A 230,686-nucleotide genomic window follows, 5' to 3' on the forward strand; every position below is an offset into this window, starting at 1 on the left:
GGCGAGTCCCATATAGGTGATAAAGGCCGATCCTTTGAGAGTGCCCTCTACCAATACCATCTGCCCTCCATACCACAGCAACATGGCAATCACTACGATGCCCATGAACTCACTGACCGGCGACGCCATATTCTGGCGGTTGCCGATGCTGTTCGACAAGTTGAAATACCGTCGGGTTGAATCGCGGAAATGTTGGCTGAAATGCGGCTCTGCATTGTAGCTTTTCACCACTTTCAATCCTCCCAGCGTTTCTTCAATGGTGGAGAGGAAGATACCCTGCTCTTGTTGCGCCCGGTTCGATTTCTTCTTCAGTTGCTTGCCAATCAGGGAGATGATGTAGCCTGAAACCGGAATAAATATGAACACGAAAATCGTCAATTTCACGCTGATCGAAAACATGACGCAAATCGTAAACAAGATGGTAAGGGGTTCTTTCACAACCAATTCCAACATCGAAAGCATCGAATTCTGGATTTCGTTGACGTCGCCCGAAATACGTGCGATCACGTCTCCCTTCCGTTTTTCGGAAAAGAACGAAAGTGGCAGTTCGAGGGTTTTGTCGTAGATCGCATTGCGGATATCTTTCAACACTCCGTTTTTCAGGAAAGTGACGAAGAACATCGCCATATAATCGAAGAAGTTCTTCAACAGGAAGATGGCGATGATGCCCGCCACCAACACGAGTAGCATAGTCGGCGTATCATACTTATCGTCGATTCCTGTCAGGAAGTAATTGAGCGAGTCGCTGATGTAGGTCTTCAAATGCGAAATGCCCTTGTAAACCGGTTTTACACGCAGGTGTTCTGCCTGCCCGAAAAGTACATCCAGCATGGGCATCAGGGCTACGAACGACAGCGCGCTGAACAACGCATACAACACGTTGAAAAAAACGTTCAACAAGGCGTAGCGCTTATAGGGCTTCGCAAAAGGAAGTATCTTTCGGAGGTTACTCATTAAATGCTAAGATCCCGAAGGATGTTTTGGATTTTGGCGTCAAGTTCTTTCTCGGCACCGGCAAAGTCAGTTACGTCGCCGATTTCCGTCTTGACACTCACATAAAATTTGATTTTCGGTTCCGTTCCCGACGGACGGGCCGCAATCTTCGAACCGTCTTCCGTATAGTAAATCAGCACGTCGGATTTCGGAAGGTCGATCGGCTCTTCTTCCCCTGTCAAGAGGTTTTTCGCAACCGACGATTTATAATCTTCGACCAGCACAACACGCTGTCCGTTGAGTTCGGTAATCGGATTGATTCGTTGGTCGACCATCATTTGGTTGATTTCGGCAAGTCCTTCGATGCCTTTCTTTGTAAGGGAAACAAGATACTCCTTATAAAACCCGAACTGTACGTATGCCTGAAGAAGTTCCTGATAGGCAGAACTGCCCTTCGCTTTGGCCTGCGCCACGACTTCACACATCAGAAGGGTAGAGGCGACGGCGTCTTTGTCGCGCACTTTATCGCCTACCATATAGCCAAAACTTTCTTCGCCACCGCCTATGAATTCGAGTTGCGGGAAATCTTTGATCATTTTCGCGATCCATTTGAAACCGGTGAGGCCTACTTTACACTCTACGCCATACGCATCGGCCAGATCGTGCATCATTGGGGTGGAAACGATGGTCGATCCGATGAACTGTTTACCATTGATTTTTCCGGCCTGTTTCCATTTTTCGAGAAGGAAATGCGTCATCAGGATCATCGTCTGGTTGCCATTGAGCAACAGCAAACGACCGTCGTTGTCGCGCACCGCCACACCCAGTCGGTCGCAGTCCGGATCCGTACCGATGACGATGTCGGCATGTACCTTTTCGGCCAGTGCCATAGCCATGGTAAGGGCCTCCGGTTCTTCCGGATTAGGTGATTTCACCGTCGGGAAGTCGCCATCGGGTGTTGCCTGTTCCGCAACTACATGAAAGTTTTTATAACCGGCGCGCTCCAGTACTTTCGGAACAACGGTTATAGAAGTGCCATGCAGAGAGGTGAAAACAATGTTCAGGTTGTCTTTCGCGTCCGCTGGTGTGTGGAAACCGGCATTGGCAATGGCGGATGCAATGAACGCATCGTCGATAACCGTGTCGATTTTTTCAATCAACGCCGGATTGGGCGCAAAGCGGATGTCTTCATATCGAGTCGCTTCAATCACGTCGATAATCTCGCCGTCCTGGGGTGGAACGAGTTGGCCGCCGTCTTCCCAATACACTTTATATCCATTATATTCGGGCGGATTGTGTGAAGCCGTCAATACAATGCCGGCCTGGCAGCCCAAATATTTCAGTGCGAACGAAAGTTCGGGTGTTGGGCGTAGGTCTGAGAACAGATAGGCCTTGATGCCGTTTGCCGAAAACACATCGGCTACTACCTGGGCCAGCGTTTGGCTGTTGTGACGGCAATCGAAGGCGATTACGACCTTTATGTCTTTGCCGGGGAACGACTTCTTGAGATAGTCTGAAAGTCCCTGGGTGTTTTTACCCAAGGTGTACTTGTTGATGCGGTTGGTGCCGACGCCCATGGTGCCCCGCATGCCGCCCGTACCGAATTCGAGGTTTTTATAGAAACTCTCTTCGAGTTCTTTCGGCGCATCTGCCATCATACGACGGATTTCCGCCTGCGTTTCTTTGTCAAAAGTCGGCGTCAGCCAGGCATTCGCCCGGGCCACCAGTGTCGGATCGAGTGACATTGTTCAGATATTTAGTTGTTCGGCTATCTTGTAATTCTTGTCGTTGTTCTTCGTGCGAAGAATGATTTCCCCCAGGAATCCCGCCAGAAAAAGCTGGGTGCCAATGACCATGGTGGCCAGTGAAATATAGAACCAGGGGTTGTCGGTCACCAATATGGTGGGTTTGTGCGTGTAAAGACGGAGCAATTTGTTGACCCCGATGAAACCGGCCGCCAGAAAGCCCACGATGAACATCAGCGATCCCAGAGCGCCGAAAAGGTGCATAGGACGTTTTCCGAACCGCGAGAGAAACCAGATGGTAATAAGGTCGAGGAAGCCATTGATGAAACGGTTCATCCCGAACTTCGTGCTTCCGTATTTCCGGGCCTGGTGGGAAACCGCTTTTTCGGTAATCTTCGAAAATCCGGCATTTTTGGCCAGTACGGGAATGTAACGGTGCATTTCACCAGATACCTCGACGTTCTTGACCACCACCTTTTTATAGGCTTTCAATCCACAGTTGAAATCATGCAACTGCACTCCGGACGTACGCCGCGCGGCCCAGTTGAAGAGTTTGGAAGGAAGGTTTTTCGACACTACTGAATCGTAGCGTTTCTTCTTCCAGCCGGATACGAGGTCGTACCCATCTTGTGTAATCATGCGGTAGAGTTCCGGGATTTCATCCGGACTGTCCTGCAGGTCGGCGTCCATGGTGATAACGACATTGCCTTCTGCCTGTGCGAAGCCGGCATGCAGGGCCTGCGATTTCCCGAAGTTGGTCAGGAAACGGATGCCTTTTACTTCCGGGTTCACCCGAGAGAGATGTTCAATGATATCCCAGGAACCGTCGGTGCTGCCGTCGTCGATGAAGAGGATTTCGTAAGAAAAGCCGTTTTCGGCCATCACACGCGCAATCCAACTATGTAGTTCCGGTAAAGACTCGTGTTCGTTCAGTAAGGGAATGACGACGGATAGATCCATATAGTAAATTAGGGCCTTTCCCGTTTAACGATTGCACCGATAATCAACGATTCGATCGTACCTACTATAACATATATAAGTACACCGAAAGGAGCGGCAATCCAGGGTGATAGAAACGTTTTGGTGATACCTATCGCCATGTCAACCTGCTCCTGCGTCATTTCAGGATTTTGGTTGAGCATCTGCTCTTCCATTTTGGAAATCAACTCAGGTGTGAACTCGGGGAAAATGAGGTTGAAGATGATATAGAAGACGCCGTATATCGCGCTACCTATCAATGAAATGATGACGCCAGTCTTTACAGCCTGGCCAAATGATAGTATACCGCCCTGGAAACTCCGGGTTTGGGTAGCGGCCAATGCAATAAGCGTTATCGGGAATACCAGGTAGTTCAAAAGGTTTACGACAGTACCAATTGACGGATTATCAATCGGGTCGAGTCCCGCAAAATACATGATCACAAACTCGACAACGAGCAGGATACCGAATAAAAGACCGTTTTGTTTCGCGAATTTGTTGGTTTTGTTTAGTGTTTCCATAATATTGGTTTCATTGATTGGATAGGCAAATATACTAAATCCGCCTACAATGAAGGTACGCAAAAAAAGCAACTGTTTTCTTGTGGATAGAAATAAAAACCATACATTTGCACCTCGATTTTAAAGAAAACTAACAAAAGGTTCCCGCCAACCATACCTTCCAACGCAGGAAGCCGCAGGGGAAACGGTCACCACAAATAAGAAATACCATGAAAAAAGGAATCCACCCGGAAAGCTACAGACTGGTTGCGTTTAAGGACATGTCGAATGACGAAGTGTTCATCACCAAATCAACCGCTGATACAAGAGAGACAATCGTTCACGAAGGCGTTGAGTATCCTGTTGTAAAACTCGAGATCTCCCGCACGTCCCACCCTTTTTACACTGGTAAATCCAAACTCATCGATACCGCTGGTCGTATCGACAAGTTCAAGAACAAATACGCGAAGTTCAGCAAATAAGAACCCGCTTCCAGATACAAACGCCTCCGCCATCGGGGGCGTTTTTTTGTATATTTGGGGAGAGTGGTCGGTGGTCAGTAGTCCGTAGTCAGTAGCGAGTGCTACCAGCCACTCACCACTGACTACTGACCACCAACTCCTAACTCCTAATTCCTAACTCCTAATAATGAACTACATCCTTTTCGACGGGCCCGCCCGCAATGCCTTACTTCCTTTTACGTTCACGCGACCCGTTGCGGATATCCGCGTTGGGATCCTGACCATTCGCGAGAAGTGGGAACGGTACCTTGGGTCTACCACGACGACCATCACCGAAGAGTACCTGTCAGAGAAATTCCCGATGGTGGAGATGGAAGAGAATGTCCTGATCAACGCATCGTGGCTGCCTAATGAGGTGTTGGCCGAAATGGTCAAGAACCTTGAACCGCGCCAGGCCATTTTCAAAGGAGATGAGGTCATTGCCTTTTTTACACAGGATACCCAGGAAGAGGTGGACTTCGATACCTACGATGTCATCGAATATGAAGAGGAAGGTATTTCCATCACCAAACCGTGGCATATTTTCCAAAAGAACGATGCCGCGCTGCGGGAAGATTTTGAACTGTTGACCGATGACCGAAAGTCGCAGCCGATTCCCGCCAGCGTCAACGTGATCGCGTCGGAGAATATCTTCATTGAAGAAGGTGCGCGACTGGAGTTTGTGACGCTTAATGCCTCAACCGGTCCGATTTATATCGGAAAAGATACCGAAATCATGGAAGGGTCGGTTATTCGCGGGCCATTTGCGCTGTGCGAGGGTGGCCAGGTGAAACTTGCTACCAAAGTGTACGGTGCAACCACCGTGGGCCCGCATTCCCGTATCGGCGGCGAGGTCAGCAACTCGGTTTTATTTGGCTACTCGAATAAGGGGCACGACGGCTTTTTAGGGAATTCGGTCTTGGGCGAGTGGTGCAATTTGGGTGCCGACACCAACAACTCGAACCTTAAGAACAACTATGAAGAGGTCAAACTATGGAGCTACGAAACGGGTGGCTTCGTGAAGACCGGACTTCAATTCTGCGGACTCATGATGGGTGATCACAGTAAGTGTGGTATCAATACGATGTTCAATACGGGTACCGTGGTCGGGGTCAGCGCAAATATCTTCGGCGCCGGTTTCCCGCGGAATTTCGTGCCGAGTTTCTCATGGGGCGGTGCTTCCGGATTTACGACCTACCTTACCAAAAAAGCGTTCGAAACCGCGCGCATCGTGATGTCACGCCGCAATGTGGAATTCGACGAAAAAGAAGCCAGGATTCTGGAACAGGTATTTGAGGATACCAAAAAGTGGCGGAAAGACGACTAGTTACTGTCGTTAAACATACCGTTCTTATGAAACAGGATGCCCTTCACTCGGGTCACGTCTGCCTCGAAGCCGTTTTCGGTGCGTGCAATTCGCAGGACTTTCTGTCCGGGATATTTTTTGGCAAGATATTTCGAAGTTTCCGACGGAATCAGAGTCGATTCTAGGCCGTTCGCACTCGTTGCTTCCAACCAGTCACCGTTTATATCGAAACTCACCATGACACCGTTCGAAAGCATGGCCCAATAAGAGGTTGTTGGATTCTGGGCATCGTATTCAAGGGTCGTGACGGACGCGCCCGTGAAGTGTTTCGCCAGTAGTTGTTGGCCGATCTTAGGTAATTCACCCGCCGGAACAGTCGTTTTTTGTGCAATTGCTGAAAAAGTCAGAAACAACAGGGCGATAGAAAGATATTTCATAAACGTGGTTTTCGTCGCAAAAATACCGTTTTCCGTCCGTCGTCCAAACATTGCCGGTGTTTTTTGGCAAGCGTTTGGGGCTGAGGGTTTTTCCCGTTCGTTTTTTGTGCGTAAATTTGCGCGCCTTTCCCGGCGGAGTACTGCTGCGTGAGGGATGGGAGCAAGGTGCCGCGCACCGCGGACAGCCCGACAGCGCCGGGACGGAGTGTCCCGAGACGGGCAAACGCGATCGGCGGTGGCACGCCCAACTACAAAAATGGAAAAGAAACGAGTCGCTTTTTACACGCTTGGTTGCAAACTGAATTTTTCGGAGACGTCGACTATTGCCCGGAATTTTCAGGAGGAAGGCTTTGACCGGGTCGATTTCGAGGAAGTCGCCGATATTTATGTCATCAACACCTGTTCAGTAACCGATAACGCCGATAAGCAGTTCAAACAGGTGGTGCGTAAAGCGCTCAAATTGAACGATAAGGCCTTCGTTGCCGCGGTGGGTTGCTATGCACAGCTGAAGCCTGAGGAATTGGCAGCGGTCGACGGCGTGGACCTGGTGTTGGGCGCGACCGAGAAGTTCAAGATTACCGACTATATCCACGACCTGTCAAAGAACGACCATGGAGAAGTGCATTCGTGCGAGATTGCCGATGCGGATTTTTATGTGGGGAGCTATTCTATTGGCGACCGCACCCGCGCATTCCTGAAAGTGCAGGACGGGTGCGATTATAAATGTACGTATTGTACGATTCCGCTTGCCCGCGGTATTTCGCGCTCGGATACGATGGAGAATGTGTTGCAGAATGCCGCCGAGATTTCGGCCCAGGGTATTCGCGAGATTGTGCTGACGGGTGTGAACATTGGCGACTATGGCAAAGGTGAATTCGGCAACAAACGCCACGAACACACCTTTTTGGAGCTGGTGCAGGCGCTTGACCAGGTGGCCGGCATCGAACGCCTCCGGATATCGTCGATCGAGCCGAACCTGCTGAAAAACGAAACCATCGACTTCGTTTCACAGAGCCGTACTTTCGTGCCGCATTTCCATATTCCGCTGCAGTCGGGGAGCAACGACATATTGAAGAAGATGAAACGCCGCTACCTGCGGGAACTTTATGCCGAACGGGTGGCGAAAATCCGCGAGGTGATGCCGCACGCCTGTATCGGGGTTGATGTCATCGTAGGGTTTCCGGGCGAAACAGACGACCATTTTCTCGAAACCTATCACTTCCTGAACGAACTGGCTATTTCGTACCTGCACGTCTTCACCTATTCCGAACGCGACAATACCGAAGCGGCTGAGATGGACGGCGTGGTGCCGACGAATGTACGGGCGAAACGCAGCAAGATGCTACGGGGCTTATCGGTCAAGAAACGGCGGGCGTTCTATGAAAGCCAGCTCAACACCCAACGGATCGTGCTGTTTGAAGACGAGAATAAGGAAGGTTACATCTACGGCTTTACCGAGAATTACGTGCGGGTGAAACTGCCGTGGAACCCGGAATTAGCGAACACGTTGGTGCGTGTCGAACTTACCCATATCGACGACGACGGTTCCGTTCGTGCGACGGTAGTGGATCACGCTGCGGTCGCGGCTTCCTTACCCGCTGCCTTAGGTTTGTAAGGAAAGAACATCCCCCAGAACAATTGCCGCATGACCGTCCATTTGTGACGCTTCAGGGTCGGCTTGAGGTTGTGGTACGACTCGTGCCCCAGGATCATGTCGGCGATCAGCCGTCGCATGAACGCGCTTCGGCGGCACACTGTGACCATCCATTCAAGGGTGCGGGGTTGGTAAAAACGATCGGCAATGCGGCAGGCCATTTCCAACTCTCTCCGTATGGGACGGGTGGCCTCGAAATAAGAGGTGGGCGTGCCGGCTATAAGTTGTTCGGCCAATAGCTCCGCCGACCGGAACGCATAGTAAATTCCTTCCCCCGTAATAGCATCGGTGAAACCACCGGCGTCGCCGATGAGGGCCCAGCCGTCGCCTTGCAGGTTCTCAGGGATCCAGTCGACGGTGTAGGGGATGGTGGCGGCATACGACTTCTCTTCGTCGATTTCAAACGCCGGATAATGCTCGCTCAGAAAGCGCCGGATCTTCGCCAATGCTTCTTTCTTGGTCGTGGTACCCGACGTAAATCCTATACCGACAGAAGCATGGTCGCGGCGGGGGAACATCCATAAGTAGCCTTTGAGATCGTCATACGATTTCAGGACGATGCGGTTGTCAGTAAGTCCTTCTACATAATACCCGAGTCCGGCGAACCGGTTTTTCTGGAACGATGCCGCCCCCAAAAGGTTCCGGCTCACCCCATGCGCCCCATCGGCCCCGATGAGGAAGTCAAAGGTTCCGTGGTGGGTTTCGGCGTGAATCGTAAAGCCATTTTCGTTTTTTGCAAACCCGGTAACTTTTTCAGCCACATGCACGACGCCTACTTCCGCACATTTATCGAGCAGGAACGCCGAGAGGCGGTGGCGTGATACGATGTGCAGTTGCGCGTTGCCCTTCAGGTGTGCAACCCGGTCGGTAGGTGAGAGGAAGGTGAAATCTTCTACTACCTGCATATCCCGTGTGCATTCCGCCAGAATCGGAAACTGGTCGAAGGCTTTTGACGTGATACCGCCTCCGCAGGGTTTTTCCCAGGGGATGCGATGGTCGAATACGGTGCAACGAATTCCGTTCGAAGCGAGCAGCCAGGCCGCGTAGAGTCCGGCTGGCCCACCGCCGATAAGGGCCACATGGGACGGTTTCATAGTAGCAGAGGTCGGGTTAGGCGACCTGCCGCAAGTAACAAAAAAAAAGTTAAAAAATGGATTCTGCTCAGTAACGCGACTGGAAGACGACTTTCGTGATACGGTAGACGTTCAGTCCGTAAAGCTCGACGAATTCATACGTATGCCGCGCCGGTTGTTTGAAATCGACCAGCCGTTCGGCCGAGATTTCGTAGTACATTTTTTCACCTTCCATCATAAGGCGGGCGCCTTCGTTGCGATAGGCGGAGCGGATGAGGGTGAATTCGGATAGGTTCCAGGTGGTGCCGGCAGCACTGAAATCGTCGATGCGGGCGTAGAGGCCTTCGGTAATTTCGGTGTGACAACCGTAGTATTTGGCGATGTCCTCGAAGAATAACAGGACGTTGATGCGGGCCTCGTCTGAAATCATATCGTATCGTTATATCCGGATGCCGGGTGGCAACAGGTCTTTGTATCGTGGGTTTTTCCGGAAAAACGCCGCGATCTTCGGAAACACGGGCACGACCTTCAATCGACGTTCATAGGCGTCGTCGAGAATCGTGCGGAGCATTTCCGCCATGTTTTCATCCTCCGGACCCAAATCATCCGGGTGGATGCGCGTCAGGAACAGTTTGCGCTCCTGGAGCGAATATTCGATCACCAGTTTTTTTCCATCCACCAAACTTTCGAATTGGCGGGAGAAGGTGTTGTCTTTTATTTCCATATGCGAGCCGGTTTTGGAAAAGAGCGACGGCCAAACTTCTGCCAAAAATAACGTGAACTCCGACGCTTTCGTACAAAAAGAATTACTTTTATACAAAGTTCGCCATAATTCCGGCTTCGGCCTACCAACGGATAGTTAAATCGATGTCGCCCGACAAAACCCACGTGTATTTCATGCCCGGACTCGCCGCAAGTCCGTTGATATTCGAACACATCCGCCTGCCCGAAGACGAATTCGAATTGCATTACCTCGAATGGGAAGTGCCCGACGGCAACGAAAGTCTGTCGGACTACGCGCAACGCATCGCACGCCATGTAACCCATCAGAATCCGGTTTTGATCGGCGTGTCCTTCGGTGGGATACTCGTGCAGGAAATGATGGCGTTCGTCAAGGCACAGCGGGTCATCATCATCTCTAGTGTCAAGAGCAGCACCGAGTTTCCGCGGCGTATGAAGTTTGCCCGGGCCACGAAGGCGTACAAATTAATTCCCGTCCGCCTGTTTTTGAATGTCGAAAGATTATCGGAATTGTCGCTGGGCGCGAAGATAAAGCAACGGCTCAAACTCTATGAGAAGTTCCTTTCGGTGCGCGACCCAAACTACCTCAATTGGGCGCTGGAAAAAGTCATCACCTGGGATCGTCGCCGCCCTGACGACCGGGTGGTCCACATCCACGGAGACGATGACCGTGTATTCCCCATAAAATATACTCGGGGTTGCATCGTTGTGAAAGGGGGCACGCATATCATGATCCTGAACCGGTTCCGCTGGCTCAATGAGAACCTTCCCAAGATTATAAAAGGCGAACCTTTGAACGACTGACAGAATTTCGTAGGTTTACGTAAATGCAAACGAATATGAGAAAGATGCGAATGATCGCCGTGCCCGCCTTGGTGTTGCTGGCGGCGGGTGTGCTGGTGTATGGAGTGAAAGCGGTGGAAGCCACTACCATCGCGAAAGAAGGAAAGAAAACCTATTTCCCGGAGAAAGTCGATTTTGCGGGTGAAGTCACACCCCTGCAGATAGCCGATGTTCGCGAGCGTTTCGAACGTGAACTGTTGGTGAACGCCAACCTTGACGCCACCACCTTGCTGATCATCAAGCGGGCGGCGCGCGTGTTTCCGGTCATTGAGCCTATTTTGGCAAAGAATGGCGTACCGGATGATTTCAAATACCTGGCCGTAATCGAAAGCGGACTCGTAAATGCTGTATCTCCCGCCGGGGCGCGGGGTGTCTGGCAGTTTATGCCGGAAACCGCGAAGGAGCGGGGAATGGAAGTGAACGACGTGGTTGACGAACGCTACCATCTCGAGAAATCAACCGAAGCGGCCTGTCGCTATTTACTGGATGCAAAAGCGAAATTCGGTTCGTGGACGCTGGCCGCCGCATCGTATAATGGCGGTGTCAACGGTGTGAACAAACAAATTGGCATACAAAAGGTTACGAACTACTACGACCTGTTGCTTACGGATGAAACGTCCCGTTATGTCTTCCGCATCCTGGCGCTGAAGGAAATCATGCAACATCCAGACCGCTACGGTTTTATTGTAGCGCCACACGACTTGTACCAACCCATTCCGGTGCGGACGATGGAGATCGATTCGTCTATTACCGATCTTGCCGACTTTGCTTTGGCGCAGGGCATCAACTACAAAGTGTTGAAGATTCACAACCCGTGGCTGCGTGACCGGAAGCTGCTCAACACGACGAAAAAGAAATACGTGCTCGAAATCCCAACTGCCGGCTATTAGTGGAACATCCGGTGGTATGGGCGCTGGTCGGTTTTGTCATCGGCACGCTGGGAACCCTGATTGGTGCCGGCGGTGGATTCATCCTCGTCCCTATACTAATAATCGTTCGTCCCGATCTCGATCCGGGCACGATCACCGCGATTTCGATGGCAGTGGTCGCAGCGAACGCGATTTCCGGATCGGGTGCTTATATGTACAAACGTCGGGTCGATTATAAAGGCGGACTCATTTTCGCGCTTGTCACCATTCCAGGCTCCATACTTGGTGTCTGGACGGTTCGGATCCTTCCGCGCCACACCTTTGATGTGGTTTTCTCCGTTTTACTGATCGTTCTTGCCGCGTTCCTGCTCGTCCGCGGTGGGAAGAAGAAAACCGTCGCCCCCGTTACCGATCGAAAGGGATGGATACACCGCCGATTGGTCGACCGTGAAGGCGAAACCTTCGAATATTCCTTTAACCTTCGAAACGGATCGCTGCTAAGCGTCGTGGTCGGCTACATATCGCCGCTGTTAGGCATCGGAGGGGGTATCATCCACGTACCGGCCATGGTCGAATGGCTGCGGTTCCCGGTGCATGTGGCGACAGCGACCTCCCATTTTATCCTGGCCATCATGGCAACCGTGACCGTGGCCACGCATTATTATGAAGGCGCGTACGACCAACCTGAGGTACTGGAGTTGGTATTTTCGCTGGCGGTGGGCGTCATTCCCGGCGCACAGTTGGGAGCCTATCTATCGGGTAAGTTACATGGCAAAGCCATTATCCGGGCCCTTGCGGTTTCGCTGATTTTGGTCGGCATACGGATTTTACTCAGTGCGTAACGAGCGGCTCGCGCCGGATATCCGATTTTACTAACAAGTTGGAGATGCCTTCGTTGTAGGCATCGAAGTTCAGTTGGATCGCTTCCTTAATCGGCGTGCGTTTCGCCACTTGCGGAGGTGGGCCGCGCCGGATCGAAATTACCTTTAAGTCGGCATCGAGGAAATAGGTGCACAGGAAACCGAGCGAATACTTCATCGTTTTCACCATTGCCTCGTCTTTGCTGTAGTTTTCACTGGCATAGCAGACTTCGATATTTCCGCTGAATTTGCCTGCCATGGCCTTTGCCGCCTGCTTGCGGTCCCAGAACACCACGACGATCTTTAAATCTTTGCTGTATTTCCGCGCCAGTTTGTTCAGCGCAGCAATTTCCCCTTTATTAAACACACACCAGGTGGCGTAGGTCTGGATCATCACGGGTTTTTTAATCGAACTCAGTTTGAGTTTCCCGCCACCGAGTCCAAGGCGTTTCAACGAGTAGTCTTCGAAGCGGGTTCCGACCAACTGGTTGTTGACCAGCGTATCGAAAAGGAACTGCCCTTCCGCCGCATCGCCCCGTTCATAGGCAGCGTTGCTGATCGAATTGTAACGGCGCATGTTTTCCTTCACCGCAGTCGGAAACATCTTCTCGTCCTGCGCTGTCATGGTGGTGACCACCAACAACCCATACACTAATAAAAGTAGTCTTCTACTCATAATGGTTAAATTTTGTTGGTTTGGGGACTCAAAACTACAAAATTTAACGCAAGATAATCAAGCATTTACCAAAAATTAATCGACATAATGCAAAAAAAGACGATTTCCGGTAAGGGAAATCGTCAGGAATAGAAGTTGGAAAGTATCAGATTTTCTTCATCTGCTCTTTCATCATCTTGATTTGGTCTTTCAGAAGTCCCTGTTTATCCAGCTTCTTCGCCTCGTTCAACAGGTTCGTCGCTTCAAGTTTCCGGCGGCGCATCATCGCCACACCGGCCAGGTTCAGTTTGGCAATGGCAATGTCGGTACTCATCGAAAGACCGAGTTCCAACGCCTTCTTAAAGTGCTTTTCTGCCTGGTTCACATTGGTTTGCGAGAGCATGAGTCCGTGCAGGTATTCATAATACCCCTGTTGTTTTCGCACCAGCGCGGTCTGCGGGTTTTTGATATAGCCGAGCCATTTTTGGGCCCCGGCGAAGTCCTGCTTGCGCAATTTCAGGAACGCCAAAACGATGAATTCGTTTTTGAAGTAAAGCAATACGAAAATACCCGCCAACAGAATCAGGAAAATACCGTTGCCAATTTCGCTATCGGTGAACTCATAAACGGCCAGCGCCACGAGCGCCACCGCCAGGATCATTTTGAAAATTTTATTATACATCTGTATCGTAATGAATTAAAGGTCGTTTCAGCGCTTTTGACGGGCCCGTTCCTTCCGTAACGAACCCACGTCCGACGCGCCGCCAAAGATAGCAAAAACCCACCAAAATATTTTTTTGAAAGCACTTGCCGAAGTGAAAAAGCTTCGTATATTTGCATCCGGTTTCAAAACCAGCCACATCGGCGCACGAATTATTGATAGTAAGACATTAAAGATACCTGGCAATGAGCAAAAGAACATTTCAACCGTCAAAAAGAAAAAGAAGAAATAAGCATGGCTTTATGGAAAGGATGGCTTCTGCGAACGGAAGAAAAGTTCTGGCGCGTAGAAGAGCGAAAGGCCGTCACAAGCTGACCGTTTCAAGTGAGCCACGACACAAGAAATAATTTTCTGGAAAAGACAAAACAAGGCGTTACTCGTATAAGTACCGCCTTTTTTTATACCTTGTCGGGAACGATGAACAATGTACGATGAACAAGGAACGATGAACAATGAGGGGTGGAGAATGAAGAATGGACCCACAACCCTGCTTGAACCCTGAACCCTGAACCATCAACTATCAACTACGTTCTTTACTTTTTGAAGCCAATCCGGCTGTTCGCTTTTAGCTTTCTCCGCAAAAGCCGGTTTTGCAACCGCGCCTCCCGGCTTCCTCCGGTCGCCGTCGCCACGGGCAAAACCACGCTTTTCCGTCGAAAGGCTAACCGCTGCCATCCGGGCTAGGATAATAAGTTCTCAACAACTAACTACTGACTACTAACTACTAACTACTGACTACTCACAACTACGTATGCCAAAAGACGCTTCCATCAAATCCGTCCTTATCATCGGGTCTGGTCCCATCATCATCGGGCAGGCCTGCGAATTCGATTACGCCGGTTCACAGGCGGCACGCTCCCTCCGCGAAGAAGGGGTCGAAGTCATCCTCATCAACTCGAACCCGGCGACCATCATGACCGATCCGGCCATGGCCGATCACGTCTACCTCAAACCGCTTACCACCAAGTCAATCATCGAAATCCTGAAGGCGCACCCGCAGATTGACGCGGTACTCCCCACCATGGGAGGCCAGACTGCCCTCAACCTTTGCCTTGAAGCCGATGAAAAAGGCATTTGGGAAGATTTCAACGTCCGGATGATCGGGGTCGATATCAACGCCATCAACATCACCGAAGACCGCGAACAGTTCAAGCAACTGCTCGAACGTATCGGTATCCCGACGGCTCCGGCCAAAACCGCGACCTCCTTCCTCAAAGGAAAAGAGATCGCCCAGGAATTCGGTTTTCCACTCGTTATCCGTCCGTCGTTTACCCTTGGTGGTACGGGTGCGGCTTTCGTGCATCGCAAAGAGGACTTCGATGAATTGCTGACCCGTGGACTCGAAGCATCGCCCATACACGAAGTACTCATCGATAAGGCACTCCTGGGTTGGAAGGAATATGAACTCGAACTCCTCCGCGACCAAAAAGACAACGTCGTCATCATCTGTTCGATCGAAAACATGGACCCGATGGGTATCCACACCGGCGATTCGATTACGGTTGCACCGGCCATGACGCTGTCCGATACGACTTTCCAGAAAATGCGTGATATGGCCATCCTGATGATGCGCTCGATCGGCAACTTCGCAGGCGGTTGTAACGTGCAGTTCGCCGTATCACCTGACGACAAAGAAGACATCGTCGCTATCGAGATCAACCCGCGTGTTTCGCGTTCATCCGCACTCGCATCGAAGGCAACGGGTTACCCGATTGCGAAGATCGCCTCGAAACTCGCCCTCGGTTACTCGCTTGACGAACTCCAAAACCAAATCACCAAATCGACTTCGGCGCTTTTTGAACCGACCCTCGATTACGTCATCGTGAAAATCCCGCGCTGGAACTTCGATAAATTCGAAGGTGCCGACCGAACCCTCGGACTCCAGATGAAGTCGGTAGGTGAGGTGATGGGCATCGGCCGTTCGTTCCAGGAGGCACTGCACAAAGCCACCCAGTCGCTCGAAATCAAACGCAACGGACTCGGCGCCGATGGAAAAGGCTATAAAAACTACGAGCAGATCATCGACAAACTCACCCACGCCAGTTGGGACCGGGTGTTTGTCATTTACGACGCCATCCAGATGGGTATACCGCTCAGCCGCATCCACGAGATCACCAAAATCGATATGTGGTTCCTACGGCAATACGAAGAGCTGTACGCCCTTGAGAAAGAGATTTCCAACTACCGCATCGACACCCTTCCGAAAGAACTCCTGCTCGAAGCGAAGCAAAAAGGTTTCGCCGACCGCCAGATCGCCCACATGATGGGCTGCCTCGAAAGCCAGGTACACAAACTGCGCGACGAGATGGGCGTCAAGCGCGTCTACAAACTCGTCGACACATGTGCTGCAGAATTTGTGGCACGTACGCCGTATTATTACTCGACCTTCGAAGCCGAGATACAGCGCCCCGACGGCACGCGTTTCGTCCATAACGAAAGTGTGGTGACGGACCGACGTAAAGTGGTCGTACTCGGCTCAGGCCCCAACCGTATCGGGCAGGGCATCGAGTTCGATTACTCGTGCGTACATGGCGTGCTCGCGGCCCGCGAATGCGGCTACGAGACCATCATGATCAACTGCAACCCTGAAACCGTCTCGACCGACTTCGATACGGCCGACAAACTCTATTTTGAGCCGGTCTTCTGGGAGCACATCTACGACATCATCCAACACGAAAAACCCGAGGGCGTCATCGTGCAGTTGGGTGGACAGACAGCCCTGAAACTAGCTGAGAAACTGTCAAAATACGGCATCAAGATCCTCGGTACCTCGTTCGATGCCCTTGACCTGGCGGAAGACCGCGGTCGTTTCTCGGAATTGCTGCGCGAGCTCCACATTCCCTTCCCGAAATTCGGTGTAGCGGAAAGTGCGGAGGAAGCCAGTAAGTTGGCCGACGTACTCGACTTCCCGCTGTTGGTGCGCCCATCGTATGTATTGGGTGGCCAGGGCATGAAGATCGTGATTAACAAACAAGAGTTGGAAGAACACGTCATCGACCTGTTGAAGAATATTCCCGGCAATAAACTGCTGCTCGACCACTACCTCGACGGTGCCATCGAAGCGGAAGCCGATGCCATCTGTGACGGTGAGAACGTCTACATCATCGGTATCATGGAACACATCGAACCGTGTGGTATCCACTCAGGCGATTCGAATGCGACGCTGCCGCCGTTCAACCTGGGCGAGTTCGTGATGCAGCAGATCAAAGACCATACGAAGAAAATCGCGCTGGCGCTGAAAACCGTCGGACTCATCAACATTCAGTTCGCCATAAAAGATGATACCGTATACATCATCGAGGCCAACCCGCGGGCGTCACGTACGGTGCCGTTCATCGCGAAAGCCTACGGCGAACCGTATGTCAACTATGCGACGAAGATCATGCTGGGCGAGGCGAAAGTCACCGACTTTACCTTCAACCCCCAACTGAAAGGCTATGCAATCAAGCAACCGGTATTCTCGTTTAATAAGTTCCCGAATGTGAACAAGGCGTTGGGGCCTGAGATGAAGTCGACAGGCGAAAGCATCCTCTTCATCGACGACCTGAAAGACGATCAGTTCTACGAGCTTTACTCGCGGCGCAAGATGTACCTCAGTAAATAAAAACAAAAGCCTCCGTATGGAGGCTTTTCTGTTATGTGCGATTTCTTACTTGAAATACGCCATGATGCCCAAATTCACACCGGCTGACCGCGCCTCATATTCGCGTTTGGTCAACCCCACGTAGGCCCGCGCTGTGAACGCGAAATTGGAAGAGATATGCAAACCAACACCGGCCGCCAGGGTGAAATCTACTTTTTCGTAATCCGGTTTTTGGGTGATTTGCGACGGCACATTGCCACTCACAATCGGATCGTAATTGCGTTCGATCGAATACGCTACCTGCGGACCGACTTCCCCAAAAAACTCCCTGCTGAATCGGTAGCGCGTCATGAGCGGGAATTGCAGAATACCCTCCCGCACCCGCATTTCGCCCCATTCCCCGGCCATTGGCATGCCGCCCACGGTATAACCAATGCCATGTACGAATTGGTCGCGTTTATGGCCTACATACAACACCTCCGGACACAGGAATAGATCTTCGTCTATTTTCGCCTGGAAAAAGAGTCCGACGTAGTATCCAAATGCCTGGCTTGTGGCATCGTTTCGTCCGTCCGAAAGAAATTGGTAGTAGTCAGCTCCTGTCTTCACACCAAAATGAAAGGAATCCCAACGTTGGGCAAATGCCCCGGTAGCAACAAACAGTAGGGCTAAAAACCGCAGTCTCATGGTCAGATATTTGCGCTAAATATAGAAATAATCGGTGGCCATGGGTTCATTTCCGAAAATTACTCTTTGTTCGGTTCCGATTCTCCGACAAACGGTAGCGGACGATGGCTTCGATCAATTCAATAGGCAGCGGCCGGTCATGCGGGAACTGCACCGATCCTTTTCCCTGTTTGTAGGAAGACAATGCCTCTTTGAACGCCTCATGGCCCGTGGGGGTAGCATAAAATCCCGTGTGGTGGGCAAAAGCAGCGAAATAAACCAGTGCCCCGGCATCGAAATAAGCGGGCATCCCGTAACTGATCTTTTCCTCTGCATCGGGGGCTGTTTCCCGTATTACGCGTCGCATCTGTTCAAGCCGCTGCCGTACCTCACCCGAAAAACGTTCTATATACGCCTCTACCGAAGTGGCCTTCATCGTTGTGTTTTTTCAAATATACACGGTAGCGCCAAAATCTCTATATTTGAGAAGCAAAATCTACCCCTAGGATGAGAAAGATGGCTTTTTGCCTGGCAGTGGCCCTGGCAGTTGTTTCCTGTAAAAAAGAACTGGAGGTACAGACACCGATGTACAGTTCCAAAGACACGGTCACCGGGCGCGCGCCGAAAACGGTTGCCGCTCCGCAAAATGTACAACAGGTTACGCAGGGACAAACCGTCCAGGTGAATCCACAACAGGTGCAGGCTACACAGAAAGTGGCACCCGGTATGAACCCGCCGCATGGGCAGCCGAACCACCGCTGTGATATTGCTGTAGGTGCGCCGCTGAATTCACCTCCGGGCAAGACAGCCGCACAGACGGGTAAGACCACCGTGTCAGCGCCTGTCGTACAGGCACAACCTACGGTGAAAACCGCGCCGGGCATGAATCCGCCGCACGGACAACCCGGTCACCGTTGTGACATTGCAGTGGGAGCGCCCCTGAGTTCGGCTCCTGCAAAAGCGAAAACGGAAACACCGCCACCTGCCTCTGCAGTTCCGGCTGTGTTGGCCCCAACGGAAGAAAAAAAGGAATAAAAGACGGGCGATATGAAACGGTCGACTGCCGCGTTTCTTCTCGTTTTTGGCGCTTCTTTGGTGCTGTTGCTCGGAATCGACTATGTCATAGCGACGTCGGTATTGTGTCCGAATTGCGGTTACGAGAAAGACACGCTATATCTCTTGTTCTTCTATGAGAACTCGGATACCGTCCACCAATCGTATCCTACCCTTTTCAATATTGCCCTTGTGGTCGGTCTCGCTTTTTTCAGCGGGCGGGCGTTTCGGCGTTTTGTGCAGGTTTAAGTTCCGTGACGCCCTAAACCGTGCGTGCTGAGATGAGCTTCCGAATTAGCGCGACTTGCCCCAGATGGTAGTAACTATGCTCAATGACGCCCTCGATGTTTCGCAGGTAGGTGCCATAGCGCGGATCGACGAACGGTTGGTCAAAAAGAGTATCGGGCATCTTTTCAACCGCATCTGCAAAGCGTTGTGCGTTGTCGATAAAAGTGGTAACGACCGTTATCCAATCCGCTTCAGTTGTGATCGGCGGCAGGTCGAAACTGTAGGTATCCCGGATGTCCAGCCTCCCCGTTGAAAAGGCCGAAAGAAGTCCGGCCAGGTAATAATTGATATGAAAGGTCAAAGCCGCGATTGAATTATGCGGCCCGATCGTTTCAATCGCCACCTGCCAGTCTAAGCCTTCGATCTGGTCACGGAAATTGGTATTGGCAATCCAACGGCCATCAAGAAGCACTTCCCGAAGGCGTTGGGCGAGGTAGTGGTTACGTGCAACTGCCAGGTCCGACGTCATGGCCTCCCCAATAAAAACACCAATGGTACGTCCAGTCGCGCTTTCCAGGCCTTTTCGCTGTGGTCGTCACCCGGGAAGAAACGGCTCAGCCCTTTTCCTCCGGTATAGCCTTTCCGTGCCAGCAAGGCGTCTACTTTTTTCTGGATAGGCGGATACATGGCGTCGAGAGTCTGGTCGCCACAGTCAAAATACAGCCGGTGGGTTTTCGGGTCGGGAAGGTGCGACGACAAATAGGAAATGAACGCATCCGGCATGGGGTTGTTCTCGGCTGCAAACGTACCGGGCCAGTGCGTCGACAGGCAAGCCGCGCCGCCGAACACATCGGGGTATTCGCAGAGGGCATACATCGAAATCAAACCGCCCATGCTGCTGCCGGCGATAAAGGTGTGCGCCTGGTCTGGGTTGACGCTATAGGTCTGGTCGATATACGGTTTCACCTCGGTTACCAGGAATTTCAGGTAATTGTCAGATTGCGGTTGGAACGCGGCTTCGGTGCGTCCGGCTTTTCGCAGTTGCGCCGTGACGGTGTCGCGTGCTACCGGTGTCAGCGATTCAAAGGGTTTTTGAGGGAAATAGTCCGGATGACGGGTGACGCCGCCGTTCCAAACGCCGACCACGATGAAGGGGCGGACGGTTCCTTTCGCCATCAACGCCGATGCGACATCGTCTACGTCCCAGGCCTGCTTGTTCCATGATTTTGTGGGGTCGAACAGCATCTGGCCATCGTGCATATACAACACGTCGTAGTGCTTGGCTGTGGAATATCCTTCCGGAAGCCACACGTCAATCGTTCGGGATGTGACGTATTTAGAAGGGAAGTTTTCGATGCGTTCGATACGGCCACTGACGACCTGCGGCAGGTCTTGTGCCAGACCACAGCAACTGATCAGCAAGGCGATAAGGTATTTCATGTTCGGGTAGTGCATAGGATAAAGTTAGTAAAAATCCCTTCCGTGTTCAGCTGCGCTTTATCTTTTCTATTGCTTTGCCTTTGGACAGTTCGTCGATGATCTTATCGAGGTAGCGCATTTTACGGATTAATGGATCTTCGATTTCCTCTATCCGATATCCACAGATGACACCGGTGATTTTGGGGGCATTGGGATGCAATTGAGGCGCTTCGGCGAAAAACGTCTCGAAATCGACCTGGCGTTCGATCTGCCTTTTGAGGCCTTCGTGGTCATAGCCGGTCAGCCATAGGATGAGGTCGTCGAGTTCGTCTTGTGTGCGGCCCTTCGACGTCACCTTCTTGACGTAAAGCGGATAGACGCTGGAGAATAGGATTCGGTAGATGCGTTCGGTTTTCATCGTTAAGGGTAAGTGGTGTAAGACAGCGGGCGCGCGTTTCTGGATGCTCGTACGCTCGTATTCCGAGCATTTCAAGTACGTACTCTAAAGATAGCGATTTTCCCGATTTAGACGGGATGTCGATGCCCCGTTTCCAAAAATGGCGCGCCTACATTCGTTACTTCAACACCAACCGCGGTGACGTCACCCCTCGTTTCAATTGGTGGGCAATCTTCAGCGCCCGTTCAATTCGTTTATCAGGTGATTTCACGAGGGTCACGAGGTGGATGAGTCCGCGTTTGTTGCCGTCGGTCAGGCCTTCAAACACCTCTTGTGCGGACGAATCGGTGTCGAGCACTTCCCGGAATTCCTCCGGCATGTCGAATTGGTAGGGGGTGTTGTCGGGACGGAACTTTATTCCGATGTGATTCCCGGCCGTGAGGCCGAGTTGTTTCCGGACGGCTGCCGCTACATACACAAAATGGCCCCGGCCTTTCATCGGGAGGAGCGCACAGTGGAAAGAAACGGCGCCGATGGAAGCGATCAGTCGCTTGTGCCCGGCGGCGAGCAACTCCTCGCTCAGGGACGAATCCAGCACGATGAAATGGGTACCGTTATCGGATTTTTCGAGTAGGTAGGAGTGCTGGCCCATAGAGTTTTACCGCTTCGAGATCCGGTTGCCGCTGATAGCGCGCTGGCGGGTGCATTTGAACCGCAGCATATCCGGGTCGGCCTTGGCGCGGTGTTTCACGCCCGTACCCGACGATACCCGGGCGCGCCAACGCTTGAAACTGCTCTCCTTCAATTCGCGGCGCATGAGTTTCTCGACCTCCCCTTGTGTCAGGCCGAACTGCAGGCGAATGGCATCGAAGGGCGTGCGGTCTTCCCAGGCCATTTCGATGATGCGGTCGATTTCGGGTTCGGAGAATGTTTTCACGACGTAAAAGTAGGGAAAGGTAGGTTGAGCGGATGTGAAAAAAAGAGTTAGTAGTCAGTAGTTGGTGGTCAGTAGTCGGTAGTTAGTAGTCAGCAGTCAGTAGTCGGTAGTCAATACTTGGTGGGCAGATTCGGACGGGGTTACAGAAGGCGCGTTTGTCACCATTAACGCTTTATATACACTCTATATACGCTTTATACACGCTTTATCTAGGCTTTAAGTGGGGAGCTGTCGCGTCCTAAAATAGCTATACAGATTACTAAATAAATCCTGTTTTAGTTATACAAATGTAATTCATAATCCTAGGTCAGCTATACATTGAGATTTACTTTTGTTTTGTGTGTGATAGTTTTTCCATCGCTTTGTGAGCGGTTTTAAATTAAGGTGAGCCTCTTCCGGGGTTAAGTAGTTACAGCTCGCATGAGGACGTAGTTCATTGTAGGCCTTGATACTTTTCGCTATTTGATTCCCGGTTTGTTCAAAACCTAAAGAGCTGGTGTGCAGATTGAACTCTGTTTTGATGATGCCGTTTACCCTTTCTGCAATTGCATTCTCGTAAGGGTCGCCATTTTCTGTCATACTGATCCTGATGTTGTTTTGTTGTAGTAGGCTGACGTATAGAGCTGAGCAATATTGAGATCCCCTGTCAGAGTGATGCGTGATGGTAGCGTTGTAGGCACGATTGTCCAGTGCCATTTGCAGCGCTTGAACACAACCTTCAGCCTGCAGGTCACTACGAAAACTGTATCCCATGATTTTTCTTGAATAAGCATCGGTAATCAGACTCAGGTAGCCCCACTGGTTAGACATACGGATGTAAGTAATATCGCTTACCCAAACCTGCTCGGGCCTGTTTATCACTATATCTTTTATCAGGTTGCCATATTTACGCATCCAGTGGCGTGAATCGGTGGTGATGGCTTTTCGCCTGCGTTGGCCCACCAATAAACGATGTCGCTGTAAGAGATCGAAAAGGGCATCGCGGCCAATACGAATTTGGTGTGATACCAACACCGGACCTAACAGATGAAGGAGTTTTCGGGTGCCCACACGAGGCAATGACTTGCGAAGCCTCTGCACTTCCTGAAGGATGATATCTTCCTCTATAAGCCCCGTTTCCCTGCGCCAGAGCGTATCATAATACGCGTGTCGGGTTTTGCCAAACAGCCCACATAACATTCCTATTCCGCAACGCGGATAGTCTTGTTTCATTTTGAGGACTGCCTGGCACCAGGCTTTTTTCTGATATCAATTTTAAGCTGTTCTTCGGCAACATCGATAAGGGTGTTCAATGCCTTAATCTTCATCTCAGCTTCCTGCAGCGCCTTGCGGAGCGATTCGACTTCTGCAGCATCCTTCAGGGCGGGCTTCTTGGACATGACCGATGGGATTACAGTACAAATATCCACTTTTTCTTCCCTGTATTTCAAAAGCCAGGCACGAATCAACTTCGCGTCTTTTATACCATAAGCGCTACACGCTTCACTGATACTCATCCTACCCTGTTCTACAGCGCTGACAATGGTGCGCTTTTGCAATTTTGTATAGCTCCGGCGCTTTATCTTCTCGTGATAGTGACTCGAACCATATTTGCGCATCCAAATGCACAAAGTACTTTTTCCAAGGCCATAAATCCGGTTGGCCTCCTTGCGAGGCAAACCCGCCTCAACCTCACTTACAATCTTTGCAATTAATCGAGGATCAAAATGACTTTGTTTTCCCTCGTGCTGGCAATTAGCCAATTTTCCTTCTTGTTCCATACACTGAAAATTTGTGTATAGTTATTTCAGGACAAGACAAGCAAGGAGCGAGAAGAAAGAAGAAAGAAGAAAGAGGAGAGGAGAGAGGAGAGAGGAGAGAGGAGGCAGACGTTACGAAGGTGTCGTTAGGAAGTCCTTAGCGACGGATCAGCATTCCCTAGCTCCTTCGCCCTAAATCCTATCTCCCAACTCCTAACTCCTAGTCTACCAAAACTTCCACCAGGGTTTTTGTTCGTTCTCTTGGTCCGGAGCGGGGATCATGGTGATGAGGAAGTGGTAGTCGTCGAGGGACACGGGCACGGGTTGGAACAGTCGTTCGCCCCGGTCGCGTGGTGACGGGTTATCGCCGAACGGAAACAGGTAGGTTTCGTGCCGATCGTTGACCACCGTGACGTTGTCGACTTCTTTATCGTCGCTGGCTACGTAAACGCGGACGACATCGCCCGTCAGGAAGGGCAGCGAAGGGTCGTAGGCTACGGCGTAGTAACCGTCGACAGATGGCCGGGGCAGTCCGGGTTTACGGCTGTAGACGATGTAGTTCACACAATACGCGAAATGCGTGAAGTCGCAGCTGTCGGGCACCACAACCAGATAATCGGTCGCGCCTTTCCGGCGGTGGATGTCGAGATTGGCCAGTCCTTCATAAGGTGCATAGATGTTGGCGAAATCGGCCAGGCACGACTGTAGTTCACTTTCATTGATGTCGGAGACGAGGATGAGAGAAGGGGTCATGGGTTGTGGGTTGCTAGTTGAGGGTTGTTGGTTGTTGGTTGTTGGTTGTTGGGCGATGCGTTATCTGTTATGAGACGTTGGTACTAATCGTAAAAAGGGCGTCTTCAAAGGTATCAAACAGCTGTCTTTCCCTATCCTGTAGACGTTGGTGAGCATTTGGTCGGTAAGCGGCGGTAGTTGGTCTCGGTGGAGGGTCAAAATAGCACCCGTAATTTCATAATCACCCTTTACGAAGCACTGCGATTCTATGGAGCTGTCCCAAATCGTAAACGTGCCGTCACTATACAACGACAAGCCTGCATTCGTGTCGCTCGTATCGAGTCTTCCCACATACACTTCCTTTTTGAAGAGCGGTCGTACTTCGTTTTCTGTCGCCATCCAGACCAGGGCGCCTGCCGCGACAAAAATCAGGGCGGGCCTGAAGTCAAAACGGGTGCGGAATCGGATCAGTTTGTAGATGTCCCGCAATGTAATCACGATGAAAAACAGGATAAACAGAATCAAAATCAACGATAAGAATAAGGCATCCGCAATTGAGGTACAAAAATCTCCATTGTGCACGACCTGGGCCATGGCGAACAAGGGAAGAACAATCAGGACGAGGTATTTGAATTTTTGTCGAGAGGTCATTGGTAGAACATCATTTCGAATATGGGGATCCCGTGTCTGGGGAAGATACTATTTTTTGATAATGTGGTTCACGACTCGTTTCAGGACTTCTGTATTCCAGTCGAGATGGTAGCTGAAACCGTGGTTGCGCGTCATCGGATCTTTCTCAGAATAGATGGAAAAATAGGTCGCGTAATTCGCCGTTCGGACCTCTTTCCAGGGAAGAAGCTGTGGGTCGTCCCTTTTTAGGAGCAAACCGTCTGGGTGGAGAACGACGTCACCGATCCTGAAGGTTTCCCCTTTTTCAAATTCTGATAGGAATTCCTGCGTTATCCGAGCAAAATGGTTTTTCCAGATAGAGTTGACGATTTGGCCATATAATTCGATGTAGGCTTTTTTGTGGCGTCCGAAATACGAATTGAAATGAATTTTAAGCTCCTCGCCCTGTCGGGTACGGACGAAGATGCGGTATTCCCGACCGAACGGGATGCCCTTAAACACATACCAATTAATGCCGAACCGGAAGTCGGTGATGTCGTCAGCGACCAACGTGGTATACGTAGCGGCAACCCGGTTCTTGTTTTCGAAACGTATGGCCTCGGGACTGATGTGCAATTTCCGTTTGGCGTTATCGGTAAGGCCGCGCCTGACGATATAGGTTTCTTCCATTAGTGTTTTTCGGTAGCGGTGTCGGAACATTGGTTGCCGCTGCCGCTGTTTTCAAACCTATAAAAGCTTTTCGAAATGGCCTAATGTTTTTTGATTTGAGTAGATTGAAGGGTGTTGTTTTTCAATGTTATCTTCCTACTATACGAGCGTCAGGAGTCATAAAGCACGTTAGTGTTCGCTTTGTAATTCGAAGACATGTTTGGAGTAAACTCGGACTGTATTCTGCAATACAGTTTCCAAAATACTGGTGTGGATTGGAAAAGCGGTGCTACTGGTTCGGATTCCTATTATCAGTCAGATACGGTCTTACACGTATTTAATATTTACCGAGTTCGAATCTAATTCCTACAGTCGATCATAACAGTCCCGGCTTGACAAATATAAACGTCATTAACTCTTGGATCCCCCTCATAATGCCGAGCTAAATCATCTCTTAGTTGATTGTATTCTTCCTGACTTGCCGGCGTTAGAATTTTGACGTTGATCAATCTGCCAATTGGCGCGATCTGATATAAACTATCTTCCGTTATTGTCAAGTGTTCTTTGACGCCCATGAAGCCATAACTTTCATAGTTTGATTGTAAGGAGTCCACGAACGAGTCGCTTACTTTGTACACACTATTACGCGAGGTGCAGCTAACCACCACCACTAGAAATAAAAAGAAGGGTAAAATTCGTATCATATGATTTATTATAAATCGAAAGAATATTAAATAATTCAACTAATCGCCGTTTGCAATTGTTTGATTAGTATTGCTTTAAGTTGCTACTCTTGAAATACTCTAATATACCCAACCCCTCTCCCAACCCCAAATTCCCCCGCCCATCATCCTACTTTTCCGACTAACGTCGTGAGGGTGCGTAGATGTACGTAGGAAAAGTTCAGGCGTTGGGAGTTCGGGAGGGTTGGAGTAGACGTTAGGGGCCTTGTTCTATAATTTCCAGTACGTTACCCTCGAAGTCGACCTTGGCTTTGACGTAGTTCCGGACCATTCCGTTGAACGCATTCCGTCCCCGGAAGCTGGTACGCACCACCAAATAGTCTTCCATATCCCAATACACCGTATCGTCATGCTCATAGCTGTCGGGGTCGTTCATGACTTTTTTGATCAAGCGCGTCAATCCTGGGTGCGAACCGTCCAGGGAACTAAATTGTTTTTCTACAAGTTCTCTGTGTTCCTGCTGCTTTTTCTGGAAGTACTCAAGGGCACTTTCCCGTTCAAAATCGGCAAATTCCACCGTGTCGGTCGACGTTCGTACGACCATCGAAATGTTGGCTTTCTTCAGGTAGAACACCCAATAGCGCAGGTTGGTGCTGTCTAACGTCTCGGGCTCACCCCAGTCCTTCCAGTTCGCGGTAGGCACCGGTTTTGCCACCAACGCCCTGACGCTGTCGATCCCGATTTTAAGCGGATCGTGATAGGTGGGTTTCGCCACTCCGCCGCATTTCCGATCGTCGGTTGAGATGGCGATAATGACTACCAGCACGATAAACGCGGCGGCTGGAAGGCACCCGAATCGCACGAGTTGTTGTTTTTTGCGCTTTCGAATGGCTTCCGGACTGTAGTTTGCTTTCCAGTCGTCGGCAGGGGATTTGGATAGGTTCATACGCGGTGTTTTGTAAGGAAGCAGTGGGTGACATCATCACGGGTCAACCGGCTTCAGGCGGCAAGGTAAGGGGTTCTGGAAGGCGGATTGTACGGTTTTCCGTAAGGGGTAGGAAAAGTTCGGGAGATCGGAAGTTGGTAAGTTCGGGAGATCACACATCCATCCAACCACCCAATACCAACCACTAAAAAAACACTACCAAAGACCCACACCCAACCTCCAACATACCAAACCCACATTACCGTCGTTATATCTTTAAAAACCGGCCTATGCGTTCGTTACGTGTGTTGCTTTTTTTTGGTGTGTTCGTGTGCACAATGTGGGGATGTAAACAGCGCGCTGAGCCCGCGTTTGTACGGGCCACACACCGTCCCGGACCTGTCGATAGCCTGGCCAGTGATAAGGAGGTGGAGGCGTTCGTGCGCAAACAGGACACCCTACTGCGGCGTTTTAAGCTTCGACCGGTATCCGATTATGAAAAAGTGGACTTATTCTATGACCAAGAGGAGGTGTTTCGGCAAGTGCATCGCGTGAAGCCCCCACTTTTTGTCAGGGGGGATTTCGACAACAATGGCTATACTGATTTGGTGGTTTCGGGTGATGCGCGCTACGGTTGTGCCGATACGCTGTCGGTTTGCGGTTTTGAATCGATTCTTTTCCTGCAATCAGCAACAGACACGGAAAAGCGCTACCTGAGCGGATGGTTTCGCGACCTGCTTGTCGTATATCCCGTGCAGCGCGACGGACACAGCCTGCTTGATGTGTTTACGATGCAAACGGCACGCACCGCGCAGGGTTCGAGCACGCTTACGCATACGTTATTGACCGTAAAAGAGGGGTATCCGGTTGAGTATAATCCAAGTCCGGAGACCCACCAGATTGAAAAACTCGTACTCACCACCGACCCTTGTTTCGGCACCTGTCCTATGTTCACGCTGACGGTGCAGGGCGATGGTCGGGCTACTTTCCAGGCGGATGCCTATAATTTCTCTGACGAGCCGCCTAAGGCCACCCGCCCGGTCCGGCCTGATGAACATCCCGAAAACAACTATAATCTGTATCGGAGCATCTACAACGAGGGTACCTATAAAGGAACTATCCGAAAGGCAGACCTCGAGGCCGTTTTCTCCCTTCTCAATTATCTAGATTTCCCGCGATTACGTGACGAATACGCTGTTGGGGCAACCGATCTGCCCGGGGCTACGCTGACCATTACCTACGATGGCGGTAAGGTGAAACGTATTTTCGATTACGGAAAGACCGGTACGTACGGACTCCAGGCGCTGTATAAAAAACTGGAAGCGCTTCGATATAACCAGAAGTGGACGCCGCGGCCGCCTGAGAATAGGAAACGGAGGTGAGGGGAGAAGTTCGGAAGAAGTTCGGAAGAAGTTCGGAAGTTCGGAAGACGGGAAGACCAAAACCGGGAAGTAGTTGGGAAGATGCTACGTCCGTCCAACAACCAACCCCCAACAACCCCTTACCGTCTTTCAGAACCCCCACGTCATCTTCACCATCACATATCGCCCAATCAGGTTGTGGGCGCTTTCGGTGACGGCGTAGTCGGAGACGTTCCGCGTCAGGAAGCGGCTGTAGCCGGCGAGGTTTTTAGCAGTTAGGGCGTAGGAGGGGCCGTTTTTAAGAGGCGTCCAGTTGAGTTCGGTATCGAGGAAGAGGTAGGTGGGGCCGCTGTCAAGGCTGGGGCATATGTAGTTTGCAATTATGCTGCTATTGAAGGTGTTGCGGTGCCTGAACGTAATTTTGGTGCGTTGGGTCAACGTCGACATGGACAGCCGGGGCGATCCGTCGGCGGTGTAGGAGGAGGTGCGGTAGGAGGTTTTGGTTTCGCTAAAGATCTTTTTGCCGATAGTGCGTTTCGCACTTAGTTCGAGTAAAACCGACTCGTTTCGGATGCGCCGTATTTCGGAACCGTTTACGACATTATTCAGGAAACCCAGCGTTCCCGACCCGTCGAACTGGAAGGTAGTGCGCAGCGCGTGTAGGTAGTTTTCAGCCGACGTCGAAAGCGTATAACTGCGCTGTGGGACATTGGCAAAAAAAGACCGACTGATGCTGATGTCCTGCCGGATTACGTGGTCATAGTAAAAGTTGGCCGGACGAAACGTGTGGCCAAGCGACACGTTGAACCGGGTCATCTCAAACAGGTTGTTATAGCTATAGCCCAATTGGTAGGTATGTGCCTTGAGGTAGCGCAGCGACGGCAGGTTGGAAAGGAAACCGCGGTAATCCGTTTGTATGGTTCCTGTAAACTGGCGGTCTTCAGAAGGGATCTCCTGGTCATAGCGATAGGTAAATGACAGGTTGCTTAGGTTGTTGAGGTCAAAAAGGGCCGTAAGTTGCGGCATCAGGCAGAAGGTCCCTGCCGCATCGTTGGAACCGGGTGATAGGAGCCGTAGGTCGTTATACGCTAGGGTGAGGCCGGTTCGGAAGGTGTAGCGTCTCCAGCTAAAGGCGACCTTGGGTGTGAGTGACGTAGACCGCGCGTTGAACGTCATGTCGTTCCGGAATTCTCCCCCTATCACAGCACCGTCCGTATCGCGCAGTGTTGACGTGAGTCGGTTCCGGATATCATCATGCCGTGCGTGCAACGCCCATTTATAATTGCCGGCATTGCGGAAATAAGAGGCGCGTAACGCCAGTACCTGCTTCTGAAAACGACTGTCCTGGTCGGAGGCCGCCAGTAGGGAGGAGGTATCAACCAGCGTGCCCGGATCGGTATACAGCGTTTGGGGATGGTCGGAAAGACTAAGGGAGGCGTCTGACACCAAGGCTTCCGTGTCGCTGATTTTATAGGTGGTTGCCAGCTGCTGCCGCAGATTCCGTTTTTCCGATTGTACGGCCCCCGACTGCAAGGTGCCATTGTTGTTGCTTTGGTTGTTGTATGCCACTTCTGAAACGTTGACCTTCCCTTTGTATTCCCAATGGAAGTGGTCATTTTCTTTATTGACGAGTTGCATACTTAGATCAAGGAGTTGTGGGCGTTTGTAGATGGCATCGGCCTGATCGACGGAAAAGACGTCGTTTGGAAGGGTGATTCGCGTGTCCTGCGTGGCTGTTCGGAACAGACGATCCCGGTAGAAGCCGGCGCTCCATTTCAGGCTTGAACGGCGTAAGACCTTGTGAAGGGCGTACAGGCTGGTGTAGAAATTGCGGTTTTCGCGGTGGAATTGCGGATCGAGCAGTGATCCGAAATCGCCTTCGCTGATAACATCTTTTGCTTCCGTATCGCGATTCGCCAGTTGGTCGAGCGAGATGATCTCGGAGTTGAACTCGTAGGGACTGTTGTTGACGCCGATGTTGTTATAGGATGCGATCCCAAATCCTTTGATACGACGGTTAACTGCCAGGCCCGACAGTTCACCCTGATAGCGGTCTTCCCATCCGTAGCCGAGTGCAGCATTTCCCGAAACGTCAGTTTTGCCTTTTTTCAGTACGAGATTTAGGGCAACCTCGTCGGAGTCGCGGATGCCTTTCAGAAGGCTGTTCTCTTCGTAGTGATCGATTCCCTGTACCTTTTCGATCATGTCGGCACTGATGTTGCGGCTTCCGGTAGTGTAGTTGGTGTCGAAGAGGTCGTCGCCGTCGAGCAGCATCTTCTTGATACTTTTGCCTTTGTATTTTATTTCGCCATTTGCTTCAACCTTGATGCCGGGTAATTTCGCCAGAAGGTCTTCGACGACGCGTTCGCTGCCATCCCGGAAGCGTTCGGGGTTGTATTCTAGCGTGTCCTGCGCCTGTCTCAATGCAGGAGGGGGACCCACCTGTATCTCCTGTAGTTGCGTCACTCGTTTGGTTAAATGGATATCCAGCTTTACGACCCCGTTTTGAGGCGGATGGTCGGCGAGGGAAATGACGATGGTTTCGTGCTGTAGATCGGAAACTTCGAGGTAGGCGGATGCGGTGGTGGTAACCTTGATCCGAAAGGCTCCATCCGTAGCAGAGGTGGTGAACTGGCGGATGACGTCGCCCTCGCGTATAATTATATTGGCACCGCTAACGGGTCCGTCTTCATCGGAAACCTTCCCGTTTATGATGAACTGAGACCGGGCGGTTACCGACGTGAGAAGGGCAAGAATACAAAGCAGAATCGATTTCATTCAACAAGATACTCGCGGAATCCTTTGGAAAGCGGCCGGGTTTCGCCGTCGGGTGTAACGATTTTGTAGAGGAATTCTTCGTACTTCTGGCGGTAAATCTCCCGGAACTTTTCGAAACTCATCGCTTTTTTGCCGCTGTGCGGGTTGTTGTATTTCTTTTTGGTGTTCGCGAATGTGACTTTCTCGGCCCTGATGCGAAAAGCGGCAATGGCATCATCGGACTGGGCTTCCAGTATCATGCCAGGCAGGCCAAGTAACTTCCAGGGGCCATCGGAAACGGGGATGTCTTTAGTGAAAAAAACCTCGAACGTACGGCCCCGGTGTACACCGATTGCTTTCTGGCACTTGTATCCTGCGATTACTTTGGTTTCCTCTCCGATACGCCATTCGATGGTAGGAAGTGTGTCGATTACGTCAAAACTTTTGAATTTGATATGATCGGGGTATGAGCAGGTACGCTTTTTTAGGTCCTTGTAGAATATCCAGTTCTCGTTAATGGATAGTTGCGTGCCTTCCTGCGTGGCTTGCGTACGGCTGCCCTCGAAGTCTTCCTCATATAGCGACTCCTGGCCATTGCCTTCAAGATAGGTTTTGAGATAGGTGGTGTAGTTGGTTGGCACGTCTACGATCTCCATTTGGTAGACGACTTGATAATCCTGGGCGAACAGCATGCCCGACAGAGAGGCAAAAAGTAAAGCTAGTATGTTTTTCATGGGTATGGATATAGAAAAAACACCATGACAGAGCATAGTGTTTTTGTTGGCATTTATGACGATAAATCGATAAGGGAATTAATTCTGAGAAAGGCTCTTTGTAAGCGCTTTTTTCGCGTCTGGATTCCTATCCAGCAGTATGGTCTTGGCCGCTTGGCAATTGTCATATAAGGGCATGTCGCTACACATGGTGTAGGAGTCGCATTTCTCCCCGAAATAATAGAGTGTAGCCGTACAACACGTGTACACCTCTTCGTTCTGGCCTTTTTGGACTTCCTGATTTAGGTCTGCGGACGGTTCCTTACGCTCATTTGCAAAAACACCGGCAGAAGCAATCAACGCTCCGATTAAAAAGATTCTCTTCATTTTGAATGGCTTTAATAATTACTGATGTGATTAGGTGGGTAGCTTCCCTTTCAGGAATTTGTGCAAATATTCATACAAAAAAGACGCGCGTCAATTATCAAGTTGTTCTAAACTAGAACCTATTGGAATAATTTGTTAACACGTTGATTGTTTGAAAAAAAACAGTAATTTTCCGCTCCCCAAAACCATCTAATTTACCTAATAAATGACCATGGTTGAGCGGGCATTGGAAGCCATCAGGCTGCAACGTTTAGTGAAACAGTATTCACAGGAATATGTAGCGATGAGGTTGAATGTATCACAGAGCTACTACGCCAGATTAGAGTCGGGTAAGGCACCGCTCTCCCTCCCACAATTTTTTACGCTAACCGATATATTGGAAATCGACCGCGTCGCTTTTTTTGCGGCGTTGGGGTGAGGGAGAAGTCCGAGAGTCGAAAGTCGAAAGTCGAAAGTCTGAAAGTCGGAGGTCCGAAAGTTGTCCAATGACTAACTACTAACCACCACCAACCCCAAAAAAAAGACCTGCCAGGCCACGCCTCACAGGTCTTCTATTTTTTTGAAATTACGTCCGTCGTCCGAACTCCTGATCTTCCGAACTTCTTCCGATCTCCTTAAAACCGAAACCCTACTCCGGCTCGCAGGCTGGTCAGGTTTTGGTTGTAAGAATCTTTCACAGGCACATTGCCCGTGAGTTTTACGTAGTCGTATTGTATTTGCACGAAAAGTCCGGCGATGATGTCATAGGCCAGGCCCACATTGGCGTTAACACCGTATTGCGGATCGGCATCGGCGATCGCTTCCCCGTCAAGGGTACCCGATGAATTGAAAAGTACGGTCGTGTATCCGATGCCTATCGAAGGATGTAGTTTAATAGCAGGTTCGAGGCTGAACTCGGCAAATGCACGTGGCTGCACCGGAATCGCGTAGGTGAGGTAGTCCTGGGTGTCATTAAGCTGTTTGTCGTACATCAGGCTGGCGTTGACGGAAAGGCCCACACGCACCACTGGTACACTTACAAAGGCCCATTTGAATCCGGCATCTACCAGTCCGGTGTAATTATCGCCATATACGTTGTTGCCCGTAGGAAGGGTATAATGCGCCTCAATGCTCCATTTCTTCTGCGCCGAAAGTGACGCCGCACACAGTAATAATAAAAGAGTAATTTTTTTCATGATGGTTTTGTTTGGCGCAAAGATAGGAATTGAGGGTTGAGTGGTGAGTGTTGAGTTTTGAGTTTTGGGTTTTGGGTGGGAAGAGGGGTGGTGGGTAATAGGTATTGGGTATAGGGTAAGAGGTATAAGGTAAAGGGTATGGGTTAAAGGGTGTTTTGAAAAGGGTAAGCTTGGTTGGTGGCGCGATGGTTTCCCAACTCCGCACTTCCACACTTCCGAACTTCTTCCGATCTTCCGAACTCCCGAACTCCCGATCTTCTCCCGAACTTCCGAACTTCTTCCAACTTCTCTCCTTATCTTTACCCCATGAAAGGCCTTCTCCTTCTTTTCGCTTTTTACCTCTTCGCGCTGGCAGTTGTGCCGTGTCACGATGCAGGCGAGTGTTCAGAGGTGCGGAAGGAAATCGCGGCGCACGACCACGAGGGAGAAGAAGAACAATGCCCTCCGTTCTGTGTTTGCGCCTGCTGCGGTACGGTAATGGCCACGCCGCAAGCTCCCGTTTGGTACACAGCGGGAACAGTCACGCCTGAGTATCCCGACCACACGTATGGTTACGTTTCACCGGCTCCTGACACCCCGTCAACCGGCATCTGGCAACCGCCCAGGATGGCGTAATGCTTTCGACTCCCGTTTTTAAGAACGGGTATTTTTCGCATTACTCATCCTAATTTCAATTCATGAAACAACTTTTTTTCGTGGCGCTACTCGGCGCCGCATCGGTGGTATCCGCACAGGAACAACCGAAAGACAGCCTTGGGTCTGACGAGGGACTCGAAGAGGTGGTCATCAAATCAACCCGCACCTCGCGCACCATCCGCAATACGCCCACCCGCGTTGAGACCATCGATTCGGAAGAACTCGATGAAAAAGCCAATATGCGCCCCGCCAACGTCTCGATGGTGCTACATGAGAGTACGGGTATACAGGTGCAACAGACCTCTGCTACATCGGGCAATTCCAGCATCCGGGTGCAGGGACTCGACGGACGCTATACCCAATTGCTCAAAGACGGCTACCCGAACTTCGGCAACTTCGCCAACGGATTGTCAATCCTTGAAATTCCACCCCTTGACCTGAAGCAGGTGGAAGTCATCAAAGGGCCTGCCTCTACCTTATATGGAGGTGGCGCGATTGCCGGTGTCGTCAACTTCATCTCGAAAGATCCGTCGCGCGAAGGGGAACACCTGCTGCTGCTGAACCAGTCGCACGTCGGGCAGTCGAACCTGGGTGGCTTCTTTTCCAAACGGAATGATAAGTGGGGCTATACATTGCTCGGACTCGCCAATCTGCAAAACGATTATGACGTCGACCGTGACGGTTTTTCGGAACTGCCGCAGTCGTTCAACCTGTCGCTTCATCCGAAGGTGTTTTGGTATAAAGGGGAGAAGACGTCATTTGAGCTCGGCAACCAATACGCCGTGAGCCGCAACACCGGCGGTGACACCCGGGTGATCGACCACCGCGAGGATGCCTTTCACACCTATTTCGAACGCAATATCACGCTCCGCAATACGACGAACGCCGAGTTGCAGACGACATTGGGGGCAGGTACGTTTCGATTGCGCGGCAGTCTGGCGGTGTTCATCCGTGAGATTGAACTCCCAGATTACAAGTTCACCGGAAACAACCTCACGGGTTTTGGCGAGGCGACCTGGTCGGCGACGTTCCGTGAGCGGCACGATCTGGTGGTCGGGGCCAGTTATAACGACGACCGCTTTGACCAACGCACCAATACCTCGGGGCATAACCTCGACAGTCACACCGCTACAGCCGGGGTGTTCGCCCAGCATACGTGGGATATCACCGACCAGCTGATACTGGAAAGCGGCCTTCGTGCCGAGACCGTGCGTTATGTCATGCAGGCCGGAACCTCACAGCGGTTTGGTGCGGTGCTGCCACGGGTGTCGTTGTTGTATAAGTTCCATGAGAACTGGTCGGGGCGCGTTACAGGAGGCACGGGGTATAAAGCGCCTACAGTGTTTACTGAACAGACCGAAACCCTGCAGTACCGCGACGTCCTCCCGCTGGTCGATGCGAAGGTCGAGCGCAGTGCAGGCGGGACGGTCGACGTGAACTACCGCGTACGCCCCGGCGAATGGGCCATCAGCGCCAACCAGATGTTCTTCTACACCCGGCTGACGCGCCCGTTGGTGCTGCAATACGACGGCGCCGATTATCGCTTTGTCAATGCGTCGGATCCGGTGCGAAGCCGTGGGTTTGAGACCAACCTCAAGTTCGTGTACCAGGACTATTATAAACTCTTTGCGGGTTATACGTTCACCGAGGCGACCGCAGGTTACGTGCCTGGGGCCGGGCAGTTGCCATTGGTGCCGAGGCATAAGGTGAACCTGACGCTGATTTATGAGAAGGAACGCGACCTTAAGATTGGATTGGAAGGGTATTTTACAGACCAACAGTACCTGACCGACCGTACGGCCACGCCGTCCTATTGGGAATTGGGAGCCTCGGCTGAGAAGTATTTCGGGAAACACCTGAGTATCTTCGTCAACTTCGAGAACTTCACCGACGAGCGGCAAGGGCGGTACAAACGGGTCGTAAACGGTCCGGCCACCCAGCCCACCTTCGATGAAATCTGGAACCACACGGAAGGATTTGTGTGTAGTGGAGGGGTGAAGTGGAGGTGGTAGAGAAGGAGGCAGGAGTTAGGAGATAGGATTTAGGGGAAGGCGATCTTTTCCACCCTCTCGCTTATTACGATGCTTCCGCGTACATTTGAAGAAAAAAACTATGTCACTCCTCGATAGGATCAGCAAGAAAGCGCAAACGCAGGCGAACACCGGATTCGGCACGAGTCCGGGGAATTACGGCGGGCGTTTCGTCAACAAAGACGGATCGGCGAACATCCACAAACGGGGTATCCCGTTCCTGGAGCGTATCAGTTGGTACCACACGATGTTGCGCATGCCGAGTTGGAAGTTCCTCGGGGTCCTGATGACGTTTTACGCGGCGATCAATTTCCTGTTTGCTTCTATCTACTATCTGATTGGGGTGGAATACCTGTCGGGTATCGATCCGAATGGGTCGGAATGGGTGAAGTTTGGAAAGGCTTACTTCTTCAGTGCGCAGACGTTCACCACGGTGGGATACGGGCATATCAGTCCGAACGGCGTACTGGCCAGTGCCGTAGCAGCCACCGAAGCCTTGGTGGGCCTCCTAAGTTTTGCCATTGCCACCGGTTTGTTCTTCGGACGTTTCTCAAAACCCACGGCCTTCCTCCGGTTCTCGCACAACGCACTGATTGCACCTTACCGGGGTGGTACGGCGCTGATGCTGCGGATGACACCGCACAAGAATACCAACCTGACCGATGCCGAAGTCAAAGTGACGTTGGGGATGACGGTTGAGGAAAACGGCGTGCCCATGAACCGTTTTTATGCCCTGCCATTGGAATTCGAGCGGATCAATTCGCTTGCCTTAAGCTGGACGCTGGTGCATCCCATCACGGAGGACAGTCCGTTGTATGGCTTTGTTGCTTCCGACTACGATAGCATCGAGGGAGAGTTGATCGTATATGTAAAAGCCTTTGATGATATGTTCAGTGCGGTTGTGGCGGCGCAAACTTCCTACACCTTCCAGGAAATCGTATACGGAGCGAAGTTCCAGATCATGTATACCGAAAGTGACGACAATATGACCACCATCCTGCACCTCGACCGTCTCGACCAGTTTTCTCAGGTCGAGTTGTAACCCAGTTGCTATTTGGGTCCATAAAAAAAGCCTCGCTTTACGGCGAGGCTTTTCTATTGTATCGGATCCCGATTATTTTTTCACGAAGCGACGGGCGATGCTATGGCCGTTTCCGTCTTCCACGGTTACGATATACGCACCCGTTGCGAGTTGGCGTACGTCGATCGTATTGTCGGTTACAACAGGGTGTTTTGCGATGGTTTTACCGCCCATGTCTACGATCTGTGCGCTGGTGATGGTAGCACCCGATTTGGTGGTGAAACGCAGTTGGTCGGTTACCGGGTTTGGATACATCGAGAAGCCGTCTACCAATGGGTTTTGGGTGCTCAGTGTTTCGCCTTCCGTAATAGTCAGCATCGTGTTGACGGAAGGGTTGCTGATAAGGTCAACCAATCCCGATGGCCAGATGATGACGATCTTGTCGATTGCATCATACGTGCCGATACCGAAATGTACGTTCATAGAACCCATGAATTCAAATCCTTCACCGCTGCGTACGTCGCGAATCTTTTTGCCGAAAGGTCCTTCGATGATAAGACGCGCCCCGATACCGTTGCGGTTACTTGAAACACCGTTGAGCGCTACTTTCAGCCAGTTGTTGCCATTTGGCACGGCATAGCGGATGGTGCTGTTGTTGAGGATGTCAAGGAAGCCGTCGTTGTTGAGGTCACCTACGGCACCCACCTGAAGACCGGTGTATGGCACCAGTGCAAAGGTCATATCGCCCTGGTTGAACATGATACGGCCGGTAGCACTCAGTACGTCAAGGTACCCGTCGTTGTCAAAATCATAGGCTACATAGTCGCGGTTGGTCGTATTGTCGGTGTCCCATCCTGAACCTGCGGAAATGTCGGTGAAAGCTTCGTCGATGACGGTAGAGTCGAGGTTGTTCTTCATCAATTTTGATTTGACGTTGCCATTCGATCCAATCAGGATATCCATGTCGCCGTCGTTGTCAAAGTCAGCTACGCAAGACGACCACGACTGGATCGGCTGCATGTTGGTGCCGGCAAGCGCGGAGATATTGGTGAACACACCACTTCCGTCATTACGGTGCATTTCGCATGGAGGTCCGGAACATTTCGAGATGAACATATCGAGGTCACCGTCGTTGTCAAGGTCGCTCCAAAGAGAGGCGTAATTACCACCTGTAGCCCAGTTTCCGAGCAGGTATGAACCTGGTGTAACGCCTGATTGGTAATACGTCATGCCGCCGTTGCCGTCGTTGAGGTAGTATACGTTAGGGGCGACGTCGTGGCAGGAGAAGATGTCGAGGTTACCATCGTTGTTGATGTCGGCGAAGTTCGTGCGCTGACAGAAAATATATTGGCCCGGTGTTACAGAGGTGTAAGCTGTTCCGGTGCTATTGGATTTCCAGAGGCTAAGACCATCGCCCGCTCCGAGTACGAGGTCGTTGTAGCCATCGTCATTAAAATCACCTGCGGCCATACTCCAGGTTGGCATTTTATGAGCACCGGAAATGGTAAAGTTACCAATGGTAAAGGTGTGGTCCGCGTTCTGGTAGTGAATCTTGAGTGCATTAGGGCTGATACCAACGATGTCGTCGAGATGGTCGTTGTTCATATCCGCGATACAGATATTGTAGGAACTGTTGATAGTGGCTACCCCCTGCGTCGTGTACGTGATAGGTGTCGGCGGAGGCACCACGACGTCGCCCTCAGTGAGCTGCCATGTGAAGCCGGTAGAATTCCAGCGGTTGTCCCACGCGATGATGTACGTCTGTCCGGCCGTTACGTTGAACGAAACGGTTGACAGGTAGGTCCCGTAGGTGTTACCGCTATCGTCATCGCCCGCAAGGCAGTTCAGTGCGGCGCAGGTTCCGGTGTAGATATGCACCCGGGTGTCCTTGTTGGCGTTTACGGCCAGATCGGTGGTGATGGTGACGGTGTGGTCGGCGGCAGGTGTGTAGGCATACCATTCACCGGCTGTGGCACCGCCACCGTTGTCGGCACAGATCGGGGACGGCACCTGGGCTCCGTTCACCGCGGTGACGACGTAAAGGCCCGGTCCCGTGACAGGTAGGGCGGTCTGACAGGTATCCTGGCCGAAGGACAGTTGTCCGAGCAGCAGGGATCCCAAAATGAGCGTAATGTTTTTCATACCTGATGGATTATGGTTGTTTTAAGTGTAGTGGTTTAATTACAAGGTTGTAGGGAATTGATCCAGTCACCGACCAGTTTCACGCCTTCTTCATGGATAATGGTACGTCCGTGTAGCGGCATGCGGAAGGTTTCGTTGGTGGTATTGATGCGGTAATACAGCATCGAGCGTTCGACGTTCTGTGGTGTGATGATTTTGCGAAGTGCGCCGGGAAAGCCCTGCATGTCCTGGGTGTCGACACAGACCCCCAGATTGGTCGGATTGTTTTCAGTTTCGGAAAAGGCAAAACGCATCGGACGATAATCGCAGTGGCCGGTAGCGGAATGGCAGTGGGCGCAATTGATGTCTACATACGACCGGACGCGCTTTTCGAGCGTCTGGGTCTGGTCTTTATAGTCTATTGCGGATTTCTCGGCGGTAGGCAGTGGGAAACTGCTTGCATATCCTGCCTCGATCCATTTGGTCAATTGGTTAGATACTCCGTCGGCGTAAGCATAAGTGGTGTTCAGGTTTTGTGGTTTGATGCCGATGGGGGTGAAGGTGGTGACTTCCGTGCCGTTCACCACTTCTTTCTTCTTGTGGCAGATGATACACTGCTCTTCCGACGGGATGCGATAGGTGGCCGAACGGGTGACAGACGCACCGTTCATATCGGTGTCTTCCCACACCACATCGGTGAAGCTGCCTAACAGGTCAAGTGTGGCTTCGGTCTGTTCGGGATTCCAGACGTAATCCGCGAAAATCCAGCCGGTTTCTTTACGGATCATGACCCGTGTTTCGATGATACGGGTGGCATTGGGGGTGGGTGCGTTTTGCACGCGATCGTAGTAGAAGGTTTTGATGATGGCCGATCCGACGGGTAATTCGAGGACTTTATTGTCGCCGCTGTACGTAGCGGTAGTCCCCTCCGGAAGCCAGACAAATCGCTTCTTGTGGGCATAGTCGGTAAACAACGCACTGGCGGGTTCATACGGCAATACGCCCAGGGCCGGTTGCTGCAGTTTCATGTCGCCGTCAAAGAACTTGTATTCAGAGAGTTTGGCGTAAGGCACTTTCGTTAAGTCAACCGAGACAGGGGACACGGGTACATACTCGTCGTCCTGGTCAGTGGAACAGCCCGTAAAGGCAATGGTAATAAGGCAGATAAGCGAAAATAAGTAGTAGTTTTTCATTCGATTCTTGAAAGGGCTAAAAATAGTGAAATTTTCATCGTGTTTGCCAAAAAAAATCACATTCGGCAACGTTGGAACGTGGCCGTTTGAAGGATAACAATCCAGTCTTAAAAAACCCTACTTTTTCGGAAAAGAAATTTTTACGGCGTGATCCGAAAGCTTCGCGAAGGCGTGATCGGACAGGTGGTCGAAAGCGGCTTCTTCGGTGATCGACGCTTGTCGGCGCTCGATTCGTTGTAGGGCATGGTGGTAGCGACGGACTTCTTCAGGACTCGACAAAAGGAGTCCGGGAACGAGGGCTTTGGCGCCGGTTTCGTCTTTGGCGACCATGGTGAAATAGGAAGAATTACAATGCTTGACGCTGCCCGTGGTGATGTTTTCAGCCGTCACGCGGATGCCCACTACCATCGAGCTTTTACCGGCATAGTTGACGGAGGCCTTTAGCGTGACGAGTTCGCCAATTTCGATGGGCGCCAGGAAATCGACGGTATCGACCGATGCGGTCACACAGTAGTAACCCGAGAATTTGGAAGCGGAGGCAAACGCCACCTGGTCGAGTAGCGACAGCAGGTAGCCACCGTGTATTTTTCCGCTGAAATTGGCGTGTGAGGGCAGCATCAACTGCGATAGGGTGACTTTCGAATCACGGACGGGTTTGAATTGGCGCTCGCTCATTCTTCTAGGAATTGGGTAGGATCGGCTTCATCGGTGGCGCGTTTCAACAGCGATTCCGGAAGCGCTTTCTTGGCTTTGGCACCCATATATTTGAGTCGCTCGACGCTGGTCACGAGATTGCCCTTGCCTTCTACCAGTTTGTTCATCGCGTCGGAATAGCCCGATTTGGCGTCGTCGATCTTCTTGCCCACCGCTATAAGGTCGGTGACAAGCCCGGTGAATTTGTCGTAGAGCGCACCTGCCTGGCGGGCGATCTCGATGGCGTTTTCCTGCTGTTTCTGGTTCGTCCACATGCTGTCGATGGTGCGCAGTGTGGCCAAAAGCGTTGAAGGCGTGACGATGACGATGTTGCGTCCGAAGGCGCGGTTGTAAAGATCGGCGTCTTCGTTGGAGGCGATGGCAAAGGCCGCTTCGATGGGTACGAAGAGCAACACGAAGTCGGGACTTTCCATCTGGTACAACTCGTGGTAATTCTTTTCCCCCAGTTGGTCGACGTGGCGGCGCAGTGATGCTACGTGTTCGCGCAGGTGGGCTGCTTTCAGCGTATCGTCGTCTTCGTTGACATAGCGTTCGTAGGCGGTAAGCGTAACCTTTGAATCGACGATCATCTTTTTGCCGTCGGGCAGGTTGATGATTACGTCGGGGTAGACGCGGGCGCCGTCGGCGGTGGTGTGGCTGTTCTGCACGAAATACTCGCGCCCTTTTTCGAGTCCCGATTTTTCGAGTACGCGTTCTAAAATAAGTTCGCCCCAGTTGCCCTGCATTTTACTGTCGCCTTTCAGGGCTTTCGTCAGGTTGAGCGTTTCGCGGCTCATCTGCTCGTTCATTTCCCGGAGGCCCAGGATTTGCTGGCGCAGGGCCGCGTGGTAGTCGATGCTTTCTTTGTGCGTATCCTCGACTTTCTTTTCGAAGAGGTGGATTTTCTCCTGCAGCGGTGACAGGATGTTCTTCAGGTTTTCGCGGTTCTGCTCGGTGAATTTTGTCGATTTTTCCTCAAGGATTTTATTGGCGAGGTTTTCGAATTCGCGTGTGAACTTCTGCTGCAATTGTTCGATTTCGGCCTTTTGCTCGGCGTGGCGCTCCCACAGGTGTTGGTAATCGGATTCTTTTCGCGACAGGGCCACGGCCAGTTGTTCTTTTTCCTGGCGGATGGCTTCGCGGTCGGCGGTGGTGTCGCGCAGCATTTTTTCGGATGCAAGTCGTTCGGCCTGTGCCTGTTCGCGTAGGGTGGCCAACTGGATGTCAAGTGACAGGTTGCGTTCTTCGAGCGCGGCGACGTCGTTTTTGCTACGTGCGGCAAATAAGAGTTTACCGAGGTAGAGTCCGGCGGCGAGCGCGATCACAAACGCGAGTATGAGGTAAAGAGGCGAATCCATGGAAGTTGTCTGGAGCGTAAAAGTAGCAAAACTTTCGGTACCTCGATTACGGGAAACCCGCCGTATCCATAGCGTGGGGTGGGAAAGGTGTTGACGGCGGCGCGCCAGGGATAGGAGCGACAGCCTTTTTGCCTGTGGGCCAGTGGGAAGAGAAGGCGCGTGGGGTGAACCAGATGAGGAGGGGATAGAGACAAAAAGCTAAAGCGGATAGCCCGGCCCGCAGGGGGCGCCCTAAAAAAGAAACGACCTGAATAAGTCAGGCCGTCTCAGGGGGATATGTAAAGAAATCAAATTAAAGGAGGTCGAAACTGCTGTCGAACTGTTTGTTGCGAACCCGTTCTTTGGAGTAACTGTTGTAGATGAGCGACCGCACTTTGCGTCGGGAGCGCAGCAGGAGCGGCAGGTTGATCATGACGCCGACGATACAGATGAGCATCAGGATGGCCAGGAGGCTCATATAGATGAGGTAGTTCATATCGGTGGAGGCGCGGAAATCGGTTATGAAAAAGTAGCCGGAGGTAAAAAACACCGCTACGGACAGCACTAACGACAGGATTTTCATGACTTGCGGTTTTTAGTGGTTCTGAAAGCTAAATTACACTACGCCCTTAAGATACTTTTTATAGGATTTTAAGAAAGCATTATACAATTCAAAAGACGACGCGGCGCCTACTCTGTTACACTGTAAACGTGCTTTTTACGGAAAAATTCTGTAGTAATGCGAAAAAAGGTGGGGTAGGAGGGCGTTAGACCTTCGTTTCCTTCCATTTGCCGCGGCGGAAGAGCACGAGGCTGGCGAGGCTCATGCAGGTTTCAGCGACCGGCAACGCGATGAAAACGCCCAGCGGACCCAACTCCCAGTGTTTGGCGAGCAGGTAGGCCAGCGGAATCTGGAAAATCCAGAAACCGATGAGGTTGACAATGGTAGGGGTGCGCGTATCACCGGCTCCGTTGAAGGCGTTTAGCATGACCATGCCCATACCGTAGAAGATGTAACCCGCGCAGATAAGGCGGATGGCCGTTTTGGCGACGTCCTGCACGGCCGGGTCCGGACTGAACACGGCGACGAGCCAATCGGCACCGACGAGCGAGATGATGGTGACGATGCCCATGTAGATGGCATTGTATTTGGCGGTTTTCCAGACAGAGTCTTCGGCGCGTTGCGGTTGTTTGGCGCCCAGGTTTTGTCCGACTAGCGTCGCGGCGGCGTTGCTCATGCCCCAGGCGGGCAGCATGAAGAACATCATCAGGCGGATAGCGGTTTGGTAACCTGCGGAACCGGTGCTGCCGCCCGTCGTGGCAACGAGTTGTGCGAGGAAGATCCAACTGCACGAGGCGATGACGAATTGGAAGACGGCGGGTGTGGCGATGGATACCAGGGCACGCAGTTGCTCTTTGTCGGGAATGAGATAGGCGAGATGTGCCTTGATGATACCTTTTCCGTTCCCCAAATGGTAGAGTTGGTAGGCCACGCCGATACCGCGCCCGGTGGTGGTGGCAATGGCGGCGCCGGTGAGCCCAAAAGCAGGGATAGGTCCGAGTCCGTTAATGAAAAGGGGGCACAGTATAATATTGCTGATGTTCGCTACCCACAGGCTTCGCATGGCGATGGCGGCGTTTCCGGCGCCGCGGAAGATCCCGTTGATAAGGAAGAGTAGCATGATGACGAATGATCCGCCCATCATGATTTGGATGAAAGGCGTTCCGTGTGCGGCTGCGGCTGGATCGGCACCTAATAGTTCCAATAAGTCGCGCCCATAGAAAACGCCGACCAGGGCAATAGGCAGGTTGACGGCGATGGCCAGCAAAATGGCCTGCATACCCGATTTAGAGGCGGCTTCGGGGTTCTTTTCACCCACGCGGCGGGCGACGAGGGCCGTGGCGGCCATGCTCATCCCGATGGCGAGTGAGTAAAGAATGGTGAGTACGGATTCGGTCAACCCCACCGTTTGGATCGCGACGCTGCTTTCGGGTAAATGCCCGACGAAATAGAGGTCGACGAGTGCAAACACCGATTCCATCATCATTTCGAGCATCATGGGTACGGCCAGCATGACTACCGAAAGGCGGATGCTTCCAGAGGTGAAATCCATGTGTTCGCCGGCAACGGCTCTTCTAATCAGCGTATACAAACGGCGTACGCCAGAGGGTCGGGTTTCGGTCATCAGAAAAAGGTATGATTATGACGGTGGGCCGTGTGTGTGAGGGGAGGGCTACACAAACGGATCCATTCCTAAAAAGCGTCGTAAAAATACATTTTTCTGGCAAAATGCGAAAAAAGAACTCTTTTTAAGGTTCTGTTCTGTCGATATGGTTTTCAGGATGTGACGGCGGATAGCGGTCGGCGGCGGGGTCACGATTGAAATCTTCGTTTTCTTTTGCCACACCGGCACCGGGTTGGGAAGGGGAAGCGCTGCTTTTCTGCGGACGTTCGTTGCGCTCGCGTTGGCGGTGGACGGTGTTGTGTTCACCGTCGCGGGTGGTTTCCGTTTCGGGTTGCAACGGTTTTCCGGATGGATCGAAGTTGGATGGCAGTTGTTCGCCGCTGAAGCCTTCGTTTACTTTTTGCTCGTGGTTGAAGTCGGTTGTATCAGGTTGCATGTTTTTTATTTTAAGGTACGATTTTGCCATCGGGCGGCGGTACTGTTTAACAAATAGTTAGGGCGGACGCAACGCAACGCGTTTCTCGTAATCTCTGTAAAAAAGCTATATTTGATAACCAACAAAACACACCTTATGAAAAAGTTTGTCTTTCTATTCCTCGCCTGTTGCAGCCTGGCGTCGCTGGTTTCGTGCAGCGATGACGACTCGGCATCGGGCGAAACGGCGTTATTCGCCGTACCGGTCTATCGCTCGTTGGCACAGATCCGGCAGTCGGTATCGGTGGAAAACGCACAACCGACCCAATCCGACGGTAAGATCTATGTAGCGAAAAACCGCCTGTTTTATATCGCCCAGGAATCGGGTGTGCACATCTTTGACAATGCCAACCCCGCGCAGCCGCAGAACATCGCCTTCCTCAATATCGAAGGGGTGCATGACATTGCGGTAAAAGGAAATTACCTGTATGCCGACAATTTCGTTGATCTGCTGGTATTTGATATTTCTGACGTCAACAACATCCAGTTGGTGCAGACGCTGGAGAATGTGGTGTATTTTTCACCTGTATATCCGACCGACGCCGAGTTCTACGACTGGACGACCGTTCCCGCAGTTGACGAGATTGCGGTTTCCTTCCGCACCGAGCGTCGTGCCAAACCCGAGTATACGGTCTATCCGATGGAATTCGAAGGCGATAATGCAGGAGGCGTAACCTCGGCGCCGGCTTCAGGGCAGGTGGGCGTTGGCGGATCGTATGCCAAGTTCCAGATCAATGGGGATGCGTTGTATACGACGGAAAATTACTCACTGAAAGTCTTTAATATCCAGGATCCCGAGCAGACGGCGTTCGATAAAGAAGTATATCTCGAGTTTTGGTTGGGCGGCGGACAGTTTGAAACGCTATTCAAGTCGGGCGACTATCTCTTTGTCGGCGCGACTTCCGGCATGTATATCGTAGATGCGACCGATGCCTTCAATCCTGTGTTCCTTTCCGGATTCGCACACGCCACAGCTTGTGATCCGGTAGTGGTGGAAGGCCAAACGGCGTACATTACCGTCAGGGGAGGCTCTACCTGTGGGGCGATAGAAGACCAGATGAACGTGATCGATATTTCGAACGTCATGCAACCAGCGCTGGTATCGTCGTATTTAATGGACCAACCACGCGGACTCGGTGTGCGCGCTAACACTGTATATGTGTGTGCGGCGGATGGGCTTCGGGTATACGATGCATCGTCTTCGGCTTCACTGCATTTGATGAACACCTATACTGATGCGGTGAGCGACGTTATTCCGTTGCAGACACACCTGGTGGCGGTGGGTACCAACGTGGTACGTCAGTATGCCTATGGCCCTGATTTTTCCCTTACACCTATCAGCACGATTACTTTCTAAAAAAGCACTGAATCACTCGCAAGCCATCCTTAAAAGAGGGTGGCTTTTTTGTTGTTAATTTCTTTTTGCGAATATTTTTGGCCAAAAGCATGGAAATCAAACTATCTATCCCTACATTTAGGGCAAATCCTGTCTACCCTAAACGACTAACCGAATTCCATGCAGCTTCTTTACCGGATACTCCTGGTGACGCTACTTTTGTGCGGCTGGCCTTCCTTGTATGGACAGATGGCGCGCGTGAAGCAACTGGAGCAAGAACTACCCCGCGTTACTACTGATACCGCCCGTTTGCGGGTGCTGATGGCGTTGTCGACGTCGTACAGTTCGGTGGATCCTTCCAAAAAGATGTCGTATGCCCGCAAATACGGACGCCTCGCCAGGAAAATGGGACGCGATTCGATTGTAGCGGAGTCATTCATCGACATCGGCATCAGCCATGGCATCCGCAGCCGAATGGACAGTGCCATGTTTTATTTCAAACGCGGCCTTGAAATTGCAGATCGGATTCACTACGTCAAAGGCCGTGCCCGTGCACTGGCCTGTATCGGCTACACTTATGACATGGTCGACAATTCGCAGGAAGCCATTCGCCATTATAAGGAAGCCCTGGTCATTTACAAGAAACTGCGGCAGTTGAAGGGCATCAACCAATGCCTGACCAATATTGGCTCTTTGTATTTTGATATGGAGCAATACACACAGGCGCGGAGCTATTTTTCAAAAGTGCTCGACAGCTATACGTCGGCAGGTGATGATAGCGGTATCGCGTATGCGCTGTATACGTTGGGCAATGCCGATCTCGAACTGAAGCGCTTTGACCTGGCCGCCCGTGAATACGAGAAAAGTCTCGTCATCCGAACGCGTTTAGGCGATGTTACAGGTAGTGCGATGACCCATTGGGGACTAGCCAAGTTAGCGGCCAAACAAAACAAACTCGATATCGCGAAGCAGCACCTCGACGAGGCGCTTACAGGCATACGAAAGGTCGGGGATCCGTATCAGGAATCCGCCGTCTTACTCACCTATTCACAGGTACGTGCCGAACTTGGGGACTATAAAGGTGCCGAGCGCGATGGGCTACTGGCGCTGAAGAAGGCGCGTTATGCGAACAATAAATCGGAAGCCGGATTGATTCTCAAGCAGCTCTCTGATATTAATGAAGCGTCTGGAAATACGGCTCGTGCGTTCCGTTTCCTGCAAGAACATGTGGCCGTGCGCGATAGCATCAACGAAGAGAAAGCGCGGCAGGATGTGGTGCAGGCCGAGTTTGAACGGATCCAATCGGAGAACGACGACCTTGAGAAACACAACCGGCAGATCGTATCACGCAACACGAATTATGTGACGACCATCGTCATCATTTCGGTGTCGCTGGCCCTGATGGCGATACTGTTCTTGTTGTATTACCGTCGCAACAAAGAAAACCAAACCATCAGCCGCATATTGGCCGAACAGAAAGAGGAAATCGCGTCTATCAATGCCGAACTCGAGTCACAGGTGCGGCTCAGCGAACAACAAAACCAGGAACTTGAACGCCTGAACGATGTCAAGAACAAGTTTTTCTCCATCGTATCACACGACCTGCGCAGTCCGATGTCGACGCTTCAGATGCTCTTTTCCCTGTACCGCGAAGGCCACCTGAAAGAGATGGACGTGCACGACACCCTTCTCAAACTGGAAGACACGATCTACAGCACCAACGAATTTCTCGACAACCTGCTCGAATGGGCCAAGAACCAGCTCGAAGGCATCACCGTGCGGCCGGAGACGTTTGCCTTGCGGAAGCTGGCCGATAAGAACATCCGTTTGAACGATCCGAAGATCCGAATCAAGAAACTCGAGGTTGAGAATGCCATCAGCGAAGATTGCATGGCGTACGCCGATCCGAATATGGTCGACGTCATCATGCGTAACCTGTTGTCGAACAGCGTGAAGTTTTGCCGTCCGGGCGATGCCATCACATTGGGGTGCGGCACGGATGGCGACACGACGACGTTCTTCGTGACCGATACGGGTCCGGGTATGAACGAAACCCAACGCCGTCATATCTTCAGCCTTGAAGAAGTGACGTCGAGCCAGGCATCGGAGAAAAGCCACCATATCGGACTCGTGCTGTGCCGTGATATGGCCGAGCGCAACGGCGGCTGTGTCCGCATCGAAAGTGAAACCGGAAAAGGCACGACCATCTTCGTGACCTTGCCGAACAAACCACAACCTACCGACGCATAAAAAAAGGACGGCCTGTTGTGCAGGCAATCCTTTTGTATAATGTTGATGAGTCCTTTTCGAAGGAGACCACCAAACGTAACAGCCGTTTCTTATGACAGCAACACCGCTTCCGACGTAATCGGGATGCTGAGTGATTTTGAAATCAGGCAGTTCTTCTCCGCTTCTTTCGTGACGTTTACGAAGTCTTCGGCGCTAATGCCGTCCACCTTGCCCTGCATCTTCAAATGCACGCCGGTGATCTGCAGTTTCACCATATCCAGTTCGACCACCGCCTCCGTTTCCAGGTGAATGGCGCTTAGCCCTTTTTGGGTCAGTGCAGCCGATACCGCCATCGTGAAGCAGCCTGCATGTGCGGCCGCCAGCAGTTCTTCAGGGTTGGTGCCCACGCCGGTGTCGAACCGTGTTTTAAACGAATAGGCTGTATCGTTCAATACCGTACTGTCGGTCGTCAGGAAACCGTTACCGGTTTTCAGGTCGCCGTCCCACTTTGCTTTTGCTTTTCTGTTCATAAGAGTACTGATTTAGATTAAGAATGAAAACGGAAAGGGTGATACCGCTTTATAGGTGGTCGTTTGGCCCAACGTTCCGAAACCTAAAGATAGTGAATGTAGCGCGGATCCCATGTCATCTTTACGTTATGAAGACGGCAAAAACAAAAAAGGCAGCCCTACGGCTACCTTTCTCTGTCGTCGGGATGACTGGATTCGAACCAGCGACCCCCAGCACCCCATGCTGGTACGCTACCAGGCTGCGCTACATCCCGAGCGGTGCAAATATAATAAGTTCGGTTGATTTTTTTGGCAGACACTTCCCGCTCTTCGCTGCAAGTCCTCGCCCCCGCGGCGGCGTTGCATCTCGCGCCGGGGCTTCCGTTGGTCGCCCCTTTGCTTCGGCAACCGCCAGCCGCGTGTGCTCCGGGCTTTTCGCTGCGATCGGGGCTGCGGTTTACGTTACGCTCAGCGCTTCTTTCGGTGGGTGACGCCGATGATCACGCCGAAATCGCCGTCTTCCTGTACCCAATTCCCGTCAGGATAGTACGTGCGCGACACGAAACCATCCAGGTAGAGCGCATTTCGGCAACCCAGCCGTTGGAAAAAGGACGCGAAGTCGTAGAAGTTGATCGGTTCTTTCGACATGGCAAACAGCACCCGCCCATCGGGAAGAATTCCCACACCATTCCGGATATTGAGGTTTGTAGATCCTTTCACGAAAGCAGGGTGCAACGCTCCGTTGACCACAAGCATCGGACCCGACTGTGTGGCGAACCTTACGTTTACCCGTTTGAAATCCTGGGTCGCCACCACACCCGCACCGTTCGGGGTGAGATAGAAAATGCCATTGGGCTTTAGGTAAAAGTTCCCGTTGCCGCCTTTTGCCGTGTCAAGGGGGAACCGTTCTTTTCCTTCCTCGATATAGAGTCCCTGCGGGGCGTGAGCGGCCGTATACATCCCGCCGTTCATCGCAAATTCGAGTTTCTGGTTCCTTTTAGCCAGATCGGTGCGTAACCGTTTGGCATTGCCGAAGCGTTTGCCTCCCGAGTCTTTCCAGAACAACCGGATGCTTTCACGTGCCGGATCCGCGATGTAGGTCACGAAGCGCGGATCTTCCGTTGATGCCTGCCCAAACGACTGCAGCGTAAGGGTCAGCCACAACAACCATAAATAGCGATGTCGGTTCTGCATCTTACTCATATAAACGGATCGTTACCATTCGTTCTACGGCGGAGCCATCAAGTCTCACGATCGCAATCTCGTCGATCCTTCCGGCTATTTCCATCTCATCGATATTCCACTCCTGCGCCAGCTCCCGGCAACGCCTAACGTCGGGGAGCGTCGCCACCGTCAGGTGCGGAATATAGTCGATATCCGTTCGTAGCGCCGGCAGCAGCCGCTCACCGTAAAGGAGATCGTGCAGTTTCACGAACCGGCTGTTTCCTTCATCCGGAACCAGAAACACGTGGTAGTCGCTCGCAAAGGCATCCTTATGGACCATCGCACAGCGCAACGCAAACCAAAAGGCCGCCACATCCGAAGCCCGTTGCCGGATTTCGGTCACGAGATCCGCGTAAGAAAGCAGGTCAGTAGGGAAAACCAGTGTAAAATGGGGTTCGATAAGTGCGTGGTTCACCACGTCGTATTGCGCCCGGAAAAGGCCGATATTCCGGATATCCCGGGCGTCGAGTTTCGGAAAGGCGACTACCGCGTACGTCATATCAAAAATCTTCTTCTACCAACTCCCGGTTCAACAACATGCCCGCCACCGCTCCGGCCGCCACCGCTCCGGCTACCGACCGTCCGGTGGTGGCATTGTCGCCGGCGGCATACACGCCTTTCACACAGGTTTGCTGGAACACGTCGGTGGTAATCGAGCCGTGTTCGTTGATCTCGCAGCCTAATGACAACGGCAGGTCGCACTGCTGGGTCGTTTCCGGATGGGCATATAAAGCTTCCACTTCGGCGGTGCTACCATCCGTAAAGCGAATCGAACGGATAAGGCCTCCTTCGTGCACCAGCGCCTCGACTTTCTTCTCGACAATGGCGATGCCATAGTGCGCCAGTTTCGCTGCCTGTTCGCCCGTAAGTCCGGCCGGACCGTTACTATATAAGGTTAGGTCATCCGTCCAATTGTAAATCAGCTCAATGAAGCCGTAGGCCGTTGCGCCTTCGGCGAGTACGCCTGTTTTCTTTCCACGCACTTCATATCCGTGGCAATACGGACAATGCACGACGGTAATCCCCCAACAGGCAGCAAAACCCGGAATGTCGGGGAGTAGGTCTTTCAAACCGGTGGCGAAAATCAGTTTCCGCGCGGTGTGGATGGCGCCGCTGTCGGTCTCGATGGTAAAGTATGGACCCGCTTTCGCCGCTGCGGTGGCGGTCGCTTCGAGAAGCGTAATGGTTGAATACCGGCTGACCTGTTCGCGGCTAATCCGAAGCAATTCGAACGGCGCGATACCATCCCGCGAAAGAAAATTGTGTGAAGCAGGCGTGGGGGCATTACAGGGTTGCCCGCTGTCGATCACGAGTACGTTCCGCAGCGCCCGACCCAGGGTCATGGCCGCGGATAAACCGGCGTGGCTTCCTCCGATGATAATCACATCGCATACGGAAGCCGCTGCCATCAGTCGAGCAGGATTTCCAGTATGCGGATGGCCGCTTCACTGATTTTGGTTCCGGGTCCAAACACTGCTACCGCGCCCGCGTCGAAAAGGAATTGGTAATCCTGGGCCGGTATTACCCCGCCGACGATGACCATAATGTCTTCCCTTCCATACTTCTTCAATTCGGCAATCACTTGTGGCACCAGCGTCTTGTGTCCGGCTGCCAAAGACGAAACGCCCAAAATGTGCACGTCGTTCTCTACCGCCTGCTTGGCGGCTTCCGCCGGCGTTTGGAACAACGGGCCGATGTCCACATCGAATCCTACGTCGGCATAGCCTGTCGCGACGACTTTGGCCCCGCGGTCGTGGCCATCCTGTCCCATCTTCGCAATCATGATGCGCGGTCGGCGGCCTTCCTGTTTGGCGAAGGCGTCGGCCAGTTGCTTCGCTTTCTCGAAGCTTTCGTCGTTCTTGATTTCCCTGCTATACACGCCGCTGAAAGATTTGATTTGTGCTTTGTATCGTCCGTATACGGTTTCGAGGGCATCGCTGATCTCACCCAGTGTCGCCCGATGACGCGCGGCTTCTACGGCGAGTTCCAGGAGGTTGCCGGTGCCCGACCGTGCGGCTTCCGTCAGTTGGGAAAGGCAGTCGGCCACTTTCGCTGCATCGCGTTGGGCTTTGATTTGCGAGAGGCGCTCTACCTGTTGGTTACGCACTAGTTCGTTGTCGACGTCAAGAATGTGCAACGGGTCTTCTTTTTTCAGGCGGTATTTGTTGACGCCTACAATGATGTCCTGTGCGCTGTCAATACGCGCCTGTTTTCGCGCGGCCGCTTCCTCGATGCGCAGTTTCGGGATACCCGCTTCGATCGCTTTCGTCATTCCGCCCAGCGCCTCGACCTCTTCGATCAGTGCCCAGGCTTTTTCGGCGATTTCCTTTGTCAGGCTCTCCACGTAATAGCTGCCGCCCCAAGGGTCGACCGTTTTCGTGATTTTGGTTTCCTCCTGGAGGAAAATCTGGGTATTGCGCGCGATCCGGGCCGAAAAGTCGGTCGGTAAGGCGATGGCCTCGTCAAGCGCATTCGTGTGCAGCGACTGTGTACCGCCAAAAGCGGCAGCAGCGGCTTCAATGCAGGTACGGGCGACGTTGTTGAAAGGGTCCTGTTCCGTCAGGCTCCATCCTGATGTCTGGCAGTGTGTGCGAAGTGCGAGTGACTTTTCGTCCTTTGGATGGAATTGTTTGAGCAATTTTGCCCATAGCATTCTTCCGGCGCGCATCTTGGCGATTTCCATAAAATGGTTCATTCCGATGGCCCAGAAGAAGGAGAGGCGGGGCGCGAAATCATCAATCTGCATCCCGGCAGCAAGTCCGGTGCGGATGTATTCGAGTCCGTCCGCCAATGTATACGCCAACTCAATATCCGCTGTCGCACCCGCTTCCTGCATATGGTAACCGGAAATCGAAATTGAGTTGAATTTCGGCATGTGGCGGCTGGTATACGCGAAAATATCCGCGATGATCCGCATCGAAGGGGTAGGCGGGTAGATGTAGGTATTCCGCACCATGAACTCCTTCAGGATGTCGTTTTGAATCGTACCCGATAATTGCGCCGGTGTCACGCCCTGTTCTTCCGCAGCGACGATGTAGAATGCCATGATGGGCAGTACCGCCCCGTTCATGGTCATTGACACCGACATTTCGCCCAGGGGAATCTGGTCGAACAGGATTTTCATGTCTTCCACCGAATCAATCGCCACACCTGCTTTTCCGACATCACCTACGACACGCTCGTGATCAGAGTCGTAGCCGCGGTGGGTAGCCAGGTCGAAGGCAACCGAAAGTCCTTTTTGTCCGGCGGCGAGGTTGCGACGGTAGAACGCATTACTTTCTTCCGCCGTTGAAAAACCGGCATACTGGCGGATCGTCCAGGGTCGACGCACATACATGGTGGCGTAGGGGCCACGCAGGTTAGGTGCAAACCCAGCACCGAAACCCAGGTGGGTGGCATCGGCGAGGTCGTCTTTGCTGTAATGCGATTTCACCGCGATACCTTCCGCTGTGGTAAAAGAGGTAGTAGCCTCGGCTGAAGCGACGCTCGTTTTGGGTAGTGATAAAGTCGTTACGTTTTTCCTCATTCCGTGAGTTGATACGTCCATTTACGTTTGGTATAGTTCGGATTCACTGTCTCCAGAATACCCGATCCGATGCTGAGCCCGCTGCCTGTAGCGAACAACAGAAATGCCGCTTCGCCACCGCTTGCCGCTACAATCGCCGCGGCTCCCATAGTCGCCACGCCCACAATGAGCACAACGGTCTTCAGCGTGCCGAATGACTTCGACTGTTTCTTGATGCTCGTGATGGTTTCGAGTGGTATTTCTGCGCCGTCGACCAACAGTTTCCCGTCGGCGGTGAAGTGGAGTTCCCCGATGTGTTTTTTCATATCCGACGTGCGGATTTTCACACGGGTATTTTCTTCTAACACGACTTTTTTGCCGGTATTGGCAATATTCGTCATTTCGAGTTTTTTCTGGGCCGTGGCGCCTATCGTCAGAAAGAGCGCCAAAAGGGAGAGTAGGTGTTTCATGGGTTTGGTTTTCAGGATTCGGCAGCCAGTCGTTCCTGTTCGGATTTCTCGGCCAGCCGTTTTTCGATGATAGGCGTTATAAGTGTTTTGCGGGGTTGTGTCTTAACGAACGGGAACAACTGAAGGTCGTCTTTCATCCGGTCGGTTTTGTTCGGATATTTGTTGGTGCCGACGAGTACTTCCGCGCCGCTGTCGAAAGCCGCCTGTTCCTTTTCGGCGCTTTCGCGTATTTTCCGCTGTATAGTACCCTCTTTCAGTTGGGCAAGGAAACCGCCCCCGGCTTCGATTTCTTTAAACAACGCCAATGCCTTTTCCGCTAGTTGGGCGGTGAGGGTTTCGATGTAATAGCTGCCGTCTGCCGGGTTGGCCGTCACGTCGAAGTGGCTTTCGTTTTTCAGGATGAGCAGTTGGTTGCGGGCGATCCGTTCGCCGAACTCGTTGCTTTTGTGGTATAGGGCGTCGTAGGGGAGGTTGGTTACGGTATCGGCACCTCCGACGATGGCCGCCATGCATTCAGTAGTGGTGCGCAGCATGTTGACGTTGTAGTCATACAGCGTCTTGTTACGGCGGGTCGGTGTGGCGGCGATGCGGCATCCGATCGGTCGTCCGTGAAGTTCCGCCAGCGAAGCATATAGCATCCGCAGCGCCCGTATCTTGGCAATCTCAAAGAAATAGTTGGGACCTATCGCCAGGTGAAAGGTCGGTTCGTTCGCACTTTCGACCGTACGTTCAAGGTACTCGTTCATATGCGAAAGGGCATACGCTAATTGCTGCACACTTGTTGCGCCGGCGTTTTGGTAGCCGGTAGCGTCGACGGACAATAACGAGAGGTTGGGGTATCGGGTAATTCGGGCGGAGAGCCATTCGAAGTTATCGCCGATGCCCGCGAACCAGTTACCGTCCTGGGTCAGGTGGCGAATCGGGTCGATCTCGCAGGCCATGACCACCTGGTGTTGCGCGGCAATCTGTTGTAATTTCTGAAGGATGGTGTCGGAGGCCACTGCCAGCCGGAAAGAAGCCGGTGCGGTTGCAAAAGGGAAATCCCGCAACAACGTCTCCACATCACAACTGTCATCCGCGAGCAAAAACCGGATGGCGTCGGCTCCGCGCTGCACCGATTCCACCGCACGGAGGGCGGATTTTGGCACATCGAAGACGAAGATTTCCTGGCAAATTGAAAACCCGCTGGTCGTTGCCGGAACCGCATTTTCAATGGTGTCTTCGTCACCGTGGTAAAAAGGCTTTACGCGGATCCCGTCCGGACTGTCCCATACCAGTGTTTCATTGTAATCGGCGCCCTTGAGTTCATATTGAATCTGTTGTTTCCAGGCTTTGGACGCAACGGGCTGGAAGTCATCGAAAAGAGAGGCTTTTCCTGGCACTTTGGTGGTGTTTGCTTACTTGCAAATATAACCAAAAACGACACCCTAAACTGTCGATTTCGCATTTTTACGGAAGGCAGACGGGGTCATTTCCTTCTTTTGCCGGAAGATGCGGTTGAAGTAGGTCAGGCTGTCGTAGCCGGTGTCGGTCGCTACCTGCCGGATGGTTTTATCGGTCCGCACCAGTTGCAGGCAGGCCTCGGCCACCCGGATGTCGTTTACGTAATCCGAAAAGCCCCGTCCAGTGTGTCGTTTGAAGAATTTACAGAAGGCGCTGGGCGAGAGGTGTATCAGGGCGGCCACTTCCGAAAGTGTTACCCCGGTGGCCGCTTTTTCCTGTATAAAGTGGCATACGGTATTGATTCGTTGTGCATCGGCCGGACGAAGGGCGACGAACCGTCCGGAGGCCAATACCCGTGCGGTTTCATGGGTCAGTTGGTTGAGCGCCGACAATAGTTCGACGACCCGAAGTGCCGGTGGTAGGTCGGGTAATTGCCGGAGACGAAGTGCGAGCGCATCGGATACCGGGTCAAAATGGAGTCCGCGTTGCGCGTCTTCCAACAGCCTACGAACGCCTTCGAATTCCGACAGGGCGAGGAAGGGCGCGAGAAACGCCTCCGAGAACTGGATGACAATCGCGGAGGAGCCGTCCTCATCCGGTGCACTCGACCACGTATGGGGCAGGCGTGGACCCAACAACACGAGATCACCCGGCACAAACGTTTCATGGTTGTCGCCGACAATCCGCGTTCCGGAGCCCTGCGTGATCAGCGTGAGTTCACACTCGGGATGGTAGTGCCACCGAAACTCGAAATGCGGCAGGGAAAGCGCGTAGGCCACGAAAGAGGCGTCTTTCCGTATGGCATCGACTTCTTCTCGAACGGGTTTCATGGGTGTATGTAGGCTATTTGAGAGACGAATGTACATACAAAAAGGAAATATAGTGCCATCTTTTGGTGTAGTGTGCCGTTTTTTGTCCCATCGCCCCACTACTTTTGACCAAAACGAATGATATGGACCTCCTGCACGAACCGTATGTATTGTCAGACGAACAAATCGCCTTTTACCGCGAGAACCGGTATATCAAATTAAAACAGGTGTTCGACCCCGAAACGCTGGCGCATTTCAACCGCGTCATCTCGGAGCAGGTCGACCGCATGCACACCGATGAGGTACCGCTTGACGAACGCGACACCTATGGTAAAGCCTTCCTGCAATTGTTCAACCTCTGGCGCGAAAACGACGAGGTGCGTGCACTGGTCTTCAGCAAGCGACTTGCGGGCCTTGCGGCAGCGCTTATGGAAACAGAAGGGGCGCGGTTGTATCACGACCAGGCGCTTTTTAAAGAAGGTGGAGGTGGCATCACGCCCTGGCATGCCGACCAATATTATTGGCCGTTGACCACCGACAAAACTGTTACGGCCTGGATCCCGTTGCAGGCCACGCCGCTTGAAATGGGACCACTGGAATTCAGCGCAGGCAGCCACGTCATCGTCGACGGACGCGAACTGGCCATAGGCGATGAAAGTGAGCAGGCGATCCAGCAACGGCTTCGGGTGACCGATTTCCGGCATGTCATCGAGCCGTTTGATGCGGGGGAAGTCAGTTTCCATTCCGGTTGGGTGTTTCACCGCGCCGGTGCCAACCAAACCGACGAGATGCGAAAAGTAATGACCGTTATTTACATGGACCGCGATATGATCCTGAAACAGCCCGAGAACCGCAACCAGGAGAACGACTGGCACAAATGGTGTCCGGGTGCCCGCGTGGGTGAGGTCATCGATACACCTTTAAATCCTATCTTGTATCCATGAAAATACAATACTGTGCTACCTATTGGGGCTGCGAAGGAATGGCAGGCGACCATTTCCTGGATGTGGCCCGTGAGGCGGGTTATGAAGGGGTGGAAATCAACCTTCCCTCCGGCGACTTTGACCGCCCCGACTTTAGAGACAAATTGGAAACATGGCGCGAGCATGACGGTTTTGCGTTCGTCGCCCAACAGGTGCTGGCCGGTCGTCGTGAGTTGCCGTCGGAATACATCACCCGGATGAAAGAGCGACTGGAACGGCTCGCGGCCTTCCGTCCGGACTTCACGAACTCACACACCGGCAAGGATTTCTTTTCTTTCGACGATAACTGCCGCGCCATCGAAGCGGCCGAGACGGTGGCGGTGAAAACAGGCATTCCGGTCTACCATGAAATCCATCGCGGGCGGTTCACCTTTCATTTGCTGGGCTTGCTTCCGTATCTCGAGAAATTCCCGGAGATGAAACTCACGGCTGACTTTTCCCACTGGTGTTGCGTGTCAGAAAGTTTGTTGGACGACCAGCAGGAGGCGCTTTCCCGTATTTTCCCGCACGTACGCCATTTGCATGCACGGGTGGGCTTCCCGGAAGGGCCACAGGTGGGCGACCCCTTCGCGTCGGCTTTTGAAGATGCGCTGTCGGCACACGTAAGTTGGTGGGAGGACATCATCCGCCAGAGGAAAGCGGCCGGGGATGCGACTTTTACCATCACAACCGAGGCAGGCCCGGAGCCGTATATGCCGCTTGACGGAAACCGTCCGGTAGCGGATAACTGGGAAGTGAACAAACGGATGATGTCCTTCCTGAAACAAACCCTTTCCTTATGAAAACACACGCATTATTGGTTTTGTTCGGACTTTCCGCCTACGCGCAGGATCCCTTCGCCGTCCAAAAACCGTTTGCCGAAACCTATACCGTCTTACCGGTCGGTGCCGTGCGCCCCGAGGGGTGGTTGCGCCAGCAGATCGCGCAGAATCTCGACGGTTTTACCGGACATCTCGACAGCCTCGCACCCGATTTGGTGGTAGCCGACGACATCTTCGTGCGCGACCGGCTTTCCCGGAAGGTCAAATCGAAAGACGTGGGCGCACTGGGGAACGAAGGCGACTGGCAGATTCAATTGCTGTGGTGGAACAGCGAAACGCAAGGGAATTGGTGGGATGGATTCATCCGTAGCGCCATCCTGTTGGGCGACGAGACCCAGCTAAAGCGGGCGCAGGCGCATGTCGACCGTATCCTCGCCAGTCAGGACGCCGATGGCTACCTGGGCATATACGACGCCGATCTCCGCTATAACTTTGATAATGAGAATGGCGAGTTATGGGCGAAGACGACCCTTTTGCGCGGCCTTCTCGCCTGGTACGATTATACACGTGATTCCCGTGTGCTGGATGCGGTGCGCCGGGCTGTCGACAATACCATGACCGGTTTCCCCGCGACCTCCCATCCGTTTTATTCGAAGAATGAGAATGTGGGCGGTACGTCGCACGGACTCACATTCACGGATGTCCTTGAGACGTTGTATTCCTATACCAAAGACCGGAAGTATCGCGATTATGCCCTCTTCCTTTATAAAGATTTCTCCCAGCAGAAACTGAACGAAGACGGTCAATATGCCAAGTTGATGGATCCGGCGCTGCCGTTGAAAGGACACGGTGTGCATACCTATGAGCAGCTTCGTTCGCTGGCAGCAGCGGCCTACGCGTCGGGCAACCCAAAGCTGCTGTCGGCCTTACACCAGTTTGAAGAAAAGATCGATAAAGCGACCACTGTCACCGGTGCACCCATCGGCGACGAGTGGATTTTGGATGGAAAAGCCGACCCGGAACGTGGTTACGAGTATTGTTCCTTACAAGAGTTGATGCACAGCTACGAAAGCCTGTTCGCCAAAACCGGCAAGACGTCTTACGGTGATGCCATCGAGCGTTTGTTCTTTAACGCGGCCCAGGGAGCCCGGCATCCGGAGGGCTGTGGTATCGCCTACCTCAAAACCGACAATTCCTTTGAGATGACCGGAGGACGGAATGGCGATACATCGGATCCCAAACAAACAAGATATCGCTATTCACCCGTCCATAAAGAAGCAGCCGTCTGTTGTGTGCCGAATGCCGGCCGGATAGCGCCGTATTACGTGCAGTATATGTGGATGAAAAAAGGGGAGGATACGCTCATAGCGTCCTTATTAGGCCCATCGACACTCACGACGGAACTCGGTAGAAAAAAAGTCCGGATTACCGAAACGACGGAGTATCCCTATGGTAATCGCCTCCTATTTACCATCGAAAGTGCTACCGATTTTGTGCTGCTCGTCCGAAAGCCGGGATGGGCAACCGTCAAGGATTCCCGGGACCCGCGCATCCTGCCACCCGAATCGCCCTTCTGGCGGTACGAGGTAAAGAAAGGAAAACAGGAAATCGCGATTGAACTGCATCCGAAATTCAAACTGGCAGAAGAGGCCGACGGAAAAGGATGTTATTTTACCTACGGCCCTCTGGTATTGGCTTATCCGATCGAGGCCGAGGAAGTCGTGACCAAGCGTTATCCCTTCGGCGATTTTAAAGAGTTGCACTACCGCCCGAAAGACCGTCGGATGTACTTCCTAAGTCCGAATGAGCCGCCGCGATATGAGCAGAAAGACGGGCATTTTTTTGTAGAACTCTACGACGAGCACCAGCGTCTGCGTCGACTCGAACTGCAACCTGTCGGCAAAACCATCTTACGTCAAACCGTATTTCCACGACTATGAAAAAAATAATCCTACTTGCCTTCCTTTGCTTCGCCTCGGTTGCGCAGTCCCAAAACGATGTCTTTTACCATGTCTTCCAACGCAGTTTTTTCGACAGCGACGGCGACAAACAGGGTGATTTGAAGGGCATCCGTCAAAAACTCGACTATCTGCAGGCGTTGGGGGTAACGACGCTGCTCCTTACGCCTCTATACGCGTCTGATTTTTACCACAACTATTTCGCGTACGACTTCGCTGCGATCGATCCGGAGTATGGCACGATGGACGATTACCTGCTGTTGGTGAAGGAAGTCCATAAACGCAACATGAAAATCTACCAGGACGTCGAAATGCAATATGTGGCAGGCGGTCACCCTTGGTATAAAGAAGGTTACGGCCAACCCGGATCGCGTTATGGTGATTACCTCGTCTACCTTGATGAAGCGAAAACCAAACCCTTTCTCTTCTGGAACATTGACGATTTCACCATGTGGGACGGTCACAAACAGAAGATCCTCGTGGTCAATATGGCGAATCCGGAGGTGAAAGACTACACCTATCGCACCCTTCTGCACTGGGTAGACCCCAATGGCGACGGACGTTTTGACGATGGAGTCGACGGCTTCCGACTCGACCACATGATGGACGACCTCGACAACGCCGGTAAGCTCACCCATCTTTTCCGTGACTTCTGGACACCGCTACTCGGTAAGCTGCGCGCGACGAACCCGAAACTGAAGATCGTGGCGGAGCAGGCTGATTGGGCGTCGTATGGGCATGAATACATGACGGGCGGTTCGGTCGATTATACGTTTGCGTTTCGACTGAAGTTCGCGCTGACGAAGTTCGATAAGCGCGAGATACTGAAGACAGCCGACAGTACCTTCCATTTCAATCCGGCCGGCAAGAACCAATTGGTTTTTCTTGAAAACCATGACACGGGTCGTTATGCGTCAGAACCTGGTATGACCGTCGCAAAGTCAAAGGCAGCCGTAGCCCTACAATTGCTGATAGGTGGCATTCCGTCGATTTACTACGGACAGGAAATCGGCATGAAAGGCAAGCAACAGTCGTATGGCACTACGGATGGCAACGACATCGGCGTTCGCGAGGCCTTCGATTGGTATACGAACGGACAAGGAAAAGGCATGGCGCGTTGGTACGAGAACACGGGCCCGTGGTGGGATACCCGAAACGAAAAGTCTACCGACGGTATTTCGCTTGAGGAACAACAAAACGACCCGAATTCGCTTTTCAGCTGGTACCGCACGCTATTGGCGTTGCGGGCGAAAACGCCAGCCTTGCAGCAGGGTGTTTTTTCAGAGGTACGGAACGACAACGATGCAGTCGTCAGTTTCTACCGTGCGTATAAAGGAATGAAGGTGTTGGTCGTCGTAAACCTGTCGGATAAAGCACAGGTAGTAACACTGGAAGGCGCCTCGTTGGTAGGGAAAAACCTGCTGCACAAAGGCTATTTCTTCAAACGCAGCGCTCGTGTTGATCTGGCTCCCTACGAAGTGATGGTGGCGAAGCCCTGACCTTAGTCGGGTCGGCGGGTTACGGTGTCTTTGCGCTCGCCTTCGTACTCGATGATGTAGATATCCTCGCTGTCGCGTTTCATGTAGTATTGCTCCCGGGCGTATTTCTCTACCTGGTTGGGGTCTTTCAGCGCTTCGATACTCATCGAATCGCGGCGGATTTCGTTTTCGTAATACCGTTTGTTCGCCTCCAGTTCCTCGATTTCCTTGTCAAGCGGTCGTTGGTTGAGCCACGAATAGTTGTCGAAGAACAGCATCCACACTACAAAAAACAGCGAAATCAACACGTAGCGGTTGCTGAGCACACGCAGTACGGGTCGTTTTTCGAGTGATTTTTTTAAGGGGTTTCGCATGCGGACGGTTGGGAGTCTTACGTTTTGGGCGGTATGCTATTTTGTCAAAGATTTGGTCTAAATTACGGGGTTACCTCGCGTCCCACAAGTTTTTTTTACCCTAACCGTGAACCACGACGCCCCACACTCAAAACTCAACACTCAAAGGATTCGCTGGTTGATCACCGCCCGCACCACATCGATCGCCACCGTATTGTATTTATCGTTCGGTATGATGATATCCGCGAAGGCCTTCGTCGGTTCGATGAACTGCTCGTGCATCGGTTTGAGTGTGCTTTGGTAGCGGTTGAGCACTTCGTCCATGTCGCGGCCGCGTTCGGCGATGTCGCGTTTCAGGCGTCGGATCAGGCGTTCATCCGGATCGGCGTGCACGAAGATCTTGATGTCAAACAGGTCGCGCAGTTCCGGATTCGCCAAAATCAGGATTCCTTCCACAATCATCACCTTTCTCGGGTGCGTTACCACCACATCGTCGGTGCGGTTGTGGGTCACAAACGAATAGACCGGTTGTTCGATGGGTTGGTTGGCGCGCAGTTGCCGCAAGTGTGTCACCAGCAACTCGAAGTCGATGGCCCGCGGATGGTCAAAGTTGATCAGCGCCCGCTCTTCGTAGGAGAGATGGTCGTTCCGGCGGTAGTAATGGTCTTGTGAAATCACCCCCACTTCCGCGTCGGGCAATTCGTTCATGATTTGGTTTACGACGGTCGTCTTCCCGCATCCGGTGCCGCCCGCGATTCCGATGATCAGCATGTTGTGTTGTTTCTTCGTGTGCTGCAAAAATACACGGTCATTCCGATAATTCGGACTTTTGCATTTTAAATTTTAAACCCCGCGGAGGGCAATTAGTAGCTGGCGTAGTCAATCAGTTTGTTTGTTTCGGGGCCGCTTTTCCGGCTGTGCGCTGCAAGTCCTCAGGCCTCAGGCGGTTTCGCAACGCGCTTCGGGTGCTTCCGTTGGTCGCACCTCCGCCGCGGCGAAACCAGCCTTCGCCCTTCCGGGCTTTCCGCTGCCATCCGGGCGGCATCTTTTCGCACCGGCGCTTGTCCGTTTTAATAGGAGGTAGGTCAAAGCTGGGGCATTTGGCCGCTTACCACATTTAACAAAAACGGCGGTTTTCCCGTAAAATGCTGTCGTCGGGAAACCGTATCTTGTCATAGGGAAGGGGCGGATGCGTCCCTTAGTCATTGGCGCGGACAGGGCAGTATGGGAAAACCGCATCTTTTGTTAAATGTTGGGAACTCGGTACGCAAATGTCGCTTCCGCGGTTACGCCTTCGCTGCCACGAAACCAGGCTTCATCCTTCCCGTTTTTCCGCTTCCATTCGGGCGGCGTCTTTTCGCACCTGGGCTAGTCAATTTTAATAGGAGGTATGTCAAAGCTGTGGCATTTCCCCGCTTGCAACATTTAACAAAAACGGCGGATTTCCCGTAAAATGCTGTCGTCGGGAAACCGTATCTTGTCATAGGGAAGGGGCGGATGCGTCCCTTAGTCATTGGCGCGGACATGGCAGTACGGGAAAACCGCATCTTTTGTTAAAAAGTAATGATTGGAATGAAGGCGCGGGGGCTTTGTCCCTCACGCATATGGATCAACTGCGGATAAAGTGGGGTACTTACAATAAGTACAGAAAAACCGCCAGGAAATGGCACAGGCTGCCACCCATCACAAACACGTGCCAAATGGCATGGCTATAGCGCATTTTTTCACGGGCATAAAAGATAGTTCCCAGTGTGTAGCAAGCGCCACCGGCCATAATGAGTCCCAGCATTTCGCCGCTTAAAGAAGCCCACATCGGCTGTATGGCGGCCACAATCAGCCAACCCATCAACAGGTAAAGCGATAGCGACAATTTCTTCGAATACCGCAGTCGTGAGAATTTGAAAAAGAAACCGGCCACTACGAGTGTCCAGATCAGGCCGAAAATCCACCAGCCCCATGCACCTTTGAGTCCCAGTAGGGCAACCGGTGTGTACGTGCCGGCAATAAGGATGTAGATACACAGGTGGTCGATCCGTTTGAAGAACCGCTTCCACTTCAGCGTCGACATGGCGTGGTAGCAGGTCGAGGCCGTATACAACGCCACCAGGCTTACACCAAATACGGTCGACACGGCGATGGTCAGCGTTGATCCAGTAGGCACGGCATACACCAGCATAAGGGCCAGCGCCACAACCGAAAGCAAGGCACCGATCCCGTGTGTCAGCACGTTATAGAATTCTTCTTTTCTGCGATTTTTCGGCGGCATGCCACAAAGGTACAAACATCTGCGATACGCGCGATTGCCAATGGCTGTATAAACAAATCCAATGTGCGGGTTATGGTATAAACCGTAAAATCGCTGTACTTTAGCGCCACCAAAATACACCTCCATTATGGCAGATATAGAAAAAGTAAAATGCCTTATCATAGGTTCGGGCCCGGCCGGATATACCGCCGCCATTTACGCCGCCCGTGCCAATATGCATCCTGTGTTGTACGAAGGGATCCAACCCGGCGGACAGCTCACGACCACGAATGATGTCGAGAATTTCCCGGGTTATCCGGACGGCATCTCGGGGCCTGAAATGATGATCCAACTCATGCACCAGGCCAAGCGGTTTGGCACCGATGTGCGCAGTGGCTGGGTAACCAAAGTCGACTTTTCCGGCAGCGTCCATAAAGTATGGGTGAACGACGAAAAAGAGATCCACTGTGATACGGTGATCATCTCTACCGGTGCTTCGGCCAAATACCTCGGCCTTCCATCCGAGCAGCACTATTTGTCACTGGGCGGTGGCGTATCGGCCTGTGCTGTATGCGACGGTTTCTTCTACCGCGGACAGGAAGTGGTGATCGTTGGCGCGGGCGATTCGGCTTGCGAAGAGGCGCACTACCTTTCTAAGCTGTGTAAAAAAGTGACGATGCTCGTCCGCAGCGATCAATTCCGTGCTTCCAAAATCATGGCGGAACGCGTGCAGAAAACCGAAAACATTGACATCCTGTTCAATACCGAAACCCTTGAAGTATTGGGTGATGGTCATGTCGTAAACGGCGTGAAGATCATCGATAAGTCAAAAGGGGAGGAGAAGGTGATCCCGGCCACAGGCTTCTTCGTCGCGATCGGCCACAAACCGAATACCGATATTTTCAAAGACTTCATCACGCTCGACGAAACGGGTTACATCGTGAACCAACCCGGTACGTCCCGCACCAATGTAGCCGGCGTTTTCGTAGCGGGTGATGCCGCTGACCACGTCTACCGCCAGGCGATTACCGCAGCGGGCACCGGCTGTATGGCGGCGCTTGATGCCGAACGCTATTTGGCAGCGTTGTCGTAATAGACCGTATCATAAAACGAAAGGGCCGGATGTATCCGGTCTTTTTTTTCGCGGGTGCGTTTGCTTTTTTGATAACTTTAACAACGGCAAGCAGTTATATTATCTATCCCAACATCCGCGTATGAAGCAATCCTTACTCCTTCTTCTTTTGCTGTCACTCCCCTTTTCTGCCTCATATGGGCAATGGTGGACACCGCAGTCTTCCGGTACTTCCCAACCCCTGAACGACGTTTTCTGCCTCACACCTGAAGAGGTAGTCGTGGTAGGCGAATCGGGTACCATCCTCAAAACGACCAACGGCGGAACTTCGTGGTCAACCCGGGCATCCGGTAGCGCGAGTTCGCTGTACCGCGTGCAATTTCTCGACGCGCTACAGGGCGTAGCGGTGGGTTCAGGAGGTACGATTCTGAAAACCTCCGATGCCGGCGAGACCTGGACGCCTGTCGACAGCGGTGTTACCGACCCCCTTTACGGACTCTCTATCCTCAATGAGAGTGTGTGGTTTGTATCGGGCGAAAACGGCACCCTCCGTAAGACAGTCGACAGCGGTGCTACGTTCACGACCCTATCCTTTCCGGTCACGACGCCCATCGTCCGCCTGCAATTCCTCAATGCCAATGTAGGCTATGCCATGTCGGAAGGTCTCTATAAAACGACCGATGGGGGCGCCACGTGGGAACTCAAATATGCCCTTCCGTATCAATCCATATACTTCGCAACGCCTTTCTACTTCATCACGCCCAACATCGGGTTCATAGCCAACCAGGAGGGAACGGTCTTCCGCACCACCGATGGGGGCGACATTTTCTCGGCTTTCAGTTCGGCCGGTTTCGGTCCGCTTGATGTATTCGCCTCAAACGATGCGTCGATATGGGCGGTCAACAATGCGGCGACACTTTGTGGTTGTGACTCGTTCTGTATATCGAAGTTTGACCTGTCGCCCGATGCGCCCTTCGAAAGTGCCGAAAACTGCGAGTTGGGAGGCGAGAACACCGGTCGTTTCCAGGCCATCCGTTTTGCGAATGCCACTACCGGATATGTGGTCGGACAAAGTGGGAAGATATACAAGAACACGACCGGCATGATGGGGCCCCTGGCCACGAATACCTTCGATTGGCAGGCAATCCGGTTGTATCCTAACCCGTCGTCAGGAAGGGTGACGGTGTACCTGGGACAAAATGCCCCGACCTCCATGACGCTTGAAATAGCCGACAGTATGGGCAAAGTGGTGTATAACGCCGCTACCCTGGATCGGGAAGCTATAGTGGATGTGTCGCGATGGGCAAAGGGACTTTACTTTCTGTCCGTCACCGCTCAGGGCCAACGGCATACCGAGAAACTGATAGTGAACTAATAAAAAAACCGGTGATGAGCCGGTTTTTTTGTGTAGAAAAGGAAAGGCTGCCTATTTCATCTGCTTCTTAAGCAATTTGGCGTTGTCGGCGAATTTCCGGATTTCCATTTTCGGTTCGCCGTAAATCCGCACTTCCGCATCGCCCGAGGCTTCGACCGCCAGCGTGGTATCGGCCCAGATATCGCAGTTTACATAGCCTTCCGCCACCAAAACGATGTTCTTGGCTGTGAGCTTCTTTCCAATGAAACCGGCGTTATTGTCGAGGCGCAGCGTCATATCGATGACATCCCCCTCGATGGTGGCCTCGCCTTTTTGGTAGAGGTCGCACTTGAATTGGGTGGCGGCGATCAGCGCTTTCACGGTCGCATTCTTGCTGACCAGGATGGTAGCGCTTTCTGATTTGCCGTTCAGGGCCACCTGCGCACGATCATCGGCGGATATCGTAAAACTCTTCGGTGACAGGTTGAGGTTGAGTTTTGCATTGTCATACGCGTCAAACCGGATGTCCTCCAATTTGATTTCTTCGAGTGCGTTCACGACCGATTTGTGTTTCGCCATTACGCTTGTGAAGGCATCGGTGTAGGTTACCCGGATACTGAATTTCTTCGCCCCGCTGATGTTTTTTGCCATCGAAAGAATGAGGGTACTGCCATTATAGGAAAGGCCCAGCGCCTCGTGCAGGTTGTCGTCGGCTTCGATCTCGACGCCGTTTTTGTCGCCTTTGATGAGTGATACTTCCAGTTCGTCCCGAACTTCAAGTGCCGTAAAGGGCTCCACGGCTTTCTGTTCGATCGTGACGATCTTCGAACCTTTGAGGGTTTCTTTTTTCTGGGCGTGCACCAGGGTCACGACGAGTAACGACAATACGAATAAGAGACGCTTCATGTTTGGTTAGGTTTACGCAAATATAATAGGAAGTTGGTCGATTTGTGATGCACGAAATTTCGAGCTGAGAAAATAAAATAGCAGGGATCGCCGAGACGTAATACTGGTCAATTGCCTGACCGGTCGGGCAGGGCTCACGACACCGCCGTTCCCTTTCTTCGAAACGAAAAATTCGCAACCATCCTCTATTTTCAAACGATTTTTATGCGGAATCTGCAACGAAAACCCCAAACGTTTACGTCCGAAACGTAACGTTTTACGTCACAGGGGGTAAAATTTTACGTTGTCAGGGGTAAAACTTTACGTTTGGAACCTAAAATTTTACGTCCGCCTACGTAAAACTTTAGGTTTCGAGGGTAACGCTTTGGGTTCGGGACGTAACGTTTTAGGTTTTGGGAGGAGGGTGGGTAGTTGATAGTTCATGGTTCATAGTTCATGGTTCATGGTTCATAGTTGATAGTTCAGAGTTCATCGTTCATCGTTCATCGTTGATAACCCAAACCCCAAACCCCAACCCAGAACTCTCAACCCAGAACCCTCAACCCTCAACTATCAACTGTCAACTATCAACTGTCAACTCCTAACATCCTATCTTTGTCTTCGTGAAAATTTCCGTTGTCATCCTCAACTACAACGTGCGCTGGTTCCTGCAGCAGTGTGTGGACAGCGTGGTGAAGGCGTTGCACGGACTCGACGGCGAGATCATCGTGGTCGACAATGCCTCGCCCGACGACAGTGTGTCGATGGTCAAGACGGTTTTTCCGCAGGTGCGACTCATCGAAAATGCAGATAATGCGGGATTTCCCAAAGGCAATAATAAAGGAGTGGAAGCAGCGTCCGGCGAATGGCTCTGCATCCTGAACCCGGATACGGTCGTTCCTGAGAATCTCTTCCGAAACCTATTGGAATTTGTATCCGCCAAAACGGCTATCGGGGCGGTCGGCACCCGACTGGTCGACGGCACCGGGCATTTCCTTCCCGAAAGCAAACGGATGCTGCCCACGCCGATGGTGTCGTTGGGCCGTATGACCGGACTCTACAAATGGTTCCCCGAGACATTCGGACATTATTATGCCCCCCATGTTTCACCTACCTCGATCGGAAGGGTGGACGTACTCGTGGGGGCATTTCTCTTTCTCCGAACGGAAGACTACCGGGCGCTCGGCGGTTTCGACGAACGGTTTTTTATGTATGGGGAAGACATCGACCTATCCTACCGCCTGCAACTCACCGGAAAAGCGAACTATTTTTTCGGGCACGCCACGGTGTTGCACTACAAAGGAGAAAGCACCCTGAAAGACATCCGCTATGCCCGTCGCTTTGCCGATGCGATGACGTTGTTCCACCAAAAGCATTTTCGTGTGCCCGCGCCGGTTGCGGCACTTTATAGCCTCGGAATCCGACTGTTCGCCCGATACAAATTCCGCAAAGCCGCTCACCATCCGGTGCAGATTCCGCAAGGGTACCTCATTGTGACCGATAAAAAAGAAGTTTCGGAACGAATACGCCTAAAAACCCAAAAAAATGCAACGCAAGTCGCATTTGAAGACGTAAAATCCGTAATTTCGCAAACGTTTTCGCTGGCAACGCCATTGGAAGTTTGGCTTGATGTCGACTACATCGGATACGAACGGTCCATCGGCTTTCTGGAAGCATGGAAAGATAAAGGGCTGACCTTTAAATTTCTGCATCCGACGGAAGGTTATGCCATCGGAAGCGATAGCAGTGAAGGGCGCGGAACCGTCCTCCATTTTTAAATAATACGTACTTTTGCAAACGACTGCAACCACGGTTTTATGGCAAAGTTTGAACTGAAATTGCCCAAAATGGGCGAAAGCGTCGCTGAGGCGACCATTACTAACTGGCTTAAGAAAGTAGGCGACCCTATTGAGGCCGACGAGGCTGTACTTGAGATCGCTACCGATAAGGTCGATTCAGAAGTACCGTCGGAGGTGTCGGGTGTTTTGTCTGAAATCCTGTTCAACGAGAACGATGTGGTGAAAGTAGGCCAGACCCTGGCGTATATCGAAACCGCAGGCGGCGTGGCAGTAGAAGCCCCTTCACACGATATCCCGGCTGCGGCAGCCGCCGTCGAAAAAACGGTGGAAGCAGCCAAAGCGGTCGTTTCAACGCCCGATTTCGCAGGCTCCGATAAGTTCTATTCGCCATTGGTAAAGAACATCGCCAAAGAAGAAGGCATTTCGGTAGCCGAACTCGATGGCATCGCCGGAACCGGCAAAGACGGTCGTGTGACCAAAACCGATATCCTCGACTATATCGCCAACCGCAAGTCGGGCGCTGTCGTACATCCAAAACCGGCAGATGCTGAGCTCAAACTGGCCGCCCCGGCTCCGGTAGAAGCGCCAAAAGCGGCCCAGGTCATTCCGGTATCAGTAAACGGCGGCGACGAGATCGTCGAAATGGACCGTATGCGGAAACTCATTTCGACCTACATGGTGCAGTCGGTGCAAACCTCGGCCCACGTGCAGTCGTTCATCGAAGTGGATGTGACCAACATCGTCAAGTGGCGCGATAAAGTGAAGAATGCGTTCGAGAAACGCGAAGGCGAGAAACTGACCTTTACGCCCATTTTTATGGAAGCGGTTGCCAAAGCGCTCAAAGACTTCCCGATGATGAATATCTCGGTCGATGGTGAATACATCATTAAAAAGAAAAACATCAACCTCGGTATGGCCGCGGCCCTTCCGAACGGTAACCTGATCGTGCCGGTCATTAAAAATGCCGACCAACTCAACCTGGTGGGTATGGCGAAGGCGGTCAACGACTTGGGTAACCGCGCGAAGGCAGGCAAACTGAAACCAGATGATACACAAGGCGGTACGTATACCGTCACCAACGTCGGAACCTTCGGCAGCGTGTTCGGTACGCCGATCATCAACCAGCCTCAGGTAGGCATCCTCGCATTGGGCGCCATCCGCAAGGTGCCGGCCGTCATCGAAACTCCTGAAGGCGACTTCATCGGCATCCGCCAGAAGATGTTCCTGTCGCACAGCTACGACCACCGCGTGGTCGACGGTGCCTTGGGTGGCAGCTTCGTGAAGCGCGTGGCCGACTATTTGGAGGCGTTCGATGTGAATAGGGATATCTAACATCAAAGTAATTACTTGAAGAAAAGACAGCCGGTTACGCTGTCTTTTTTTATTTTTGGATAAACTTTTGGCATGAGAAACCTCCTGATTGTCACACTGATGGCTATAACGTGTTGCCATGCACAGATACCCACTTTGGACGCTGACTTCGGCTCGTCTGGAGTTACACTTGCAGATCTTACAAACGGACTCGACGCCGTGGGAACCATCGGTCGTCAATCCGATGGCAAGTTGGTTGCGACGGTCTTCGGTACCTATAGTATTGACGGTAGTATCCGCCTTGCACGTTTCACTGAAAACGGACTCCTCGATACTACATTTGGGGTAAATGGCATGGTGGAAACACCTTTTTTCTGTCTGGGAACGGATAGTAAACAGCGTATTGCCGTACAATCGGATAATAAGATACTGGTGGTCGGAGGAATAAAAACGAGCGTAGGTCTTATTCATAAAAACGCGTTGACGCGTTATGAGGCGGATGGCTCCCTCGATATGAGTTTTGGAGATATGGGCCTTTCGGGCGGTCCGGGTACTTCTGAGGCAGAATGTGTGACGGTGTTGGAGGATGGCAGTATCATGGTGCTGGGCGGAAGTTCGTCGGGAGTGGTGTTATCAAAGTATCTCACGAGTGGTTATTGGGATATGGGGTACGCGGATGGCGGCAGGATTTCGTTTTCATTTACCGACTCGACGGATGACATAGAATGGGCCAAAAAGATCATTGTCCAGCCCGACGGTACGGTCTTGGTACTTGTGGAAGTCGAACAGTTAATAAATGATTCGCGGTGGCGTGCCCCTGCGGTAGCAAAACTTACAGCGTCCGGCGAGTTCGTTACCGATTTTGGATCGGAGGGTAAATGGATGGGCGAAATGACGAAAGAGTCAAATGCCTATGATTTTTCTGTTCTCCCCGATGGTACGATTGTCATAGTGGGCGACCAGAAATCGCTAGCCACGAGTTTTCGGGAGGGCACGATTATGAAACTTGATTCAGCCGGTAATCCAATCAGCTCATTTGGATCTGGAGGTGTAGTTTTCGATACGCTGTCGGGCGGTACCGGAGATACGACTTTTCATTCTAACCTGATACTGGATGGAAAGATACTGTGTCTGGCCTACCTTCAAACCTCTTTAACAACCGGCGACATAGGTTTGGCCCGCTACCTTCCGGACGGCACGCTGGATACCACATTCGGTAACCAGGGAAAATATATCCTGGATGCGACAGGCGGCGTGGAAGTGGCTGTTTCTATGTACTTGCAGCCGGACGGTAAATGTGTAGTAGGAGGCCTTACGTTTACTTCGGCGCTGCTTGCAAGGTTGGATGTGGGTAACCTCGGTACAAGCGAAGATAGGATAAACCTTATTACTGCCTGGCCCAATCCATTTTCTGACAAAGTTGTGTTGTCGGGCCTAACGTCCGAAACCCAGGTGGCGTTGTGCGACCTGTCGGGGAAGGTACTCCACGAGAGCTATCTGCAGCCCGATCAACCTGTTTGGCCGCTTCCGCAGTCGCTGGCCAAGGGCGTCTACTTATTAAAGTTGGTTTCCGGAAATGCATATCGCACCCTCAAACTGGTCAAATCCTGATGACCACTACCACAACGCCATCGACCCGCAGTGGCAGCTTCGTCAAGCGCGTGGCCGACTACTTAGAGGCGTTCGATGTGAACCGCGATAGTTAAAAGTTATGACCCGGACGCTGTTCCGGGTTTTTTTGTGGTTTTGTCATAGTGACCTGCCGCGTCCCGCAGCCTTTTCGCAATGCGCGACGCCAATAACCGCGGCGCCAACACCTTGACGTATTCCCCAAACGACAGGATTTCCTTCTCCAGTTCGAAATTCAAAACAACATCGATACGCACCAAAATACCGCCTTCCTGTTCGGCCAGCACCGTCTGTGAGTGGTGAAGGGGTTTCGTCAGTACGTAGGGTGCGTGGCGGGGGTGAAATTTCAGCAGCACTTTCTGCGCGCGGTCTTTCGGGCTCTTCGTCACACCAATCAGGTCGTCGTAATACCGTTCAAAATCCACGCCGTCGTATTCCACAAAAGGCTCTTTTGTCAACTCGTGGAACTCGATGATCCGATCCAGCGCCAGCGTCAGCATCGCGCCACCGCGCGGCGTGCAGATCAGGAACCAGCGATTGCGGAACTCTTTCAGTAAATACGGATAATAGACCTTGCGTTGTGAGTCGAGCGCGCGAAACGATTTGTATTCGATCATTAACGGCGTCTTCGACAAAATAGCCTGGTAGAGCCGGTTGATGTGTTCGAGGCCCTTCAGTTGCGCGTTGCTTTCAAACTGTATGTAGTTCCGGGACTGCCCGGTCGACTTGTTCACGTTATTCTCGAGTCGCGCTATCATATCGCTCATCTCCTCGAAATACTGAAAACCGTTCAGGTGCTTGAGCAGGCTGACGACCTCTTTCATCTTTTCGGTATCGGCGTGGCTTACGGGCGAATTGGTGATGCTGTACTGCTCGTCTTCGTAAAGGTAGAACTTCCGGTCGATCACGACAATCGGGGCATTGTACCCCAGCTTATCGCTCCGCATCATCTGTATGTCGCCCTGTATCGTCCGGCGGCTCACACCACTCGAAATGCCTTCGTATTCGTACAGCGCGTCGGACACTTTCGCGATCAAATCCTCCAGCGTCCATTTTCGGAAACGGTTGCGCAGGCAGGCGTCGATGGTTTTATATCGTAACAGAGCGAGTTTGTTGGTAGCCATAGTGTTTGTTTTGTCATTCTTGTCCTTCTGCCGCCTGTTGCTTTTTCCTGCGCCTGGCAAATGTTTGGGGCGCGCCCCTTCGACAGGATATTGTTGTTAGCCGGTCGGTCCTGTCCAGTCGAAGGGTCGGGCTGTTCGTTGCAACTCCTCGCGGCAAAAGCCGTTTTTCAGCCCTTGGCTCCGGCTTCCTCCGGTCGCCGTGCCAATGGGCGAAAAACCCGGCCTTTGCCGCTGCGGGGTTTCCACTTCCATCCCTCGCGCAGGCAGCTTCAGAGGAAAATACCCGTTTTTGGCCTTCCCAAATGTAGCCAATCACGTTGTAAATACGCAGTCTATTTGCGTACTACGTTTTTAATGAAAGTTTTTTGATATAAATTAATGTTTTAAATATATGAAATACAGTGAATTGTAAAATAAATTTAAAATAATTAAAACTGCGCAAATGCAATGCGTAATAAGCCGGACATCTTTGCCTTGTCAGTAACGAACACTGGCGCCGAAAAAAAAAACGAAGCCATGAAATTCAATTTACGTATCCGTAAGACAACGCAGGTCGTCAACCATGAAAAAGCAAAAGCCTATGTGATGACGCCTGAAACCGAACTGTATGCCGCTGTCGCTACTGCCGGACTCAGCGATATGTTCTATGAATCGACCGATAAACGGCTCGAGCGCATCGTCGCCCTGATCGCCCAATGTAGCCCCGAATTCGTTGCGAAGCTTGCCGTGTATGTACGTACCGAAATGCACCTGCGATCCGTACCTGCCGTACTCGCCGTAACGCTGGCGAAACAGCAATCGGGTAATGCCATTGTGGGTGCCGCTGTGGCCGGAGTCGTTCGGCGTGCCGATGAAATCACCGAGTTGCTCGCCGTATACCAGCTACTGAATGGCCGTACGGGTGCCAAAAAGTTGGGCGCACTTTCAAAACAGGTACAGAAAGGTCTGTCGGTCGCATTCAACCGCTTCGACGAATATCAGTTCGCCAAGTATAACCGCGACACCGAAATAAAACTCCGCGACGCGCTCTTCCTCGTGCATCCAAAAGCGAAGAACGAAAACCAGCAGGTCGTTTTTGATAAAATAGCCAGCAAGTCACTCAGCGTACCCTATACATGGGAAACAGAATTGTCGAAACTCGGGCAGGTGGATTTTGCCAGCAACGGCGAAAAAAATAAGGCGTTCACACAGAAGTGGGAAGAACTCATCGATGCCAGCGCTTTAGGCTATATGGCGTTGCTCCGCAACCTGCGTAACATCGCCGAAGCCAACGTTTCCCGAAAACACATCGCGAAAGTCTGTGACGTGCTGTCGGACCAGGATCAGGTAGCGAAATCCAAGCAGTTACCGTTTCGCTTCCTGGCCGCGTACCGCGAGGTTAAAGTGTTGAAATCGCCCTATGTCGCATCATTGTTGACGGCTATAGAAGAGGCTGTCATGCACAGCGCGCAGAATATAAAAGGTTTCGGTTTCGACACCTCGCTTGTTATCGCCTGCGATGTTTCGGGTTCGATGCAGCAACCGGTTTCCAAGAGAAGCAAAGTGATGCTTTACGACATCGGGTTGATGCTCGCCATGCTCCTGCAATCACGCTGCAAGGTCGTAACGGCCGGAATGTTCGGCGACCGCTGGAAAGAAATCAACGTCTCACGACGCAACGTCCTGTCGAATGTCGAAGCATTCTATCGACGCGAAGGCGAGGTGGGCTACGCGACCAACGGTCATCTGGTCATCGAATCGCTGATTGCCCGCCGACGTATCGTCGATAAGGTGATGCTGTTCACCGACGTACAATTGTATGACAGCTCCGGCCATGGCAATTCGTTCGCCTCGTCCTGGGCACGATATAAGAAAATCGCCCCGGAGGCAAAAGTCTATGTATTCGACCTGGCAGGCTACGGCCAGATGCCGCTGGATGTCCGCCAGAACGATGTACACCTGATCGCAGGCTGGTCAGACAAGATCTTCGACGTACTCGATGCCATCGAAAACGGTGGATCGGCCGTCGAGAAGGTGATGGCTGTGCCATTGACCTAATTCATGTCCCCCGTGGTCAAAGGAATTGCGGGGGATTCACGAAAAAAAGGTGCCGTAGCGCCGGGTTACTTCGTGGCCAACGCAGGTTCGAATCCTGCCATCGACGCGAGTCGATGAATGCCCGGTGCGCTTGTCGCCCTTACCAATAAATGCGTGTGCCGTAACGAAGGGTTACTTCATTCCTTACTCTTGGGTCGCAGGTTCGAGTCCTGCCGCCGTGAGGCGTAGCTCAGCCGGTAGAGCAAAGAAAAAACAGTCCCTTTGTGTCTGTCGCCCCGCACCACATACGGAATGCCGCAGAAAAGAGATACTTCGTCGTCAATTGAGGGAGGAATAGCGCAGTCGCCTTATGCGGCAAGGCTATCCGGTTCGACTCCGGCTTGACATGCCCCGCCTCTTTTCGATTGTCGCTTCCGTTTTTCAAGAGTGCCGTAGGAAAGGATTACTTCGATCCACTCCAAATGTGCCTTTTCGTTTGTTGCCTCTTTTATTTAGATAAAACAGTAGCCGCCCTGCCGGAAGTCGTATCCGGCAGGGCATCGCGAGAGGAATTACTAACTTTACAAAACATGAAAACACCTATTACAAAAGACCTTTTGGTCGAAGCGGGCTTCCCGAAAAAACTGGCGGGTCCCGCACTTTACCTGGTTTACCAACATATGACAGGCATGCCATATGAGGAAATAATGGGTCTGCTCAAAAAGCTGAACGAAAATCCGGCTGCCTTCGTTGACGAACCGATTATCGGTTCTCTCGCGACGCAAATCATGGCGTACCAAGAAGAAATGAAAGACGTCGTTGCGCTGCGCGAAACAGTACCCGACTATGCTGTGTATGGAACTGAACATATTGAAGAAGGCGCCCACCGCCAAATGGAAGTGGCAATGCGTCTTCCGATCACGGCGGCCGGGGCGCTGATGCCCGATGCCCACCAAGGCTATGGTTTGCCCATCGGTGGCGTGCTGGCGACACGAAACGCGATCATCCCCTATGGTGTGGGGGTGGATATCGGTTGCCGTATGGCGCTTTCCATCTATGATATACCGGAGAGCGATTTTGCGCTGCACAAGGCGAAGTACCAACGCGAACTAATCGCTCACACGCGATTCGGCGCCGGACACGGCTTCCACGGTTCGGAAAAAGCCAACCACGATGTGATGGATCACCAAGCGTTCAATCTTACACCGATGCTCCGTCACCTGAAGGATAGGGCGTGGTCACAACTCGGCACCTCGGGCGGGGGCAACCACTTCGTCGAATTCGGCGTCATCGAGTTCGCTGAAGCCGATGCAGTGCTCGGCGTGCCGAAGGGTCGGTATGTGGCACTTTTGACACATTCCGGGTCACGTGGGTTCGGGGCTACCATAGCCGGGCACTATACTAAGGTGGCAAAAGCAAAAATGATACTACCGGCCGAGGCGGCTAACCTGGCCTGGCTCGACCTGCAGTCGCAGGAAGGGCAGGAGTACTGGATCGCCATGAACCTGGCCGGGGACTATGCCTCTGCCTGCCATGAGGTAATCCACCGTAAAATGGCGCACGCTATTGGGGCGACCGTGCTGGCGAAAGTAGAGAACCACCACAACTTCGCCTGGAAAGAAATCTGGAATGGCGAAGAGGTGATCGTACACCGTAAAGGTGCTACACCCGCCGGAAAAGGCGTGATGGGTATCATTCCAGGTTCCATGACCGCGCCGGGATTCCTCGTGAGGGGAAAAGGGGTAGACGCCTCGCTTCAGTCGGCTTCACACGGCGCGGGTCGCCAGATGAGCCGGACCTTCGCCATCAAGAATATCAGCAAACAGCAGATGCGCGATGTGTTGAAGGAACACGGGGTGACGCTCATCGGTGCAGGCAAAGACGAAGCGCCGATGGCCTATAAAGATATCCATGCGGTAATGGAGGCGCAACGCGACCTGATAGAGGTGGTCGCTACGTTCCATCCGAAGATCGTCAGGATGGCCGACGACGGAAGTCGTGAAGATTAAAGAAGGAAGTCCGGTAGTGCGCTATCGGACTTTTTTATAAGTACTAAGCGCCAGAATTCCCGCAATCAACACCGGAGCCATCAGTGCGAAGTAAAGTCCGAATACTTTCAGCAAACCTATCGATACCACCCCACACACCACAAAGGCCAGCATTTGCCGCCACGCCCGTTGCGGCTGCCGGAGTGCTTTGCCGTCTTCGACGTACCCCAAAAAGGGCAGGAGGAAGGCCACGACACCGAGGAGGATGAAAATAAGCTGCATAAACCAAATATACGTCTTTTAAGCAACAACCGTCACGCAGAAGGGGTCGCGTGAGGGATTGAGGCAGTTGTCTGAGCCCGGCACGCAGCCTGCGGAGTGCCCGGCGAGTGCCGAAAGCCCGACGGCGCCGACTGCCAACTGCGAACCCTACCTGAATCATGATGGTGACTGCGACTGTGACTGCGACTGCGACTGAGAAGGCGCCGGCACGCCCAAAAATCCCTCCCGCTCACTATGAAACGCAATTTCCTCTTTATCTTTGCCCTTCCAAAACTGTTACAATGGAACTTCACCTCCACAGGCCCCTGTGTTTTTTCGATCTCGAGACTACGGGCGTCGACATCTGCAAAGACCGTATCGTCGAAATTTCGATTTTTAAGGTCTACCCAAACGGAAATAAGGAAAGCCGGACGTGGCTGGTGAACCCGACCATTCCGATTCCGCCGCAATGCACGGCCGTGCACGGCATTACCAATGAAAAGGTGGCCAATGAGCCGACGTTCAAGGAGATTGGACCGCTGGTCTATAATATGATCAAGGATTCGGACCTGGCCGGTTTCAACTCCGACCGTTTTGATATTCCGTTGCTGGCGGAGGAATTGCTGCGCGCCGGACTCGACTTCGATATGAAATCGCGGGTATCGGTCGATATCCAGACGATTTTCCACAAAAAAGAAGAGCGTACGTTGTCGGCGGCCTACAAGTTCTATTGCGGCAAGACCCTTGAAAATGCGCACTCGGCGGAGGCGGATACGATGGCGACCTATGAAATCCTGAAGGCGCAACTCGAGCGCTATCCCGACCTGGAAAATGAAGTACGGGCGCTTTCCGAATATTCCACCCGCAAGAAAATCGCCGATTTCGCCGGTATGATTGCCTTTGATGCCGATGGCGACGAAATCTTCACCTTCGGCAAGCACAAAGGGGTGAAGGTCGACAAGATCTTCGACCTCGAGCCGGGCTATTTCAGTTGGATCCAGAACGCCGATTTCCCGCTGTATACGAAAAAGGTGTTGACGGGAATTAAGTTGCGGCGGTTGAATAATAAGTTGAGTTGAGAATTAGCGAATTAGCGAATTAGCCAATGAGCTAATACGCACTACCATTCGCTAATTCGCTAATTTTCACATTCGCTAATTACCATGAAAATCATCTGCATCGGCCGTAATTACGCCAACCACATCGCCGAACTCCAGAACGAGCGTCCGTCAGAGCCGGTTATTTTCCTCAAACCCGACACAGCTGTGGTGCAAAAGCAGTTTCCGTTCGTGATTCCGGAGTTCAGTACGGATGTGCACCACGAAGTGGAAGTGTTGGTGAAAATCAACAAAGTCGGCAAACACATCGCCCAGAAATTTGCGCATAAATACTACGATGAAATCGGGCTGGGTATCGATTTTACCGCACGTGACCTGCAACAACGCCTGAAAGACAAGGGGTTGCCATGGGAGAAGGCTAAGGCGTTCGACGGTTCGGCCGTGATTGGTGATTTTTTGCCAAAGTCGCAATTTGAATCATTAGAAAATCTTACTTTTGAGTTGACCGTAAACGGAAGCAGGGCGCAGATAGGGAACACCTCGCACATGCTGTGGAAGATAGACGAACTCATCGCCTATGTCTCGCAGTTCTTTACGCTCCGAACCGGAGATGTCCTGTTTACGGGAACACCGGAAGGCGTGGCGGCAGTGCAACCGGGCGATGTGCTGGAAGGCTTCCTGGAAGGTCAGCAATTATTCAGGACCCAAATTAAGTAATGGCCATACATTATAACCTGGCGAAAGTGCACGCCATCTCCGACAACGACGACGCCTTCGTGCGCCAAATCCTGACCCTTTTCATTACCGAAGTGCCGGAAGACCTGGCGGAGGTAAGGGAAGGTATCAAAGAGAAAGACTACCAACGCGCCTACGCGTTCGCACACAAAATTAAACCGACCTTTGACCTTCTCGGCATGACCGTCGCCTTCGACGAAATCCGCGCCGTGGAAGAGTGGACCAAACGACAGGGCAAAAAGAAGGAAATCAAAGACACCTTCGATAGTATCGCGGAAAAGGTCGACAAGGCCTCGCGTGAAATCCGGAAGGACTTCGGTATCTGATCATGAAAAGAGCGCTTTTTTTGCTGTTGTTGACCACGTCGGCATGGGCGCAGAAGGACTTTGCATTCGATTATATTGCCGAGTACGATTTCCGGATGACCGATTCGGCAAAGGTGGAAAAGCGTTGGTTTTGGTTCAACTCACACGATAATTCGTATCGCCTGGAAATCATTGACACGGGCAGGGGTACTGTCCGTTGTTACTTCTACGAAATCAACGGCAAGACGTCGACGTTCATCATGGACAAGGAGCAGTTTTTCGCCGGGGCGGCCTGCGCGACGAATTGCAAACTGGTCACCGATATGTTCCGCGACCGGTATTACCACGAAGAAGACTACGCGCTCACGTCGGTCGATACGCTGGTAAACGGTACACCCCGGAAGCTGTTCACGGCAGCCAGTAAAGATCCCAAACGCGAGCAGCGAAAGAAACTTGGAAAGGCTTGTTATATCTACGGCAACCAGCCCGAATTCGATAAACCGATGCTTATCCCGGCCATCGATTATTACCTGTGGAAACAGGATCCGAAATTCCCGGCCGGACTCCCCCTTGACCGCTACCAACTTACTTTCGAAGGCAAGCGCACGGTTTGGTACCACTTGGTGGAGTACGCCCCGTTGAAAGTCTATTTTATCATCCCTAAAGAATGCGCCGACTGATATGAAAGCAGCCATTATTACCATTGGAGACGAAATTTTGATCGGCCAGATTGTCGACAGCAACTCGGCCTATATGGCCAAAGCCCTCGACGCCATTGGCGTGGCGGTGTATGAAATGGCGTCGATTTCCGATTCGGGCGACCATATCCGGGAGACGTTTGCCTACTACCAGGATGTAGTGGACATCGTATTGGTGACCGGCGGACTCGGGCCGACCAAAGACGATATCACCAAAAAAATCATCTGCGAGTATTTTGACGATACGCTGGTAACGGATGAAGCCGTATTGGCCCACGTTACCCGCCTCATCGAGCAGTATTTCAAACGTCCGATCACCCAACTCAACCGCGACCAGGCGTTGGTGCCCTCAAAAGCGGTAGTGCTGCACAACGAATACGGCACCGCGCCGGGCATCTGGATGCGGAAAGACAAGACGGTATTCGTCTTCATGCCGGGCGTGCCGTTTGAAATGAAAGGACTGATGGAGAAATCGGTCATCCCACGCATACAGGCCGAGTTCGAGCGGCCGTTCATCCTCCACAAAACCCTCCTGACCTATGGCATGGGTGAAAGCCTGCTGGCCGAAACCATTGCCACGTGGGAAGAAAACCTGCCCGAAACAATCAAGTTGGCCTACCTTCCGGCGCCCGGTCGTGTGCGGCTGCGGTTGTCGGCCCGCGGGCGCGACAAGGCCGCACTCGAACGCATTATCGACGAGCAGGTAGCCCTCTTGCAGCCGCTCATCGGGCACATCATCACCGGGTTTGAGGATGGGGAGACCATTGAAGTGACAGCCGGAAAACTCCTGGCGCAAAAAGGCCTCACCCTTGCGCTGGGCGAAAGCTGCACCGGTGGTCGCATCGCGCAGATGCTGACGTCGGTACCCGGCGCGTCGGCCTACTTCCGCGGTGGTGTAGTCAGTTACACGAAAGAAGCCAAGATCGATCTGCTGGGCGTGAACCCCGATACGATAGCGGCCCATACGGTCGTGAGCGCCGCCGTAGCCGAAGAAATGGCACAGGGCGCCCAAGGCCGGTTCGGGTCTGATTACGGTATCGGCGTCACCGGAAATGCCGGCCCCACGACCGATGACACCAGCGAAGAAGTGGGTACGGTGTATATCGCGCTCGCCACTCCGGAAGGCGTGGTATCCGAGCGTTTTTCCATGGGCCAACCCCGTGCGAAGGTCATCGAACGCGCGGCGGTAAAAGCACTGGAAATGCTGCAAAAAGAAATTTTTAAAAATGTCGGGGCATAATTTTGCTGTAACGTTTCTTTTTCTTTTCTTTGCACCCTGATTTTGAATAACGAATAAACGATACGAGTCATGTCAAGAGTTTGTGCACTTACGGGAAAGAAGGCGATGGTCGGGAACAACGTATCCCACGCCATGAACAAGACCAAAAGGAAGTTTTCCGTAAACCTGGTAAAGAAGCGTTTTTACCTGGCGGAAGAAGGTCGCTGGATTACCCTGCGTGTAGCCGCTTCTACGATCAAGACTATCAACAAAAACGGAATTGAAGCGGTACTGAAGCAAGCGAAAGCGGACGGTTTCGTTAAGTAATTCCCTTAATACACGAGCAAGATGGCAAAGAAAGGCAACAGAATCCAGGTAATTTTGGAGTGCACCGAGCACAAGACTTCAGGTGTACCAGGGACATCCCGCTATATTACGACAAAGAATAAAAAGAATACTCCGGACCGTCTGGAGATCAAAAAATTCAACCCGATCCTGAAAAGGGTAACCGTTCACAAAGAAATCAAGTAATACGTCATGGCAAAGAAAACCGTAGCAACCCTGCAAACGCAGTCGAAAAGGCTGACCAAAGCGATCAAAATGGTAAAATCGCCTAAGACAGGTGCGTACACGTTCGTTGAAAGCGTCATGGCGCCCGAACTGGTGGACGATTTCCTGAAAAAGAAATAAGATCGTATCGACCTCATACAGAAGCTGCTCTATCGGGCGGCTTTTTTGTTGGATACGGGTGAGCGAATCATATGAGGATTCGTGCAAACACCACTCCTTTCAATAGGTATCCCTATCCACATCCAATTTCCGTATATTTGTGCAGCAATTCCGGCTCTCCGTTGCAAGTCCTCGCCCCACCGCCGGTTTTTTGTGGCCTTGGCATCGGCTTCCGTTGGTCGCCGCGCCAAAACCCAAAAACCACGGCCGTTCGGCTCCGGGCTTTCCACTGCGATCCGGGCTGCGATGAGTGAGAAAATTAGCGAATTAGCGAATTAGCGAATTATGCGGTTTTCCATTCGCTAATCCGCTAATTGTCACATTCGCTAATTGAAATGAGCTTCTTCAAACGCTTCTTCTCCTCCGATAAACCCGTCCTGAAAGACGAGGAAAAACAAACCCTCGACAAAGGACTCGAAAAGTCGAAAACCTCCTTTTTCTCGAAACTCGCCAAGGCCGTAGCCGGAAAGTCGAGTGTAGACGATGAGGTACTCGATAACCTTGAAGAGATCCTTGTCAATTCCGACGTGGGTGTCAACACGACACTTAAAATCATCGAGCGCATCGAACGTCGGGTGGCGGAAGACAAATACCTGGGCACCGACGAACTCAACCAAATCCTACGCGAGGAAATCGCATCCTTGTTGTCGGAAACCGATTCAGGTGAAGCAACCGAATTCGTCATTCCCACTGGTAAAAAACCGTATGTCATTATGGTGGTAGGTGTCAATGGTGTGGGTAAGACCACGACCATTGGAAAACTCGCCAACCAGTTCAAAAAAGCCGGATACAGCGTCGTCCTGGGCGCCGCCGATACCTTCCGTGCCGCCGCCATCGACCAGCTCCAGATTTGGGCCGATCGCGTGGGCGTGCCCATCGTGAAACAGCAAATGGGCAGTGATCCGGCCTCCGTAGCCTTCGATACACTACAATCGGCTGTCAACCAGAACGCCGACGTCGTGATCATCGACACCGCCGGTCGCCTTCACAACAAAGTGAACCTGATGAACGAGCTGTCGAAAGTGAAACGCGTGATGCAGAAAGTCGTAGGCGATGCCCCGCATGATGTCCTGCTCGTCCTTGATGGTTCCACAGGCCAAAATGCATTTGAACAGGCCAAACAGTTTACGGCTGCTACGGAAGTCACATGCCTCGCCGTTACAAAACTCGACGGCACCGCAAAGGGCGGCGTGGTAATCGGAATTTCCGACCAGTTCCGCATTCCGGTCAAATATATCGGTGTCGGAGAAGGCATCGAAGATTTACAGGTCTTCAACAAATACGAATTCGTCGACTCGTTCTTTAAATGATGTTCCGTCGTTTGAAGCCGCTGCATCTGTACGTGATTTTCATCGCGTTGATACTTGTTTCGCGACTTTTTGAGGAGTGGGGTATTACCGTGGTGCGCTATCTTTTTGTCGCCGCTGGTTTTTGGTTTTTTATCCTCGCATTGGTTCGGTATTTCCGAAAGGGAGAATAAGGGGCTGCGTTATTTTTTTGTGTGCGTGTAGGGTTGTGGAAGATTTTTCTTAGTTTCACAAAAAATCTTCACTATGAGGCCGTTTTTATACCTCCTTCTCCTTTCTTTTTCGTCCTTCGCACAAACCAAATTCCTTGACGGTTATTATATTAACCAACAAGGAATCCGGACGGAATGCCTTCTCGCGGTTGTCGATTATGACAACCTGAATGATGTGGGGACACAACTACGGTTCAGGAAGAACGCGGATGCTCCTGTCGAAACCATTAGTATGTCGGATGTAAAGGAATTAGGCATTGGACAGGCGATGAAGTTTATCCGGGCAGAAGTGGAAGTAGAGGATAGTTCCCTTTATGACACGTCGTTATCCGTCTCGGGAGAACCTATTTGGAAAATCAAAAACCTCTTGCTCCGTTTATGGGTGGAAGGCAATGCCTCACTCTATTCCTATCAGTTTGAAAAGGGAGAGAAGTTCTTTTTTTCAGTAGCCGACAAAAGCATTCCCATCACCCAATTGCTTTTTATGCGCTGGCGTCCGTCGAAGGATGTTTTTAAGGAGCGAAAAGATTACCAGCAACAGCTCTATCAGAACCTCGGTTGCATAGGCTGGTCGATTGCCGACTTCACGAAATTGGCATATGCCGAACGCGACCTGCGGGAGTTTTTTGAACAGGCGAACGCAAAATGCAGCGTTGGCAAGCCCTTTACCGTTTTTCGAAACAATGTTGATAACCGTTTTCAAGTACGTTTGTCCGCAGAGATGGGATTGCGAACGATAAACCTGGAAGTTTCGAGCACATTCGGAAGGATAATCAACGAATCATATCGCTCAATCAGTCCGGGGGTTGAATTTGAAGTCGTAGCACTGTCCGGTAGACTGACAGGCGTCATTGGCCTCGATTTTTTTAAGATAGACGATAGCCCTCCCTCAGTTATAACGCGAACATCAGGAGCCTCCGTTTACTACGAAACCCAGCCCCGGGTCAATCTTTGGGCAATTAATATCCCAATCGGTTTACGCCTTTATGCATGGAATACGCCACGAAACAAGCTTTTTTTGGATGCTTCCGTAGTTTTTTGCCGGCCAGAAGGATACTTTTCGCAGGACGTTCGAATGTATGTGTTTGACGAAGTGACCGCGGTGCAGCGTTTCAAGTCGACGGCGGATCCGAATTTTAGCTTCAATTTTGGCGCCGGTTATACCTTCAATAGCAAGTGGGGCGCCCGGGTTGTATTGGCAACACAAAAAAATTATTTTGTTAATATCGCTACTGGCAATTCTGAGGCGATCTCCAACGATATGAGGTTCGCATTACGCTATACTTTCTACTAACGTATCAGCGCCGATATCTTTTCCCACAGCACTTCGTCAAAATCCGATAATGCCAGATTGACATCGTCTGCCGCATCACCCATGCGTACAATCACCATTTTTTTTGAGGGGACCACGTAAATCTTCTGGTCATTCTTACCTAAAGCCATATACATGTCGGAAGGCCCTGATGGAATAACGCTACCAGCGAATTCATATTGGGTTTGGGGTAGGTGATAGGTTGATTTACCATTCAGCCACCAAAGAAAGCCATACGCCTCATTAATGTTTTGTGAGGTTGTGGTAGCATCGTGGAAAAACGAACTGTTGACAATCGTCTGGGTGTCCCATTTACCCTGGTGAAGGGCCAAGAGGCCGAAACGGGCCATGCTGCGGGTAGTGCTCCAATACACGATATTATCGCCTGAAACCACCCAGGTGCCGGTCATACCGATCTTGTCGCGCAGCCGCGAGTTGAAGTATTCGTTATACGACATTCCGGTCGCCTCGGCCACCACGTCCTGAAGTTTTACAAATACGTTGTGATAGGCCCACCGCGTGCCTGCATCTGCCTTATACGTGAGGCAGTCTGGCGTAACACAGTCGCCATTGGCCAGGTCCTCAATACCAGACGTCATGGTCAGCAAGTGCCGGTTGGTAATCAGATTTTCTTTCGCAAGTGGCATACTGGTCCAGCCGGTACCCAAATACTCCGATACTCGATCCCCTCGGCTGACAAAGCCTTCCTGTTCCGTAATGCCGAATGTAGTCGCGGTGAGCGTTTTTCCGGCGCTTGCCCAATACCACGGACTTGTGGCGGTATGACCATTGAAATAGTGTTCGACCACTATGCGTCCGTTCACGAGTATCATAAAGCTTTTTGAATGTTTCAACTCGAGGTAGTCGAGTAGGGGTTGCAACGCGGTTTCGTCCCATCCCAATGAGGCCGCTGTTTTGGTTTCCCATTCTGTGCCGGTCAGCGGCGGGAAATAGGCAGCTTCGGGCTGTGGCTCGGGAGAAGTCGTGGTGTCAGAAGAGGAGCTGCATGAGAGTAAAGCAAGCAGGCCAATAAGGAAAGAAATGGGTCGCATAGGTATGTTTTCAGGGTAGACGCCAAAAGTATCAAATAGTTTGAAAGCCATCCCTGAAATCGTACTTTTGTAGTATGCGAAATCTGGTGTTGGTAATGATGGTCGGCCTTTTGTATGCCTGTTCACCCGAGGTGAAACGGTCTGATGTGGCCCAACTTAAAGGGTATTGGGAGATTGCCTTTGTGGAGGCGCCCGGACAACAGAAGAAAGAATACAAGGTGAACCCCATGGTCGATTATTTCGAGTTGAAGGGAGGCAAGGGCATCCGGCGTAAAGTCATGCCGCAATTTGACGGCAGGTTCATCGATGCCTCGCTTCCGGAAGACGTAAGGGCCGTCGACAGTGCAGGTGCGGTGTATCTTTCCTTTCGTACGCGCTATTCCAAGTGGAGCGAGCAGGTACTTGATGTGTCTGAGAATACATTAGTACTTCGCAACAAGCAGGGGATTGAATACCACTACAAGAAGTTCGAACCATTCAACATCAAATAATGGCCAAACGCATCAGCAACGAAGGTTCCCTGGGCGATGTCCTGAAGGAAATCATCCAGTCCCACCATCTTCAGGGAGGCATTGACGATGTGTTGGTTCGCAACGCGTGGAAATCCCTCATGGGAAATGGGGTCAATACCTACACGCGTGGCCTTACGTTAAAGGGTTCGGTTCTGCATGTCGAGCTTACGTCCTCCGTACTTCGGGAAGAACTGTCCTACGGGAAAGACAAAATCATCCGTCTGCTGAATGACGAAGTGGGCCGTGAGGTCGTATCGTCGGTAGTATTGCGATAAAAAAAGGCCGTCCCGAAAGACAGCCTCTTTTATACGATACGATTCCGATTAGAATTGCTCCCGTCCAGCGAAATGGAACGCGCTTTCAATGGCTGCGTTTTCATCGCTATCCGATCCGTGGATGGCATTTTCACCAATAGAAGTGGCATATGCCTTGCGGATGGTTCCTTCGGCTGCATCGGCCGGGTTGGTCGATCCAATCAGCGTACGGAAGTCTTCCACTGCATTCTCTTTTTCAAGAATGGCTGCTACGATCGGTCCGCGTGTCATGAACTCAACGAGTTCGCCGAAAAACGGACGGGCAGCGTGCACCGCGTAAAACGCCTGGGCATCAGCGGTTGTCATTTGGGTGAGTTTCAGTGCGACGATCTTGAATCCTGCATTGGTGATCATGGCAAGGATGTTACCGATATGTCCGTTTTCAACAGCATCCGGCTTGATCATCGTAAAAGTTCTGTTTGTAGCCATTTTATTTTTAAAATTTGGTGCAAAAGTAGTCTTTTTTGTGCGAATTCAAACAAAAAAGTTCCCCGTGACCACGAGTGCCACGGGGAACTTATCATAACCCAAATAGATTTTTAGTTGCGAACGACTTTCAGTGTTGCCGTTGCCTTTTCGCCTACGATTCGCGCGAGGTAGAATCCGGCTGGCAGGGCAGACGCATCTACTGTCACCGCATCCGTATTCGCGTTTTGTTGGCGTACGATTTTACCTGTCATATCTGTGATGATGACCGAGTCGATACGGCGGCCGCTACCATTGAATGTCCATGAGGTATTCGATGGGTTTGGATATACCGCAAAGGAACGGCCTCCGAAATCTTCCACGCCCAGGAATACGAATGTATAGGCACCCGTCAGACGATTGAAGGTGACGTCATACGTGCCTTCTGTCGCTACGATATTGGCACCATCCTGTGTGCCCGTTCCGGTTGGGAAGTCAGCAGATCCCCAGTTTACGGCCCATTTGCCGTTTTCACGGAATTTGAGTTCGCCCGCCACCAATGGAACTGCGGTAGCAGTATAATTGACACCATCGGTCGTCGTGAGGGTCACTACGTCGTTGTCCCAGCTACCCACAGCGTTTCCAATCATTCCAATACTGACAAAGCCAAAGTTATATTCACCTGTCGTGCGGTTGAAATCGATGTTATAACGATTCGTAGCCACCGGGATATCCGATCCGCCTTGTGTGGCCACACCGGAAGGGAAGTTAGGTCCACCCCAGTTGACATCCCATGCATTGTTCTCACGGAATTTGCAGAAACCGGTCACGAGGTCGAGTCCGTCAATCGAATAATTGACACCATCCGTCGTTACCAAATCCAAATCCGGACCTGTGAAAGGTGCGCCTGGTACGGCATCTCCGAGGATACCGATAGCCGCGAAGCCCTGGCCTGCAAAGTTGTAGGTCATGGTAGCCCGGTTAAAGGTAACGGTGTATACTCCGGCCGGAACCGGGATGTTATCGCCACCCGCAACGGCAGATCCCGCTGGGAAAACGCCACCGTAATTGATATCCCACGCGTCATCGTAGCGGAACTTCGCTTCGCCTGCGGTGAAGGTCCAGTCGGTGAGGGTATAAATGATACCATTCGTCGTAGTGAGATCGGTGTCAGGTCCGCCGAAGCCATTTGCGTCAACTGCCGTTCCGAGGATACCGATCATCGGCCAGGTGCCGGTGGCGGTAAACGAGTATTCGCCGGTTTGGATGTTGAACGATAGGTCATACGTTCCCGCAGGGATGACGATGTTACTTCCGTCGTTTCCTCCGGCAGGGAAGGAGTTACTTCCCCAGCTTGTAGCCCATGCATCGTTCAGACGGATTTTTGCCTCGCCTGATTGGTATGTAAAGTTCAATAGTGTGTAGGTGATACCGTCGGTGGTAGTGAGGTTGGTATCTGCTACGTCCCATCCGTTTACGGCAGGTCCGAGGATGCCGACTGTTGGGAAGGTAGGAGTTCCGACGAAGCTGTAAGCACCCGTTGCCCTGTTAAAGGTCACAGAGTACGTTCCGGCTACCACCGGGATATTTACTCCTGGGTCCTGGCCTATCCCGGAAGGGAAACTAGCCGCGCCCCAACTGGTCACCCAGGCGTCATTGAGTCGGAATTTCGCCTCACCGTTTGTGAACGCGTAATTGTCGAGGGTGTATGTGATACCGTCCACAGTCGTCAAGTCAACGTCTGGGCCATCGAAACCATTTGCGGTGACCGCAGTTCCAATCAATCCTACGTTATCATATACGATAGGTGTATCGAACGAGTACACCCCGGTTACGCGGTTGAAGTTCACAGTGTAGTTTCCGGCAGTCACCGGGATATTCGCTCCACCCTGCGTGCCGGTACCAGACGGGAAGTCAGCAGCGCCCCAATTTACCGTCCAACTATCGTCTTGGCGGAATTTAACTTCCCCTGCCGTGAACGTATAGTTGTAAAGCACATAGGTTTCACCATTGTAAGTCGTCATATCCACATCCGGTCCATCAAATCCATTAGGAAGCGCTGTTCCGATTACGCCGACGCTCGGGAATGTAAAACTATAAGCGCCGGTCTGGATGTTCAGTGTAACAGTGTAATAGCCAGCCGGTACTACGATGTTGTTACCGTTTAGTACTGCTGTTCCAGACGGGAACCCGTTTCCTCCCCAATTGGAAGTCCAGGCGTCATCCTGTCGGAATTTGAGTTCACCGGCTGAAAATCCATACGCATAGAGCGTGTACGTGATTCCATCGGTGGTCACCATGTCAACATCCGGTCCGCCGAATCCATTTGCCGATACTGCCGTTCCAATCACGCCAATACTCGGGAAGGTAACAGCGGGCGTGAAAGCATACGCGCCGGTGGTGCTGTTAAAGGCCACATTATAAACGCCGGGGGTGACCACGATATCCGGGCCGTTTTGTACGGCTGTTCCGCTAGGGAACGATGATCCGCCCCAATTGGTCGTCCAAGAACCGTTCAATCGGAACTTAATGGCCCCGGTCCCAAACACTTGGTTCTCCAACGTCCAGTTCACATTGTCAGTGGATTGCATGAAAACATCATTGTCCCAACTGCCCAAAGAACTTCCTACGATTCCCACACCCTGCGCTGTCACGCCCAGTGTCGAGAATAGAATGGCTAACGCGAGTAGAATTCTTTTCATGTAGTTTTTTTTTTAGGTTATTGCGGGAAAACTACAAAAAAACGGCACGCAAACGTTTAAGCAAACGTCAAAACCGAAAGCGAAAACGTTTGAGTATTCATAACTTTTTGTTTTTTCGGCGTCAAATTTACTAAAATGATGATTAGGGCATCACGACGATGGAAAACAAGGCGTCTAGGGGTTGTAGCTGGTTGAGCGCCAAACGGTACTCCTTTCCGTACAACTCGTAAAAATCCCCGAAGTGTACCGTGCGTTCCTGTAAGCCTCCCAACGGGAAGAGTGCCCGGCGCAACGCCACTGCTCTCTCCGCTACGTCCGCGTGCTTGCGTCGTTCCGCTTTTCGCCAACGGCTCTCCAAACGGTCAAGTCCGGCCAACTGTTTTTGCTCCTGTGCTTTCACCGCTCCTGCGAACGAAGGGTCGGTTTGGTGCAAGGCTTCATGTAGAAGGGCGAATTGCTGATGGAGCTGTTGCCGGAGGGCTGAAAAATCTACCGTGGCAGCGGAAACCTTCGACACGACAAGGTCCTGTAAAGCAGTTTCGGTACGAAAAAGATCCGAGAGCGTGAGCCCCAGACGCGCTGCTTTTCCCTGTTGTTTCTCCGATGCGACGGCCACCGAATTCCGTAGTAACAAGACCGGAAACGGCACGCCTGCGACTTCGAACATCGCTTTAAGTTCGAGCCAGTAGGCAATTTCACCGCCTCCCCCAATATAGCAGATGTTGGGTAAGATAACCTCTTGATATAGTGGGCGTAAAATGACGTTCGGGCTTATTTTTTCGGGTGAGGTGTCGAGTAACGCCAGCATCTCGTCATGCGAAAACGAGAGGTCGGTATCCAAAACCGTAAAAGCATCCCCGTTTCGGACGATCCGCTCGCGGTAATCCTCTCCGAGATAAAACAAATTGATTTCACGGGGGTTCACCTGTATCTTGTAATCGCCCATTTTGGCGATGGTCGCCGTCACCGCTTTGTGAGAAAACGATTCGGATACCTCTTTGGCCATCCAGGGAGTGAAAATTTTCTTTAAATCTGGGTCGTCGCCGTCGACAATCACGAGTCCGTCCTGCCCAAACAAATCGTTTACCAAGTGTCGAGTCGCAGCGGCCAACGAGTTATGGGACAGGTACGCATCCTTAAACAACCGACGCAATTCATCGGCGTTGCGTCCGTCTCCGGCTTCCTTTGAAAAAAGCTCAAAAACCACATCCAGCCCCTTTAGGTCCATCCGTCCGGTGGCACCACTGGCTTCCCGGTTCCATCGAAATTTTTTTCCATGGAAATGGAATTGACAGATCTCCTCGAAATCATGGTCTTCCGTGGCCATCCAATAGACGGGAACAAACTTTTTATCGGGATACGATTTTGACAACGTATCCGCCAATCGGATGGTAGTCACGATTTTGTAAAGGAAATAAGCCGGACCGGTGAACAGGCTTAGTTGGTGACCTGTAGTAACGGTAAACGCATTATCCTGAAGCAGTGCATCCAGATGGGCTTGCACCGGAGCCGGAGCCGACACGCCGTCATACTGCCTCTTCAAAGCGTTTACGAGCGATTCGCGACGTGCCATCGGGAAGGTTGCCTTTTTCTCGTCTGCCTGTTGCGACAGGTTTTCAAGCGATGGAAATCGATGATAGAGCGGCCTGACAGCGGGGTTCTCGTCAATATAGTCGAGGATTAGCGGGGTAAAATAACCGGTTTCGCGGTAGGCGATCGATTCTATGGGCATCCTTGTAGTCGTTGGAAGGGTAAAGGTACAAAAATGCCGCGGCCTGATGACGGTTTATCGCTTCAACGCAAAATGGCCCCGGTGTTCGGTACCGTCTGCACGGGTAACCAAAAACCAGTAGTCATCGGCAGGCATTGGCCTTCCGTCATACGTTCCGTCCCACTTTTGATCATAGCGTAACTGTCGAACGAACTTCCCTTCACGCGTAAAGATCTTGACATCAAGATCGCGTTCGGCAGACGCAAAACGGATCGACCATAAGTCGTTATACCCGTCGCCATTTGGCGTAAAAAAGTTCGGGTACATCAGTAAGTAGGTTTCCTTTTCAATCGTGCCGCAGCCGTTTTTATCACGTACATACACGGTGTAAAAACCGCTCAGCAATCCGGTAAACAGCGGACTGTCCTGATAGTGAACTCCGTCAAGGGCGTATTCATAATTGCCCGGGCCTGTGACATTAACGGCAATGCTGTTGTCGTGATCCGTCCAGTCGGATGTGTCGATGTGGGTAATGGTAGCGGGTGCGGACAAGTCGACCTGGACATCAACGGTTGAAGTACAGGTCACGATACCGTGGTAGCGTCCTACCGTAACCGAGTAAACGCCTGGTTCGGTTACGGTGATGCGGTCGGTATCCTGACCCGTTGACCATCGGTAGGTATTATACCCGGGATCGGCATACAGAATAACCGATTTATCCTGGCACACATAATAATGATCGTCCATGGTGAGGAAAGGCGAAGGCACCGGATGGAGCGTCAGAGAGGTGGCCCTCCAACACCCATTTGGAGCGATGACCCGTGCGTATACCGTGGTCGGCCCATTCTGTGGCAGGTCGAAATGGGTAGCGGTCGCAATCTGTCCGGGTGGGAAGGCTGCGTCAGCCGACTCATATGTGGTATAGTATTCGAAGCGGTAAGCTTCATATCCCTCAATCAATCCAAAGTTGTATTCGTTCAGGTCGATGATTTCGCGCCCGTCATTCCCGTCGTCGCAAACCGGCGTTTCGTAGGGATGCACAAGAATTTCATACTCCACTACCAACACATCCACCCGTAAGGCATCCTGACTCTCACAACCCGCAACTGTCTGCGTGGCGTAATAGGTCTTTTCGTGTTGAAGCGCCGTATCGACCGGGATCGGATGTAAAAGGGCGGCGTCTTCATACCATTTGATGTTTTGGCCGTCAACCTTTATGAACGCCACGGTCGGGCTGTTGTGCACGCAAAATAACTGCTGTGGTGGGCCTACCGGGGCAGGTGGAATGCCATAGGGGTAGTTGATATAGGCGTATTGGCGTTGTGACTGGCAGCCGGTCGTGGCATCTTCGACTACAAGTACGTAATACCCTGGAAGTAGCGGGCCACTGACGTTTGAGGCTTGAAACGACTGGCCTCCATTGAAACTATACACGGAGCCCGGGATGGGTTCGATACTAATCGTACCCGTAGTCTCAAGGCAGAACGGATGGGTAATGGTGACAATCGGATCGGCCAGATGGGGTTCCTCCAGATATACGTAGTTACGGTAGGACTCGCAGCCGCCCGCGGTTTTGGTCTTGATAACGTATTGACCGGGAGTCAAATTGCTGCGTGTGTTTGAACTCTGCCAGGTGACACCGTCGTCAAAGCTATATTGCGAGGCAGTGGTTGTGATAGTGATACTGCCGTTTGTCGTACAGGTAGGCTGTACGATGGTGTAATACGGAGAGGGCTCAAAAGTTTCCCACAACGATACCCATGCCGTGTAAGAGGTACATCCCGTTCCGTTGCGAACAAGTACCCTATAATTGCCTTCCGGAAGACCCGTCGCAATGGCATTGGTTGTCCAGGTTACGCCGTTGTCAAAGCTGTATTCGGATGCAGTGTCAGTAATGGAAATGGTACCGCCATCTCCACAATAAGGAGCTGTAGTCGTATAGTTTGGCGTCGGTAAATGGAACTCATACAAATAGCTGTAGTTCCCCCATGAAATACATCCAGAGGCGGTTTTCAACTTCACGATATAGTTTCCGGGTGGCAAATTGGCCGCCACAGGGTCGGTGCCCCATGTCACTCCGTTGTCGAAACTGTAGAAATCGGCTACGGTTGTAACGGTAATGGTTCCGCCCACGCCGCATTGGGGCTGTACCTCGGTTACCTCTGGATACGAGGAGCTGAAGTCGGTAAGATAGACATATACGGACGGCGACGTACACCCCTGCGCATTTTTGACTTTTATCATATAGGTCTCGTCGTCACTGGCATTGGTCAAGGTGGGATCTGTTACCCAAGTCGTACCGCCGTCAAAACTGAACTCTGATCCGGGCGTGGTGATAGTGATACTGCCTCCCGTGCCACAGGTAGGGTTGACGGTAGTATAGGTCGCATCCGGAAGGAAGTCGCTCGTCAATACAACACTATTCGCATTCGAAATACAGCCAAACTGGTTCTTGAAGCGAATTTGGTACGTCCCCGACGGAATGCCCGACAGTGTATTTGAAGTTCCCCACGTCGCGCCATCATCAAAACTGTAGGCGACCGCGGGGGTTGTTATGGTAATGCTGCCCGTGCCCCCGCATTCGGTGGGATCAACTTTGTTATAATCCGGGAAAGGGAGGTAAAAGGGGTTAATGGTAACCGGCACGGCATATGAAATACAGCCTACTGCGGTTTTGACCTTTACACGGTAGGTGCCTACCGCAAGACCCGACGCCGTTGGACTGGTTCCCCATGTGGCTCCGTTATCAAAGCTATATTCGGCTGCTGTCGATGTAACCGTAATTGTTCCCGTTGCGCTAAAGCAATCCGGTTGCATGATTTGCAAATCGGGCTGCATGGCGACCTGGTTAGGGGAAATTGTCACAGATGCCGTACTGGTGCAACCAAAAGAATCGGTTATCGATACAGAATAGCTTCCAGTAGCACTCACAACGACGCTCTTCGTGGTTTCACCCGTCGACCATTGGTACGAAATGCCATCGGAAGCAGTGAGTGTCGTACCCCCGTTGCACACATTCAATATGCCGGAGATGGTAGCCACTGGGTTTCTGACGAGAAGTGTCAACGGTATGATTTTGAAGCAACTTGCAGACTGTGTCACCCTCACATATACCGCTTTACTGATACTTTCATAGTTCCCGGCGTTCGTAATCGCGGCCATATTTGCCACGGCTGCGTCATAGGTGGTGAAATAGGAAAAAGAAACGCCGTTTTGGTTGGTGACTAACAACGGATTTGCTTCGATCAGATTGAAGAACGCTTTCCCGTCGTGGTTAGGATCGCATTCGCTTAGGGAAGCAGCCGTTAGGTCGAGGTCGCAGTTGGTACAGTTAAGGAAGGAGATATCCGGGCCGGGATTGGCATCGGCGTCCATGGCGGCGTCAAACTCGCTGGTGCACCCCGTACCCGAAATGTTGAAATCCGCCGATACTGAGGCATTATAGGCCGACGTGGTGTTGGGAAAGGCCGTGGCAGGCACGGTAAAACAAAAGCGCTTGTTTACCGAATCGATGGTAGGAGGTGTAGTAGACGTAAAAACGGAACTTCCGGTGGTTGTAGCCAATTTCAATACGACATTTGACATCGAAGCCGAGATGCCGTTTGAATTCGGGATGGTGTAGCTGCCGCAAATTTGCATAGGAAAGGTGGGGCAATCCGCATACATCGGATCGAGCGTCAAACTTCCCTGTAGCGTCTCATCTGTATGGATGGAGCATACATCATCAATGAAAACATATCCAAAATGCCCCATGAGACCGCAACGAGTCGCGATAAACTCAATCGTAAATTCCTGGTTGTCGGGTATCTGGGAAACATCCAATGTGCCGACCTGCCAGTTTTTGGTGTACAATACGATACTACCGCCTTCCAGATAGGGAGCGGTCGTAAAGATGCAGTTGTCTTTATCCCCAATCAAACAGAATTCACTTACCACAGCGCCACTCTGCGAGAGCACGCGGGCTTTCAGGAACGGTTGGTTGTCTACGTGGGCCTCGTCATCAAGGATGCTTTGAAGGACGGCTTTATAGTTAAAGACAATGGCCGTTTCGTTATTGGTCTTAAAGCGTTTCGTCCGCACCACTGAATGCATGATGGGCGACTCTTTATAATTGATCATTAACGCGAACTGGTCGAAAGCGCCAATCGGTCCGATAAATTCGTCAATATAATTCGACGGCACGGTGCGCGCCATGACAGATGTGAGCGACGGATCATACTGTGCGATGCCGTCTAACGGTCCCATCGAGCCTGCCTGGCATTCCGACGGATTCGGCGCGTCACCGGTGGCGTAGGCGTAATGCGACAACATGTTCGTGGTGCCAACGGGTACAAATTCTTCAAAATTACCGTTCATACACAATCCAACAGCATTTTGTGGTGGCGTCACACGAGCCGTGACCGATGGCTGTCGTTGTTGCGCGCCGATGCATTGCAGGTAGGCTTCTTTTTCGGAAAGCGGTTGGGAAGTAGTGGCAGGCGATTGTGCGACCGCGGCAACGGTCACCAACCACAAAAGACAGGCAAATGGCTTCATGAAACGGTCATTGACAGGCGAAAGATAGGGATTTTCTTAATTAGTGCGAACGGTTGTGTTTGTATCTTTGCCGCATGGTGACGCTGCTCCTTACACCTCCTTTTACGCAACTGAATACGCCCTATCCGGCCACAGCCTACCTCAAGGGCTTCCTCGCCACGCGCGGTATTTCGTCGGTGCAGGCAGACCTGGGTATCGAAGTGTTCCTCGCTATTTTTAGCAAAAGCGGACTGCGGGACGTGTTTTCGGAAGCCGAAAAAGCCCCTGTAAAGTCGCCTAACGCCTCGCGGATTTTAGCGCTAAAAACGGCCTATTTGCAAACCATTGATCCGGTCATTTCGTTCCTTCAGGGTAAGAATCCCACACTGGCACTCCAGATTTGCCAGGAAGGCTTTCTGCCGGAAGCCTCGCGCTTTGAATCACTGGCCGAACTCGACTGGGCTTTCGGTGAAATGGGAACGCAAGACCGCGCCAAACACCTGGCAACCCTTTACCTCGAAGACCTTTCGGATTTGATCGTAGAGTGTGTAGACGCCGACTTCGGTTTCAGCCGCTATGCGGAGCGCCTCGGACGTTCGGCCCATACTTTTGATGAGTTGTACGAACGGCTAAAAGGTCCGGAATCGTTTGTAGACCGCTTCACGAAACAACTTCTTTTAGATAAACTGACACAACACCCCGCCGACCTATTACTCCTATCCGTACCGTTTCCGGGCAACCTCTATTCGGCGTTCCGCTGTGCCCAATGGGCAAAAGAACAGCGACCTGCCATAAGGGTGGCGATGGGTGGCGGCTTTCCCAACACGGAACTTCGTTCACTGTCGGATGCCCGTGTATTTGAATTCCTGGATTATGTAACGCTCGATGATGGCGAACTTCCCGTGGAGTTGCTGCATCAGGCCGTCCGCACCGGCTCCCACGATGAACTAAAGCGGACATTTCTGCTTGAAAACGGAACTGTCGTGTATCGCAATACGTCATTGCGCCCCGATTACAAACAATCCGCAGTCGGAACCCCCGACTACCGCGACCTTCCGCTGGACCGGTATGTGTCGGTATTGGAAGTCACGAACCCGATGCACCGCATGTGGAGCGACGGACGGTGGAACAAACTGACCATGGCCCACGGGTGCTATTGGGGAAAATGTACCTTCTGTGACATTTCACTCGATTATATCAAGTTGTATGAACCCGTTGCCGCTGCACTGCTCTGCGACCGGATGGAAGAACTGGTCGAACAGACCGGCCAAACGGGTTTCCATTTTGTAGATGAGGCGGCACCACCGGCCCTGATGCGGGCATTGGCACTGGAGATACTCAAACGCGGACTGGCGGTTACTTGGTGGACGAACATCCGTTTTGAAAAAAGCTTCAGCCCGGATTTATGTCGGCTTCTGCGCGCGTCCGGATGTATAGCGGTTTCCGGCGGACTCGAAGTCGCCTCGGATCGCCTACTGGCACTTATCGATAAAGGCGTAACTGTCGAACAGGTGGCGCGGGTGACCCGTAATTTCACCGAAGCCGGTATCATGGTGCATGCCTATTTGATGTATGGCTATCCGACCCAAACCGAACAGGAAACCATCGACAGCCTTGAAATGGTGCGGCAACTCTTCGAAGCAGGCGTCGTGCAATCCGGATTCTGGCACCAGTTCGCACTGACGGCACACAGTCCGGTTGGACTCGAACCCGACCGTTTCGGCGTCATCAAAAAAACAGAGGCCATCGGCACATTCGCCAACAACGACATCGAGTTTGCCGATCGTACCGGTATTGACCATGAAAAGTTTGCCTACGGACTCCGGAAGTCGCTCTACAACTACATGCACGGCATCTGTTTTGATTTTCCCCTGCAGGATTGGTTTGAGTTCCGCATCCCCCGAACTACCATCCCCCGCGATTTTATCCGAAAGGCACTGGAACAACCGGACGCCTTACTGCCCAAACCAACTGCAAAACTCGTCTGGATAGGAGGTAACCCCACCATCAGTCATGCCATCCGCAGCAAAAAAGGGCGTACGTTCGAAACGACGTTATTGTCATTCCATACCCGTACCGCACAGGTAGAAGTCACGCTCGATAAAGCGGAAGGGGAGTGGCTGGCGGCGTCGCTACCCGATCTAGGGCCCAATGCCGGTAAACCCATGGCCTGGGCCGATTGGCAAAAGGCGTATGAAGCGGCCGGTCTCGAGCATTTCGAACTTTTCTGGCAGTCGAAGGCGGTACGAAGCTTACGTGAACACGGACTTCTGGCGCTATAACCTCGTTTCTACCACAAACCGGAACCCAATGCCATGGATGTTTTCAATCCAGGGTCCGTCTCCTTTAGGGAAGAGTTTCCGCAGGCGGGAAATGAATACATCGAGGCTGCGTCCCATAAAATAATCGTCGTCGCCCCAGATCGCCTTCAGGATATCCTCCCGACGGATAATGGTATTTTGATGGCGGCAGAAATAGTGCAATAAATCCGACTCCCGTTGGGTCAGTTGGTGTCGTCCTTCCGCGTCCGACAAGTAAAAATTGGTAGGGTCAAAGGCATATTTCCCAATGGAAATGTGGTGGGTGTTCGACTTTTCTTCCTTTCGCGTCCGACGGAGGAAGATGTCGATTTTCAAGAGCAACTCTTCCATACTGAAGGGCTTCACCAGATAGTCATCCGCACCCAACCGTAGTCCCTTTAAGCGGTCTTCCTTCAGGGCTTTGGCCGACAGAAACAACAACGGGATATGGGCATCCTTTTTCCGGATTTCCGCTGCGGTTTCGAATCCGTCTGCTTTGGGCATCATGATGTCAAGGATACAAAGGTCGAACGTCCCCTCCCGAAATGCTTCGAGGCAGGCATGTCCGTCAGGGCAATGGGTCACGTCGTAACCGGCTTCCTCCAGGCTGTCAATCGTAAGGAAAGCCAGTGTGGCATCGTCTTCGGCATATAAAATCCTAGCTGGTTTCATAGTCAGGAATTGAAATCGTTAGGGCGAGTCCTTCCGGCAGATTCTCCGCTTTTATCTTCCATCGGTGCAGGTCACAAATCTTTCGAACGTAGTAGAGTCCAAGTCCGAAGCCGTTCGTTTCATTACTTTTCACGTTGGGCACCCGGTAAAATTTATCGAAGATATGCGCCAGTTTCTTCTCTGGTATACCGATGCCATTATCGGCCACCCGAAGCTGCAGGACACCTTTGTGTTCCGAAAGGGAGACCACGATTACGGGCGGCCGTTCGCTATATTTGATGGAGTTATCGAGAAGGTTGTATACGACGTTCGTGAGGTGAAACTCATCAGCCTTGATCAGGTAATCACAGCCCGATTCAATCCGGATGTCGACCTCTTCGTGTTTAAGACGGATGTTTTCCGCAGCCTCCTGCAGCAACGGCAGTAACGACAGCCGCGTCGGATTGAGTTGCAACGGCGACTCGTCGGATTTCGCAATCGTCAGGATTTTCTCGATATGCTCGTTTAACTTCGACGATTGCCCGATGATGATCTCGGCATATTTCGACAACTTCGGATCGCTCTTTATCGCCTCTTGCCGGTTGATGTAATTGGATGCCAGTAGTATAGAGGCCAGCGGCGTCTTGAATTCGTGGGTCATATTATTGATGAAATCCCGCTGTAACTCTGAGTACTTCTTTTGCTGCAACAGCGTACGGATGGAGTACACGTATACCAATAAGATGATCACCAGGGCAAATGACAACCCGAACCAGAACTTCAACGACGTAAAGAGATAGGTCGTCTCATTCGGAAACCGGATCGCAAAGTAGTAAATCAGGTTTTTGTGTTTCGGAAAGTACACCCGGCTGTTTTTTCGCCCCTGCGTAATCGACACATACTTGCCATACACCATTTCGTCGCTTTGGCAGTTGTAAACGGCGTACTCGAAATCAGTGGAAATGCCCGAACGGGCGAACTCGGCTTTCAGGTAAAACTCCAGGATTTCCGGATCAAAGTCGTTGTCGACATTCACCACATAATAGTCGTTGGCAATTTTGTGAACCGGATTCTCGCCCGGCAGTTCACGGTTGGTGCCTTCATACAGTTTCTTGACGACTTCCAGTAGGGCAATGTGTACCTTCTGGTTGAATTTCTTCTCTTCAATGGTATACGCCTGCCGCGTCCAGAGTAACTGGGCGACCAGAATGCCCGCCGTTGCGAACAGTCCGAGAAACAGGATGCTATTGAGCCGGTTTTTTTTCACCACCGAAAATTAGCCAAAAATACGGGTAGATTTTACCGTTAACAGCTCATTAACAAACGTTCGCTACCGCTTAACAAAGCGCTCCGAAGTGCCTGTGTACTTTTGACAAAGAAACCAACCGAAAAAACCATACACATGAAAACCAAACTTGTTCTTTTTATTGCCGGGGCGTTGTCGCTCATGTCGTTTGCCCTTGCCGGCGCGCTGTCATGGCAATCCGAAACCGTTGAATTAGGTGAGATCGAGCACAATGTGCCGAAGGTAGTCGAGTTCACGTTCACCAACACCGGTTCAGCCGACATTCAGGTTACCAACGTACGCCCTTCATGCGGCTGCACGAACGCTGACTTCACGAAAGAAGCCATCAAGCCAGGGAAAACGGGCACGGTAAAGGCCACGTACAACGCAGCGGCTGTCGGCGCATTTACCAAAACGCTCACGGTGACAACCTCCGCCGATCCAAACGCTATTACGCTTACGTTCAAAGGAACGGTGAAGCCGTAAACAATACTCAAACCAATTTAAAAAAGGGAACGCACGGTCAAAAGCCGTGCGTTTTTCTATTATTGTGCCATCATAAGCGAGTCGAGTTTCGTAAGGTCGGGTTGCTCGTCTTCCGATTTTTTCCCCTTTCCTTTCTTTTTTCCCTTCGCCGCTTTCTTGGCCTTCATGTCGGCATACTTCGCTTTCTGGTCCGCATTCAATATCTCCAGGATCCGCTTGTCCATCTTTTCTGCCTCCACTTTGAGTTTTTCGTATTTGCCCTCTGCCGGAAGGTCTTCTGTCTGTAGTGCCGTCGCCACTTTATAATAATCGTTCAGTGCTTCTTTGATCACGGCTTTCTGCAGGGCATCCAGTTTAAGGTTGGTTTCCATGCGATCAAGTGACAGCTGCACATAATCAACCGGTTTGCGTTCCCTGTTCGTGGGCCCTGACGGAACACTGCCCGGTCCGCCAATCCTGCGGTCCATTCCGTAGTTGCGAATCTGAGCCTGGGAGGAACAGGCAACCAAAACAAAGAGTAGGGTATAGGCAATCCGTTTCATGGCGGGCGTTTTATCAAAAATACAAAATTACCGTTCGATTACGCATGGCTGGCTGGCACGCCATACAGGTCGAACTCGGTGGCGTCGGTGATACGTACATCCACGAACTCCCCGGTCTTCAGATAGTAAAGCGAGGCATCTATTAATACTTCATTGTCTACATCCGGACTGTCGAATTCGGTGCGGCCTACAAAATGCGCGCCCTCCTTGCGGTCAATGATGCACCGGAAGGTCTTCCCGATTTTCTTCTGGTTCAATTCCCACGAAATAGCCGATTGCACTTCCATAATCTCGTTTGCCCGGGCCTGTTTGACTTCCGCCGGAACGTCGTCTTCCAACAGATAGGCATGGGTGTTCTCTTCGTGCGAATAGGTAAAACAACCCAAACGCTCAAAGCGCATTTCCTTCACCCAGTCTTTCAATATCTGGAAATCTTCCTCCGTTTCACCCGGATATCCCACAATAAGCGTCGTCCGGATTGCGATGCCCGGAACCGCTGCCCTAAAGTCCTGCAACAATTGTGTGGTCTTCGCCTGCGTTGTGCCCCGTCGCATCGATTTCAGGATGTTATCCGAAATGTGCTGCAACGGAATATCAAGATAGTTACAAATCTTTGGCTCGCGGCGCATCAGGTCGAGCACGTCCATCGGGAATCCGCTCGGGAACGCATAATGCAAACGGATCCATTCAATGCCGTCCACTTTCACCAGGGCTTCCAAAAGCTCGGCCAGGTTCCGTTTTTTATACAGGTCCAGTCCGTAATAGGTCAGGTCCTGTGCAATCAGGATCAGTTCTTTCACGCCGTTTTTCGCCAATACTTCCGCTTCCTTCACGAGCTTTTCAATCGGCTGCGACACGTGTTTTCCGCGCATGATCGGAATCGCGCAGAAACTGCACGGCCGGTCACATCCCTCGGCAATCTTCAGGTAGGCGTAGTTTTTCGGCGTCGTCGTCAGTCGCTCGCCCAGCAATTCGTGTTTGTAGTCGGCCCCCAGGGCTTTCAGCAACAACGGCAGTTCCGTGGTGCCGAAATACTGGTCGATATTCGGGATTTCCTTTTCGAGATCAGGGCGGTAGCGCTCCGACAGGCAGCCGGTGACAAACACTTTATCCACCAGGCCGCGGTCTTTCTTATCCGCATACGCCAAAATCGTGTTGACCGACTCCTCCTTTGCATTGTCGATGAAACCACAGGTGTTGATCACAATGATGTTCCCTTCCTCTTTCTCCGGCGCCTCATGCGTCACCTCCTTTCCGTTGGCCCGCAGTTGCCCCATCAGCACTTCGCTGTCATAGACATTCTTCGAGCATCCGAGCGTGATAACGTTGATGCGGTTTTTCTTTAACGACTTGGTTCTCATATGACCGTGATTTGCGGCTGCAAAAGTACGCTTTATTTTCAATCGGTGCGTCGGTTCGCGCGCGTCTGTATCTTTAGGGCAGCCATTCCCCGCTCTTCGCTGCAAGTCCTCGCCACCCGCCGCGGTTTTGGTGCGTCCCGCAGGGGCTTCCTCCGGTCGCCCTGCGTGCCGTCCAAAACCAGCCGCGTCCGGCTCCGGGCTTTCCGCTGCGATCGGGGCTGCACTACTACCATCCCGGAATATAGGTGCTAAAAAGAAAAACCTGCACCGAAGTACAGGTTTGATGTGATTAACGTCGGCCGCCACCGCCACCAGAGCGTCCGCCACCACCGCCACCGCCGTAGCTTCCGCCGCCGCCTGAACGGCCACCGGAAGAAGAGGGCGTGTAGGAACGTGTCGAACCCGACGACGAACTGCGTGAAGGCGTATACGTGCTATTGGTATTGGAACGTGTTGACGTGCCCTGATAGTTGTACGAACGGCCACCTGACGTCGAATACGAACGACCGCCTGTTGAGGTCGAGTACGAGCGGCCACCGGTGTTGTAGGTTCTTACCCCACGACCAGATGCTGTCGAGTAAACCCGTCGTCCGCCGGTGTTGTAATCACGGATACCGGCATAACGTCCGCCGGGCTGTGTATACACACGACGTCCGCCGTTGGTAGCATAATAAGGACGGTTGTAATAGCGGGAGCCACCGTATACATACGGATAGTAACCTCCGCCATACCAGCCGCCCCAACCCCAGCCAGCACCCCAGCCCCAGCCAGCGTTCCAGCCCCATCCGGCGTTCCAACCCCAACCGCCATTCCAACCCCAGCCCCATCCGGGTCCGTACCAGGAATTCCAACCCCATCCCCAACCCCATGAAGGGCCGTACCAGGAGTTCCATCCCCAAGAGTTGTCATAGACGTTGATGGTAACGTTGTCAGGTTGGCTTCCCCATCCGCCATTGGCGCGGTAGGAGGCATTTTCAACGGCTACGGTTGAGTCGTTGACAGTGGTGTAATTATCTACGTCGGTCAGTACCTGGGCATCTTCTTTCAGGGAGCCAAAATAGTCCTGATATTGCATGCCCGAAGCAGTAGGCTGATTCGTATCGTTTTGGGCCACACGTCGTTGGCTGCTGTTGCTGTCCTGATATGAGGCACAGGACGTCACCAATAGGCCGGCAAGCGCCGCGAGGCCGCCAACGAGGCCTTTGTTTATAAGAAGGTTCGCTTTCATTTCTCTATAGCTTTTTTATTGTTGGACAATACAAAAATAAGTAGTTTTGCCAAACTTTTTAGTTAATTAAAGTTAAACTCACGACCCACGGAATTGATTATGAGCAAGAACCTCACCAAGCGATCGGAGGATTACTCGAAATGGTACAACGAACTGGTGGTCAAGGCCGACCTCGCCGAAAATTCCGGCGTGAAGGGTTGCATGGTCATCAAACCATACGGGTATGCCATCTGGGAGAAAATGCAGGCGGAACTGGACAGGATGTTCAAGGAAACCGGACACACCAACGCCTACTTCCCGCTGTTCGTTCCGAAGAGCATGTTTGAGGCAGAGGAAAAGAACGCCGAGGGCTTCGCGAAAGAATGCGCCGTGGTGACCCACTACCGGCTGAAGAACGATCCCGATAAGCCGGGCAAACTAATGGTCGACCCTAATGCAAAGTTAGAGGAAGAACTTATCGTACGCCCAACGTCTGAGGCGATTATCTGGTCGACATACCGCAATTGGGTGCAATCGTACCGCGACTTACCGCTATTGATCAACCAATGGGCCAACGTGGTGCGTTGGGAAATGCGTACACGCCTGTTCCTGCGTACGGCTGAATTCCTGTGGCAGGAAGGACATACCGCCCACGCCACCAAAGCCGAAGCCATTGCCGAATCGGAACAAATGATGCAGGTATATGCCGATTTCGCCGAAGGGTTTATGGGGATTCCCGTCATCAAAGGACTCAAGACGGAAACGGAACGTTTTGCCGGCGCTGAAGAAACCTACTGCATCGAAGCGCTCATGCAAGACGGAAAGGCGTTACAGGCCGGTACGTCTCACTTCCTGGGCCAGAACTTTGCCAAGGCGTTTGAGGTCAAATTCACCAGCCAGGAAGGAAAACAGGAATATGTATGGGGTACCTCATGGGGCGTGTCGACACGTCTGATGGGGGCTTTGGTCATGACGCATTCCGACGACAATGGACTCGTGCTTCCGCCAAACCTCGCGCCCATCCAGGTGGTCATCGTGCCAATCTATCGTAACGACGAGCAGCGCGCTCAGATTAATGAGGTGGCTAAATCACTGGTGTCGCAATTCCGTCAATTGAAAATTTCCGTCAAATATGACGATCGCGACACGCAGAGTCCGGGCTTCAAATTCAACGAACACGAATTGAGAGGGGTGCCGGTTCGCATCGCCATAGGTCCGAAAGACCTTGAAAACGGAACGTTTGAGGTGGCACGCCGCGATACCCTTACAAAAGAAGTCGTAGCGGCTGACGCGATTGTATCGTATGTGTCGGATCTTTTGGGCGACATCCAGAAGGCGCTGTTCCAGAAGGCACTCGACTATCGGAACAGCCATATCACCGAAGTGAATTCGTTTGACGAGTTCCGCGATGTCCTCGAGAACAAAGGCGGATTCCTGTCTGCCCACTGGGATGGCACGCCGGAAACGGAGGAGAAGATCAAGGAACTCACCAAAGCGACGATCCGCTGTATTCCGCTCGATCGAGTAGAGGAAGCCGGAACGTGTGTTTTCACCGGCGCACCGTCGAAAGGGCGTGTGTTGTTTGCGAAGGCGTATTAGGAGAGGGGAGAGAGGAGAGAAGCAAGAGGAAAGAGGAGAGAGGAAGCCTTGAGGATAGACATTCAATAAACCGCTGTATTTCAGTTGCTCAAATAGCGTGAAATTCCCTTTGTTTCCGCGTCTTTCGGTCAGGATAAAAAAAACTCCTGAAAATTCTGGGAGTCTATTGCGTGTATAAAAAATAGTTGTATTTTTGCATCCGCATTAAGCGATGGCCCGTTCGTCTATCGGTTAGGACGCCAGGTTTTCATCCTGGTAAGAAGGGTTCGATTCCCTTACGGGCTACGAAGGATTTTAATAAGGTCCGTTCGTCTAGGGGTTAGGACGCCAGGTTTTCATCCTGGTAACAGGGGTTCGATTCCCCTACGGACTACAACAGTTACAGTTTAAAAATAAAGAACGACAAGATGGCAAACCACAAGTCAGCCCTGAAAAGAATCAGAAGTAACGAGAAGAAGCGCGTGCTTAACCGTTACCAACATAAAACCACCCGTAACGCTATCAAAGCGCTGCGTATGGCTAGCGATAAGAATGAGGCTTCTGCCAAGCTTTCAGCGGTGATCTCTATGATCGACAAGCTTGCCAAGAAAAACATCATCCACGACAACAAGGCGTCTAACCTGAAGTCAAAGTTGACGCGTCACGTAGCGAAACTCTAAGTAGTCCTACGATATCCAAAAACAAACGAGGCAGTCATTGAGTTGGCTGCCTTTTCGTTTTTACTTGTTGGAAAGCAGCCCATACGCCCGCCTTCTCTTTTCCGTCCTCGTCTTTTCTCTTTCCTCTTTCTCCTCTCTCCTCTCTCCTCTCCTCTCCTCTCCTCTCCTCTCTCCTCTCTCCTTTCAAAACCCAATAATCGACTCCAGCATTTCCTTCGTCAACGGTTTTGGGAAGAAGTCCAGCACCATACTAAAGTCTTTCGCTTTCCGGATATCATTCGGATCCACAGAGGAAGAAAGCAAGATAATACGCGTATCAGCGTAGGCGTCCTGTAGCTTTTCCGTAAACTGCTGCAGGAATTCCCAACCGTCCATTACCGGCATATTAAGGTCAAGCAATATCAGCAGCTTCGGGCCTTTTCCGCCCGTCTTTTGCAGTTCGTTCTGGAGATACACCACCGCCTCCTGTCCGTTCGCCAAGGTCACGATGTCGTTTGCGAACCCGGATTTCGTAATCACAAGCTTCGAGAGCAGCAGGGCTATGGGGTCGTCGTCTACACAAAGTATTTTTGGAGGCATCTAGTACGTTTTGGTGAATTGTATGGTGAATTGTGTTCCTTTATCGAGTTCGCTTTCAATCTCAATCGAACCGCCCATGCTTTCGATCTGGCTTTTCACCAGGTAAAGCCCGAGCCCTTTGCTGTCAGGGTAATTGTGGAAACGTTGGTACAACCCGAAGATCTTCTCTTTATATTTCTCCACATCGATTCCGATCCCGTTGTCACGGAAGACCAATCGCACCGCCTCTTCGTCTTCATAGAAGTGAATGTCGATTTGGGGCGGTCGCTCCGGACTCCGGTATTTTATGGCATTCGTAAGCAAGTTGAGTAGAATGCTTTCGAAATAGGCTTTATTGATATGTAACACGCCGCTTCCCTCTACCTCAAAAGTAAGGATAGCATGGGCGTTTTCAATAATCCGGTCGATTTGGTTGGTGACATTCGCCCACGATTCGCGAATCACGATATCCTGTTTTTCAATCGAAGGGTTGTCGCGTATAATCACCACCCGTCCTAAGTCGGCTACGGTTTCGTTGAGGTGGTGCGTTGACTTGCGGAAACCGTCCAGGATCATGGCCAGTTCCGCATTTTCAATCGGGATGTCTTCGAGTATGCGCAGCAGTCCTGTCAGGTTCGACAACGGGGCCCGAAGGTTGTGCGACGTGATATAGGAAAACTGCCGGAGGTCTTTGTTGTTTTGCGTCAGCTCCGTAATCAGTTGTTCCTTTTCTTTCTCCTGTCGCTTGCGTTCGGTAATGTCACGCTGCATCGAAATCCAGTGAGTATGCTCGCCTTCCGAATTGAAGTTAGGTATCATTGAGAGCCGTAGCCAAAACGTATCACCATTCTTCTTATACGCCACCGTCTCGATTTCGCAGGCAATTTTCTGCGCCACACATCCGGCCAAGCGGTCGATTTCGGGCTTATTCGATTTTTCCCCAAAGAAATCAAGCGGCGATTTCCCTACCGCTTCCATATATTCATAACCCGTCATCCGGGTAAAGGCTTCATTCACGAAGAGGATTTTCGGGATTCTCACCTCCGATGCATCCGAATCGGTAATGACGACACCGTCATTGGTGTTGGTAATCACCGTTTCCAATAATTTCAATCGGCGTTCTTCTTCCTTTCGCTGGGTGATGTCCTGCATGGCCCCGATCATCCGCACGGGTGTTCCTTGCTCGTCCATCACCAGGAATCCCCGGTCAAGTACGAATTTATAGGATCCATCCTTACACATAAAACGGTACTCGTCCTGCCACTTCTGCGTTTTCTGTTCGAGGAAGGAGTAGAGTTTAACAGACATCTTGATGCTATCCTGCGGATGGATACGGTCAAACCACCACTGGGCATCCGTCCCGACATCCTCACGGGCATAGCCGAAAACTTCCTCAATACCTTTGCTCCATTCGAATTCCCGCGTGGTGATGTTCCAGTCCCAAATCGTATCGCTGGTCGCCTTCGCTACGATATCATAGCGTTCCTTCGCTTCCCGTATCTCGTTGTTGCTAAGTTCGAGTCCGAGGTAGCGTCGGTAGTTGAGGTTAAAGTTGTTGATGATGAAGTACCGCAGCACGAGCGCCGAGAAGATAATCAGCACCAGGTCGCGTATGCTGTGGGTCAGGATGAAGTTCTCGTCGTTGGTAATGAAATGGAGGAACTTAAGTGACGAAAAGGCAACAAGGATCGCAATGCAGATATAGATCAGCGTGATTTTGTTGACTTTATTTTTCATCCCTTCAAATATATCAAAATTTCCGTTCGTTCGGCTTTGGGTAAAGGTTTCGTAAACAAAGGAAATGCGGGTTTTTTTTCGGAAAAATAAACGCTACCTTTGCACCTTCTAAAAAATACGCATGGAAGCCATCCGCAACATTGCCATCATTGCCCACGTCGACCACGGAAAAACAACCCTCGTCGACAAAATCATGTTCTACTGCCAACTGTTCCGCGATAACGAGAACACCGGCGACCTAATCCTCGACAACAATGACCTCGAGCGTGAGCGGGGTATTACCATTACCTCCAAGAACGTGTCGGTGATGTACAAAGGCACCAAAATCAATATCATCGATACCCCAGGTCACGCCGATTTCGGTGGAGAAGTGGAACGTGTGTTGAACATGGCCGATGGCGTATTGCTATTGGTGGACGCCTTCGAAGGGCCGATGCCGCAAACGCGTTTCGTGTTGCAGAAGGCGATTGACCTCGGATTGAAGCCGTGTGTCGTTATCAACAAAGTAGATAAAGAGAACTGTACGCCTGAGGAAGTGCATGAGAAAGTATTCGACCTGATGTTCGAACTTGGCGCTGAAGAGTGGCAACTCGACTTCCCAACCGTATATGGTTCAGCCAAGCAAAACTGGATGTCGGAAGACTGGAGAGACAAAACCGACAATATTGAACCGCTGCTTGATATGGTACTGGCGCACATCCCGGCCCCAAAAGTATCAACGGGAACACCACAGATGCTCATCACTTCACTTGACTTCTCGTCGTTCACCGGTCGTATCGCCATTGGGCGTTTGCAGCGGGGTGAACTGAAAGAAGGACAAAACGTATCGCTCGTAAAGCGCGATGGGAAAATCATCAAATCCAAAATCAAGGAACTACATACCTTCGACGGACTCGGCCGTAAGAAAGTCGCGGAAGTAATTGCCGGCGATATCTGTGCCCTGGTCGGACTCGAAGGCTTTGAGATCGGAGACACCGTTGCCGATTTCGAGAATCCGGAAGCGCTCGAAACGATTGCCATCGACGAACCGACGATGAGCATGCTTTTCACCATCAACGATTCGCCTTTCTTCGGGAAGGAAGGAAAGTTCGTAACCTCACGCCACATCAAAGACCGTTTGGCGCGCGAACTTGAAAAGAACCTGGCGCTTCGCGTAAACGAAACCGATAGTGCCGATAAGTTTATGGTGTTCGGACGTGGTGTACTCCACCTTTCCGTCCTCATCGAAACCATGCGTCGCGAAGGTTATGAATTGCAGATCGGACAACCGCAGGTCATCATCAAGGAAATTGACGGTGTCAAGTGCGAACCGGTTGAAGAACTGACCATTGACCTTCCGGAAAACCTTTCCGGACGTGCGGTAGAGTTCGTTACCCTCCGCAAAGGCGAGATGCTCAGCATGGAACCGAAAGGCGACCGTATGATCATCAAGTTCCACATCCCGTCAAGGGGTATCATCGGCCTTCGTAACCAATTGCTGACGGCTACGGCCGGTGAGGCGATCATGGCACACCGTTTCCTGGAATACCAACCGTATAAAGGCGAAATATCGGGCCGTATAAATGGTTCGCTTATTTCGATGGAGAACGGGAAAGCAATCCCATACTCAATCAATAAACTACAGGATCGCGGTAAGTTCTTCGTTGATCCAAACGAAGACATCTACGAAGGACAGGTAGTGGGTGAGAATTCACGCGGTGACGACATGGTCATCAACATCACCAAGACCAAGCAGTTGACGAACTTCCGTTCGGCAGGTGCTGACGACAAGACCCGTATCGTTCCGGCTATCAAGTTTTCACTCGAAGAGGCGCTTGAGTACATCCAGAAAGATGAATATGTGGAAGTGACGCCGAAATCACTCCGTTTGCGTAAAATCTATTTGAACGAAAACGACCGGAAACGCTTTAAGATTGCCTAAGGCATCCGCTTATAAAATCCAAAAGCCATCCAGACCGGGTGGCTTTTTCTTTTTATGGGAAGTCGGATAGCTCGTCAGTGTTTCCACTTGCGCTATATAGGACGAGTCTACAACTCTTTCCGGAAGCAAATACTGTCGTCTACACCTTCGTATGGGCCGTAATTCGGAATCACAGTGTAGCCGCTTTTTCGATACAGCGCAACGGCATCGACTTGTTTCTTGCCTGTTTCTAGCCAGCATTCGCGAAAGCCATTTGCCCGGGCCCGCTCTTCCAGCGCGGTGAGTAGGCGTGTGGCAACCCCCTGGCCGCGGTAGTCCGGCAGGGTAAACATCCGTTTGACCTCAGCGACCCCAGGCTGGATTTCTTTTATCGCCCCGCAGGCCACGGCCTTTCCGTCGTGGTAGGCCACGAGAGGGTCGAGTCCGATCGGTTTATTGAACTGCGCATAAAAAGCGTGGTCATCGCCGTCTTTCTCCGCCAGGTCGGCGTCGAGCAGCACCACAAGGGAGAGAAAATCGGCGTCGGCGCAGGTTGTGGAACGGATTTCCATCACTATCGTTTTAAGGCAAAGTGCCCTTTCGCCATGCGGCCGTTGCTAAAATACACGCGATACCAATAGTCGTCGGCAGGCATCGGTCGCCCGTCGTAGGTACCGTCCCATCCGTTGGAATTGCGAGGATCAGCGGTCATCAGCAGTTTGCCATCACGCGTAAAGATCTCAATCATTGTGGCAGAGGAAAGTGCACCCGTAGAGGCTTCAATCCTCCAGACATCATTGATGCCGTCGGCGTTGGGCGTAAAGAACTTGGGCGCGTCTAAAACCGTGACCAGTTGTTCGACAATCCCACAGCCGTTCTTATCCCGTATATAAATCGTGTGTACGCCGCCGTTGACATTTTCAAATATGTTGCTGTCCTGATAGTTGCCCGTGTCGTCAAGTGCATATTCGTAGCTGCCCAAACTTGAAGCGGCAATGGTTACCGTCACGGTATGGTCGTCAGTCGCGATGTCGGCCACGGTTATGGTATCAATAGTGGCTATATCGGAGGCGGCGACTTCTATCGTACGGTACTTCCGGCATCCAAACCGGTTGATAACCGCTACGCGATATGTGCCCGGATTATAGGCTTGTATGGCATAGGTGTCGCGCAACAGCGAATTTTCTTCGTACCACCAGATGTAGCTGTAATCGGATGGAACGCCTTCCAAAATACCCGCATTGAGTGTAATGAATTCATGCCGGTTGACACACACCAATTCGTCTCCGTCTCCCTCGGTCTTGATTTGGGGAAGCGGGTTGACCCTGACGGTGATAGTATTGATGGCGGCACATCCGGTTCCTTCTTCCAGACGAACGTACACCGTCTGTTCATACGGACTCGTATTCGGAAAGTTCGTTGGGTCATCGATTTTATTTTGTTCCAACAGCGCATCCTGTTCCGTCAGGTAATACTGCATAGAACCTCCGGGAGCAACAGTAAACCCGTTTTGGGTCAGGTCGACCGTCGATAGGCCGTCTTCGGTTTCGGGATCATCGCAGGTAAAGGCTACGACGTTTGCCGTCGGACTCGACGAAACGGTCAACACCAACGGATTCAAACGGTAACAGCCGGATGCCGGATCGGTGACCTTGGCAATAATCGTTTGCGGATTAGTGGAATTTTCGAAAGTCGTCAGCGAACCCGTGTTGTTGTCGGCAGCCGTCGGCGACGGGTAATACGCTACCGACAGTCCCGGATTACCGGTTGTGTAAAGTGAATCCGCCTGGGTGAGGTCAAATAGCGTCTTTCCATCTGGCGTAGCCGACACCTCGCACTGCGTCAAAATGCCGTTTACACGGGCAGGAACGGGCGCCACCTGAAGCAATACGTCTCCGATAGCTTCACAACCATCCGCATTGCGTACCCTGACGTATAACGTCTGGAAGAAAGGGGAAGTATTGTAAAAAGGACTCGATAATTCGCCCACATGGCTATCACGTTCGCCTGAACTCAGGTAATACTCAACGTCCAGCGTAGAAAGGTCCTGTAAGGGTAAGAGTGTCGCGCTGACGTCGGCCAGGTTGAACAGACGTTGTCCGTTTGCGTCATCTCCATCAACGGTATCGTCACAAAGCAGGAAGGGGGTGGAGGAAAGCGTAATGACGTTCTGGATGGTTATCGTAAACGAGGTGAAGTTCGAACAGCCCGTAATGGGATTCTCCAGTCGGGCGTATAAGGTCTGCGGATTCGATTCATTGAGGAAATTCGCAGGGTCGGTAATAAAACTGTCACCCGTAATGGCATCGCTCTGGTTGGTATGGTAGGTAACCACAAGCCCGGGGTTGCCACCCGTCACCAGGTTGTTGTTTACGGTAAGGTCGAACGCCGTTTGGTCGTCATCAACGCCGTCGCTGTCGCAGCGCACGAGGTCAAGTGCTTCGGGTGTTGTCAGGGAAATGGAAGGCGGCTCATTAAAGGAAGCCGTGCCCGTCCATTCAATGCTGAAATCACTCAATCCTACCGGACGGTCGATTACCAGAAAGTACGATTGCCCCCCTAACACGTCCAGCGGTTTCAGGAAGCTATTGCCGTCGGGTCCGGGGCCTTCTGAAATGTCGGTTTCCGGCGCCCGAAGCCCTGTCCAGTTGGTAGTGGCGCCCGCCGAAACCGGATTGGTGGTCGAACAACGGATCGATTGACCGATACTGCCACATGAAACATTGGGGCCGAACATGAAGAAGTCGTAATCGATGTTGATATCGCTGTCGGTTGGCTTTATGATAAAACTAAGCGAACCCGGCGCGGCAATGTCAAGGCGGAGCCAGATACTGTTGTTTTCATTGCTGCTGCAGGTGACCCGGCCGTTCAATTCCTGGGTACCGAAACCAACGGCCGCCAGGCCGGAATATTCTGTATTGCCACAAACAACGATGGCGTCGACGCAATCGGTTTGGCTGTAGGAGGAGGTAAAAACGGCTAATAAGAGTGCAAGAATCCCTTTTCTCATCGTTTCAGGGTGAAGTGACCACGCCATTCACGGCCGTCGTCCAGATGTAATAAAAACCAATAATCGTCAGCGGGCATGGGTTGCCCGTTATAGGTACCGTCCCAGCCGCGCTTGTTTCCGTTCGGGATGGAGGCTATCAATTTCCCGAAACGGTCAAAAACGTAGACGGTTGAGTTGCGGTGAAAAACGCCCGTGATACCCTTCAAATGCCAATAGTCATTAAACGTGTCGCCATTAGGGGTGAAGAACTTCATCGCGCCCACAACCGCTACCGTTTCGGAAACGGTTCCGCAGCCGTTGGCGTCGGTCACAAACACTTCATGGATACCCGGCTCCACATTTTCGAAGAAAGGCGAATCGCCATACACGCCATCGTCCAGGCGGTAGCGGTAATCACCGGTTCCGCTGGCGGTAACAAGAAGGGTGTTGTTGTCGCGGAGGTCCTCAATAACGATGGCATCGATGGTCGCGGCTTCGGAAGGTGTCAAAGTAATCCGACGCACCGACGAGCACCCGGTGGCGCGATTGGTGACCGTAACGGCATAATCACCCGGCTGGGTCGCGGTGATGCCATAACTCGCCGCGATCGGGTTTCCGTCGCGTGTCCACTGGTAGGAAAAGGCATTGCGACTGCCCGTAAGGAGGCCGGCGTCTATATCTACGGTATTATTGATAGTACCCGTGCAAATAGGTGCGGTATAATCCGCCTCCAATTCCGGAACCGGATGAACGGTAAACGCTACGGTAGTCGTCGCTTTGCAATCCGGATTGGCCGGATTGGTCACGGTAACAGTGATGGTGTCGTCGGCTGTCGTGAACGGGTTGGGCAACGGACTCGGTAACGCGGTACCATCGGATGTGGTATACGTGACCACAAACCCCGTTTGGCTGCCCAGTATTGTATTCTGAAGGCCCAGCGTGTCAAAGGGTTCTTCGTTATTGCGGTCGTCGTCGCAGGCCGCTGGTACCGAGACCGGGTTGGCAACGGGTTGTGCATCCACAATAAAAGACAACGTTCCCTGCGTTGAACACGGACCATTCGGATCGGCCGTGAAAGCATTGGTGAGTGTCACGGTAATATCCTGTGTTGCCGTTACGAAAGGATTCGGCAGCGTGCTTCCCAAATACTGCCCGGAGGCATCCGTATAGGCTACGATCAGGTTGGTCTGCCCTTGCAACAAGTCGTTTTGAATAGCCGAGGTGTCGAAGGCATGTGTCACCACGGCATCGTTCGGATCGTCCTCACACGAGCGTTGTGTTGGAATGGGATGCGCAATCGGCACGGTTTCCACTGTCAGTGTAATATAGGGCCCCAGGCCAAAACAGGCATTGTCGGCATTGCTGTCGACACGTACCCAGATTTGCTGTTGGTTGGGATAGCCGATGTTGCGATAGTTTGCGATGTTTGTAATCGCATTCGATTCTGATAACGCATCTGCCTCATTACGGAAATACGCAATCGTGTAATTAGCCGGATTACCAAGCAGGGCATTGATGTCGTTGGTTACGGGCGTAAGATCAAACGCCGATACCCCATCATGGTTGTCTTCTGTCGCACTCAGGAAGTCATCGCATCGGGCAAACGACCAGGAAGTACCCGGCGGGATTTGCGTAATCGACACCACGAGATCCAGTCGTGTGGTATCGTAGCAACCGTTCGCATTTTCAGCCCGAACCCAAACGGTGCTCGCCGTAGCATTATTGAAGACGGTCGGATCGGGGATTTCGTTGGTGGCGTCTGACGTAAGCGCGCCGTTTTCCGAAAAATAATAAGTGAAGGTTTCGTTGGCAGCATTGGCCGACAATACCGTTTCTTTTTGACGAAGGTTAAAATCAGAAAAGCCGTCTAAATCGTCGTCACACTGTACCAACGTGGCCGTGGCCGGTATGACGGGTTTGGGATGTACGGTAAGGACGACCGCATCCGACACCAATCCACAGGCATTGCCAGCCCGGTCGATCCGAAGACGGTACAGCCAGCCGTTCATCGAGGGAACTACGTCGGTAATAGAAAGGTTTTGGGTGAGTGTGCCCACATACAACGCGCTTTCGGAAAGGTCGGTGAAGGTACTGCCGTTGGTGCTTACCTGCCAACGGAAGGTTTCGCCATTGGAAGCGACACTGAATGACACCGATTGGTTTTCGCATTGCGTAACCGGAAGGGGTTGCACCGTAATGGCAATCGGGGCAGCGGTGGTATAGTCGCTATTGGGAGCCGTATACGCCGCACCGGCAACCGCACCCGTTGCGGTCACAGTCGGAACACCGGATCCGAAGATACCGTTAGTGTCAGGGTCAGCAAAGCCGGCTTCAATGACATCGTTGCAGGCATCGGCGTCGCTGTCGAGTTCCAGATAGTTGGCCGTTCCATCGGCATCGGTATCAAGCGTAGCTTGCAGCCAAACACCTGAATCGGGGGTCGTTTCGAGCACATCGGCCAGGCCGTTGGTGCCTACGCTGCCATCCGCTTTTCCATCCAGATTGGCATCCGCGGAAGCGTAACCCGCTTCCACCAGGTCGTAGACGCCGTCATTGTCTGTGTCAAGGTCGAGTCGGTCGGGAACTAGGTCCGTGTCTGTGTCGAGTGTGCCGTTTCCGCTCAAAGGAAAGCTATCTGCCAGCCCGTCGGCATTGGCGTCGATGAAAGACACCGGCAACGAGAAACCGGCGCCGATTCCTTCCTGCAGGTCACTGATGCCATCGTTGTCGCTGTCGCTGTCGAGTTGGTCGGGTATGCCGTCCCCATCCGAATCCATCGGAACGCAGGTGGTGATGAGACGGAAGGTTGCCCGGTCATTGTCGGTTTCGTTCAGGTTGCGATGGGTCAAACGGAAGGCTCCGATATTGTGTCCGGCAATGCGGAACGTGCCGGTTCCGGCGGCGAGAGGTGTACTGCTGTTCAGGCGGAAACGGACTTCAAAAGACGAGTATTGCGTGATACCATTCTCGTAAATACCGTCGTAGTTCGTATCGATCAGCAAATCGTCGTTTGGATTCAGTACGGTGAGGGTCGATCCGGGGGGAACCGTCGCTACGAAATCGCCGTAGGGAGTAAGTAAATCCGCATCCGGGGCTACATCCACATAGGTCAGTGCCATCGACAGGGGAGTGGCGAACGTAAGCGAGACGCCCACGCTGTTGCCAGGTCCGGTGGCGGCTTCCGATACGAAACTGCCGTCCGCGTTTCCCGTAAACGGAATGGCGGCCAGTGGCGGTGTCGTTGAAACCGTATACGTATAACTGTTTAAATAGCTGCCAATGGTCAGGGGTTTGGGCACACCTGGTACGGTTAGGTCAAAGGGCACATCGCCGTAGGATTCCGTACAATTCGTCATCCCATCGTTATCAAGGTCGATATCGGCGTTGTCATTGGAAAGGTCGCTGTCGAAGTCAGCCGTGCAGGAACTCACCGGTATTTTGTCGGAAATCAAATCGGTCCCGCATCCGCTGATGGCGGCTTTTACGTAGTAATAACCTGCACCCAGGCCTGCCGGTACTTCCTGCGGCTGGTAGGTATTACTGGTGGCCCCGGGAATCGGGTTGTCGTTGAAGTACCACTGGTACTGGTCGAAAGCGTTGAGTTCGTTGATGGCCAGCACCGCATTCGGGATACAGCCTTCGCCTGTCGCATCGAACTCGGAAAAGGTGATTTCGGGGCGAAAGGTGAAACCGGAGTAAAATCCACCATAGGTGGCGGCACCGCTTGAGCCGAAATACGACACATAGACCTGCTTGGAGGATAGAACGGAGATGTTGCCATCCAATCCCTGGAAGGTGTACGTTTCAAAACCCGGGTTGCCTGTCACAGGCATAGGACCGGTAACGGTGATGCCCGCAGGTAGCGATGCGAGTGTATAGTCCGTTCCGTTGATGATGAAATCAAGGGTGGCCCCCGTCTCGGTTACAATGGCGACATTGCCCACAAAGTCGGTAATATTCCCTACCTGTCCGATATACGGAATGTTATTGATGATTTTCGGCGTTTCGCAACGCAACGGCGGTACGAACGACATGTTTTGGTTGGGAAGGGCCGGCGTACCACCGATACTCTGATAGGCAAAGGCGTCCTGCGACGTACGCACATAGAGGTTGCCATCCGCTGTGTAAACGCTTCCATACGGCGCGTAGTATTCGCCGGCGTTGAGTATTGTGACAGGTGTTGTGTCACCATACAGATACACTTCTGTATTGTCGTAATGCGCCACGATCATAGGCCGTTCGGTCGCGTCGGGGCCGTTGCCACGAATAAAGATGTATTCCTTACCGGTTCGTTCTGCCGATACGATCTGGTCGATTCCCATGTCGAGGTTCTGGTTGGCGTTGGAACCGGAGGCCGAACCACAGTTGACGGCGATGGGTTTATCCGATGACACCAGCATCCCGATCAGGGCGTCGCGGTTGGCGTCGTTGGGCCCCTGCACGGCGATGACATAGCTCTCACCCCGGTTGAGTATAACATCGGACGGCGTATTGCCGGCCACCTGGTTGTTGAGCAATACGGCCCCGGTTTTGATATCCTCAAAATGCACGGTCGTATTGTTTTCCGTAGCCAATATCGCGGCGAAGGTGAAGTGGAAGGTCGTATACTGGCCCGGGTCGACGTCGGTGTTGGTAAAAGCGCCAATCCGGAACTGGGTGCCGAGCGCCGCAATGCCTTTTGACACTATACCGCCCGCCTGGAAATTATCGACCGTGGCGGTAAGGCGTACAGTGACATACACCATGTCTTCCGCCTCTACGATAAAGCCCTTATTGGCCTGTACGGACGATACATCGGCCGGATCGACGATCAACTGGGTGTTGAAGCCGGAACCGATGGAGTGGATATACGGATTGTCGCGTGTGACGGTGCCTTCTATGATGTTCCCTCCAATTTCCAGTATACGAAAATTGACCGGCGTCAGGCTGGGGCAGGAAACATACAGGTACTGTCCTTGTGGCGGCTGGTCGGCTGACAGGGATATCGGCGGGATATAATGCGTCTTACTGAACTGTGCAGATGCCAGCCAGGAAAGAAAGAGCAGACCGATGAACAGGATCCTTTTCATGCAAGAATCCAAAAGTAGGGAAATTTATCGTTTGAGGGCGAAGTGGCCCCTGATATTGCGGCCATTGGCGAGCTCGATACTGAACCAGTAATCGTCCGCGGGAAGCGGTCTGCCGTCGTAGGTTCCGTCCCATGTAGGGAGTGCGGCTGAAACGACCGTAAGGAGCTTTCCGTAGCGGTCAAATATCGCGATCCGTGCGCCGGAAAGGAAGGAAAAATAGGGTATTGTCCAGTAATCATTGAAGCCATCTCCATTAGGGGTAAAGAAAGAGGGATAATCCAAAACATAAAAAGGTTGCGTCGAAAGTCCACATCCTTTCCGATCCCGCACATACGCGGTAAACGCGCCACCGGGTATATCGGTAAAAACAGGCGAAGCGACAAAAGCCCCACCGTCAAGGGAATATTCGTAATCGCCCGGCCCCGAGGCGGTGATGGTAACGGTATTGCGACCACCGGTAAAATCGTCCACGGTAATGGCATCAATGGTCGCGGCGTCCGACGCCGTTACGTAAAACGTCTTGGTCCGCGCACAACCATTCGGGTCGGTCACGGTCACCGTATACGTGCCGCCTGAAGTCACCGAGATAGAGGGCGCGTTTGAGGGTGGCGTCGTATTCCACACATAGCTCGAAAAGCCGGTTGGTACGCGCAAGGTTTCAGGACTACCGGCACACACGGCCACATTTTCATCCTCAAAACCGGCGGGCTGGAATACCCATACGGTAAGGGGTACGGCAACCGTTCCATAGCAATCCGGCCCGTTTACCACTCGGGCGAACAGGGTTTGGGAGAAAGGGGTTGTATTTGTGTACGGAGACGACAAGGGTGTCCCCAATGCCTCTGCCTGGGCCGAGGTTTCGTAGAACGACACCGTCAATCCGGCGGGGAGTCCGCTCGTAATCGTTTGGGCGATCGCGGTGAGGTCGAAATCGGTTTTCCCATCGGCGTCCTCATCACAGGCGGTCTGTGCGGGAAGGGGCGGGAGCGGTGTCGTGGCAAACCGCAATTGTACCAACGAAAAGACCGTACAGCCAAAACGGTTCTCCGACCGGGCATAAACGTCGCGTCGGTTTGAGAGATACGAAGTAGGCTGTGTGATAGGCGTAGTGTCGGTAGGCAACTCAAAATACTGCACCGCGGTGATGGCCGGATCCGCGGCCTGCAATTGCGCGACTACTTTCGTCAGGTCGAAGGTGGCCAGTCCGTTACTGTCGATATCGCATTCCAACAAGGTGACGGTTACAGGCATCAGGTTGGGCGCGTATTCGATACGGATGCGTCCGGTAGCCATACAACCCGAACTGCCGTAGGTGATATCCACACGGTAATCACCGGTTTGGTTGACAGTGTACGTCGGAAAGGTTTGTCCCGTCAGGGCGACGTCGTTTCGATACCATTGATACGAATTCGTACCGGGTTCCGTGGCATCCAATGTGACGGTATCGCCCGGGCACACAGGTGTATTGGTGGCAATGAGTCGGTCATCCCCCAGATTTTTCCCGATGGTAAAACTTCCTGCTCCCAGAAAAATAGCCGAATCATAGAGGTTGTTACCCTGGTCGGCCACTACGAGTTTCATGTGATAGGTGACGCCGGGCGTGACAGTCGCTACGGCCTTTAATACTTTCGTCTGGCCGTTGAAGTTGGTCGGGTGGTCGCTTCCATTGAAGGCATCGAACCACTCGGCGTTGGCTTCCGGACAGATGGTACCCGGTCCGCGAACGGAGTTTACCCGCACCGGTGTGGTGGTGCCCGGCACGACAGCGAGGTTTTGGTAGGGGGAAGCGGAACCGATTTCCTTCAGCAGGAAGACAAATCCATCTGTATAATTACATTGGTTCGACGACGGATTGGAGAGGTACTGTTCCGATGAAAATACATAGTCGAAACTGATTTCGGATGCGAAAGGCGTAAAATCGAATTCAAGTATCGTAGCATTGATAGAATTTCCCACACCCAAAGCGGCTTCCAGGTCGGGATCACCGGGCCAGTTCGTGCCGCCTTCACTCAAAAGGGTGCTGTTGGGTCCGGTCACCGAGGCCGCATTTCCCGTACTTAACACGATGCCATCCGAAAACGGAAAATCGGTGCCGGCGTAGGAAAACCGTGCGATACTGCCCGACGACGACACATTATTGGCATTCGCACACGGATTGTCAATCAGGACATCCGTAACGAGTTGCGCCGGTGACAGGGTCGCATCGGTCGTCACATACTGCGCAGCCGTTTGGAAAAAGGCACAAAAAACGCCGAAAAACAGAAGGATACCGCGCAATTCCATAGCACGGCAAAGATACTACAAATCGCGTTTTTTGAGGATGCGGAACGAGAGGAATATGAAAATCGCCGTCCAAACAATCACAATTAACATACTGCTGTAGTCGACTGAGAAATCCTGCACGTTCTTTACGCCAATTTGCGTTTCTACCGTCTTGACGGCAGAAAGGCGTCGGATCGGCTCGTGGATGAGGTTTGACATCGCCTCGAGCGGGAAAAAACCATAGATGGTATCGGCAGTCGGACTATTTCGAAAGAATACCTGATGTAACAGGATGCCACAGATACCTTCTATGATATTCCATAACAACAGGAAACCCAAGGCGAAAGCCGAACGTTTGATGAGGATGCCGAGGAAAAGACAGAATGAGAAGAAGGCGACGAGTTTAACGAAATAGGCCAACAGGTAATCGATATCCGTAAAGACGATGCTGATTTCGGTGTACGATGAATACGTATACCCCAAAACCAGGCACAGTATAAAGACAAACAGGGTCGATACGGCGGAGAACAGCACTACGGTGAGGAACTTCGAGAGCAACAGTTCTTTTTTGCTGAGTCCGTCGATGAGGTTTTGCTTCAGTGTGCCATACGAATACTCATTCGCCATCATCGACACGATGATAATCGCCAGGAAGAGTTTGAAGATGGCGGCAATATAGGTATTCAAATGCCAGATATATGGGAAGTTGAAGATACCCATCTCGGCCAGGTGGAACTTGATCGGGCCGATATCGAACTTGATAACGGCGATCAGCGAGATCAGCATCAGCAGCACGAAATAGGTGAGGGTGAGGATGCGGCTCGCGCGGTTCAGGTAGATTTTCTGCAGTTCTATGGAAAGGAGTCGTATCATGTCTTAGTTTTTGCCGGTTAGGATAAGGAATTGCTCTTCGAGGCTGGCGCTGCGTTTCACCAGGTGGCTCAGCGTGATGCCCTTGTCGAAAAAGAAGCGGTTCAGTTCGGCCGGTTCAAGTTTTTCATTCGGATAGGCGATGAGGCACAGGTCGCGCATTTCGGTTCGTGCGATAGCCGGATGCGCCGCCGCCAGTTCGGTCAAGCGGGCCATATCCGTCGCCTGGAGTTCAAAGAATTCACCGCCGGAGGTCAGTCCGCCTACCGGACCGGAATACAGCATTTCCCCTTTTTTGATGACCAACACATGCGAACACACCTTCTCGACTTCATCCAATAAGTGCGACGCCAGCAGGATGGTGGTTCCTCCGGCGGCAATCGTGCGGATCAGGTCGCGTATCTGGTGGATACCCTGCGGGTCAAGTCCGTTCGTAGGCTCGTCAAGGATTAGGATTTCCGGATCGTTCAAAAGTGCCGACGCAATCGCCAGGCGTTGCTTCATCCCCAATGAAAACGTGCGGAACTTGCTGTCGGCCCGTTCCCAGAGTCCGACCAACCGCAACTTTTCCTCTACTTTCGAAGCTGGCGCGCCTTTGATTTTACAAACCAGTGCGAGGTTTTGTTTGGCCGACATATACGGATAGAAGTTCGGTCGCTCGATGATAGCGCCGACTTTCTTAAGCGCTTCATGATCGGTGAGCCGTCCTTCGAACCACTCGAAATCACCGGACGTTTTGTTGACGACATTCAGGACGATGCCGAGGGTCGTCGACTTGCCGCTGCCGTTGGGGCCCAGGATGCCATAGACATTTCCCTTCTGGATTTCAAGCGTAAGGTCTTTGACAGCATGGACGCGCCCGAACCGTTTGTTCAGGCCGCGGATAGAGAGGATGGTAGCCATTGTAGATTTTTGTGTCGGAACTAAGACGAGGGTATTGGGTTTTTGTTACCCGGGTAAAAATAAAAAAAGCGCTCCGGTATGAAGCGCTTTCCTATTTAAAAAACAAACAATTATGGCCGTTGGATATATAATGTATAGATGTCGGTAGTAGAAAAAGGTTGCTTTGATGTAGTTAGTGGTCAGTAGTCAGTAGTTAGTAATCAGTAGTGGGGGGGCGATGTCGAAGTCTTATGTCCGTGCGTCAAATATCCAATAACCAACCACCAATCCAACGCCTCACCCGCATTCCCAAAACGTTATTTTTCTATCTTTACGGAAAAGTAAGGATATGAAACGCTTCGTCTTTTTTATAGTAAGTACATGGTCGCTCGCGGGGATAGCGCAAACTCTCGACATTCCCGATCCCAACTTCAAGCAATTGTTGCTTACCGAGGGGCGTGCCGCCTTTAACAGCGAAGGAGACGTCTACAACGGGAAAGTGGATACCAATGAAGATGGGGAAATACAACTTTCCGAAGCACAGGCGGTGATTGGATTGAAGGTGACGACCAATTGGTTTACAACCGATGGCAACATCACGTCGCTGGAAGGGATCGAGCATTTCACGAACCTGAAACATCTCAATTGCTGGGGAAATAGTATGGCTGCATTGGACGTAACGATGCTGTCACAACTCGAGACACTGGTGTGTATGCACAGCGGGATTACCTCCCTGAATGTGGCGGGATTATCGCATTTAAGGGAAGTTGCCGCCTCGGGTAATCAACTAACCGGCATCGACTTGACCGATTTACCCGAACTTAGTGTATTGTTAGTAGACGATAACGCCATTCCGGCACTGGACTTTTCGGGTGCGCCCGCGCTCACCATGGTTTATCTGTCTGGAAATCCGCTGACTTCCCTTGCTATAAACGGCCTGGCTTCTTTGACACTCATAGAACTAAGCGACACTTTGGTGGAAACTATCGATGTTAGTATGCTGCCGGTTGCCTATCTGCGGGCCGCGGACTGTCCGAACCTCACGGCGGTAAATGTCCAAAACGGTGTTATTAGCTACGCCGATCCCGATATGTTGTCGTTTCCCTTTGTGTTCGACAACTGTCCGTCTTTATCAACCGTATGTGTCGACTATTGGGAAAGTTCCTCTCTCTTATATGCCGGCTTCGACCTTACAGGCTCGGTTGCGGTTATGACGGGTCCGACCTGCTCAATCCCGGTAACGGTGACCGCGGGCGTAGAAGCGTTCCATCGCGCTGACGTATCCGTATACCCTAATCCCGCCAACGCCTACCTGACATTGGAGAGTGAGGGCGGCACACTCGAAGCGGTTCGAATTTATGATAGTGTCGGGAAGAAACTGTATGATAGTGCGACGACCACCGCTACAGCCACACGAACACTTGATATTGCGCCTTTCCAGGCGGGTGTGTATGTGCTTGAAGCGATGGTCGACGGACAGCTCGTACGAAAGAAATTCGTGAAACGATAGAAAGCATTGACAGTCGCGGTCGCAGTCTCAGTGGTCAGGGAGGGTGAATCGCTTCGCTTTCAACTTAGGCCGCAGATATTATCGTTTTGCGGGCACTACTTCTTCAGTATAAAAATCCATTTCCAGGTGGCTGGATCGCCGACGCCTACACCGGGCGTGTAGAGGAAAACCTTCACATCCGCGTCGGGGTTCGATTGCAGGTATTCGCGTACCTTCACTCTCGACTGTACGGCAGACCAGGCGTTGCTGCAACCCCAGCCGAACTCCATCGGGTCAAAGATAAAATCAAAGCCGGCGGCCGGTTCGACATAATCGTCGGTGATCACACTGTCGAACAGCGAGGCATCCATCCAGGCATCCGGGAACAGCAGTCGTCCTTCACCGGCCCAATGGATTTCACCTTCAAAAAGCGGGGCATTGAGTTCGGCATACTTCATCTTCACCCATCCCAAATCACTCGGTTGCTGGTATTCAATACCGACGGTAAAGGTTTCGGTCGATTCGTCGAACGTCAGGATCTTCCCCGATTCGAATTCGTTGGTGGTATAATCCACCTTTAAAAGCAGTACCTCGTTACCCGCCGTTGGCGTCGGGTCTAAGACAGCATTCGTTTCTTCGCCCGCGCAGGAGAACAGTAGCACGGCAAGCGTTGTAAGAGCAAACAATTTTTTCATAGCGTGTTTTATTGGTTACTCTTGTTAGATAGCATTTTGCGAATAAGTTGCGTGAAGAGGGGGCGTTTTCAATGAACAATGTACAATGTACAATGAACAATGTAGAATGAACGATGAACGATGAACGATGAACGATGAACGATGAACGATGAACGATGAACCAAGAACCAAGAACCAAGAACCCACAACCCACAACGCCCTTGGCGTAGTGACGGATTTTTAGTGCAAAAGTTCAATCGAAGAACTGTACTTTAACCTACCACAAAACTGTCGCATAAAGCACTGAAACCGACATAACGTAAACCGCTGTTAGCTGTTCACCCTTTTCTTTCAGTTAAATGATGCTCGAAATTCAATGGGTGTCAAATTTGTTTTGCTTTTAAACAATTTACTGAACGATTGTGGGTGCTCAAAACCAAGCTGATAGGCAATTTCACTTATTGATAAATTCGTAGTTATCAATGTTTCTTTTGCTTTTTCGATTAATTTGCTGTGTATATGCTGTTGTGTGCTTTGCCCTGTGAGTGCTCTCAACATGTCACTTAAATAATTGGAAGAGACATTCATCTTTTCTGCAAAATATTGAACTGTCGGAAGACCTGATTCCAGAAGGTTATCATTTTTAAAATAGTCTTCAAGCAATTCTTCCATTTTCCCTAATAGGTCATGCCCTGCTTTCTTTCTCGTCAGAAATTGTCTGTTGTAAAAACGATTACAGTAGTTCAAAAGTAAGTCGAGATGCGAAACCATTACATCTTGACTGAACCGGTCTATTGATGTCTGATATTCTTGCTCGATATTTTTAAATATTGCTTCGAGCATTTTTTCTTCTTTGTCAGAAAGGTGCAGGGCTTCATTTACTGCATACGAAAAAAAGCCGTAGTCTTTTATGGCTTTACCTAATGGATAATTTAATATAAAGTCAGAATGAAAAACTAACCAATATCCCGACACCTTGTAATTTTCTTCATTGCCTACTGATAAAATTTGTTTGGGAGCCGTCATAGCCAACACGCCTTCATCAAAGTCGTAGTAGTTCTGTCCATATTTTAATTTTCCGCTTACATTTTTTTTTAAAGAGACGCCATAAAAATTAAGCAGAAAATGTAGTTCTTCTGTTTTTTCAGATGATTGTACTTTGTCCATATTAATCAAACTGATTAATGGATGAAGAGGTTTTCCCAGTCCCATTAGGCGATGTAGCTCAGAAATGGAATTGATAGCGATATGATTTACATTTTTTGCCATTGGTCAAAATTAAAAAACCAACATTACATGATTTAAGTTTACAACGTTGGCCTGTAAGGTTTCTATGTTTGTAGATTATTTTTTGCAAACATCCAAGTCCAGGCAATAAAAAGAAATTGAATAGGTAGCCTTATGATGCTTGCTATAAACTTCTCGTTACCTGTCTTGTAGTAGCCGATACTCTCAGGAATATGAATTGCAAAGAAATATACCACCAACATACCTATGATTATCTTCGCAGCAATTATTCTTGTTCTAATTGGTATTAAAAGCACAGCTAAAACAATTTCGATAATTCCACTAAGAACTGTTAAAACATATTGTGCTGGTAACCACGAAGGCATCATTGCAATATATTGTTCAGGTTGAATAAAGTGCATTGACCCCATAAAAAAGTAAAAGACCACTAATAAGTAGAGTGAGACGAGTTTTACTGTTTTCATCTTAGAACTCGTACTTAATACCGGTTAACTTTTCTGACACATCCCATAGTCTTTTAGCCAAATCTTTGTCGTACGATTTATCACTTGATTTTACTAATTCAGGAAAACCTCGCATTTCCATTGTTTTAGTTGGTCCGAAATACTCACCACCCTTGAGATTTTCTTCTGTGGCAGCTCGTAAAATAGGCAGTGCCCCGATTTTAACATTTTGAGCAAGAATGTTATTCAAAACAACTGCGATCATAAATCCTGAATTTGCTTGCAGGTTTGTTTTTGTATAACCTGGATGAGCGGCAGTCACAATCATCTTGATGTTATGTGTTTTCAAACGTCTGTCTAATTCATAGGCAAAAAGTAAGTTAGCTAATTTGCTTTGGGCATACGCTTGGTCTCTGTTGTAAGATTTTTCAAAGTTCAAATCATCAAAATGAATGTCAGGCTTCATGCTTTCTGTTTTATGAACGATACTGCTCTGAACCGAAATTCTTGAATTTGGTGTGTTTTTGAGTGTATCCAAAAGCAAACCAGTTAGTAAGAAATGCCCCAAATGATTGGTGCCAAATTGAACTTCAAAATTCTGTTTTGTCACTTCTCTTTTGGGAGGGTTCATCACCCCGGCATTATTTACCAAAACATCAAGTTTAGAATACTTTGAATGAAATTCATCTGAGAATTTTTTGATTGAGTGAAAGTCAGCTAAGTCCAATTGCATCAAGTCTAACTTTGCATTTGGACTTCCTTTCTTGATAGCTTCTAAAGCCTCATTACCTTTCTGCAAGTTTCGAGAAGTCATAATGATGTGAGCCCCTTTTTTACTCAAAACTTTTGTTGCTTCAAAACCAATTCCGCTGTTTGCACCAGTGATTAAAATTGTCTTTCCGTGTTGAGAAGCCATGTTGTCTGCTGTCCAGTTTGCCGTTGCCATTATTCATGTTTTTAATTATGGTACGAAGTTCAGTCAACACGTATGGGTCTGCGTAGTCAAATCTCTGTTTGTTGTGTTCAAATCAAGTATAGGTTGAAATTCGTTGTCAATTTTCAGGATATTCGATGTTTGTGGGCTCTTTTTAGGCTGATAGCTAACGTATTGCCATGTCGCCGGAAATCCGCACTTTGGAGTTAGGGGAGGGGCGGATGCGTCCCTTCGTAAAATTCCACGAGACTACGCTGCGGGAAAGCCGTACTTTTTGTTAAAGTTTAAGGGGATTTTCGTCCGGCGGTGGTTGTCGTTTTTTGCGTTCCATCACCCGTACAAACACAAAAACCTACAAGGTTATGAAAACCTTGCAGGTTGTTTTTGGTCTTCCGGACTTATCGTCTTTCGGTCTTTCGGACTTTTCAATTCCATCACCCGTACAAACACAAAAACCTACAAGGTTGTGAAAACCTTGCAGGTTGCTTTTAATCTTCCGGACTTTCGGTCTTTCGGACTTCTCAACTTCCTCTGCCAATACCCTCTGAATGGGATTCCTCCTGCGTCGGAATGACAAACGGGGCGTGCGGGTCAGTCGCAGAAAGGCCTTATAGTGAACGTTTCCCAACTGCCCATTCTCTTCCGGACTTATCGTCTTTCGGTCTTTCGGACTTTTCAATTCGATCATCCGTACAAACACAAAAACCTACAAGGTTATATAAACCTTGCAGGTTGTTTTCCATCTTCCGGACTTTCCGTCTTCTCAATTTCCTCTGCCAATACCCGCTGAATGGGATTCCTCCTGCGTCGGAATGACAAACAGGGCGTGCATGTCAGTCGCAGAAAGGCCTTATAGTGAACGTTTCCGACTGCCCATTCTCTTCCGGACTTACCGCCTTTCGGTCTTTCGGACCTTTCAATTCCATCATCGGTACTAACACAAAAACCTACAAGGTTATGAAAACCTTGCAGGTTGTTTCAATCTTCCGGACTTACCGTCTTTCGGTCTTTCGGACTTCCTATTTGGATACGTCGAGTGAACAGCAAGAGGCATTATCATGAATCGATAAAGATCCCTAGAAACAGAAACCCTCAGCCTTCAACTATGAACCAAGAACCAAGAACCCTCAACCCTGAATCTTCAACTCAAAACTCAACACTCAAAACTCAACACTTCTAGGATTTCTGCTCCTTATTGAAATACACCAAATAATAATACATCTGCTTTTCCTCATCCCAGCCTTTTTCCACGAATTTCTCCGCGCTTTCCGGGTTGATGAAATCGAGTTTGATCTGGATGTTCGTGTCGAGGTTGATTACGTTCTTGATTTTCTTGCGCGCATCCGACACCGCGGCGTTCGCGATAGGGAAGGAGGTAACGTCTTCAATCGAGTACTTCTCGCCTTTGTCGACCTTATAATTTTTGAACTCCGGAATCAGGTCCGGGTTGTCCAACACCTCATTCAGGAAGTTCGTTTCCTCGAAGTTGTCGTTCTTGGCGAAGTAGTTCACCGAGCGGTTCATAAACATCACTTCCTCCTTCTTGTCTTCCGCCGGCAATACCACATCCTTGGCGAAGTCCTGGCAGAATTTCAGGTATTTCTTGGTGATGAAGTTTTCATCCTGGAACACATCCACATTAAGGAAATGCTCGAGCCAATACCGTGCGTCATAGCGGTTGCTGTCGACCGTCAGGATTTTATACCCTTCCTCTTTCTTATGGTTGAAGATCAACGCTCCTTTGTCAAGACGGTAGAGGTTGATGCCCTGCTGCAATGTCATTTCGAGGTTCTTCCCATTCTCTGACAATTGCAAAAAGTCGGCCTGGATCTCGCTTTTGAACACGCCAATCACGTCGACCGGCGTATTGTCGATCGTTACGTGGTTGATATACGCCACAAAAACATCACCGTTCTTGATGTGCGGGTGGTTCGACTGCTCAAACAGGTGCTTCGTAATCTCTTTCGAAATCTCGTGTGCGTTGGTCGGATTCGCGAACAGCTCCGATGCCAAACGGAACATCTCATTATAATCGAGGTCGACCTCATGGGCGAACTGGTAGTAGTTCTCTTCCTTTTCCCGGAAGGGCTTAAAGAAGTATTCCTTGATCAGCGGGATGACCTCGTCTGACAGCGTATACGTCTCCTCAGAGAGGAAAAGGGCTTCGTTGCGGCTTTTATTCCCTACGCGGTGAAGGGATAGCGATTCGATGTGGGCGTTGAATAGGTTGATCATCTCGTGAAGTGCCTGAGAACCTGAGCACCTGAGTCCCTGAGCTGAATGGCAGGAACGTATGCATCGGTGTTCTCTAACGGCGTTATTTTAATAATAGAATAATGTTCGAATTTCAATAATGGGCTCGCTCAATAGCTCAGGGACTAAGGGACTCAGCAGCTCAGGCGCTTCTTAGTTCCAATTTTCCTCAAACCCATAGTCTTCAAAGTTTCCGCCTTCGTCGAGCATGTCGAGGTCGTCTTCGTCATAATCATCGTCGGCAAAGTCGAATTCGTTCTCGTCGGCTTCGAAGTTCTTATCCGGCGCCTGTGCGGGCATCTCGCCGTGTGCGAACAGCACGGCCGGGTATTGCTCACCCGTTTCCGGCTCTTCGATGGCGGCGAGTTCCGTCAGGAACGTCCACATGTTCAGGAAATCATAGACATAGATGATCTTCGTGCTGTCGGTGTCGAGCAGTTCGGTGAGGCGGTAATCGGCCATTGTGCGCATCTCGCCGGGCGTGTCGCCGGTGTCGAACAACGGAATCTCATCCTCCTGGTTCCAGGCATCGTCGCAGGTATAGAACGACGCCATTTCGGTGCCGTCGAACCCAAAGGCATTGACGATGGTATTGTGGAAATCCTCAAGTGTATCCTCTTCATCGATCGCGATGTCGCGGAAGATGTCTTCTTCGGTATCCAGGATCACGCGGAACTTGTAAATCATGGCTTTTAAATTTGTGGATGGCAAAGGTAGGGGAAAGTGGGGAAAGTCGGAAGTCAAAAGTGGAAAGTGGAAGTCGAAAGTCGGAAGTCGAAAGTCGGAAAGACCGGAAGTCCGAAAGTCCGAAAGTCCGAAAGTCCGAAACGTGGCGGGCACGACAACCTGCAAGGTTTTCACAACCTTGTAGGTTTTTGGTGTACGTTGAGAAGTCGAAAGTCGAAAGTCGAAAGTCGGAAAGACCGGAAGTCCGAAAGTCGGAAAGTCCGAAAGACCGAAAGACCGAAAGTCGTTAAGAAGGCGAGACGTGACGCCGCGGTAGGATGTCAGGGTGTTTCCTGTAGCTTTGTGTGTGTGCGTTGGAACGGAACACTAAAACTACAACCATGAACGAATCCACTACCGCTGTCGTCGGCAAAGTTGCAAAGATCACGCTGCTCTTCTGGCTGATGAAAATCGTCGCGACGACCTTAGGGGAAACCCTGGGCGATTTTCTTTCCCAAACCCTGGGGTGGGGCTACACCGTCGGGATCGCCCTGACGTTGGTCTTTTTCGTACTCGTGCTATGCGTGCAACTCGCGATGCGTACCTACGTGCCGGTGGTGTATTGGCTCGTGGTCATCGGCACCACTACGCTGGGCACTGAAATCTCCGATTATATCGACAGGACGCTGCACCTGGGCTACGCTGCGGGAAGTTTGCTACTGGTGGGCGGCCTGCTTCTAAGTCTCTACCTATGGTACCGGAAGTACGGCAACCTCGCGGTCTATCCCGTGGTAGAACGACCCAAAGAACTTTACTACTGGACGGCGATCCTTTTCTCAAACAGCCTCGGCACCGCGTTTGGCGACTTTCTGGGCGACTACTTCGGACTCAGTTATCTCTACGGCGCGTTGATTACCGGACTCGTCATATTCGTCGTCGCCATCGCCCATCGGTTCCAGAAGGTCAACCCGATTGTGCTGTTTTGGCTGGCGTTTATTTTTACCCGGCCGTTCGGCGCCACGTTCGGCGATTTCCTTACCAAACCCATCAGCAGTGGCGGACTCGACCTGGGCACGTTGCATGCCTCATTGGCGTCGGTTGGTGTGATGGCGGTGTTGTTGTGGGTGGCGCATAGGAAGTTCGGGAGATCGTAAGTTGGGAAGATCGGAAGATCGGAAGACGGGAAGACGGAAAGACCGGAAGGTGGCAGACACAATAACCTGCAAGGTTTTCAAAACCTTGTAGGTTTTGGGCGAGAAGATAGGATGATGGAAACCCCTAAGGAACTATCACCTCTCCGACGGAAGCTACCTTGCTAGCGATCAACCCGGGTGATGGTATCAATCATCCAAACGGCATCGATCCTACGCACATAATACGCATACCGGATGTCGGCAAGGGGCAGGTAAAACGTTACGTGTGCATGGCCTTCCCCCATGGGTAGTACCGTGAAGTCGATTGCATCGACATCGGCCAGATCGTCTTCGAAGGCCTCTTGGGTCATAAAGAAATGATCGTACTCAAAACCATAGGGCGGGCCATCGTTTGCAGGCTCGGCCGCAAAGTGCTTTTCGCCTTCCTCGAAGGTTTTCCGCTCGCGTTGCAGGAGGCGCTCTGACAGGCAGCCGCTGCTTCTCAGTAATTGGATATACTGATCGACCGCTTTGAAGTCGACGTGGTAATTACCCTCGTCCGGAACACCATTCGGATCGATACCGCCCCTGATGGTTTCGATCTGGTTCAACTGTGTCATATGGTCACGGTACCACACCAGGAACGCTTTCGTCACGGCAACAGGATCTTGCCCCTGCGTAGCGGAAGCGGCTTTGATGGGCGCGCCCGATTTCTCCGTACGGGTGGGCGTGGGGTCGTATTTGCAACCCACGATCAAAAAGGCAAGGAATAGGAGTGTCAGTACTTTCATATCACGTTATCAAGTCTTTCATTTCGTCCACAATACCAACCGGTCATTCGGCAAATCATATTCATAGACCTTTTTCGACAGGCTGTCGACGTAAATCCATCCGTCGGAGGAAAACCGCGGGTTCGTGTGGCCTTCGTCGGTGACGGTCTGCCCGATGTTGAAGATGTAGTAGTGCGTGGAATCGGTTTTCTCGGTGCTATCCAATAGCCATTCGATGTGGTCGCCGTTTTGGCGGTGCGCTTTGATCAATTCGCGGTCGGATTGTTGGATGTAGTGCGCTACAATGGGGTCGTACCAGTTTTCGGCGTTGTCAACCGAGGTGACCACCTTGGGATGGGTACTGGTATCGGTCGTTGGGGTGGTAGGGGTTTCGTGGCGGCAGGAGATTGCTATGATGGTGAGTAGGAGGAGGGTGGGGATGGTTTTCATGGAGCGGTGGTCAGTCTATTGGGGTGGGCAATCCATTTAAATCGCAACAGGCGGTAGTGTATTTAAGCGTGTTAAATAATTCGAAACAAGGTTTTTGTTACACAGCAGTCTTGCAGTAAGAAATCACTTTTCTGCATAATTTGTTTTTTTGTACAAAATCAGATTTTCTCTTATGTAGTATGCTTTTGAAGATTCGTGATCAATCAACAAATTTAAAAACCATAAGAATTCATCTAACAATAGATCATTCTCTTTAATCTCCTTGAGTTTATATTTAAAACATCTCACGACGAGCTTTTCGCCGTACAAAATATCTATTCTCGATAGTGGTTTTGTGTTCGATTTTAGACGTTTTGTAAGGATTTTTATTGCTTGAGGATTTAAACTCTGAAATCCTATGCCTGACAAAAGTTGTATTAAAGCTTTTATGTTTATATAATCGAGCTTATCGAGTTTCTTTAAATAGTTATCCGCTCGATTATTATATTTTAGCACGCCCCAGTCTTCTGCTTCTGATTTCCAGTAATTTCCATAAAATAAAAACTCTTTGTTAAACAAATGGAAGCCCAAATTTATCTTTTCAAACAGAGTATCCCAAAAACTCCAAAAATTGTCTAGCATTTGTTCACTACCTTGATTGCTATCGGCTTTGTAGTAGAACCATTCGAGGAAATTTTCAAAGTATTCAACTGCGTAACGACCCTGACGTTTGCTGGTTTCGTAATTAAGACCGCTATCGACTATAAATTCAAAAAGAGACTTTGTATTTCTGTTAAAATTAATTTCAAATAGAAAATCTGTAATTGTCTCTTTTATGGTTAACCCAATCTTTTGATTATTAGGATATCCATATTTGCGGTCTTCTAGCGAATACGAATCAATATGCGCGTGGAAAATAGCTTTCAAGAAACTGTATGAAAAATCATATTCCTCGTAGATAGGGAATATTCTCGTCACTTTATCTAAATCCCAAGGGGAATATTTTAAATAAGATAAATCAGAGAACTCATATTTATCACAGTTATTTTTAATAAAATCTAAAATCTTCTGTTCTTCCTCTTGAATTTCATCTAACTGCTGTTCTGAATATTGGAAATGGCGAGGGTATTTTTTATTAAACTCAGCATATAAAATTAATCCGATAAAGCAGTTATAAGCGAATTGATAATCAGCGTTCCACACATATTTTTTAAATGATGCATATAAATGTTTTAAGTGGATATCTAACTCTGTATGAAAGTCCCGAACAAATAGAAATAGTAAAACTCTAATTTTCTCAATCTGCTCAACGCTTAGTCTATTCTTGAAAAGAAATAACCTTGGTAATGAACAATAGACGGACTCATTGTCGTAGATACTTAAAGAGAAATCTGAATTTTCGAAATCATACCGTTCCTGTTTTTTGCGCACATAAAATTTTTGTGCTATTTCTAAAATAGTACGGACACAAAATTCAAACTCCTCACTAGATAGTTTTTCACTGAACGAATCCAATCCTAAGGCCGCCAACGTTCCAATAGGGAAGGAACTAATAAACGTTAGTTTTGACGTGTCAACGTTTTTAGCGTATTCTAAACATTCTTTCCAATACTCATAAGTTTTATCTACCTCTGATTTCTTTAAAAAAGTCTGTGATACCCACAAGCTGTATGCAGAGTATTCATCTCTTAGTTTGACTTGTTCTTCATTTTTTTTCATTTCTGCCTCTAACGCATCGTCGAGTGAATAATTCGGACCAATTTGAATCACTCTTTTGCCATCATGCTCAACTTCTTCCACTTTTTGTTTTCTACCGTCAATCTCGGATAGCAATTTCAGAAAGTAAACATCTTCTTTACCATGTTTTGTCTCCAAATAATCAAACATTTTAAAAAGCTCACCATTCAGATTCCCGTAGGCAAGTTGATATTGGATTAAGAAACCATTTAGACCTCTGTGATATTTCTGTCTATGCTCCCATTTCAAAGCCTCTTTTCGTTCCGCATCGCATAAATCAGCTTCCCAAGAGGCATTAGGAAATTCGAGTAAGGCGCCAGCAGAAAACTCACGAATCCAACGTTGACTTTCCCATTCAAAAAAACGTTTATCAGATAAAAGGGGCAGGAATTTGTTGCCAACTTTTCTCGGGTACGCTTGCGCGATACTGGAAAGAACAGAAAGTAGAACGACTGAATTACTTGTTGTATAGATACGACCAAAGAATGATTGAATTACTTCGTCGGCTTTTTTGGATTCAATTTTACCCAAATCATATAGGAATCTTTCAAGCGCAACAACCACTGATTGCAATAAATCTGGAACGGCAATTTCCCCACCGCGATTTATTGACCATAAATATGGAGATCCATAAATCGGATAGCTCGTTTGATTGTATAGAACATCAATAGTGGTAACGGAATCGGATGATTGCGTGACACCATCATCTTTTAGAAAGCCGGAATTAACGTAATTTTCCGTGCAGTAGTTTGTAAAATCGATTATAAAATCTATCGCTTTTCGCGAATGAAACTTGAGGAGTTTAAAAACAAATGTCTGATAAGCACTTTGAGGAAAATAATTTAAGTCATACTTTTCCTTTAATCCAAAATAAGGTTCTATCCCATAAAGGGAACTATCAAAACCAAATTCACTTTTAGATTTTGCTTTTTTGGATCTCCAATTTAAGTTAGCTAACGCAATGAGTTCATCTGGGAAGAACTTTGGCAATGTGCCCGAGTGAAAATGAGATAACGCGTATTTGATTAGGTTGCTGGTTTCATAATTTCCCTTTTTATCTTTGATAAATAAACTGTCGAGTAATATTTTAATTTCATTGGGTATGTATTCAGCAAGTTGAAAAAGAAATTTGAATCCTTTTTCCTTTAGAAAATCGCTGTCGTCCGAACTCATCCAATTTACTTCGCCATCAAAACTTTCTAAAATTTTATAAACTGTTTTACCAGCGTATTCAGGAGTCTTCGAATTAATTATTTTACCATAGTGAAGTATATTCTCCCAATCATAGAGAAAACCAAGGATTTGAATATTTATCTCGGGGAGTAATTCAATATTGTGATATATAAATTCTATTACTACATCCCATCCCTTATTATTTGGAGATTGATTAAAGTCTTTTCCACTTATTTTAAGCAGATGGATAACTTTCTTAAGTAACCTTAATTTATCCTCCAAAAGTTCCTCTCTATACTCATTGAAAAATTTTTCGCACAGATTAGATTTAACAACTGCTATCAACACTTCATCTTTCCAATGATTTTCTATTGAGTTATCGTTGATAGTTTGAATAACGAAATTATAAATCCAACTCTCAGACTCTTCTATTTTAGATTCTACCCATAGACGGAACCCTCTTCTAATCGCTGGTTCGTTAGACAACACTCTATAAAAATTGTGATTCTTTGGATTGTCAACCTTCAACGAATTGACGTATTTAATCAAACCCCAATCCTCGAAGATATCATGAGATGGAGCAAATAGATTATCTTCCTCGTAAAGGATGCCGTCTGCCTTTAGCGCATAAACAGTTTCAGAATCAAATTCATTTGCTGAAGTTAAAAGTGTCAGGTTTTTAGCTCTTTTTACAGCTATATCGATAAAGGTTTTTTGTCTTTTCTGCTCGTATAACCCATTAGTCCCCCCAACAATGTTTTTCCAAAGTTTGTTTTTAAAACCAACTATTTCAATATCAGATAAGTCATTGTTAGGTATGGAGACAAGTTTTTGAGATAGTGCTAAATACTTAGGAATTCTAATAATTTCTAGTAAGTTCACATTGTGAATAATACTATCTAGTTCCGGAATATTTTCGATAAAGTAATGTAATTCCTCGTCTGTGAGTTGGGGTACACTTACAACGGTTGAATTATTTTGCAATAATTGTTTTTCGAAGTAATTAAATTTTAGAATCTCTAAAGCATAACTTCTACAAGAAATAATCAATTTTATATTGTTGTTTTCTCGAAGAATTGCTATTAACTCTCTAAAAGCTTCTGCGTCGCCCTCTAACAATTTTTCAAAACTGTCAATATAAATTAACTGCCTTGAAAATTCTTTAAACTCACTGAATATCTCTTGAATGCTTAGATCAACACTAATTTCATGTAAAGTATTAATCAACGAACTTTTCAAAAATTGGTCAGCAGCAAAAGAAATTACACAAGTATCATCAAGCGATTCTAAAATTTGTTTGGCGTAAGCAGATTTGCCAGAACCAGCTTCACCGTCAATAAAAATAAACTGATTTTCGTTTATTAAATCTGTAACAGGAAGGTCAATTAAATTTCTTTTAAGGTGTATTCCAGATATATCAGAATGGATTTTGTTTAAAACATTTTTAGTTTGCTCGATTATGCTCCTTAGTCTTGCTTCCTTATTTTCAAGATTAATAATTATCTTTTGAATAAAATTGTTATCTCCGTTTACAAAGTCGCCTCCTTCGGTATTTATTTTTGAATTACTGATTATGTTTTTACCTGCCTCCACAAATTAAGATATTTGATTGCCATCCCCGTTTACAAAGTTTCCTCCGCCCGTATTTACGTTACCGGTTATTACGTTCTTGCTGTTCGTGATCGAGTTATGAATATGAGGGAACTTTTCTGCAATCTCGGCGATGAAATTTTTGACTTCTGGATTATCTTCAATAGAATTTTCAATTAAGGTTTTTATCGCATTTTGATTTTCAACTTTATTAGGATTTTCAACTAACTTTTGCAAGACATTTTTCGGTTTGTTATCCTTAAAGAACAATGCTTTTATCCAACTTATAGTTCCCTCAGTCAATTTCTCACTACTTGTGTCAACTACTTTCTCTATTCCTTTTTTGCCTAGTTCCGTCAAAAAAGGATATAGTACTGCTAACGTTGCTGCTGTAACTAGTGGCATTTTTCTTTCTTTATGGGTTACTTTGTTAGATTGGTGCAAGATTAAAGGAATCATAATATTTAAATCGGTTCCTTAGTGTCTTGATCTCTAAAATACAAATTTTATCCTACCGCGACTATGCTTTTCGTCATAAGCACAAATTATCCGGTAAACGTATGCTTATGTGTACCTCTAAATTAAGTTCATAGGACGCAGTTCACCACCCCAACCCCCTCCCAACAACTTTTCTCATCCCCTTCCACCTCACACCCCTCTTCCCAACTTGTTTGCAAGGCCCTGGGGCGGCATATAGGCCTTCCAAACCTGTTTTAAGAGCCTCGGGGCGGCCCCTGGGTGTTGCGGGCGTGTTCAGATTGCAAGATGCGCACCCCTAAAGCCTGAAAATAAAAAAACAGGGCCCCGGGGCGGTATTTTATGCGTTTTCGTTGCAGATTTTTCAGATTTGACGTTGCTGCACGTCGTTATTTATTGATTTTCAATCATTTTGGTTAGGGCATCCTTGTTTTAAATATTAAAAAAATATTAAATACGAATTTATTTAACATATCTGCTGCCGGGTTTGGTTAGGTTTGTACGTAATAACGTATTAAAACCCATAATTATGGAAACTTCAAACAAATCGCATGCACACCGGGGCACCCTGCCCCAAAAAGACACAGACCTGGCAGATGTGGCCCTGCACGTGGCCAAAACCTGGGCGGACGATCCGTCGCTGACGCTACGGTTTACCGACAGCAAGGCGTTCTTCTCGCTCGTCACCGACTACCGGGCGTTGCTCGACACTAAGAACGGACAGGTATCGGAACGACGGGGTGTTACCCTCCGCATCGCCGAGGCGGAAAAAGAGATTACGAAAGGGGTGCGGCAGGTCAAGTTGTTCCTCGCCCAGAAGTACGACACCGGTGCCCTCGACCACTTCGGTCGCTTCGGGCTCGTCCATCAAGGGAAGAACTTCCGCCTGCCGTCTGACCAATCGAAGAAACGCGATGCCCTGCTGGTAATGAAAAACGCGGTGGTAAGCGAAGGATGGGGCGACTCCCGTTACGGCGCCGATTTCTGGCAGTCGACCCTCGACCGATTCGATGCCCTGCTGACGGAAGCCCGTACGATCGACGGTACGATCTCGGGTCTCGTTGCCGACAAGAACAGCAAGCGCGACGCCATCCGCAAAACGCTCAACGCGATCGTGCTGAGCCTGAAAGCCGCCTATCCCGACGGGCATGAAGGTGCACTCCGAAAGTGGGGCATACAACGGGATAAGTTTTAAGAAAGAGGACGTGGGGGGCGTCCTTTTTTTTTGTGTGAGTGCCTGAGCGCCTGAGTGCCTGAGCGCCTTAGTCCCTGAGTCCCTGAGTCCCTGAGTGCCTGAGCGGCTGAGTGCCTGAGTCCCTGAGTCCCTGAGCACCTGAGCGCCTGAGTGCCTTAGTCCCTGAGCACCTGAGTCCCTGAGCGCCTGAGTCCCTTAGTCCCCTAACCAAGAACCAAGAACCCAAACCATAACCCGCCCAATCCCGACTAAAGGCAAGTTCTTCACTCAAAACCCAAAACCCATCCCCGAACCAACCACCCACCACCCACCACCCACCAACAACTATCAACTATCAACTATCAACTATCAACTCCCAACTATCAACTCCCAACTATCAACCCCCAACTTATTTACCACTTTCTTTTTAAAAATCCTATACAAACTGCGAAAAATACTTTCGTTTCTTTCCTTATTTTTGGCGCCGCCGTACCCGTAAAGCGGCTCTTACATATTAACCAATAACCACTTACCAAAATCCTGTTGTGCGGAACGGGATGTCTTTCACCCCCTATGAAAGTAAACATTACTCTTTTATGCCTTTTGGCGTTTTCCTGTTTCATCCCGAAGGCCACGGCACAGTGTACGAACGGGACCTTGTATCCGAGCACGACGTTCACACCGGCTTGCTCCAACACCTACGAGACGATCGTCACCAACGCCTGGGCGGGTCAGTACGCCAACGTGAATGTGGTGAGCAACAACGTCTACACCTTTATGTCATCGGTGAGCGCCGATTATGTAACGATTACCAATGAAGACGCGGGTGTCGTCCTGGCCCACGGTCCGTCGCCACTTGTGTGGGTGTCGGGCACCACATCCGGCACCGTCCGCTATTACCTGCACACGAGCGCCAATTGTGGCTCGCTGGGGCAGAACCGCACGCGCTACGTCAAATGTACCGCCGCACCGGTGTGTGGCAACCCGACGGCCCTGTCTGCTTCTGCCATTACCTCCAACTCTGCCCGTCTTAACTGGACGGCCCCGTCTCCGGCTCCGAGTTCGTACGACCTTTATATCGTGACTACCAACACGGCTCCGGTTGACGCGACGCCTGCCACCGTAACCAGCAACACGGCCGGCGTAGGTGTCTTGAGCGGATTGGCCGCTTCTACCACTTATTACTACTGGATCCGTTCGAACTGCGGTGTCACCAAAGGCGCCTGGGTGTCGGGCGGCAGTTTCGCTACCATCGCGGCCCTGACGTGTAACGGTGCGGCCAACGGACTCTACCCGGATGCGACCTTCACGCCTTCGTGCACGGGCAGCAACGAAACCATCGTCAACGATGCCTACGCAGGCGAATTCGCGAACGTGAACTACGTTTCCGACAAACAATATACCTTCACCAGTTCGGTGGCGACGGATTACATCACCATCACCAATGCGACCGGTACGACGGTTTTGGCCAGTGGCACCACGCCGGTGACCTGGAACTCGGGTGCGTCATCGGGTGTGCTCCGCTATTACTTCCACAGCGATCCGAACTGCGGGGCGCAAACCAGCCTCCGCGTGAAGTACATCAAATGCGTCAACGCGCCTGCCAACTGCAACGCCCCGACCAGCTTCACCATCTCAAACATCACCTCGAATTCCGTGCGTTTGAACTGGGTAGCCCCAACGCCGGCGCCGGTTTCGTATGACGTGCATTGCATCACCAGCTTTACACCACCGTCTGACAACCAGGCGTCTTCCATCACGACGATGGCGGCGGGCATCACCTGCCTGAACGGACTGGCTCCGGCTACGACCTACCATTTCTGGGTGCGGTCGTTTTGCGGCGGTACTACGAAGAGTTCCTGGTCGTATGGCGGTACGTTCACAACGAATGCGGCGCTGAACTGTAATGGTGCGTATTACGGACTGTATCCGGAGCAAACTTTTACCCCCTCGTGCACCGGTACGGTTGAGACGATCGTCAACGACGCCTACGCGGGTGAATTCTCGAAGGTAAACGTCACGTCTAACAAACAATATTCGTTCTTCAGTTCGGTGACCACCGACTTCCTGACGATTACAAACATCACCGGAACAACGGTTTTGGCCAGCGGACAAACGCCGGTCTATTGGAACTCCGGTAACTTTTCCGGGCAGATCCGTTATTTCATTAGCTCAAACGGCAACTGTGGCACACAGGCCTCGAACCGCGTGAAGTCGATCGCGTGCAGTACGATACAGGCAAACTGCGGTGCGCCGAGCTTCCTACAGTATTCTAATGTGACCTCCAATTCGGTGCGCTTGTTCTGGACGGCGCCCGAAGTTGCACCCGACTATTACGACATCTACGTATCGGAGTCGAATGCGGTGTATCCGGAGTACAACACCCAGCCAACCGGAAATTCCGCGAGTTACATCCGGTCGTATTATGCCGGATTGTTCCCTTCGACGACCTATTATTTCTGGGTGCGCTCGGTGTGTAACAATGGCAACCAGAAATCCGACTGGATGGAAGGCGGCAGCTTTACGACCTTGCCGAACCTGCAGTGTAACGGTGCTTCGTTTGGCCTGTACCCTGAAGATACGATGCAGTTGGAAAATACCGGAAACCCTGAAATCGTGGCTTTGGAAGGCAAGGCCGGGGAATATACGAACGTAGCGGTGGCGAACAACAAGCAGTATACGTTCACGAGCTCAAACCCGGAGGATTTCCTTACGATCACCAACGCGGAAGGCACGCAGGTGCTGGTCAGCGGCGTGACGCCGGTCACCTGGACATCGGGCAACATGGCGACTGTGGTACGTTTTTACCTGCACGCCAATGCGAATTGTACGGATGACGACGCGCCGCGTGTGCGCTACGTAACCGGCTCGACCCTCGGACTGGAGGAGCTTTCAGAGCGCCAGGTAGTGGTGTATCCGAACCCAAGTGCCGGACGTTTCATGGTGGAAACGGGTGGGCGTATCGCCGATGCCATTACCATCCATGACCACCTCGGTCGTGTGGTAGGAAGCTATACACCAACCGCCAGCCAAACCAACCTGACCCTAAACGGACTGGCGGGAGGCGTTTACTACGTCCGCATCAAAGCCCAGGGAACGGAGGTAACGAAGAAACTGGTGTTGAAGAAGTAAGAAGTTTTATAGGTAAAGAGAAGCCCCGTTTTGTAGCGGGGCTTTTTAATTTAGGAGTTAGGAGTTAGGAGAGGGGAGAGAGGAGAGAGGAGAGGGGAAAGAAGAAAGAAGAAAGAGGAGAGCGGAAAGGATCCCAAGTCACAAGTAGTGAACTTCCGCCATCGTTTGTTATCCAAAACCCAAAACCCAACTCACCCCTCAACCAAGAACCAAGAACCATGAACTACGAACCAAGAACCCTCAACCCCAAACTCTCCAACTTTAACAAAAAGTGCGGTTTTCCCATACCGCCATGTCATCGGGAATGGGTATTTTGGATTAGGGGAGGGGCGGATGCGTCCCTTAACGAAAGAAATCGAGACTGGGGTACAGGAAAACCGTAGTTTTTGTTAAAAGTAGCAAGGAGCGGAGGAGTAAGAGGGAAAAGGAAATCAAACCCGATTAATACCTCTTAGACAGAGTGGTCAATTTTGCGTATAGGGTTCCTGATGGGTGGTAATGGTAGCGCTTTTTACGTCTCGCGTGGCCCAAATTTCAGTTACGGTTATGGCGGACACCTTAACGGCAACGGTAACGCCCATCAGCGCATTGTCATTTGAAAAGCAGAAATGGAGCATGCCCGCCGTGGGAGCTGTCATACGTCCGTAGTCGTTGATGACTTTACCTTTCTTGAAACAACGGAAGGGTTGGCCGCTGTTGAAAAGGGTTGCGTTGTCGTTGTCGGTGATATAGAAGTCGATGTCTTCACCTGTCTGCAGCCGCGGAAGATCGAATAGCAGGCCTAAGGCGATTGCGCTGACGGGGGAGGTCACAAGTTTTGATTCGAATGCCGTACTCTTCATCATTTGTGCGGCTTTTTCGTAGACCTGTTGTCCTTGTTGGTCAACCCCAATGTAGTAGCTCCAGGCCACAGTCTTTGGTGGCAGAACGAAATTGAATGCCGTACGGTTCCCGTTCAGATTTCCCACAGAATGCACTTTCGCTACCTGGTCAACGACGTTGATTACCGCGGTGTCCCGTCGCGCCAGATAGTCTTCTTTGCTAATGGTATAGGTCGTATCCTGTACGGTTTTCCAAAGTACAGCCGTATTGAAATCCCGGGTTTTCTCGGATTCCGGCACACGTTGGATTTTGAGTTTGCAGATACGCTTTCCCAAAGAGGAGTTGTAGAATCGGAATTTGTATATGCCTGTTTTTGCGATGGCAATCCGTTTATCACGTATGTTGGTTGTTTTATAATCCATAAAGCGCGACGCGTCCGGATACTCCAAAATCTCAAACTCTTTAAGTTCCTTGCCCTCCAGTACTTCCAGATTGAGTAGTATGTTGTCCCCCGCCGCAAACGCATAATAAAGGGATTCTTCTCCCATCATGGGAACCTTCAGGGTCATTTCGGCCACGTCTACCTGCGACAGGCAGAGGGAGGGACACAGAAGCAGATAAAGTAACGTTTTCATACTGATGCTATCGTTTAGATGATGTTTCAAAAGTATAACGGAACGTCCAATTCCGGCAAAAACTGCCTTAGAAAGGGTTCCAAGACGGAGGCAGCCACCAGGGAAAATCCAAAAAGGCATGTCCCTTTGATCCAGAAAAAGGAGGTGTTGTTGCGCTCCATTTCAATGCGTTCGTTCCTCTTTCCCAGGATAATGCCGAGCAGCGCCGTGTTCAGGAAGTAGAGTGTGATAATCCAAAAGAACGTAAAGCCTGTTAATGTCGCGATAAGCTGCATTGTTTCAAAAACGAATGATCGGTTGTATTGGCTCCAAAGCACACCGAAACCCTCAGGCACCAGGGGCAGTACTTTTGCCAACAAAAGCGCCCCGGAAACGAGTAGGCCTGTGAAGTGGGCCGTGAAGGCGGGGCGCGTTCCTTCTTCCGTTTCTAAAAGGTCACGGTACTTCCGGCTGAGCAGTTGTATCAGATACAAAAGCAATATGAAGGAAACAATGGCTGTGATCAGCGTTACAATAATACTCTGTGTTTTCATGGATGGCTTGATTTTAAAGATATTCTCCAATTGTTCATATTGGTCATTTCAGGATTGATTTTTCCCGGCGGAATACCAACATTCGTGGTTTCCCATGCAATGTAGCGGCGTCCGGAGTTGTTATAGGCGATTCCGTCAAACGGAAGTGCAACGCCCAGGAGCGAATGGCTGTAGACCTCGCTGCTAAGTAGTACCACATCATATTGGTAATGGGCCAGCACTGTGTATAAGAGGAGGGTACGGGTGTCACAGTCTCCTTTTAGATTTGTGATAAATTCTACTGGCGTGTTGATGCCGAAGCGCTGATACGGATCACACTGCGCGTCGGGCCTTGACAGGTAACGTTTGATGAAACTATCGCCGTATCGGCCAGAACTGCACTCGTCTTCCAGCACCAGGCTATAGGGGATGTCCTGTACCATGGAAACAGTCATTTCGGCAAAGGCTCTTTTTGTGAGTCGGTTCGCAGCGCCGATACTGTCGAGCATGTGGTATAAGCCTGCCAACCGGTTGGTATCATAGTTCCCCAAATCAGCGACAATGGCATTGTATTCCTGCAGACCTTGCATCTGGAGTCCGATGTTCTCTTTGTGATAATGAGACGAATTGAAATCAGAGCGTCGCACGGTATAGTAGCCTTCGTAGTGGTGGCCTTCGTAATCGTCCCACGCCCGGAAACGTTTAATAAGGCTGTCACTACTTCTGTTGGTGGCCGTGTTTTTTTGCCCGGTGTCAACGGGTGCAGGTGTTTCCGCGGTATGCGCTTCCCGGGCATCGTCTTTTGTCGCTGAAGAAGAATGGCCCTGTCTCGGCATCGCCACCCTAAAGAGCGAAAGGCCGAACAGAATGAGAAAGAAGACCACACCGATACGCAAGATCCACTTCCACAAAGGTCTGAGGAAGGTCAGTAGCATCATGATGGCAGCAAACGCGAGCAGGTATCCGAAACCGGGGAGGAGCACGACTAGAAACAGCAGGGTACCAATCAGGGCGATGGATCCGATAATCCCGGAGAAGCATCCGGGCGATTCTGGCACGCGGTTAAATTGCCAATAATTTACGGTATTGCCATACCGATCCGCTTTCTGCTTTTGATAGTAATTCCCCACGGCATTCCTTTTGGATAAGGTTACCCCCGCTAGTGGCGACAATACTTCCGTAACTACCTCCGGTTCGGTTATAGGAACGTCTTCTTCGACTATCGTAATTTCCGTTCGTTCATAGTCGAATATATAACCGGTAATGAACGCGGTAAAATGGCCGAATGCCTCGGTACCGTGTACTTGCCGGTATTTCCGTATGGACTCGAAATTATATAGTGCGGGCTCCAGTATATTCACATCGTATACATGGCCTTCAGAGAGGATGGTGACCGGTATGGTATTGGGTAGTTTCTCGCGCGGAAACTCAATTTTACCCTCGACCCTGAATGGTTTGTCTTTTCGGAAGTTATCACGTGAACCACATTCGACCGTGGCTTCATAGATTTCAAAGTCGAAGAGTGCCCGATTCGGACCAGGGTTCTCGAGAAATACCCGGTCGCCGCGGTACTTTCCGCTGATTTCACCTTTAAGGAAGGTCTTACGGGGTGTACGTATCTCTTTTGTGCGTGACACATACCGATTCCCATCTTCCCCAATGAAGAACTCCTCATGTAGTATAGTTACGATGGTACCCTCTTTCATACCCCATTCGTTTGTGTGTCGTCGTAAAGGAAGTCCATCATAGCCACGGGTGGCAGCATCAAGGGTTTTGGATTGGATTTCGGAAGGGTGCGGAACGGATGGTCGGCCCAGTATTCGTATTTCGACAGCACTTCGTCACGGTATTCATCCTGCACCTGGCGATGGTATTTTCGATAACGCTTCAGGTCGATTCTTTTTAGCTTTTCGAGTTCGATATGGAGGCGTTGCAAAGAGGCAAAGTTGTAGTTGCGTATGTTTTCTCTCAGAATCGAACAGTATTTCTTTTTAAAAAGAGCATAGTCTTTCTCGACTTTTTCTTTTTCCCATACAATTCTCTGGGCATAGAAATCGGTTGCGTTTCGAACCCGGTACTTCAAATAAATCGGGAATAGGAAAATAGCGCATACCAGGAAGGTGGTCAGCCATGACAGACGATGTTCGAAAAGGATGAGTTGTATACGCTTTACATAGAAATTAGTATGTGATAACAGATAGTCGAGTTGGTCGTAGCCTTCCCGTTTTTTTTCCATGGCATTAGACAGCCGGGTCGCATACACGTTGAAGTCGCCGTTTAAGTTCGCCAGATCCGGATGCGTCATTGTAAGGACTTCAAGAAACCGTCGGTCACTCTCTATTTCTTTGTTTACAAGGTCTTCGAGATGCCCAATCAGGTTCTTTTGTGCGGCCTTTTCTTTTTTTGAGAGTAGAAAGGCCGATTTACCAGCATCCAGTTGTTTGAGCAGGGATTGTGTTTTTCTGACGAAAAAGGCGTCCGTTTTTACCTTTTGGTCGATAAAGGATAGTTGTTGGAGTAGTCTTTTTTCATCGTTAGGCAGCATTTTAGTCCGGATGTGGTTATGAAAATCCTGCAAAGCTTCCAACTCCTCCCGCACAAGAAATTCGTTCGAGGAAGCGATCATTCGGGCTTTTTCTTCCTGTATATGTTGCATCAGACTGTTGGAGATCGATTCCGAGAATAATTCAACGTTCAGGGGCTGTGCTACGATCATAGCGAGCAGAGACATGAATCCGGCACGAAGTCCCATCGATAAAGTAAGAAAGCGATTGGAGGTGCCGTTTTGATTTTTCTTATGGGGCAGGATCGCCGGGGATACCGTGTAAAGCAGCAGGAGATACATGTTGACGACCAGTAGCCCCCAAGTGATCCCGATGGGAATGCTTATCCAGCGATTTCCTTCAAAAAGAGAGAAGAAAAAAGAGTTGGCACTAAAAAAACAGCCGCTGAAAATAAGTAATACGAAGACTCCTATGAAGGCGAACATGATGCGGGCTTTCCGGCTCGATGTGCGGACGTATTCTTTATCTTCGCCAGAATAGATACTAAGCAGTACCTTAAGGCTATTCTGCGGTCTGTCAGACTTGCTTTTCATCAGCTACCCGGATATACGTATCGAGGTTCTCGTCAATTTTGCGCATTTCACGCTCTTTATAGCGTTCAATGGCGTAGTTGGTAAGCTCCTCCTGAATTTGGGCGACTTTCTTTTTTTCGAAAATCAACTTCTTTGCCTGATGATTGACCACCAGGTGCAATTCGGTTCCCCCTTTGGACGTATAGTGGTCATATTGCACTTCGATGCCGTTCTCTGCCTTTATGAGTTCGTCGCGATTCTCTGCGAGATAGTCGTAGGTTGTTTTGGTCAGCATCAGTTTAAAGAAGATCGGCGTGAGCTCAATGGCCATGAATAACAATGTGATAAAGAGCGATATCCAGAATCCGGCCACTTCATGGGCAATTTTGATTCGTTCCAGCAGACCGTCAAGTCCATTCGCAATCGCTTCGTTGTTCCCCCGTTCGTTTTCTTTCGCCTCCCTGAGTTGCTTTTTGCGGTTGTTCAGTTCTTTAAGTTCATCCGAATGATAGCTGTCGAAGGAGTTCAGGTCCGCCTCTGCCTTTTGCCGTTCGCTTTTAAGGGCTAGTGCAACGGGGCCTTCTCCCTTACCTCTTCCGCCCTGGCCCGCAGCCATTTCCTCCCGATATTGATCGTCGTATTCTTTGATTTTATTCAATAGAATTTTCCGCTGGTCTTCGAGTTTCTTAAAGTCGGAAAGCAACAATTTCTCACGATCGGCGTAGGTTTGCTCTACTTTAGCCTGGTATTCCGCCTGTTGTTCCAGTTGCTTTTCCCGTAGCTTGATATCAATCTCTGTTTTGAACATTCGGATTTCCACCGGTTTCGATATCGTCATGGCGATAATAGCGCCCATAATGATACGTGGAAGGGCGGTTTTCAGTTCTGCGATGGTAATGGCTTCGGTACCGTCACCTTTGCCGGTGCTGGTCACAATGAATCGGTCAATGTTGTAGATGATGAGTCCCCAAATGATGCCAAACACCACCGCCATCACCGCAGCCTTGACATCGACTGGGTTGTCTATGGCCGAACCGCGCTCTTCGAAAATGGTGTAAAACGCGTATCCTCCGGCCAGTCCCGCCATAGCACCGGTAGCAAAAACAATCCCTCCGAGGCACATATATTTGATTTGATCGGAATATGTGGCGTGTTCAAGCAGGTAGCGGTCCCCTCCTGCACATTTCCATAATGCTTTTTTCACCCAACCCGCTGGGGGAAGTTCATAATATTCTCTTTTCATATAAAGTCGTTTTGGTTATAGGACATTGCAGGAAGGAAGGTTACTTCCGGGAAATTCGCCACAGGTGTAGCCGGCACGAGCCGAATGGAGGTCGCCCTGATTTCCGGATCGGTGTTTCCAGCGCTTTTAAGTTGCTGCGGGCTGACCTTCAGTTTAGCGCTTTGAATAGAGGTTGAGAAGCGGCTTGAGTCAAGTTCCATCGAAGGTCGTAACCGGATGGTATAATGGTTTCGGCGAAATAAACCGTAGGCAGTTATTGAGAAATCTGTGGGAAGATTAGGCAGGTTAAATACAGCAAATTCCGGATGTGTCGTCCTGTGTCCTCCAAAACTTAGCCAAAGGACGTTTCGGAAAGAGTAGCGGAAAACCACATACGAATTTCTGAATACGTATTGTTTCGGATACTCGAGTTTAAGCAGCTTGATTTTCTTATTCCTGCGAAATAAGATTCTCACGGCACGCCGTAGTACCACACTAATGAACCGCCATTTGGGTATCGTATTTTCCATTTCGACTCTCATTTGTCCATCAGATAGCAGCGAGCAATCGGTAAGGGCTTAGCAATTGGTGCAACGATTCGATAGCGTCGTCTCCTAAAAAACTTCCGGCGCAAGTGGATCCGCCCTCACTTCGTTATTCCCTTGAGTCAAAAGTAAGTAGTCTGGTAATGTACATTTTACGGTTTCCCGTAATCGCTTTCTCCAACGAGGAAATAGCCAATTGACCAAAAGATTGATGGGCGTGCGAGTGTAGCAGGAGGGATGAAGAGGGAAGAGTAGAGAGGGGCAAGAAGAAAGAAGAAAGAAGAAAGAGGAAAGAGGAGAGAATAAAGAGGAAAGGAGACCAAGACACAAATATTGAACTTCTACCATCGTTAGTCACTCAAAACTCAACGCTCAACACTCAACCCAAAACCCAACTCACCCCTCAACTATGAACCAAGAACCAAGAACCAAGAACTACGAACCAAGAACCCTCAACCCCAAACTCTCCAACTTTAACAAAAAGTGCGGTTTTCCCATACCGCCATGTCATCGGGAATCGGTATTTTGGATTAGGGGAGGGGCGGATGCGTCCCTTAACGAAATAAATCGAGACTTGGGTACGGGAAAACCGTAGTTTTTGTTAAAAGGAGCAAGGAGCAAGGAGCAAGGAGCGAGGAGAAGGGAGAAAGAGGAAAGAAGCAAGAGGAGAGAAGAGAGAAGAGAGATGAAATAGGAGCTTAGGATAGGCAGTCACCCTTGAAGCGAAAAATCCTTATCAAATGTTATTTGGAATTTTTCGACAGGACGTGATCCGTTGGCGCTACTTTTTCTCGTCTGTTATCTTCCGCGCATCTTTCATTGTCATAACGAAGAGGGAATTCAAATCGCAATTCCAGATGGAAAGGTATTTATCGGACACGACGATGTGGTTTTTCCATTTTGCAATTTTGCCATACAGTAGGAGGGTGCACACGTCGGTTGCCGTTATGAATTCCCCCGTTTCAGGTAAGTGGGTGTGCATGGTTTCCCCGTCGGTCTGGTATTCTACCTGGATAATGTTGCGGTGCAGTCGCCTACATCGCGTCATGGTTCCTTTTGAGTCGAAGTCGATCAGATAGTCATTACCGAAGATGACGTAGCCGTTTTTCTTTGGACCAGTGAGTACGTATACCTGCTTTTTCTTTCCTTTTATGACCGGAATTATATTGAAATTCATGTCTTCGTAGGACTTGAAGATCGTATCGGATGCAATTACGGCTTTAGCTCTATTGCGCAGATCAAGATAAGCCTGTTCGGTCTCGGTTAGCGTACGCTCACGGATATCGATATTTGCTTTCGCAATATCGAACGAACTGTCAAAGGAGATGGTACCCACCACTTTCGGATCTTCCTCCCTTGAGTAAAAGATGCACGTGGTGACGTCTCCGTCCGGATACGATACGTACCCTCCGATTTTGGAATGGTCGGCGTATTTTTCCAGAAATAAATCGGTACCATACCACGACGCCATTTCCGACCGATAGAGCATCTTTCCCTCTTCTACTATAGGGTTGGTTTTCGACTCAAATTGACTAAAGGTTTGTGACGTTATGCACAGGAGAATAAAAGTGAGAAGACGGATCATGGGTGACTAAAGGTGAAGGTGGGTAAGCGTCTACTAAAGCGAAGTTACATAAAACCAAGGAGCAACTTATTAGGTGAGAATTATTTTTGTGAGATAGAGCAAGGACGGAGGAAAGAGCAGAAAGGAGAGAGGAAAGGATACCAAGACACCAGTATAGAACTTCCGCCATCGTCCGTCACCCAAAACCCAAAACCCAAAACCCAAAACCCCAAAACCCAACCCTCAACTATGAACTATGAACTATGAACTATGAACTATGAACCAAGAACTATGAACCAAGAACTATGAACTATCAACCATAAACTTCAACCCCAAAACTCCTATATTTACACTCCAACCTTTCGCTATGAAAACCTTCCTAACCATCGCCGCCGCTGCCGTTACCCTTTCGGCCGGTGCGCAAACGTCCGCATCCATGACAGAGAAACCCGAGCAAAAAGCTGTTGTTTACCAAGTTTTTACCCGACTTTTCGGCAATACCAACACCACCAACAAACCCTGGGGCACCATCGAAGAGAACGGCGTCGGCAAGTTCAACGATTTCACCGACAAAGCCCTTTCTGAAATCAAAAAACTCGGTGTAACGCACATCTGGTACACCGGTGTGCCGCACCACGCCGTCGTTCGCGATTATACCGCCTATGGCATTTCCAACGATGACCCCGATGTCGTGAAAGGTCGCGCCGGTTCGCCATACGCGGTAAAAGATTACTACAGCGTCGACCCGGATATGGCAGTGGATGTCGCCCGCCGCAACGAGGAGTTCGATGCGTTGGTCGCCCGCACGCACAAAGCCGGACTCAAGGTCATCATCGATATCGTACCCAACCACATCGCCCGTCGGTATGAAGGGAAAAACAATCCGGCCGGCGTGCGCGACTTCGGTGCGGATGACGATACCTCGGTGGAATACCGCCGCGACAATGACTTCTATTATATCCCGGGTGTGCCATTCGAAGTGCCCACGTCGGATTCGTACCGGCCGCTGGGCGGGGAATCCAACCCGCTGGCAGACGGTCGCTTCAGCGAGAACCCCGCCAAATGGACAGGGAACGGCTCCCGTCTCGCCAAACCGAATATCGACGATTGGTATGAAACCGTAAAAATAAATTATGGCATACGCCCCGACGGCAGCAAGGATTTCCCCTCGCTACCCGCCGATTTTGACCGTCAGGATTACCGCGCCCACGCCGCCTTTTGGAAAGATAAGGACGTACCGTCCTCATGGAAGAAGTTCCGCGACATCGCCCTCTACTGGATCGAAAAAGGGGTCGACGGCTTCCGCTACGACATGGCCGAAATGGTGCCCTACGAGTTCTGGAGCTATATGAATTCGTCCATCAAAATGAAAAACCCGAACGCCTTCCTGATGGCAGAGGTGTACAACCCGCAGGAATACCGGAATTACCTCCGCTACGGACTGATGGATTACCTATACGATAAAGTGGAGTTCTACGATACACTCAAAGCGGTCATCCAGGGCAAGGCGCTGCCCGACGGCCTGTCGGATATACAGAAACGGAACGCCGACATCGAGCACCACATGCTGCACTTCTTAGACAACCACGACGAGCAACGTCTCGCCAGTGCCGATTTCGCCGGTACACCCGAGAAAGGGAAGCCGCTGATGGTCGTTTCGGCTACGATCTCGACCTCGCCGACGATGGTGTATTTCGGACAGGAAGTGGGCGAGCCCGGACATGAGAAAGCTGGATTCGGTAATCCCACCCGAACCTCCATCTTCGATTATGTGGGCGTGCCGCACCACCAACGCTGGATGAACGGCGGGAAGTTTGACGGCGGACAGTTGTCGCAAAAGGAAAAAGAACTGCGGGACTTCTATAAAAGGCTGCTGAACTTTACGCTGTCGAGCAAAGCCCTGACGGGCGCGTTCCGCGAAATACAGGGCCACAACCGGGCGCACACGGCAGATTACGATCCCGGACTCTACTCGTATGTGCGTTGGGCAGGCGACGAACGACTGATAATCGTAGCGAACTTCTCGTGGCTTACGACCAGTCGTATTGAGCTTCGCATCCCTGCGGAAATCATCCGCGAATGGGGATTGGCCGATGGCACCTATAAACTCAAAGAGCAATTGTATGGCGGTGCCGCGCGTTTGGTGGTGCGCAACGGCGAAGGGACTGTTTCGCTGGAAGTAGCTCCTTCGGAATCGCTTATCCTCAAACTACAGCCCTAATTAAGGAAATGTTATTTTATAAGGACAAGCGACGGTTTTTGTTAATTTAGCCACAAATCGTAACCGATGTACCTGCTTCGTATCACCTTGATGACCAGTCTGTTTGTTTCCTTCTTGGGAACCGCACAGGATTTGGGCGGTGGAAGCGGTCGCCTGCTTCCTTCCGGTGGCGCACCGTCGTCTTCGTCTCAGGGTTCGGCCCTGCAATGGAAGGTGGAAGAGAAACCCATGTTGCCTGCAACGTCGTCGGGCGTGAACCTTACGAAGCAGGAATCGTTTGTGAACGCCAATGAACCCTATCTCAAGGAATTGAACGCGAAGTTGCAGCCGGAAGTGCCTGTCACGAAGATGACGAAAAACGGCGGGTCGATTGGGTACATACAAACCACATCACCTTATGTGATCTTGTCGTATCGCGATTCAGGAGAAGTCGATGGCGACCAGATCCGGTTGTTTATCAACGGAGAAATCGCCCGCGGCAACCTGGTGCTGAACGGTCGCCCCGGACAGTTTCGCGTGGACCTTCGCCCGGGCGTCAATACGATTGAATTCATGGCGTTGAACGAAGGACAGGTGTCGCCCAACACCGCTGCAATCGAAGTACTCGATGAAAACGGGTCGGTTTTAGGCGGTGGCGGCTGGAACCTCGAAAAGGGAAATAAAGCAAGTCTTACGGTACTGAAGAAATAATGAAAAAAGGACTGGTTTTTGTGATGGGAATGGTAGGCCTTTGGGTGGCAACGGCGTCTGGACAAGACCTCGGCGGCGGCGGACGACTGATTCCGGCCAAGACGACGCCCACTACGTCTTCCTCAACCGGCTCGGCCCTCGACTGGAAGGTAGAGAAAAAAGACAATTCGCCCCTCATCCCGCAAAAACAACCCAGCCTGACGCCACAGAAGGAAAAGTTCGTCAACCCGAACGTGCAATACAATACGACCACCAAAGTCATCGAAAGCTCGATGGCAAACAAAGACGGAAAGAAAGACTTAGGGCAAATCAAGACGAATCAATCGGTCGTCATCCTCCGGTATCGCGACTACGCAGCCGTGGACGGTGATATTGTCAAGGTTTCCCGCAATGGCGAAATCATTGCCAAGCACGTCATGCTCGACGGAGGCTACAACGGAGTCGAAATCAAACTTGACATCGGCTTCAATTACATCGACTTCAAAGTAATGAGCAGCGGCAGCGATGGCCCTGCAACCGCCGAATACGAAATCGTAGACCTGCAGGGAAATGTCATCGCGCACGCTTCCTGGGGTATGGAGGAATATGAAACGGGAAGTTTGATTATCAACCGTTACTAGAAGTAGTTGGTAATTGGTTATTGGTATTAGGTAACAGGTAATTGGTCGGAAGACGCCCCGCCTTATTTCTCTGTCAAGATGTTGGGAACAGACCCTATCAACACCTCCAAGTCTTTAGTCCAAAGTGTAGTGCAGGGCAAACCAATAGCCGCAATTTCGTCGGCGAAACGCCGATAGTAGTAGTGCACCGACTACTTACCACCGACTACTGAACTACTACCTTTTAATTGTTTGCGTTCGATCCGGTCCCACCGACACAATCTTAATCGGCACCTCCAGTTCCTTTTCGATGAACTCGATGTAGGCTTTTAGCTCGGACGGCAGCTCTTCAAAAGTAGACATGCCGGTCAGGTCGGCTTTCCATCCTTTGAATTCCCTGTAAACCGGGGTCACGTTCTCGGGTTCGATATTGTAAGGAAGGTGGTCGATCTGTTGGCCTTTGTAGCGGTAGGCAGTCGCGACTTTCAGCGTATCGAAGCCCGACAATACATCGCCTTTCATCATCATCAGTTGCGTGACACCGTTGATTTGGACCGCATACTTCAATGCCACAAGGTCGAGCCATCCGCAACGACGCTGACGTCCGGTGACCGAGCCGAATTCATTACCCACGCGTGCCATTGTCGCACCGACTTCATCGAACAATTCGGTAGGGAAGGGGCCGCTGCCTACGCGGGTGGTATACGCTTTGAAAATACCGTACACATCCCCGATTTTGTTCGGTGCAATACCCAATCCGGTGCAGGCGCCGGCGGCCGTGGTGTTGGAAGACGTCACGAACGGATAGGTACCGAAGTCGACGTCAAGCAGCGACCCTTGCGCGCCTTCCGCCAAAATCGATTTCCCTTCTTTCATGGCGTTGAAGAAGAACTCCTCGCTGTCGATGAACGTCAGTTTCTTCAACGTTTCCAGCGATTCGAAGAATTCTTTCTCCATTTCCGGAAGGTTGTATTGGATGGAAACGTCATGGAATTTGATCATTTCCTCATGCTTATTCGCGAGGTTCCGGTAACGTTCTTTGAAGTCCGACAATTCGAGATCGCCCACGCGAAGTCCGTTCCGTCCGGTTTTGTCCATATAGGTTGGGCCGATGCCTTTCAGCGTCGAACCGATCTTCGCCTTTCCTTTTGACGCTTCCGAAGCCGCGTCGAGCAGGCGGTGGGTCGGCAGGATGAGGTGCGCTTTCCGCGAGATGATCAGCCGTTTCGGGATGTCGATGTTGAATTTGGCCAATCCTTCCAGTTCCTTTTCAAATACTACCGGATCGATTACGACACCATTCCCGATGACATTCACGGAACCCGAATGGAAAATCCCCGAAGGAATCGTCCGCAAGACGTGCTTGATTCCGTCAAATTCCAGCGTATGCCCGGCGTTTGGTCCGCCCTGGAAACGGGCGATGATATCGTATTTAGAGGTGAGTACGTCGACGATTTTGCCTTTGCCTTCGTCGCCCCATTGGAGTCCGAGTAGTAAGTCTACGGCCATGAATAGTAGTTAGTTGTTGTTAGTAGTTAGTTGTCGGTAGTCAGTAGTTGGTGGTTGGTAATTGGTAATTGGTTTTTGGTTCTTGGTTGTTGGTATTTGGTGGTCGGAAATGTTCTCTTCCCTCTCTCCTCTCACCTCTCACCTCTCACCTCTCACCCCTCACTTCTCTCCCTCCATCTTCTTCCTCGTTCCATACAAATAAAGAGAGTGGTTGTGTATGTCGATATCGAAGATTTCCTCGATGGTCTTTTTAATCGTTTGGATGCGGGGGTCGCAGAATTCAAACACCTCACCCGTATCGGTCATGATGACGTGGTCATGTTGCTTGTCGAAATACGACTTCTCATAATGCGCCTGGTTGTGTCCGAACTGGTGCTTGCGCACGAGTCCGCAATCGAGCAGCAGTTCAATGGTATTGTAAAGCGTGGCGCGGCTCACCCGATAGTTCTTGTTCTTCATCTTGATGTAGAGGTTCTCGATGTCGAAGTGTTCCTCGCTATCGTAGATCTCGTGCAGGATGGCGTAGCGTTCGGGGGTTTTCCGATGGCCCTTGTTTTCCAGGTACTTGGTGAAGACGTTCCGCACCGTTTCCTGGTTTTTGCTGTTGTCGACGGATATGAGTGTCATAGCGGCAAAGATAGCGCATTTGTGTGTGGGGTGCAAGGAAGTTAGTAGTAGGCAGTGGGCAGTAGGCAGTGAGAAGTCTCAGTTGGCAGTAGGAAGTGGACAGTCGCAGTGGCAGTCGCGGTCACGGTGTCAATACAGCAATGTAAAACAGCGGCAACAAACCGCGGGGAGTGAGGCGTTGTTTCGAATAAATTTGTACTTTCGGTGAGTGGCGGGGGGGGTTAGACGTGATCTTTGATTGGATGAAAGGGGGGGGCGTTGGTTTGGCACGGGCGAGACTCTCGCGCAGGCTCGGGGGAGTTGCGGAAATTGTAAGTTCGATTGACCGGTTTTAACAATTGAGTTTGTGAAAGGTACTTTTAGCGTCATCACTACCTAACGGTTTGATTTCAGGGAAGTATAAAACTTTGTAGGGAAAGGTATTGCGTTTTTTGGGGTTATCGCACAGTGTAAAAAATCAATTGCGCAAACAGCACACTTGGTTTTTTTGACACGAAAGCCAACGCTGAGAAAACCAAAAGAGTTGTTTTAGCCAACGTACGAAAAAGAAAATGACAGAGTATAAGAACATATTAAAAGAGCTGATTAAAGACAAAACCACGTGGAGACAGCTGAAACCAGAACTATCAAAGTATAATGTTAATTCAACAGAGACAGCCGAGAAAGACACTCGAGCAGGTAAGATTTTTGAAGTTTTCACAAAACTCTACTTCCTTGTTTCTCCAACTGAAAAAGACAATCTTAAAAATGTATGGCTATTTGAAGAAACACCGCTTGAAGTTCGACACAAACTCAATTTAGGAAATCAGGATTACGGGGTTGACTTAGTTCTCCAAGATATAGAAGACCAATATTTTGTTGTGCAATGTAAATACAAGAATAATGAGTCTAGCAGATTAAATTGGTCAGCCGATAAAATAGCAAACCTCTTTGCTTTTTGTCCAAATGCTAATGGATACATAGTTTTTTCCAATGCCGTTGACTTGGATAATGTTTCAAAAACAAGGCATGAAAATTTCACTTTTTACGGAGTTGACAGCCTAAACGAAATCGATAAGGAAACATTCGACTCTATTTACAGATTATTAACCCAAAATCAGCTAGTCGAAAGAAGGTTATATGACCCCCTCCCTCATCAAGAAATAGCAATAAACGAGTGCATACAATGGTTCACAGATGGTGAAGAATCGAGGGGGCAATTGATTTTACCATGTGGTGCAGGTAAAACATATACCGCACTTTGGATTAAAGAGAAACTAGAAAGCAAAAATACTTTGGTTCTTGTTCCTTCTCTCGCTCTGTTAAGACAAATAAAAAATGAATGGTCAAAACAAAGAAGGAATATTTATCATTATCTATGCGTATGCTCTGAAACAGATATTGATAGGGAATCCTCCGATACTTTGGTCACTTACACATATGAGATAGGGACAAGAGTTACTACCGATTCAGAACATGTTAAATCCTTTCTTTTTAAACCGTTAGAAGGGAAAGTAATTTTTTCAACTTATCATTCCCTGCAAGTTATTGCTGACGCAATTAAAGAGATAGACTTCGCGTTTGATTTTGTCTTTTGTGATGAAGCTCATAAAACGGCAGGCGTTGGAAATAATAAGTTCAGCCTAATTCATGATAACAATCGGATTCCTTCCAAATATAGATTATATGCAACTGCGACACCTAGAATTGTAAAAGAATCATTAAAAAAGAAATTTGGAGAAGATTTAAAGTATACCTATGACATGAATGACCCAAACACGTTTGGGTATGAGTTTCACAGAATGAATTTTAAAGATGCAATTGAAGAAGAAATTCTCGTTGATTATAAGATTGTTGCTATCGGCGTAAATAGTGACGAACTCAAGGAATACATTGAGCAAAGAAGATTCGTAGATAAAAATATTTCTATAGATGAATTAGCCAATAATTATGCACTTGAGTATGTAATGCAAAAATATAATGTAAATCACGGCTTGACTTTTCATTCAAGAGTAAAACTCGCTCAAGAATTTGCAAACACACACGGAAAGTTATTTCCTAACACAAAAACTTTCTCGGTTAGTGGGGAACAGCCAACAAGTTACAGAAACTTGATACTTGAAGAATTCAAAAATTCAGAAAAAGCAATCATTTCTAATGCAAGATGTTTAACCGAAGGCGTTGATGTCCCAACAATTGACTTGGTTTATTTCTGTGACCCTAAAAACTCTAAAGTTGACATAGTTCAAGCAGTTGGAAGAGCATTACGGAAGAAGGAAGGGAAGAAATTAGGTCTAATCGTTGTTCCAATTTATCATTCAAAAAAGGATGAAGTTGAGAACTCTATCAGTTCAGGTTCATTTAGGAATTTACTCCAAGTTATTCGTTCTTTGTGTGACCAAGATGAAAGACTCCAGGATGAAATTAATTTTTTAGCATTTGGAAAAGGAGAACGCAAATCAAAAAAGATAGATATTATATCTTCTAGTTTTATTGACGAACAAGAGAAAATCATATTGGATGGATTTGAAGAGAAGTTAAGAAATTCTCTTTTCGATCAAATAATTGAAAAGTCTTCAAATAACTGGGATTTATGGTTCTTGAAGCTCAAAAACTATTTGGAAAGTAACAATCAAGAATATCCGAGTAAAAAAGACGATAAAGATTTATACAATTGGATTGCGAGCCAAAGAAATAGAAAGAAAAACGGCACATTGAAAAATGAGGATCTTCGGAAGTTAAATTCGATAAATTTCGTTTGGAGTATCGTGGAGTGGAAATGGGATAGAATGTTTTCTCAATTTCAACTTTATTCAGTAGACAATGTATTTCCACCTTGTCGGGGTATAGATGATCATGAGTTGGTAGAATGGTATAAGTATCAATCCAACTGCGTCAGAGAAAACAAAATCCTTTCCAAAGAACAGAAAATGCGTTTTCTTAAAATTGACCGAAAATTTGAAGGCCCGTCAAGTAGAAAAAAATGGTTTGCGCCCTATAATGAACTCGTTAAATTTAGAATAGAAAATCAAGATAGTTGGCCTCAATATAACCGTGATAATCCAAAATCACTTCAATCCGAACTTAATGTATTTTGTCAATCAATAAGAAAAAGATTTCGGGAAGGTGTATTAGAGAATTATTGGTTTGAAAAAATGCTTGCAATCGGTTTTAACTTCGAAGGTAAAACTGACCATTGGACGGATTATTGGAAAACAGTTAAGGAATTATTGGAATCAAAAAAATCAGTATCTATAAAAGAAATTGGCGAAAATGCGTATTCATGGGTTATTAGACACAAAAGGAAGTACGACAATGGGGAACTTAATGAATATGAATTCAAAAAAATTGAAGAGTTGAATTTGGACCAATTTTTTGAAACTTGGGAAGAAACCTTTCATAAAATCAGAGAATGGGTAGCGACGAATGGCAAACTACCTACGAGAACAACCCAAAAAGAGTATCACTCATGGCTTGGGTCTCAAAGGTCACGATATAAGAACGAAAGACTTTCAGAGGAACAGATTAAAGCACTTCAATCAATCGAATACGACCTAGACGCTAGAGGAAAAGAAAAGGAACAAGCTAGATGGATTGAAATGTTTGAACACGTAAAGTTGTTTAAATCAGAAAATAATAGTTGGCCAAAATTTGGTGTAACGGGAATAGAAGGAAAAATGTATAATTGGTGTCAGGCTCAACGCCAAGCACAAGCAGGCACTCATTCAGGCGGAAAGAGGAAGCCTTTAAACCAATGGCAAGTAGACAAGCTTGAATCAATTGATTTTCATTGGTCTTTATCGGATTTGAATAATTTAGAATGGGAATCTAAATATATAGAGCTAGAGAGGTTTCTTCAAAATCACCATTTATCGGAACTAATGTCAACCAACAAATTATGGAGATGGATATACAACCAAAACAACGCCTATGAAAAAGGAGGATTTGATGAAGTTAAGCATAAAAGATTACTTGAATTGGGAGTTGATATTTCTCAACGAATTAGCAGCAATGGACGTGACGGATTTGGTAAATGGTCGTGGAAAATTAGGGAAGTAGCCAAATTTATTGACGAAAATGGACATTACCCGAAAGCAGGTACGGATAAAGTTCAACGTAATTTATACCAGTCGTTGGCTAGGACAAAGAGAGCTTATCTTAGCAATGAACTCTCTGAAAAACAATTAGAATTACTAAAACAACTTAAAATTGACCTAGACTAATCTCCACTCCGCCACATCTCCTTCCAACCAAACTCCACAAACGTCTCCAACTTCGCGGCCTGTGCCAACTGCCAACTGCTAACTTCCCACCGCGACTGACACTGACACTTCGACCCCGCTCCGTCACATCTCCTTGCGCCAAGCTCCGCGAATGTCTCCGACTTCGCGGCCAGTTGTCCACCTCGATTGCGACTACAACTCCGACGCCACCACCAACCACCACCCACCAAATGAACCCACTCAAAACAAAACGCCTCTTTCTACTTTTGCCGATCGCGCTTTTCTCCTGCCAGGATCGGACTGCCGATCACTCCGTTCACACCATAGCCGATACAAAACCAGCGAAGCTGGATGTAGCCGGACAAGTCTATTTCTATGCACCGGAGTTGGATAAAAAGACGTGTGAAGCCTACGGGGAATGCGACTGCTGTTCGGGTAACATCCTGTTCCTGGATGAACGTACCTTTTTGACCATCGACATTTGTGAATCTGACGTCTCGTATTACAAAGGGACGTATAAAATAGTCGATGGCAACCTCTTACTTTCCTACGCCGGTGTAAGGGTGGAGAAAAACTACAATTGGGAGAGAGAAACCGATACCACGGGAACCGTCACAACCGAGTATCTTATTGAAACTTCAAAAACCGACCCCCGAACGCAGACGCTCACACGTATCGCGTGCGAAAAGAACACCTGCTTCAAAACAAACGATACGGAAGCCTTCTTTGCCAGTCCCGACAAAAAACAGAAAATCGCCGATCTGGTCAGGCAAATCGAGGAAGACGGTATTTGGGAAAAACTGGAAATGAAATAATCTTGAATGCCCATGTCCCCGCTCCGCCACATCTCCTGTGAATCAGGCTCCACAAACGTCCCAAACCTCACTGCCAACTGTCCACTGCGACTGCGACCGTATTTCGAGCGCAGCCGATAAATCTAATGGCATATGCGCGTAAGCGGCGTCATTCCGAGCGCAGCGAGGAACCTCTCACCGCTGCGAAACATCTCTCTCACCACCAAGCTCCCCGAACGTCCCCGACCTCACAGCCAACTGCCCACTGTGATTGTCACAGCCAACTGCGACTGCGACTGCGACTGAAACTGCCTACCGCCCACTGCTCACTGCGACATAGTCCACAGACATAGATACTCCCCGTATACCCCGTATATACCCCGTGTATAAAGCGTATATAAAGCGTCTATGGTGACAAAGTACGTCCGTAGCCGTCACAACACGCCAGAAACGGATCAACAACAACATACAGGCAAATCCCATGTATAGCCGAATTAGGACAATGAAGTACATCCGTATAGCTAAAACAAGATGTATTTCGTAACCTGTATAGCTATTTTAGGACGGGTCAAAAGCATAGATACTGTATAGATACTGTATGGATAAAGTATCAATGGTGACAAATTTTGTTTTTACCCCTGCAACGCAAGAACCAAGAACTATGAACCAAGAACCATGAACCATGAACTATCAACCATGAACTATGAACTATCAACCATAAACTAAACACAACTGTGTAGCAATTCCCCCTTCCGTTCGTCAAGTCCACATCAATCATCAACCAATCATGAACGAACGACTCCAAAAAATCCTGTATTTCCCCATTACAAAAATAATTGTGTGCATCGCGGTTTGCTTTTCCCTTTTTGTCGGCGCCCAGAATCTTGTTTTAAAGCCCCTGTTCTACAGCTTCATTCCAGACCAGGACCTCGCAAACCCCTTTATCCATATCATTTCGTGTTTTGTATTACTCTTTAGCTACTATTTCTTCTTCCGCTTTTATGACAAAAGGGAAATAAAAGAACTCTCCGTAAAACACCTGGCAAAAGAAATGTTCGGAGGTTTTGCAGTAGGGTTTTTGACCATTTCCTTGGCTATTCTTATCCTGTATGTGTTAGGGTATTATCACGTCATTGAAATGTCAACCGCCCATTATCCGATACGATTATTCACCACGTTAGTCGTTGCGGCATTAATCGAAGACCTTTTTCACAGAGGATTGATCTTTCGCGAAATGGAAAAATGGCTGGGCACCCACATTGCATTGCTCATTGTCATGTTGGTTGAAACCTCCCACTTTTTTAATCCCCATGCCAACCTGTTCACCCTTTTTACCGATTTGTGCTGGGGGTTTACGCTGTCGATGCTTTTTGTCTATACAAGAAGACTTTGGCTAACGTATTTCTTTCATCTGGGTTGGAACTTTGCACAACCCTTTTACGGCTCAAACCTAACCGGACTAAATAATCTGGGAACCATTATTAAATCAAGGTTCGAAGGCCCGGTACTACTCACCGGTGGTGACATCGGAATTGAGGGGTCTGTTATAACGGTTCTTTTTTTAATAGCAATCGGCATATTCCTGTATTATAAAGCCCGTAAGGAGGGTAAAATCATAAAAAGGAAAACGATTGGGTAAGACCACCCGATCCTCCACATCCCACACGCGCCACCAAGCTCCTCGAACGTCGCCGACCTCACAGCCCACTGCCCACTGCGACTGCGACTGCGACTGCGACTGAAACTGCCCACTACGCCTACATTTCGAGCGCAGCCGAGAAATCTAATAACCTTTGCGTAAGCCGCGTAATTCCGAGCGCAGCGAGGAACCTCAAAAACAGAGGAATAAGTGGTAAGATAGGGTAAGGTAGTTCGGCTTCCACCGCGACTGCGACTGAAATCCGCGACTTCGCGGCCACTGCGACTGCGACTGTATTTCGGGCGCAGCGAGGAACCCACCACCACAGAGGGATAAGTAGTAAGACTGGGTAAGGTTGTTCGGCTTCCACCTCGATTGCGACTGAAATCCGCTACTTCGCTACTTCGCGGCCCACTGCGACCGCGAATGTGACTGCGACTGTATTCCGGTCGTAGCGAGGAACCCACCACCACAGAGGGATAAGTAGTAAGACTGGGTAAGGTTGTTCGGCTTCCACCTCGATTGCGACTGAAATCCCCGACTTCGCGACTTCGCGGCCTTTGCCAACTGCGACTGTGACTATATTCCGAGCGCAGCGAGAAACCTCAAATGCACTCGTGACCATGACTGGATTATTCCAAGATCCAGAGAATACGCCCTTCAAAGGAAGGAAATCCGCTTTTTGCAAAAGCGTCGGATTTTTTTACGGCCGTAAAACAGTCATCCTGGCGGCTGCTGTTCTCCGTCCATAAAAAAATCCCGCCTATCGGCAGGATTTCCTTTCATCGTGACCATGACTGGATTCGAACCAGCACGCCTTGCGGCACCACCCCCTCAAGATGGCGAGTCTACCAGTTTCTCCACATGGCCAGGTAGTCTTATTTCAATCTGTGACCCGACTGGGGCTCGAACCCAGGACCCCAACATTAAAAGTGTTGTGCTCTACCAACTGAGCTATCGAGTCAAGTGCGTTCCGGGAAAGTGGGTTAGTGACCCGACTGGGGCTCGAACCCAGGACCCCAACATTAAAAGTGTTGTGCTCTACCAACTGAGCTATCGAGTCATGGTCATTCCCTGAATGCGGGTGCAAATATATGATGATATAATTTATTTTTCAAACCAATTTTATGATTAATTTGCCTTTTTTGAACACCGGGCTTTAAAGCCTTACAACATAAGGAATTACCAATGGCTGTTGTCATTCTTCTGGGGTATATGGGCAGCGGCAAGTCGACCGTCGCCAACGCCATTGGCACCCAAACCGGCTGGCCTGTCATCGACCTTGATGCCGTCATCGAGGCGCGCGTCGGACAATCCATCCCCGCCATCTTTTCAGAAAAAGGCGAATTATACTTCCGAAAACAGGAACGCGAGGCCCTGCAGGAGGTACTGAAGCGTCCGGATTTCTTCGTGCTCGCCACCGGCGGTGGCACACCCTGTTACTACGATAATATCAAGGTGATGAACCAACACGGACACACCTTTTTCCTCCAGGCATCCGTGGTTACGCTGACGGAACGGCTGCGAACATCTGCGACGCAGCGCCCGCTGCTCGACGGACTCTCCGAGGAAGCACAATCGGAATTCATCGCCAAACACCTTTTCGAACGCAATACGTTTTACCAACAGGCACAACACTCCATAGCCGTCAACGGGAAGTCGCCGGAAACAATCGCTGCGGAAATTCTGGGGAAACTGGCTTAACTGAGGACGACGGTACTCGCGTTTTCATCAAATACGACTTCCACATGCTCCTGCAGCGAAGTCGAAAGCGAAATGCCCTTAAAATCGACTTTTACCGGATACTGCTTGTGGTTGCGGTCAACCAACACCGCGGTCTTGAATTTTTTGAGGGGTACCTCAAGGAAGTGGCGTACACCATATATCAGGGTGGCACCCGAGTTGAGCACGTCATCCGCCAACACCAGTCCTTTTCCCGCATAGGCATCCGGTGCCAAAGTGGTGCGGATCGGGGCTAACGGGTTCTTTTTGTCCATTTCCACCTTACAGCGTGTCACCACAAGGGGCGATATCTGCTCGAGTACCTCCGCTATTTTTTCCGCAAAGACATAGCCATTCGGCGCGATGCCGGCAATGACGATGGAGGTCTCATCCGGAAAGGTCTCATAAATCTGGTACGCAATCCGTCGGATCGTGTGCTGTATTTCGTCGTGGGTGAGGATAGGGGCGTGGCTCATAAGGTCCGATTCTTCCGTAAAAATACGACTTCCCGATTATTCCACATCATCTTCCACAAAATCACCACTGTATTCCTCAAGGTCACGACGGTCTTTTTTGGTAGGCCGTCCCTCGCCGGTTTTCCGGTAGTGCTCTTTCGAAAGTTTCAACAACTCAAGGTGCGCATACGATTCGGCCGGGGTCTCGTCTTTCCGGTAGATGTCGACCAACTTCGCACCCACGCGGTTTGCCGGAATATCGAGCACCGACACGATATGCGTGATCTGGTCTTTTCGGAACGTAATCTTATCGCCCGGAAACACTTCCTTGGAGGCTTTTGCCACGATACCATTCACCGTGACGTGGTTTTTCCGGCAGGCCTCCGTCACCATATTACGGGTTTTGTAATACCGTACACACCACAAAAACTTGTCGATTCTCATGTGTTTAAAAAAATCATAAAAAGGGTGGGGATGAAATCAATATTGTATCTTGCAGCGCAAAAAAATACCGGACCCATGATCCACAAATGTACGTTTTATTTTTCGCTCTTATTGGTGGCGTCGCTCTTTGTTTCCTGCCGTAAGGACGATAATTCAACCGAGCCGCCGCGCGACCGTGCTGAGCAATATGCGGTCGATATCGACTCGATCGAAGAATACCTGAAGACCCATTATATGACCGTGACGGAAACCAACGGACTCATTGACGTTACCGTTGCAGCCATCCCGGCAAACGGCACGCAGACGTCTATTTGGGACAATACCGAATACCCCCTCCAGAATAAAGTCATCAAGAATTCAAACCGCGAAACCAACCGGGTAGACGGTCGGGTAGACGATCCGGTTGACTATAAAATGTACTACCTGATCCTAAACGAAGGAGGAGGCGCGCGTGGCGTGGTAACCGATTCGGTTTACTGCTCGTACCGCGGCTGGACGCTTGACGACGAGGAGTTCGACCGCAGCGATACACCGTTTTGGTCAACCTTCCCGGCACTTAGTACGTCGGAGACTGCATTGATTGCCGGGTTCCGGGAATTTGTCCCAGAACTGCGCGCGGCGGAAAATACCATTGACAATGGCGACGGTACCTATACATTTCAAGACTATGGGGCCGGACTCGTGTTTCTTCCGTCGGGTCTTGCTTACTTCAACTCGGCTTCTGGCAGTATCCCGGCGTATTCTCCTTTGGTGTTCCTGATTCGACTGAACGGAGTCAAGGAACGCGACCACGACCGTGACCGGGTCCTCTCTGATTACGAGAACCGCGATGCCGATGGAAACGTTGTTACGGATCTTTTTGCAGTCGACACCGACGGTGATAATATCCCTGACTTTCTCGATATCGACGATGACAACGACTCCTATTCCACGAAAAACGAAATACGGATTACCGAAGGAGGAAGCGACTATTACCCCTTCGATCTGATTCCGAACTGCACGGGCGGCAGCAAGAAAAAGCACCTTGACCCGAACTGTCACTAAATAAAAAACTCCCGCTATCGGCGGGAGTTTTTGTTTTGCTAAAGATCTTTATTTTTTCCTTGCGATAACCTTCTTCGCTGCCGCTTCAATCGCTGCCGCACTCAGTCCGTATTTTTCCATCAACTGTTCCGGTGTGCCCGATTCGCCGAAGGTATCGTTCACCGCAACAAACTCCTGTGGTGCCGGATGCTGCGTCGCCAACAGGCGCGATACGCTTTCCCCGAGTCCGCCCAGGATGTTGTGCTCTTCTGCTGTTACCACACATCCCGTCTTCGCAATAGAGGCGAGGAGGGCCGCATCGTCCAGCGGTTTGATGGTGTGGATGTTGATCACTTCAGCCGAAATACCGTCTTTTTCGAGGGCTTCCGCTGCCAATAGGGCTTCCCATACCAAATGTCCCGTTGCAACAAGGGTCACGTCTCTTCCTTCATTCAATACAACCGCTTTCCCGATTTCGAAGGGCTGGTCGGCCGGAGTGAAATTCGGCACTACCGGACGTCCGAACCGCAGGTACACCGGACCATGATGGTCGGCAATCGCGATGGTCGCGGCTTTCGTTTGGTTGTAGTCACAGGTGTTGATGACGGTCATGCCCGGAAGCATCTTCATCAATCCGATATCTTCCAGTATTTGGTGCGTAGCGCCGTCTTCTCCCAATGTCAAACCCGCGTGTGACGCACAGATCTTAACGTTCTTATCGGAATAAGCGACAGACTGCCGGATTTGGTCGTAAACGCGTCCGGTTGAGAAATTGGCGAATGTCCCCGTGAACGGAATCTTCCCGCCAATGGTAAGTCCGGCCGCAATACCGATCATGTTCGCCTCGGCGATACCGATCTGAAAAAAGCGTTCGGGATGGTTTTTCTTGAAGTCGTCCATTTTCAGTGAACCGATGAGGTCGGCACACAGGGCTACGACATTTTCGTTTTTCTGGCCCAGTTCCGTAAGACCGGCGCCAAATCCGGAGCGGGTGTCTTTGCTTCCGGTGTTTTCGTATTTTTTCATGAAGAAGTAATCAGTCGTTAGTAGTTAGTGGTCGGTAGCACGTATCGTACAGTGTTCATCGTACATCGTTCCTTCTAATAGTCGCTTTCACTCTCGCAATAGTTCTGCGACAGCGCCGCTTCCAGTTGGGCGTCGTTCGGTGCTTTTCCGTGCCAGGCGTGGGTGTGCATCATATAGTCGACGCCGTGGCCCATCTCCGTGTGCAACAGCACGCAAACCGGTTTTCCTTTTCCGGTGCGTGATTTCGCGTCGGTCATTCCGGTGATGATCGCCTCGATGTCGTTGCCTTTCGCAATTTCCACTACGTCCCAATCGAAGGCCAGGAATTTCGCTTTCAGGTCGCCCATGTGTAACACTTCATCCGTGCTGCCGTCGATCTGTTTTCCGTTGAGGTCGACCGTGGCGATGAGGTTGTCGATTTTCTTCGCTGACGCATACATGATCGCTTCCCAGTTTTGGCCTTCCTGTAGTTCGCCGTCTCCGTGCAGGCTATACACGAGGTGTGCATCGTTGTTCAGTTTTTTGGCGTGTGCGGCTCCGATAGCCACCGAAAGTCCCTGTCCGAGTGAACCAGAAGCGACCCGCACCCCTGGTAACCCTTCATGCGTAGTAGGGTGGCCCTGCAGCCTCGAATTGATATGGCGGAAGGTAGCCAGTTCCGATACCGGAAAGTAGCCGCTCCGGGCCAAAACGCTGTAAAAAACAGGCGAGATATGGCCGTTCGAAAGGAAAAAAACGTCTTCGTCACGACCGTCCATATCCCAACCGTCCTTGCGGTCCATCAGGTTTTGGTAAAGGGCGACGAAGAATTCCGTACACCCCAGTGAACCTCCAGGGTGGCCCGAGTTCACCGCGTGTACCATGCGGAGAATGTCGCGTCGCACCTGGACGGCCAGGGTGTTCAGTTGTTGAATGTTGCGTTTCATAGTGTGTTTTAGGTTAAACCGCTGCAAAGATAGTCCATACGGAATGCGGTTGCTGTTGATAACCTTCCATTATGCTAACAACACGATTTCCGTCCTGTTTTTTATCGTTGTGCTAAAAGAGTATGAACCAACACCTGTTGTAATGACTATGATGCCGATGCAAAAGTCCTTATTCCTGAAGGATTGTAGAGATTGTATGGGCGATTTCGGGGATTTTATTTTTTGCGACGTCCCAGACGATCGAATAATTCACGCCTATATAATCGTGTATAAGACGGTCTCTCATGCCAGCCATATTTTTCCAGGGGACGGACGTCCACTTCAATTTTTGATCTGCTGGAATCTTCTTAGTAGCTTCGCCAATAACCTCGAGGCTTCTTATGACGGCTCGCTTCAATGTTTCATCTTCCAGAAAAGTCGGATAATCGATTAGCGCTGTCACTGAAACAAGGTAGTGGCATTCGTCGGAAATGTGGCGTAGAAGCTCCGTTGGATCTTTATACATACTGCACCTCGTTCAGGATTTTCGGACCGATGTAAGGACTCAGTCCATTTTCGGTCACCACCTCAATTTTTTCATTTTGAAACAGGTATTCCAACAGGTCACAAGCCGCCATGAAGTTGTCGAAATTCTCTTTTTCAGGCTCGAAATCGATAAGGAGGTCGATATCGCTTTTTGCTGATTGCTCACCTCGAAGATACGAGCCAAACAAGCCCACACGCCGAATGCCAAGTTGCGATAACTTTGCTCTATTCGACTTTAATGTCCTTAGTATGTGGTCTTTTGTCGTCATAAAACGTTACCAAATATACAAAGTCTTTCATTGCTTTGTCCCCACACATTACGCTTCCGCCTCCTGCTTCCGCATCATCCCCCGTACCACCAAAACGATACCGGCTATAATGAACGGAATACTCAGCCACTGTCCGGTCGACAGCACATTGCCCAGTTTGTTTTCAAACCCGCCCTGGCTGGCTTTTACGAATTCCACCATAAACCGCACCGTCCACAACAGGATCAGGAAAGTGCCGAAAATAAGTCCGGTTTTCTTACGGGCGTCTGTCTTCCAATACAAAAACAACAATATGCCCAGCACCACCACATAGCTGACGGCCTCATACAATTGGGTCGGGTGGCGGAACGGAATGGCATTGAGGATGTCGGCATACTGCGGATCGTTCTGTATGAGCTCGTACGCCTTGGTTTCCGACATCGCGTGCGTTACCTGCATTGGGTTTTTGTCATCCCAGAATTCGCTTTCGCGGATGAATTTCACCGCATACCAGTTATCGCCCGAGGTCACTTTTCCGTAAATCTCCGAATTGAAGTAGTTACCGATACGAATGAAAATACCACCCGCCGTCACACCCAACACGATCCGGTCGAGCGTCCACAGCAACGGTTTTTGAAGGAACTTCCGGCTGCAATACCACATACAGATGATAATGGCGATAGCCGCACCATGACTCGCAAGCCCTGTGAAACCAGTGAATTTCCAACCATCCGACGTTTCCCGTATCGGAAGCAATATCTCAAGCGGATGTTGCTGGAAATACGGCCAATCGTAAAAGAACACCTGTCCGAGGCGGGCACCCAAAAACGCGCCGATGGCAGTCCAGATAAAAACGCTGTCGAGTTTTTCCTGCGAAAGGCCTTCGCGTTTGAACATAGGTTTGACAATGTAATAGCCCATTACAAACCCGGCCACCCATGTGAGGCTGTAATACCGGATCATGACGATACCAAGGTCAATGCCTTGCGGTGGATTGGAAATGATGTTCAGTGCAAGCATAAGTAGGTGTTATCAGTTTATTTCGGTGGCACCGGGTCATAGCCCGATCCACCCCAGGGATGGCAACGTAGAATCCGCCAAATGCCCAGTCGCAGGCCTTTTAGCAGTCCGTGGGTTTGCAAGGCCCCAATCATATACGAAGAACAGGTGGGCGCAAACCGGCACGACGACGGCAGCAGCGGCGACAGCACCCATTGGTACACCCGTACTAGTCCGACGAACGGAGCGATCAAAAGGTGTTGCCATCGGGTTGCGGTCATATCAATAGGTAAAGGTAGTACCTTCTTTTCCGTCTTTCAGTTGTATGCCCAAAGCAGCCAACTGGTCGCGTATTTGGTCGGATAGCGCCCAATCGCGATCGGCCCGCGCTTTGTTTCGCATGTCGATCAGCAGTTGAATGGTGCCATCGAGCTTTTCCGTATGGGTATCGGTGGCTTCCGATTTGTTACGAATGCCCAACACGTCGTAGAGAAACGTCTCCATAAGCGTGCGGAAACGGATAAGGTCGGCTTCCGTCAGCGTCGCGCTTCCGTCTTTCAGCAGGTTCACAAACCGAACGCCCTCGAAAAGATGCGAGATCAGGATAGGCGTGTTGAAGTCGTCATCCATCGCCTCATAACACGAACGTTCCCATCCGGCAACGTCAAGGGTAGAGGTAGGGCCCGACGTCAGTTCCGGCAGCGCATCCATGGCCTCCATCAGGCGGTTATAGCCTTTCTCGGCAGCCAGGATCGCATCGTCCGAAAAATCGAGGATACTGCGGTAATGTGCCTGCATCATGAAAAAACGGGTCACCGCGGCCGAAAACGGCTTGCTCAGGAAAGGGTTGTCACCGCTCAGGATCTCGCCCGGCAGGATGTTGTTACCCGTACTCTTCGCCATTTTCTTCCCGTTCAGCGTCAGCATGTTGGCGTGCATCCAGTAATTCACCGGCGCATGCCCCGTCGACGCTTCGTTCTGTGCAATTTCGCATTCATGGTGCGGAAATTTCAGGTCCATCCCGCCACCGTGTATGTCAAACCGCTGCCCCAGGTATTTGGTGCTCATTGCCGTACATTCGAGGTGCCAGCCCGGGAAACCGTCGCTCCACGGAGACGGCCAGCGCATGATGTGCTCGGGTTCGGCCCGTTTCCACAACGCAAAATCCTGTGCATTGCGCTTGTCGGTCTGCCCGTCAAGGTCGCGGGTATTTTCCAGCATGTCCTCTAGGTTCCGCCGGCTCAATACGCCGTATTCAAAGTCATTGTTGAACTTCACCACATCGAAATACACCGATCCGTTCGACACATACGCATATCCTTTGTCCAGAATTTGCTGCACGATGCCGATTTGCTCGATGATGTGTCCGGTAGCCGTCGGCTCGATACTGGGCGGAAGGAAATTGAACTGGTGCAGGATCTCATGAAAATCGACGGTATACCGCTGCACGATCTCCATCGGTTCCACCTGCTCCAACCGGGCTTTTTTTGCAATTTTGTCTTCGCCTTCATCCCCGTCATCCACCATGTGGCCCACGTCCGTAATATTCCGCACATAGCGCACTTTATAACCGAGGTGCCGCAGGTAGCGGTAGATCATGTCAAACGACATAAACGTACGCACATTACCAAGGTGTACGTTACTGTAAACCGTTGGCCCACAGACATACATGCCAATATGGCCCTCGTGAATGGGGGTGAACACTTCTTTCTCGCCCGAAAGCGAATTGTAGATCTTAAGAGGATGGTCCTTATACAGCATCGTCCGTGTGGCTTTGAGGGGCCTAAGATACTCCGAAACTCGGAAACAACGAAGTGCCCTGCGAAATTATCTGCCCGCGGAAAGGGGGTAGGAGGGATGGGAAGCTGATCCGGCTTTCCCCTGCAACGCCTTTCGTCGCCGCGCCGCATTTGCAGACGGCCACACGAGCTTCCGTTGGTCGCTGTGTGGCCGTCGCAACTGCATGCCGCGCCTCCTCAGGCGTTTCCGGTACAATCCGGGCTAGGGCGTTAGAACTTCGTTTCGAGTCGGATGTATTCGAGGAATTCCTTCCTGACGTTCTCGTCTTTGAATTTCCCCCCAAATTCTGATGTTACAGTACTACTTTCGATATCGCGGATACCGCGTGAATTCACGCATAAGTGCTTGGCGTCGATGATACAGGCCACGTCTTCTGTGCCGAGTGCTGCCTGCAACTCCTGCACGATTTGCATGGTCAGTCGTTCCTGCACCTGCGGGCGTTTTGCGTAGTAGTCGACGATGCGGTTGATTTTCGACAGGCCAATCACCTGTCCGCTTGAAATATACGCCACATGCGCGCGGCCCACGATCGGAAGGAGGTGGTGCTCGCAGGTCGAGTAAACGGTGATATTCTTCTCTACCAGCATCTCGCCATATTGGTAATGGTTTTCGAAGGTAGAGGCTTTGGGTTTACGGTTAGGGTGAAGTCCGCCGAACGTTTCCTTAACAAACATTTTGGCCACACGGTTCGGGGTGCCTTTCAGGCTGTCGTCGGTAAGGTCGAGACCTAGTGTAAGCAGGATATTTTCAACATCCTTTCGGATGCTCTCTATTTTTTGTTCATCGGTCAGGTCAAAGGCGTCCTCACGCAACGGAGTTACTGCACTTGTAGTAAAATGGTGGTGATCGTCGAAATCGGTAGGAAGACTCATTTCAAATATTTGTTTAGGCAAAGATAATAAAGTCTTAAGCATGAAATGGGGTGCAGGGGGGATGCGCCGCGTCTGTGCACTGTAATTTTACTTTTGTTCAAGTAGGGTTTTCGTTAATTTGGTTGTTCTGATTTTGAGAAAAATGCACGGTTCAGGTTAGCATTGTTAATATAAGGTAACCTGAACCCCGTTTTCGTAAATTTTATGTACATTTCGCGCTTTAAAAATCAAAAGATGGGATTCAGGAAATTAGGAATCATTCCGTTTGTTCTTTGGGGAACTTTAACTTTTGCTCACACGACCTTACGAGGTGCTGTTGTAGCGCAAGCCTTACAACCCGATACCGCCACGGTAAATCAGAACACAACGGCTTCGATTAACGTATTGGGAAATGATATCCTGAGTGCGGCCGGGGGTAACGTAATGGCGATTGCGGCAAGCCCCACCTACGGAACTGCCACGATCAATACCAACGGTACGCCAGGTACTATTTCAGACGACACCATCCTTTATACTCCTTATTTAAATTACACTGGGACTGACTCGTTTAACTACTCGGTAACCGATGTAAACGGTGTTTCGCAGACGGTTTCGGTTTCGATAACGGTCAATCCGGTGGCGCTTTCCATCACCACGAGTGTCCTTAATGAAAGTTGCCCCGATGCAAATAACGGCTCCATTATTGCGTATGCGAAGAATGGTATTACGCCGTATACCTTTTTTACGCTTTCCGGCCAAATGTCGGCTACGAGTGCAACCGGCGTTTTCACCGGACTCGAACCGGGCACCTATAATGTGACCATAACGAGTTCCAGTGGTGCAACGGCTACTGCATCGAATCTTATAGTATATCCTGCGAACGATCTTAACCTCACAAGCGATACAACCATTTGTGCGGGTAACCCGAAACAATTAACCGTAAGCGGAGGGGGTGCAACGTATGCATGGACCTCCACACCGACCGATGCCAGCCTGACACCAGGAGGTACAATACAAAATGTGGCACCGACGCAAACGACCGTTTATACCGTCACCTCCACTATTCCATTGGATCGTAATCTCATTGCCAATCCGTCTTTTTCACAAGGGAACAAGTTTTTCTACAGCGATTACACGTTTGCAGGCAATAATAACTCCAATATTCCGAGGCGATACGGTGTGTTATCAAACACGTCGGCCTGGTCAACCGATTATGGCTCGTGCTCGGACCACACGGGCTCAAACGACCAAATGTTGATCGTATCCGGCTCCCACACAAACGGGGGTAATGACATCGTGTGGAAGCAAATCGTGCCTGTCGCTTCGGGCCAAAACTATCTTTTTAAATATTGGATACAGAACCTCTCCGGCAGTAATCCTGCCAATATGGTCGTTAAAATCAACGGTGTACAGGTCGGAGGTGTTAATGCAGTCGACCCTAATAACGCCTGCGGCACCTGGATCGAGCATACCTATGCCTGGGCATCGGGCAGCGCCACTACTGCAGAAATCGCGATTTATGACACGACGGTTGCGATCGCGGGTAACGATTTTGCGATCGATGATATTTCCATGAAACGCACGGGCGAAACCTGCACGATGACTAAGTCGGTTACCATTTCGACCGTCAACCAATTGACCGCGACGATTGACGGTCCTGTCACACAGGTTTGTCCAGGCTACTCGGCCCCGCTCACTTTTACAGGTACCCCCTTCACGACGATCACGTTCACATCGCCGGCAGGCAACGGATCTGTAACGCTGAATGCACAAGGCACCGCTACATATTCGCCTTTTGTGCTTGATACGACCACCTTCACACTGGGAACTGCTACCAATGGTACGTGCAGTAACCCCTTGACGGGAAGCTTTACCATATACGTGTATTCTACGTCGGCGGCACCTTGTACCTCCGAACAGCCCTTTCCGTATCCGACCGCCAATGTGCAGATTGAGGCGCCGGTGCCGGTTTGTTACGCGGGTGGCACTACCACGTTAAAGGCGAGTTATTATCTTCCGAGACCTACGACAGGCTATGGGGTGAAATCGATACCTTACCAAAACCTGTACTCCTACACGGGTGGAACGCCAATGGACGCTACGCAGGACGATATATTTACACCCCCCTTTACGATTCCGTTCAACTTCTGTTTTTATGGAAATAACTATTCGCAATTGACGATCGGAACTAATGGTATGATTAGCTTCGACCTATCCAATTCTGGTAATACCTGTCCCTATTTTTTCTCCCAGTCGATTCCGAGTGCTGCGATGCCAGTTAAGAATGCCATATTCGCGGTGTATCAGGATACCAATATTGCTTCGCCTCCGGTAACCAATACATCAATCCAGAATGTCAACTATTATGTCGGTGGCGTTGCACCAAACCGCTATTTTGTGGCAAACTTCAATGAATTACCACAATTTAAGTGTAATAATACCGTCGGTTTGCAGACTTATCAGGCAATCTTGCACGAAACCACTAACATTATCGATATATACATCAAGAATAGAACTCCCTGCACTACATGGAACCCAACTTTAACTTGTTGTGGAAACGGCCTTACAGGTGTTATCAATTCCACGGGCACTCAGGGTGTTCCGGCGCCTGGTCGTAATACTGGAACGTGGTCTGCATCTAACGAGGGCTGGCGGTTTTACCCCTCCGGTTCAGGTGCTTCACAGGCGACGGTCCAATGGACGGATAGCGCCGGTAACGTAGTTGGAATGGGTGATCAGATTCAGGTACCTGTTAATGGTCCTGAGATCTACACGGTAAAGGTGACTTACACCACTTGCTATGGTACTTTCGATGTGACGGACAGTATCGCGGTAGATGTCGAGCCATCGCTGGGCATTACGGATGCTTCTGACATTACCGTTTGCGGTCAGTCAACCGGGCCGTTCAACTTTGGAAACATCAATCAGGATGCTGCCATACTCACCGGTTTGGTGCAGAGCGATTACGATGTGTCGTATTATTTAGATCCGGAAGATGCCCGTAACTGGGCGGGTAACTCACTCACGCCGGCACAATTGGCAAACTATACCGTCACAAACGCGTCGGATCTTCCCAGAACGATTTACGTTCGTGTGACGGAAGTCAACCCCACCCTTGGTTGCGACAACTACACCCAGTTTACACTGGATGCATTTAGTCCGGGGGGTAGTATAGCGTATCCGCAAAGTACGTATAACATTACCGTGCCTAATACCACTGCGGCTGTCACGATGTCGCCCGATCTGGAAACCGGCGGTACGTTCGCTTCGGACGTTTCCGGTATTATATTGGATCCGGCTACCGGTCTTGTCAATGTCACCAGTAGCGCGCCAGGTACCTACAATATAACATATACCGTATCCGCACCGGGCTGCCCGTCTTATACCACACCACCGTTTACGTTGGTACTTGAGAACACTTGTATAGTCGACGCAACCGCTTCACAAACTGCGGTCTGCAGTGGTACCAATATCGACCTTTTCGCAAGCGGAACAGAGATCAATGCGACGTATGCATGGACAGGCCCCAGCTTTACTTCTAACCAACAGAATCCGGCCGGTGTAGTATTGCCTACGACACCAGGCGACTATGTGTACCATGTAGATAAGACGGTTTTTGGCTCTATTTGTGCCTCCGACGACATTACCATTTCCGTCTACGAAATCCCGACGGCTGCTTTTGCCGTTTCGACCTTCCCGGCCTGTGTGGGTGATACTCCTAGTGTATCGGTAACGGGCACGCCAAATGCGGTGGTTACGGTGTATGAACAAGGCACCACGACGCCTATTTCGGTCACGCTCGACGCCACGGGTGTTGGGTCATTCACGACCCTTGCGGTGACTTCGACAGGCATGGTATACGAACTGACACGTGCTGAATCGACTACGACGCCGGTCTGCGCCACGGATTATACCCCTGGCACGGTGACGGTCACCATCACGACAACGCCTCCGACAGCGACGGTAGCGGCGCCGCCGACGGCTGTCTGCTCAGGTGATACGGCTACTTTTACCGTTACGGGCACACCGAATGGTGTTGTAAATTATACGCTGGGTGCCGCGGGAGGTTCCGTGACTCTCGACGGAGCAGGTACGGCCCCGGTTACGACCGGTCCAATTACGGCTGGGGTAACTATAACGCTTAACAGCATCGTGTCGGGTAGCTGCACCACGCCGCTCTCTGCCACGGCTTCTGCTTCGGTATTGCCATTGCCAACGGCGAGCTTTACGGCTACTACGACCATCTGTGCGCAGCAAGCGGCGGTGATCGACTTCACCGGCACGCCGAACGCGCAGGTGACCTTCACTGATAGCAACGGCACCTCCAATACGATTACCCTAACAGCAGGCGGTACGTATCAGTATACCTCACCGTATCCGATGACGGCCAACGGCACCTTCACCCTGAACAGTGTGGTGAGTGCCACCACACCGGCCTGTACGCAAACCCTGAACCAACAGTTGAACTTCACGGTCAATGCCCTTCCAGCCGTTACACAGGATCCGGCCCCGGCCACACAGGCAGCCTGCGAAGGCAGCACGGTGACCTTTACCGCTGCGGGAACAGGAGCGGGAGTGGGGTATCAGTGGTACGGTCCATCCGGACTGATCACCGGTGCCAATAACGCGACGCTGACCCTGACCAACATCACCCTGGCCCAGGAAGGAAATTACTACGTTGAGGTAAGCGGTACCTGCGCGCCTTCACCGCTTTCGGCCAATGCCTTTTTGGATGTGACCGACGCTCCGGCCATCACAAGCCTTGCAGCCAATACGGTGCTGTGTGAAGGATCGAACTATAGCATCACGGTAAACGCCACCGGAGATAACCTATCGTATGAATGGCGCAATGCTGCCAACCTGGTGGTAGGCAATACCGCGACACTGACCATCGCTTCGATCACCCCGGCCAATGCGGGTACCTACACCGTTACGGTGAGTGGGGCCGCAGGCTGTACGCCGGTATCGCAATCGACGACCCTTACCATCAATGCCCTTCCGCAGATCACCACCCAACCGGTGGGCGCGACCATCTGCGAAGACGAAGGCTATACCTTTACCGTAGCGGCTACCGAGTCGCTGTTGAACTTCAACTGGTACCACGGCAGTCCTGCGGCACTTGTCAAGAGCGGTCCGGATAACTTCCTTACCGTTGCCGGTACGATGGCCGATGAAGGCACGTATTATGTAGAAGTCACCAACCCGTGTTTACCAAGTCCGGGTGTTACCAGTACAACCGTTACGCTGAACATCGAGCAGAAGCCACGCATTACGGTGCAACCGTTATCCCCTGCGCCGATGTGTACGGGCGAGAACTTTACCCTGTCGGTCACCGCCACAGGCGAGAACCTTGGCTACCAGTGGTATGGTCCGGATGGCAACCCGATTGCGGGGGCTACCTCGACCAGCTACAGTGTGACCGGCGCCCAGGTGAACCAATCGGGGAACTACTTCGTTCGGGTGAGCAACACCCTGGGTGAATGTAGCCCGGTTGATTCGACACCGGCCACTATCACCGTGAACCAGGGCCCTGCCTGGACAGTAGAGCCAGGTGATCTGAACCTGTGTGTTGGAGAGGCTATCCTGCTTAGCTCACAGGCTTCAGGCGATGCCCTGACCTATAGCTGGTATAAAGACGGAGTGGACCTGAACGTCCACACCCCTGATCTTACCATAGCCGCCGCCGATGTGGATGTGACCGATGCGGGTATTTACCGCGTGGAGGTCACCAGCCCGACGTGCCCACTGATTTTCTCAGAGGCCATTGTTCTGGTTTACCCAGCTCCGCAGGCAACGATAGCTAATGGCAACGAGCCTGAAATCTGTGAAGGACAAAGTGCTGATGTGGTCTTTAGCGGTACCCCGAATGCGGTGGTGACCTATACGATCAACGGGGGAGCACCTCAGACCATTGTATTGAGTCCGGGCGGGCAGGCCATCCTGGCTACGGGCCAACTGGATGCCACGACTGAGTACACGCTGGTGAGTGTGATTACGGGCAGTGAGCCGTATTGTTCGGCTCCACTAGCCGGACTTCCGAACACCACGGCTATTGTAAAGGTTGACCGGATCCCGGATGTGGACCTTCCACAGGATACCTACCTCTGTTTTGACGCGGCGGGTAATCTGTTGGGTGTACACGATGCGTTTGAAACGGGGCTTGACCCGGCTATTTATAGCTTCCAGTGGTATTTTGAGGGCAATCCGATTGCAGGAGCTACCGGATCGGGTTATACGCCCGACAGTGCGGGCCAGTATCGTGTGGAAATAACCAATAATACGACGAATTGTACTTCGGCTGCTACGGCTCCGGTTGTGTCCTCGACGGCTCCGACTTCGATCACGGCGGCGGATGTGACTACGGGTTACTTCGCCGATACGGCTTCGATTGTAGTGACGGTTGACCCTGTAGGAGACTACGAATACCGTCTGGATGACGGTCCGTGGCAGACCAGCAATACCTTCACGGGTGTCAGCAACGTATTGGGCTATGCCCAAACGGGCAGTCATACGGTATATGCCCGCGACCTGAAGTCTTGTGGACAGGTAGAGTATGCGGTGTATCTGGTAGATTACCCGAAGTATTTCACCCCGAATGGCGACGGCATCCACGATACGTGGAATATTCCGGTGATTAGTGGTCAACCGGGTGCGCTGGTTTACATCTTTGACCGTTCTGGTAAACTATTGAAACAAATTTATCCGAGCGGTACCGGTTGGGATGGTACATTCAACGGCAACCAGATGCCTGCCGATGATTACTGGTTCCTTATCCAATATGAAGAAGCCGGCATTACTAAAGAATTCAAGGCACACTTTACCCTTAAGCGCTAAAAGCGGGTTTTGTTCAAATAAAAAAGGCTGTTACCATTGTGACAGCCTTTTTATTTTGGGGTTACGCGTACTACTTTGCGTTGTATACCTGAAGCGCTTCTTTTAATATCGCCACGCTTCGTACGAGGTCTTCTTTTTTAAGTACATACGCAATCCGGACTTCATCCTTACCAGCGCCTGGAGTGGAATAGAAACCGGCAGCCGGAGCGACCATAACGGTTTCGCCATTGAGGTCAAATGATTCTAACAGCCATTGCGCAAAGTCGTCGGCGTCTGTGACAGGTAGTTTCGCCATACAATAGAAAGCACCTTTTGGATTTGCAACGACTACACCGTCGATTTTACTTAATTCGCTTACCAATGTATCGCGACGGTCTTTGTATTCGCCAATTACTTCGTCAAAATAGCTTTGAGGCGTATCCAGTGCCGCCTCCGCTGCAATCTGTTCGAAGGTCGGCGGGCTCAGACGGGCCTGTGCGAACTTCATCGCGGTAGCCATCACTTCCTTGTTTTTTGACACAATACAGCCGATTCGGGCACCACACATACTGTAGCGTTTCGAAACCGAATCGATCATAATCGCGTGTTGCTCCAGACCCGGAATGTTCATCACCGAGTGGTGTATGTAGCCGTCGTACGCAAATTCGCGGTACACCTCGTCGGCAATCAGGAAAAGGTCGTGTTTTTTGACGAGTTCGGCCAATTGCAACATTTCCTCTTTTGAATACAGGTAACCGGTTGGGTTACCCGGGTTGCAAATCAATACCGCTTTCGTACGGGGCGTAATGAGTTTTTCAAATTCGGCGACGGGAGGAAGTGCAAATCCGGTATCAATTGTCGAGATGACCGGCACCACTTTGACACCTGACGCCGTGGAAAAGCCATTGTAGTTAGCATAGAACGGCTCGGGAATGATGATTTCATCTCCCGCGTCCATCGTACTTCCCATGGCAAAAAGCAATGCTTCCGAGCCACCGGTGGTAATAATAATATCAGCTGTATCAACAGGCAGGCCATGGGCGGTGTAATAGGCCGCCAGTTTTTTGCGGTAACTTTCGAAACCGGCCGAGTGGCTATATTCGAGTACCTCAAGGTGAACGTTTCGGATGGCCTCAAGGGCTCCTTCCGGCGTGCGGATATCGGGTTGTCCAATATTCAAATGATAGACTTTGGTGCCTCTTTTCTTTGCTCCTTCTGCATAAGGCACCAACTTCCGTATGGGCGATTCAGGCATGTGCTGCCCTTTGCTTGATATGGTTGGCATGTGACTGTTTTTACGACTGCAAAATTGCAACTTTTTTTGCATCCGGTCACGCAACCCGTATCTAAATGCGGTATTTCTATTTCATTGGCGATTATTTAGTATTTTTAGGAAAAAAGAAATGAAACGGTGGTTGCTCGTTGCCTTGCTTTTTACGAGTCTGGTTCCCTGGGCGCAGGACTCTTTTACGTTTTTGGGCAATCGCAAATCGGTTTCGATTCCCTTCCGACTTATTAATAACCTGATCATCGTGCCGGTAACCGTAAATGGCACACAACTCGACTTTTTGTTGGATACGGGCGTAGAAGAGAATATCCTTTTCAGTCTTGAGGAAAAAGAACTTCCGCTATTTAACGTTGAGAAAATCGAGCTTCGGGGTCTGGGCAGCGAGGAATCGGTGGAAGGCCTGAAGTCGGTGGGGAATATGATTGGTATGAAAGGAATGAAAAGTACCAATCAGATACTATATGTCGTACTTGACGAACAATTCGATTTTTCAGCCAGCCTCGGTGTTCCCGTCAATGGCATCATCGGGTACCGCTTCTTCCGCGATCACCCCGTGACGATCGACTATGCCCGAAAGCGACTTCGGGTATATAACCGTGCCCGCACCGACATGAGTAAAGTACTTCGGGATTTTGTAGCTTTCGATCTTACCATCGAGAAATCCAAGCCTTATCTGAAGGTGGACGTCAGTATTGATTCGATTCCCCGGTCGTCTAAACTTCTGATTGATACCGGAAATAGCGATGCGGTTTGGCTTTTTCCGTCCCGCGACAAGAAAATCACCGTTCCGGATAAACGGCTGCGTGATTTCCTCGGTCGTGGTTTCAGTGGGGAAATCTATGGCGACAAAGCCAGGATATCCCAATTGCAGTTACAGACTTTTTCGTTCAAACGACCTATCGTCGCGTTTCCCGACACCACTTCCGTGCGCCATGTCAGGATGGTCGACCAGCGTGTCGGTTCGATCGGGGGCGAAATACTCAAACGATTTACCGTGTGTTTCGATTACCAACAGCAAAAACTGTATTTGAAACGCAATGGCTCTTTTTCCGAGCCCTTCACCTATAACATGAGTGGTATTACCCTGCACCACGCCGGACACCAAATAGTGCAGGAACGTGCTAATTCGACCGGAAACAGGGTCGACCTTTCTTTTGGCGAGAAGGAAGTACAGGTCAGCTATCGCTTCTCGCTCAAGCCCATTTACGTCGTCGTATCGGTACGAGAGGATTCACCGGCAGAGAAGGCTGGTATCCGAAAGGGCGATCTCTTAAAACGGGTAAACGGGCGCGACAGCTATCAGTATTCCCTCCAGGAATTAAACCTATTACTGAAGTCGGAGGAAGGCCGTCATGTGGAAGTAGAGGTGGAACGCGACGAGAAAATCCTCGATTTCCGCTTCGATCTCGAAGAACTCCTCTGACCTTGGCCTGCCCGGTTTTTTCGCTACCTTTGCGCCACACAACACACTTACATCATGAGTTCCGAAAACAGCAAGCGGTATGCCCAACGCGGCGTGTCGGCTTCAAAGGAGGATGTACATAACGCCATCCGGAATATCGACAAAGGGCTGTACCCGAAAGCATTCTGTAAAATCGTTCCTGATTACCTCACCGGCGACCCCGACTATTGCCTGCTGATGCACGCGGACGGAGCCGGAACAAAGTCTTCACTGGCCTACATGTATTGGAAGGAAACCGGAGATGTTTCCGTTTGGAAAGGCATTGCACAGGATGCCCTCGTGATGAACCTTGACGACCTATTGTGTGTGTGGGTGTGACTGATAACATCCTATTGTCTTCCACCATCGGACGTAACAAAAACCTGATTCCGGGTGAGGTGATTTCTGCCATTATTAATGGAACGGAAGAACTCATTGCGGAGTTGGCAACCTACGGCGTTACCATTCATTCTACAGGTGGCGAGACGGCCGATGTGGGCGACCTGGTTCGTACGATCATCGTCGACTCGACCGTCACAGCCCGCATGAAACGGGAAGATGTAATCGATAACGCCCGGATTTCGGAAGGGGACGTGATTGTAGGACTCGCATCATTCGGACAAGCGACGTATGAAAAGGCGTATAACGGAGGGATGGGAAGTAACGGACTCACCTCTGCCCGGCATGACGTCTTTGCCAAACACCTGGCGGCGACCTATCCGGAAAGTTATGACGCTGCCGTTGCGGAATCGCTCGTCTATTCCGGGACGATGGGTTTGACGGACGCGGTGGACGGAAGTCCCCTGGATGCTGGAAAATTGGTGTTATCCCCAACACGCACCTATGCCCCGGTCATCCGCAAGATCCTCGAGCGGTTTCGTCCGACTGATATCCACGGCATGGTGCATTGCAGCGGTGGGGCACAGACGAAAATCCTCCATTTCATTGACGACCTCCATGTGATAAAAGACAACCTGTTTCCGGTGCCGCCTCTTTTCAGGTTGATACAAGAGCAATCCGGCACAGACTGGAAGGAGATGTACCAGGTATTCAACTGTGGCCACCGGATGGAACTCTACGTCCCGGCAGCGATTGCACAGGATATCATCGCCATTTCCGAAGCGTTCGGCATTCCGGCGCAGGTGGTAGGCAGAGTGGAAGCGGGTCCTAAGCGACTGACCGTCATCAGTGAATACGGAGACTTTCAGTACGCATGATACCCCGCGATCTGGTCCTTGAAAATGAAAAGGTACTTCTAAGGCCGTTGGAGGCATCCGATTTTGAACTGCTGTTGCCTTTTGCGCTGGAAGAGCCCGAAATCTGGTATTTTTCGCTCGTTCGCGCAGCCGGAGCCGACGGATTGCGCCACTATATGGATATTGCCCTGAAGGCCCGCGAGACAGGTCAGGAATTCCCCTTCATCGTATTCGATAAAGTAACCGGCCGCTATGCCGGGAGCACACGTTTTTACGACATAAACCTTCCGTTCGCAACCGTGCAACTTGGGTATACGTGGTACGGAAGTGCCTTTCAGGGTACCCACGTTAACCGCAATTGCAAGTACCTGCTTCTTCGCTATGCTTTTGAAGAATGGGGAATGGAACGGGTGGAGTTTCGTGCCGACGCCCGTAATGCCCGGAGTATTGCCGCAATGAAAAGTATTGGTTGCCAGGTAGATGGTGTCCTGCGGGCGAATATGCCTACCGCCGATGGTGGACGGCGCGACAGCATCGTCCTTAGCATTTTGAAAGACGAATGGCAGGAGCGTGTCAAATCGTTATTGGAAAATAAAATCAAGCTTTTATGATACTAACCCCTTTTTTCGGAGTAGACGATCTTTTGTTCGGTATGAAGCAAGAAGATGTAATCGCCCGCAAAGGCGCTCCTTCACGCCAATTCAAAGACGAGGACGGCAACGTGATCTTTTTGTACGATAACGCGAAACTGCGCCTTTCGTTCTACGAAGAGGGAGACTTCCGTTTAGGATACATCATTACCGCCCATCCGGATGTTGAGGTCGCCGGTGTAAAACCGATTGGGTTGACCAAGGAGGCGCTGCTTCCGACTATGCGAGAGGCTGGTTTCCCGAAATGGACAACAGAGGCGTTCGATACCTATGAGAACTTTGTCAATGAAGAGCATTGGCTGGTCATCCAGACCGAATTCGGGGAAGTGGTAAAGATCGAGGCAGGTGCGGCCATCAACGAAAAGACCGACGAATTCGATTGGAAGTTCCAATAAAAAAGTCCCCGAAGGGACTTTTTTTTTATTCTGCTTTCTCGAGCATTTCGATTTCGAAGATCAGGTCGGTATTAGGTGGGATGCGTTCACCGGCACCGCGCTCTCCGTATCCGGAAGCAGACGGGATGAATACCACCGCCTTATCGCCCAACGCCATATTCTGGATGCCGTCGATGAATCCGGAAATCAGTCCTTTTTTATTGCCATACTGGAAAGGGAAAGGGGCATAGCCACCTCCGTTTGCACGGGCTTCATCAAAGGTGCCAAACGCCCTGTTCACGTCGGCATAGCTGCTGTCGAACAGGCGACCATCTTTGAAGTAACCGGCATAATGGATAAATACCTGCTGCCCGTCGGCTGGTTTCGTACCCGCGCCCTTTTTAATGATGGTATAGGCTACTCCGCTTGGCAATACCGTAGCGGTTTCACGCACTTTATCAAAATAGGCTTTCTTCTCGCTGATGACGCCACCATATTGGGCCTCATACGCTTTCCGTTTTGCAGCTTCCGCTTCTTCCTTCTCTTTACGCGCTTTGGCTTCCTGCTCGTCGCGTGTGGCCATGTAGTCACCGAAAACTTTTACCGCATTGAAGGCTTTCGCTGCTGCACCTTTACGAATGATCGTCACTTTCGCAATGAGGTCGTTCTGTGCGATGGCGTTCACCACATCCTGTCCGGAAACGACATACCCGAAAACGGTATGCTTTCCGTCCAGCCAAGGCGTGTCTTTGTGGGTGATGAAGAACTGGCTGCCATTGGTTCCGGCTCCGGCGTTCGCCATCGAAAGCGTTCCGGCGCGGTTGTGCTTCAGGTCGGTGATTTCGTCCTTGAATTTATAACCAGGGCCGCCACTTCCGGTACCGGCTGGGTCACCCCCCTGGATCATGAAGTCGGCAATGACCCGGTGGAATTTGAGTCCGTCGTAAAATGGCTTTCCTTTTAAGTTTGCGTCCGTCACCGCCGGATTGTTACCTTCAGCCAACGACACGAAGTTGGCGACCGTAATGGGCGTTTTTCCGTATTCGAGTTTAAGAAGGATTTTTCCTTTGGTGGTCGTGATTTCCGCGAAGAGCCCATCTGTCGACGCAGGCGCTGCTGCCTTCGGCGACGCTTTTTTGGTCTGGGCGAATACACCTGTCGATAAGGTCAACAACAACAGGCAAATGAGTTTGGTTTTCATATGTGGATTTCGGTTTTTTTAATTGCTTGGAAGTATTTCGACGTCAAAGACGAGATCGGCGTTTGATGGAATGATCGGTGGTCGGCCGGCTTCGCCATACGCCAATATCGACGGTATGTACCAAATAACCTTATCACCCAATGATGCCTGGTCGAGTCCTTCAATGAACCCCTGGATCATCCCGGTACGTTGGCCGTAGCTCCAGACGATGGGTTGGTAGCCGTTTTGCGCCGCCTGCCCCGGATCGAGTTTTCCATAGGCTTTGGCAATATCGGCCTGTGTGGTCCAGAACAGGATGCCATCAGGGAAATAGCCCGAGCATACCACCTTTATTTTCTGGCCGGGCTTCAATTTACCACCTGTTCCTTTTTTTACTATGGCATACGAGAAGCCGGTCGCCGTTTTTGTGGCTTTCGGACGGTAACTGTCGAGGTAGGCCTTTTTCGCATCGATAACTGCCTTGTGTTCGTTTATGTACGCCTGTTTTTCCGTTTGTGCATCCGCGTCCGCTTTCTTACGGGCGTCGGCTTCCGAACGGAAGTAGTCGCCGAATACCTTAGGCGCATCGAATTTTTTCACGGCTTCCCCAATACGGATGATCCGGATGGAGGTGATGACGTCGTTGACCTGGATCTTATTGACGACATCCATACCATTTCCAATCACGTGGCCGAAGACCGTGTGTTTGCCATCGAGATGTGGCGTGGCTACATGCGTAATAAAAAACTGGGAACTGTTGGTGTTGGGTCCGGAATTCGCCATCGAAAGTGTTCCGGCGGAATCGTGGCGTAGATCCGTGATTTCATCCTTGAATTTATAGCCCGCGTCACCAGATCCGTTCCCCAGCGGGTCGCCTCCCTGGATGACAAAGCCCGGTTCCACCCGGTGCCACTTTAATCCGTCGTAGAAGGGTTTTCCGCGGAAGCGTTTGTCTACGAACGTATTCGTTCCTTCTGCCAGCGACACAAAATTCGCCACGGTTACCGGAGTCGTCTCGTAATCGAGCATCACCATGATGTCGCCTTTTGAGGTCTTGATTTCGGCGTAAAGTCCGTCAGGCAGATCCGAATGTTCGTCTTTACACGAGGCCAGGAATAGGCATCCCAGGGCCAGAAGCCATAGTTTTCTCATCAATCAGTACTTGTTTTGTTTTCAGGTTTAAAATCGTTCAGCGTCACGGTCACGATTAACGGAGTGTTGGGCGCGATCCGTTTGGTGTCACCACGATACCCGTATCCTAAGTGGGAGGGGAACAGGAACACCACTTTTTCATTTTTGTGCATTCGTTTGAGACCGTCGCGCAGGCCCATCAGGATGTTCTGCTTATCGACGACATACGTCTGCGGCCGCAGTTCGACCTCCGAGTATATCACATTTCCTTTCAGGTCCTGGATGGAATAGTCAAATTCCGCCACATCGCCTTTTCTTGGACGAAGTGTGTCTGTCGCATTTCGCTCAAGGTAATAAAACCAATATCCCTTGGGCGTAGCGGTATACTGATGCGCTTTGTCAGCCCGGATGATCGAGTCGATGACCGCTTCTTCCCCGGCAATCAGTTTCTTGTTGCGTGCGACCGACTCGCGCATGAAGGTCCCCGAGGTGTGCGACACCGGCCGCCGCGCCTGCTGTTGTGAGCAGCCAATGGCTACGACCAGGGCGGTTATGAATAGTATAATCTGTTTCTTTTTCATACGTAGTCGTGTATCTCAATATCTGCCACCAGTTTCTGAAAACGACGGACGGTTTCCGCCAGTGAATCATTTGATTTTCCACCGGCTGCGTTGATATGGCCGCCGCCGTTGAAATGCGTGCGAGCAAATCGGTTCACGTCGAAATCGCCTTTTGATCGGAAGGAAATCTTGATGATGTTCTCGTCGCGATGCTCAATGAAAATAGCGGTGAAGACAATGCCTTTTACAGACAGGCCATAGTTCACCACACCCTCCGTGTCGCCTTTGATATAGCGGAAGGTATCGAGTTCTTCCTGCGACAAGGTAATATAGGAGGTCTTCTTTTCCGGAATCAGTTTCATATTCTGCAAGGCGCGTCCCACTAACTGCATACGTTCATACGAGTTGCTGTCGTAGACCTGGCTGTAGATACGTGCGTTGTCAACACCTTTATCGATGAGGTCGGCGGCGATTCGGTGTGTCGTGGAGGAGGTAGAAGGGAACCGGAAATTTCCCGAATCGGTCATGATACCGGTGTAAATACAGGTAGCAATCGTATGGTCGATGTCGCCTTCGTGCCCCAGGAAACCAATGAAATTATAAAGCATCTCACAGGTCGAACCAAACCGCGTCTCCGAATAGCGCACGGCTGCATAGTCTTCCGGATGCTGGTGATGGTCGATCATGATGAAAGGCACCTTAAGGCGTTTCAGCACGGTTTCCATTTCACCGGTACGATGCAGGGCATTGAAGTCGAGGGTAAATACGAGTTCTGCCTTTTCCAATTGACGCGATACGTTCTCGCGGTCTTTCTCATAGACGACCGTTGCTTCCGAGCCCGGCATCCAGGCCAGAAAATCTGGGAATTCATTTGGTACCACAACCAGTGGATCATGGCCAAATTTCAGGAGAAAGTGGTAGAGTCCGAGCGTGGAGCCCATGGCATCGCCGTCCGGACTGCGGTGGGGTATAATGGCTATTTTCTTAGGGGATGACAGCCAGTTCCTGACCGTTTCGATTTCTTCCTGTTTCATGTACCGGTTTTTCGCCTGCGCCGTGTATACACAGTCCGTGCAGCATGCGAAAATACGTTAATTCCGTTAAAAACCATCGCCTTTCGCAGGGTCTGCAAGTTAAACATTTTGTAAAAAGGAAGTAGGAGGAGCGCCGGAAAATTACGGGAAAACCGCAGCCGGAAATCCATGTGGGTTTTTTAATTTAGCGGTTCAAAGAATGTGTATGATTTCTGAAGCCGATTTCCGCCATGAACTTTCGCTTATCATCGAGAACGCCCTTAGAGAGGACATAGGTCCGGGCGACTACAGTTCCCTGGCCTGTATCCCGCATGATGCCCTGGGAAAAGCGAAGCTATTGGTGAAGGAAGACGGCGTGATTGCCGGGGTGGACTTTGCCCGGATGATTTTCCAGAAAGTCGATCCGGAGATGGTGGTCGAGACCTTCATCGAAGACGGTACGGCGGTTCGAAAGGGCGATGTCGTGTTCCACGTGTCCGGTCGTTCGCAATCCATACTCAAGGCGGAACGTACCGTATTGAATTCGATGCAGCGGATGAGTGCGATTGCCACCAAAACGCGCTATTTCGTTTCGTTGCTTGAAGGAACCGGTACACAGATACTCGATACCCGTAAAACGACACCCGGTTTTCGCGCGGCTGAAAAGTGGGCGGTGACGATTGGCGGAGGTGAAAACCATCGGTTTGCGCTTTACGACATGATCATGCTGAAAGACAACCACAACGATTTTGCCGGTGGGATTACACAGGCCATCCGTAAAACGCAGGCGTTTCTCACACAACATCAATTGGACCTGAAGATAATCGTCGAGGCGCGGAATCTGGCGGAGGTAGAGGAAATCCTTCAAAGCCCGGGTATCCACCGTATTCTTTTGGACAACTTTGATTACGAAACCACCCGTCAGGCCGTGCGGTTGATCGGGAACCAATGCCAGACGGAATCGTCCGGCAATATCAACGAAAAGACGATACGTGCCTATGCCGAATGCGGTGTCGATTATATTTCATCGGGCGCGTTGACGCATTCCGTCTACAACATGGACCTTAGTCTCAAGGCGATCTGAGTATGACCACGCGCGACCGTATCTTCAAATGGCCCCTAATAGGCAGTGTGGCGCGTTGGGCGCACCGTATCACCCTTTATGAAGGGCTGACGTTGTATGAATTGCTCGAGATCTATATCGTCGGACTCGGGCGCAGTGCCGTCAATAACCGCAGCAAGGCCATTGCGTTCAGCTTCTTTATGGCGTTGTTTCCGTTCGCACTGTTCATACTCAACCTGATTCCGTTTATTCCTATCGACCATTTCCAGGAGGATTTCCTTCGGTTTGTGGCTGACAGTGTGCCGCCTAATACGTACGATGCGATATCGGGTATCATCAACGACATCCTCAACCACAGCTACGGGAGTTTGCTGTCTTCCGGTTTCCTCCTGTCGATATTCCTGCAGGCGAACGGGGTCAATGCCATCCTGACCGCTTTCGAGAACGCGCTTCCGCACCATGCCAAGCGACCGTTTCTGCCGCAGTATATCGTGGCCTTGGGGATTTCGTTCTCCTTGAATATCCTGTTGATTGTAACGGTGTGTATCATTCTGGTCTTTGAAGTTTTCGTGCAGCAAACACGCCTTCAGGATGTGGTAAGCGACCGAATTCCACTTTTGCAGTTAGGACGTTATGCCTTCCTGATCCTGATGGTATTGATAGTGACATCGGGATTGTTCAAGTTCGGTACCAAGCAACTGGAGAAACGTCCGTTTATTTCGGTGGGGTCCGTTTTTACGACCATCCTTTTCGGGATGACGTCATACCTTTTCGGTATTTGGGTGGTACGTTTCTCCCGCTACAATGAACTATATGGCTCTATCGGGACGTTGCTCATCGTCATGTTTTACATCTGGATCAACTGCACCATTCTGCTGCTCGGTTTTGAGCTCAATAATGTCATCGAGGAACACAAGCAGAAGATCAGGCGGAGCAAGCAAACCGCCGACACCTGAGCATGCGCTTCGTTGAAGTAATATTGCCACTCGCGTTACCGCGTACTTTTACCTACAAAGCAGGTGATGCGGAATTGCAACCTGGCACGAGGGTAGCGGTGCCGTTTGGCCGTACGCGTATCTACACAGCATTGGTGATTGAAACACATGATAACGCACCGACACTTTACGAGGCACGCGATATCGAACAAGTACTCGATACACATCCGATCGTGACGGATATACAGATTGCACATTGGTTCTGGATCGCGTCCTATTATATGTGTACGATAGGTGAGGTCTATCGCAGTGCGATGCCTTCGGGCTTACTATTGGAAAGCGAAACGCTTTTGTCGGCCGCTCCTGATACCGATTCTGACCTATCGTTGTCACCCGACGAACAGGCGATACAGGCGGCATTGACGCGTCAGTCGTCTTTGTCGGTTCGGGAAGTATCGGCGTTGCTTAACAAGAAGCGTGTCTTTCCTGTCTTGCAGGGTATGTTAGCGAAGAACCTCGTTCGGTTGCGTGAGGAAATACAGGATGCGTATAAGCCCAAGCTCGTTCGGTATATCCGCCTGGCTGAGGCATTTGATGATCCGGAAAATCTGCAACCGCTGCTCGAGGAATTAAAAAACGCACCCAAGCAGCGTGATCTCGTCCTGTCCTATTTCCAACTAAAGGCCCGCGACCGGAAGCCTATTGCCGTCAACCTTTTGTTGGAACATGCGGCAGGCAGTGCCGTCGCCTTGAAAAGTCTGGTGGAAAAAGGGATTTTCGAAAGCTACCAGCTTCAACAGGATCGGCAGGTTTTCGATGGCTCGGTACGCGAAGACCGTCTGGAGTTGAGCGTTGCGCAGCAGGAGGCATTTGAGGCTATCCGGGTGTCGTTTCAGTCGCATGACGTGACGCTTTTACACGGTGTGACGGCATCCGGTAAGACGGAAATCTACGTACAACTCATCGAGCGTTTCCTTGAAGAAGACCGATCGGTACTCTATCTGTTGCCCGAGATTGCATTAACGACACAATTGGTCGAGCGACTCCGATGGCATTTTGGCGAGAAGGTTACGGTCTTCCATTCCGGATTCAGCAACAACGAACGGGTAGAGGCGTGGCAACGGGTGTTAGAGGGAAGCCCAAAAGCCCGGATTATCATTGGCGCGCGCTCTGCATTATTCCTGCCGTTCCGCCATCTCGGTTTCATTATCGTAGACGAAGAGCACGAGCCGACCTTCAAACAACAGGATCCGGCCCCGCGTTACCACGCCCGGGATACGGCTATCGTGCTGGCGGGCTACCACGGTGCAAAAGTGCTATTGGGTTCGGCGACGCCTTCGCTGGAGACACGGTTTAACGCCGAGTCGGGAAAATACGGACTCGTAGCACTCACCAAACGCTATGGCGATGCCGTGTTGCCTGAAATTGCGTTGGTCGATCTGAAAGACGCCTATTTCCGCAAAAAAATGAAAGGGCATTTTAGCGATACGCTGATCGAGAACCTGCAGGAGACGTTGGAACGGGGCGAACAGGCCATCCTGTTCCAGAATCGGCGTGGTTTTTCGCCCGTAGTCGAATGTCTCGACTGCGGTCACGTGCCCCAGTGTCCGCAGTGCGACGTAAGTCTGACGTATCACAAGCACAAAAGCCAATTGCGCTGTCATTATTGCGGCCACGCCATCGCCATGCCGCAGTTTTGCCACGCGTGCAGCTCGGTAAACCTTACCACCAAAGGCTTTGGCACGGAGCAGGTGCAGGAGGAACTTGAGGCGTTGTTCCCGGCGATTCGATCGTTGCGTATGGACCAGGATACGACCCGCGGCAAGCATGCTTTTTCGCGCATTATAGATGCGTTCCGTAATCGGGAAGCCGATATTTTGATTGGTACGCAAATGTTGTCAAAGGGCCTCGATTTCGACAATGTAGGGTTGGTCGGTATTATGAACGCCGATAACATGCTTTACTATCCTGATTTTCGTGCACAGGAACGGGCCTTCCAGATGCTCACGCAAGTGGCGGGCCGGGCCGGGCGTTCGGAGCGTAAGGGCAAAGTCATCATCCAGACGTATAATCCGTACCATAACATCATCCGGCAGGTGATGGAGAACGACTATCCCGCGATGTATCACGAGCAGTTGCATGAGAGACGTATATATAAGTACCCACCGTTTTTCCGTCTTATCCGTATTACGTTGCGGTATCGTGAGTACGAACGCCTTCGGGAAGCATCTGCCTGGCTAGCCGATGTATTACGGCAACACCTTGATATGCCGATATTGGGTCCGGAAGAGCCGCCTATTGCCCGTATCCGAAATGAATATATCCGGCAGATATTGGTCAAGATACCAGGTAGTAGCAATCCCGCTCCGGTCAAATCGCGTATTGATCGCATCCGGACGAGTTTTTCCGCCGTGCCACACTATCGGTCGGTGAGAGTAGTGGTGAACGTTGATTTTTATTGAGTTTTTTCGGGACTGACCAGAAGACATGGGGGTAGTTCGGGGATTGTATTGCGGTGTGTGTACTTGATATGAAAAGACCTGCAAGGTTTTTAAAACCTTGCAGGTCGGAGTCATCGTGATTTACTTCCTATCTCCCGAACTTCCAATCTTCCGATCTTCCATTCGCTAATCCGCTAATTAACTCATTCGCTAATTAAAAAAAACTGCCAGTTCAATTGAACCGTACAGGTCTTCCATTATCTAATTATCTAATTGACTAATTATCTAATTACACATACTCCAACGCTTTCTTCAAATCGTCTTTCTTGTTGCGGCTAAGCGGTATTTTATTCGGTCCGATTTCGGCGAATTTACTGTTGAATTTGTCGACTTTGTCGATGTTGACGATGAACGATTTGTGTACCCGCACGAATTTCTCGGCTGGCAGGTCATTCTCGAACGACTTCATGGTGGACAATACCAGATGGCTTTCGTCGTCGGTCACTACTTTCACGTAGTCGCCGAACGCTTCCACCCATTTGATACGCGAAATGAACACCTTGAGTTTCTTTAGTTTGCTCTTGATGAAAATGAACTCGCCGTCTTCTTCCTGTGCGTCACGCAACATCGTATACATGTTGAGGGCGCGTTTGATGGCGATCTCGAAGCGGTGATGGGTGATGGGTTTCTGCAGGTAGTCGGTCGCGTCATAGTCGAATGCCTTGACCGCATATTCCGGTTTGGAGGTGATGAAAATAACCTGTGGCTTGGTCTTGAGTCCGTCAAGAAGGTCGAAGCCGCTTACGATAGGCATTTCCACGTCCAGAAACAGTAGGTCAACCTGGTTATATGACATGAAATTCTTGGCCTCAATGGCGTTTGAAAACTCACCTATCAAGTTAAGGTTGAGGTGGTTGGACGCCAATTTACCGACGATCATCCGTTGGATGGAGCTATCGTCCACAATAACGCAATTCAGTTTCATAATCCGTCCTCTTTAACACTTGGGAAATTAAAAGTAGGGTAATTTGCGGTTACAAACCAAATGTTGGCGAAAAAAAATGCATTTCGTCGATATTTTCACCGTCTGCATTTGTGCAATCAGATTAAAAGACTACTTTTGCACCCACGTTTAAAATAACCATTATGAATCATTACGAAACTGTTTTCATCTTGAATCCCGTTTTATCTGAGCAGCAGGTAAAGGAAACAGTAAGCAAATTTGAGGATTTCCTTACTTCGAGGGGTGCCAAGATGGTCGCCAAAGAGGACTGGGGCTTGAAAAAGCTGGCTTACGAGGTCCAAAACAAAAAGAGTGGTTTTTACCACCTGTTCCAATTCCAAATCGACGGTGAGCACCTGCTTCCATTCGAAACGGAGTTCCGTCGTGACGAGCGCGTGATGCGTTTCCTCACGGTCGCACTTGACAAGCACGCCGTATCCTGGGCTGAAAGAAGAAGAGAAAAACTCAAACAAAAAGCGTAACCATGTCTAGCATCGAACAAGCAGCAAAAGGGAAGAAAGACGGAGATATCCGTTATTTGACCCCACTGAATATCGAAACGAACAAGCAGAAAAAATACTGCCGTTTCAAGAAAGCCGGAATCAAATATGTCGATTACAAAGACCCTGATTTCCTTTTGAAATTCGTCAACGAGCAAGGAAAAATCCTTCCACGCCGTCTGACCGGAACCTCACTCAAATACCAACGCAAAGTATCGGTAGCCATCAAACGGGCACGCCACCTGGCGCTTATGCCTTACGTAGCTGACTTGCTTAAATAATACAGAAGGACCATTATGGAATTGATACTGAAACAAGACGTACAGAACCTAGGGTTCAAAGACGATATCGTAACGGTGAAGCCAGGGTACGGCCGTAACTTCCTGATTCCACAGGGTTTCGCTACGCTCGCTACCGCTTCTGCCAAGAAAGTACATGCGGAGAACCTGAAGCAACGTGCCTTCAAGGAAGCCAAAATCGTAGAGGATGCGAAGAAGCAGGCCGAAGCGCTTAAGGCCCTTGAAATCAAAATCCTTGCGAAGGCAGGAGGCGACAAACTCTTCGGATCGGTTACAAACGCTGACATTGCGGAAGCGCTTGAAAAAGCCGGACAACCAGTTGATCGTAAATACATCACCAGTGGTATCGTGAAACGTACCGGTAAATACACCGCCAACGTTCGCCTTCACCGCGATGTAGTGGTGGAACTTGCTTACGAGATTATCGCTGAGCAAGCATAACACAGCAGGCAGTCGCGGTTTGCAGTAGGCAAATCGACACCCTCAGATAAAAACGCCCGGTTTTAGAACCGGGTTTTTTTGTGCTTTATTTTAATCGGTAGCGAACTACCACCCCTACATCGCTGTTCACTGTCTACTGCTTACTGACTACTGCCTACTTTTAAAAGGGCCCCATCCGGCTGTCCGCTATAGCCCTCGCCCACCAGGCACTTCCGCCATCGGCCCGGCTGTGGCTTCCGCTGGTCGCCCCGCCGCACCGGGCGTCAGGCCTGCCAGGCTTCGGGGCTGCCGCTTCCATCCGGGGCAGTTTTGAGTAGGCAGTTCTTAGTAGGCAGTTGGCAGTTGCAGTGGGCAGTGGGTAGATTGGCGCCGGCACATGAAATTCCAGGTTTTCGAACCAGTTATTTTATATCTGGTTTTTCTACGTAAACCGTCCGTCTACACTACCACTGCGACTGGTACTACTGAGACCGCGACTGCGACTGCGACTGCGACTGACGCCCCTCTAGCTCCGCATCCGGTTTTATATCCAACACAAATCGTCCCGCCTTGTACTTGCCCGTTATTCCTTCCAACCGTACCTTTGTCCCACCAACCACCAACCACCAACCACCGACCGCCGATCACTGACTACTGACTACTGACCCCTAACCCCTAACCCCTTGAAATACGCCCGCCTCACCAAAGAACAATTTGAAGAACTTCATCCTGAATTCACCAATTTCCTTGCCGCGCAATCCATCGACAAAGACGAATGGGACCAGTTGAAAAAGGAGCAACCTCATATTGCCGAGCAGGAATTGGACGTATTCTCCGACCTGATCTGGGAAGGCGTCCTAAACCGTGCCGAATACCTCGAACATTTCGGGAAGAATTATGTGTTCTTTTTCCATTGTGGTGAGACGCACATCCATTCCATTATCCTCAAAACAGTGGGTATTGACGTCGACTTCCTCACCCGCGAAGGATTGCAGTTCCTCACCGACAACCTGTTTTCGGACCAAATCGAAATGAAAGTCGGTACTAAAGCCTATGATAACGACGACCGTAACCAAGCCATTTTCCAGTTGATCCAACAAGGGGCTTTCCTTAGCGATGGTAGCCGCTATCGGGACCTGAAGGAAATGATTGCGTAATTCAAACGCCGCTTTCCCGAGCCCGCCCGGTGCAAAATAGCAAATCCCGACATACGCTGGTTACGGCAAAACCACACATTTTCCAGAAATACGTCTCGTATTCCCGCTTTACTGCGCCTCAAAATACTCAAAGGCATCGATGATATCAAGGTATACCCCGTCGAAGCCTGCACCAAGAATCTTATCGAGGTACGAGTCATTGCCTTTGTAAATGATATTCTGCCAATCGGCGTTCCAGTATTGCACTTTGTAGTTCCCGGGCCAGTCGGGGTTTTCTGATTCCAGCCAGTCCGGTCGGTTGCTGTCCCATCCGTCTTGCCAGTAGTAGCGGTAGTCCTCGGCTTCACCGATTGACATATAACAAATCAATAGCCGTTGCCCGCCGTTCGCCTTGAAACGAAGTTCGTTGAGGTCGGCAGGTGTGAGCGCCGTATTTTCGAAGAAAAGATCGAGAATGACCGCGTCGTAGTTCGTGGCTTTTACCTCATTAAGGAAGTCAGCTTTGGATGCAAACTGTGGATTGATAAAGAACAGAAAGTTTCTTGCCTCCGAAAGTTGTGTGACGTCAGCAGTGTTTTCATTATGCGGCGGATCGGACGGGATCGCGTCGAGATTGCGATACGGCTCCGCGAAACCCACGTATCCGGCGGCATCGTTCTGAAGATAGGAGTCGGCCATTTTTGAGGGGGTCGAAGCATAGTCAATGACCAGTATCGTTTTTCCCTGTCCTTTGGCGATGTTCAGGTAGTTGCGGAGATAGCCCGTCGTGGCGACCGGTGTGGCGCTGTCATCGCTGTCATAGCCGTAGAAAAGGTCCTCCTGGCCGTTACCGTCGATGGCGTTGAGGTAAGAAAGCGACGGCGCGGCAGGTCCATCGTTCGAAGTGCTGACCAGTTCGATGCCATTCTGCGGGATAACCATAAAACCCGGATGTTCTGATTTGGCCTTTTCGCTGATACCGATCACCAGGTTGCGCATCTCCTGGCGGAAGTCGCGTATGGGCGTGGAACCACCATCGCGGTCGGTTCCGCAGGCCACTGCCAGGAATGCAAAAGAGAAGAATGCGACGCGTTTCATGATGCACAGTTTTAGATGATAACCCTTGTAGGCCAAAGATATTTCATAATTGTCGACATTTCTTCGACGGGGCCACCACGCAGAGAAGCAAAAATCTTATTTTAGTGAGCCGTTTAAAAACGATAGGAATGGATGCCCTTAGCCAGATCAAAGCCCTTCGGGACGAACTGAATCGCCACAATTACAACTACTATGTCCTCGACCAACCCGAGATATCGGATTTCGAGTTCGACCAGAAATTGAAACAGTTGCAGGCACTCGAAGACGCCCATCCGGCGTATTTCGACGCCAATTCACCCACACAGCGGGTAGGAGGGGCCGTCACCAAAAACTTCACCACAGTCGTACATGACAACCGCATGTATTCCCTCGATAATTCCTATTCGAAAGAAGACCTGGCAGACTGGGAACAGCGCCTCGAACGGGCGTTGGGTACGTCTGGCCTTTCATACACCTGTGAGTTGAAGTACGACGGTGCTTCCATCAGCCTTACCTACGAGAATGGCACCCTACAACGTGCCGTCACGAGGGGAGACGGATTCCAGGGTGATGACGTTACCACAAACATCCGCACTATCAAGTCCATTCCGCTACATATCAAAGGCGATTTCAAAGGTCGTTTTGATGTGCGGGGTGAGATCATCCTTCCGTTTGCCGGCTTTGAGAAAATGAACCAGGAGCTAATAGAAATTGGTGAGACGCCTTACGCCAATCCGCGCAATACCGCTTCCGGTAGCCTGAAATTGCAGGACAGCGCCATAGTAGCCAAACGACCGTTAGAGTGCCTCGCCTATGCTGTCGTGGGGCGTAACCTGCCCTTTTCAACCCAGTTTGACGGATTGGCGACTTTGCGTAATTGGGGGTTTAAAGTCCCGACCGAAGCCCAGGCCGCGGCCAACCTGCAGGAGGTGTACGAGTTCATCGACTATTGGGACACCCATCGCCACGATTTGCCCTATGAAACCGACGGCGTGGTGGTAAAAGTCAATGATTTCCATTACCAGGACGAAGCGGGTTATACCGCCAAATCCCCCCGTTGGGCCATTGCCTACAAGTTCAAGGCCGAACAGGTGGCTACACGCCTTAACTCGATTTCGTATCAGGTGGGCCGCACCGGTGCCATCACGCCCGTTGCCAATCTCGAGCCCGTGCAGTTGGCCGGTACGATTGTGAAACGCGCGTCTTTGCACAATGCCGACCAGATCGAGAAGCTTGACATCCGAATAGGCGACACCGTGTTTGTTGAGAAAGGAGGGGAAATCATCCCGAAAATCATTGCCGTTGATGTTACGAAACGCCCAGACGGAACCGCTCCGACCGACTATATCACCCATTGCCCCGAGTGCCAAAGCGAACTCGTACGGGCGGAAGGCGAAGCACAGCATTACTGCCCGAATTTCTATGGTTGTCCACCGCAGATTATCGGACGCATCCAGCACTATATCTCGCGAAAGGCGATGGATATCGAAGGGTTGGGCGGAGAGACGGTTGCGTTGCTGTACCACAACGGACTGGTTCGCAACTATGCCGATCTGTATGACCTGACGGTAGAGCAGGTCATTCCCCTCGACCGCATGGCGCAGAAATCAGCGGAAAACCTCGTCAACGGTATTGAAAAGTCGAAGGAAATCCCGTTTGAACGCGTGTTATATGCTATCGGTATACGGTTTGTAGGCGAGACGGTTGCGAAGAAGTTGGCCCGGCATTACAAAAGTATCGAGGCACTTTCAGAAGCTTCTTTGGACGACTTAGTTGGGGTAGAAGAAATAGGCGAAAAGATTGCCCAGAGTGTGATCGACTTCTTCCGGAACGATGACAACAGGCATATCCTGTCGCGGTTAAAGGCATATGGTGTCAAAATGGAGGTCGACGCACCGAAAGAAGTGGCAAGTGATGTTTTGGCGGGCAAGACCTTTGTGGTTTCGGGTGTGTTTTCCAAATTCTCCCGCGACGAGTTGAAAAGCGCGATTGAAGACAATGGTGGCAAGGTGGGCAGTTCGATCTCGGCCAAAACGGATTTCGTTGTGGCGGGGGATAATATGGGACCGGCCAAATTGGAAAAAGCGACGAAGTTGGGCGTTGCCATCATTTCGGAAGACGATTTTATCGCCCTCTTAGGCTGAAAGCGTCCAGACCTCAAAGGTTTTTAAAACCTTTGAGGTCTGGCCCAAAGCTAACTATCGCAGGTTAAACCCCATTACGGCTTTCCCGCATATTTTGTTAAAGGTAACTTACACATTGATCACCCGCGACACATTCCTGCGGTCTTTCCCCTTTTCAAAGTAGAAGTCAACCCGTCCCAGGTTGACGCCATAACATCCCACCTGATTTACGATGACGTCCTGACCGTCGAGGTTCTTCACAATCGTGGGTTTGTCGAGGAACGTATGCGTGTGGCCGCCGATAATGAGGTCAATATCGCGTGTTTTAGCGGCGAGGGTCATATCGCAGACTTTATCCGGATCGTTTTTATAGGCATAGCCGATATGCGAGAGCGCAATGACAAGGTCGCAGCCCTCGTCGTGTTTGAGCGTGCGGGCCATATCGGTCGCGATTTCAATCGGATCCCGATACACGGTTTCTTTATAATTCCGTGGGTCCACCAGTCCTTTCAACTCTACGCCTAATCCGAAGATGCCCACTTTTACGCCTGTTTTCCGGAAAATGCGATAGGGTTTTACAATGCCGTCCAGCACGGTGTTGCTGAAATCGTAATTCGCGGAGACAAAGCCGAATTTTGCATGGGGGAGTTGTTTGTAGAACCCTTCGATCCCGTTGTCAAAATCGTGGTTGCCCAGTGTGGCGAGGTCGTAGCCCAACATCGACATGAGTTTCATTTCCAACTCGCCCCCATAGTAATTGAAATAGGGCGTTCCCTGAAAAATGTCACCCGCATCCAGCAAAAGCACATTGTCGTTTTCCCGTCGTATGGCTTCAATGATAGCGGCCCGTCGCGATACGCCGCCCATATTCGGGTTTTTGGGATCGTTGGCAGGCAGCGGGTCTACATGGCTATGGACGTCATTCGTATGCAGTACCGTCAGGTGAATGCCCTTGTCAGGCGCAAACGACATAAGTCCGGACCCGGCAATCACTACCGATGCCGCCGCTGATTTCTGTATGAATTCACGCCTTTGCATTATTTTTCTACTGTTATACGGGGTTCGTATCGGGTTTTCAGCGTTCGGCTCTTACGGAAATAATCGATCAACACATCCCGTAATTTGTAATCGAGCGTCAGGGTGGGTTGGCCCTGGAAGAAGACCATATTGTCGCCGCCGTTCGAAAGATAGTCGGAAGTCAATACATGGTAGGATGCGTTTTCCTGTATGGGAACGCCGTGAATGGCAATGTTCTCCGCTTTCCCTGAACTATTGATAGTAAACGAGAGTCCGGATAATGGATGCGGTTTCTTTTCCCGGATGATATAGTCTACCAGTTCTTTAACGGCTGCTGTCGGCATCGTGACCACCACCAGGCTGTTTTCAAAAGGCATGACTTCAAATACGGATCCAACTGTTACGTTTCCTTTTCCGATGCTGGCACGGATACCCCCATGGTTCAGAAGGCAAAAGTCGAGGTGGCCACCGGTTCGTTTCACGAAGACACTATCACCCTGCGCCATCGAAGCGTCTGCCATCAGGCAACCGATGTTGGTCTGCCATTCACCGGTCATTTTTTCAAGTGGTTCCGGAGCGACGGCGAGAACGGTTGCAAGGTCTTTTTCCATCGAGGCCCGGTACGGTTGGATCGTCGCTTCAAGTGAAGCGGGTGCGCCTGCCGTTTCTGTCACCGGAAGACGCTTGCCTTCGATCAGGGTGGGATGGTAGACCGATTGGCAACCCCAGAAGACAAGTATTGTTAAGAATAAAACAAAAAGTTTCGGGGAAACCTGATGTTTTTTTAGTTTTACCGCCATTTGACGCTAGGGAATCTATACATTTGTAATAAGGTAAAAGTAGTATGTTTTTACGTTTTTTGAAGGAGTTTTTCTTAAAAAGAAAGTTAAAAAACAGCTTTGCCAACGTAAAGCCAGAGCGGGTTTCGGGCGCTATTCGAAGCGTGGGTCTGCTACTCGACGAGAGCTATCTCGAATCACGTGAGGCCGTACTGGATGAATTAGTGGCTAACGGCATCGAGCGTGACACGATCCAGGTGCTTGCCTTCCGCGACCGCATCCGCAAGCAGGAAACGTTCGACTATCCGGTGTTTGGATGGAAGGATATCAGTTGGTCAGGGGCGATACTAAAACAGGATGTCATGACGTTTTCCGGGCAACCGTTCGATCTTTTGGTAAGTTACTACGATATAGAGAAAACGCCGCTGATGCTGGTGACGCAACAGTCAAAGGCTGCTTTCAAGGCCGGTTTCTCAACCGTTGACAAGCGACTGAACCACCTGACCATAACCACGGTCGCCGAGAACCACTCTGTTTTCGTGGCCGAATTATTTCGATACTTGAAAATACTCCAGAAAATATGAACCGTTCCGTTTTTGTGGGCACCGGCGTAGCGTTGGTGACACCCTTTCGCGCCGATCTTTCCGTCGATACCGAAGCACTGACGCGCATTGTCGATTTCGTGACCGAAGGAGGCATCGACTACCTCGTTGTTCTCGGTACAACCGGAGAACCGGCTACGTTGACCGCCCAGGAAAAAGAACTGGTGATTACGACCATCATCGAGGCCAATAAAGGACGTCTTCCGTTGGTATTGGGTATCGGTGGCAACCATACCGCAGCGTTGGTCCACGAACTTCAAACCCGCGATCTCTCTGCCTTCAGTGCGGTGCTTTCGGTTTCACCTTATTATAATAAACCCACCCAGGAAGGTATCTACCAGCATTTCAGTGCCATAGCGAAAGCGTCGCCGCTGCCGGTGATTCTTTATAATGTGCCGTCGCGCACCGGCAGCAATATGTTGCCTTCGACCGTGTTGCGGATCGCGCGGGATTTTTCCAATGTCATCGGCGTGAAGGAAGCGGCGGGTGATATTGTACAGGCGATGACGCTGATTAAAAATAAGCCAGCTGATTTCCTTGTTATTTCGGGGGATGATATGCTGACCGTACCGATGACGCTGGCTGGCGGATCAGGCGTGATTTCGGTTATTGGTGAAGGATTCCCACGAGAGTTTTCCGAAATGGTACGCCTTGCCCTTGATCGTAAAGTCGACGAAGCGTATGCCCTGCATTACCGCCTTTCCGACGCCATCGACATGATCTTCGAACAGGGAAGTCCTGCCGGAATCAAAGAAATCCACAAAAAGCTTGGCCTATCCGGAAATGCAGTGCGTCTTCCGTTGGTGAACGTCGATCAGAACCTCGCATCACGGCTTCACGCCGCGGTTGACGAACTGGCGGCTGTTCCGTCGCGGTCGTAGTCCAAAAAATTGTTTTGTAGTCTGTGATTAATAACTAAATTTGCCGTCTGGTTTTTGGGGAACTTTTAGTTCGCCCACATCCGGTTTTGCCCATGAAAAAACTCATTGCGTTACTTATTGTCTTGACGGTGCTGACTTCCTGTAGTCCGTATCAAAAAGCGCTTAAATCCGAGGATATTGCCTTCAAGTACGAAGTGGCTACGTCCATGTACGAAAAGGGTAAATGGGACAAAGCCATCCGGTTGTTCGAGCAGATCGCCCCGTCCTACCAGGGAAAACCCCAGGCCGAGAAACTGTTTTACATGTATTCGAAGTCGTTCTTCAACTCAAAACAGTACTATTCTGCAGGCTACCAGTTCGATAAGTTTGTAAGCAGCTATCCAAGAAGCGAAAAAGTAGAGGAGGCCGCCTTCCTTTCCGCAAAGAGCTATTCGATGTTGTCGCCCCGCTACAGCCTTGACCAGGTGGATACGTATAAAGCGATTGACAAGCTACAGGCGTTCATCGACAACTATCCGAATTCAGAGTTCATGCGTGACGCCAATGCCATTGCGAAGGAACTGCGCGAAAAACTTGAGAAGAAGAGCTTCGAAGTGGCGCGCCAGTACAATACCATCATGGACTATAAGGCAGCTCTTGTAGCGCTTGATAATTTCATACAGGATTACCCGGGAACGCCTTACAAGGAAGAAGCCTTGTATTACCGTCTCGATTCGGCCTATAACCTGGCCATCAATAGTATTACGTCTAAAATGCAGGAGCGTCTTGTAGCCGCAAAAGCGGCCTACAATGCGTTGATAAAGTTCAAAGCCGATACCAAATACCGTAGCGAAGCGGATGACATGCTTGCGCGGATTGAAACTGATTTAAAACAATTTTCTAAATAAGAGAGCATCATGGATCTTAAGAAAACCAATGCGCCGGTCAATACGGTAACGTATAACAAGAGCGTGATCGAGAAGCCGACTGGAAACGTGTACGAAGCCATTACCATCATGGCAAAGCGTGCCAACCAGATCAATGCTGAGATCAAGAAAGAGCTGACCGAGAAATTGGAAGAGTTTGCGACCTATAACGACAGCCTCGAAGAAATCTTCGAAAACAAAGAGCAGATCGAAGTGTCGAAATTCTACGAAAAGCTACCAAAGCCGCATGCACTTGCGGTTCAGGAATGGATTGACGGTAAGATTTACTACCGGGATACCACTAAATAAAGATGTCGGTTTTACGCGGTAGGAATATCATACTGGGCGTGTCCGGTGGAATCGCCGCGTATAAAACGGCGCCCCTGGTGCGACTTCTCGTGAAAGCGGGAGCGCAGGTCAGGGTTGTCATGACACCAGCGGCGCGCGATTTCGTGACGCCGCTTACGCTTTCTACCCTGTCCAAACATCCGGTCTATTCCGATTTCTACGACCAGGAAGACCCCGGTGCCGGCTGGCACAACCACGTCGAATTGGGCCTTTGGGGTGACCTCATGTTGGTCGCACCCGCCACAGCCAATACCCTCTCCAAAATGGCGAACGGCAACTGCGATAACTTGTTGCTGGCCGTCTACCTGTCGGCCAAATGTCCGATATACGTCGCGCCCGCCATGGACCTTGACATGTACCGTCATCCGTCGACGCTTGAGAGCTTTACCGCCCTCGGGCGATTTGGCGTAACGATTATCCCGGCCGAAAGCGGGGAATTGGCAAGTGGACTGCAGGGTGAGGGACGAATGGCAGAACCTGAAAATATCGTGTCCTTTTTGGAACGCGATATCGAAGGAAAATTGCCCCTTCGCGGAAAGAAAGTGCTCGTTACGGCAGGTCCTACATACGAAGCGATCGACCCCGTACGTTTTATAGGAAACCATGCATCCGGAAAAATGGGATACGACATCGCCGCCAGCGCCCTGAAACAAGGGGCACACGTTACCTTGGTATCGGGTCCGACCCACCTTTCGATGACGCATCCACAACTCAATTTAGTGCGGGTGACGTCCGCCCGACAGATGTACGAAGCCTGTAGTGAGGCGTTTCCGTCCGCGGATGTCTTCATTGCTGCCGCTGCCGTCGCCGACTACCGGCCAAAATTTCCGGCTGACAGTAAGATCAAAAAGGCGGGTGATACGTTGTCAATAGAACTTGAGAAAACCGACGATATCCTGGCATCATTGGGCCGTCGTAAGGAACAGCAGTTCGTCATCGGATTTGCCCTTGAAACCGACAACGAAATCGAACACGCCAAGCAGAAAATCCAAAAGAAAAACCTCGACCTTATCGTGCTTAATTCGCTTCGCGACGAAGGGGCCGGATTTGGAAAACCCACCAATAAAGTTACCTTTATTGACGCCGACTTCCGAATCGAAGCGATGGAACTGAAATCCAAAGAAGAGGTGGCCGACGATATAGTAGAAAAGGTAATACAACATTTCCATGCGTAAAGTACTCGCCATCCTATGGTTCCTTGCATTGCCGGTCGCGGCACAGGAGCTCAATTGTACGGTTCAGATCAATTCCGACAAAGTGCAGCAAACGAACCAGCAGATCTTCAAGACGCTGGAGAAGTCATTGGCCGAACTGATCAACAAAACGAAATGGACCAACCAGACATTTCGCCAGAAAGAACGCATCGAATGTACCTTTTTCATTACCGTGAATGCCTATGCATCCGACCAATTCTCAGGCACATTGCAGGTGCAGTCATCCCGTCCGGTGTATGGCTCTACGTATTCGACACCTGTTTTCAACTTCAATGACAAAGATATCAACTTCCGCTACGTCGAGTTTGAGAACCTGATCTACAACCCCAACAGTTTCGATTCGAATCTTGTGTCGCTTGTCGCATTCTACAGCTACATGATCCTGGCTATGGATGCGGATACTTTTTCACCACTCGGAGGCACCCAATACTACGAAACCGCCCAGTCTATTTCAGCCTTGGCCCAACAGGGAGGCTTTAAGGGATGGAGCCAGGCGGATGGTAACCAAAACCGGTTTTTTCTCGCCAACGATATGTTGTCGGGTACTTTTGAGCCAATTCGTAATGCCATGTATACCTACCACCTGGAAGGCCTCGATGTGATGGCTGATAACCAAAAGGCAGGTAAGGAAAAGATAAAGGCAGCCTTGCAGGAAGTAAGTAAATTGTATGCGGTTCGACCGAACGCCTTCCTCACGCGGGTGTTTTTTGATGCCAAGGCAGACGAGATACAAACCCTGTTTTCATCAGGTCCGGCTATCGATATTTCTGGCTTACAGGAACTTTTGACCCGCATCTCACCGATGAACGCTTCCAAGTGGACAGCCATTAAAAATTAGTATCTTTAGAGCGGCAACGCCCGCTTCAAACAAGATGCTGCAATTTCTTTCCATTCGCAATTTCGCGCTGATCGAAAAGACCGAAATCCACTTTTCGGACGGCTTTTCTGTAATAACCGGCGAAACCGGTGCCGGGAAGTCAATTTTGTTGGGCGCACTCGGCCATGTACTCGGAAAACGGGCCGATCTATCGTCGCTCATGGACAAAGAAGAGAAATGTGTCATTGAGGCCCATTTCGACCTTTCCGGATACGAACTCCAGTCGTTCTTCGAAACCCACGACCTCGACTACGATACGCATACGATCCTGCGACGCGAGATACTGCCGTCCGGTAAATCACGCGCTTTCGTGAACGATTCCCCGGTGACACTTCCGGATTTGCAGGAGCTCGGAAGCTACCTTATTGATATCCATTCCCAACAACAAACCCGCACGCTTTCCGACGAAACCGTGCAATTGGAAATCCTGGATACCCTGGCCGGACAACGCCCGGAGGTGGAAGCCTTTCGTAAGCAACTGGAACAACTCAAATCGGATCGTCGCCAGCGGCAACGTTGGGTAGACCAGTTGTCGACCACCCAGCGCGATGCTGATTACAACCAATATTTATTGGAGGAATTGCGACAGGCACAACTGCGCGAAGGCCTGCAGGAAGAATGGGAGCAGGCGTTACAAGAACTAGGGGGCGCTGAAACCATAAAGGAAGCACTAGGTCGATCGGTCACATCGGTTTTTTCGGACGAGGTAGGCATTCGGGCCCAGCTTCGGGACGTGCGCTCGTCCTTACAGAAAATCGCCGCTTTCAATGCCGGATACGCGGAGTTGTTGGAACGGATTACGCAAGCCGAGATTGAAATCGACGACATCGGTCGCGAAATGGAGGCCGCCCTTAGCCGCATCAACGACGATCCGTCAGAATTGCAACGGGTGGAAGAACGCCTTCGCATACTTTACGATTTGCAACGCAAGCACCAGGTCACCACGGTGGCGGCTTTGCTGGAAATACAGGAAAGGCTGGAGACAGAAGTAGTGTCGGGGGATGCCTGTGAAGCCGCTATTGCCGCGCTCGACCAAAAGATTGCCCAACACGAAGCGGAACTCTCAGAATGGGCTGCTGCACTGCATGCGGGACGGCAGGAAGCCATACCACGCATACAGACACAAATGGAAACCTTGTTGGCGCAACTCGGGATGCCACACGCCCAATTTGATATTCGCCTGACGGAAGCCGATGCGTTCCGTCCGGATGGAAAAGACGAGATCCGGTGGTTGTTCTCAGCCAATAAGGGAACAGCGCCCGGTTTGCTTTCCAAAACTGCCTCCGGTGGTGAGATGTCACGGATTATGCTGGTGGTCAAGGCCATTGTTTCGGGATATCGCCAATTACCAACCATCATCTTTGACGAAATCGACACGGGCGTATCGGGTGAGGTGGCGGGCCAGGTGGGACGCATCCTCCAACAGATGGGAGAGGGGATGCAGGTCATTGCAATTACGCATCTACCACAGATAGCAGCTCAAGGCCGACAACACTTCCGGGTATTCAAAAAGACGGAAGGGGAGCGCACCATCTCCGGACTAGAACTGCTATCGGAGGAAGGGCGCATCGGGGAAATCGCCGAGATGCTGTCCGGTAAAGCGCCCTCAGAATCGGCACTTGCCCATGCCCGAACACTCCTTAATTGAAAACACAATATCTTTGTCAGACATAAATCTATAGAAACATGATTATCGAACCGAGAATGAGGGGCTTTATCTGCACCACGGCCCATCCAAAAGGCTGTGAACAGAATGTCCGGAATCAAATAGCGTATATTCAGTCAAAAGGCGCGGTCGACGGCCCTAAGCGGGTGTTGGTCATAGGCGCTTCAACGGGTTTTGGCCTGGCTTCCCGGATCACCAGCGCGTTCGGTTCGGGCGCGGCGACGATTGGTGTGTTTTTTGAAAAAGAACCGGCAGAAGGTAAAACGGCGTCACCGGGTTGGTACAATTCCGCTGCTTTTGAAACCTGTGCGCAAGAGGCCGGATTGTATGCGAAGAGCATCAATGGCGATGCCTTCTCAAACGAAGTAAAAGCGCAGGCCGCCGATTTGATTCGCAAGGACATGGGGCAGGTCGATTTGATCATTTATAGTCTTGCATCTCCGGTTCGTCTTGATCCGACGACCGGCATCCTGCATCGCTCGGTATTGAAACCGATCGGGCAAACCTACACCAACAAAACGGTTGATTTCCATAGCGGAAAGGTGACAGAAGTGTCGATTGCACCGGCCAATGAAGAGGATATTGCCAACACCGTTGCGGTGATGGGAGGAGATGACTGGCAGATGTGGATGGCCTACCTCAAAAAAGAGAACTTATTGGCGCCGGGAGCTACCACTGTGGCGTATTCGTATATAGGTCCGGCATTGACGGAAGCCGTATACCGAAAAGGCACCATCGGTCGCGCCAAAGACCATCTGGAAGCCACGGCATTCCGCATTTCGGATGATTTGTCGGATATAGGAGGGAAGGCCTTTGTTTCAGTAAACAAGGCCTTGGTTACGCAGGCCAGTTCGGCGATTCCGGTTATTCCACTTTATATATCGCTTCTTTTCAAGATCATGAAAGCCAAAGGAACGCATGAAGGATGCATTGAGCAGATTTACCGTTTGTATGCAGAACGCCTTTACACAGGGGGCGAGGTGCCGGTGGATGCCGAAGGACGGATCCGTATCGATGACTGGGAAATGGCTGCGGACGTACAGGAACAAGTAGCAATGTTATGGACCACTGCGGACACGGAAAACCTCTCGGCTATCGGCGATCTGGAAGGGTACCGCCGCGATTTTTACAACCTCTTTGGGTTTGATGTGGAGGGTGTTGATTATAAGGCAGATGCTAATGAAATGGTAGCCATTCCAAGTATCTAAATTACTTTTGGAATAAATAAATCAAAACCCGGTCACAGGCCGGGTTTTTTCATGTAGGAAAAGCTATGGTGTCAACAGCCGTTAAATTTTACAATTGTCGACCTTTTTGTTATAAACATCGGATTTTTCAAAAAATCTTGGTTAACCACTTACAGAATTTTCAATAGTTTACTACATTAGCGACCATGTATAATCGCAAAACCTTTTATTAAATGAAGAAAATTACCCTTCTTTTGGCGCTCGTAGTTTGCTTCGTGCTCCCGGGTCGCGCGCAGGTCTTGATTGGTTCCGGAACCAACGAAAGCCAGCGTGTACCGTTCGAGCCGTTCTATGGCTACTCGTATGCCCAGTCGATTTATCTCGCTTCTGAAATCAATGCGAGTGGCGACATTACCGGATTACAATGGTATTTTTCCGGAACCTCTACGCTGCCCACCAGCCAGGATCTCGTGATTTACCTCGGACACACGTCTAAGACTTCGTTCGCCTCCAACTCGGATTGGGAGCCTGCTACGTCTTTGACGCAGGTGTATGCAGGTGGTATTTCTGTGAGTGGGCCGGGTTGGGTCACCATCACATTCGACACACCGTTTTCATACAACGGAACGGACAACCTGATCGTAGCGGTAGATGAGAACATGGCTGACTACGATGATCTTGACGATGATTTTTATTGTAGTCCTGTAGCGGGCAACCGTTCCATCACCTACTACAATGACTTCACTAACCCAGATCCTTTTGCGCCGCAGAATGCCAACTTCGACGGCCTTGCGGCGTTCGTTCCAAATGTCATTTTTGATGGCATTTCCCAGTCATGTCCGACGCCTTACAATGTAGTGGCATCGGCTATTACGTCTTCCGGCGCGACCATCAACTGGGATTTGTTGGGGTCGGAAACTGCGTGGGAGGTATTGACTTTGCCTGCTTCTTCACCTGCGCCTGATGACGCTACCTCGGGAACAGCCGTTTCGGGAACTCCAACTTCCACTATATCAGGACTTACCGACGGAACCGTTTATTACGCGTACGTTCGTTCGAATTGTGGCGGCGGTCTTTTCAGCGGATGGGTATCAAGTGCTGCATTCACAACCCTATGTCTTCCTTTTGGTGATCTCTCTCAGAACTTTGACAGTACTGCAACAGGTGTCACTCCACTCTGCTGGACGGGTATCGAGGTGTCGGGTAACACCGCTTTCACAAACGCTAGCGTTGTAAACTACACGGTTTTTTCCGCTCCGAATGCATATGAGCTATACAACTCGCAGTACACTAGCGCTGACATCATGTTGGTGTCGCCTCCTTTGGCTGACCTCGCAGCCGGCACGCACCGTATGCGTTTCAAAGCCACAGGTGCTTCCGGATATACCCTAAGCGTGGGTACTATGACAGACATTTCAGATCCGTCTACCTACACAGAAGTACAGAGTATCTCTTTAGGGAACTCGTACGCTAGCTACACAGTAGAATTTACAAGTGGCGGTGGTGACTTCGTAGCTTTCCGTCATGGTTTGTCAGGTACCTATCAGACAATTCACATTGATGACATCGTGTGGGAAGCAATCCCGACATGTGCCGACATTGTGACGTCAACTTTCATTTACTCCGCGCTTACCAACGAAGGAGCGACTGTTTCATGGGAAGCAGGTGGGTCTGAGACAGCCTGGCAGTATGTAGTGGGAACAGCAGCGGATACCGATCCGAACACACTTGCACCGGTGGCGGTTTCAACAAACCCAACTGTGATACTTTCGGGTCTTGATTCGAACACCGTTTATAAAGTATGGGTCCGTTCTGATTGCGGTGGTGACTTTGGTGCCTGGTCAGACGTACTTTCGTTCCGTACTGCTTGTGACGCCACAGGCGATTTCAGTGAAAGCTTTGATACCACGGCTACCTATGCGATTCCTGACTGTTGGTCTACTGTTAAGCAGAGCACTAGCCAATTCGTTGCATTGCAAACCGTCAACTGGAACTCTAGCTCTGCTCCAAACAGCTTCGAGTTGTACAACTCAGGTGATTCGGCTGCAACACTGATTCTTATTTCGCCGCCAGTCAACAATATCGGTGCCGGTGACCACCGTGTGAAATTTAAGTCACTCTCGTATACAACAGGCGCTACTATCGTCGTGGGTACTATGACTGACCCATCGGATCCGAACACCTTTACTGAAGTAGAGTCTGTTTCACTTACCGGAGCATGGGCTGATTACAATGTTTCTATTCCGGCGACTGCAGATACCTACTTTGCGTTCAAACATGGAAACGGTGGTACTTACCGTGACATTTTTGTAGATGACGTTATTTGGGAACCAATTCCTGTTACGCCACCTGCCTGTGCGGCCGATGCTGCTGCCACGCCAAATGCAAATTGCGGTGCGTATGCTACGGAATTCACCTGGACCGCAGTTCCGGGAGCTGACGGTTACTATTTCTCGTTGGGAACAGCAGCCGGCGCGAACGATTTGATTGATAGTCAGAATCTTCTTAGTGCCACTACCTTCGAATATGAGGGTGAACCAGGTACTACGTACTACTTCACTGTAACGCCATACAACGCAAACGGATCTGCGACTGGCTGTTCCGAGCTTTCCTATACAACGTCTCCAAATCAGTGTTTCTGCCAATCACTTCCTGTCAGCAATGACGGTGCTGGAATCACGAATGTACAAATTGGTGCTACCAATTTTGCGACACCGGACGTTACGTACTATGATCACTCAGCAACTACAGTCGACTTGGGTATCGGTATCAATAACAACGTACAGGTGACTTTTGCAACAGGCTATACCTATGGTACACGTATTTGGATTGACTTCAACGATGATTATGAGCTCACTACAGATGAGCAGGTATTCTTCGGTACGTCAACCAATGCGAACCCAACTGTATTCAATGCAAGTTTCGTGCTTGACGGTGGGGTTACGCCGGGTGTTCACAAAGCACGCTTGGCATCTGCGGATAGCGGACAAGACCTAGATCCGGGAGACCCTTGCTACAGCAGTTTCTACGGTATAACGCTTGACTTCACATTCAATCTTGTCGTTCCTGCTTGTACACCGCCTGCGTTCGATACTGCAGAAGTGTCGCCTGATTGTGATAACAACCAATTCTACATTGATGTAAACGTTACCGATCTAGGAAGCGGTGCACCTGTGTTGACAGACGGTACAAACACGTATCCTATCACCTCAGCAGGTACCGTCCAGGCTGGTCCGTATCCTTCAGGGGCTTCGGTTAGCCTGAATATCCTGCACGGATCGGATGGAGTATGCGATGTTCCAGTAGGAAACTTCGCGTACGGTTGTCCTCCAGTGAACGATATGGTATGTCAGGCAATGGCGCTCGTAGTAGACGCCACGGTTGCTGGTGACGCCTACACGCTTGCGGATGCTACCGGTGAAACAGGTGAGCCAACAGGCGCATGTTTCGACGGAGGTGTCAATGGTTCGGTATGGTTTACTTTCGTAGCTCCTGATTCAGGTGAGGTGCGTGTGACTACCGATATTGCAGGTGGTACTTGCAACGATACAGAAATCGCTGTTTATGCAGGCGACGGTGTCGACTGTGGCGATATGTCGTCTTTGGGAACTGCTCTTGCTTGTAGCCAGGATGAAGGAACTATTGTAAACTACAATTCCTTTATTAACTTCACCGGAGCCAACGCCCTTACTCCGGGATCAACCTATTACGTTCAGGTCGACCGTTGGGGTACTGCTCCAGATGGTACATTCGGAATTAATATTGTTGACCTTAACCCATTGAACACAGGTTCATTCGTAGAGGGCGCGTTCGTTGCCTATCCGAATCCGGTTGCAAACGATTTCAATATTTCGTACGCGAAACCAATTACACATGTGTCAGTAGTTAACCTACTCGGACAAACTGTAATTTCAACTTCACCGAATGCCGTGTCGGCCAAAGTAGACATGAGTCCGCTTTCTGCTGGTACATATATCGTAAAAGTGACAGTTGATCAAATCGTGAAAACCATTAAGGTGATCAAAGAATAAGGATAGACTTTCGTCTATAATTGGGAAAGGCCGTCAATCTGACGGCCTTTTTTTGTTCATTACTTTTTTTACGCTAGGATGGTCTGTATTGTTTTAACGTTACGGTTTTGCTTGGCTTTTGTTATATTTTCTTATTTTCGTGTACTTAAACAAAAGATTTTTTAAATGAGAAAAATTTACACACTGCTTGCGCTTCTTCTTGCTTCGGTCGGGGGTTTTGCACAAGTACTTAATCAGTCGGCTAACTGGCCGAATGCCGAATGGACCATAACAGGAAGTTATGCGACCACTGCGGCTGCCTTTGAAGCGGATCCGACCGTTACGGCGAACTTTGCTTTTGACGATGACGATGCGGTGAGTGGTCATGAAGACAACATCGCAGCGGAATCGCCTACAATCGATCTGACACCTGCTTTCAATGCGGGTGAATACGGGATTGAGGTATCTGTAATGTACGGTTATCGTTACCTGGCTAACGATAAGTTGATTTTTCAGTATTGGGACGCAGATGCTGCTACATGGGTAGACTGGGGAACCACGCTTCCGAACAACAGCACCACGATTAACGACAATTTCTGTACGATTCCAAAGGCCATTTTCTCAACAGGAGCATTGAACATCCAACAATTCAGTGCCAACCAGCTTACCAACTTCAGGTACAGAATTTCATACGACGACGATCCTAATGGCGCCGACTGGAACTATGGTTTTTGCTTCGATTCGCCGACCATCATTTCCATTGCCTGTTTCGCTCCTACAGGAATAGCTGCTTCAAATGTAGTGGGACAGTCGGCTGACATCAACTGGACGGGTATAGGTACTTTTGAATATGTACTCGATCAGGACGCTGCCGATCCTGCATCTGGAACGACCACGACGAATACGACGTATTCCGCGTCAGGACTTGATTTTTCTACTACTTATTATTTTCATATTCGGACAGTTTGTTCCGGATCGAACAGCCCTTGGGTGACCATTCAGTTTATGACGGGTGTGGAGAACGACGTCTGTGCTTCTGCCATCAGCCTCGACAACATGACGTCTCCTCTGTCAGGAACCACCATCGGTGCGCTGAACGATAACCTTACTACTTGTACGACTGCGAACACACAACGTGACGTCTTCTATTCCATTTCTGTTCCGAATGGTTCGACGCTTACTATGAACCAAACCAACGATTACGATTCAACAGTTACCGTTTTCTACGGAGACTGTGATAACCGTACACAGATTACCTGTTTCGACGACCCGGATGAGCAGGTAGTGACATGGGCCAATAATACGGGCTCTGACCAAATCGTTTATTGGATACAGGATGGCTATGGCAACGGAACCACGGGTGCCGGAGGAAACTTCACACTTACGTGGTCTGTTATCGCTTGTACCAATGCATCTGCAACCTACAACGTAGTTTCTGATTGCGACAATAGCGGAGGTTTTATAATTTCGGTAAATGTCAGCGACCTCGGGTCAGCCACATCGCTCACCGCTTCTGATGACCAGAATAGTGCCACGCAATCTGTAACTGCTACGGGTGATTATGTATTCGGTCCCTATACAAATGGTACCAACGTCGTGATTTCCCTCACGAACGACCAAAACACTAGCTGCGCCATTAGCAGTGGTGCCTTGACGCAGTCAGCATGTCCTCCCTCTAACGATACATGTATCACTGCCATCAGTCTTGATAACCTGACTTCGCCGTTGGACGGAACTACCCAGGCGGCTACAAACGACAACCTCACCACTTGTGCGACGGCAAACTTGCAGCGTGACGTGTATTATTCAATTACCGTACCAAGCGGTTCAACTCTCACAATCGGACAGACGACGAACAGCTACGATTCTACCGTAACCGTTTTCTACGGCGACTGTGACAACCGTACCCAGATTTCGTGCTTTGACGACCCAGACATCCAGAATGTCGTGTGGGCTAATGACACCGGTTCTGACCAGGTGGTATACTGGATCCAGGACGGATATGGAAATGCCACGCAAAACGATGGTGGTACGTTTACACTGGCATGGCAGGTAATTGCCTGTACAAACGCCACGGCTACCTTCACAACCGTTGGCGATTGCGATAACAGCGGTGGATTCCTCGTGTCTGTTGATGTTACCGATCTTGGATCAGCTACTTCCCTTACGGCCTCTGATGACCAGAACAGTGCTACCCAGACAGTTTCGTCTGCAGGTCAATACACCTTTGGTCCCTATAACATCGGTACCAATGTCGTCATCACCCTTACGAATGACCAGGACAGCAACTGCGTTGTAAACAGCGCTGCGCTTACGCAAATTGCGTGTCCTCCTTCGAATGACGAGTGTAATAATCCGTTGGAACTTACCGTAAATCCCGATTACAACTGTGGCACCGTCACACAGGGAAGCCTGGCGGGCGCGACAGCCAGCGCCGTTTCCAATGGTGGCACCGGAAACCCGGACGATGATGTGTGGTTTTCTTTTGTAGCTACCGAAACGTCACACAGGGTTTCTATCCTCAATGTTACCGGTACGCCTACTGATATGGTGCATGAAGTGCTTTCAGGCGACTGTAGCGGACTTACAAGTGTTCTCATCAGCGATGCAAACACAAGCAACCCGTCTGGACTGGTTCCTGGAAACACCTATTATGTTCGCGTATTCAGTTATGCAACGGGAGGTACCCCTAACACTAGCTTCAACGTCTGCGTTGGAACGCCACCACCGCCACCAGCAAACGACGATTGTTCGGGCGCTGTTCCGATGACAGCGGGCACTGATTTTGCATCAGGCTCTATGGAAGCCACCACAGGTGGTGCAACGGGCACAGCAGGAGTTCCGGCTCCAGGTTGTGGTAGCTATTTGGGAGGTGATGTCTGGTATAGTGTGGTGGTCCCTAGTACAGGAAACCTCACTGTAGAGACAGGACCAGCACAGGGTATCACGACATTCGATTCTGCCATTGCACTTTATTCAGGTGATTGCGGAAGCATGACGCTGATTAGCTGTGATGACGACGGTGCGGCTACCGACGCCTTCTCAAAACTCACTGTTTCTAATCGTACACCTGGCGAAGTAATCTACATCCGTGTTTGGGAATACAGCAACGACAACGTGGCACCATTCTCTCTCTCGGCCTATGATGCCTCGCTTACTGCTCCAGGTTTCGATGCGGATAGTTTCCTTGCGTATCCAAACCCGGTCACCACGGTCCTGAACCTGTCGTACACCAAAAACATCTCGAATGTGGCGGTGTTCAACCTGCTCGGGCAACAAGTACTGGCTAAAGCGGTCAGCGCTACCGCGACCCAGATGGATATGACGCCACTGGCTGCCGGAACCTACTTGGTGAAAGTAACCGTGGACGGAGCTGTCAAAACACTTAAAGTGGTAAAACAGTAAGCTGCGTTTTACGCTAATTATACAAAAGCCATCCCGAAGGATGGCTTTTTCTTTTGGTACAGGCACCGTATCTTTGTTAAAACAACAGGATGTATTTTTCGCTTGTCGTCCCCGTATATAACCGACCTGATGAAACCCGCGAGTTGCTCGAAAGCCTGGCGGCGTCAGACTATGGAAAGCCCTTCGAAGTCGTTATTGTAGAGGACGGCTCGACGCTTCGCTCGGACGAGGTAGTGGCCGCATTCACCGATCGTCTGGATATTCGGTATTTCTCTAAGGAAAACTCAGGTCCCGGCGACTCGAGAAACTTCGGTATGGAAAAGGCACGGGGTGACTATTTCCTGATTTTCGATTCCGATTGTTTGATTCCGTCAGGCTACCTGTCTGCGGTGGCGGATGCACTCGCATCGGATTACGTAGACTGCTTCGGCGGCCCTGATGCAGCCCACGAGTCGTTTACCGATATTCAGAAAGCCATCAACTTTACGATGACGTCGTTCCTGACAACGGGCGGCGTACGCGGTGGTTCCGAGAAACTCGACAAGTTCCAGCCGCGTAGTTTCAATATGGGCCTGTCACGACGCGCGTTTGAAGCATCCGGCGGATTTGGTGACATACATCCCGGTGAAGATCCCGATCTTTCGATTCGATTGTGGAAAATGGGTTTCCGTACGCGTCTCGTATCACAAGCCTTTGTCTACCACAAACGCCGTATCGACTGGCGAAAGTTCTACATCCAGGTAGGGAAATTCGGGAAGGTCCGACCTATTCTTGATCAATGGTATCCCGAATACGCGAAACTCACGTATTTTTTCCCTTCGGCCTTCCTTTTGGGTTTTATAACCGCCGTTGTGTTGGTTTTCTTCGATATTCCGTGGTTGTTGTATCTGTATGAAGTATACTTCGTTTTACTCTTCCTCGCTGCCGCTATCGAGACCCGCCGCCTTACCATCGCCTTCTTTTCCCTGATTGCCGTGGCGGTGCAATTTTATGGATACGGATGGGGCTTTATCCGATCGTTCCTGGCCGTTCGGGTGTTACGCCGTGATCCGAGACGGGTGTTCCCAACCCTTTTCTTTACGCGATGACAAAAGTAATCGGACTCACGGGCGGTATCGGAACGGGTAAAACCACCGTCTCCAAAATCTTTGCCGAATTGGGCGTGCCCGTCTATATAGCCGATGACGAAGCCCGCCGTATCTCCGAACAAAAGGAGGTACAAGGCCGAATCATCACGCAATTTGGACCAGAGATTGTAAACGGCGAAGGTGGCATCGACCGTCGAAAACTCGCAGGGGTTGTCTTTTCCGATCCTGAAAAGTTAGCGTCGCTGAACGCCCTCATCCACCCGTTGGTGAAAGCCCATTTTCAGGAATGGTTGTCCCGACAAAACACCCATTTTGTCATCCGCGAAGCTGCCATACTGTTTGAAAGTGGTACGAATGTCGACTGTGATAAGGTTATTGTCGTTACTGCATCTCTCGAATTGCGAATTTTTAGGATAATGGAGCGCGATCACATCACCCGGGAGGAAATACTAGCGCGAATGGCACACCAATGGCCTGATTCCCAAAAAATTGCTTTAAGCGATTACGTCATTGTAAATGACGATTTAGCTGAAACACGTCGACAAATCCTCAAAATTTTCACGGAATTACAGCATTTATAACAACTGTTTACGGTGTTAATGTTTGGTTAATGTGCTATAGCGCCAAATGTTAAAATGTTAATTTTGTGACTAATGAACAGAACGGTTTTCAGGCTTCTGGTTTTTTTGATGAGCCTTTCCATGATCGGTATTATACTCGTGCAGTTATACCTGATCAACACCTCACTCAAAAACAATGAAGAGCAGTTTAAGTACCACGTCAACCAGGTACTGGATGATGTGTCCGAAAAACTGAGCCAGGAGGAAACCTTCAGTTTCTACCAGCAATACAATATGCTGAAGGATAGTATAGGGAAGGATCCGAAGCGAAGTGAACTATTGGATTTTTTCCTCGTACAAAAAAACCGGGTAACCAACGAAACGGTTATTTACTCGAACAGCATCATTGCAGAGGATTTCAACGTTACGCTCTTTGACAGTAAGAAAGATTCGATAAAGGCCGTTAGCCTCGTGAGCAAAAGCCGCACCGAAGTCTACAACGGTTCGTCTATTGATAAATCGACATTGCAGCACAGCCAACGACCGGACAAGGTTTTTGAACGACGCACCAATCTCGATATTGTCGACAAAGTGCGTTTTGAAGCCGCGTTCCATGAAATTGCCGAGACGAAGCCACTTCGCGATCGCGTGACGAAAGAGCATCTGGCAGAGTTGCTCGGACGCTCGCTTCACCAAGCCGGTGTTCGCACCCCTTTCGAGTTTGCGGTCTATTCGCATAACATCGTGACGAAGGTGAAATCCGATAACTTCAAGTTCGATAAGGAAGGCGTTTTCCAAACCAAGATATTTGAAGATCAGGGCGGAAACAGTACCTACCAGATGTTCGTGACGTTTCCGGAAAAGCAGCAGTACATCTTCTCCGAACTCCTGGGTATCACCATCCTGTCGATTGTCTTCACCCTCGTTATCATCATCGCCTACAGCAGTGCGTTGAGCCAGTTGATCAAACAACGGCAGATTTCGGAAATCAAGACCGACTTCATCAACAACATGACACACGAGTTCAAGACGCCGATCGCCACGATCAACCTTGCACTCGATGCCATGAAAAGTCCTAAAGTGCGCGACAACGAGTCGACCATGGAGCGCTATCTCGGCATGATCCGCGAGGAAAACAAACGGATGCACGCACAGGTCGAAAACGTGTTGCGTATCTCGAAACTCGAGCGCAAAGAACTCGACATCGCGAAAGAATCATCCGATATCCACGACATCATCGACGATGCGACGGAACACGTCCACCTCATCATAGAAGACCGTGGCGGTACGATTACCAAACACTATGGAGCGATGCGCAGCACGGTGTTGCTCAACGATGTCCACTTCACCAACGTAGTGGTCAACATCCTCGACAACGCGATAAAATACTCACCCGATGCGCCGGTTATCGATATCTATACTGAAAACGTGAAAGATTTCGTGATCATCCGTATACAAGACAAAGGATCGGGTATGAGCAAGGCAGCACAGAAGCGGATCTTCGAGAAATTCTATCGCGAACACACAGGCGATTTGCATAATGTGAAAGGGCATGGACTCGGGCTCGCCTACGTGAAGCGGATCGTCGACGATCACAACGGACAGATTGCTGTCGAAAGTGAGAAAGGAAAAGGAAGTACGTTTATTGTGAAACTTCCGTTGATAAATTAGAGAGAGGAGAGAGGAGAGGGGAGAGAAGAAAGAAGAAAGAGGAAAGAGGAAAGAGGCAGTAAAGAATAAAGCATACACAAACAGACATCAATAACCCAATATAGCTACTTAATATAAAATTGAATTATGGAAACAGAAAACAAGAAGATACTCTTGGTGGAAGACGACCCCAACTTCGGCTCCATTCTCAAAGACTATCTTATCCTTAACGAATTCGAAGTCACGCTCGCCAAAAACGGCATGGAAGGCTTTGAAAAGTTCAAGAAAGACACCTTCGACCTCTGCATACTCGACGTGATGATGCCGTATAAGGACGGCTTCACGCTCGCCAAAGAAATTCGTGAGAAAAACAAAGAAGTGCCGATCATCTTCCTTACCGCCAAATCAATGAAGGAAGACGTGCTGAAAGGCTACAAAGTAGGCGCCGACGACTACCTGAACAAGCCATTCGATTCAGAGGTACTCCTCATGAAAATCAAGGCCATCCTGCAGCGCAAGGCATCCGAAGTAAAAACCGATGCTACCAAGTTCGAATTCCAGATTGGGAATTTCCACCTGAATTCGAAACTGCGCTTCCTGACGTACAAAAACGAAGAGCCAATCAAACTGTCGCCAAAAGAAAACGAACTGCTGAAATTGCTGGCCGTATACGAAAACGACCTCATGCCGCGTGAAATGGCGCTCACCAAAATCTGGCGCGACGACAACTATTTCACCTCCCGAAGCATGGACGTATACATCGCCAAACTCCGCAAATACCTCAAACGCGATGAAGATGTAGAAATCCTGAACATCCACGGAGAAGGTTTCCGACTCGTCGTCAAAAACAAAGTATCAGAATAATCCAGAACCCGGTCGAAATACCGGGTTTTTTTATGCCCTACTGCCACTGAGACTGCGACCAGCACTACGACCGCGACTGCGACTGCGACCACCACTGCGACTGCGACTTTCCTAACGCCGGACATTCCCCGCTGTCCGCTCTTAGTCCTCAGCCCGGCCACCTGGCCTGCACGTCGGCTGTCCGGCTTCCTGCGGTCGCCGTCACCCGTCGGCATCCCATGGTGACCGCGCCTCCGGGCTATCCGCTTCCATCGGGGCCGGAATTCGTTCTTAAAAGGTCACCTCAAGCGCAAAACAGGGTTTTCCATCCTTCAAAACTGAAAAAGTGCCCGCATTCCGGCTGATTTCCACAGTGTCACCTAATACCAGTTCCCTCATAAAATTCATGTCGAGTGCTTTGATACGGTTTTCCAGAACCGTAGCCGGTTCCATATAATCCAAACACCACTCCAGGTATTTGACGTTGTTGGCATGGTCGACGATATCGAGGTCCGATAGTAACACACGACGTTCCCCGACAATCTCATGGTCGCGCATCTCCACTTTCCGCACCCGTGCTTCCGTGGCATAACGGCCGGCGTATTTTTCAAAATGGTCATGTGGTAGCGCCAGCGGCTCCGGACGTCGGAGTTCGGTGTTGATAACCGCCCAGAAGGTTTCGCATCCGATGATTTTCTGTTGGTTTGACCAGACTTCCATCGCCCGCACCGAGCGCGAGTTTTCAAGTGATTCAATCCAGGTCCTGACGGTAATGGTGTCGCGCCACTTCGGCATCGTATCGATTTCCACCCGCATCCGCGACAACACCCAGGCCTGTTGCGAAGCCTGCATGTCGTGAAAGGCAATGCCACCCTGTTCTGCATGGAAACCGGCCGTCAACTGCAAGATATTGCACAGGTCGGTATACCGGAGCGTTCCGCCCGGATGGCAATAGGTGAAGTGCACATACCAGTTACGTTCACAAACAGAGCGGAAGTCAGATGCGATGGGCATGTCGGTAATTAAAAGAAATAAATTCCCACCTGAAACTGCACATGGCTGAAATCAGAATAGTAGCGATCAAATTCGGAAGTCGTATTCATCCCCATTTTTGACCAGGTATAGAAGGCACCGGTATACAACCAGACAGCCCCGTCCAATTTGAAGTTAAGGGTAGAACCCACCCGGATTTCGCGGCCTTTTTGGTGCGACGGGCTTAAGTTGGTGGTTTCCCTCAACCTAAACCGATTGAAACCCATACCCACCGACGGCAATAGTACCCATTTTTTGGAAAACTTGTGTTTGTATGAAACGGCCAGATACGCCGACGAATAAGAACCACGATGGTATTCGCCCACAACGGCTTGATCTGTGACACTGAATATTTGCCCCGTTACACCCACCCCCAGCAATACGTTACGATAGTTCAACAGGTCAAGTTGCATGTTCAATCCGCTGCCGGGATTATAGCCGTCTGAAAGGGCCGTGTCTCCTACAGGCATCGCCAGCGCCCACCCAATGTGGAACCCGGGCTCGAATTCGACGGTCGGTTTCTTCTCTTTTTCCTGGCCAAAAGCGCTGATCGATACACAAAAGAGGAGGAAAATAAGTTGTTTCATATTAGAGTGTAAAAGTAAAGACGGTATCGGTCAGGCCTATCGTAATAACAACTTCTTCTTCCTGGTCACGCTCGCCAGGCACGCTCGCCAATCGTGTATAATGCAAGACGGCCTGTTGGTTTGGGGCGACTTTAAAGGTTGTAGGAAGTGTCGGATAGTCTTCCAGTGGTGCAATGGCTCCTTCTGCGACGAGATAAATATTATCCAGTCGGCCATAATAGGCTTCTTCGGGATAGTCAATCTGTAAGGTAACGAGTTCGGTTTGCCGGAACAGGCGAATGGTTCCCATATCGCGGTAATAGCCTGTAAAAGTGGATTTATTAAGACCATTCACGCTAGTGGGGAGGTACTGTTCGTCTGCCGCTTCTGCGCGAATGCTTAGTGGGGTAGTGGCAGATGAGGGGGACAGAAAGGCAATCTTGAAATGGCCATTGCCATCGGTTTTCACCGACTGTAATGTATCTGTTACGCCCGGAATAGAGGCCGTAACAACGATCTTGGTGTGGGCCAGCGGTGTGCCGGCGGCGTTTGTCACGATGCCTTCGCTGACCAATCTCGAACTTCCGTCGAGTTCAATGTTGGGATCACAGGTCGTGAGAAAGATGCCCAGACAGGCGAGTGTAAGTAATTTCATTAGCTTTTTTTAAGTACAAATATAGAGTTTCGTGGCGTTACTAGTCTCTGATACTACGGTCTACGAATGCTATTATTTCCGATGTGTCAGTCGAAATGTCAAACCATTCGATACCCGTGTTCCTGCGAAACCAGGTACCCTGGCGCTTGGCGAAACGACGGGTGTTCTTTTTTATTTCTTCGATGGCTTCATCAAGTGTCCATTCGCCATCGAAATGCCGAAACAGCTCCCGGTATCCTACTGTTTGCAACGCATTGCGTTCGCGATGGGGATAAAGGCGTCGCGCTTCCTCCACCAACCCTTCGTGCACCATCAGGTCGACCCGGCGGTTGATGCGTTCGTATAACGTCTCACGGGGTGTATCCAAACCAATCAGAATGGGTGTGAAAGACCGTGCCCGTTCTGCGCTCGTCAGGAACGAAGAATAAGGTTTCCCGGTGGCCCGGCACACCTCCAGGGCGCGCATCATACGTTGTGGATTTGCCCGGTCGACACTTTCGTAATAAACCGGGTCGCGTTGTTGTAGTTCCCTTTGCAGCCACTCGATACCGTCTTTTTCGTAGGCTTCCCGAACGTAATCCCGTTCGTGTTGCGGCACTTCCGGGAACGCATCAAAGCCTTTCAATACCGCATCCACATACAAACCCGATCCGCCGACCATGACCGCCACCGGTTGTTTGGTAAAAAGTCGGTCAAGGGTTTGTAACGCCTCTTTCTCGAAATCTCCCACCGAATAATCGTCGAAAATCGACTTGTTATGTATAAAATGATGCTGCACCGATGCGAGTTCTTCCGCGTCCGGAACCGCCGTACCTATTGTCATTTCCCTGAAAAACTGCCGCGAATCGCACGAAACGATCTCGCAATCGAAATGTCGCGCCAATTGCAGGCTAAGCGCCGTTTTTCCGATGGCGGTGGGGCCGATGATGGTAATGAGGTGAGGCATTGGGAATTAGCGAATTAGCAAATTAGCGAATGAGGAATGGGGCAGGTAATAAATGAGATGATAAGCGGATTAATGTAGGATGGACTATCGATAGGAATAGTGGCTAACCAGAAACAACACAAGTAGAAAACGAATATCGGTTATTGGCGAAGATGGCAACATCAGAACCGGAGTATTTTTTTGAACTTGTTTCGTTTCAGGTAAAACCGGAGAATGTTAGTGGTATCGCGGTTAGCGGGCATCGGAATCAGGATGTTGTGCAGGATGTCCGGGCGGGTGACCTGGTAATTCAAATCGAAATAGCAATATCCTCTGAGGATGCCGTTTTCAATTAGCACGGCGCTTCGCTCGTTGACCGTTCGTCCGTTGTCGGTCACCAACAGGTTGGCACCGAAAAAGCGTTCGTTTTCGAGAAAATCCATTACCCGGGCATTATACGCTTCGGGTTGCTCGTCTGCCTGGCAGGCACCGTTGCATTTTCCCAGCGAATGCGGAAAGCAATACGTTTCGACCGTATCGAGCACATTGATTTTCTGGCAAAGGGTATACCGTTCGGTGATATCGTAAAGGGCATTTTGTGCCTGCTGCCGGTTGACAAAGGCATCGACTTCACGGCGCGTGGGGTCTGTTTTGGCGATGCGTAGCGAGAGGTAGCCTCCGGGCGTCTCTTCGTGGTAAATCGAAAACGGGAAGACCGTCTTTTTTTGCGCACGGTTAAAGGTTGGTTTCAATCGTTTTATCTCTTCCGATTCCTTCAGGCCGGCAATCAGTTCGCTTCCGGTTTCTTCATAGGTGACATCGTATACCAGCGCCTGTATCTTCTTACTTTTCGCCAGCGTGTCGGTGAAATGTTGGTTGATGCGCTTGCGGATATTGCGTGCTTTTCCAATATACATGATCTCGCCGGCCTCATTGTGGAGGTAGTACACGCCGGTTCTTGATGGCATTCGGTCGACGATATCGAGCAGTTTGGGTGCCAGTCCTTTTTCGATTTCAAACTTCACCAGTCCGGTCAGGATTTCCTTATCGGTGTCCTTTTCCAACAACAACTTGAACAATTTGACTGTGGCCAAGGCGTCACCCGTTGCGCGGTGCCGGTCTGCCATCGGGATGCCCAGCGCCCGGACGAGTTTTCCGAGGCTGTGCGACGGCTGCTCGGGCAATAGCTTCTGCGAGAGTTCGACCGTACAAAGCGTATGTTTCTGGAAATCGTATCCCAAACGACGGAACTCCGTACGCAATACCCGGTAGTCAAACGATGCATTGTGGGCCACGAGGATACAGCCATCCGTGATCTCCACGATCCGTTTCGCTACTTCATGGAATTTCGGAGCCGACCGCAACATGGCGTTATTGATCCCCGTCAGCTTGACCACGAACGGTTGGATGGGTTTCTCCGGATTGACCAGACTGATGAACTGGTCTACGACTTCGTGTCCGTCAAAGCGGTAGATCGCGATTTCGGTGATGCCTTCTTCGTTGTATTGGCCTCCGGTGGTCTCTATGTCGAGGATAGCGTACATTAGTTTTCGGTCGCGGTCGCGGTCACAGTGAACAGGAGCCGCGTAAAACGACATCCGAAATTCGATGTATTTTCGATATGAGTTGGGAAAAAGCCTGCTGACACGGTCTACGGTTTACTTCTTTCCCCAAATATACTGCTTCCAATCCGAACCATCGTACTTCCTGTAGCAACGGCTTCGGTATAATCGCCCGACATACCCATCGACAAGATGTCAAAGTCTGCTTTTCCGAGGCCTTGCTTCGTTTGGTCAAAAAGGGTTTTCAGGTGCTGGAACTCGCGCCTCACCTGTGTCGTATCGTCTGTGAAAGTGGCCATGCCCATCAGTCCGCGTACATTGGTGTGGGTCAACGAGCTGTAGTCGGCACTTGCGAAGACTTCCTTTAATTCCGCATCCGACAGGCCAAACTTCGTGTCTTCTTCCGCGATGTGTACCTGCAGCAAAACGTCAACCGTACGCCGCCATTTGCGGGCCAACCGCTCGATTTCCAACAACAACTTCAAACTGTCGACCCCGTGGATGAGTTTTACATACGGAATCATATACTTGACCTTGTTCGACTGCACGTGACCGATCATGTGCCATTCGATGTCTTTGGGAAGCGCTTCCCATTTTTCGGTCATTTCCTGGATGCGGTTCTCCCCAAAAATGCGTTGGCCTGCGTCATAGGCCTCTCGGACAGCGGCAAGCGGTTGCGTTTTGGAAACCGCTACAAGGGTTACATGCGGTGGCAGGGAGGATTGGATGGCTTGGATACGTTCGGATATTGTCATAATGCAAAGATACAATGGCTTACCGAAAAGAAGGAGATAAAGACCCGTCGTGTCCCTGAAACTTATGGCAATCGGTCCCTCATCCGTTTACAACTCATACACTACCAATCCGCTTCGGAATTTGGGCTCGATGTAGGTGCTTTTTGGTGGCATGATCAGGTGTTCATCCGCCAGTTCCATGATTTCGTCGATAGTGGCTGGAAAGAGTGTGAACCCGATGTCAAACCCCCCCTCATCGATGATTTCCTTGAGGGTGATCACCGATTGTGTACCTGGGATATATTCGATTCGTTCATCGTTACGGAGGTCGTCGATGCCCAGGATCGGGTGCAGTACTTTTTCATACAGCACCTGCGCGTCGAGTCGCTCAAGTACGCCGGTGAGACTGTGGCTGTCTTTGAGGTGGAGGCTGTAGAAGGTGCCATCAAGGTACATACCATATTCAAATTTCCGTTCCGGTTTCCAGAGTTCTTTCGGGTGCTCCTTGATCCAGAAATCCTGTGCCAAAAGCGACAGGAATTCCTCTTTGGAATGGCCGTTGAGGTCGCGTACCATCCGGTTGTATTCATAGATGTGAAGGTCGTCGCCCGATACCAGGAAACTCATGAAGGAGCCGAGTGCTTCGTGCCCGGTCGCTTTGTCTTCCTCATACAAAAGGTCCGCTGAGGCGGAACGGTGATGGCCGTCGGCAATATACAGGTCGCCGATCTCCTCAAATTTATATTGGAGCCATTTGATTTCGGTGGAGGCGGAAATGCGCCACAGCGTGTGTTTCTCGCGACGGGTAGTGGAGAAGGCGTAGAGCGGCGTTTCCTTTTTCTTGTCGGTAATCCACTGCGCGACTTCCTCATTGCGCGGATACGTCATGAGTACGGGTTCGGTGTTGAAACCGCTATAATGGAGGTAGTCTTTGAACAATTCCACGCGATATGGCAGGGTATCTTCGTGCCGTTTGATGACGCCCTTTCGGTAATCATCAAGCGACGTGGCTGCAATGATGCCCGTGAATGTTCGGGTTTTGGCCTGAATTTCATACAGGTATAAAACCGGAAGTTCCTCCTGCATGAGAATTCCCTCTTCCCTGAAATCGCGGTACTTCTGTGCGACACTCCGAAACCGTTTCTCGAACCCGATTTTCTGCTGGTTGGCATAGGCCGGATTCAGTACGTGCAGGAATGAGAAAGGGTTGAAGTCAAGTTGCGACGCCAATTCCGCCGGTGAATATTCGTCATACGAACGCGTGGTCACGAGGCTTACCTTATCGGCAGGCGGACGAACGGCACGGAAAGGGGAGATTTTTGCCAAGGTGTTGAGTTTTGGGTTTTGGGTTTTGGGTTTTGGGTGATACGTGTTGTCTGTAAAGTCAACCCTTAGCCCCAAATGCTAGCGGGAAAACTGTTTCGAGACCTTTTCTGCTTTTTTGCTTTCGCTGTAATCGTAGAAGCCTTCACCCGATTTTACGCCCAGTTTTCCGGCGCGAACCATGTTGACCAGTAGTGGACATGGGGCGTATTTCGGATTTTTGAAGCCGTCGTACATGACGTTCAGGATCGCCAGACACACGTCGAGTCCGATGAAATCGGCCAGTTGCAAAGGTCCCATCGGATGTGCCATTCCCAGTTTCATCACCGTATCGATTTCGTATACGCCTGCCACACCGTTGTATAGTGTTTCGATCGATTCATTGATCATCGGCATCAGGATGCGGTTGGCGACAAAGCCCGGGTAATCGTTGACTTCTACCGGTACTTTGCCCAGTTTTTCCGACAGGGACATAATGGTTTGGGTGACGGCGTCGGACGTGTTATAGCCGCGGATGATTTCTACCAACTTCATAATCGGCACCGGGTTCATGAAGTGCATGCCGATGACCCGCTCTGGATGCACGACCGCTGCCGCAATTTGGGTGATGGAAATAGAGGAGGTGTTGGTGGCAAGAATAGTACTGTGCGAGCAAACCTCGCTTAGTTGCCGGAAGATATTAAGTTTCAATTCCACGTTTTCGGTCGCCGCTTCCACTATGAGATCGCATCCGGCCACACCGTCGCGTACGTCGGTATAGGTGATGAGGTTTCCGATGGTCGTATCGCGGTCCGCTTCCGTAATCGTCCCTTTGGCTACCATCCGGTCAAGGTTGGCGGCGATGGTCGCCATGCCTTTTTCAATGGCTTTTTCCGAAATGTCAATCAGTTTTACGGTGAACCCGCTTTGGGCGAACGTGTGGGCGATACCGTTCCCCATGGTTCCGGCACCGATTACAGCAATTGTTTGCATTAGTGTATGTTAGGTTGGTTGGATGAGCTAAAACAGTCGATGATCTGGTAGGCTACGCGAAGGGCATCGGTTCCGTCTTCCAGCGTCACGACCGGGCGCGTGTTGTGGACGATGGCGTCGGCGAAGGTCTCGAGTTCGTCGAGGATGGCGTTGTTTTGTCCTACTTCAGGGTTCGCAAAGTAAATTTGCTTGCGTATGCCTTCCGCATTTTGCAGGATCATATCGAAATCACCCGGTTGTTCGGGTGCATCTTTCATTTTTACAACTTCGCATTTCTTCTCAAGAAAATCCACCGAGATATAGGCATCTTTTTGGAAGAAACGTGATTTCCGCATGTTTTTGAGGGAAATGCGGCTTGAGGTCAGGTTGGCGACGCAGCCGTTTTCGAATTCAATGCGGGCGTTGGCGATGTCTGGGGTTTCGGAAATAACCGACACACCACTGGCATGTACGTTTTTCACCGGCGAATTTACCACACTCAGGATGACGTCGATATCATGGATCATCAGGTCAAGCACAACCGGCACGTCCGTTCCTCTCGGATTGAACTCGGCCAGGCGGTGCGTTTCGATGAACATCGGTGTCTCAATCATATCGCGGGTCGCCATGAAAGCAGGGTTGAAACGCTCGACGTGGCCGACTTGCCCTTTTACGCCAAATTCGTTGGCAAGCGCGATGATTTCCTCCGCCTCTTCCACGGTATTGGAAATGGGCTTTTCGATAAACACGTGTTTTCCCGACTTGATGGCCACTTTCGCGCATTTGTAATGCGACAGAGTGGGAGTGACGATATCGATGACGTCGACCGCGTGGATCAGGGATGCGATGGTACGGAACCGTTTATAGCCGAATTCGGCTTCTATTTTCTCGGCATACTCTGGATTTTCATCATAGAATCCGACCAGTTCGTATTTGTCCGATTGTTGGAGCAGCCTTAGGTGTATTTTTCCCAAATGTCCGGCGCCCAGGACCCCGATTTTTAGCATATCCATGGTTTTAGGCAAATTTAGGAATAAGTTTGATAGGTAGGAGGGGGGAGGGTTGAAAGTCGAAAGTTGAAAGTTGAAAGTTGAAAGTCGAAAGTTGAGGGTGAGAGTTGAAAGTTCAGGGTTGATCGGGCGGCGTTGAGGTAGGAAGTAAAAAGTGAAAAGTCGTTGTAAGAACAAGCGAACATTTAACAAAAGGTACGGTTTTCCCGTATGGTCGACTCAGTTGCTTTCGGTAAGGGACGCATCCGCCCCTCCCCAAATCCAAAATACGATTTCAAGAGGACATGGAGGTACGGGAAAACCGCCTAATTTGTTAAAGTTGAAAGTCGAAAGTTGAGGGTGATAGTTGACAGTTCAGGTTTGATCGGGCAAAGTTGCAGGTCGGAAGTAAATTGAAAAGTCGTTGTAAGAACTAGCGAACATTTAACAAAAAGTACGGTTTTTCCGTATGGTAGTCTCCGCCGGATTTGGTAAGGGTGCAGCCGCCCCTCCCCAATTCTAAATTACGGTTTCCCGCGGACATTACGGTACGGGAAAACCGCCTATTTTGTTAAATGTCGAAAGTTTGAAGGCTCGGAATCATAGGTTGTCACTCAAATTTCCAGCCCCCTAACTCCCGACTCCTAACTCTGCAACGCTCCCTTTCCTTTTTTATTCACGCCCCACCCTTGCATCATACCCGTTTTGTCCGCTACATTTACACCAAAGCCAAACCGACTTGAAGGATACAGCCAAACACCAGGGATTACGGAACCAACTCGTCAACCAGTTGCGGGAAAAAGGGATTACCGATGAAGCGGTACTGTCCGCTATTGCCCGGATTCCCCGTCA

General features: G+C 50.5%; 198 protein-coding genes, 6 tRNA genes and 1 pseudogene (2 of these 205 only partly in view). 88 read left to right on the forward strand and 117 right to left on the reverse strand.

Translation table 11 applies throughout. The features are described 5' to 3' along the window. The 4 genes in view from MKO97_RS06860 to MKO97_RS06875 are tightly spaced (at most 8 nt apart) and all read right to left on the reverse strand, a layout consistent with a single transcriptional unit that may run on beyond the window. Window positions 1-954, reverse strand: the 5' portion of a protein-coding gene (locus tag MKO97_RS06860; RefSeq protein ID WP_241105402.1) for an ABC transporter ATP-binding protein. It extends 876 nt beyond the left edge of the window; 954 of the gene's 1,830 nt are visible here — the first part of the coding sequence; its start codon is at window positions 952-954; its stop codon lies beyond the left edge, outside the window. Beyond that, on the reverse strand, window positions 954-2,678 hold the full coding sequence (locus MKO97_RS06865) for a phospho-sugar mutase (protein WP_241105403.1): 1,725 nt from the start codon (window positions 2,676-2,678) through the stop codon (window positions 954-956). Before MKO97_RS06865 ends, MKO97_RS06860 begins: the two co-directional genes overlap by 1 nt. A 3-nt stretch (window positions 2,679-2,681) precedes the next feature. Next, window positions 2,682-3,638 (reverse strand): glycosyltransferase family 2 protein, encoded by a 957-nt coding sequence (locus MKO97_RS06870; RefSeq protein ID WP_241105404.1) that lies wholly within the window; start codon window positions 3,636-3,638, stop codon window positions 2,682-2,684. 8 nt (window positions 3,639-3,646) lie between these two features. Beyond that, window positions 3,647-4,177 carry a DUF4199 domain-containing protein gene (locus tag MKO97_RS06875; protein ID WP_241105405.1) on the reverse strand — a complete coding sequence of 177 codons (531 nt, stop codon included), beginning with the start codon at window positions 4,175-4,177 and terminating at the stop codon, window positions 3,647-3,649. A gap of 209 nt (window positions 4,178-4,386) precedes the next feature. Between MKO97_RS06875 and MKO97_RS06880 the strand changes: the two genes are divergently transcribed. Both MKO97_RS06880 and MKO97_RS06885 read left to right on the forward strand, forming a co-directional pair. After that, complete coding sequence (locus MKO97_RS06880; protein WP_241105406.1) at window positions 4,387-4,638, forward strand: type B 50S ribosomal protein L31; 252 nt, start codon at window positions 4,387-4,389, stop codon at window positions 4,636-4,638. 166 nt (window positions 4,639-4,804) lie between these two features. Continuing rightward, complete coding sequence (locus MKO97_RS06885; protein WP_241105407.1) at window positions 4,805-5,983, forward strand: GlmU family protein; 1,179 nt, start codon at window positions 4,805-4,807, stop codon at window positions 5,981-5,983. Here the strand turns inward: MKO97_RS06885 and MKO97_RS06890 are convergent. Further along, a complete protein-coding gene (locus MKO97_RS06890) occupies window positions 5,980-6,399 on the reverse strand; it encodes a PepSY-like domain-containing protein (protein ID WP_241105408.1) in 420 nt (139 codons plus the stop codon). The genes MKO97_RS06885 and MKO97_RS06890 overlap by 4 nt on opposite strands. 256 nt (window positions 6,400-6,655) lie before the next feature. Between MKO97_RS06890 and mtaB the strand changes: the two genes are divergently transcribed. Further along, window positions 6,656-8,014 carry a tRNA (N(6)-L-threonylcarbamoyladenosine(37)-C(2))-methylthiotransferase MtaB gene (gene mtaB, locus MKO97_RS06895; RefSeq protein WP_241105409.1) on the forward strand — a complete coding sequence of 453 codons (1,359 nt, stop codon included), beginning with the start codon at window positions 6,656-6,658 and terminating at the stop codon, window positions 8,012-8,014. On the opposite strand, the gene MKO97_RS06900 is transcribed toward mtaB, so the two are convergent. The 3 genes from MKO97_RS06900 to MKO97_RS06910 all read right to left on the reverse strand — a co-directional run bounded on the left by MKO97_RS06900 (window position 7,969) and on the right by MKO97_RS06910 (window position 9,850). Next, complete coding sequence (locus MKO97_RS06900; RefSeq protein WP_241105410.1) at window positions 7,969-9,147, reverse strand: NAD(P)/FAD-dependent oxidoreductase; 1,179 nt, start codon at window positions 9,145-9,147, stop codon at window positions 7,969-7,971. The genes mtaB and MKO97_RS06900 overlap by 46 nt on opposite strands. 67 nt (window positions 9,148-9,214) lie before the next feature. Further along, on the reverse strand, window positions 9,215-9,556 hold the full coding sequence (locus MKO97_RS06905) for a hypothetical protein (RefSeq protein ID WP_241105411.1): 342 nt from the start codon (window positions 9,554-9,556) through the stop codon (window positions 9,215-9,217). 9 nt (window positions 9,557-9,565) lie between these two features. Further along, the gene (locus MKO97_RS06910; protein ID WP_241105412.1) at window positions 9,566-9,850 is read right to left on the reverse strand and encodes a GNAT family N-acetyltransferase; all 285 of its coding nucleotides are present in this window, start codon (window positions 9,848-9,850) and stop codon (window positions 9,566-9,568) included. A gap of 143 nt (window positions 9,851-9,993) precedes the next feature. On the opposite strand from MKO97_RS06910, the gene MKO97_RS06915 reads away from it, so the two are divergent. The 3 genes from MKO97_RS06915 to MKO97_RS06925 are packed head-to-tail and all read left to right on the forward strand — an operon-like array spanning window position 9,994 to window position 12,421. Further along, window positions 9,994-10,671 (forward strand): alpha/beta hydrolase, encoded by a 678-nt coding sequence (locus tag MKO97_RS06915; RefSeq protein ID WP_241105413.1) that lies wholly within the window; start codon window positions 9,994-9,996, stop codon window positions 10,669-10,671. 35 nt (window positions 10,672-10,706) lie between these two features. After that, window positions 10,707-11,600, forward strand: coding sequence for a lytic transglycosylase domain-containing protein (locus MKO97_RS06920; RefSeq protein WP_241105414.1), 894 nt, complete (start codon window positions 10,707-10,709; stop codon window positions 11,598-11,600). Further along, the gene (locus MKO97_RS06925; protein WP_241105415.1) at window positions 11,600-12,421 is read left to right on the forward strand and encodes a sulfite exporter TauE/SafE family protein; all 822 of its coding nucleotides are present in this window, start codon (window positions 11,600-11,602) and stop codon (window positions 12,419-12,421) included. The genes MKO97_RS06920 and MKO97_RS06925 overlap by 1 nt, the downstream gene beginning before the upstream one ends. On the opposite strand, the gene MKO97_RS06930 is transcribed toward MKO97_RS06925, so the two are convergent. Further along, a complete protein-coding gene (locus MKO97_RS06930) occupies window positions 12,411-13,115 on the reverse strand; it encodes a redoxin domain-containing protein (RefSeq protein ID WP_241105416.1) in 705 nt (234 codons plus the stop codon). The genes MKO97_RS06925 and MKO97_RS06930 overlap by 11 nt on opposite strands. A 145-nt stretch (window positions 13,116-13,260) precedes the next feature. After that, entirely contained in the window at window positions 13,261-13,776 is a 516-nt protein-coding gene (locus MKO97_RS06935; protein WP_241105417.1) for a DUF2892 domain-containing protein, read from the reverse strand. Between the two features lie 115 nt (window positions 13,777-13,891). Here MKO97_RS06935 and MKO97_RS06940 point away from each other — a divergent pair, with 115 nt between their 5' ends. From MKO97_RS06940 to carB, 3 genes are all read left to right on the forward strand, one after another. Beyond that, window positions 13,892-14,047, forward strand: coding sequence for a hypothetical protein (locus tag MKO97_RS06940; RefSeq protein WP_241105545.1), 156 nt, complete (start codon window positions 13,892-13,894; stop codon window positions 14,045-14,047). Next, a complete protein-coding gene (gene rpmH, locus MKO97_RS06945; RefSeq protein ID WP_026979292.1) occupies window positions 14,001-14,162 on the forward strand; it encodes a 50S ribosomal protein L34 in 162 nt (53 codons plus the stop codon). Before MKO97_RS06940 ends, rpmH begins: the two co-directional genes overlap by 47 nt. A 404-nt stretch (window positions 14,163-14,566) precedes the next feature. After that, window positions 14,567-17,419 (forward strand): carbamoyl-phosphate synthase large subunit, encoded by a 2,853-nt coding sequence (carB, locus tag MKO97_RS06950; protein WP_241105418.1) that lies wholly within the window; start codon window positions 14,567-14,569, stop codon window positions 17,417-17,419. A 45-nt stretch (window positions 17,420-17,464) separates the two neighbouring features. On the opposite strand, the gene MKO97_RS06955 is transcribed toward carB, so the two are convergent. Further along, on the reverse strand, window positions 17,465-18,085 hold the full coding sequence (locus MKO97_RS06955; RefSeq protein WP_241105419.1) for a porin family protein: 621 nt from the start codon (window positions 18,083-18,085) through the stop codon (window positions 17,465-17,467). 46 nt (window positions 18,086-18,131) lie between these two features. Next, complete coding sequence (locus MKO97_RS06960; protein ID WP_241105420.1) at window positions 18,132-18,500, reverse strand: iron chaperone; 369 nt, start codon at window positions 18,498-18,500, stop codon at window positions 18,132-18,134. A 71-nt stretch (window positions 18,501-18,571) separates the two neighbouring features. Between MKO97_RS06960 and MKO97_RS06965 the strand changes: the two genes are divergently transcribed. Both MKO97_RS06965 and MKO97_RS06970 read left to right on the forward strand, forming a co-directional pair. Then, the gene (locus MKO97_RS06965) at window positions 18,572-19,099 is read left to right on the forward strand and encodes a hypothetical protein (protein WP_241105421.1); all 528 of its coding nucleotides are present in this window, start codon (window positions 18,572-18,574) and stop codon (window positions 19,097-19,099) included. A 12-nt stretch (window positions 19,100-19,111) separates the two neighbouring features. After that, a complete protein-coding gene (locus tag MKO97_RS06970; RefSeq protein WP_241105422.1) occupies window positions 19,112-19,366 on the forward strand; it encodes a hypothetical protein in 255 nt (84 codons plus the stop codon). 13 nt (window positions 19,367-19,379) lie between these two features. Here the strand turns inward: MKO97_RS06970 and MKO97_RS06975 are convergent, their stop codons facing one another. The 11 genes from MKO97_RS06975 to MKO97_RS07025 all read right to left on the reverse strand — a co-directional run bounded on the left by MKO97_RS06975 (window position 19,380) and on the right by MKO97_RS07025 (window position 27,476). Continuing rightward, window positions 19,380-19,874 carry a DinB family protein gene (locus MKO97_RS06975; protein WP_241105423.1) on the reverse strand — a complete coding sequence of 165 codons (495 nt, stop codon included), beginning with the start codon at window positions 19,872-19,874 and terminating at the stop codon, window positions 19,380-19,382. Next, the gene (locus tag MKO97_RS06980) at window positions 19,871-20,800 is read right to left on the reverse strand and encodes an alpha/beta hydrolase (protein WP_241105424.1); all 930 of its coding nucleotides are present in this window, start codon (window positions 20,798-20,800) and stop codon (window positions 19,871-19,873) included. Before MKO97_RS06980 ends, MKO97_RS06975 begins: the two co-directional genes overlap by 4 nt. A 31-nt stretch (window positions 20,801-20,831) precedes the next feature. Next, on the reverse strand, window positions 20,832-21,182 hold the full coding sequence (locus MKO97_RS06985) for a DUF2200 domain-containing protein (protein ID WP_241105425.1): 351 nt from the start codon (window positions 21,180-21,182) through the stop codon (window positions 20,832-20,834). Between the two features lie 157 nt (window positions 21,183-21,339). After that, complete coding sequence (locus MKO97_RS06990; RefSeq protein WP_241105426.1) at window positions 21,340-21,813, reverse strand: YdeI/OmpD-associated family protein; 474 nt, start codon at window positions 21,811-21,813, stop codon at window positions 21,340-21,342. A 6-nt stretch (window positions 21,814-21,819) separates the two neighbouring features. Further along, window positions 21,820-22,098 (reverse strand): TIGR03643 family protein, encoded by a 279-nt coding sequence (locus MKO97_RS06995; protein ID WP_256463652.1) that lies wholly within the window; start codon window positions 22,096-22,098, stop codon window positions 21,820-21,822. A gap of 294 nt (window positions 22,099-22,392) precedes the next feature. Further along, on the reverse strand, window positions 22,393-23,310 hold the full coding sequence (locus MKO97_RS07000) for an IS3 family transposase (protein ID WP_241105427.1): 918 nt from the start codon (window positions 23,308-23,310) through the stop codon (window positions 22,393-22,395). After that, a complete protein-coding gene (locus MKO97_RS07005; RefSeq protein WP_241102823.1) occupies window positions 23,307-23,858 on the reverse strand; it encodes a transposase in 552 nt (183 codons plus the stop codon). The genes MKO97_RS07000 and MKO97_RS07005 overlap by 4 nt, the downstream gene beginning before the upstream one ends. Window positions 23,859-24,062: 204 nt before the next feature. Next, the gene (locus tag MKO97_RS07010) at window positions 24,063-24,590 is read right to left on the reverse strand and encodes a hypothetical protein (protein ID WP_241105428.1); all 528 of its coding nucleotides are present in this window, start codon (window positions 24,588-24,590) and stop codon (window positions 24,063-24,065) included. Window positions 24,591-24,650: 60 nt separating this feature from the next. After that, window positions 24,651-25,220 (reverse strand): hypothetical protein, encoded by a 570-nt coding sequence (locus MKO97_RS07015; protein ID WP_241105429.1) that lies wholly within the window; start codon window positions 25,218-25,220, stop codon window positions 24,651-24,653. A 48-nt stretch (window positions 25,221-25,268) separates the two neighbouring features. Continuing rightward, a complete protein-coding gene (locus MKO97_RS07020) occupies window positions 25,269-25,868 on the reverse strand; it encodes a hypothetical protein (protein ID WP_241105430.1) in 600 nt (199 codons plus the stop codon). Window positions 25,869-26,786: 918 nt separating this feature from the next. Further along, complete coding sequence (locus tag MKO97_RS07025) at window positions 26,787-27,476, reverse strand: hypothetical protein (protein WP_241105431.1); 690 nt, start codon at window positions 27,474-27,476, stop codon at window positions 26,787-26,789. Window positions 27,477-27,745: 269 nt separating this feature from the next. On the opposite strand from MKO97_RS07025, the gene MKO97_RS07030 reads away from it, so the two are divergent. Then, window positions 27,746-28,837 (forward strand): DUF6438 domain-containing protein, encoded by a 1,092-nt coding sequence (locus MKO97_RS07030; protein ID WP_241105432.1) that lies wholly within the window; start codon window positions 27,746-27,748, stop codon window positions 28,835-28,837. 129 nt (window positions 28,838-28,966) lie between these two features. Here the strand turns inward: MKO97_RS07030 and MKO97_RS07035 are convergent, their stop codons facing one another. The 3 genes from MKO97_RS07035 to MKO97_RS07045 form a co-directional block, all read right to left on the reverse strand. Next, window positions 28,967-31,594 (reverse strand): carboxypeptidase-like regulatory domain-containing protein, encoded by a 2,628-nt coding sequence (locus MKO97_RS07035; protein WP_241105433.1) that lies wholly within the window; start codon window positions 31,592-31,594, stop codon window positions 28,967-28,969. Beyond that, window positions 31,591-32,307 (reverse strand): GLPGLI family protein, encoded by a 717-nt coding sequence (locus tag MKO97_RS07040; RefSeq protein WP_241105434.1) that lies wholly within the window; start codon window positions 32,305-32,307, stop codon window positions 31,591-31,593. Before MKO97_RS07040 ends, MKO97_RS07035 begins: the two co-directional genes overlap by 4 nt. Before the next feature lie 78 nt (window positions 32,308-32,385). Beyond that, complete coding sequence (locus MKO97_RS07045) at window positions 32,386-32,673, reverse strand: hypothetical protein (protein WP_241105435.1); 288 nt, start codon at window positions 32,671-32,673, stop codon at window positions 32,386-32,388. Between the two features lie 211 nt (window positions 32,674-32,884). Between MKO97_RS07045 and MKO97_RS15130 the strand changes: the two genes are divergently transcribed. Further along, window positions 32,885-33,091 carry a helix-turn-helix domain-containing protein gene (locus tag MKO97_RS15130; RefSeq protein ID WP_371820443.1) on the forward strand — a complete coding sequence of 69 codons (207 nt, stop codon included), beginning with the start codon at window positions 32,885-32,887 and terminating at the stop codon, window positions 33,089-33,091. A 196-nt stretch (window positions 33,092-33,287) separates the two neighbouring features. On the opposite strand, the gene MKO97_RS07050 is transcribed toward MKO97_RS15130, so the two are convergent. Beyond that, window positions 33,288-33,848, reverse strand: a complete 561-nt coding sequence (locus tag MKO97_RS07050) for an outer membrane protein (protein ID WP_241105436.1) — start codon at window positions 33,846-33,848, stop codon at window positions 33,288-33,290. A 306-nt stretch (window positions 33,849-34,154) separates the two neighbouring features. Here MKO97_RS07050 and MKO97_RS07055 point away from each other — a divergent pair, with 306 nt between their 5' ends. The 3 genes from MKO97_RS07055 (at window position 34,155) to MKO97_RS07065 (ending at window position 37,556) form a co-directional block, all read left to right on the forward strand. After that, complete coding sequence (locus MKO97_RS07055) at window positions 34,155-34,463, forward strand: DUF6660 family protein (protein WP_241105437.1); 309 nt, start codon at window positions 34,155-34,157, stop codon at window positions 34,461-34,463. Between the two features lie 62 nt (window positions 34,464-34,525). After that, window positions 34,526-36,496 carry a TonB-dependent siderophore receptor gene (locus MKO97_RS07060; protein WP_241105438.1) on the forward strand — a complete coding sequence of 657 codons (1,971 nt, stop codon included), beginning with the start codon at window positions 34,526-34,528 and terminating at the stop codon, window positions 36,494-36,496. Window positions 36,497-36,596: 100 nt separating this feature from the next. Further along, window positions 36,597-37,556: an ion channel gene (locus MKO97_RS07065; protein ID WP_241105439.1), complete on the forward strand. Its 960-nt coding sequence runs from the start codon at window positions 36,597-36,599 to the stop codon at window positions 37,554-37,556. A 72-nt stretch (window positions 37,557-37,628) separates the two neighbouring features. Here MKO97_RS07065 and MKO97_RS07070 read toward each other — a convergent pair whose 3' ends face one another. The 7 genes from MKO97_RS07070 to MKO97_RS07100 form a co-directional block, all read right to left on the reverse strand. Next, complete coding sequence (locus MKO97_RS07070) at window positions 37,629-39,677, reverse strand: FG-GAP-like repeat-containing protein (RefSeq protein WP_241105440.1); 2,049 nt, start codon at window positions 39,675-39,677, stop codon at window positions 37,629-37,631. Between the two features lie 35 nt (window positions 39,678-39,712). After that, complete coding sequence (locus MKO97_RS07075) at window positions 39,713-40,849, reverse strand: hypothetical protein (RefSeq protein WP_241105441.1); 1,137 nt, start codon at window positions 40,847-40,849, stop codon at window positions 39,713-39,715. A gap of 117 nt (window positions 40,850-40,966) precedes the next feature. Then, complete coding sequence (locus tag MKO97_RS07080) at window positions 40,967-41,524, reverse strand: acyl-CoA thioesterase (protein ID WP_241105442.1); 558 nt, start codon at window positions 41,522-41,524, stop codon at window positions 40,967-40,969. After that, the gene (rmuC, locus tag MKO97_RS07085) at window positions 41,521-42,900 is read right to left on the reverse strand and encodes a DNA recombination protein RmuC (RefSeq protein ID WP_241105443.1); all 1,380 of its coding nucleotides are present in this window, start codon (window positions 42,898-42,900) and stop codon (window positions 41,521-41,523) included. Before rmuC ends, MKO97_RS07080 begins: the two co-directional genes overlap by 4 nt. Before the next feature lie 292 nt (window positions 42,901-43,192). After that, window positions 43,193-43,462 (reverse strand): hypothetical protein, encoded by a 270-nt coding sequence (locus MKO97_RS07090; protein ID WP_241105444.1) that lies wholly within the window; start codon window positions 43,460-43,462, stop codon window positions 43,193-43,195. A 184-nt stretch (window positions 43,463-43,646) separates the two neighbouring features. Further along, window positions 43,647-45,065 carry an MATE family efflux transporter gene (locus MKO97_RS07095; RefSeq protein WP_241105445.1) on the reverse strand — a complete coding sequence of 473 codons (1,419 nt, stop codon included), beginning with the start codon at window positions 45,063-45,065 and terminating at the stop codon, window positions 43,647-43,649. Between the two features lie 124 nt (window positions 45,066-45,189). Beyond that, the gene (locus tag MKO97_RS07100) at window positions 45,190-45,501 is read right to left on the reverse strand and encodes a hypothetical protein (RefSeq protein ID WP_241105446.1); all 312 of its coding nucleotides are present in this window, start codon (window positions 45,499-45,501) and stop codon (window positions 45,190-45,192) included. A gap of 135 nt (window positions 45,502-45,636) precedes the next feature. Between MKO97_RS07100 and MKO97_RS07105 the strand changes: the two genes are divergently transcribed. Together MKO97_RS07105 and MKO97_RS07110 are read left to right on the forward strand one after the other, a co-directional pair. Continuing rightward, on the forward strand, window positions 45,637-46,896 hold the full coding sequence (locus MKO97_RS07105) for an LVIVD repeat-containing protein (protein WP_241105447.1): 1,260 nt from the start codon (window positions 45,637-45,639) through the stop codon (window positions 46,894-46,896). 159 nt (window positions 46,897-47,055) lie between these two features. Further along, entirely contained in the window at window positions 47,056-49,125 is a 2,070-nt protein-coding gene (locus tag MKO97_RS07110; RefSeq protein WP_241105448.1) for a tetratricopeptide repeat-containing sensor histidine kinase, read from the forward strand. Window positions 49,126-49,214: 89 nt separating this feature from the next. Here MKO97_RS07110 and MKO97_RS07115 read toward each other — a convergent pair whose 3' ends face one another. The 9 genes from MKO97_RS07115 to MKO97_RS07155 form a co-directional block, all read right to left on the reverse strand. After that, entirely contained in the window at window positions 49,215-49,634 is a 420-nt protein-coding gene (locus MKO97_RS07115; protein ID WP_241105449.1) for an OsmC family peroxiredoxin, read from the reverse strand. A 180-nt stretch (window positions 49,635-49,814) separates the two neighbouring features. Further along, window positions 49,815-49,888: transfer RNA gene (locus MKO97_RS07120), tRNA-Pro, on the reverse strand. A gap of 193 nt (window positions 49,889-50,081) precedes the next feature. Beyond that, window positions 50,082-50,807: a phosphodiester glycosidase family protein gene (locus tag MKO97_RS07125; protein ID WP_241105450.1), complete on the reverse strand. Its 726-nt coding sequence runs from the start codon at window positions 50,805-50,807 to the stop codon at window positions 50,082-50,084. Between the two features lies 1 nt (window position 50,808). Continuing rightward, complete coding sequence (locus tag MKO97_RS07130) at window positions 50,809-51,336, reverse strand: 2'-5' RNA ligase family protein (RefSeq protein WP_241105451.1); 528 nt, start codon at window positions 51,334-51,336, stop codon at window positions 50,809-50,811. Window position 51,337: 1 nt separating this feature from the next. Beyond that, a complete protein-coding gene (locus MKO97_RS07135) occupies window positions 51,338-52,246 on the reverse strand; it encodes an NAD(P)/FAD-dependent oxidoreductase (RefSeq protein WP_241105452.1) in 909 nt (302 codons plus the stop codon). After that, window positions 52,246-54,363, reverse strand: coding sequence for a methylmalonyl-CoA mutase (scpA, locus tag MKO97_RS07140; RefSeq protein ID WP_241105453.1), 2,118 nt, complete (start codon window positions 54,361-54,363; stop codon window positions 52,246-52,248). The genes MKO97_RS07135 and scpA overlap by 1 nt, the downstream gene beginning before the upstream one ends. Beyond that, window positions 54,360-54,812 carry a hypothetical protein gene (locus tag MKO97_RS07145; protein WP_241105454.1) on the reverse strand — a complete coding sequence of 151 codons (453 nt, stop codon included), beginning with the start codon at window positions 54,810-54,812 and terminating at the stop codon, window positions 54,360-54,362. Before MKO97_RS07145 ends, scpA begins: the two co-directional genes overlap by 4 nt. Before the next feature lie 11 nt (window positions 54,813-54,823). Continuing rightward, window positions 54,824-56,194: a methylmalonyl-CoA mutase subunit beta gene (locus MKO97_RS07150; protein ID WP_241105455.1), complete on the reverse strand. Its 1,371-nt coding sequence runs from the start codon at window positions 56,192-56,194 to the stop codon at window positions 54,824-54,826. Window positions 56,195-56,239: 45 nt separating this feature from the next. Further along, window positions 56,240-57,085 carry a helix-turn-helix domain-containing protein gene (locus tag MKO97_RS07155; RefSeq protein ID WP_241105456.1) on the reverse strand — a complete coding sequence of 282 codons (846 nt, stop codon included), beginning with the start codon at window positions 57,083-57,085 and terminating at the stop codon, window positions 56,240-56,242. A gap of 122 nt (window positions 57,086-57,207) precedes the next feature. Here MKO97_RS07155 and MKO97_RS07160 point away from each other — a divergent pair, with 122 nt between their 5' ends. Genes MKO97_RS07160 through MKO97_RS07175 form a run of 4 tightly spaced genes read left to right on the forward strand, consistent with a single transcriptional unit; the run spans window position 57,208 to window position 62,265 of the window. Further along, window positions 57,208-58,008, forward strand: a complete 801-nt coding sequence (locus MKO97_RS07160; RefSeq protein ID WP_241105457.1) for a phytanoyl-CoA dioxygenase family protein — start codon at window positions 57,208-57,210, stop codon at window positions 58,006-58,008. Then, window positions 58,005-58,829: a sugar phosphate isomerase/epimerase gene (locus MKO97_RS07165; protein WP_241105458.1), complete on the forward strand. Its 825-nt coding sequence runs from the start codon at window positions 58,005-58,007 to the stop codon at window positions 58,827-58,829. Before MKO97_RS07160 ends, MKO97_RS07165 begins: the two co-directional genes overlap by 4 nt. Then, on the forward strand, window positions 58,826-60,748 hold the full coding sequence (locus MKO97_RS07170; RefSeq protein ID WP_241105459.1) for a beta-L-arabinofuranosidase domain-containing protein: 1,923 nt from the start codon (window positions 58,826-58,828) through the stop codon (window positions 60,746-60,748). The genes MKO97_RS07165 and MKO97_RS07170 overlap by 4 nt, the downstream gene beginning before the upstream one ends. Continuing rightward, window positions 60,745-62,265 carry an alpha-amylase family glycosyl hydrolase gene (locus tag MKO97_RS07175; protein WP_241105460.1) on the forward strand — a complete coding sequence of 507 codons (1,521 nt, stop codon included), beginning with the start codon at window positions 60,745-60,747 and terminating at the stop codon, window positions 62,263-62,265. The genes MKO97_RS07170 and MKO97_RS07175 overlap by 4 nt, the downstream gene beginning before the upstream one ends. Before the next feature lie 2 nt (window positions 62,266-62,267). On the opposite strand, the gene MKO97_RS07180 is transcribed toward MKO97_RS07175, so the two are convergent. The 3 genes from MKO97_RS07180 to MKO97_RS07190 form a co-directional block, all read right to left on the reverse strand. Beyond that, window positions 62,268-62,618, reverse strand: coding sequence for a septum formation initiator family protein (locus MKO97_RS07180; RefSeq protein WP_241105461.1), 351 nt, complete (start codon window positions 62,616-62,618; stop codon window positions 62,268-62,270). A gap of 141 nt (window positions 62,619-62,759) precedes the next feature. Next, window positions 62,760-63,368: a uridine kinase gene (gene udk / locus MKO97_RS07185; protein WP_241105462.1), complete on the reverse strand. Its 609-nt coding sequence runs from the start codon at window positions 63,366-63,368 to the stop codon at window positions 62,760-62,762. Window positions 63,369-64,230: 862 nt separating this feature from the next. Beyond that, entirely contained in the window at window positions 64,231-64,863 is a 633-nt protein-coding gene (locus MKO97_RS07190) for a hemolysin III family protein (RefSeq protein WP_241105463.1), read from the reverse strand. A 127-nt stretch (window positions 64,864-64,990) separates the two neighbouring features. Here MKO97_RS07190 and trxB point away from each other — a divergent pair, with 127 nt between their 5' ends. Together trxB and MKO97_RS07200 are read left to right on the forward strand one after the other, a co-directional pair. Then, window positions 64,991-65,935 (forward strand): thioredoxin-disulfide reductase, encoded by a 945-nt coding sequence (gene trxB / locus MKO97_RS07195; protein ID WP_241105464.1) that lies wholly within the window; start codon window positions 64,991-64,993, stop codon window positions 65,933-65,935. Window positions 65,936-66,056: 121 nt separating this feature from the next. Next, window positions 66,057-67,289, forward strand: coding sequence for a YCF48-related protein (locus tag MKO97_RS07200; RefSeq protein WP_241105465.1), 1,233 nt, complete (start codon window positions 66,057-66,059; stop codon window positions 67,287-67,289). Between the two features lie 51 nt (window positions 67,290-67,340). Here MKO97_RS07200 and MKO97_RS07205 read toward each other — a convergent pair whose 3' ends face one another. After that, a complete protein-coding gene (locus MKO97_RS07205) occupies window positions 67,341-68,174 on the reverse strand; it encodes a GIN domain-containing protein (protein WP_241105466.1) in 834 nt (277 codons plus the stop codon). A gap of 602 nt (window positions 68,175-68,776) precedes the next feature. Here MKO97_RS07205 and MKO97_RS07210 point away from each other — a divergent pair. From MKO97_RS07210 to MKO97_RS07220, 3 genes are all read left to right on the forward strand, one after another. After that, complete coding sequence (locus MKO97_RS07210) at window positions 68,777-69,931, forward strand: glycosyltransferase family 2 protein (RefSeq protein WP_241105467.1); 1,155 nt, start codon at window positions 68,777-68,779, stop codon at window positions 69,929-69,931. A 39-nt stretch (window positions 69,932-69,970) separates the two neighbouring features. Then, complete coding sequence (locus MKO97_RS07215) at window positions 69,971-71,284, forward strand: dihydrolipoamide acetyltransferase family protein (RefSeq protein WP_241105468.1); 1,314 nt, start codon at window positions 69,971-69,973, stop codon at window positions 71,282-71,284. A gap of 72 nt (window positions 71,285-71,356) precedes the next feature. Continuing rightward, the gene (locus tag MKO97_RS07220) at window positions 71,357-72,874 is read left to right on the forward strand and encodes a T9SS type A sorting domain-containing protein (RefSeq protein ID WP_241105469.1); all 1,518 of its coding nucleotides are present in this window, start codon (window positions 71,357-71,359) and stop codon (window positions 72,872-72,874) included. Between the two features lie 98 nt (window positions 72,875-72,972). Here MKO97_RS07220 and MKO97_RS07225 read toward each other — a convergent pair whose 3' ends face one another. After that, on the reverse strand, window positions 72,973-74,016 hold the full coding sequence (locus MKO97_RS07225) for a YafY family protein (protein ID WP_241105470.1): 1,044 nt from the start codon (window positions 74,014-74,016) through the stop codon (window positions 72,973-72,975). A gap of 516 nt (window positions 74,017-74,532) precedes the next feature. Here MKO97_RS07225 and MKO97_RS07230 point away from each other — a divergent pair. Continuing rightward, window positions 74,533-76,053: a TROVE domain-containing protein gene (locus MKO97_RS07230; protein WP_241105471.1), complete on the forward strand. Its 1,521-nt coding sequence runs from the start codon at window positions 74,533-74,535 to the stop codon at window positions 76,051-76,053. 569 nt (window positions 76,054-76,622) lie between these two features. After that, window positions 76,623-78,041, forward strand: a complete 1,419-nt coding sequence (locus MKO97_RS07235; protein ID WP_241105472.1) for an RtcB family protein — start codon at window positions 76,623-76,625, stop codon at window positions 78,039-78,041. A 21-nt stretch (window positions 78,042-78,062) separates the two neighbouring features. Here the strand turns inward: MKO97_RS07235 and MKO97_RS07240 are convergent, their stop codons facing one another. Next, window positions 78,063-78,302 carry a hypothetical protein gene (locus tag MKO97_RS07240; RefSeq protein ID WP_241105473.1) on the reverse strand — a complete coding sequence of 80 codons (240 nt, stop codon included), beginning with the start codon at window positions 78,300-78,302 and terminating at the stop codon, window positions 78,063-78,065. Window positions 78,303-78,583: 281 nt separating this feature from the next. Between MKO97_RS07240 and MKO97_RS07245 the strand changes: the two genes are divergently transcribed. The 10 genes from MKO97_RS07245 to MKO97_RS07290 all read left to right on the forward strand — a co-directional run bounded on the left by MKO97_RS07245 (window position 78,584) and on the right by MKO97_RS07290 (window position 85,838). After that, complete coding sequence (locus MKO97_RS07245) at window positions 78,584-79,360, forward strand: 3'-5' exonuclease (RefSeq protein ID WP_241105474.1); 777 nt, start codon at window positions 78,584-78,586, stop codon at window positions 79,358-79,360. 84 nt (window positions 79,361-79,444) lie between these two features. Continuing rightward, window positions 79,445-80,056 (forward strand): fumarylacetoacetate hydrolase family protein, encoded by a 612-nt coding sequence (locus tag MKO97_RS07250; RefSeq protein ID WP_241105475.1) that lies wholly within the window; start codon window positions 79,445-79,447, stop codon window positions 80,054-80,056. Next, window positions 80,056-80,400: an Hpt domain-containing protein gene (locus tag MKO97_RS07255; RefSeq protein ID WP_241105476.1), complete on the forward strand. Its 345-nt coding sequence runs from the start codon at window positions 80,056-80,058 to the stop codon at window positions 80,398-80,400. Before MKO97_RS07250 ends, MKO97_RS07255 begins: the two co-directional genes overlap by 1 nt. Window positions 80,401-80,402: 2 nt before the next feature. Then, window positions 80,403-81,059: a hypothetical protein gene (locus MKO97_RS07260; protein WP_241105477.1), complete on the forward strand. Its 657-nt coding sequence runs from the start codon at window positions 80,403-80,405 to the stop codon at window positions 81,057-81,059. 1 nt (window position 81,060) lies between these two features. Beyond that, entirely contained in the window at window positions 81,061-82,317 is a 1,257-nt protein-coding gene (locus MKO97_RS07265) for a CinA family nicotinamide mononucleotide deamidase-related protein (RefSeq protein WP_241105478.1), read from the forward strand. A 69-nt stretch (window positions 82,318-82,386) separates the two neighbouring features. After that, window positions 82,387-82,623, forward strand: a complete 237-nt coding sequence (rpmB, locus tag MKO97_RS07270) for a 50S ribosomal protein L28 (RefSeq protein WP_241102550.1) — start codon at window positions 82,387-82,389, stop codon at window positions 82,621-82,623. A 21-nt stretch (window positions 82,624-82,644) separates the two neighbouring features. Beyond that, a complete protein-coding gene (gene rpmG, locus MKO97_RS07275; protein WP_008253902.1) occupies window positions 82,645-82,827 on the forward strand; it encodes a 50S ribosomal protein L33 in 183 nt (60 codons plus the stop codon). Window positions 82,828-82,833: 6 nt separating this feature from the next. Further along, a complete protein-coding gene (locus tag MKO97_RS07280; protein ID WP_241102551.1) occupies window positions 82,834-82,986 on the forward strand; it encodes a DUF4295 domain-containing protein in 153 nt (50 codons plus the stop codon). Window positions 82,987-83,360: 374 nt separating this feature from the next. After that, on the forward strand, window positions 83,361-84,335 hold the full coding sequence (gene ftsY / locus MKO97_RS07285; protein WP_241102552.1) for a signal recognition particle-docking protein FtsY: 975 nt from the start codon (window positions 83,361-83,363) through the stop codon (window positions 84,333-84,335). Window positions 84,336-84,776: 441 nt separating this feature from the next. Further along, window positions 84,777-85,838, forward strand: a complete 1,062-nt coding sequence (locus tag MKO97_RS07290) for a hypothetical protein (RefSeq protein WP_241102553.1) — start codon at window positions 84,777-84,779, stop codon at window positions 85,836-85,838. Here MKO97_RS07290 and MKO97_RS07295 read toward each other — a convergent pair. Continuing rightward, the gene (locus tag MKO97_RS07295; protein WP_241102554.1) at window positions 85,835-86,908 is read right to left on the reverse strand and encodes a serine hydrolase; all 1,074 of its coding nucleotides are present in this window, start codon (window positions 86,906-86,908) and stop codon (window positions 85,835-85,837) included. The genes MKO97_RS07290 and MKO97_RS07295 overlap by 4 nt on opposite strands. Before the next feature lie 74 nt (window positions 86,909-86,982). Between MKO97_RS07295 and MKO97_RS07300 the strand changes: the two genes are divergently transcribed. Both MKO97_RS07300 and MKO97_RS07305 read left to right on the forward strand, forming a co-directional pair. Then, on the forward strand, window positions 86,983-87,399 hold the full coding sequence (locus MKO97_RS07300) for a hypothetical protein (protein WP_241102555.1): 417 nt from the start codon (window positions 86,983-86,985) through the stop codon (window positions 87,397-87,399). After that, window positions 87,399-87,695: a DUF721 domain-containing protein gene (locus MKO97_RS07305; RefSeq protein ID WP_241102556.1), complete on the forward strand. Its 297-nt coding sequence runs from the start codon at window positions 87,399-87,401 to the stop codon at window positions 87,693-87,695. Before MKO97_RS07300 ends, MKO97_RS07305 begins: the two co-directional genes overlap by 1 nt. 48 nt (window positions 87,696-87,743) lie before the next feature. Here MKO97_RS07305 and MKO97_RS07310 read toward each other — a convergent pair whose 3' ends face one another. The 4 genes from MKO97_RS07310 to MKO97_RS07325 form a co-directional block, all read right to left on the reverse strand. Then, window positions 87,744-88,163: a nucleoside-diphosphate kinase gene (locus MKO97_RS07310; protein ID WP_241102557.1), complete on the reverse strand. Its 420-nt coding sequence runs from the start codon at window positions 88,161-88,163 to the stop codon at window positions 87,744-87,746. A gap of 110 nt (window positions 88,164-88,273) precedes the next feature. Continuing rightward, window positions 88,274-90,841, reverse strand: coding sequence for a SusF/SusE family outer membrane protein (locus tag MKO97_RS07315; protein WP_241102558.1), 2,568 nt, complete (start codon window positions 90,839-90,841; stop codon window positions 88,274-88,276). A 142-nt stretch (window positions 90,842-90,983) separates the two neighbouring features. Beyond that, on the reverse strand, window positions 90,984-92,573 hold the full coding sequence (gene bshC / locus MKO97_RS07320) for a bacillithiol biosynthesis cysteine-adding enzyme BshC (protein ID WP_241102559.1): 1,590 nt from the start codon (window positions 92,571-92,573) through the stop codon (window positions 90,984-90,986). Window positions 92,574-92,627: 54 nt separating this feature from the next. Continuing rightward, entirely contained in the window at window positions 92,628-97,088 is a 4,461-nt protein-coding gene (locus tag MKO97_RS07325; RefSeq protein WP_241102560.1) for a T9SS type B sorting domain-containing protein, read from the reverse strand. Between the two features lie 74 nt (window positions 97,089-97,162). Between MKO97_RS07325 and MKO97_RS07330 the strand changes: the two genes are divergently transcribed. Then, window positions 97,163-99,349, forward strand: a complete 2,187-nt coding sequence (locus tag MKO97_RS07330; RefSeq protein ID WP_241102561.1) for a radical SAM protein — start codon at window positions 97,163-97,165, stop codon at window positions 99,347-99,349. Here MKO97_RS07330 and MKO97_RS07335 read toward each other — a convergent pair. Both MKO97_RS07335 and MKO97_RS07340 read right to left on the reverse strand, forming a co-directional pair. After that, on the reverse strand, window positions 99,344-100,039 hold the full coding sequence (locus MKO97_RS07335) for a response regulator transcription factor (protein WP_241102562.1): 696 nt from the start codon (window positions 100,037-100,039) through the stop codon (window positions 99,344-99,346). The genes MKO97_RS07330 and MKO97_RS07335 overlap by 6 nt on opposite strands. Next, window positions 100,026-101,285 carry a sensor histidine kinase KdpD gene (locus MKO97_RS07340; RefSeq protein ID WP_241102563.1) on the reverse strand — a complete coding sequence of 420 codons (1,260 nt, stop codon included), beginning with the start codon at window positions 101,283-101,285 and terminating at the stop codon, window positions 100,026-100,028. Before MKO97_RS07340 ends, MKO97_RS07335 begins: the two co-directional genes overlap by 14 nt. 135 nt (window positions 101,286-101,420) lie before the next feature. Between MKO97_RS07340 and MKO97_RS07345 the strand changes: the two genes are divergently transcribed. Beyond that, complete coding sequence (locus MKO97_RS07345) at window positions 101,421-101,789, forward strand: DUF1573 domain-containing protein (RefSeq protein WP_241102564.1); 369 nt, start codon at window positions 101,421-101,423, stop codon at window positions 101,787-101,789. 59 nt (window positions 101,790-101,848) lie between these two features. Here MKO97_RS07345 and MKO97_RS07350 read toward each other — a convergent pair whose 3' ends face one another. The 3 genes from MKO97_RS07350 to MKO97_RS07360 all read right to left on the reverse strand — a co-directional run bounded on the left by MKO97_RS07350 (window position 101,849) and on the right by MKO97_RS07360 (window position 104,920). Next, complete coding sequence (locus MKO97_RS07350; RefSeq protein ID WP_241102565.1) at window positions 101,849-102,331, reverse strand: hypothetical protein; 483 nt, start codon at window positions 102,329-102,331, stop codon at window positions 101,849-101,851. 38 nt (window positions 102,332-102,369) lie between these two features. After that, complete coding sequence (rimO, locus tag MKO97_RS07355) at window positions 102,370-103,692, reverse strand: 30S ribosomal protein S12 methylthiotransferase RimO (RefSeq protein WP_241102566.1); 1,323 nt, start codon at window positions 103,690-103,692, stop codon at window positions 102,370-102,372. Between the two features lie 289 nt (window positions 103,693-103,981). Further along, window positions 103,982-104,920 (reverse strand): hypothetical protein, encoded by a 939-nt coding sequence (locus MKO97_RS07360; protein WP_241102567.1) that lies wholly within the window; start codon window positions 104,918-104,920, stop codon window positions 103,982-103,984. A 99-nt stretch (window positions 104,921-105,019) separates the two neighbouring features. On the opposite strand from MKO97_RS07360, the gene proS reads away from it, so the two are divergent. The 4 genes from proS (at window position 105,020) to rpsT (ending at window position 107,157) form a co-directional block, all read left to right on the forward strand. Further along, entirely contained in the window at window positions 105,020-106,498 is a 1,479-nt protein-coding gene (proS, locus tag MKO97_RS07365; RefSeq protein ID WP_241102568.1) for a proline--tRNA ligase, read from the forward strand. A gap of 213 nt (window positions 106,499-106,711) precedes the next feature. Further along, window positions 106,712-106,783, forward strand: a tRNA-Glu gene (locus tag MKO97_RS07370). Between the two features lie 16 nt (window positions 106,784-106,799). Next, window positions 106,800-106,871: transfer RNA gene (locus MKO97_RS07375), tRNA-Glu, on the forward strand. A 34-nt stretch (window positions 106,872-106,905) separates the two neighbouring features. Next, entirely contained in the window at window positions 106,906-107,157 is a 252-nt protein-coding gene (gene rpsT / locus MKO97_RS07380) for a 30S ribosomal protein S20 (protein ID WP_241102569.1), read from the forward strand. A gap of 183 nt (window positions 107,158-107,340) precedes the next feature. On the opposite strand, the gene MKO97_RS07385 is transcribed toward rpsT, so the two are convergent. Both MKO97_RS07385 and MKO97_RS07390 read right to left on the reverse strand, forming a co-directional pair. Beyond that, window positions 107,341-107,736, reverse strand: coding sequence for a response regulator (locus MKO97_RS07385; protein WP_241102570.1), 396 nt, complete (start codon window positions 107,734-107,736; stop codon window positions 107,341-107,343). Continuing rightward, window positions 107,737-109,452 (reverse strand): PAS domain S-box protein, encoded by a 1,716-nt coding sequence (locus tag MKO97_RS07390; protein WP_241102571.1) that lies wholly within the window; start codon window positions 109,450-109,452, stop codon window positions 107,737-107,739. 121 nt (window positions 109,453-109,573) lie between these two features. Here MKO97_RS07390 and typA point away from each other — a divergent pair, with 121 nt between their 5' ends. Continuing rightward, window positions 109,574-111,373 (forward strand): translational GTPase TypA, encoded by a 1,800-nt coding sequence (gene typA, locus MKO97_RS07395; RefSeq protein ID WP_241102572.1) that lies wholly within the window; start codon window positions 109,574-109,576, stop codon window positions 111,371-111,373. Between the two features lie 107 nt (window positions 111,374-111,480). Here typA and MKO97_RS07400 read toward each other — a convergent pair whose 3' ends face one another. Genes MKO97_RS07400 through MKO97_RS07425 form a run of 6 tightly spaced genes read right to left on the reverse strand, consistent with a single transcriptional unit; the run spans window position 111,481 to window position 123,445 of the window. Continuing rightward, a complete protein-coding gene (locus MKO97_RS07400) occupies window positions 111,481-111,924 on the reverse strand; it encodes a GNAT family N-acetyltransferase (protein WP_241102573.1) in 444 nt (147 codons plus the stop codon). 2 nt (window positions 111,925-111,926) lie between these two features. Continuing rightward, on the reverse strand, window positions 111,927-114,362 hold the full coding sequence (locus MKO97_RS07405) for a T9SS type B sorting domain-containing protein (protein ID WP_241102574.1): 2,436 nt from the start codon (window positions 114,360-114,362) through the stop codon (window positions 111,927-111,929). Beyond that, window positions 114,359-119,410, reverse strand: a complete 5,052-nt coding sequence (locus tag MKO97_RS07410) for a T9SS type B sorting domain-containing protein (RefSeq protein WP_241102575.1) — start codon at window positions 119,408-119,410, stop codon at window positions 114,359-114,361. The genes MKO97_RS07405 and MKO97_RS07410 overlap by 4 nt, the downstream gene beginning before the upstream one ends. A 24-nt stretch (window positions 119,411-119,434) precedes the next feature. Continuing rightward, entirely contained in the window at window positions 119,435-121,693 is a 2,259-nt protein-coding gene (locus MKO97_RS07415; protein WP_241102576.1) for a T9SS type B sorting domain-containing protein, read from the reverse strand. Between the two features lie 15 nt (window positions 121,694-121,708). After that, entirely contained in the window at window positions 121,709-122,545 is an 837-nt protein-coding gene (locus MKO97_RS07420) for an ABC transporter permease (protein WP_241102577.1), read from the reverse strand. Window positions 122,546-122,548: 3 nt separating this feature from the next. After that, entirely contained in the window at window positions 122,549-123,445 is an 897-nt protein-coding gene (locus MKO97_RS07425) for an ABC transporter ATP-binding protein (RefSeq protein WP_241102578.1), read from the reverse strand. A 328-nt stretch (window positions 123,446-123,773) separates the two neighbouring features. Between MKO97_RS07425 and MKO97_RS07430 the strand changes: the two genes are divergently transcribed. Beyond that, entirely contained in the window at window positions 123,774-124,934 is a 1,161-nt protein-coding gene (locus MKO97_RS07430; RefSeq protein ID WP_241102579.1) for a T9SS type A sorting domain-containing protein, read from the forward strand. A 95-nt stretch (window positions 124,935-125,029) separates the two neighbouring features. Here MKO97_RS07430 and MKO97_RS07435 read toward each other — a convergent pair whose 3' ends face one another. From MKO97_RS07435 to MKO97_RS07460, 6 genes are all read right to left on the reverse strand, one after another. After that, entirely contained in the window at window positions 125,030-125,608 is a 579-nt protein-coding gene (locus tag MKO97_RS07435; RefSeq protein ID WP_241102580.1) for a hypothetical protein, read from the reverse strand. A gap of 330 nt (window positions 125,609-125,938) precedes the next feature. Further along, complete coding sequence (locus MKO97_RS07440; RefSeq protein ID WP_241102581.1) at window positions 125,939-126,856, reverse strand: AraC family transcriptional regulator; 918 nt, start codon at window positions 126,854-126,856, stop codon at window positions 125,939-125,941. Between the two features lie 62 nt (window positions 126,857-126,918). Beyond that, entirely contained in the window at window positions 126,919-127,299 is a 381-nt protein-coding gene (locus MKO97_RS07445) for a DoxX family protein (protein ID WP_241102582.1), read from the reverse strand. Window position 127,300: 1 nt separating this feature from the next. Next, window positions 127,301-128,224: an oxidoreductase gene (locus MKO97_RS07450; RefSeq protein WP_241102583.1), complete on the reverse strand. Its 924-nt coding sequence runs from the start codon at window positions 128,222-128,224 to the stop codon at window positions 127,301-127,303. Between the two features lie 1,164 nt (window positions 128,225-129,388). Next, window positions 129,389-130,447 carry a nucleoid-associated protein gene (locus tag MKO97_RS07455; protein ID WP_241102584.1) on the reverse strand — a complete coding sequence of 353 codons (1,059 nt, stop codon included), beginning with the start codon at window positions 130,445-130,447 and terminating at the stop codon, window positions 129,389-129,391. A 171-nt stretch (window positions 130,448-130,618) separates the two neighbouring features. Then, entirely contained in the window at window positions 130,619-131,152 is a 534-nt protein-coding gene (locus tag MKO97_RS07460; RefSeq protein ID WP_241102585.1) for a plasmid pRiA4b ORF-3 family protein, read from the reverse strand. Window positions 131,153-131,532: 380 nt separating this feature from the next. On the opposite strand from MKO97_RS07460, the gene MKO97_RS07465 reads away from it, so the two are divergent. Next, window positions 131,533-132,285: a hypothetical protein gene (locus MKO97_RS07465; protein WP_241102586.1), complete on the forward strand. Its 753-nt coding sequence runs from the start codon at window positions 131,533-131,535 to the stop codon at window positions 132,283-132,285. 161 nt (window positions 132,286-132,446) lie between these two features. Here the strand turns inward: MKO97_RS07465 and MKO97_RS07470 are convergent, their stop codons facing one another. The 4 genes from MKO97_RS07470 to MKO97_RS07485 all read right to left on the reverse strand — a co-directional run bounded on the left by MKO97_RS07470 (window position 132,447) and on the right by MKO97_RS07485 (window position 138,422). Beyond that, complete coding sequence (locus MKO97_RS07470) at window positions 132,447-133,055, reverse strand: hypothetical protein (RefSeq protein ID WP_241102587.1); 609 nt, start codon at window positions 133,053-133,055, stop codon at window positions 132,447-132,449. Window positions 133,056-133,073: 18 nt separating this feature from the next. Then, a complete protein-coding gene (locus MKO97_RS07475; protein ID WP_241102588.1) occupies window positions 133,074-133,484 on the reverse strand; it encodes a hypothetical protein in 411 nt (136 codons plus the stop codon). 123 nt (window positions 133,485-133,607) lie between these two features. Further along, on the reverse strand, window positions 133,608-137,966 hold the full coding sequence (locus tag MKO97_RS07480) for an ATP-binding protein (protein WP_241102589.1): 4,359 nt from the start codon (window positions 137,964-137,966) through the stop codon (window positions 133,608-133,610). 3 nt (window positions 137,967-137,969) lie between these two features. Next, complete coding sequence (locus MKO97_RS07485) at window positions 137,970-138,422, reverse strand: hypothetical protein (RefSeq protein ID WP_241102590.1); 453 nt, start codon at window positions 138,420-138,422, stop codon at window positions 137,970-137,972. 547 nt (window positions 138,423-138,969) lie between these two features. Between MKO97_RS07485 and MKO97_RS07490 the strand changes: the two genes are divergently transcribed. After that, window positions 138,970-139,635 (forward strand): hypothetical protein, encoded by a 666-nt coding sequence (locus MKO97_RS07490; protein ID WP_241102591.1) that lies wholly within the window; start codon window positions 138,970-138,972, stop codon window positions 139,633-139,635. A gap of 552 nt (window positions 139,636-140,187) precedes the next feature. Further along, window positions 140,188-142,746 (forward strand): fibronectin type III domain-containing protein, encoded by a 2,559-nt coding sequence (locus tag MKO97_RS07495; protein ID WP_241102592.1) that lies wholly within the window; start codon window positions 140,188-140,190, stop codon window positions 142,744-142,746. 464 nt (window positions 142,747-143,210) lie between these two features. On the opposite strand, the gene MKO97_RS07500 is transcribed toward MKO97_RS07495, so the two are convergent. The 7 genes from MKO97_RS07500 to MKO97_RS07530 all read right to left on the reverse strand — a co-directional run bounded on the left by MKO97_RS07500 (window position 143,211) and on the right by MKO97_RS07530 (window position 151,143). Continuing rightward, window positions 143,211-144,203, reverse strand: coding sequence for a hypothetical protein (locus MKO97_RS07500; RefSeq protein ID WP_241102593.1), 993 nt, complete (start codon window positions 144,201-144,203; stop codon window positions 143,211-143,213). A 26-nt stretch (window positions 144,204-144,229) separates the two neighbouring features. Continuing rightward, the gene (locus MKO97_RS07505; protein ID WP_241102594.1) at window positions 144,230-144,736 is read right to left on the reverse strand and encodes a hypothetical protein; all 507 of its coding nucleotides are present in this window, start codon (window positions 144,734-144,736) and stop codon (window positions 144,230-144,232) included. After that, window positions 144,733-146,421, reverse strand: a complete 1,689-nt coding sequence (locus MKO97_RS07510; protein ID WP_241102595.1) for a tripartite tricarboxylate transporter TctB family protein — start codon at window positions 146,419-146,421, stop codon at window positions 144,733-144,735. Before MKO97_RS07510 ends, MKO97_RS07505 begins: the two co-directional genes overlap by 4 nt. Beyond that, a complete protein-coding gene (locus tag MKO97_RS07515; RefSeq protein ID WP_241102596.1) occupies window positions 146,418-147,812 on the reverse strand; it encodes a DUF4407 domain-containing protein in 1,395 nt (464 codons plus the stop codon). The genes MKO97_RS07510 and MKO97_RS07515 overlap by 4 nt, the downstream gene beginning before the upstream one ends. After that, window positions 147,796-149,034 (reverse strand): DUF4407 domain-containing protein, encoded by a 1,239-nt coding sequence (locus MKO97_RS07520; RefSeq protein ID WP_241102597.1) that lies wholly within the window; start codon window positions 149,032-149,034, stop codon window positions 147,796-147,798. The genes MKO97_RS07515 and MKO97_RS07520 overlap by 17 nt, the downstream gene beginning before the upstream one ends. Further along, window positions 149,031-149,234 (reverse strand): hypothetical protein, encoded by a 204-nt coding sequence (locus MKO97_RS07525; protein ID WP_241102598.1) that lies wholly within the window; start codon window positions 149,232-149,234, stop codon window positions 149,031-149,033. Before MKO97_RS07525 ends, MKO97_RS07520 begins: the two co-directional genes overlap by 4 nt. Before the next feature lie 1,105 nt (window positions 149,235-150,339). Continuing rightward, on the reverse strand, window positions 150,340-151,143 hold the full coding sequence (locus MKO97_RS07530) for a hypothetical protein (protein WP_241102599.1): 804 nt from the start codon (window positions 151,141-151,143) through the stop codon (window positions 150,340-150,342). A gap of 346 nt (window positions 151,144-151,489) precedes the next feature. On the opposite strand from MKO97_RS07530, the gene MKO97_RS07535 reads away from it, so the two are divergent. The 3 genes from MKO97_RS07535 to MKO97_RS07545 all read left to right on the forward strand — a co-directional run bounded on the left by MKO97_RS07535 (window position 151,490) and on the right by MKO97_RS07545 (window position 154,653). Then, a complete protein-coding gene (locus MKO97_RS07535) occupies window positions 151,490-153,343 on the forward strand; it encodes an alpha-amylase family protein (RefSeq protein WP_371820371.1) in 1,854 nt (617 codons plus the stop codon). Window positions 153,344-153,409: 66 nt separating this feature from the next. Continuing rightward, window positions 153,410-154,033, forward strand: coding sequence for a hypothetical protein (locus MKO97_RS07540; RefSeq protein ID WP_241102600.1), 624 nt, complete (start codon window positions 153,410-153,412; stop codon window positions 154,031-154,033). After that, window positions 154,033-154,653, forward strand: a complete 621-nt coding sequence (locus MKO97_RS07545) for a hypothetical protein (RefSeq protein WP_241102601.1) — start codon at window positions 154,033-154,035, stop codon at window positions 154,651-154,653. The genes MKO97_RS07540 and MKO97_RS07545 overlap by 1 nt, the downstream gene beginning before the upstream one ends. 216 nt (window positions 154,654-154,869) lie before the next feature. Here MKO97_RS07545 and MKO97_RS07550 read toward each other — a convergent pair whose 3' ends face one another. Further along, on the reverse strand, window positions 154,870-156,141 hold the full coding sequence (locus MKO97_RS07550; RefSeq protein ID WP_241102602.1) for an adenylosuccinate synthase: 1,272 nt from the start codon (window positions 156,139-156,141) through the stop codon (window positions 154,870-154,872). A gap of 159 nt (window positions 156,142-156,300) precedes the next feature. Then, entirely contained in the window at window positions 156,301-156,768 is a 468-nt protein-coding gene (locus MKO97_RS07555; RefSeq protein WP_241102603.1) for a Fur family transcriptional regulator, read from the reverse strand. A gap of 551 nt (window positions 156,769-157,319) precedes the next feature. On the opposite strand from MKO97_RS07555, the gene MKO97_RS07560 reads away from it, so the two are divergent. The 3 genes from MKO97_RS07560 to MKO97_RS07570 all read left to right on the forward strand — a co-directional run bounded on the left by MKO97_RS07560 (window position 157,320) and on the right by MKO97_RS07570 (window position 163,403). Continuing rightward, window positions 157,320-160,970, forward strand: coding sequence for a DEAD/DEAH box helicase (locus MKO97_RS07560; protein ID WP_241102604.1), 3,651 nt, complete (start codon window positions 157,320-157,322; stop codon window positions 160,968-160,970). Window positions 160,971-161,200: 230 nt separating this feature from the next. Next, a complete protein-coding gene (locus MKO97_RS07565) occupies window positions 161,201-161,785 on the forward strand; it encodes a hypothetical protein (protein WP_241102605.1) in 585 nt (194 codons plus the stop codon). An 817-nt stretch (window positions 161,786-162,602) separates the two neighbouring features. Continuing rightward, on the forward strand, window positions 162,603-163,403 hold the full coding sequence (locus MKO97_RS07570) for a CPBP family intramembrane glutamic endopeptidase (protein ID WP_241102606.1): 801 nt from the start codon (window positions 162,603-162,605) through the stop codon (window positions 163,401-163,403). 788 nt (window positions 163,404-164,191) lie between these two features. On the opposite strand, the gene MKO97_RS07575 is transcribed toward MKO97_RS07570, so the two are convergent. The 3 genes from MKO97_RS07575 to MKO97_RS07585 form a co-directional block, all read right to left on the reverse strand. After that, window positions 164,192-164,273 (reverse strand) — tRNA-Leu (locus MKO97_RS07575). A gap of 21 nt (window positions 164,274-164,294) precedes the next feature. Then, a tRNA-Lys gene (locus MKO97_RS07580) sits at window positions 164,295-164,367 on the reverse strand. A 26-nt stretch (window positions 164,368-164,393) separates the two neighbouring features. Beyond that, window positions 164,394-164,466 (reverse strand) — tRNA-Lys (locus MKO97_RS07585). Window positions 164,467-164,591: 125 nt separating this feature from the next. Here MKO97_RS07585 and MKO97_RS07590 point away from each other — a divergent pair. Then, window positions 164,592-165,107: a shikimate kinase gene (locus MKO97_RS07590; RefSeq protein WP_241102607.1), complete on the forward strand. Its 516-nt coding sequence runs from the start codon at window positions 164,592-164,594 to the stop codon at window positions 165,105-165,107. On the opposite strand, the gene MKO97_RS07595 is transcribed toward MKO97_RS07590, so the two are convergent. Beyond that, a complete protein-coding gene (locus MKO97_RS07595) occupies window positions 165,104-165,601 on the reverse strand; it encodes a phosphoribosyltransferase family protein (RefSeq protein WP_241102608.1) in 498 nt (165 codons plus the stop codon). The genes MKO97_RS07590 and MKO97_RS07595 overlap by 4 nt on opposite strands. 36 nt (window positions 165,602-165,637) lie before the next feature. Continuing rightward, entirely contained in the window at window positions 165,638-166,024 is a 387-nt protein-coding gene (locus MKO97_RS07600; RefSeq protein ID WP_241102609.1) for an RNA-binding S4 domain-containing protein, read from the reverse strand. Window positions 166,025-166,099: 75 nt separating this feature from the next. Here MKO97_RS07600 and MKO97_RS07605 point away from each other — a divergent pair, with 75 nt between their 5' ends. Continuing rightward, complete coding sequence (locus MKO97_RS07605) at window positions 166,100-167,068, forward strand: FKBP-type peptidyl-prolyl cis-trans isomerase (protein ID WP_241102610.1); 969 nt, start codon at window positions 166,100-166,102, stop codon at window positions 167,066-167,068. Between the two features lie 48 nt (window positions 167,069-167,116). Here MKO97_RS07605 and MKO97_RS07610 read toward each other — a convergent pair whose 3' ends face one another. From MKO97_RS07610 to folE, 8 genes are all read right to left on the reverse strand, one after another. Next, on the reverse strand, window positions 167,117-168,073 hold the full coding sequence (locus MKO97_RS07610) for a transketolase family protein (protein WP_241102611.1): 957 nt from the start codon (window positions 168,071-168,073) through the stop codon (window positions 167,117-167,119). A gap of 74 nt (window positions 168,074-168,147) precedes the next feature. Beyond that, a complete protein-coding gene (locus tag MKO97_RS07615; protein ID WP_241102612.1) occupies window positions 168,148-168,999 on the reverse strand; it encodes a transketolase in 852 nt (283 codons plus the stop codon). Between the two features lie 169 nt (window positions 169,000-169,168). Further along, window positions 169,169-169,504, reverse strand: coding sequence for a DUF86 domain-containing protein (locus MKO97_RS07620; protein ID WP_241102613.1), 336 nt, complete (start codon window positions 169,502-169,504; stop codon window positions 169,169-169,171). Beyond that, window positions 169,497-169,793 carry a nucleotidyltransferase family protein gene (locus tag MKO97_RS07625; RefSeq protein ID WP_241102614.1) on the reverse strand — a complete coding sequence of 99 codons (297 nt, stop codon included), beginning with the start codon at window positions 169,791-169,793 and terminating at the stop codon, window positions 169,497-169,499. The genes MKO97_RS07620 and MKO97_RS07625 overlap by 8 nt, the downstream gene beginning before the upstream one ends. Window positions 169,794-169,841: 48 nt before the next feature. Further along, complete coding sequence (gene lgt / locus MKO97_RS07630; RefSeq protein WP_241102615.1) at window positions 169,842-170,792, reverse strand: prolipoprotein diacylglyceryl transferase; 951 nt, start codon at window positions 170,790-170,792, stop codon at window positions 169,842-169,844. A 17-nt stretch (window positions 170,793-170,809) separates the two neighbouring features. Next, the gene (gene yidD, locus MKO97_RS07635) at window positions 170,810-171,052 is read right to left on the reverse strand and encodes a membrane protein insertion efficiency factor YidD (protein ID WP_241102616.1); all 243 of its coding nucleotides are present in this window, start codon (window positions 171,050-171,052) and stop codon (window positions 170,810-170,812) included. Between the two features lies 1 nt (window position 171,053). After that, the gene (gene cysS / locus MKO97_RS07640) at window positions 171,054-172,532 is read right to left on the reverse strand and encodes a cysteine--tRNA ligase (RefSeq protein WP_241102617.1); all 1,479 of its coding nucleotides are present in this window, start codon (window positions 172,530-172,532) and stop codon (window positions 171,054-171,056) included. Between the two features lie 248 nt (window positions 172,533-172,780). Continuing rightward, entirely contained in the window at window positions 172,781-173,443 is a 663-nt protein-coding gene (gene folE / locus MKO97_RS07645) for a GTP cyclohydrolase I FolE (protein WP_241102618.1), read from the reverse strand. Between the two features lie 234 nt (window positions 173,444-173,677). Between folE and MKO97_RS07650 the strand changes: the two genes are divergently transcribed. Further along, window positions 173,678-180,256, forward strand: coding sequence for a T9SS type B sorting domain-containing protein (locus MKO97_RS07650; RefSeq protein WP_241102619.1), 6,579 nt, complete (start codon window positions 173,678-173,680; stop codon window positions 180,254-180,256). A gap of 70 nt (window positions 180,257-180,326) precedes the next feature. Here the strand turns inward: MKO97_RS07650 and MKO97_RS07655 are convergent, their stop codons facing one another. Beyond that, complete coding sequence (locus MKO97_RS07655) at window positions 180,327-181,520, reverse strand: pyridoxal phosphate-dependent aminotransferase (protein WP_241102620.1); 1,194 nt, start codon at window positions 181,518-181,520, stop codon at window positions 180,327-180,329. Window positions 181,521-181,638: 118 nt separating this feature from the next. Here MKO97_RS07655 and MKO97_RS07660 point away from each other — a divergent pair, with 118 nt between their 5' ends. The 4 genes and pseudogenes from MKO97_RS07660 to MKO97_RS07675 all read left to right on the forward strand — a co-directional run bounded on the left by MKO97_RS07660 (window position 181,639) and on the right by MKO97_RS07675 (window position 185,205). Then, entirely contained in the window at window positions 181,639-182,946 is a 1,308-nt protein-coding gene (locus MKO97_RS07660; protein ID WP_241102621.1) for a PDZ domain-containing protein, read from the forward strand. Between the two features lie 54 nt (window positions 182,947-183,000). Beyond that, window positions 183,001-184,181, forward strand: a pseudogene (locus tag MKO97_RS07665) (AIR synthase related protein). Next, the gene (locus tag MKO97_RS07670; protein ID WP_241102622.1) at window positions 184,178-184,771 is read left to right on the forward strand and encodes a GNAT family N-acetyltransferase; all 594 of its coding nucleotides are present in this window, start codon (window positions 184,178-184,180) and stop codon (window positions 184,769-184,771) included. The pseudogene MKO97_RS07665 and the gene MKO97_RS07670 overlap by 4 nt, the downstream one beginning before the upstream one ends. Next, window positions 184,768-185,205 (forward strand): hypothetical protein, encoded by a 438-nt coding sequence (locus tag MKO97_RS07675; protein WP_241102623.1) that lies wholly within the window; start codon window positions 184,768-184,770, stop codon window positions 185,203-185,205. Before MKO97_RS07670 ends, MKO97_RS07675 begins: the two co-directional genes overlap by 4 nt. A 25-nt stretch (window positions 185,206-185,230) precedes the next feature. Here the strand turns inward: MKO97_RS07675 and MKO97_RS07680 are convergent, their stop codons facing one another. The 4 genes from MKO97_RS07680 to MKO97_RS07695 are packed head-to-tail and all read right to left on the reverse strand — an operon-like array spanning window position 185,231 to window position 189,089. Further along, window positions 185,231-186,385, reverse strand: a complete 1,155-nt coding sequence (locus MKO97_RS07680) for a peptidylprolyl isomerase (protein WP_241102624.1) — start codon at window positions 186,383-186,385, stop codon at window positions 185,231-185,233. 18 nt (window positions 186,386-186,403) lie between these two features. Further along, on the reverse strand, window positions 186,404-187,516 hold the full coding sequence (locus MKO97_RS07685; RefSeq protein ID WP_241102625.1) for a peptidylprolyl isomerase: 1,113 nt from the start codon (window positions 187,514-187,516) through the stop codon (window positions 186,404-186,406). Beyond that, window positions 187,516-188,076, reverse strand: coding sequence for a gliding motility-associated peptidyl-prolyl isomerase GldI (gldI, locus tag MKO97_RS07690; protein ID WP_241102626.1), 561 nt, complete (start codon window positions 188,074-188,076; stop codon window positions 187,516-187,518). The genes MKO97_RS07685 and gldI overlap by 1 nt, the downstream gene beginning before the upstream one ends. Beyond that, window positions 188,073-189,089, reverse strand: coding sequence for a bifunctional oligoribonuclease/PAP phosphatase NrnA (locus MKO97_RS07695; RefSeq protein ID WP_241102627.1), 1,017 nt, complete (start codon window positions 189,087-189,089; stop codon window positions 188,073-188,075). Before MKO97_RS07695 ends, gldI begins: the two co-directional genes overlap by 4 nt. 205 nt (window positions 189,090-189,294) lie before the next feature. Between MKO97_RS07695 and nadC the strand changes: the two genes are divergently transcribed. From nadC to priA, 3 genes are read left to right on the forward strand one after another with little or no spacing between them, the layout of a single operon-like run. Continuing rightward, window positions 189,295-190,152 carry a carboxylating nicotinate-nucleotide diphosphorylase gene (gene nadC, locus MKO97_RS07700; protein WP_241102628.1) on the forward strand — a complete coding sequence of 286 codons (858 nt, stop codon included), beginning with the start codon at window positions 189,295-189,297 and terminating at the stop codon, window positions 190,150-190,152. Continuing rightward, on the forward strand, window positions 190,149-191,087 hold the full coding sequence (locus MKO97_RS07705) for a YihY/virulence factor BrkB family protein (protein ID WP_371820452.1): 939 nt from the start codon (window positions 190,149-190,151) through the stop codon (window positions 191,085-191,087). Before nadC ends, MKO97_RS07705 begins: the two co-directional genes overlap by 4 nt. Before the next feature lie 2 nt (window positions 191,088-191,089). After that, on the forward strand, window positions 191,090-193,528 hold the full coding sequence (gene priA, locus MKO97_RS07710) for a primosomal protein N' (RefSeq protein ID WP_241102630.1): 2,439 nt from the start codon (window positions 191,090-191,092) through the stop codon (window positions 193,526-193,528). A 268-nt stretch (window positions 193,529-193,796) separates the two neighbouring features. Here the strand turns inward: priA and MKO97_RS07715 are convergent, their stop codons facing one another. Then, window positions 193,797-194,492 carry a LytTR family DNA-binding domain-containing protein gene (locus MKO97_RS07715; protein WP_241102631.1) on the reverse strand — a complete coding sequence of 232 codons (696 nt, stop codon included), beginning with the start codon at window positions 194,490-194,492 and terminating at the stop codon, window positions 193,797-193,799. Between the two features lie 161 nt (window positions 194,493-194,653). Here MKO97_RS07715 and rpsF point away from each other — a divergent pair, with 161 nt between their 5' ends. The 4 genes from rpsF (at window position 194,654) to MKO97_RS07735 (ending at window position 196,886) form a co-directional block, all read left to right on the forward strand. Further along, complete coding sequence (gene rpsF, locus MKO97_RS07720; RefSeq protein ID WP_241102632.1) at window positions 194,654-194,992, forward strand: 30S ribosomal protein S6; 339 nt, start codon at window positions 194,654-194,656, stop codon at window positions 194,990-194,992. A gap of 2 nt (window positions 194,993-194,994) precedes the next feature. After that, window positions 194,995-195,291: a 30S ribosomal protein S18 gene (gene rpsR / locus MKO97_RS07725; protein ID WP_241102633.1), complete on the forward strand. Its 297-nt coding sequence runs from the start codon at window positions 194,995-194,997 to the stop codon at window positions 195,289-195,291. 15 nt (window positions 195,292-195,306) lie between these two features. Further along, complete coding sequence (gene rplI, locus MKO97_RS07730) at window positions 195,307-195,750, forward strand: 50S ribosomal protein L9 (RefSeq protein ID WP_241102634.1); 444 nt, start codon at window positions 195,307-195,309, stop codon at window positions 195,748-195,750. Between the two features lie 662 nt (window positions 195,751-196,412). After that, on the forward strand, window positions 196,413-196,886 hold the full coding sequence (locus tag MKO97_RS07735; RefSeq protein WP_241102635.1) for a DUF6495 family protein: 474 nt from the start codon (window positions 196,413-196,415) through the stop codon (window positions 196,884-196,886). 108 nt (window positions 196,887-196,994) lie between these two features. Here MKO97_RS07735 and MKO97_RS07740 read toward each other — a convergent pair whose 3' ends face one another. Next, window positions 196,995-197,963 carry an endo alpha-1,4 polygalactosaminidase gene (locus MKO97_RS07740; protein ID WP_241102636.1) on the reverse strand — a complete coding sequence of 323 codons (969 nt, stop codon included), beginning with the start codon at window positions 197,961-197,963 and terminating at the stop codon, window positions 196,995-196,997. Between the two features lie 128 nt (window positions 197,964-198,091). Between MKO97_RS07740 and ligA the strand changes: the two genes are divergently transcribed. Then, window positions 198,092-200,086: an NAD-dependent DNA ligase LigA gene (gene ligA / locus MKO97_RS07745; protein WP_241102637.1), complete on the forward strand. Its 1,995-nt coding sequence runs from the start codon at window positions 198,092-198,094 to the stop codon at window positions 200,084-200,086. A 108-nt stretch (window positions 200,087-200,194) separates the two neighbouring features. Here ligA and MKO97_RS07750 read toward each other — a convergent pair whose 3' ends face one another. Further along, the gene (locus MKO97_RS07750) at window positions 200,195-201,103 is read right to left on the reverse strand and encodes a bifunctional UDP-sugar hydrolase/5'-nucleotidase (RefSeq protein ID WP_241102638.1); all 909 of its coding nucleotides are present in this window, start codon (window positions 201,101-201,103) and stop codon (window positions 200,195-200,197) included. After that, entirely contained in the window at window positions 201,103-201,756 is a 654-nt protein-coding gene (locus MKO97_RS07755) for a 5'-nucleotidase C-terminal domain-containing protein (RefSeq protein ID WP_241102639.1), read from the reverse strand. Before MKO97_RS07755 ends, MKO97_RS07750 begins: the two co-directional genes overlap by 1 nt. 170 nt (window positions 201,757-201,926) lie before the next feature. On the opposite strand from MKO97_RS07755, the gene MKO97_RS07760 reads away from it, so the two are divergent. The 14 genes from MKO97_RS07760 (at window position 201,927) to MKO97_RS07825 (ending at window position 221,118) form a co-directional block, all read left to right on the forward strand. Further along, window positions 201,927-202,445, forward strand: a complete 519-nt coding sequence (locus MKO97_RS07760) for a hypothetical protein (protein WP_241102640.1) — start codon at window positions 201,927-201,929, stop codon at window positions 202,443-202,445. Beyond that, on the forward strand, window positions 202,442-203,344 hold the full coding sequence (dapA, locus tag MKO97_RS07765; RefSeq protein WP_241102641.1) for a 4-hydroxy-tetrahydrodipicolinate synthase: 903 nt from the start codon (window positions 202,442-202,444) through the stop codon (window positions 203,342-203,344). The genes MKO97_RS07760 and dapA overlap by 4 nt, the downstream gene beginning before the upstream one ends. A 92-nt stretch (window positions 203,345-203,436) precedes the next feature. Continuing rightward, window positions 203,437-204,231, forward strand: coding sequence for an outer membrane protein assembly factor BamD (locus MKO97_RS07770; RefSeq protein WP_241102642.1), 795 nt, complete (start codon window positions 203,437-203,439; stop codon window positions 204,229-204,231). A 9-nt stretch (window positions 204,232-204,240) separates the two neighbouring features. Further along, window positions 204,241-204,558 (forward strand): DNA-directed RNA polymerase subunit omega, encoded by a 318-nt coding sequence (locus tag MKO97_RS07775; RefSeq protein ID WP_241102643.1) that lies wholly within the window; start codon window positions 204,241-204,243, stop codon window positions 204,556-204,558. 2 nt (window positions 204,559-204,560) lie between these two features. Continuing rightward, complete coding sequence (coaBC, locus tag MKO97_RS07780; RefSeq protein ID WP_241102644.1) at window positions 204,561-205,772, forward strand: bifunctional phosphopantothenoylcysteine decarboxylase/phosphopantothenate--cysteine ligase CoaBC; 1,212 nt, start codon at window positions 204,561-204,563, stop codon at window positions 205,770-205,772. Next, entirely contained in the window at window positions 205,765-206,649 is an 885-nt protein-coding gene (locus MKO97_RS07785) for a DUF4835 family protein (protein ID WP_241102645.1), read from the forward strand. Before coaBC ends, MKO97_RS07785 begins: the two co-directional genes overlap by 8 nt. Before the next feature lie 34 nt (window positions 206,650-206,683). Beyond that, entirely contained in the window at window positions 206,684-208,336 is a 1,653-nt protein-coding gene (recN, locus tag MKO97_RS07790) for a DNA repair protein RecN (protein ID WP_241102646.1), read from the forward strand. A 38-nt stretch (window positions 208,337-208,374) separates the two neighbouring features. Beyond that, window positions 208,375-209,562 carry an enoyl-ACP reductase FabV gene (fabV, locus tag MKO97_RS07795; RefSeq protein ID WP_241102647.1) on the forward strand — a complete coding sequence of 396 codons (1,188 nt, stop codon included), beginning with the start codon at window positions 208,375-208,377 and terminating at the stop codon, window positions 209,560-209,562. Window positions 209,563-209,774: 212 nt separating this feature from the next. Beyond that, complete coding sequence (locus tag MKO97_RS07800) at window positions 209,775-213,572, forward strand: T9SS type A sorting domain-containing protein (protein ID WP_241102648.1); 3,798 nt, start codon at window positions 209,775-209,777, stop codon at window positions 213,570-213,572. A gap of 165 nt (window positions 213,573-213,737) precedes the next feature. Then, window positions 213,738-216,956 (forward strand): T9SS type A sorting domain-containing protein, encoded by a 3,219-nt coding sequence (locus MKO97_RS07805; protein WP_241102649.1) that lies wholly within the window; start codon window positions 213,738-213,740, stop codon window positions 216,954-216,956. A gap of 89 nt (window positions 216,957-217,045) precedes the next feature. Beyond that, window positions 217,046-218,044, forward strand: a complete 999-nt coding sequence (locus MKO97_RS07810; RefSeq protein ID WP_241102650.1) for a glycosyltransferase family 2 protein — start codon at window positions 217,046-217,048, stop codon at window positions 218,042-218,044. Beyond that, entirely contained in the window at window positions 218,041-218,625 is a 585-nt protein-coding gene (gene coaE, locus MKO97_RS07815; protein WP_241102651.1) for a dephospho-CoA kinase, read from the forward strand. Before MKO97_RS07810 ends, coaE begins: the two co-directional genes overlap by 4 nt. A gap of 72 nt (window positions 218,626-218,697) precedes the next feature. Then, entirely contained in the window at window positions 218,698-220,275 is a 1,578-nt protein-coding gene (locus tag MKO97_RS07820; protein ID WP_241102652.1) for a sensor histidine kinase KdpD, read from the forward strand. A gap of 126 nt (window positions 220,276-220,401) precedes the next feature. Further along, window positions 220,402-221,118 (forward strand): response regulator transcription factor, encoded by a 717-nt coding sequence (locus tag MKO97_RS07825; protein ID WP_241102653.1) that lies wholly within the window; start codon window positions 220,402-220,404, stop codon window positions 221,116-221,118. A gap of 270 nt (window positions 221,119-221,388) precedes the next feature. Here the strand turns inward: MKO97_RS07825 and MKO97_RS07830 are convergent, their stop codons facing one another. From MKO97_RS07830 to MKO97_RS07870, 9 genes are all read right to left on the reverse strand, one after another. Next, the gene (locus MKO97_RS07830; protein ID WP_241102654.1) at window positions 221,389-222,111 is read right to left on the reverse strand and encodes an acyl-[acyl-carrier-protein] thioesterase; all 723 of its coding nucleotides are present in this window, start codon (window positions 222,109-222,111) and stop codon (window positions 221,389-221,391) included. 8 nt (window positions 222,112-222,119) lie between these two features. After that, window positions 222,120-222,716 (reverse strand): hypothetical protein, encoded by a 597-nt coding sequence (locus MKO97_RS07835; RefSeq protein WP_241102655.1) that lies wholly within the window; start codon window positions 222,714-222,716, stop codon window positions 222,120-222,122. Window position 222,717: 1 nt separating this feature from the next. Continuing rightward, the gene (locus MKO97_RS07840) at window positions 222,718-223,350 is read right to left on the reverse strand and encodes a carboxypeptidase-like regulatory domain-containing protein (RefSeq protein WP_241102656.1); all 633 of its coding nucleotides are present in this window, start codon (window positions 223,348-223,350) and stop codon (window positions 222,718-222,720) included. 40 nt (window positions 223,351-223,390) lie between these two features. Continuing rightward, the gene (gene miaA, locus MKO97_RS07845; protein ID WP_241102657.1) at window positions 223,391-224,296 is read right to left on the reverse strand and encodes a tRNA (adenosine(37)-N6)-dimethylallyltransferase MiaA; all 906 of its coding nucleotides are present in this window, start codon (window positions 224,294-224,296) and stop codon (window positions 223,391-223,393) included. 161 nt (window positions 224,297-224,457) lie between these two features. Further along, a complete protein-coding gene (locus MKO97_RS07850; RefSeq protein ID WP_241102658.1) occupies window positions 224,458-225,819 on the reverse strand; it encodes an exonuclease domain-containing protein in 1,362 nt (453 codons plus the stop codon). A 107-nt stretch (window positions 225,820-225,926) separates the two neighbouring features. Further along, window positions 225,927-226,592, reverse strand: a complete 666-nt coding sequence (locus MKO97_RS07855; RefSeq protein WP_241102659.1) for a YggS family pyridoxal phosphate-dependent enzyme — start codon at window positions 226,590-226,592, stop codon at window positions 225,927-225,929. 87 nt (window positions 226,593-226,679) lie between these two features. Beyond that, complete coding sequence (locus tag MKO97_RS07860; RefSeq protein ID WP_241102660.1) at window positions 226,680-227,897, reverse strand: DUF1015 domain-containing protein; 1,218 nt, start codon at window positions 227,895-227,897, stop codon at window positions 226,680-226,682. A gap of 78 nt (window positions 227,898-227,975) precedes the next feature. Beyond that, entirely contained in the window at window positions 227,976-228,866 is an 891-nt protein-coding gene (locus tag MKO97_RS07865) for a 3-hydroxyacyl-CoA dehydrogenase family protein (RefSeq protein WP_241102661.1), read from the reverse strand. Further along, window positions 228,866-229,852 (reverse strand): Gfo/Idh/MocA family protein, encoded by a 987-nt coding sequence (locus MKO97_RS07870; RefSeq protein WP_241102662.1) that lies wholly within the window; start codon window positions 229,850-229,852, stop codon window positions 228,866-228,868. Before MKO97_RS07870 ends, MKO97_RS07865 begins: the two co-directional genes overlap by 1 nt. Before the next feature lie 721 nt (window positions 229,853-230,573). On the opposite strand from MKO97_RS07870, the gene MKO97_RS07875 reads away from it, so the two are divergent. After that, on the forward strand, window positions 230,574-230,686 hold the 5' portion of the coding sequence (locus MKO97_RS07875) for a protein-L-isoaspartate(D-aspartate) O-methyltransferase (RefSeq protein ID WP_241102663.1). Its footprint extends 529 nt past the window's final position; 113 of the gene's 642 nt are visible here — the first part of the coding sequence; it begins with the start codon at window positions 230,574-230,576; the stop codon falls past the right edge of the window.

Source organism: Flavobacterium sp. HJ-32-4 (assembly GCF_022532105.1).
GTDB lineage: Bacteria > Bacteroidota > Bacteroidia > Flavobacteriales > Flavobacteriaceae > Flavobacterium.

Bases quoted from the DNA above. Each gene is read 5' to 3' on its own strand.
- MKO97_RS06915 (WP_241105413.1), top strand. From the start codon at position 9,994: ATGTCGCCCGACAAAACCCACGTGTATTTCATGCCCGGACTCGCCGCA.
- MKO97_RS06955 (WP_241105419.1), bottom strand. From the start codon at position 18,085: ATGAGACTGCGGTTTTTAGCCCTACTGTTTGTTGCTACCGGGGCATTT.
- MKO97_RS07075 (WP_241105441.1), bottom strand. From the start codon at position 40,849: ATGAAAAACTACTACTTATTTTCGCTTATCTGCCTTATTACCATTGCC.
- MKO97_RS07240 (WP_241105473.1), bottom strand. From the start codon at position 78,302: ATGCAGCTTATTTTCATCCTCCTCGGTGTCGTGGCCTTCCTCCTGCCC.
- MKO97_RS06905 (WP_241105411.1), bottom strand. From the start codon at position 9,556: ATGATTTCAGACGAGGCCCGCATCAACGTCCTGTTATTCTTCGAGGAC.
- MKO97_RS06985 (WP_241105425.1), bottom strand. From the start codon at position 21,182: ATGAAAACCGAACGCATCTACCGAATCCTATTCTCCAGCGTCTATCCG.
- MKO97_RS07225 (WP_241105470.1), bottom strand. From the start codon at position 74,016: ATGGCTACCAACAAACTCGCTCTGTTACGATATAAAACCATCGACGCC.
- MKO97_RS07165 (WP_241105458.1), top strand. From the start codon at position 58,005: ATGAAAATACAATACTGTGCTACCTATTGGGGCTGCGAAGGAATGGCA.
- MKO97_RS07440 (WP_241102581.1), bottom strand. From the start codon at position 126,856: ATGGCAAAAAATGTAAATCATATCGCTATCAATTCCATTTCTGAGCTA.
- MKO97_RS07255 (WP_241105476.1), top strand. From the start codon at position 80,056: ATGGCCATACATTATAACCTGGCGAAAGTGCACGCCATCTCCGACAAC.
- MKO97_RS07490 (WP_241102591.1), top strand. From the start codon at position 138,970: ATGGAAACTTCAAACAAATCGCATGCACACCGGGGCACCCTGCCCCAA.
- MKO97_RS07345 (WP_241102564.1), top strand. From the start codon at position 101,421: ATGAAAACCAAACTTGTTCTTTTTATTGCCGGGGCGTTGTCGCTCATG.
- MKO97_RS07475 (WP_241102588.1), bottom strand. From the start codon at position 133,484: ATGAAAACCATCCCCACCCTCCTCCTACTCACCATCATAGCAATCTCC.
- MKO97_RS07525 (WP_241102598.1), bottom strand. From the start codon at position 149,234: ATGGAACTTGACTCAAGCCGCTTCTCAACCTCTATTCAAAGCGCTAAA.
- MKO97_RS07670 (WP_241102622.1), top strand. From the start codon at position 184,178: ATGATACCCCGCGATCTGGTCCTTGAAAATGAAAAGGTACTTCTAAGG.
- MKO97_RS07445 (WP_241102582.1), bottom strand. From the start codon at position 127,299: ATGAAAACAGTAAAACTCGTCTCACTCTACTTATTAGTGGTCTTTTAC.
- MKO97_RS07855 (WP_241102659.1), bottom strand. From the start codon at position 226,592: ATGACAATATCCGAACGTATCCAAGCCATCCAATCCTCCCTGCCACCG.
- MKO97_RS07080 (WP_241105442.1), bottom strand. From the start codon at position 41,524: ATGAGCGAGCGCCAATTCAAACCCGTCCGTGATTCGAAAGTCACCCTA.
- MKO97_RS07565 (WP_241102605.1), top strand. From the start codon at position 161,201: ATGAACCCACTCAAAACAAAACGCCTCTTTCTACTTTTGCCGATCGCG.
- MKO97_RS07260 (WP_241105477.1), top strand. From the start codon at position 80,403: ATGAAAAGAGCGCTTTTTTTGCTGTTGTTGACCACGTCGGCATGGGCG.
- MKO97_RS07515 (WP_241102596.1), bottom strand. From the start codon at position 147,812: ATGAAAAGCAAGTCTGACAGACCGCAGAATAGCCTTAAGGTACTGCTT.
- scpA (WP_241105453.1), bottom strand. From the start codon at position 54,363: ATGAGGAAAAACGTAACGACTTTATCACTACCCAAAACGAGCGTCGCT.
- MKO97_RS07335 (WP_241102562.1), bottom strand. From the start codon at position 100,039: ATGAAACCAGCTAGGATTTTATATGCCGAAGACGATGCCACACTGGCT.
- rpsF (WP_241102632.1), top strand. From the start codon at position 194,654: ATGAATCATTACGAAACTGTTTTCATCTTGAATCCCGTTTTATCTGAG.
- MKO97_RS07005 (WP_241102823.1), bottom strand. From the start codon at position 23,858: ATGGAACAAGAAGGAAAATTGGCTAATTGCCAGCACGAGGGAAAACAA.
- MKO97_RS07315 (WP_241102558.1), bottom strand. From the start codon at position 90,841: ATGAAAAGAATTCTACTCGCGTTAGCCATTCTATTCTCGACACTGGGC.
- MKO97_RS07785 (WP_241102645.1), top strand. From the start codon at position 205,765: ATGCGTAAAGTACTCGCCATCCTATGGTTCCTTGCATTGCCGGTCGCG.
- rmuC (WP_241105443.1), bottom strand. From the start codon at position 42,900: ATGGATTCGCCTCTTTACCTCATACTCGCGTTTGTGATCGCGCTCGCC.
- MKO97_RS07360 (WP_241102567.1), bottom strand. From the start codon at position 104,920: ATGAAAGCGAACCTTCTTATAAACAAAGGCCTCGTTGGCGGCCTCGCG.
- MKO97_RS07330 (WP_241102561.1), top strand. From the start codon at position 97,163: ATGGTGACGCTGCTCCTTACACCTCCTTTTACGCAACTGAATACGCCC.
- MKO97_RS07625 (WP_241102614.1), bottom strand. From the start codon at position 169,793: ATGACGACAAAAGACCACATACTAAGGACATTAAAGTCGAATAGAGCA.
- MKO97_RS07455 (WP_241102584.1), bottom strand. From the start codon at position 130,447: ATGATCAACCTATTCAACGCCCACATCGAATCGCTATCCCTTCACCGC.
- MKO97_RS07390 (WP_241102571.1), bottom strand. From the start codon at position 109,452: ATGAAAAATAAAGTCAACAAAATCACGCTGATCTATATCTGCATTGCG.
- MKO97_RS07230 (WP_241105471.1), top strand. From the start codon at position 74,533: ATGAAATTCAATTTACGTATCCGTAAGACAACGCAGGTCGTCAACCAT.
- MKO97_RS07040 (WP_241105434.1), bottom strand. From the start codon at position 32,307: ATGAAAAACATACTAGCTTTACTTTTTGCCTCTCTGTCGGGCATGCTG.
- MKO97_RS07095 (WP_241105445.1), bottom strand. From the start codon at position 45,065: ATGACCGAAACCCGACCCTCTGGCGTACGCCGTTTGTATACGCTGATT.
- MKO97_RS06960 (WP_241105420.1), bottom strand. From the start codon at position 18,500: ATGAAGGCCACTTCGGTAGAGGCGTATATAGAACGTTTTTCGGGTGAG.
- MKO97_RS07500 (WP_241102593.1), bottom strand. From the start codon at position 144,203: ATGAAAACGTTACTTTATCTGCTTCTGTGTCCCTCCCTCTGCCTGTCG.
- MKO97_RS06870 (WP_241105404.1), bottom strand. From the start codon at position 3,638: ATGGATCTATCCGTCGTCATTCCCTTACTGAACGAACACGAGTCTTTA.
- MKO97_RS07685 (WP_241102625.1), bottom strand. From the start codon at position 187,516: ATGAGAAAACTATGGCTTCTGGCCCTGGGATGCCTATTCCTGGCCTCG.
- MKO97_RS07245 (WP_241105474.1), top strand. From the start codon at position 78,584: ATGGAACTTCACCTCCACAGGCCCCTGTGTTTTTTCGATCTCGAGACT.
- MKO97_RS07495 (WP_241102592.1), top strand. From the start codon at position 140,188: ATGAAAGTAAACATTACTCTTTTATGCCTTTTGGCGTTTTCCTGTTTC.
- MKO97_RS07485 (WP_241102590.1), bottom strand. From the start codon at position 138,422: ATGATTCCTTTAATCTTGCACCAATCTAACAAAGTAACCCATAAAGAA.
- MKO97_RS07620 (WP_241102613.1), bottom strand. From the start codon at position 169,504: ATGTATAAAGATCCAACGGAGCTTCTACGCCACATTTCCGACGAATGC.
- MKO97_RS07600 (WP_241102609.1), bottom strand. From the start codon at position 166,024: ATGAGAATCGACAAGTTTTTGTGGTGTGTACGGTATTACAAAACCCGT.
- ligA (WP_241102637.1), top strand. From the start codon at position 198,092: ATGGATGCCCTTAGCCAGATCAAAGCCCTTCGGGACGAACTGAATCGC.
- rimO (WP_241102566.1), bottom strand. From the start codon at position 103,692: ATGAGAACCAAGTCGTTAAAGAAAAACCGCATCAACGTTATCACGCTC.
- MKO97_RS07800 (WP_241102648.1), top strand. From the start codon at position 209,775: ATGAAGAAAATTACCCTTCTTTTGGCGCTCGTAGTTTGCTTCGTGCTC.
- MKO97_RS06900 (WP_241105410.1), bottom strand. From the start codon at position 9,147: ATGAAACCGTCCCATGTGGCCCTTATCGGCGGTGGGCCAGCCGGACTC.
- MKO97_RS07310 (WP_241102557.1), bottom strand. From the start codon at position 88,163: ATGGCTACAAACAGAACTTTTACGATGATCAAGCCGGATGCTGTTGAA.
- MKO97_RS07680 (WP_241102624.1), bottom strand. From the start codon at position 186,385: ATGAAAACCAAACTCATTTGCCTGTTGTTGTTGACCTTATCGACAGGT.
- MKO97_RS07425 (WP_241102578.1), bottom strand. From the start codon at position 123,445: ATGGCTACCATCCTCTCTATCCGCGGCCTGAACAAACGGTTCGGGCGC.
- cysS (WP_241102617.1), bottom strand. From the start codon at position 172,532: ATGCTGTATAAGGACCATCCTCTTAAGATCTACAATTCGCTTTCGGGC.
- MKO97_RS07035 (WP_241105433.1), bottom strand. From the start codon at position 31,594: ATGAAATCGATTCTGCTTTGTATTCTTGCCCTTCTCACGTCGGTAACC.
- MKO97_RS07505 (WP_241102594.1), bottom strand. From the start codon at position 144,736: ATGAAAACACAGAGTATTATTGTAACGCTGATCACAGCCATTGTTTCC.
- MKO97_RS07110 (WP_241105448.1), top strand. From the start codon at position 47,056: ATGCAGCTTCTTTACCGGATACTCCTGGTGACGCTACTTTTGTGCGGC.
- MKO97_RS07130 (WP_241105451.1), bottom strand. From the start codon at position 51,336: ATGACGTACGCGGTAGTCGCCTTTCCGAAACTCGACGCCCGGGATATC.
- MKO97_RS07775 (WP_241102643.1), top strand. From the start codon at position 204,241: ATGGATCTTAAGAAAACCAATGCGCCGGTCAATACGGTAACGTATAAC.
- MKO97_RS07280 (WP_241102551.1), top strand. From the start codon at position 82,834: ATGGCAAAGAAAACCGTAGCAACCCTGCAAACGCAGTCGAAAAGGCTG.
- MKO97_RS07065 (WP_241105439.1), top strand. From the start codon at position 36,597: ATGTCACTCCTCGATAGGATCAGCAAGAAAGCGCAAACGCAGGCGAAC.
- MKO97_RS06920 (WP_241105414.1), top strand. From the start codon at position 10,707: ATGAGAAAGATGCGAATGATCGCCGTGCCCGCCTTGGTGTTGCTGGCG.
- fabV (WP_241102647.1), top strand. From the start codon at position 208,375: ATGATTATCGAACCGAGAATGAGGGGCTTTATCTGCACCACGGCCCAT.
- MKO97_RS07015 (WP_241105429.1), bottom strand. From the start codon at position 25,220: ATGACCTCTCGACAAAAATTCAAATACCTCGTCCTGATTGTTCTTCCC.
- nadC (WP_241102628.1), top strand. From the start codon at position 189,295: ATGATTTCTGAAGCCGATTTCCGCCATGAACTTTCGCTTATCATCGAG.
- MKO97_RS07350 (WP_241102565.1), bottom strand. From the start codon at position 102,331: ATGAAACGGATTGCCTATACCCTACTCTTTGTTTTGGTTGCCTGTTCC.
- MKO97_RS07610 (WP_241102611.1), bottom strand. From the start codon at position 168,073: ATGAAAAAATACGAAAACACCGGAAGCAAAGACACCCGCTCCGGATTT.
- MKO97_RS07870 (WP_241102662.1), bottom strand. From the start codon at position 229,852: ATGCTAAAAATCGGGGTCCTGGGCGCCGGACATTTGGGAAAAATACAC.
- MKO97_RS07830 (WP_241102654.1), bottom strand. From the start codon at position 222,111: ATGCCCATCGCATCTGACTTCCGCTCTGTTTGTGAACGTAACTGGTAT.
- MKO97_RS07160 (WP_241105457.1), top strand. From the start codon at position 57,208: ATGGACCTCCTGCACGAACCGTATGTATTGTCAGACGAACAAATCGCC.
- MKO97_RS07530 (WP_241102599.1), bottom strand. From the start codon at position 151,143: ATGATCCGTCTTCTCACTTTTATTCTCCTGTGCATAACGTCACAAACC.
- MKO97_RS07550 (WP_241102602.1), bottom strand. From the start codon at position 156,141: ATGGCCGTAGACTTACTACTCGGACTCCAATGGGGCGACGAAGGCAAA.
- MKO97_RS07180 (WP_241105461.1), bottom strand. From the start codon at position 62,618: ATGCGAAACCCCTTAAAAAAATCACTCGAAAAACGACCCGTACTGCGT.
- yidD (WP_241102616.1), bottom strand. From the start codon at position 171,052: ATGACCGCAACCCGATGGCAACACCTTTTGATCGCTCCGTTCGTCGGA.
- MKO97_RS07115 (WP_241105449.1), bottom strand. From the start codon at position 49,634: ATGAACAGAAAAGCAAAAGCAAAGTGGGACGGCGACCTGAAAACCGGT.
- MKO97_RS07175 (WP_241105460.1), top strand. From the start codon at position 60,745: ATGAAAAAAATAATCCTACTTGCCTTCCTTTGCTTCGCCTCGGTTGCG.
- dapA (WP_241102641.1), top strand. From the start codon at position 202,442: ATGAACCGTTCCGTTTTTGTGGGCACCGGCGTAGCGTTGGTGACACCC.
- MKO97_RS07810 (WP_241102650.1), top strand. From the start codon at position 217,046: ATGTATTTTTCGCTTGTCGTCCCCGTATATAACCGACCTGATGAAACC.
- MKO97_RS07325 (WP_241102560.1), bottom strand. From the start codon at position 97,088: ATGAAGCCATTTGCCTGTCTTTTGTGGTTGGTGACCGTTGCCGCGGTC.
- MKO97_RS07595 (WP_241102608.1), bottom strand. From the start codon at position 165,601: ATGAGCCACGCCCCTATCCTCACCCACGACGAAATACAGCACACGATC.
- MKO97_RS07715 (WP_241102631.1), bottom strand. From the start codon at position 194,492: ATGAAACTGAATTGCGTTATTGTGGACGATAGCTCCATCCAACGGATG.
- MKO97_RS07615 (WP_241102612.1), bottom strand. From the start codon at position 168,999: ATGAAACGCAACATTCAACAACTGAACACCCTGGCCGTCCAGGTGCGA.
- MKO97_RS07520 (WP_241102597.1), bottom strand. From the start codon at position 149,034: ATGAAAAGAGAATATTATGAACTTCCCCCAGCGGGTTGGGTGAAAAAA.
- MKO97_RS07220 (WP_241105469.1), top strand. From the start codon at position 71,357: ATGAGAAACCTCCTGATTGTCACACTGATGGCTATAACGTGTTGCCAT.
- MKO97_RS07205 (WP_241105466.1), bottom strand. From the start codon at position 68,174: ATGAAGCGTCTCTTATTCGTATTGTCGTTACTCGTCGTGACCCTGGTG.
- recN (WP_241102646.1), top strand. From the start codon at position 206,684: ATGCTGCAATTTCTTTCCATTCGCAATTTCGCGCTGATCGAAAAGACC.
- MKO97_RS07145 (WP_241105454.1), bottom strand. From the start codon at position 54,812: ATGAAACACCTACTCTCCCTTTTGGCGCTCTTTCTGACGATAGGCGCC.
- lgt (WP_241102615.1), bottom strand. From the start codon at position 170,792: ATGCTTGCACTGAACATCATTTCCAATCCACCGCAAGGCATTGACCTT.
- MKO97_RS07850 (WP_241102658.1), bottom strand. From the start codon at position 225,819: ATGTACGCTATCCTCGACATAGAGACCACCGGAGGCCAATACAACGAA.
- MKO97_RS15130 (WP_371820443.1), top strand. From the start codon at position 32,885: ATGGTTGAGCGGGCATTGGAAGCCATCAGGCTGCAACGTTTAGTGAAA.
- ftsY (WP_241102552.1), top strand. From the start codon at position 83,361: ATGAGCTTCTTCAAACGCTTCTTCTCCTCCGATAAACCCGTCCTGAAA.
- MKO97_RS06990 (WP_241105426.1), bottom strand. From the start codon at position 21,813: ATGGGCCAGCACTCCTACCTACTCGAAAAATCCGATAACGGTACCCAT.
- rpsT (WP_241102569.1), top strand. From the start codon at position 106,906: ATGGCAAACCACAAGTCAGCCCTGAAAAGAATCAGAAGTAACGAGAAG.
- MKO97_RS07835 (WP_241102655.1), bottom strand. From the start codon at position 222,716: ATGAAACAACTTATTTTCCTCCTCTTTTGTGTATCGATCAGCGCTTTT.
- MKO97_RS07590 (WP_241102607.1), top strand. From the start codon at position 164,592: ATGGCTGTTGTCATTCTTCTGGGGTATATGGGCAGCGGCAAGTCGACC.
- priA (WP_241102630.1), top strand. From the start codon at position 191,090: ATGCGCTTCGTTGAAGTAATATTGCCACTCGCGTTACCGCGTACTTTT.
- MKO97_RS07695 (WP_241102627.1), bottom strand. From the start codon at position 189,089: ATGAAACAGGAAGAAATCGAAACGGTCAGGAACTGGCTGTCATCCCCT.
- MKO97_RS07465 (WP_241102586.1), top strand. From the start codon at position 131,533: ATGAACGAATCCACTACCGCTGTCGTCGGCAAAGTTGCAAAGATCACG.
- MKO97_RS07660 (WP_241102621.1), top strand. From the start codon at position 181,639: ATGAAACGGTGGTTGCTCGTTGCCTTGCTTTTTACGAGTCTGGTTCCC.
- MKO97_RS06965 (WP_241105421.1), top strand. From the start codon at position 18,572: ATGAGAAAGATGGCTTTTTGCCTGGCAGTGGCCCTGGCAGTTGTTTCC.
- MKO97_RS07010 (WP_241105428.1), bottom strand. From the start codon at position 24,590: ATGACCCCTTCTCTCATCCTCGTCTCCGACATCAATGAAAGTGAACTA.
- MKO97_RS07265 (WP_241105478.1), top strand. From the start codon at position 81,061: ATGAAAGCAGCCATTATTACCATTGGAGACGAAATTTTGATCGGCCAG.
- MKO97_RS07840 (WP_241102656.1), bottom strand. From the start codon at position 223,350: ATGAAATTACTTACACTCGCCTGTCTGGGCATCTTTCTCACGACCTGT.
- rplI (WP_241102634.1), top strand. From the start codon at position 195,307: ATGGAATTGATACTGAAACAAGACGTACAGAACCTAGGGTTCAAAGAC.
- MKO97_RS07200 (WP_241105465.1), top strand. From the start codon at position 66,057: ATGAAGCAATCCTTACTCCTTCTTCTTTTGCTGTCACTCCCCTTTTCT.
- MKO97_RS06880 (WP_241105406.1), top strand. From the start codon at position 4,387: ATGAAAAAAGGAATCCACCCGGAAAGCTACAGACTGGTTGCGTTTAAG.
- MKO97_RS07675 (WP_241102623.1), top strand. From the start codon at position 184,768: ATGATACTAACCCCTTTTTTCGGAGTAGACGATCTTTTGTTCGGTATG.
- rpmH (WP_026979292.1), top strand. From the start codon at position 14,001: ATGAGCAAAAGAACATTTCAACCGTCAAAAAGAAAAAGAAGAAATAAG.
- MKO97_RS07215 (WP_241105468.1), top strand. From the start codon at position 69,971: ATGGCAAAGTTTGAACTGAAATTGCCCAAAATGGGCGAAAGCGTCGCT.
- MKO97_RS07540 (WP_241102600.1), top strand. From the start codon at position 153,410: ATGTACCTGCTTCGTATCACCTTGATGACCAGTCTGTTTGTTTCCTTC.
- rpmB (WP_241102550.1), top strand. From the start codon at position 82,387: ATGTCAAGAGTTTGTGCACTTACGGGAAAGAAGGCGATGGTCGGGAAC.
- MKO97_RS07655 (WP_241102620.1), bottom strand. From the start codon at position 181,520: ATGCCAACCATATCAAGCAAAGGGCAGCACATGCCTGAATCGCCCATA.
- MKO97_RS07235 (WP_241105472.1), top strand. From the start codon at position 76,623: ATGAAAACACCTATTACAAAAGACCTTTTGGTCGAAGCGGGCTTCCCG.
- coaBC (WP_241102644.1), top strand. From the start codon at position 204,561: ATGTCGGTTTTACGCGGTAGGAATATCATACTGGGCGTGTCCGGTGGA.
- MKO97_RS07760 (WP_241102640.1), top strand. From the start codon at position 201,927: ATGTTTTTACGTTTTTTGAAGGAGTTTTTCTTAAAAAGAAAGTTAAAA.
- MKO97_RS07865 (WP_241102661.1), bottom strand. From the start codon at position 228,866: ATGCAAACAATTGCTGTAATCGGTGCCGGAACCATGGGGAACGGTATC.
- MKO97_RS07510 (WP_241102595.1), bottom strand. From the start codon at position 146,421: ATGAAAGAGGGTACCATCGTAACTATACTACATGAGGAGTTCTTCATT.
- MKO97_RS06935 (WP_241105417.1), bottom strand. From the start codon at position 13,776: ATGTATAATAAAATTTTCAAAATGATCCTGGCGGTGGCGCTCGTGGCG.
- gldI (WP_241102626.1), bottom strand. From the start codon at position 188,076: ATGAAAAAGAAACAGATTATACTATTCATAACCGCCCTGGTCGTAGCC.
- MKO97_RS07420 (WP_241102577.1), bottom strand. From the start codon at position 122,545: ATGATACGACTCCTTTCCATAGAACTGCAGAAAATCTACCTGAACCGC.
- MKO97_RS07030 (WP_241105432.1), top strand. From the start codon at position 27,746: ATGCGTTCGTTACGTGTGTTGCTTTTTTTTGGTGTGTTCGTGTGCACA.
- MKO97_RS06975 (WP_241105423.1), bottom strand. From the start codon at position 19,874: ATGACGTCGGACCTGGCAGTTGCACGTAACCACTACCTCGCCCAACGC.
- udk (WP_241105462.1), bottom strand. From the start codon at position 63,368: ATGCTGATCATCGGAATCGCGGGCGGCACCGGATGCGGGAAGACGACC.
- MKO97_RS07750 (WP_241102638.1), bottom strand. From the start codon at position 201,103: ATGCAAAGGCGTGAATTCATACAGAAATCAGCGGCGGCATCGGTAGTG.
- typA (WP_241102572.1), top strand. From the start codon at position 109,574: ATGGAAGCCATCCGCAACATTGCCATCATTGCCCACGTCGACCACGGA.
- MKO97_RS07415 (WP_241102576.1), bottom strand. From the start codon at position 121,693: ATGGAATTGCGCGGTATCCTTCTGTTTTTCGGCGTTTTTTGTGCCTTT.
- MKO97_RS07400 (WP_241102573.1), bottom strand. From the start codon at position 111,924: ATGGAAATCCGTTCCACAACCTGCGCCGACGCCGATTTTCTCTCCCTT.
- mtaB (WP_241105409.1), top strand. From the start codon at position 6,656: ATGGAAAAGAAACGAGTCGCTTTTTACACGCTTGGTTGCAAACTGAAT.
- MKO97_RS07045 (WP_241105435.1), bottom strand. From the start codon at position 32,673: ATGAAGAGAATCTTTTTAATCGGAGCGTTGATTGCTTCTGCCGGTGTT.
- MKO97_RS06930 (WP_241105416.1), bottom strand. From the start codon at position 13,115: ATGAGTAGAAGACTACTTTTATTAGTGTATGGGTTGTTGGTGGTCACC.
- MKO97_RS07290 (WP_241102553.1), top strand. From the start codon at position 84,777: ATGTCGGATGTAAAGGAATTAGGCATTGGACAGGCGATGAAGTTTATC.
- MKO97_RS07405 (WP_241102574.1), bottom strand. From the start codon at position 114,362: ATGAGAAAAGGGATTCTTGCACTCTTATTAGCCGTTTTTACCTCCTCC.
- MKO97_RS07060 (WP_241105438.1), top strand. From the start codon at position 34,526: ATGAAACAACTTTTTTTCGTGGCGCTACTCGGCGCCGCATCGGTGGTA.
- MKO97_RS07020 (WP_241105430.1), bottom strand. From the start codon at position 25,868: ATGGAAGAAACCTATATCGTCAGGCGCGGCCTTACCGATAACGCCAAA.
- MKO97_RS06970 (WP_241105422.1), top strand. From the start codon at position 19,112: ATGAAACGGTCGACTGCCGCGTTTCTTCTCGTTTTTGGCGCTTCTTTG.
- MKO97_RS07100 (WP_241105446.1), bottom strand. From the start codon at position 45,501: ATGCAACCTGATACAACCGACTTCAACCACGAGCAAAAAGTAAACGAA.
- MKO97_RS07560 (WP_241102604.1), top strand. From the start codon at position 157,320: ATGACAGAGTATAAGAACATATTAAAAGAGCTGATTAAAGACAAAACC.
- MKO97_RS06890 (WP_241105408.1), bottom strand. From the start codon at position 6,399: ATGAAATATCTTTCTATCGCCCTGTTGTTTCTGACTTTTTCAGCAATT.
- MKO97_RS06910 (WP_241105412.1), bottom strand. From the start codon at position 9,850: ATGGAAATAAAAGACAACACCTTCTCCCGCCAATTCGAAAGTTTGGTG.
- MKO97_RS07470 (WP_241102587.1), bottom strand. From the start codon at position 133,055: ATGAAAGTACTGACACTCCTATTCCTTGCCTTTTTGATCGTGGGTTGC.
- MKO97_RS07135 (WP_241105452.1), bottom strand. From the start codon at position 52,246: ATGGCAGCGGCTTCCGTATGCGATGTGATTATCATCGGAGGAAGCCAC.
- MKO97_RS07050 (WP_241105436.1), bottom strand. From the start codon at position 33,848: ATGAAAAAAATTACTCTTTTATTATTACTGTGTGCGGCGTCACTTTCG.
- MKO97_RS07740 (WP_241102636.1), bottom strand. From the start codon at position 197,963: ATGAAACGCGTCGCATTCTTCTCTTTTGCATTCCTGGCAGTGGCCTGC.
- MKO97_RS07170 (WP_241105459.1), top strand. From the start codon at position 58,826: ATGAAAACACACGCATTATTGGTTTTGTTCGGACTTTCCGCCTACGCG.
- MKO97_RS06875 (WP_241105405.1), bottom strand. From the start codon at position 4,177: ATGGAAACACTAAACAAAACCAACAAATTCGCGAAACAAAACGGTCTT.
- MKO97_RS07125 (WP_241105450.1), bottom strand. From the start codon at position 50,807: ATGCAGAACCGACATCGCTATTTATGGTTGTTGTGGCTGACCCTTACG.
- rpsR (WP_241102633.1), top strand. From the start codon at position 194,995: ATGTCTAGCATCGAACAAGCAGCAAAAGGGAAGAAAGACGGAGATATC.
- MKO97_RS07410 (WP_241102575.1), bottom strand. From the start codon at position 119,410: ATGAAAAGGATCCTGTTCATCGGTCTGCTCTTTCTTTCCTGGCTGGCA.
- bshC (WP_241102559.1), bottom strand. From the start codon at position 92,573: ATGCCCATAGAATCGATCGCCTACCGCGAAACCGGTTATTTTACCCCG.
- MKO97_RS07430 (WP_241102579.1), top strand. From the start codon at position 123,774: ATGAAACGCTTCGTCTTTTTTATAGTAAGTACATGGTCGCTCGCGGGG.
- MKO97_RS07000 (WP_241105427.1), bottom strand. From the start codon at position 23,310: ATGAAACAAGACTATCCGCGTTGCGGAATAGGAATGTTATGTGGGCTG.
- MKO97_RS07295 (WP_241102554.1), bottom strand. From the start codon at position 86,908: ATGCGACCCATTTCTTTCCTTATTGGCCTGCTTGCTTTACTCTCATGC.
- MKO97_RS07300 (WP_241102555.1), top strand. From the start codon at position 86,983: ATGCGAAATCTGGTGTTGGTAATGATGGTCGGCCTTTTGTATGCCTGT.
- MKO97_RS07770 (WP_241102642.1), top strand. From the start codon at position 203,437: ATGAAAAAACTCATTGCGTTACTTATTGTCTTGACGGTGCTGACTTCC.
- MKO97_RS07090 (WP_241105444.1), bottom strand. From the start codon at position 43,462: ATGAAAATCCTGTCGTTAGTGCTGTCCGTAGCGGTGTTTTTTACCTCC.
- MKO97_RS07450 (WP_241102583.1), bottom strand. From the start codon at position 128,224: ATGGCAACGGCAAACTGGACAGCAGACAACATGGCTTCTCAACACGGA.
- MKO97_RS07805 (WP_241102649.1), top strand. From the start codon at position 213,738: ATGAGAAAAATTTACACACTGCTTGCGCTTCTTCTTGCTTCGGTCGGG.
- MKO97_RS06885 (WP_241105407.1), top strand. From the start codon at position 4,805: ATGAACTACATCCTTTTCGACGGGCCCGCCCGCAATGCCTTACTTCCT.
- MKO97_RS07305 (WP_241102556.1), top strand. From the start codon at position 87,399: ATGGCCAAACGCATCAGCAACGAAGGTTCCCTGGGCGATGTCCTGAAG.
- MKO97_RS07555 (WP_241102603.1), bottom strand. From the start codon at position 156,768: ATGACACTCATATCCGTCGACAACAGCAAAAACCAGGAAACGGTGCGG.
- MKO97_RS07605 (WP_241102610.1), top strand. From the start codon at position 166,100: ATGATCCACAAATGTACGTTTTATTTTTCGCTCTTATTGGTGGCGTCG.
- MKO97_RS07460 (WP_241102585.1), bottom strand. From the start codon at position 131,152: ATGATTTACAAGTTCCGCGTGATCCTGGATACCGAAGAAGACATCTTC.
- MKO97_RS07190 (WP_241105463.1), bottom strand. From the start codon at position 64,863: ATGCCGCCGAAAAATCGCAGAAAAGAAGAATTCTATAACGTGCTGACA.
- coaE (WP_241102651.1), top strand. From the start codon at position 218,041: ATGACAAAAGTAATCGGACTCACGGGCGGTATCGGAACGGGTAAAACC.
- trxB (WP_241105464.1), top strand. From the start codon at position 64,991: ATGGCAGATATAGAAAAAGTAAAATGCCTTATCATAGGTTCGGGCCCG.
- MKO97_RS06865 (WP_241105403.1), bottom strand. From the start codon at position 2,678: ATGTCACTCGATCCGACACTGGTGGCCCGGGCGAATGCCTGGCTGACG.
- MKO97_RS07155 (WP_241105456.1), bottom strand. From the start codon at position 57,085: ATGAAACCCGTTCGAGAAGAAGTCGATGCCATACGGAAAGACGCCTCT.
- MKO97_RS07250 (WP_241105475.1), top strand. From the start codon at position 79,445: ATGAAAATCATCTGCATCGGCCGTAATTACGCCAACCACATCGCCGAA.
- proS (WP_241102568.1), top strand. From the start codon at position 105,020: ATGAGCAAGAACCTCACCAAGCGATCGGAGGATTACTCGAAATGGTAC.
- MKO97_RS07025 (WP_241105431.1), bottom strand. From the start codon at position 27,476: ATGAACCTATCCAAATCCCCTGCCGACGACTGGAAAGCAAACTACAGT.
- MKO97_RS07435 (WP_241102580.1), bottom strand. From the start codon at position 125,608: ATGAAAAAATTGTTTGCTCTTACAACGCTTGCCGTGCTACTGTTCTCC.
- rpmG (WP_008253902.1), top strand. From the start codon at position 82,645: ATGGCAAAGAAAGGCAACAGAATCCAGGTAATTTTGGAGTGCACCGAG.
- MKO97_RS06980 (WP_241105424.1), bottom strand. From the start codon at position 20,800: ATGCACTACCCGAACATGAAATACCTTATCGCCTTGCTGATCAGTTGC.
- MKO97_RS07820 (WP_241102652.1), top strand. From the start codon at position 218,698: ATGAACAGAACGGTTTTCAGGCTTCTGGTTTTTTTGATGAGCCTTTCC.
- MKO97_RS07535 (WP_371820371.1), top strand. From the start codon at position 151,490: ATGAAAACCTTCCTAACCATCGCCGCCGCTGCCGTTACCCTTTCGGCC.
- folE (WP_241102618.1), bottom strand. From the start codon at position 173,443: ATGAGTCTTCCTACCGATTTCGACGATCACCACCATTTTACTACAAGT.
- MKO97_RS07385 (WP_241102570.1), bottom strand. From the start codon at position 107,736: ATGCCTCCAAAAATACTTTGTGTAGACGACGACCCCATAGCCCTGCTG.
- carB (WP_241105418.1), top strand. From the start codon at position 14,567: ATGCCAAAAGACGCTTCCATCAAATCCGTCCTTATCATCGGGTCTGGT.
- miaA (WP_241102657.1), bottom strand. From the start codon at position 224,296: ATGCCTCACCTCATTACCATCATCGGCCCCACCGCCATCGGAAAAACG.
- MKO97_RS07070 (WP_241105440.1), bottom strand. From the start codon at position 39,677: ATGAAAAACATTACGCTCATTTTGGGATCCCTGCTGCTCGGACAACTG.
- MKO97_RS07105 (WP_241105447.1), top strand. From the start codon at position 45,637: ATGAAAAAGTTTGTCTTTCTATTCCTCGCCTGTTGCAGCCTGGCGTCG.
- MKO97_RS07055 (WP_241105437.1), top strand. From the start codon at position 34,155: ATGAAAGGCCTTCTCCTTCTTTTCGCTTTTTACCTCTTCGCGCTGGCA.
- MKO97_RS07825 (WP_241102653.1), top strand. From the start codon at position 220,402: ATGGAAACAGAAAACAAGAAGATACTCTTGGTGGAAGACGACCCCAAC.
- MKO97_RS07650 (WP_241102619.1), top strand. From the start codon at position 173,678: ATGGGATTCAGGAAATTAGGAATCATTCCGTTTGTTCTTTGGGGAACT.
- MKO97_RS07545 (WP_241102601.1), top strand. From the start codon at position 154,033: ATGAAAAAAGGACTGGTTTTTGTGATGGGAATGGTAGGCCTTTGGGTG.